This window comes from Paenarthrobacter sp. NPDC058040 (assembly GCF_042885775.1).
GTDB lineage: Bacteria > Actinomycetota > Actinomycetes > Actinomycetales > Micrococcaceae > Arthrobacter.
This window is the reverse complement of sequence record NZ_JBHVRN010000008.1, coordinates 1-229,583: the sequence shown is the minus strand read 5'-3', so window position 1 is coordinate 229,583 and position 229,583 is coordinate 1. Positions and strand designations below refer to the sequence as shown.

The window sequence follows — 229,583 nt, the reverse complement described above, 5'->3', positions numbered from 1 at the left end:
GTACGGATCTCTTCGAGGGCCGCCGTCACTTTGGATTCGTCGACCCCAAGGGCTTCTGCCAGCGACTTGGCCAAAGCGGCATCACGTGCTGCCCGGTCCGGCTTGGTGCCTTCGGTACCCTGGGCGGGCGGAGTGGTGGGTTTGTTGGCGTCACGGAATGACTTCAACGCCTCGGTGACCTTGGATTCGTCAACGCCGAGTTTGGTGGCCAAGGCGGAAGCGATCTGTGCCCCATCCCGCCCGTGGCCGCCGTGCCGTCCCTGGCCGCCGTCGGGGGTGGACCCTTCGGTGGACGACGTTGCACTCGGTGTTGGCGTGCTGGTGGCTGAGGCGACGCTCGTGACTCCCAGTCCAGCCCCCAAAGCCAACGCGCCTGCCGTGACACCCAGCGTGATCTTCTTGGTTTTTGACATATGCCTCTCCTGACTCAGCAGCCAAACAGCTGCAGCACCGTAGTACGGCTGGTGACGTGCGGACAGCAGGTTGCGCCGTCCTTCTTCAACAGTGGGCCAGCGAACCCAGTCCTGCCTGTTTCGAAGCTGTTGATTGCCTGTGAAGGCAGCAGCGAAGCTGTGAAGCCGGCCAGCGACATCAACCACGCGGCAGGCGCGGGAGCTAGCGGGCGGCGTCCAGGGACTCCAGCAGGCGCTTCACGGACCCGCCAAGATTCCACTCCGTGCTGAGTCCTTCAAGTTCTTCCCGGGCTGGGCCTGTCACCGGTTCCAGGGCAGCTCCGGCCTCTTCAAGGCCGGGTAACTGGAGGTCCCGCACTACGTTGACCACTGTGGGTGCCACTTTCAGGTAGTCGGCTGCTGCGGAAAGCTTTGCCTTCACGCCTGCCGACAGTCCGCCGTCGGGGTCTTCCGCGGCTTCGAGGAGGCCAACAAGTGAGCCGTGCGTGGCAAGCAGCGAGGCCGCGGTCTTCTCACCGATTCCGGCTACCCCGGGCAAGCCATCGGAGGAATCGCCACGTAGCGTCGCGAAGTCCGCATACTGCTGCGGCAGGACGCGGTATTTGCCGACGACGTCCACGTCGGTCAGCACTTCAAGGTTCCGCATGCCACGGGCTGTGTAGATGACGCGGATGTCGCGCTCGTCGTCGACCAGTTGGAACAGGTCACGGTCGCCTGTCACCACGTCCACCGGAAGAATTGATTGGCTGGCGTAGCTCCCGATGACATCGTCGGCTTCGTGGTCATCGACTCCCACGACGGGGATGCCTGCCAGGGCAAGGACGTGCCTGATCAGAGGAATCTGGGCCTCCAGGGGATCCGGCACCACTTCGACGTCCGGCCCGGTTGCCACCAGCTCAGCCACCCTGTGTGCCTTGTAGCTCGGGATGAGCTCCACCCTCCATTTCGGGCGCCAGTTGTTGTCCCAGCAGGCCACCAGATGTGTTGCTTCGTAGTCCGTGGTGAGCCGGGCAATCATGTCCATCAACCCCCGGACGGCATTGACGGACGTCCCGTCTGCCCGGCGGATGGTGTCCGGTACGCCGTAGAAGGCCCGGAAGTACAGGGAGGCAGTGTCGAGGAGCATGAGGCGAGGCATACCTGATCCTGACATGCCAGCGGCTTGTTTGGTGACAAGCGGGCGTGCGTCGGGGACTTGAACACGCGTGTGAGCCGCATTACGATTATGTGAGCAATAATCGAACAAGTAGTTCTATTATCGAACACTCGAAAGCTCAAAGGCAGTACTGCCCACAAAGAAGTGAGGAAAGCCCGTGCAGTTCCACCATCACGGTTATGTATCCGGTGACCCGCGAGTCGAGCCGGCCGCCGGCGTCGGGATCGACCGTCCGGAAGATGTTCCGGATGAGGTAGATGTGTTGATTGTGGGCACCGGTCCTGCAGGGATGTTGACTGCCGCCCAACTGGCGCAGTTCCCGGACATCACCACCCGGATCATTGAACGCCGCCCCGGGCGGTTGGCCATCGGCCAGGCTGATGGGATCCAGGCGCGCAGCGTGGAGACGTTCCAGGCGTTCGGTTTCGCAGAGCGGATCATTGCCGAGGCGTACCGCATCACGGAGATGGCGTTCTGGAAGCCGGACCCGGCGGACCATTCCAAAATCGTTCGCAGCGCCCGCGCCGTGGATGACCCTGCCGGGATCAGCGAGTTCCCGCACCTGATCGTGAACCAGGCCCGCGTGCTGGACTACTTCGCTGAATTCATGGCCAACTCTCCTGCCAGGCTCAAGCCGGACTACGGGTACGAGTTTGCAGGGCTGACCGTCACAGGCGAGGGCGAGTACCCGGTCGCAGTGACGCTGCTCCACACCGCCGGGCCGAAGGAGGGCCAGGAGCGCGTGATCCGCGCAAAGTACGTCGTAGGCGCTGATGGTGCCCGCAGCAAAGTCCGTGAATCCATCGGTTGCCACCTTGCCGGCGACCAGGCCAACCATGCCTGGGGCGTCATGGACGTCCTCGCAGTGACCGATTTCCCGGATATCCGGACCAAGTGCGCCATCCAGTCCGGCTCTGGCGGCAGCATCCTGCTGATCCCCCGCGAAGGCGGGCACCTGTTCCGGATGTACGTGGACCTTGGCGAGGTGGCTGCCGACGATCACGGCGCGGTCCGCAAGACCACCATCGAGCAGATCATCGCCAAAGCCAACGACATCCTCCACCCCTACACCCTGGACGTGCGCAACGTCGCCTGGCACAGCGTGTACGAGGTGGGCCACCGCCTCACGGACAGGTTCGACGACGTCCTGCCGGAGGAGCGCGGCACGCGCACCCCGCGGGTGTTCATCACCGGCGACGCCTGCCACACGCACTCCGCGAAGGCCGGGCAGGGCATGAACGTCTCCATGCAGGACGGCTTCAACATCGGGTGGAAACTCGGCCACGTCCTGGAAGGCCGCAGCCCCGAAGCGCTGCTCGATACCTACTCGGCCGAACGCCAGGTGGTGGCCAAGAACCTCATCGACTTCGACAAGGAGTGGTCCACCCTCATGGCCAAGAAGCCCGAGGAATTCAAGGACCCAACAGAACTGGAAACCTTCTACACCAGCACCGCCGAATTCCCGGCCGGCTTCATGACCCAGTACGCTCCCTCGATGCTGGTTGCCGAACCAGCCCACCAGGACCTCGCCACCGGATTCCCGCTGGGCAAACGCTTCAAGTCCGCCCCGGTGCAGCGGGTCTGCGACACCAACCCGATGCACCTCGGCCACCATGCCAAAGCCGACGGCCGGTGGCGCATCTACGTCTTTGCGGACGCCGCACCGGCAGGTGCCCCGGGACCGGTCGCGGACTTTGCCGAGTGGCTCGCTGCCGCGCCGGACTCGCCGCTGGCCGCGACGCCGTCGAATCTTGATCGCGACGCGTGGTTCGACGTCAAGGTGATCTATCAGCAGGACCACACCGGCGTGGACATCAACGCCGTCCCTGCAGTGTTCAAACCCACGGTTGGCCCGTTCAAACTCACTTACCTCGAGAAGGTCTTCGGAACCGACCCCGCCGCCGACATCTACGATCAGCGCGGCCTCAGCCGCGATGGAGTCGTCGTCGTCGTCCGACCCGACCAGTACGTCGCCAACGTCCTCCCATTGAGTGCGACGGCGGAACTCGCCGACTTCTTCTCGACTCTCCACCCAGCGCGGGAACCCGAGGGCGGGGTTGTTGGCGCCAAGCTGGTCAGCCACGCCTGAGCAGGGCCTTCATCACCGGAACAGAGGCAGCCGGGGACTCCGAGAGGACTCCCCGGCTGTTCGTTTTTAAAAGGCCCGCGGCGCCGATGACGCCAAGTTTTACTTCCCCGAAACGATAATCGCTGGCGGCAATCCAAATTGCAGAGTATCTTTGTTGCAATGCGGTTTGCAGAGTGATGTACGTTACAGGAAGGATGGCCGTGAAGAGTCAGCAGCTCGGAACTGACGCCACAAGCGCCACAGGCACGGCTGACAATCCGTGGGATTCCGCGGATTACGGCTGGCTGGGCGATGCCCTGCCCAACGTCGCCCTCTCAAAGTCGCAGGCCCGCGTCCTGGAGGTCATCGCCCGCAACCCGCAGCTCTCGTCCTATGCGGACATCGCGGAAATCGCACAACGGTCCGACGTGAACAACTCCACGGTGGTCCGCACGGCACAGCGCCTGGGATACCGCGGGTGGCCGGATTTGCAGCGCGAACTGCGCTCCCGGTATCTGGTGATGATCTCCACGGAAGACACACTGAATGAGCACGGCGAACACCGCAGCCCCCTGCACGACGCCCTCAACCATGACATCGAGAACCTTCGCCTGACGCTCGAGTCCAACACGGCGGACGACGTCGAGTCAGCCATCGCCGCCCTTGCCGGCGGAAAGTCCATCACCGTCATTGGCATCGGTTCGTTCGCCGGTCCGGCCAGTGTGATGGCCCACCTCGGATCCACCATGGGCTACCCCATTTCGCTGGAAAGCCGGGCCGGCGTGCATTTCGCTTCGGCCGCCAACAACCTGGGACCAGGCGACGTGCTGGTGGTCATCAACATGTGGCGGTCGGTCAAGCAGATCATCCTCACCGCCGAAGCCACCAAACAGGCCGGGGCCACCGTCGTCGCCATCAGCGACATGCGCCGGGGCCGCCTCGCCGCCGCGGCCGACCACCTCCTGATCGTCGCATCCGAAGGCATCTCGTTCTTCCAGTCGGTCACCGCTGCCAACTCCATGGTCTACGGGCTGCTGGCCGGCATGGAAGCTGCCCACCCCGAGCGGAGCCGCGCAGCCATCCGCCGCACCCAGCAGTTGTGGAAAGACCTGGACGTCTACCTCGACTAGCAACAGCACTTTCGCCTGCTTCACCGATCCATACCTAGGAGTACCTCATGAACAGCAACCGCCGCGTCGCCGTGATCGGCCTCGGATCCATGGGAGGGGCCATGGCCTCCACCCTGCACGCCGCCGGGTGGGACGTCCTCGGTTTCGACCCGTCCGAAACGGCCCGAAACGCAGCTGCCGAAGGTGGCATCGCCACGACGGCGAACCTCGAAGACGTGGCAGGCACCTCCTACGCTGTCCTGTCCCTTCCCTCGGCCACAATCGTCGAAGCCACCGTCCCCGCCCTCCTTGCGGCGCAGGGGGTAGTCGCGATCATCGACACAACAACCTCGGAACCGGCCACCAGCAAGGCCATGGCAGCCCTGGCCGAATCAAGTGGAGCCGCATTTATTGACGCGCCTGTGTCTGGCGGCCGTGACGGCGCTGCCACCGGAACCCTGAGTGCGTTCGTAGGTGGCACGGATGCCGCCCTCGACGCCGCCCAACCTGTCCTCCAAGCCCTGACCGGAGGCAAGTTTGCCCACATCGGCGCCCCTGGCAGCGGCAACGTGGTCAAGCTCCTTAACAACGTCCTCGCTGCAGCGAACCTCGTCTCCGTGGGTGAGGCCCTCGGAGTGGCCAAGGCCTACGGAATCGATCCGGCAGTCGCCGCCGAAAGCATCAGCAACGCCTCGGGCGGGAGCAAGGTCTCGGCGAACATGTACCCCAACTGGGTCCTGAGCGGCACGCACGATTCCGGCTTCTCCCTGGGTTTGATGGCCCGCGATGCAGCACTGGCTATTGACGTTGCCCGCGAAATCGGGGAACAGCCGGAACTCCTCGCGGCTGCCGCCGGCCAGTGGCAGGAAGCCCTGGCTGTCCTGGGTCCGACGGCCGACTTCACCGAGATCGCACGGACGGTCGCACCCTCGGTGACTCCTGCAGGCTCCCCCACCTCCAGCGACGCTGCCTAGCCAGTGCCTGCGCCCCTCATCCGGAACAGCAACAAAGGAACTACTTTGAGCATCACCACAGTCCCCACCGTATCTTCCACGGCCACAGCCCGTGCAGTCCTCGACGCCGCCTTCCCCGCCGGCCTGGGCGCCTTCATTGACGGCGCAGTAGTGACCGGCTCCGGCGAGACCATCACGCTCACCGCAGCAGCAACAGGCGAGCCCTTCGCGAGCTACGCAGACCCCGGAAAGGAAGGCGCTGACGTCCTGCTGGACAGCTCTGTGCGCGGCGCAGCGGCCTGGGGCAAACTGAACGGTTTTGAACGCGCCGCCATCTTGCGCAACGTGGGACGGGTGGTGGAGGAGCACGCCGAGGAACTGGCAATCCTCGAGTCCGCCACCACAGGCAAGCCCATCCGCGATGCCCGGGTCGAAGCGGCCAAGGTCGCCGAAATGTTCGGCTACTACGCAGGTTGGGCGGATAAGCTCACCGGCCAGACCATTCCGGTTCCCGGCAACTGGAACACGTACACCGAACGCGTGCCATGGGGTGTTGTGGTGGCGATTACTCCGTGGAACGCACCGCTCTTCACGGCTGGCTGGAATTCCGCTGCTCCCCTGGCGGCAGGCAACTCCGTGATCATCAAGCCAAGCGAGTTCACGCCCGCCTCCACCGTGCGGCTCGCCCAATTGGCACACCACGCAGGCCTTCCCGAGGGCGTGTTCAACGTCGCCGCGGGCCTGGGCCAGACGGTCGGCTCCGCCCTGACGACGGACCGCCGGGTAGGCAAAGTAAGCTTCATCGGATCGGTTCCCACCGGCCGACGCGTCGCCGTTGCCGCTGCCGAGGCCGGTATCCCGGCCCTGCTGGAACTGGGTGGCAAGAGCGCCAACATCGTCTTCGCTGACGCCGACCTGGAACGGGCGGCCGACGGTGCCATTTCGGCGATCTTCTCCGGCGCCGGCCAGTCCTGCGTTGCTGGTTCCCGCCTTCTGGTGGAACGCAGCGTTCACGCCCGCTTCGTGGAGTTGGTGGCGGACCGCGCTGCCCGCCTGCGCGTCGGCGATCCGCTGGATGCTGACACCGAGGTGGGTCCGATCATCACTCCCCAGCAATTCGCTACCGTCACCTCGCTGATCGAAGCGGGAATGAACGACGGCGGCCGCCGGGTTACGGGCGGAAACCTCCCTGAGTCGCTGGCAGGCTCGGCCCTGGCGGGCGGCCACTGGGTCATGCCAACGCTGCTGGACGGCGTAACGCCGTCGAACCGGCTCGAGACCACCGAAGTCTTCGGCCCGGTAGTGGGCGCGGATGCCTTCGATACCGAGGAAGAAGCGATCGCCCGGGCGAACAACACCAACTTTGGCCTCGCCGGAGCTGTCTGGACCTCCGACGTGTCGCGGGCCCATCACGTGGCCCGTGAGGTCAAGGCCGGTACCTTCTGGATCAACGCGTACAAAACCATCCATGTGGCCGTGCCCTTCGGCGGTTTTGGCGACTCGGGCCACGGCCGTTCGTCGGGCCCGGGGGTGTTGGACGAGTACACGCAGACCAAGGCCATCTGGGTTCCCACCCGGGCGGCGGGAACCCCGTTCCCGTCCTTGTCCTACTGAGGCCGACGGCACGCGAAGAGGAGGAACCATGGAAGCAACCACAACGAGCCCGGCCAGGGACACCCTGCGCGCAGCACTCCAAGAGGGCGTGGATACCTGGCGTCCCCGCGTCCACGCCCTCTCTCAGGACCTCCACGCGAATCCGGAGATCTCCTTCGAGGAAGTCCGGGCAGCGGCGAACATTGCCGCGCTGTTGGCTGAGGCCGGATTCGACGTCATTGAGGGCACGTCAGGGCTCCCTACCGCCTTCACTGCCACTGCGGGCAACGGTGACCTGACGGTCGCCCTGTGCGTGGAATACGACGCTCTTCCCTCCGTGGGGCACGCTTGCGGCCACAACCTGATCGCCGGCGCGTCAGTCGCCGCGGCGTTGGCGCTCCTTCCGCATGTGGATGAGCTGGGTATCACGTTGAAGGCCATCGGCACCCCGGCAGAGGAACACGGCGGCGGCAAGGCCCTGATGTTGGAACGCGGTGCCTTCGACGGCGTGGGCCTGGCCTTGATGGTCCACCCGGTCCAGGACGGTGTCACGTATAACCCGGCCGGGACGACGGCGCAGGCGGTAGGCAGGTACGAGGCCGTCTTCACGGGCAAGGCTGCCCACGCGGCCGCCGCCCCACACCTTGGTGTCAACGCGGGAGATGCGGCCGTCCTCAGCCAGGTGGCCATCGGCCTGCTCCGCCAGCAGATCCCCAGTGACCACCGGATTGCCTGCTATGTGGCTGAAGCCGGGCACGTCACCAACATCATCCCGGACCACGCCGTGGTGCCCTTCGAATGCCGTGCATTCACTCTCCCCGAGTACGAGGCATTGCTGGAGCGGGTGAAGCATTGCTTCGAGGGAGCCGCCCTCGCCACGGGAACCACCCTTGAGATCAGTGCCGCCGAACCCTTGTACGAACCTCTTTTGCAGGACAACGACCTCGCAGCCCACTGGACCGAGGCCATGGACGCTTTCGGAAAAGACACGTCTCCATCCGCCGGCATGGGCGGTGGTTCAACCGACATGGGCAACATTTCCCAGGTCATCCCGTCACTGCATCCGTGGCTGAGCATTCCCGGCGCCGACGTTCCCATCCACTCACACGGTTTTGCGGCCCTCGCCAACACTCCCGAGGCCTACGGCGTCATGTTCGAAGCCGCCGTGGCCTTGGCCTGGACCGTCGCCGGTGCAGCCACACATCCCCAACAAAGAGAACGCTTCGTCAATGCGGTCTACCGCGGCGAAGCCCTGACCCAGGAAGCAACATCATGAGCACCCGCACCCAAACTGCGCGGACGGACAAGGCCGGTCCCCGGCTGACACTTCCCGTTGCCGCGCTGGCGTTTGTTATCGCCCTTGCTGTTCAGTTCATCGGCCAAGCCAAAATCGATCTCGGCATCGGCGCCATCATCATCTTCCCCATGGTGTGGGGCCTGATCCTCGGCCTCCTCGTCTCCATTCAGAAGTTCAAGCCCCTCGGCCTTGACCTTCAGCGCGTGGCTTCTGCCCTGGTGGGTGTTGCCGTGCTGCTCCTGGTCGCCCGGCTTGCATTCAACATTGGTCCCAGCCTCCCGAGCCTCATCAAGGCGGGTCCTGCCCTGCTGCTGCAGGAGATTGGACACCTCCTGGGCACCATCGTCCTGGCCCTCCCGTTGGCCGTCCTGCTGCGCATGGGCAAGGCCACTGTCGGCGCCACCTTCTCCCTGGACCGTGAACCGTCGTTTGCCATGGTTTCGGAAAAGTACGGCCCCGACTCGGACCAGTACCGCGGTGTCCTGGCCATGTACGTCTTCGGCACGCTGTTCGGAGCGGTCTTCATCACCCTCCTCACCTCGCTGGTCTCCAACTGGAAGATCTTCGACCCGCTGGCCCTGGCCATGGGTGCAGGCGTCGGCTCGGGTTCCATGATGGCAGCGTCCGCGGCGTCCATCGTGGCCGCCTACCCCGGCGACCAGGAAGCGATCCTGGGCATGGCTGCCGTCTCCAACCTCATCACCACCGTGCTGGGTGTCTACGTGGGCATCTTCATCGCGCTTCCCTTGGCCGACAAGTTCTACAAGTTCCTGACCCGGAACAAGGAACAGCAGAAGGTCGCCGTGGGGGCCGCCGAGGCACCGACCCAGGGCACCGCCGTCGTCAATGGCAACGAAGCGCAGGCGGAAGAGAACCGCCGCTTCCGTGAAGAAGTAGCCAGGTCCTCGGCCCACATGCAGTTGCCGCTGTGGCTCTCGCTCTCCGTGCTGACCGTCCTCGGCGTGGGAACTGCCGCGGTGGCCGCGAAGGGACTCAGCCTTTCCATTCTGGCCGGCTACGGCATCATGCTGGCCTTAGTCCTGGTGAGCATCTTCCTGGCGAAAGTCACCCGCAAGATTTCCGCGATCGTGTTCATCACCACCATCGGCGCCTATATCTCGAGCCCCTGGTTCTTCGGATCCGGCGTCCTGAATGAGGCCGTCAAGACCGTTGACTTTCTGTCCATCGCCACCGTGATGCTGACCCTGGCCGGACTCTCGCTGGGCAAGGACATTCCGCTGCTCCGGAACATCGGCTGGAAGATCATCCCGGTGGGCCTCGTGGCCATAACGGCGTCCTTCCTGCTCTCGGCCGTGATCGCCGAGTTCGCGCTGGGGCTCTGGCACTAGGGCCATCAACTCCTTGAGCCGTGTCTGTTCATGGTCCGCTTCGCACAAGCCGTCGTCTGCGGTGACGGCGTCGGCCCCCAGGAACACCTAGTCGAACGTCATCCGTTCCAGCGCAGCCTCTGCCAGGGGACCTACAAACGTCTGGCTGACCTCGCGCAAGCGGCCACCGAGACAGTTCACCACCACCCCCGGCGAATCCTGCAGCTCCTGCAAGGTGTTCACCCCGGGGGTGGTGATCGTCAAGGATTCGAGGCCGCGCAAGGCGTGCGCCAAGGCACCCACGGTGGATCCGCCGTCGAGCAGCACGCTCTCTCCGGTCCGCACACCGGCCTGATCGACGCCATCAACCCCCACGCAGGCGAGAACGGGCTCTTTGGATACGGTGAAGAGGCAGAAAAGATCACTCCCGCCATCGAAAAGGTCCAGGCGGACGGCATCGATGCCCGCGGGCCCCTTCCCGCGGATACAGCTTTCTTCCTGGCCGGACGCGGGGACTACGACCTCATCGTGGCCATGTACCACGATCAAGGCCACGGCCCGGTCAAGGTGCTGGGAATCGAAGCGGGGGTCAACATCACCGTCGGCCTCCCCGTCATCCGCACCTCAGTGGACCACGGCACCGCCTTCGACATCGCGGGCAAGGGAATCGTGGAGGTGGGCAGCATGATCGAAGCCTTGAGGCAGGCTGCGGAAATGTCTCCAAGCCCCGTTCGCCACATGTAAGGGGCGCTGGTTTTCGGGCGGAACCGGGCGTAGAACATGCATATGGCCTCCAGGCGCGGGAGGTTCCTGCTGGCCCTTTGGCTCAGTTTGTGGTTCCTTGGCGGATGCACGGCCGGCCCGCCCGAGCCGTCGCCACTGCCTGCCCCGGCGCCGGGGACAACGGATTCGCTCGAACGGACAGTCCTCCATTTCCTGGAGGACGGCGTGACCTCGGTTGTTGTCCAGGTCCGTTGGCCCGGCGGTGAATGGTCCAAAGCCTACGGTGTCCGGAACCTCGCCACCAACGAACCTGCCAGGCCCCTTGACAGGTTCGCCGTCGGCAGCCTGACCAAGTCGATGGTTGCCACAGAGGTCCTCAAACTTGTCGCCGAGCAACGCCTGAACCTGGATGGGCCGGTCAATGATGCCCTCGGCCGCCTGGTGCCCGAGCTGAAACCGCCGGGCATCGTGACGGTCCGGGAGTTGCTGAACCACACCTCCGGGCTGCCCGATTTCTCCGGAGAACTGTTCAATGGGCGAAACATCCGGGATGCACTGCAGTCCAGGCTGACCATGCGGGATGGCCTGCGGTTGGCTGCCAAGCTGCCGTGGGAGTCGTTTAACACCGGGTTCTTCAACTACTCGGAATCCAATTACCTCGCCTTGGGCTTGTTGATCGAGGATGTCCGTTCGCGTCCCCTTGCCGAGGTTCTCCAGGATGACCTGTTCCGCCCCGTCGGCCTCGGGAAGACCGCCCTCGCCGGGACTGACCGCGGAGCCAGGGACAGCCTCCATGGCTATGTCATGGACGGCAGCGATCAAGTGGACGTCACCCAGGCCGCCTATTTGGTGGGGTCCCCGGCCAGCGGCGTGGTATCGAACACCGCGGACATCAATGACTTCTACCGGAGCCTCTTGTCCGGCCGCATCGTCCCGCCCGGGCTGGTCAGGGAGATGAAGGAGACAGGCACAGGCAACTACGGCCTTGGCCTGCAGCGCTTCAGTGTGGGCTGCGCTGCCGGGCACAGGTACGGCAACACCGGCACCGTCTTCGGCTACCTTTCAGCGTCCATCAGCAGCGACGACGGCAGCAGCCAGGTCACCATGGGACTGGCCCTTCCGCCGCTGCCTGCCCATGCGGACGACGCTGTGGTGGACAGGCGCATAGGACTCTATGCCTCGCAAATGGTCTCCGCCGCCCAGGAAACACTGGATCATTTGTGCCAGTGAGCTAAAGGGTCGGTGCCATCCGGATTGCGTGCCGCAACCCTGGCAAGCATCGGAATCAAACTCTGGCGCAGGGAGTACAACGGTACGAGAATAAGCACGTGGCCCACCCTCGCACCGAAGGCAGCGGCGACACCATGAACGATGCCGCCCGCGGGATCCAGCGTGTCTATCTGACCTTGACACTGGGAAACACCATCGCGGCCTCCTTCATTTGGGGCATCAACACCTTGTTCCTCCTCGATGCCGGGCTCAGCAACCTCGAGGCCTTCGCCGCGAACGCGTTCTTTACGGCCGGGATGGTGCTGTTCGAGGTCCCCACCGGGGTGGTTGCAGATGGCTGGGGACGCAGGGTCTCGTTCCTGCTCGGCACCATCACCCTGGCGGCGTCAACATATTTGTACTACGTGATGTGGCAAATATCGGCACCGTTCTGGATGTGGGCCGTCGTCTCCGTCCTCCTGGGCCTTGGGTTCACGTTCTTCTCCGGCGCGGTGGAGGCCTGGCTGGTGGACGCGCTCCGTTTCTCGGGCTATGAAGGCGGTCTCGAGACCGTGCTCGGCCGGGGCCAGATGGTTCAAGGCGTGGCCATGCTCATCGGTTCCGTGGCAGGTGGCGTCATTGCGCAGGCCACGAACCTTGGGGTGCCGTTCCTGTTGCGCGTGCTGGTTTTGGTGGCAATGTTCGCCGTCGCCTTGTGGTTGATGCACGACGTCGGCTTCTCACCAGAGCGGTCAACGCACCCTTTGGAGGCGACGCGGGCAGTCCTGGCCGCGTCCATCGACAACGGCCTGAAGAACCCGCCCGTCCGCTACGTGATGCTCGCCGCGCCCTTCAGCTCCGGCGTCGGAATCTATGTCTTCTACGCACTGCAGCCCTATCTGCTGGACTTGTTCGGCGACCCGCGCGCCTATTCGATTGCCGGACTCGCAGCGGCGATCGTGGCCGGTTCGCAGGTGCTGGGAGGTTGGCTCGCGCCGTTCGCCCGCAGGCTCTTCCACAAGCGAACGTCCGTGTTGATCCTGGGCAGCGTGGTGGGCGCCGTCATCCTGCTTGTCCTGGGATTCACCCGGGTCTTCTGGGTTGCCTTGGTGCTCCTGGCCCTGTGGGCCGTGGTGGGTTCTGCCGCAACCCCCGTGCGCCAGGCCTACGTCAACGACCTCATCCCGTCCAAGCAACGCGCTACCGTCCTGAGTTTCGATTCCCTCATGGGATCCAGCGGTGGCGTCGTGGTGCAACCCTTGCTTGGCCGCAGCGCCGACCTCTATGGCTACCCGGCGTCATTGGCCATGGCCGGAGTCATCGAAATCATTGCCGTCCCGTTCCTCATCGCCAGCCGACGGCAGTCGGCCGCCGCGGATCGGTCAACAACCGCTCCGGCCGCAACCGATGACGGAACCGCGCGGGATGAGTGGCAACCGGGTCCTGCAGCCTAGAAGGACGGAACGGTCGGCCCCAGCCCCAGGAGCCCACGCCCGGCCTGCTCAAGTACAGGGTCCAGGCTCAGGGTCGGATGGTTCAGGAGCACATCCACGTCCCGTTGGATCCGCTGGAGCGGATGGGACAACCGGTGTGCGCTGCCACCCGACCGTGAAGCCATGAGGCGGACGGCGCCACCGGAGGCTTCCCCGCTGAGCGCCAAGGACAACCTGTAGCCGGCCCGCTCCTTATCGGTCAACGGCGCATCAGTCCGGGCGAGGGCTGCCGTGAGTGTCCCCAAGGCTTCATCCCAGTGGAGCCGGGCCGTGGCTACGAGGCCGTAGGCCTGGGCGTACCGTGACTGCGCAAGGCCGGAATCCGCCTGCCGGTTCCCGGTGGTGTTCTTCACTTTGCGGACCATCATCGTTTCGCGGAAGAGGTCCAGGGCCTGCTCGGCAGCTCCCAACGCGGCAGATGGAGCAACGAGGTTCAGGAGCGTAGCCATGGGAGCGTGCACCAGCGGGTCCGGATGGAGCTCGCTTCCGGGATTGTTCGTGGCGCTCAATTGCTCCCAGTCCATCACCCGATGCGCCGGCACGAAGACGTTCTCCGCCACCACGTCATTGCTGCCGGTACCCCGTAATCCCGAGGTGTGCCACACATCCAGCACTTCGAGGTCCCGCACGGGGACGAGCACCTGGACGCGCCGGCCTTCGCTGACCGCCGCCAACAACGCCCATTCGGAGTGCATGATTCCCGATGCAAAGCTCCAGTGCCCGGAGATGCTGAAACCTCCCTGCGCCTTGATGGCCGTTCCGGGAGGAGCACCAGTGGCCGCAGCCAAGGGCATGTGCCCGCCCGCGAATACTTCGTCCTGGACCTGCCTGGGCCAGCGGGCCAACATCCACACATGTTCGGCCAGGTGGCCTGCGGTCCAGGCCGTTGAGGCGCAGCCCCGGGCCAGCCGCCGGATGGCCTCCCCATAGGTGGCAACTCCCAGACCGTATCCACCCACAGCCGCCGGAGCCAGCATCCGGAAGACTCCGGCATCTGCCAGTTCCGCAATGGTGGCCTCTGGAAGTTTCCGCAGTTGCTCAGCTTCTCCGGCCCGTTCGCGCAGCGCCGGGAGCATGAAATCGAGACGGTCCAGCAGGCCCGCTGCGTCCTCGCCAGGTTGACGTTCGACGGCGGCCCCGGACAGTTCCAGCGTATGTCCGGTTTTGTCCCGCTTCGCCGTCAGGTATGCCTCGTTGGACCCCGACAGGTGGACGCCAGTGGGTACGTTCTCCACCACGGTGATTCCACGGGCCCGGAGCTGCGCCCCTTTGTCCGGGTTGTTGCTGAGCAACCTCACGGACGAGGCACCCAACACTTTCAGCATCTGGGCGGCCGCTGCATAGTCGCGTTCGTCCTCGCCGCGGCCGAGGGCCACGTTGGCATCGTAGGTATCGAGGCCGGCATCCTGAAGTGCGTATGCGTCGAGCTTGGAGTAAAGCCCAATGCCCCGGCCTTCCTGCCGCAGGTAAAGCAGGAATCCACCGGCGGCGGCAATCTTTTCCACGGCTTCGCGGAGCTGCGGTCCGCAGTCGCACCGCTCGCTCCCGAAGATGTCACCCGTCATGCACTCACTGTGGAGCCGCACCAATGGAGCGTCGACGCCTCCATCCATCCCCAACAGCGCCTGCTCCCAGGCGCCCAATGCCAGCAGCAGATGCTCCTCGCCGTCCACGAGCCCATGGAAGGTCATGATTTCCGCCGTGGTGGCGTACCCATCCGGAAACCGAAGCGGCACAGTCACCCGTTGCCGCAGGGTGGCTTGGGCCTGTGCCGCAGGGCCAAAAGTGCCTTCAAGCGTGGCGGTCATGGGCTCTCCTCGTGATTAGTTGAAGCTTTAACTTAACCGTACGCGGTTATTACTTGAAGCTGCAACTAAAATGACCCGTGGAGTATTCCGACGCGCTCAACGCCCCGATGAGGCGTGGTTGACGCAGTAAGGCGTCCAGGGCCGGGCCTCCAGGCGCCCCTCCGGTATCTCCACGCCACAGACTGCGCACACGCCGTAAGTACCGTCAGCGATACGTGCCAACGCCTCCTCGATGTGTCCCAGGCCCACCCGGCTTTGTTCCATCAGGGCGGAGGCTTGCGAAAGTTCGAAGGCAATCGTGCTGCCCTCGGGATCGTGTTCATCATCCACATTCGAGTCGAGCCTCGCTGCGCTGACCGAGGCGATGTCGCCACGAAGGGCTCCCAGCAACGCCAGCTTCGCGGCCCGCTCCCGCTCCAGCAGGGCACGGAAGCGGCCCGTATCAACCACGGCGGACCCGCCTTACCTGCCGCCCAATACTGTCCAGCAACACTCATTCCTCCTCGGCCCAGGTTGCTCCTCCTGCGAGTGTGCCCTCCCCGGATTTCCGGGAAGGGCACACGAGGCAGCTTGTACTACTGCTGGGCCTGCTGTTCACCTGCGATGTTGACGAGCCAGGCAATGCCGAACTTGTCCACGCACATACCAAAGACATCGCCCCACGGGGCGCTCTCGAGCGGCATGGTGACTGTCCCGCCCTCCACCAACTTGTCCCAGTAGCCACGGAGCTCGGCATCGTCCGAAGCCTCCCCGCTGAGGGAAACGGAAATGTTGTTTCCCGGGTTGTATTCCATGCCGTTCGGGGTATCTGCCGCCATCAGCGTCAGGCCATTGGGCGAGACCAGCATGCCGTGCATGACCTTGTCGGCTTCGGCGGGGTCCTGGCTGGCTTGGTAGTCACCGAAAGTGCTGATGTTCAGCTCTCCGCCAAAGACGGATTCGTAAAAGGTGATGGCGTCCCGGGCGTTGTCGCGGAACGAAATGTAAGGGTTGAGGCGCGATGTCATTGCAGTGTTCTCCTCATGGTTGTGGTCGGCGCGCTTGTCGCCGTGCGGCCATGCTAGCAGCGCTTTCAGGCGCCTGTCCCCCGGACTTTTCAGTCGCCGTCGTAAGCCTTCCGCAAGGCGATGATATCCAGCTTGCGCATCTTCATCATGGCCTCCATGGCGCGCCTGGAGCCCTCGGGGTCGGGCCCGCTGAGGACTTCGGTGAATCCCTTGGGAATAACTTGCCAGGACAGCCCGAACTTGTCCTTCAGCCACCCGCACATGCTCTCCTCGCCACCCACCAGGAGTGCGTCCCAATAGCGGTCGACTTCTTCCTGGGAATCACAGTTGACCACCAGGGAGACGGCCTCGTTGAACGTGAAGGCGGGGCCGCCGTTCAGGGCCATGAATTGCCGCCCCTCAAGCTCGAACTCCACCGTGAGGGGCTTGCCGTCGGGGCCGGGCATGGACTGGCCCATGGCCGCATTGTCAAAGGTCGATGTGTAGAACTCCGCCGCTTCGGCCGCTTGGCCGTCGAACCACAAACAGGTGGAAATCTTCTGCATAATCTCAGTCCTCCAGGTCAACGGGACAGGTCGTCCCCCGCTCGAGGCTAGCGCTCCCGCACCTTCGGAACAATGCCCGACGGCGGCACGGGTCACCGAACCCTGATGGCGACGCCGCTCAGTCGCCGGACGTCCGGATCCGGCTCACGAGGCCTACCGTATTTCCCTCGCTGTCCTCGATGAACGCCATCCACTCCTCCGATCCCGCAGGACCAAGCCGATCGTCTTCATGGACGAAGATGACGTGCGGTTCGGCGATGATCTGCACTCCCCTGGCCCGAATGCCCTCAATGGCCGAGTGGATGTCCGCCACCTCCAGGTACACCAGCGCCGATGGAGCGCCCTTTTCCAGGAGCAGGCGGACGCCACCGACATCGAAGAACAACAAGCCTGGAGGATCAAAAACCGCCTGTGGGCCTTTCCCCAGGAGAGCCGAATAGAACGCCGCTGCCCGGTCCAGGTCCTCGGCGCGTTGGGCTACTTGAATGAATCGCATGATCAACCTCCACCTTGGCCTGTCCGCTTCCTCCGCAGCCATCGTCCCCGGTAAGGAGCGCGCCAATCAAGGGGATCACCCGGCTTCGCGATATCCGCCAGGCAAAGATAGTGTCGGGTGCATGCCTACCCCCAAGAAGTGGTGGATTTCCGCTGCCGCCGGAGACCTTGTCCTCATCCTCGTTTTCGCCGCCATTGGCCGCGACGCGCACGCCCGTGGCGACATCATCGGCGGATCGTTCCTTACCGCGTGGCCGTTCCTTGTGGGCGCCGCGTTGGGCTGGTTGGCGCTGCGTGTTTGGGCCAGGCCGTTTGCGATCTGGCCCTCGGGAGTGGCTGTCTGGCTGGGAGCAGTTGTTGTGGGAATGGCGCTCAGGGCCCTCACAGGCCAGACCGTAGTGTTGCCCTTCGTCATCGTGGCGCTGCTTGCCCTCGGCTTCCTGCTCCTGGGTTTCCGAGGGATTGCAGCGATGACCGGCAGACTCGCACGGAAACGCCAGCGCCGCTCCTGACAGGGTGCCGAACAGGCCCGATGCACTACGCTGGAGAGCGTCCGCAATGACGCATTTTTCGGAAAGGCCCCACGTGATCACCGCATTTGTCCTGATCAAGACCGACGCTTCGCGCATCCCGGAAACTGCCGAACAAATCTCGGCCATTCAAGGCATCAGCGAGGTCTATTCAGTGACCGGCGAGTGGGACTTGATTGCGGTGGCCCGCGTCTCCAAGCACGAAGACCTGGCGGATGTCATCGCCGACCGCCTGTCCAAGGTGCCGTCGGTGGTCCACACCACCACGCACATCGCCTTCCGGGCATATTCGCAGCACGATCTCGACGCGGCTTTCGCACTCGGATTCGAGTAGCCGGCAAGCTGACACCCTGCTCCGACGCGCCGGGGCCTTAGCTCCGGCTCAGTGCAACCCACTTGGCCAGGACGCCTGCGGCAGCACCCGAGTCAATAGACTCCGCAGCCCGGCTGAACGCGGCCCTCATCCGGTCCACGAGCGTCCCCTCAGCGGACCCGTCCACGGCCACCAGTCCGGCTGCAGCATTCAGCAGCACCGCGTCACGCACAGGACCGGTCCTCCCGTCGAGGATCTCGCGGACCACAGCAGCGTTCGCGGCAGCATCGCCGCCGCGCAGGTCCGCGACGGTGGAAGGACCGATTCCAAGGTCGGCCGGCGAGAAAACCTGCTCCGTCACCCTGCCATCCCGGATCTCCCAGACGGTCGACGGGCCGGTGGGGGTCAACTCATCCAACCCGTCATCACCCCGGAAGACGAGCCCACGGCTGCCACGACGTGCAAGTACGCCTGCCACCAGGGGGGCCATACGGGCATTGGCCACGCCCACGGCGGAAGCCTGGACGTGTGCCGGATTGGTCATCGGGCCCAGGAAATTAAAGGCCGTCGGGACGGCGAGTTCCCTGCGCGGCACGGCCGTGTGACGGAAGGACGGGTGGAAGACCTGCGCGAAGCAAAACGTGATTCCCGCCTCTTCCGCGTTGCGGGCCACCTGCTCGATGGAAAGGTCCAAGCGGACCCCGAGGGCTTCCAGGACATCAGCCGAGCCGGAGGCGGAGGAAGCGGCACGGTTCCCGTGCTTGACAACCTTGGCTCCTGCGCCCGCAGCAACAAGGGCCGCCATGGTGGAAATGTTCACTGTATTGAGCCGGTCGCCACCGGTGCCAACAATGTCCAGCTTCTCCCCCGAGATTTCTATCGGGTTTGCGTTCTGGACCATGGCTTCCACCAGGCCTGCCAGTTCCTCGACAGTCTCACCCTTGGCCCGCAAGGCCACGAGGAAGCCCGCGATCTGGGCGGGAGTGGCATCACCGGCCATGATCGTGTTCATGGCCCACTCCGTGTTTCCCACCGCAAGGTCGTCGCCGTTGATCAATGCAGAGATGAGCCCTGGCCAGGTGTTGCTGGCTGCAGGTGCCGATGCCGGAGAAGTCACTCACTGATGCTATCGACCGAGCCGCGCCGATGACCAATGTGAACCTGCCCGGGAACTTTTCCGCGCGATTTCGCGTCTTTGTAGAAAAAGTCTCCCCAAACGGTGGTTTGCATTGGGAACTCTGGACTTTTACAGACATAATGTCCTTGTGACATCTGCGACCCATGCCCCCAGTACCCCGGCGCACCCGACGCTGAACCGCCCAAACCTGGTTTCTGTTGGAACCGTTGTTTGGCTGTCCAGTGAGTTGATGTTCTTTGCCGGCCTCTTTGCCATGTACTTCACCCTGCGCTCCACCTCCGGAGCGTTGTGGGCCGAAGAGACGGCCAAGCTCAACTTCCCGTTTGCGCTCGTAAACACCATCGTCCTCGTGGCCAGTTCCTTCACTTGCCAGATGGGCGTCTTTGCAGCCGAACGGCTCGAACCGCGCCGTTTGGGCGGACCTTTCCAGTTCACCCGCTGGGGCATGAATGAATGGTTCATCCTCACCTTCATCATGGGTGCCTTCTTCGTAGCAGGACAGACCACCGAATACGCCATGCTCGTCTCCGAGCACGTTTCCTTGTCCTCCAACGCCTACGGTTCCGCCTTCTACATGACCACCGGCTTCCACGGCCTCCACGTCATTGGCGGTTTGATCGCGTTCCTCTTCATCATCGGCCGCGCCTTCGCAGCCAAGAAGTTCGGACACTTTGAAGCTACCTCGGCGATTGTCACCTCTTACTACTGGCACTTCGTCGACGTCGTGTGGATCGGCCTCTTCCTGGTCATCTACGTTCTCAAGTAGCCGGCTTTGACTCTTTTTCTACAAGAGGCAGAATTTCAAGAAGCGGCTCACGGAGCCGACGCAGGATCGAATAAAGGAACCACCACGTGAAGGCACTCTCGCAGAAGCGACGTCACCCACTGGCAGCCATTGCGCTGCTGCTGATGGGCCTCCTCCTCACTGGTGGGCTTTACGCCATTGCCACTTCCGTCAACCAGGCCAAGGCCGACACCACGAGCTACAGCGCCAGTGACGTAGAAGAAGGCGGCAAGCTCTTTGCCGCCAACTGCGCCACCTGCCACGGCATGGGTGCAAGCGGAACCCAGGACGGCCCCTCGCTGGTCGGCGTGGGTGCAGCAGCAGTTGACTTCCAGGTTGGCACCGGCCGTATGCCCATGCAGATGAATGGCCCGCAGGCCCAGAAGAAGCCCGTTCAGTTCAACGACGAGCAGACCACGCAGCTCTCAGCCTACGTCGCATCCCTCGGCGCCGGCCCGGCCATCCCGGAAGAGCACCTCCTGGATGAAAAGGGAGACGCTGCCAAGGGTGGCGAGCTCTTCCGCGTGAACTGCGCAATGTGCCACAACGCCGCAGCCGCAGGCGGTGCCCTTACCCGCGGTAAGTTCGCACCCGCCCTTGCCGATGTCACCGGCAAGCACATCTACGAAGCAATGGCCACGGGCCCGCAGAACATGCCCGTGTTCAACGACTCGAACGTCACCCCGGAAGACAAGCGCGACATCATCACCTTCCTCAAGACCATCGAAGCCAACGGTTCTCCCGGCGGCGCCGACCTTGGCTCGCTCGGTCCGGTGTCCGAAGGCCTCTTTGTGTGGGTCGCCGGCCTTGGCGTAATCATCGCATTCACCATCTGGCTGACGTCCCGTACGTCCTGATCCAGACGGAAAAAACCTCCTGCTGCACTGACAGCAGTTTTGAACTGAAAACAAACCCGGCGCAGGCCGGGACAACGAGAGAAGGATGAGGCGAATTATGGGCAACCATAGTGACGGCAGTCCGAACCACTCGGGCACCGTAGCTACGGCTGGTCAGAATGAGGTGGAGAAGTTCCAGGATCCTGGTCTTCCTCCGCATCGTTTGCGCCTGGCTGACACGGACCCGGTAGCCGCAAAGCGCGCCGAGCGTCAGGTAGCCATTCTGTTTGGCATTTCCGTCATCGGTACCTTGGTCTTCCTGGTGGCGTACTTCGCCATCGACCTGGGCGAGGACTCCACCATTGCGACGATCCGTACGCAGAACCTGCTGCTTGGCCTGGGCACCGCCTTCGCCATGCTGGGCATCGGTACGGGCATTGTGCACTGGGCCAAGGCGCTCATGCCGGACCACGAAGTATCGGAAGAGCGCCACGCCATCCGTACGGAGGACGACCGCCAGGCTGCCGTCCGCATTGTGGATGACATCGTCGAAGAAACCGGCATCAAGCGCCGCCCGCTGATCCGCAACACCCTTCTTGGTGCTGTGGCCTTGGCACCGCTTCCGGCGTTGGCCATCTTCGGTGACCTCGGGCCCCGCCCCGACGACAAGCTCGCGCATACCATGTGGGCTCCTGAGGGCGGCAAGCTTAAGCGCCTCACCCGTGACCCTGACGGTACGCCGATCAAGGCCTCGGATGTCACCATCGGTTCTGCCTTCCACGTCATTCCCGAAGGCCTCAACGAACTGCACGAGGGCAAGTTGAACGAGAAGGCCAAGGCCGTTGTTCTGCTGATGCGCCTTGATCCCAACTCCCTGCACCCGTCAGAGGGCCGCGAAAACTGGAGCTACAACGGCATTGTTGCCTACTCCAAGATCTGCACGCACGTTGGTTGCCCCGTTGCTCTCTATGAGCAGCAGACCCACCACCTCCTGTGCCCCTGCCACCAGTCCACGTTCGACCTCACGCAGGAATGCAAGGTCATCTTTGGACCGGCCAGCCGTCCGCTTCCCCAGCTGCCTATCGCAGTTGACGCAGAGGGCTACCTCGTCGCCACAAGCGACTTCAAAGAACCTGTAGGACCGAGTTACTGGGAGCGTGACGAGCATGAGCGCCTCATCAACAGCTGAAGCCCCCTTCGTAGCGAAGACCAAGGTTGGCCGTTTTACCGACTTCGTGGACGAGCGTGTAGGTGGCTCCGGTATCCTGCGCGAATTTGGTCGCAAGGTCTTTCCCGACCACTGGTCATTCATGTTCGGTGAGGTGGCGCTGTATTCCTTCGTCATCCTGCTGATGTCCGGAACGTTCCTGACGTTCTTCTTCGATCCCTCCATGGCGGAAACGCACTACCAGGGTTCGTACACGCCGCTGTACAACGTCGAAATGTCCGTGGCTTACAACTCGTCGCTGAACATTTCCTTCGATGTCCGCGGCGGCCTCTTCATGCGCCAGGTACACCACTGGGCAGCCCTGCTGTTCGTAGCCTCCCTCGGTGTCCACATGCTCCGCGTCTTCTTCACGGGTGCATTCCGCAAACCGCGTGAAATGAACTGGGTTGTTGGTGGCGTCCTGCTCATCCTCGCGATGGCTGCAGGCTTCACGGGCTACTCCCTCCCCGATGACCTGCTGTCCGGTAACGGCCTCCGCATCATCGACGGCGTGATCAAGTCCATCCCGGTCATTGGTACGTACATCTCGTTCTTCCTCTTCGGCGGAGAATTCCCCGGCACGGCCATCATCGGCCGCCTCTATGTCCTGCACATCCTGCTGGTGCCGGCCCTCATCCTCCTGATGATCGTCGTCCACCTCTTCATGGTGGTTGTGCACAAGCACACCCAGTACCCGGGCCCGGGACGCAATGACGGCAACGTTGTTGGCTACCCGCTCGGCCCCGTGTATGCAGCAAAGGCCGGTGGCTTCTTCTTCATCGTGTTCGGCGTCCTGGCACTTATGGCAGCCGCCTTCACCATCAACCCGATTTGGAACTACGGTCCGTACGACCCCTCGCCCGTCTCGGCTGGTACGCAGCCTGACTGGTACATCGGGTTCGTTGACGGCGCCCTGCGCCTGATGCCCGGTGTCGTGAATGGGTTCCACTTCGAATACATCATCTTCGGCCACACCCTGACCCTGAACGTCCTGCTTCCGGCCCTTGTCCCGGCAGGCATCATCTTCACGGTGCTCTTCATGTACCCGTGGATCGAACGCTGGATCACCAAGGACAACCGCGAACACCACGTTCTCGATCGTCCCCGCAACGCTCCTACGCGTACGGCCATCGGCGTCGCAGGCTTCACCTGGTACTGCGTCATGTGGGCAGCAGCAGGCTCCGACCTCATCGCCACGCACTTCCACGTTTCGTTGAACGATGTCACGTACTGGCTGCGTGCACTGTTCTTCGTGGGCCCGGTTATCGCGTTCATCGTCACCAAGCGCATCGCCCTTGCCCTGCAGCGCAAGGACCGCGAAATCGCACTCCACGGCCGCGAAACCGGCCGCATTGTGCGACTCCCCCACGGTGAGTTCATCGAGGTTCACGCGCCGCTCGACGAGTACAAGCGCTACAAGCTTGTTGGTTTCGAGTCCCCGGCCCCGCTGCCCGCGGAGCCGAACGAACACGGTGTGGTCACCCGCAAGGAAAAGCGCCGCGCCGCTCTCTCCAAGTGGTTCTTCGAGGACAGGGTTGTCCCGGCAACCCCTGCAGAGCTCGAAGCCGCGCATGCGCATGGCCACCACGAGGCCATCGAAGCCGGTTCCGACCAGAAGAGCCTCAGCCACTAGCTGATACCGCAGAAAGGGCGGGCCCGATCCCATGGATCGGGCCCGCCCTTTCTGTTCCCTGGCAAAATGCAATTGCCCGGCGATGCTGGCCGTGCGGTCCCCAGCCGGTCTTCCCTACTGCGTCCTGTACCCCGAGGAATAGTTTCGCGTGGGCCTTACTCCGGGCCTCTGCAGCGGTATCCACAGCTTGTACCGGTCGGCCCGGTAGTAGGAAACCGAGTAGTCCACCATTGCTCGTGCTACAAACGCATGCCTCTGGATCTTCAGCAATGGTGATCCAACGTCCACGTTCAAGAGTCGCGCAGTGGAGGGGGATGCCGCTGTCGCCTCGATCATGTCCTCGCCCCACTCCATAACCAGGCCGAAGCGTTCACTCAGGACGTTGTAGAGGGACGTCGGTGGTGCATCGTCCAGCAGGCCGGGAACGCGGTGCGCAGGAATAAAGTTCTCATCCACGCTCATGGGCTCGTTGTCGGCCAAGAGCAGCCGCCGGAATCGCACCAGAGGCGTTCCTTCTTCCAGTTGCAGTTCCCTGGCGAGGAACGCGCTGGCCGCAATCTGCTCAAAGCTGAGCACCTTGGCCGCCGGCACCATTCCACGGCGCTGCATCTCTTCGCTGTAGGACGTCAGCTTCACCTGGAGGTCCAGTTTGGGCTTCTTGACGAAGGTCCCCAGCCCCACGACCCTCTCCAATACTTCCTCGCCCACCAGGGCATCAATGGCCTGGCGTACCGTCATTCGGGCAAGGCCGAACCGCAGGGACAGGTCCCGCTCCGACGGCAGGGAAGAACCCGGCGGGCAGGAATCTCCAATGAAGGCGCGGAGGATCTCGCGAAGCTGGATGTAGATCGGGGTGCTGCTGCTGCGGTCTATGTCGCCGGCGATGCTCGATGCTTCAGGCACAACCGTTCCCAACCGATGTTTCGTTCATACAACAAGGGTAAATCAGCGTCGACGGAGGTCTAGACCAGTAAGCGTAGCAATGTTGGCAAGGCAATATCGGCCGCTAGGCTTGGATGGATAAATTCCCCCAAAGGGCTCCCCGCCCACCACAAGGAGTTGGCTTGCCGCAGCTGAAATCCTTCGTCGCCGCTGAAATCGGGCTTCACGCCCGGGCAGCAGCCGTCTTTGTTCGCGCCGTCACTGAAACAGGCCTCCCGGTCACCATCCGGAAGACTGATGGTGACCCGGTGGATGCGCGATCGCTCTTGGAAGTCATGACCGAGGACTTCTCCTATGGCTGCGAAGTAGTCCTGGAAGTCGCGCAGGACGCCGTCACGGAGCCACACGCAGCAGCCGAAGCCTCCGATGCCTTGGCGGCTCTTTCAGCGATCCTCGAGGCCACCCAGGCCCACTGAGGACCACCTCCTCAGATGGGCGGTGAGACGCTCCCCCGGACGCTGCCTGTCCCCAAGCTAAAGCAAAACGACGGCGGTCCCCACCATCTGGTGGGGACCGCCGTCGTATGACTCTTGGTGCCTAGTGGGCGTGATCGCCGCGGCTGTATTCGAAGACCCAACCGACGAGCGCAACGACCGCGAGGCCGGCGGCGACGAAAGTCACCCAGAAGCCGATTGCCAGGCCCAGGAATCCACCCGCGCAGGCGAGGCCGAGAACCAGGGGCCACCAGCTCCAGGGGCTGAAGTGACCCTGTTCGCCAGCACCTTCGTGGATTTCCGCGTCGGGGCGGTCCTCAGGACGCAGGCCCACCCGGCGGCCGGTGAAGCCAAGGTAGGCTCCGATCATGCCGGCCAGGCCACCTACGAGCAGGATTCCCAGGACGCCTACCCATTCAGTCCATCCGGTCAGGATGCCGTAAACGATGGTGACGGGGACGAAGAAGAAGACTCCGGCTCCGAAAAGCCATGATTCGATTTTCACTTGCGGACGTCCTTCTGGTCTGCGTTGCCGAGAACGGCAGCTGCGGGCGAGGGGGCTTCTGCGGTGTGCACCTGTGCCAACTCCGGGTGGTGCAGGTCCAGGGCCGGACGCTCCGAACGGATCCGGGGCAGGGAAGTGAAGTTGTGGCGCGGCGGCGGGCAGGAAGTTGCCCACTCCAGCGAGGCACCGAAGCCCCAAGGATCGTCAACTTCAACCTTCTTGTTGCTGCGCCAAGTGATGTACACGTTCCAGAAGAACGGGAGCAGTGACGCGCCCAGGACGAAGGAGGAAATCGTGGAGAACTGGTTCATCCAGGTGAAGTTGTCCTGCGGCATGTAGTCGGCGTAACGACGCGGCATTCCTTCAACACCCAGCCAGTGCTGGATCAGGAACGTTCCGTGGAAGCCGAGGAACAGCAGCCAGAAGTGGATCTTGCCGAGGCGCTCGTTGAGCATCTTGCCGGTCCACTTGGGCCACCAGAAGTAGAAGCCGGCGAACATGGCGAAGACGACCGTACCGAACACGACGTAGTGGAAGTGTGCCACCACGAAGTAGGAGTCCGAGACGTGGAAGTCGAGCGGCGGCGATGCCAGGATGATGCCGGTGAGGCCACCGAACAGGAAGGTCACCAGGAAGCCGATGCTCCACAGCATGGGCGTTTCAAAGGTGATGGAACCCTGCCAGAGTGTTCCAATCCAGTTGAAGAACTTCACGCCCGTCGGTACTGCGATAAGCATGGTCATGAAGGCGAAGAACGGCAGCAGGACGGAGCCCGTGACGTACATGTGGTGGGCCCACACCGTGACAGACAGCGCTGCAATGGCAATGGTTGCGTAAACGAGGCCCTTGTAGCCGAAGATCGGCTTGCGGCTGAAGACCGGGAAGATCTCCGAGACGATGCCGAAGAACGGCAGCGCGATGATGTACACCTCGGGGTGGCCGAAGAACCAGAACAGGTGCTGCCAGAGGACCGCCCCACCGTTTTCGGGATCGAAGATGTGGGCACCAAAGCGGCGGTCGGCGCCGAGTGCGAACAGTGCGGCAGCAAGCGGCGGGAAGGCCATGAGGACCAGGATGGCCGTAACCAGCGTGTTCCAGGTGAAGATCGGCATACGCCACATGGTCATGCCGGGGGCGCGCATGCAGATGATGGTGGTGATGAAGTTGACGGCACCGAGGATGGTTCCGAAACCGGACAATGCGAGGCCGAAGACCCACAAGTCACCGCCAACACCGGGACTGAACGTCGTGTTGGACAGCGGAGCGTAGGCGAACCAACCGAAGGATGCAGCACCCTGGGGGGTGATGAAGCCGGAGACGGCGATGGTGGAACCGAAGAGGAAGAACCAGAAGGCCAGCGCGTTCAGACGCGGGAAGGCGACGTCGGGAGCACCGATCTGGAGCGGCATGATGACGTTGGCGAAGCCGGCAAACAGCGGCGTAGCGAACATCAGGAGCATCACCGTGCCGTGCATGGTGAACATCTGGTTGTACTGTTCCTTGGTCTGCAGGATCTGCATACCGGGTTCGAACAGTTCGGCACGGATGAGGAGCGCCATGACGCCACCGAGGCAGAAGAACACGAACGACGCAATGAGGTACATGTACCCGATGGTCTTGTGGTCCGTGGAGGTGATCCAGTTGACGACGATGCGTCCCTTGGATTTAGGAACTACGGGAGCCTCGAGGGTCCCGGCGGATTGAGTGTAAGTAGCCACGTCGCTCCCCTTACTTTTCGTTCAGGTTCGGGTTGCGGTCGTATTCCGCACCGAGCAGGCCCGTGTTGCCCTCTTGGCGAAGCTGGTCCATGTGAGCCTGGAATTCGGACTCGGAGACAACCTTGACGCGGAAGAGCATTTCGGAGTGGTATTCACCGCAGAGTTCGGCACACTTACCGTCGAAGGTGCCTTCCTTCGTGGGGGTGAAACGGATGTAGTTGGTCTTGCCGGGGATCATGTCGCGCTTCTGCAGGAAGGCGGGAACCCAGAAGGAGTGGATGACATCGCGGGAGTTGAGCTCCAGGTCAACCGACTTGTTGACGGGCAAGTACAGGGTGGGAAGCAGGTCCTTGTTGACCTCGTTGCCGGTCAGGTGGGCCTGGACACCGGCCTCGTGGAGGTCCTCGGAAATAACCTGGCCCTGCTTGTAGTTGAAGTCCCATGCCCACTGCTTGCCACGGACGTCAACGACGACGTCTGCAGGCTGCGAGCGGTCATCGATCGCACGCTGGTCCTGGTCGGTGAAGTAGAAGAACACCAGCACCATGAACAGCGGGATGGTCAAGTAGAAGACCTCGAGCGGCAGGTTGTAGCTGAGCTGCTTGGGGAAACCTGTGGTGCCCTTGCGGCGGCGGTAGGCAATGATGCACCAGACCAGGAGGCCCCACGTGATGATACCGACTGCCAAGGCGGCGATCCATGAGTTGACCCAGAGGTCCATGATCCGGTCAGTGTGGTTGGTAGTGCCGCGCTCTGTAGGCAGCCAACCCTTCTCTACCTCTGGTGAACATCCGGTCAAAACCAACGCGCCGGCTAGTGCCAAGCCAGTGATCGAGGTGATCTTTACGCGTCGGCTGCCGGTTCGGTTCTGCGAACTCACAGACGGCCCTTCCTCTTGTTGCTGTCGCCCGGCAGGCCAAAGGCCCACCGGGCACACTAAAAGTTTTACTACCCGATGTAGAGCTTACCGCTATGAAGCGGTTTTCGCGCACATGTCGGCGCCGTGGCTCCGAACGTGGTCAAACACGTCCGGGACGGCGCCGACATGCGGCGATGGCTCACGTCAGTGGAACGAATCGCCGCAAGCGCACGAGCCGCCTGCGTTCGGGTTGTCAATGGTAAAGCCCTGCTTCGAGATGGTGTCCTCGAAGTCGATGCTTGCGCCGCTGAGGTAAGGGACGCTCATCTTGTCCACAACGACCTCGACGCCGTCGTAGTCACGGACCGCATCGCCGTCGAGCAGGCGCTCGTCGAAGTAAAGCTGGTAGATCAAGCCCGAGCAGCCGCCCGGCTGGACTGCAACGCGAAGGCGCAGGTCGGTACGCCCTTCCTGTTCCAGGAGGCTGCGGACCTTGCCTGCTGCGACGTCGGTCAGGTTGACCTCGTGCGTGGGAAGCTCTTCGCTCTCGGCGAGCTGTGCTCCAGTGCTGTTTTCGTTGGTTGCAGTGCTCATTGGCCTACCTTCTTATAACGCGCTTGGCGGCGGCGCCGGGGACGCTGCCTGCCCTTACCCAATTACGTACGGGTTATAGCTCCATGCTACGTCGCGCAGACGCTGAGCTATAACTCCTGACGTAACCACGGCCAGGGATTACTTGTTCCCGTTCAAGCGGGCAAGCATGAGGGCTTCCGCCAACACAGCATGCCTGAAGTCGCCGAGATGAAGGGATTCGTTCGCGCTGTGGGCGCGGGAATCAGGATCCTCCACGCCGGTCACCAGGATCTGGACCTCCGGGTAAACCTCCATCAGGTCTGCAATGAAAGGTATGGAGCCGCCGATACCCATCTCAACGGGCTCCACGCCCCAAGCCTCGCCGAGGGCCCACAGCGCCACCTGGGCCGCTACGGACGTGGTGTCGGTGGAGAACGCGTTGCCTCGCTCCCCCGGAGTGAACGCGACCTTCGCGCCGAACGGCGCATGCGCGAGGATGTGGCGCTCCAGGGCCTGCATGGCCGCGTCCGGGTCCTGCCCGGGCGCCAGTCGCATGCTGCACTTGGCGCGCGCACTCGGGATGAGGGTGTTGGACGCGACAGCCACGGCCGGAGCGTCGATACCGATGATGGACAGCGCCGGCTTCGTCCACAAGCGGGAGGCGATGGTGCCGCTGCCGGCGAGCCGCACGCCGTCGAGCACGGAAGCATCGGCGCGGTAGTCGGCTTCGGCGAGGTCAACCGCAACCTCGTCCCGGGCGACCAGGCCCTCGACTGCAACGTTCCCCTGGTCATCGTGGAGGGTTGCGATGAGGCGGGACAGCAGGGTGGGAGCATCCAGCACAGGTCCCCCGAACATTCCTGAATGCACAGCGTGGTCCAGCACCCGCACCTCGAATGTGCCGTCGACGAGTCCGCGGAGGCTGGTGGTGAGGGCCGGAACGCCCACCTTCCAGTTGCTCGAATCCGCAACCACAATCACATCCGAACGCAGGAGTTCCTTGTGCTCCTCAAGGAAGGTCCGGAAGGTTGGCGATCCGGCTTCCTCTTCGCCCTCGAAGAAGAAGGTCACGCCGAGGCCAAAATCGTCGCCGAGGACCTTCGACGCAGCACTGTAGGCCGCAAGGTGCGCCATGATGCCGGCCTTGTCATCCGCTGCGCCGCGACCGTAGAGGCGGCCCTCGCGCTCCTCCGCGACAAAGGGCTCGGACTTCCAGAGCGATCGCTCACCGGGAGGCTGCACGTCATGGTGGGCGTACAGGAGGATGGTTGGCTTTCCATCGCGTGCCGGCCGATGGGCGACGACGGCCGGCCCGCCGGGGGTACCGTCCGCTTTCGCGGCCCGCAGGATGCGGACGTCCTCCATCCCCGACTCCCGGACCAGCGCAGCCACGGCCTCGGCACTGCGGTCCAGCTCAGCGGGGTCGAAGCTGGCCCACGCGATTCCCGGGATGGCCACCAGGTCTTTGAGGGCGGCGAGAGTCGCATCGAACTGCTCGTTGACGGCTGCGCCCAGGGCCGCCGCATCGATACCGTCCATGGATTCGCCCGCGACCGGGGTACTGTCGGAGTTCCGTGCCGGATTCTGCGGGGTCTCCGCATGTGCTGAAGTCATGCCAAAACCTTACCGCCGGGTAGGTGCCGGTGTAGCGAGGCGCGGCACCCTGGCGTTCTCCCCGACGCCACGCGTAACCTGCGCCACCCGCCCGCGCTGTATTCTGTAGGGGTGTTCGGACGCAAAAAGGAAGAGCCAAGCGCTCAATCAGTAGTTGACCAGGCCCATGCCGCCTCGCAGGAACCCGTCATCGGGAAGGGCGCACCCACCCCCAAACGGAAGGCGCAGGAAGCGGCACGGAAGCGCCCCTTGGTCCCCACGGACCGCAAGGCTTCCAAAGAGGCAGAACGGGTGGCCATCCAGGACCAGCGGCAGAAGATGCGCCAGGCCTTGGACACCGGCGATGAGAAATATCTTCCGCTGCGGGACAAGGGTCCGCAGAAGAGGTTCGCCCGCGACTACGTCGATGCCCGATTCACGCTCGGCGAATTCCTGATGTTCGGTGCGCTCCTTTTTGTGGTGGTCTCGTTCATCATTCCGTCCAACAGCGCCCAGATCAGTTACGTGCTGATCGGTTTCTGGATCATGTTCCTCGCCGTCTTCGTGGACGTCTTTATCCTTTCCCGCCAGCTCCGCAAGAGGCTGGCAGCCAAGTTCGGCGAGGTGGAACGCGGCACCGTGTGGTATGGCTGCATGCGCGCGCTGCAGTTCCGCAAGCTCCGCCTCCCCAAGCCGCTGGTCAAGCGCGGTCAGTACCCGTCCTAAGAGAACACCAACCGTTACTCGAAAGGCCCCGGACTACGGTCCGGGGCCTTTCGTATTTCGCTGTCACAAAGCTACGCGGCGCGCCTGCGGATCCGGGCAAGGCCCTTGTTGATGCGTGACGCCCAGAACGGACCCTCATAGAGGAACGCCGTGTAGCCCTGGACCAGGGTGGCGCCGGCGTCCAGTCGTTCCTGGACGTCCTGGGCGGTTTCCACGCCGCCAACGGCGATAAGCACGAGCTGGTCCCCGACGGCATCCTTGAGCCGGCGCAGCACCTCGAGGGAACGCTGCTTCAGGGGTGCGCCCGAAAGTCCGCCGGCGCCGAGCGCCTCGACTTTCGCCGAATCGCTGGCGAGGCCCTCCCGGCCGATAGTGGTGTTCGTGGCAATGATCCCGTCAAGTTTGAGGTCCAAGGCCAAGCTCGCGACGTCGTCGATGTCTTCATTGCTGAGGTCGGGAGCAATCTTGACCAGCAACGGAACGTGGCGTCCTGCGGATTCATCGGCCACATCGCCCACTGCCCGCAGCAACGGGCGAAGTGTTTCGACGTTCTGGAGCAACCGCAGCCCCGGCGTATTGGGCGAACTGACGTTGACCACAAGGTAGTCGGCTGCCGGCGCAAGGCTGCGTGCACTGACGAGGTAATCCTCCGTGGCGGCATCGAGCTCCACCACTTTGGTCTTGCCAATGTTGACTCCGATCACCGGTCGGACTCCAGCGTGCGATCGCTGCAAGGCCGCCCGGGCGGACTTCAGCCTGGGGGCCACTGCGGCGGCGCCGTCATTGTTGAAGCCCATACGGTTGATGACGGCGCGGTCCTCGACCAAACGGAACAGCCGAGGCTTCTCGTTGCCCGGCTGGGCCTGCCCCGTAATGGTGCCGACCTCGACGTGCCCGAATCCAAGTTCGGACAATGCCTCAATGCCGTGGCCTTCCTTATCGAATCCTGCAGCCAGGCCAAACGGGGACGGGAACGTCAATCCCAGTGCCTCCGTTCGGAGCGATACGTCGGGAGCTGTGATCTTTGCCAGGATCCGGCCGGCGCCGGTGCGGTGGGCAGCCCGTATGGCCTGGAAGCCGATCTTGTGTGCTTTCTCGGCGTCCATCCAGGAAAAGGCAAGCTTGAAGAAGGTGGGGTAAACACGCATGGTCCTAGTTTTCCGGTTTCCTTCCGACTCACCAAACCCGTGACCTGCCTGCAGCTAGCATGTAGCCATGCCGCTTGAGGATCGTGACGGACATCATGGAAACCGCATCATCGCCGATGTGGTGGTCATCGGGGCCGGACTGTCCGGCCTGGTTGCCGCCGCCACAGCCTCTGCTGCAGGCAAGCGTGTTGCCATCCTTGACCAGGAGCCCGCCGCATCCTTGGGTGGCCAGGCCCACTGGTCCTTCGGTGGTTTGTACATGGTGGACACTCCGGAACAGCGGCGTCTCGGCGTCAAGGACAGCGCGGAACTCGCACTCCAGGACTGGTTCTCCTCAGCGGCCTTCGACCGTGCCGACGATGCCCACGCACGGATGTGGGCCGAGGCCTACGTACACTTTGCCGCCGGTGAGAAGCGCGCGTGGCTGAAGAGCCTCGGCGTGGGCATCTTCCCTCTGGTGCAGTGGGCGGAACGGGGAGGCTACGGCCCCCAGGGCCACGGCAACACGGTCCCGCGCTTCCACGTCGCGTGGGGAACCGGCCCCGCCGTCGTCGAACCATTCCTCGCCAAGGTGCGCGAAGGCGTCGCAGTGGGGCGTATTGCGCTGCACCTGCGGCACCGGGCAACATCGCTGACCATCGCCGCGGGCACCGTCACCGGTGTTGCCGGGGACGTTTTGGAACCAACGACGGCGGTGCGCGGCGAGGCTTCCCCGCGCACCGCCGTCGGGCATTTCGAAGCGGCGGGCGGCGCCGTAGTGGTGGCTACCGGCGGTATCGGCGGCAATCACGACATGGTGCGCCGCCAATGGCCCGGTGGCCTGGCACCGGCGGACCTGCTCAGCGGCGTGCCGGCCTCGGTTGACGGTGCCTTCCTGCCCGTGGTGGAGACCGCTGGTGCGTCTTTGGTCAACGGGGACCGCATGTGGCATTACCCCGGGGGGCATCCACAATGACCAACCCGTATGGCCCAAACACGGCATCCGGATCCTGCCCGGACCGTCGTCGTTGTGGCTGGATGCCGAGGGCAGGCAATTGCCCGCACCGCTGTTTCCAGGCTTCGACTCGCAGGGCGCCCTCCGCCACATCCTGGCAACCGGCCATGGGTACTCGTGGTTCGTCCTCAACCGCACCATAGCGCTCAAGGAACTGGCCCTCTCCGGTTCCGAACAAAACCCGGACCTCACGGGCAAGGACATTCCCCTGTTGCTGGGCCGCCTGAAGCCACGCGGTGACACACCCATTGAGCGATTCCTGGAGCGGGGTGCCGATCTCGTCCAAGGAACCTCACCCCAACATTTGGCCGGGCGCATGAATTCACTGACAGGCACGGGCCTGATCGATGCCAATGCGCTGGCGTCCCTGATCCGTGCGCGGGACCTTCAGGTTGAAAGCCGGCTGGGCAAGGATCCCCAACTGGCGGAAATTCGCGCAGCCCGGCGTTTCGCCACGGACCGCCTCATGAGGGTGGCTCCCCCGCACCGCCTCACGGACCCCGCCCATGGACCACTCATTGCCATCCGCCTGTCCGTCGTTACTCGAAAGAGTCTTGGCGGCCTGCAAACGGATCTGCGTTCACGGGTCCTGGGCAGTGACGGTTCGGCCATCTCCGGACTGTACGCAGTAGGCGAAGCTGCCGGATTCGGCGGCGGTGGCATCCACGGCTACAGGGCACTTGAGGGAACGTTCCTGGGCGGGTGCCTGTTCACCGGCAGGGCCGCCGGCCGCGACGCGGCAAGCAGTGTCTAAGCTGAACCCATGGAATGGTCATCGGACATCCTCGGCCCGGACTTCCAGTCCTGCAGCATCGAGACCCAGGGAGCCGACGGCGCAAGCCGCCGGGCAACCCTGGTGCGCCACCGGCCCGCTACGGCGCCCGACGGGGGCGCTGGACACGCAGCGGCCATCGACTCCCGTGGCGCCGTGCTGTTCCTGCATGGCTGGAGTGACTACTTCTTCAATGTTGAGCTGGCACGGTTCTGGGCCGGCCTGGGATATGACTTCTATGCCCTGGACATGCACAACCACGGCCGCAGCCTGGGCACGGACACTACCGGCGGCTACGTTGCCGACCTCCGCGACTACGACGCGGAGATCCACCAGGCACTCGGGATCATCCATGCCGACCCCGCGGGCAGCGATGGCTCCAAGGTGGCCCTGATGGGGCACTCGACCGGTGGCCTCATCGCCGCATTGTGGGCCAGCGGGCATCCTGGTGCCGTCCAGTACTTGATCCTGAACAGCCCGTGGCTGGAGATGCACGGCAATTCGGTGGTCCGCCGTGCAGCGCAGGCCATGGTGCATCCACTGGCCCGGCTTCGTCCAGAGATGGTACTGAAGCTTCCCGAGCGGGGTTTCTATTTCCGGAGCATCAGCAGTACCGCTGAGGGGGAATGGCCGCTCGACGAGCGGTACCGGCCGCCGCTTGCCTTTCCGGTACGGGCGGGTTGGCTCAAGGCCGTCCTTGATGGCCACACGAGGGTGGCGCGCGGACTGCGGTTGTCCATTCCCGTACTGGTCCTCACCTCTGCGGCCAGCGCCAACGGGATGGTCTGGCAGGAGTCGATGCGGCGTTCAGACGCGGTGCTCGATGTGGACATCATCGCGGTTCGGGCCATGGCCCTTGGACAGAGCGTGACCCTGGAACGCGTGGATGGCGGGCTCCATGACGTCTTCCTCTCCGCACCGAAGGTACGGGCCGATGCCTACTCCAGGCTGGCCCGGTGGATCCACGGCTTCATGGAGCAGGATACGTCCGTCGGTCGGCGGGAAGGGGACACGTGACCACCACGGAAGAAACAGTAGGCACCTGGCGGCCGGACATCCTTGGCGGTGGATTCCAACGCCTGGATCTACCCTTGGCGCCGGATGAGGAAGGCGAAGTCAAGGCGACCCTGGTCCGGCATCTTCCCGAGCCCGCCTCTCCCCTGCCCCACGGCATCCTCGACTTTTTCCAGGCCTTCGCGCGGCGCAAGCGCCGCCATGTCCTGCCCGATCCTTCGGCGGCCCCGCGCGCGGTGCTTTACCTGCACGGATGGGCCGACTATTTCCTGCAGACCGAGTTGGCCGAGTACCTCACTGCCTCGGGTTTTCATTTCTATGCCTTGGACCTGCGAAAATTCGGCCGGAGCCTGCTTCCGGGTCAAACGCCGGGCTATACGCCGGACTTGGCCGTTTACGACGAAGACATCGCTGCCGCATTGCTGGAAATCGACCGCGATGTGGCGTCCAGGACCAGCAATCCCCTGCCTCCGACCATCCATGTGATCGCCCACTCCCTGGGTGGCCTCATCGCCGCTTTGTGGGCAGACCGCAATCCCGGCCGCATCGGGACACTCGTGTTGAACTCCCCGTGGTTGGAACTCCAAGGCAGCAGCCTGGTACGCAGCATAGCCATGCACCTCATTGAGCCATTCGCCCGAACCGACCCCAAGCGCCCTTTTCGGTTCCCCGACATGCCTGCGTACTGGGAAAGTGTCAGCAGTGATGCCCACGGAGAGTGGCCCTTGGACCCTGTGTGGCGGCCCCGCGCGTCATTTCCCATCAGGGCCGGCTGGACCAAGGCCGTCCTGGCCGGGCACACTGCGGTGGAACGCAAACTCAACATCGACGCCCCCGTGCTTGTCCTGTTGTCGGGGCGGACCAGGATCCAGGCCGAATGGACAGCTGAACTCATGCGCGCCGATGCCGTGATCGATGTGGAGGAAACGTCCAGGAGGGCTTTGGGACTGGGCCGCCGCACTGCGGTGTTCCGCTACCCCGGGGCGCTCCACGATGTCTTCTTGTCGCGCAAGACGATCCGCCAGCAGGCCTACCGGGACGTGGCTGTGTGGCTGGCGTCCTACCCGTACTGAGACCGTGTACCTTTACTCGAAGCACAGCCGTGCCATGGAAAGTTCCTACGCTTAAAACGCGCGACCGTGCTACTTGACCGCCGGCGCGGCATCCACGGCACCGCCATAGCGGCGATCCCGCTTGGCGTAGATCTCCACTGCGTCCCACAACGTCCGGCGGTCCACATCCGGCCACAGCGTGTCCATGAAGACAAACTCTGCGTACGCCGACTGCCACAGCAGGAAGTTGGACAGTCTCTGTTCGCCGGAGCTGCGGAGGAAGAGGTCGACATCCGGGAGGTCGGGCTCGTCGAGATACTTCTGGATGGTCTTCTCCGTAACGGAACCGGGCTTCAGCACCCCTGCCGCTACGTCCTGGGCGATGGCGGACACCGCGTCCGCAATTTCCGCACGGCCACCGTAATTAACACACATGGTCAATGTGCACGTGCCGTTGCCCCGCGTGTAGTCCTCCGCCTCTTCCAGCTCGCGGATCACCGAACCCCAGAGCTTGGGCTTGCGGCCTGCCCAGCGGATCCGCACCCCCCATTCGTCGAGCTGGTTCCGCTGCCTGCGTAGCACGTCCTTGTTAAATCCCATGAGGAAGCTGACTTCTTCCGGGGACCGCCGCCAGTTCTCGGTGGAAAACGCATAGACGCTGACGTACTTGATGCCGAGCTCGATCGCTCCGGCCATGACGTCGAGAAGGGCGGGTTCTCCGGCCTTGTGGCCCTCGATGCGGGGCAGTCCCCGCTGATTCGCCCAGCGACCGTTGCCGTCCATGACAATGGCCACGTGCTGCGGAATGAGTTCTTTGGGAATCTGTGGAGGAACGGCTCCCGAGGGGTGCGCGTACGGTGCAACGACCGGCGCTGTCCGGACGGGTGTTTTGCTCTTCTTACCAAGTACCACTGTCAGCTTCGCTCCACATGTTTGAGTGATTTCACGGCGCGTTCCAAATGCCATTGAAGATAACCCCCCACCAGACCGGCCGCCTCCCTGCGGTGCCGGGGATCGGATCCATCGGCAACATTCCAGTTCCCCGTCAACAGTGCGCCGAGAAGCACCACCGTTTCCGGGGCAGGCGCAGGCGAACCGGGCGGACGGCAGTCACCGCAGACCATCCCACCCAGCGGCGCGGCAAAAGCGGTATGCGGACCAGGAGTTCCGCACCGGGCACAATCGGTGAAGCTGGGTGCCCAGCCGCCCGTGGCCAACGCCCGTAGGAGGTAGGAGTCCAAGATGAGCTCAGGAGGATGTTCCGAACGGCTGAGCGCTGCCAAAGCACCCACCAGCAGGTTGTACTGGGCTGTGCCTGATTCGGCGTCCACGTCAGTCAGCTTCTCTGCCGTCTCGGTCATGGCCGCGGCCACGGTGAAACGGCCGTAGTCCGAGGCGATGCTGCTGCCGTACGCACCCTTCGCCACCGCTTGCGTCACGATGTCCAGGCTGCGCCCGGCCACCAACTGAAGGTCTGCCACCATGAAGGGCTCCAACCGGGCCCCGAAACGACTGCTGGTCCTGCGCACGCCCTTGGCCACCGCCCGGACCTGGCCATGGTGCTTGGTGAGGAGCGTGATGATCCGGTCTGCCTCACCAAGTTTGTGCGTACGGAGCACCACGGCATCGTCCCGGTACGATCGGGCTGCGAAAGACGACGGATTGGCCACATCTAATCTTCGCATTGCGGCGGCCCCCGGGCAGACCGCCAAGCCGTGGGGTGACGGTATTTCCCGTCACCCCACGGACGGCCTAGGCCTGGGCGTCGCGGACAGCCCGGTTGACGGCGGAAATCAGGGCCTTCAGGGACGAGGTTGTGGTGCTGGGATCGATCCCCACGCCCCACAGGACCCGCTCGCCGACGGCACACTCAACGTAGGCAGCAGCGCTGGCACTCCCACCCTCGGACAGCGCATGCTCGCTGTAGTCGAGCACGCGGACGTCAACGCCGTCGTGGTGCAGGATGTCCAGGAAGGCGGCGATGGGGCCGTTGCCGTGTCCCGTCCGCCGAACCTCGACGCCTTCAATGCGCAGGTTGGCGTTCATGGTCATGGCCCCGGACTCGTCCGTCTCCGTGCTGACACTGCCCAGCGAGTAACGGCCCCACTGCGACTGTTCCTCGTCCGAAGGCAGGTATTCGTCCTGGAAGATCTGCCACAGCTGGGCGCCACTGACTTCGCCGCCAACGGCGTCGGTGCGGCGCTGGATCACGCCCGAGAACTCGATTTGTGCCCGGCGCGGCAGGTCCAGGTTGTGCTCGTTCTTCAGCAGGTAGGCCACGCCGCCCTTGCCGGATTGCGAGTTGACGCGGATAACGGCCTCGTAGCTGCGACCCAGGTCCTTGGGATCGATCGGCAGGTAGGGAACCTGCCAAGTGAAGTCCTTGACCGGAACGCCGGCGGCCGCGGCGTCCTTCTCCAAGGCTTCGAAGCCCTTCTTGATGGCGTCCTGGTGCGAACCCGAGAAAGCGGTGAACACGAGGTCGCCGCCATACGGAGCGCGCTCCGGAACCGGCAGCTGGTTGCAATATTCAACAGTGCGGCGTACTTCGTCGATGTCCGAGAAATCGATCATGGGGTCGATGCCTTGGACAAACATGTTCAGGCCCAGTGTCACCAGGTCCACGTTGCCCGTCCGCTCGCCGTTGCCGAACAAGCAACCCTCGATCCGGTCTGCGCCGGCCAGGTAGCCCAGCTCTGCCGCAGCAACACCGGTGCCACGGTCGTTGTGCGGGTGCAGGGAAATGATGATGCCTTCCCGCGGGTGCAGGTTCCGGTGCATCCACTCGATGGAATCGGCGTAGACGTTCGGCGTTGCCATTTCCACCGTGGCCGGCAGGTTGATGATCACTTGCTTGTCCGCCGAGGCCTCGAAGACATCCGCGATGGCATTGCACACCCGGGCTGCGTACTCGAGCTCGGTTCCCGTGAAGGACTCAGGCGAGTACTCGTACGTGATGTGCGTGTCCGCCAGCGTCTCTTCGTACTTCTTGCACAGCCGCGCGCCCTGCAGTGCGATGTCCAGGATTCCGTCCTCATCCTGGTTGAAAACCACCCGGCGCTGCAGTACGGACGTGGAGTTGTAGAGGTGCACGATCGCCTGCTTGGCGCCAACCAAGGACTCATACGTCCGTTCAATCAGGTGTTCACGTGCCTGGGTGAGCACCTGGATGGTGACGTCGTCCGGAATGTGGCCGCCTTCAATCAGCTGCCGGACAAAGTCGAAGTCGGTCTGCGAGGCGGAGGGGAAACCAACTTCGATCTCCTTGAAGCCCATCTTCACCAGCAGCTGGAACATCTTCAGCTTGCGGGCCGGGCTCATGGGGTCGATCAGCGCCTGGTTTCCGTCCCGGAGGTCGACGGCGCACCAGCGCGGGGCTTTGGTGATGACCTTGTCCGGCCACGTACGGTCCGGAACATCAACAGAGATTTGGTCCTGGAATGGCTTGTAGCGGTGAATCGGCATACCGGAGGGCTTTTGTGCATTGCGCATGACGTGTGGCCTTTTCTCTAAGAACTAAGTGAAAGCTTAGCCGGGCACACCGAAACTCCGCGGCGAGGATGGCCCAGCTTTCAATCAGCTTTCAGGCCTCGCCGCGGCAGCTAAGAAGAAGCATCTCCGCACGCACAAGTTCACAGTAACACGGTGCGTATGATGACATTGCAACACCCAATGCAACGTCCACTATGCAGACGCAGCGACGGTGCCAACGCCGGCTGCAGCGTCCATCCAAGGAGCCACAGTGCCACAGTCGGGGATCACTCTTTCCAACATCGATCACAACGTCCGGCCGCAGGACGACCTTTACCAGCACGTCAACGGAGCTTGGCTTAACAGCACAACCATCCCGGACGACAGGCCGTTGGAAGGCACGTTTACCGCCCTGCGCGACGAAGCCGAACTGGCTGTGAAGGCGATCATCGAGGAAGCTGCAGGCAAGGGCGAGGCCGCGACCGGCGTCGAAAGCAAAGTCGGCGGACTGTATGCGAGCTTCATGGACGAGGCTGCTGCTGAATCCAAAGGGCTTGACCCTCTCCGCGAGCGGCTCGAAGATGTCCGCGCGGTGTCGAGCGTCAGCGACCTTGTTGCCCTCATCGGACGGTTGTTCCGCTCCGACGTCTCCGGGCTCTTTGGCATCTACCCCGCGCCGGACGCAGGCAACCCCGAGCGCATCCTTCTCTACATTGGCCAAGGGGGCCTTGGCCTTCCCGATGAGTCCTACTATCGAGACGAAAAGTTCGCTCCCATCGTCAATGCCTACGCGGAGTACATCGGCAAGCTGTTCGGTCTCGCGGGCATCCCCGATGCCCAGGCTGCCGCGGGGAGGATCGTGGCCCTGGAGACTTCGCTCGCTTCCCACCACTGGGACAACGTCACGCTGCGTGACCCGCAAAAGACCTACAACCTGAAAACGGCCGACGAAGCCGCCACCTTGTTCCCCCTCCTCAACACATGGTTCGAGGCCGCCCGCATCGAAGCCGGCAAGCGCTCGGAAATCGTGGTGAGCACGCCGGACTTCTTCACAGGTGCCGCAGACCTCCTGGAGTCCACGGACCTGGAAACGTGGAAGGAGTGGCTGACCCTTCGTGTACTGGGATCGGCGGCACCTTATCTGTCCGCTGAGTTCGTGGACGCGAACTTCGACTTCTATGGCACCACGCTCAGCGGCACCCCGCAGAACAAGGAACGCTGGAAGCGGGGCGTGGCCGTGGTTGAGGCAGGCCTGGGCGAAGCAGTAGGCCAGATCTACGTTGAACGGCATTTCCCCCAAGGCCACAAAGCCAGGATGCAGACCCTGGTTTCCAACCTGATCGAGGCCTACAGGGCCAGCATTTCCGACTTGGAGTGGATGGGTGAGGCAACCAAGGCAGAGGCCCTGAAGAAGCTCGAGGCGTTCCGCCCCAAGATCGGCTTCCCCGAGAAATGGATCGACTACTCCGCTGTTGAGATCGACCCCAACGACCTCCTGGGCAATGTGGAGCGCGCCCACGACGCGGACATCGACCGGCACCTTGACGAAATCGGCAAGCCGGTGGACCTGGACAAATGGCTCATGACACCGCAGACGGTCAACGCGTACTACCACCCGATGCTGAACGAAATCGTTTTCCCCGCAGCCATCCTGCAGCCGCCGTTCTTCACTGCGGAAGCGGATGACGCCGTGAACTACGGCGGGATCGGTGCCGTGATCGGCCACGAGATCGGCCATGGTTTCGATGACCAGGGGTCCCAGTTCGACGGCAGTGGCGCCCTCCGTAACTGGTGGACGGAAGAGGACAGGGCCGCGTTCGAGACGCGCACCGCAAAGCTGGTGGCGCAGTACGATGCCCTGTCCCCGCACGCCGCGCCGGACCACAAGGTCAACGGCAAGCTCACACTGGGCGAAAACATTGGCGACCTCGGTGGGCTCACCATTGCCTACAAGGCTTACCTCCTCAGCCTTGACGGTGCAGAGCCGGAGGTGATCGATGGTTTCACTGGTCAGCAACGGTTCTTCATGTCCTGGGCTGCGGGATGGCGCCAAGTGATCCGCGCCGAGGAAGCAATCCGGCGCCTGGCCACGGATCCCCACTCCCCCAATGAATTCCGCACGAACGCCATCGCCCGCAACCTCGACGCCTTCCACGAAGCATTCAAGGTCACGGAGCAGGACACCATGTGGATGGAGCCCGGAGAGCGGGTCAGCATCTGGTAAGCGTGACCACAAACCATTGGCCGGGCCCCATCGGGGACCCGGCCATTGGTTTTCCACCACCAAACAGTTATTGCGTGATGTAGAGGGGGTTCACTTGCTGGCAAACGGCATCCTTGGCCGTCTGGTTGACCACGTCGGTGGGGACTGAAGCCGCACCGTACGCGGTCCCGCTTGCAAAGTCCGTACCCACATAGACCTGGACTCCGGAAACGCCGGCAGCCTGCTTGACCTGTGTTGCCGGAATACCGAACAACGCCGCAACGTCCGTGGCCACGTCAGCGAAGTCCGGGCCGTAGTAGACAACGGTCTGTTCCACTGGGTTGGCAAGGTAGGACACCGCTTGGGTGAAACCATTGCCGGTCAGCACGGACATGATCTCCTGGGCCCGCGTTCCCACTCCGCTGCCGTTGGCAACGGAAACGGGCTGGATGGCCTTGTTGTAGGCCGCGGGCGGTGGTGCAGCGGTGGTAGGCGCCGTATCCGTGGCGGAGGGCGTGGCTGTGGGGCTGGACGTTGCCCCGGGGTTGGTCAGGTCAAGGTCCGCCCGGAGCGCAGCGAAGAGTTGCGAGGCCTGTGGTTCCACGAGCTCAAGCCTGTTGGGGTCAATTGCCGCCGGCTGCGTGGGAACGGAGACGAAGGCAACCTTGGACACATCGATGTCCTTCAACCGGCCGCCGATGGTCAGAAGCGTGGGTACCGAAGCCAGCCCCTCGTCCACGGTGAGGTTCTGCGTAACCACATCGGCGATCTGCAGCAGGCGCTGCGGGTTTGCCAGGGTGCCCTCCGACTTCAACTTGCGGGTCAAGGAAGACAGGAAGGCCTGCTGCCCCTTGATGCGGCCGAGGTCACCGCCGTCGCCAAAGGCGTGACGCGTACGGAGGAACGCCAAGGCCTGTTCCCCTTCGACCTGCGAGTTGCCCTTGGCCAGGCGAAGGCCCGAGTCGGGGTCGAAGACGGGGTCGCTCACGCAAACGTCCACGCCGCCAACAGCTTTGGATAACTCCTTGACCGCGTTGAAGTCCGCCATCATGAAGTGGTCCACGGTGAGGCCGGTGAGCTTGTTGATGGTGTCCACGGCGCAACCGATCCCGGCTTCGGCCATGGCTTCATTGATCATGACGCCACTGCGCGCGGGGAATGTCTGGTTGTTGGTGCGGTCGGTGCATTGCGGGACATCCACCAACAGGTCACGAGGGAAACTCATCACGCTGACGCGCTTGTTGTCGGCCGAAATGTCCAGCAACATCATCACGTCCGAGTGGCCGTACCCCGTGGAGTCTTCCGCCGTACCATACTGCGAGTTCTTGCCGTCGCGGGTGTCGGATCCCAGGATGAGGATCTGGAGCCGGTCCGACTTGTCGTTCACTGTGGCGTCGCCGGTGACCCGCTCGTCGCCGGCGCTCAGCGGAGCCTTGGTGATGTTGCTCTGCAGCCGGATGAACCAAAAAGCCGCGAAGGCGACGCCGGCCACCAAAGCCACGGAGACCACTCCGGTGACTATCTTCAGCCACAAAGGCAGCCCCTTGGGCGCATTCATGTGGCGCGGAGTGCCTTCGGGCCCTCCACCATGACGCGCCTCACCGGGAGCAGCGGTGCCGGTGCCCGGGGCGTGGGCTTCACGACGTCGCACTATTCGGTTACCTTTCCTCAAACAGGTGAATCTCCGCAATCATAATGGCCGTTTCTGTGAACTTGCCTATCTGTCCACGGACCACGCCGATGCGCAGCTTCAATCAGAAGCCCAGCTTCACCAATTGCTTGGGGTCGCGCTGCCAGTCTTTGGCTACTTTCACATGCAAATCCAGGTAGATGCGGGTGCCCAGCAGCGTTTCAATACCCTTGCGTGCGTTGGTACCCACCTCGCGCAAGCGGCTTCCGCCCTTGCCGATGATGATGGCCTTTTGCGAAGGACGCTCCACGTAAAGATTGACACGGACATCCAGAAGGGGGTTGTCCTCCGTCCGGCCCTCCCGGGGGACAATTTCCTCAACCACCACGGCCAAGGAGTGCGGAAGTTCATCGCGCACACCTTCCAGCGCTGCCTCGCGGATCAGCTCGGCGATCATGACGGCTTCGGGCTCATCGGTCAACTCACCGTCCGGGTAGAGCGGCGGAGACGGCGGCATGTGGCCAATGAGCACATCCGCTACCGTGGTGACCTGGAATCCGTCAGCGGCCGACACGGGAACAATGTCCGCCCATCCCTGGTCACCCAGGACCTCCCGTCCCAGTTCGGCTACGGCGAGCAGTTGCTCGGTCAGGGCCTGGCGGTCCACCAAGTCCGTCTTGGTCACGATAGCCACGATTGGCTTGCGGCCCACTCCGGCGAGCTGAGCCGCGATGTACTTGTCGCCAGGGCCGATTTTCTCGTTCGCCGGGAGGCAGAAGCCGATGGCGTCGACTTCAGCCAGGGTGTCTGCCACGAGCTCGTTGAGACGCTTCCCCAAGAGGGTGCGGGGTCGGTGGAGTCCGGGAGTGTCCACGAGGATGAGTTGTGCATCTTCCCGATGCACGATGCCGCGAATCGTGTGCCTGGTGGTCTGTGGCTTTGCCGAGGTGATGGCCACTTTCTGTCCAACCAGGGCGTTGGTCAAGGTGGACTTCCCGGCGTTGGGGCGGCCAACGAGGACGGAGAATCCGGCGTGGAAGCCGCCGAATGCATCCTCGGCGTCGAATTTCTTATTTTGCTTGCTCACGTGGAACTCCCTGTTGCGTTGTGCCGGCCTCGTCGAGTAGGTCTTCAAGGTCAGTCTCTTCTTTTGGCATCGCTGCCGCAATGATGTGGCTGACCCGGTTTCGCCGACCCTCAAGCCTATCGGCCTTGAGCGATACTCCGTTCACTTCCACCGAGCTTCCCACAATCGGGACCTGGCCCAGCGCCTTCGCCAGGAGGCCACCAACGGTGTCCACCTCGTCATCGTCGAGGTCCATATCGAACAGTTCCCCCAGGTCGTCAATGCTCATGCGTGAGCTGACCCGGTAGGTACCGTCGCCCAAATCAACAGCTTCTTCCGCTGCGGCGTCGTACTCATCCACGATTTCCCCGACTATTTCCTCGATGAGGTCCTCAAGCGTGACCAAACCGGCTGTGCCGCCGTACTCGTCGATCACAATTGCGACGTGCGTCGATTCCTGCTGGAGCTCCTTCAAGAGGTCGCTCACCGGCTTGGACTCCGGAACGTAACGGACCTCACGCGCCAGCGAATCGACGTCGTGTGGTTGCAGGCCGTGCTCGTTGCGGTGGAGCGCCGCCGCCACGTCCTTGAGGTAGAGGATGCCGCGGATTTGGTCGGTGTTTTCGCCAATGACCGGGATCCTCGAATAGCCGGAGCGGAGGAACAGGGCCATCGCCGCCTCCAGCCCGGAACCCGTGCCGATGCTGACGATGTCCGTCCGGGGAACCATGACCGAACGGACCAAGGTGTCCCCGAAATCGAACACCGAGTGGATCAGCTCGGCCTCGTTGTCCTCGATCATGTCCGATTCGGCCGCCCGGTCTACGAACTCCCGGAACTCCTCCTCGCTGACGAAGGCATCATCGCCGCTTGGCGCACCGGGCGCCACAACGCTGCCCAAGGCTACGAGCCACCCAGGAATCGGTCCCAGAATCCAACACAGGAACCTGATCAGTGGTGCCGTAAACCGCACCACGGGACCGGAGTGGGCCCGGCCGAGTTGCCGTGGCGAAACGCCGACCAGGACAAAACCAATGACCGCCATTATGCCCGTGGCGGCGAGCCCGGCGAGCCATACGTTGTCCAGCAGGCTGTGAAGGACGACGGCGACTGCCACCGCGGCTGCCATCTCGAACCACACGCGCCAGAACCGAAGCGCCCTGATATGGGCCACGGGATTCTTGAGGATGCTGCCCAGGGCTTTGCCCTTGCTGCGGTGCACCGATTGTTCAGCCTCGTGGCGGGGCAGGAAATTGAAGGCAGCCTCCGCTGCCGTCAGTAGGGCGACAAAGCTCAGGAAAACCAGCGCCATGCCGACCAAGGCGAGCGAGGTCACTGCATGGTCTCCATGGGGGCATCCTTGCCCAGGAACTCCGACAGCAGTTCGCGCTGCAAACCGAACATTTCTTCTTTCTCCTCCGGCTCCGCATGGTCGAAACCGAGCAGGTGAAGGATGCCGTGGGTTGTCAGCAACAGCATCTCGTCCTGGGTGGGATGGCCCGCATTGCGCGCTTGCACTTCGGCCACCTGCGGGCAGATGGCGATATCTCCGAGCATGCCTTGGGGAGCAGGGCGGTCCGGGGTCCCGGGGGTCAGTTCGTCCATCGGCACGGAAAGCACATCAGTGGCGCCGGGTTCATCCATGAGCTCGATGTGGAGTTTCTCCATGGCCGCCTCGTCCACCAGCAGGATGGACAGCTCCGCCTGGGGATGGATGTACAAGCGCTCAAAGATGAAACGCGACAACGTCACCAGTTGGGCCTCGTCCACCTCCACACCGGATTCGTTGTTGACTTCAATGCTCATTTACGTTCTCCACGTTTGTGTTGGGTGCCCGCTGTCCCCGGGCGGTGGGCGTCGTCCCATTTGCTGTAGGCGGAAACAATGTCCGCTACGAGGCGGTGCCTGACGACGTCGGCAGCCTCAAGGATGGAGAAGTTGACGTCGTCGATGCCCGTCAGGATTTCCCGGACGATCCGCAGCCCGGACGTGGCCCCGAAAGGCAGGTCAATCTGGGTCACGTCGCCCGTCACCACCATCTTGGAACCAAATCCAAGGCGGGTCAGGAACATCTTCATCTGTTCCGGAGTGGTGTTTTGTGCCTCGTCCAGGATGATGAACGCATCGTTGAGCGTACGGCCCCGCATGTAGGCCAACGGTGCAACTTCGATGGTGCCTGCAGCCATCAGCCGGGGAATCGACTCGGGATCCATCATGTCGTGGAGGGCGTCGTACAGGGGCCGCAGGTAGGGGTCGATCTTGTCGCTCAGGGTACCGGGCAGGAATCCGAGCCGCTCCCCCGCCTCAACGGCCGGGCGGGTCAGGATGATCCGGCTGACTTCCTTGTTCTGCAGGGCCTGGACGGCTTTGGCCATGGCCAGGTAGGTCTTGCCCGTACCGGCCGGGCCGATTCCGAAGATGACAGTGTTTTCATCGATGGCGTCGACGTAGTTTTTTTGGTTCAGCGTCTTGGGCCGGATGGTCTTGCCCCTGCTGGACAGGATGTTGTGCGTCAGGACATCCACCGGGTTCTGGACCGACTGTGTCCTCAGCAGGGAAACGAGCTGTTGCAGGATGTCCGGAGTAACAGTGGTTCCCTTGGCAACGAGTCCGCGGACTTCCTCCAGCAGGCGCATGATCCGCGGAATGACAGTGGAGGGGCCAGACATGGACAATTCATTGCCCCGCACATGGAAATTGACCTCCGGGAATTGGTCCTCGATGTAGCGCAAGGCCTCGTCATGGCTGCCCAGCGAGTGAACCATCTGCTCGGAGTTGTCGAACGTGACGATTTCCGTGCGCGTGCCCGGTAAGGTGTGCGGGAACTCGGTGGCCGCTGGGTTCCCGTTGCCGGTCCGCAGCCGCCCATTCAGGGATTCACTCATAGTGCTGGCCGTACGGCCTGTTCTCCTCCGGTTGGTTCACGTGTTGTCCCTCAATCGGCCCTGGGGCCGACCATGGTCCGGCCCTTATGCCGGAATGCCTTCAATCCTACGCCAGCAGTCCGCCGTCGGAACTGCAAAGGAAGCAGTCAAACGAGGCCTCCGGCCGCAGGGCCTTTTTGTCTCAACTCGGCATCAAGCCGGTATCAATCCTGTTTCAGTTGGCGCCCGCCCCGCCAAACCCGGCCAGCCGCCGTCGGGCGTGTGCCAAGCTGGCAGGGCGGGATGAAAACACAGCCCGTTCAGGATTGGCCGTCCAACCGGGCGGAAGCCAGGCAAGGAACCCCACATCACGCACTCAGGCACCCAGCAGCAAGGCGCACGCAAACGGACAAAGTCCGCTGTTGCCGCGCCTGCCATGGCTGCTGTCCTGTTCCTGACCGGCTGCATCGCCAATGGCGGCACCACCCCGCCCACTTCGAGTCCCGCCATCAACATCCAGGACGCCCCGGCGAGCAATGCGCCCTTGGAGACCACCCAGGCCTCCACCAAGATCCCCGTCTACTGGATCGGCCGCAGCAAGGACAACGTCTACCTCTACCGGGAATTCCGCGACATATCCGGTGACGAGAACCCCGTCACCACAGCCCTGCGCATCATGATGGCCGAGAAACCGCTGGACCACGACTTCTTCACCCCGTGGCAGGAACCCGGCAGCCTGGCCACATCCATTTCGGGCAAGAACGTCATTACCGTGGACATTTCCCGGGACGCCTTCAACTCCAACCTCGACGCCGGGATGGCGCAGAGGGCGGTACAGCAACTCGTTTACACGGCCACGGCGGCTGCGTCCTCGTCAGGCCTGATCAACTCCGGGCAGCAAATCCAGGTGGTCATCCTGGTGGACGGCCACACCGACTTCATGGCCTTTGGCCAGGTGAAGCTGGGCCAGCCCATGGCCAGGGATGCCTCGATGGTGGCTCCCCTCTGGATCATTGATCCCCAGGAAGACACCACGCTGCCCTCGGGAACGGTCAAATTCAACGGCCGCAGCACCGACAGTTCCAAGCCTGTGAACTGGCAGATCCTGCAGGACAACGGCAACGGTGCCCGCACCAGCCTGCTGACCGGCCAAGTGAAATCCACCGGCGAGCCCGGCCAGTTCGGCGTATTTACCTTCAGCGCCACGTTGAAGCCCGGACGGTACGAGCTTCGGGTAACCCAGGTGGACAACGCCGGGCAGGCCGACGAGTCCACGCTGGACACCCGGCTCTTCAACGTCAACTGAAGGCCGGCAGACTACGGCGTCAGGCTTGCTGCCAGCGCCCCAGGACGTCGCTCGCCAGCACGACGGCGGCCGGTCCGGCCGTGGACGACCTCAGTACGTGATGGCCCAACAGTGCCGTCACCGCGCCGGCGTCGCTAAGACGCGTCACTTCGCGCGGCGAAATGCCGCCCTCCGGGCCGACGATCAACAGCACCTCGCGGGGTTCATTCGGGCCAGCACCCGCCAGTTGGGCGGAATTTTCCAGCACGGAGCGCAGACCGTTCTTTGCGTCCTCGTGCAGGACGACGGCCAGATCAGCCACCGTGGCTGCCTTCGCCAGTCCCGCGGAGTCGACGATGGGACGGACCTGGGGAATCCACGCCCGCCGGGCCTGCTTTGCCGCGGCGGTGACAACCGACTGCCACTTTGCATGTGCCTTGGCGGCACGGTCGCCCTTCCACCGCACGATGGAACGTTCGGCCTGCCACGGAATTACGGCGTCGATTCCGAGTTCCGTGGCAGTTTCGATGGCCAGCTCGTCACGGTCGCCTTTCGCCAGGGCCTGTACCAGGACCAGGCGAACGGAAGACTGTTCCTCGACCACCACGTCCGTCGCGGTCACTGAAAGGGACCCCGGGCCCGCGTCGGATACCTTGCCGCTGAGTCGGGTACCGGCTCCGTCCGCGAGGTCCACGTACTCGCCGACGGCCAATCGCTTCACTGTCACGGCGTGGCGGGCCTCCGGGCCCTCGAGGACGAACACGGATCCGGGCCCCAGGCCATCCAGGCTCCCGGCCGGGGTGAAGAAGACGGGGTTGCTCACCGCTACAGGTTACCGAGCTTGTCCCGCAGCTTGGCGAACATGCCACCGCTGGCCACGAGCTTGCCTTCCGTGAACTGCTCACCACGCAATTTGGCAAGTTGCCTCAAGAGGTCTTCCTGGGCAGCGTCCAGTTTGACGGGAGTTTCCACGTGCAGGTGGACCTTAAGGTCCCCTCGGCCGTAGCCCCGCAAATGGGTAACCCCCAAGCCGCGAAGCGTGATGATTTCGCCGGACTGCGTTCCAGCCTTGACGTCGATTTCCTGGGCGCCATCGAACGTCTCAAGCGTCAGCTCCGTTCCCAGGGCCGCCGCTGTCATCGGCACGCTCAGCGTGGCGTGGAGGTCGTCGCCTTCGCGGATGTACGTGGAATCGTTGTTGACGCGGATCTCAACGTACAGGTCGCCTGCAGGTCCGCCCGCGGGACCGGCTTCGCCCTGGCCGGACAACTGGATGCGGGTTCCCGTCGCGACGCCGGCAGGGACCTTGATGGTCAGGGAACGCCGGCTGCGGATGCGGCCCTGGCCGCTGCATTCGTTGCACGGGTCCTTGATGATGGTGCCGAAGCCTTCGCAGGAGCCACACGGTGCGGTGGTCATGACCTGGCCGAGGATGGAGCGCACAGCCCGTTGGACCTGGCCACTGCCGCCGCAGATGTCGCAGCGCTCAGGGTGGGTGCCGGGCCGGCAGCAGCTGCCATCACACGTGGGACAGACAACAGCGGTATCCACCTCAAGCTTCTTGTTGACGCCGAAGACTGCGTCCTTGAGATCGATGCGGACGCTGATGAGCGCGTCCTGGCCGCGCCGCACACGGGACGCCGGACCCGCGTGTCCCCCGCCGCCGCCGCCAAAGAACGTGTCGAAGATGTCCTGGAAGGCGAAACCCTGGCCGGAGTACCCGCCGCCGAAGCCATTGTCGGTACCGTTCTCGTTGCCAGTGGCGTCGTACACACGGCGTTTCTGCGGGTCGGACAACACTTCGTAAGCGTGCGTCACGGCCTTGAACTGCTCCGCGACATCCTCGCCCGGGTTGACATCCGGGTGCAGTTTTCGCGCCAACTTGCGGTACGCCTTTTTGATCTCTTCGCCGGTGGCTTCCGGGGAGACTCCCAAAACGTCATAGTGGCTGCTCAAAGTCAGTATCTCTTCCTTGTTGTACTGCGGTTCTTACGTCGGTGGCTGGCGTCAGCCGCCGAGAATACGGGAAAGGTAGCGGGCCACGGCCCGGACAGCGGCCATGGTGGTGGGATAGTCCATCCGGGTGGGGCCCAGGATGCCTACCTTGGCACCGGAGCCGTAGCCCGTCGCGACCACGGAGGCCTCGGACAAGCCGTCGTAAGGATTCTCCCGGCCGATGCTGACTGTGACCCCCCGGGGATCATCGCCCATGTCCGACAACAACCGAAGCATCACCACTTGTTCCTCGAGGGCTTCAAGTACCGGTCCGATGCTCAAGGGGAAGTCCACATTGGAACGGGCGAGGTTTGCCGTGCCCGCCATCAGGATGCGCTCTTCGCGGCTGGTATCGCTGAGCGACTGGAGTCCCCCGGCGAGGACCTGCGCCACGCCACGGACTTCCGGGGGGCACAGGGCCACAACGGACGGCAGCACCTGCGGCAGCAACTCCAGCGGAGACCCGGCGATGCTGCCAAGGAACCTCGCCCGCAGGGCCATCAACGCTTCATTCGTGACGTCCGAACCCGTGTCAAGCACCTTCTGTCCCACGCTGCCGGTGTCCGCAATCAGGACCACGAGGACCTGCTTGGGGGCAAGCAGGACAAACTCAACATGGCGGACCAAAGCGCGCTTGGAGTGCGGGTACTGCACGACGGCGACCTGGTTGGTCAGCTGCGACAGGAGCCTGACGGTCCGCTCCAGGATGTCGTCGAGATCGTCGGGGCCTTCAAGGAGCGAATGGATGGCGCGGCGTTCGGCGGCAGAGAGCGGCTTGACCTGCGAGATCCGGTCCACGAACAGCCTGTAGCCCTTGTCCGTGGGAATACGGCCCGCGCTGGTGTGCGGGGCGGCAATGAGGCCTTCCTCTTCAAGCACTGCCATGTCGTTCCTGATGGTGGCGCTTGATACGCCGAGGTGGTGCCGTTCCACCAATGCCTTGGAGCCGACAGGTTCCCGCGAGTGCACGTAGTCCTCGACGATGGCACGCAACACTTCCAGCTTGCGCGGTTCACTCATGTGCGACACCTCCTGTCGACGCTTCGGATCCCCGCTGGCAGGCGTGGGACGGACCCGGATTGACCATTGCTCTTAGCACTCAACATGCCCAAGTGCTAACAAGTCTAGTATGGGCCACCACGTTGCTAGCATTGAAAACGCCCGCGGATAACATCCAAGGCGGAGCCGGCAGCAACGGGTAGCCGGCCGACATTCCCAGCGCGAAGAGGTAGAGACTCCTTGGCTTTCGACACGTGGGGCCCGCAGGACCTCTCCGCTCCCGCCAAACAAAAGCTTCCGGAAGTGCCTGTCCAGCGCGGAATGGTCCTCGAAGACGTCCAATCGGGCTGGGTGGGCGAAGTCACCCGCGTCGAGAAATCGGGCGGAATGCACATCGTGTCCCTCGAAGACCGGCGTGGCAAGACCCGGTCCTTCCAGCTCGGCTTCGGCTTCCTGCTCGAAGGGCAGGCCGTACGGCTGCTGCCTCCCGCCGCCAAGGCCCCGGCAGGAGCAGTGCCCGCCGGCCGCACAGCGTCCGGTTCAGTCAGGGTCCAAGGCCAACGAGCGCAAGTGGCGAAAGCCAGCCGGATCTGGGTGGAAGGCAAACACGACGCCGAACTCGTCGAGAAAGTCTGGGGTGACGACCTTCGGGTGGAGGGCATCGTCGTCGAGCCCCTTCATGGCGTGGACGATCTCCGGGCGGCGATCGCAGCCTTCGGCCCGGGGCCGAAGCGCAAGCTGGGCATCCTGGTGGACCATCTGGTGGCCGGTTCAAAGGAATCCCGTATCGCAGCAGAAGCAATGCAGGTACCGGGGGCCGCCGGAAACGTGCTTATTGTCGGACACCCCTACGTGGACGTGTGGCAGGCAATCCGACCGAAAGTCCTTGGCATCGAACAGTGGCCGGACGTGCCCCGCGGCACGGACTGGAAGACGGGAATCCTCAGGGCGTTCGGCTGGCCACATGAAACGGCAGAGGACATCGGCCTGGGCTGGCAACGATTGCTGGGGGCCGTAAGGACCTACGCCGACCTGGAGGCTTCCCTGCTGGGGCGCGTGGAGGAAGTCATCGACTTTTTGACCGCCCCCTGAGGAGGGGACACCGGACCGTTTCGAGCGCTGATGGTCCCTGCAACGAGTCCGGACCCAGTATTCTGGGACAGCAACACCGCATTTTTACAGCAAAGGGAAGACACCGTGGCAGAGAACGCTCCAGAAGAACAGGGCCGGGCCGCAGGCCAGCCCCAGTACCATGGTGCACCTGCGAATGCACTGCCCCTGACCGCAAGCGAAGACCGGCAGTGGGCCACGCTGGCCCACTTTGGGGGAATCCTCGGCTGCCTTCCGTCCTTGCTGATCTACTTGATCTTCCGTGAGCGCGGGCCGTTCACGGCCCAGGAGTCCAAGGAAGCCCTGAATTTCACACTTCCGCCCACCATTGCGGCCGTCCTGGCGAACATCCTCGTCCTGCTGCCGGTTGTAGGCAACATCTTCGCGGTGATCGCAACGGCAATTTGGGTGGCGCTCACGTGTTTCTCGGTGTCCGCGGGCATCCGGGTCAACCACGGCCAACCGCACCGGTACCGTTTCAACCTCCGCTGGATCAAGTAGCCGCAGACGCGGCGGCCAGCTAGTCCGGAAGGATCCGGCGTACCACTGCGTCTGCCAACAAGCGCCCCTTGAGGGTCAACACCAAGCGGCCCTTGAAAGCAGCAGCGGGATCCACCAGCCCATCGGCAATGAGCCCTGCCATGGCGTGCCGACCCACTTTGTCGAGGGCATCCACGTCCAATCCTGAGCCAAGCCGCGCTTCAAGCATGATGCGTTCCACTTCCCGGGTTCCGGCGTCGAGGGTTTCCCTGCCCGCGGCGGGCGAATTTCCGGCCGCCAGGCGGGACGCATAGGCGGTGGGGTGCTTGACGTTCCACCAGCGGACTCCGCCAACATGGGAGTGGGCTCCCGGGCCGATTCCCCACCAGTCGTCGCCACGCCAGTACGCGAGGTTGTGCCGGCACGCCTGCCCAGGAGTCCTGGCCCAGTTGCTGACCTCATACCAACCCAGGCCTGCCTCCGAGATCAGCTGGTCGGCGAGCTCGTACTTTGCGGCGTGGTCGTCGTCGTCGATTCCGGGAACCTCGCCACGCCGGATCTGGGCCGCGAGCTTGGTCCCGTCCTCCACAATCAGGGCGTACGCACTGATGTGGTCCGGATTGTAGGACAGGGCCGTTTCGAGGGACATACGCCAATCTTCCATGGACTCGCCCGGCGTGCCGTAGATCAGGTCAAGGCTCACCGCCAAGCCGACCTCGCGTGCCCATTCAACCACCAGGGGAACCCGGCTGGGGGTATGGGTGCGGTCCAGGACCTTGAGGACGTGCGGCACAGCCGACTGCATACCGAAGGACACCCGGGTAAACCCGGCATCGGCCAGCACTTTGAGGGAGTCCGGCGTGACTGAGTCGGGGTTCGCCTCGGTGGTCACCTCGGCGCCCGGTTCGAGCCCCCAGTGTTCGACGGCGGCACGCAGGATCCGTGCCAGGTCTTCGGCCGGGAGCAGCGTTGGCGTACCGCCCCCGAAGAAGACAGTGCTGAGCGGCCGACGCGGCAGGCCCGAGGCATCCAGGGCTTCTGCCGCGAATCCGAGCTCGGAAACCGCCGTCGCAGCATAGGCATCCTGCGAGGCGCCTCCACCCAGTTCAGTGGCGGTATAAGTATTGAAATCGCAGTATCCGCAGCGGACCGCACAGAACGGGATATGGACGTACAGGCCGAACTTTCGCTGTTCGATTCCGTCCAGCACCTGCGGAGGCAGCAAGCCGTCCGCAGGTGCGGGGTCGCCCAAGGGCAGGACGCTGGGCATCTACTTCTTTGCCTTGTCCTTCGATTCGTCCGTGGTAAGGGCAGCGATGAAGGCCTCCTGCGGAACTTCCACGCGGCCGACCATCTTCATGCGCTTCTTGCCTTCCTTCTGCTTCTCGAGCAGCTTGCGCTTACGGGTGATGTCACCGCCGTAGCACTTGGCAAGGACGTCCTTGCGGATGGCACGTATGCTTTCGCGCGCGATAATGCGGGAGCCAATGGCAGCCTGGATGGGCACCTCGAACTGCTGCCTCGGAATGAGCTCGCGGAGCTTCCCGGTCATCATCACGCCGTAGGCGTAGGCCTTGTCCCGGTGGGTGATGGCACTGAACGCGTCCACTTGTTCACCTTGGAGCAGGATGTCGACCTTGACGAGGTCGGCCACTTGCTCGCCGTCGGCCTTCCAGTCCAGCGAAGCGTAGCCGCGCGTCTTGGACTTCAGGAGATCGAAGAAGTCGAACACAATCTCGGCCAGCGGGATCCAGTAACGGAGTTCGACGCGGTCCTCGGACAGGTAATCCATGCCCTTCATCTGTCCTCGGCGGCTCTGGCACAGCTCCATGATGGCACCGACGAACTCGTTGGGCGCCAGGACGGTAGCGGAGACCATCGGCTCGCGGACCTCGGCGATCTTGCCCGTGGGGTACTCGCTCGGGTTGGTCACGTGGACCACGCGCTTGTCTTCGAGGGTGACCTCGTACTCCACGTTGGGAGCAGTGGAGATGAGGTCGAGGTTGTACTCCCGTTCCAACCGCTCGCGCGTAATTTCCAGGTGCAGCAACCCGAGGAAGCCCACACGGAAACCGAAGCCCAGCGCAGCTGAGGTCTCAGGTTCGTAGATCAGTGCGGCGTCGTTCAGCATCAGCTTTTCGAGGGCGTCACGAAGCACCGGGTAGTCCGTGCCATCCAAGGGGTAAAGGCCGGAGAAGACCATCGGCTTCGCGTCGGCATACCCGCTGAGCGATTCGGAGGCCGGCTTCGCTTGGTTGGTGACAGTATCGCCGACCTTGGACTGACGGACATCCTTCACGCCGGTGATGAGGTATCCCACCTCGCCTACGCCGAGGCCCTTTGATGGTGTGGGCTCCGGTGAGCTCACGCCGATCTCGAGGAGTTCGTGCGTTGCGCGGGTTGACATCATCTGGATGCGTTCGCGGGGATGAAGCTTGCCATCGACCACCCGGACATAGGTCACGACGCCCCGGTAGGTGTCGTAGACGGAGTCAAAGATCATGGCCCGCGCAGGGGCGTCAGGATCGCCGACAGGTGCGGGAAGGTCGCGGACGATCTTGTCCAGGAGCGCCTCAACGCCAACGCCGGTCTTACCGGAAACCTTGAGAACGTCCTCGGGGTCGCCGCCGATCAGGTTGGCGAGTTCCGCAGCGTACTTTTCGGGCTGCGCAGCGGGGAGGTCGATCTTGTTCAAGACCGGAATGATGGTGAGGTTGTTCTCCATCGCCAAGTAAAGGTTGGCCAGGGTCTGGGCTTCGATGCCCTGTGCAGCGTCGACGAGGAGGACTGCCCCTTCGCAAGCAGCCAGTGACCGCGAAACCTCGTAGGTAAAGTCGACGTGGCCCGGGGTGTCGATCATGTTCAGGGCATAGGACTTGCCCTCGACTTCCCATGGCATGCGGACCGCCTGGGACTTGATCGTGATGCCGCGCTCACGCTCGATATCCATGCGGTCCAGATACTGGGCTTTCATGTCGCGCTGCTGAACGACGCCGGTGAACTGCAACATGCGGTCGGCCAAGGTGGACTTACCGTGGTCGATGTGGGCAATGATGCAGAAGTTCCGGATGATGGCCGGATCTGTTGCGGCGGGCACCGGTGCGGTGCGGGCCATGGGAGACACGCAGGGTCCTAACTGTCGGCATTCGCGCGGCTGGACCGTTCACTGGGCAGGGGCCAGCGCAGGACATACCGCATATCTGATCCTCCAGTGTCCCATGAACCGGCCGTTCCACGTACATCAGGGGAAGCACGGGCACCTGTGCCCGAACCGGTCGCTGGGCCCCGCAGGCAATGAAGCCGCGTGTCCGCGAAGTGACGGTAGCTTGGTCCTATGGCTCTGGACTTACGACCCCTTGGCAAAGCACTCCTGCGATCCCTCCGGGCGCTCGGTGGCAGCGCAGCCAGGACGTCGACCCCTCCCGCGCCGCGTCGGGGCGGGCTCCGGCAACCAAGCCGGCCACCCGGCGTCGTGCCCGGGACCTATCCCGGCGATTACCGCGGAAGCGTGCGCGCCAGCTACTCCCCCACGCCCGACGGCAAGCCGGATCCCGGCGAGATCGTGTGGAGTTGGGTGCCGTACGAGGAGGACTACACGCAGGGCAAGGACCGGCCGGTGCTGCTGGTGGGGCGTGACGGGAAGTGGCTTCTCGGGCTGATGCTGACATCGAAGGACCACGACAACGGCGTGCGCGCTGACGACTACGTCGACATCGGCGCGGGACCCTGGGACCGTCAAGGCAGGCCAAGCGAGGTCAAAGTGGACCGCGTCATCCGGCTGGATCCAGGCGCAGTCCGCCGCGAGGGCGCCGTCCTCGGCAAGTCCAGCTTCCAGGAAGTAACCCGCGCCTTGCGGGACCAATCCACGCCGGGGTAAGGGCTTGCACGCTTGACCCGCGTTTTCTGCTATCCTTTATAGCTGTGTGTCCGTGCAGGTCGACGGCCACACATGGTTGGCTGCCATAGGCATCCCCACGCCGCTCAGTCGATGGCCAACCTGACAACCCTCTAGACCATTTCCGCATTAAAAAAGAGAGTTCATACGTGGCTAATATCAAGTCCCAGAAGAAGCGCATCCTCACCAACGAGAAGGCTCGCCTGCGCAACAACGCAGTCAAGTCCGAGCTGAAGACGGCCATCCGCGCCGTCAACACCGCCGTTGCGTCTGCTGACAAGGATGCTGCTGGAACTGCACTTGCCGCTGCCAGCCGTAAGCTGGACAAGGCTGTCAGCAAGGGCGTTATTCACAAGAACAACGCTGCTAACCGCAAGTCGGCGATCTCCAAGAAGGTCAACGCACTCTAAGGTTTTTCCAGTTCGACTGAGCTGAACAGGAGGCCGGTACCCACGGGTGCCGGCCTCCTGTCTTTTAAGCATGCAAGCCCGGTTACCCCGGGCCCCCGCTCAGCGACGCTGCGCAGACGTTGAAATCACGGTCACAGCATGTTCAACGGCGTAAACAGGATCCCTGGACAAACCCTTGACCTGCGCGTCGGCCTCGGCAATGACCTGGATGGACCGGATAAGTCCCTCCGGAGTCCAACGGCGGACATCACGCTGTGCCTGTTCCACGAGCCACGGTTGCATGCCCAGGTTCTTGGCGATCGTGGCGGAGGATCCCTTGGCGCCGGCTACTTTGGCGAGGGTGCGCAGTTTGGCCGCAAGGGCAGCCACGAGGGGAACGGGGTCAACTCCCGTGGATACGGCGTGCCGCAAAGTTGAAAGAGCCAACGGACCGTTTCCCGCCATCGCTGCGTCTGCCACCTTGAATGCCGTTGCCTCGACGCGACCACCGTAATACTTGTCAACGGTTGCGGCATCGACGGCGGTGGTGGCGTCTGCGATGAGCTGGTTGCACGCCGCAGCAAGCTCCGAGAGATTGGCACCCACCGCGTTGACAAGGGCTTGGACCGCCTGGCCCTCGATACGCCGGTTGCCGGCTTTGAACTCGGCCACCACGAATGCCGTCTTGTCGGCGTCCTTCTTGAGCGGTTGGCAGTCGATGACGGGCCATCCGGCGGCCTTGACGGCGTCGAGCAGTTTCTTGCCCCGTACGCCGCCCGCATGCCTCAGGACAAGGACCACATCGGCTTCCGGCTGGGGCAGGTATTTCATGGCGTCAGCGAGGAAGGCATCGTTCATGGACTCAAGGCCCTCGATCTCCACCAGCTTTCCTTCACCGAAAAGCGATGGGGTCACCGTCATGGCCAGGGATCCGGGTTCGTAGGAGCCCGCGTTGAGTTTGGTGAGTTCCACGTCCGGGGTTGCTGAGCGGACTTGGGCCCGGATGCGGTCCATTGCCCGGATTCCCAAATACTCCTCGGGTCCGGTGACCAGCACTACGGCAGCCGGCGCGGCCTCGCGCCAACCGGCGTTGTTCGCCGGGGTGTTCTTGGCCCGGGTGTTTTGGGCAGCAGCCACTGGTGATTCCTTCCGGACAGGTTTGTGCAAGGTTTAAGTCTGCCATGTCTTGGGCCATGGCGTTTGTGGCGGCAAGCGGAACCTCGGCGCAGGGCAAGTAGTTCCGCGTGTTCGAGTCCTTTCATGATCCCCCTGTGAACGGTGAGCACCCCGTCAAGGAATCCCGCCGGATGCAGCATCCCCCACGTCACCACCACAGCGACGGTGGACAAGGCCACCATTGATGCGATCCCGACTGGTCCCTCAGCCCACGGCATCGCGGCACCCGGCAACGCAGCGAAGAACCGCGCGGTTCCTGCCACCATTGATGCGCTGGTTCCTGCCACGGCCAAGGGAGCCGCAGCCAGCCAGGGAACGGCAGCCAACGGCACTGCGATCGTTCCGAGGATGGTTATGGGGGCTACCAGCGGTCCGGCCAGCACATTGGCAATGAGCGAGTAAGCCGAGAACTGGGGTTGCAACCAGACAATGGCCGGTCCGCACACGATCTGGGCGGAGAGCGGTACCGCTATGCCGGTGGCCAGCCATGAAGGAACCCAGTCAGGAAACCACGACGCCATGCGGCTGGCGAACAACACAATGCCAAGGGTGGCAAGGACGGACAGCAGAAAGCCAAAGGAAACGGACAGGGCGGGCTGCCAGAGGAGGAGGGAGGTGCACGCGACGCAAAGGAACGTCAGTGACCTGCCACGGAGCCCTGCTGTGAGGGCGGCAAGCCCCACGACGCCCATGACGGCTGCGCGCAGGACGCTTGGATCGGGGCCTGCCAGGACCACGAAGGCCGCCAACCCCATGCCTGCAACCATTGCTGCAAGGGGCCGCGGGAGACGGAAAGTACGTGCCACCAGAATGAATCCACCCAGAATTAAGCTGCAATTTGCCCCGCTGACCACCGTCAAATGATTCATGCCCGTGGTCTTCATGGCCGATTCCAGGCTCTCCGGAAGCGCGGACGTGTCCCCGGTGACCATGCCGGGCAGCAGGCCTGCCGCGTCGGCCGGCAACCACGCCGCCGCCTCGCGGAATTGTTCCCGGGCCGCGTTCGCGGTTTGTCGAGGATCATAGGCCGTACTGACCAGCACCGGGGCCGTTGACGCTGAAAGAACGGCCGCTTCGGTTTGGCCCTCCTTGGCCTCCTTCAGGGTTCCTGTGGTCCTCAAGGATTGCCCCGGCCGCACGTGCTGCCAAGCCTCCCCGCCAATGACCAACACTGCTGCCGAATCCGTGACGATGCTGCCTCCGGCAGTGAAGTGTTCCACTTGCGCCGGGACGGTCCAGCGGCTGGCCCCGGTATGTCCCGGCACCGCAACCGCGGAAGGAGGCCCCGTGACCCGGACGTTGATGACCACTCCCTCGCCGGTGGTGGCAGCAGCGGCAAGCGGTCCCTGCTCCCGTGCGGCAGTGTCCGCGGCGCAGTGCAGGGCCACGGCAGCGCCCATCAGGCAGGCAAGCGCAAGGGTGGCGGACGTGGTCCTTGCCCTCAGCCTCCGCCGTTGACGCTGCCGGGCGGACGCCATCAACCCCAAGGCAACCAAGGCCAGTAAAGCGCAGAGCATTGTGGACCACCACTGGGGACCCACAGTTCCCGCCAGGGCCGCCGCCCATGCTGCTACGGCTGTTGGGACAAGTCGCACGTCCAGTCGTTTGGCTGACGGACTTCCCGCGGCGTTAGCCACCTTGCACCGTCACGAGTCCCTTGAGCGATTCCATGAGTTTGGGGCCGATACCGTCGATGGCGTCCAATTCCTCGACTGACTTGAACGGGCCGTGATCCTTCCGCCAATCGGCGATGCGCTGTGCCATGACGGGTCCCACGCGCGGCAAGGTGCCGAGCTCCTCCACGGAAGCGGTGTTAATGTCGACCTTCGCCGAACCGGCCGGAGCCCGCGAGCTGCCACCCGCCGTGCCACCTGGTTCCAGCCCCTGCGGCGTGCCAACGGCGTCGCCGGCGCGCGGAACCACGATCTTTGCACCGTCCGCCACCACTTCAGCGAGGTTCAGGCCGTCAAGCCGGGCATCGGGAGCCGCGCCGCCTGCCGCCTCGATGGCCTGGTACACCCTGCTGCCATCCGGCAAGGATTCCACTCCCGGCTTTTGCACCGCACCGGCCACATGGACAAGCACAGTCCCGGAGGGTGTATGGCCCGGCTGTTCGTCTCCACTTTGGTCCGCCGAGTCCGAGGCGGCAGGTGGTGCCAGCGGTGCGATCGATGGCTGGTCATTGTTGGTTTGCCACACGAAGCAGACGGCGGCCACCAACGCGGCAGCGGCCACCATGAAGACGACAGTCCTGGGACTCCGCCAGCGGATTCGCGAAGGGATTGCCGGGAGCAGTCCGGCATCGCCTTGGTCTTCGCAGGTCGGTTCCTTCGCAGACAGAGGCAGCAGTGGTTCTACCTCTACAGCAGGTTCAATGTGCCGGGAGAGCCGCCGCCTGAAGGCCTCACTTGCGGCATCGGACGAGGTGTCCTTGTTCCGGCGTGGCATGAATCGAGCCTATTGCCGAGGGCACCCAGACACCGCTGCGTAGTGCGCCCTATGTGGATAAAACCTTCAACTGCCTGGCGTGCTGCTTTCGCCCACGATGACGGCCAGGACACCCAAACCGGCGTGCGCGGCAAGAACGGCAGGAAGCGAACTGATCTGGGCTGGAGGAGAACCGGGACACTTCTCCACCAACCGGACCGCCAGCGATTCCGCTTCGGCAGGATTCCCGAAATGATGAACGGCCAGCCGCGCCTGGCCGGGCGCGCGGGACGCCACGTCGGCGGCCACGATCTCCTCCAACCGAGCGATGGCACGAACAGCGGACCTGACCTTTTCAAGCGGTACGATCTTCCCGCCGTCGACCGCGAGGATCGGTTTGATGGAAAGCACCGTCCCCAGGACCGATGCAGCGGCGCCGATGCGGCCACCGCGGCGAAGTTGCTCAAGGCTCGGAACGTAGAAATAGACTTTGGTGCGCTCCATGCGCTGTTGCGCGAAAGCCACGACGTCGGCTGCGGGTTGTCCCGCGGCGGCCGCTACCACCGCGCTCTGCACGCCCATCCCCTGTGCCATCCCGACCGTCCGGGAGTCGAGGACTTCAACCTGGATCCCCACCCGGGCCGCAGCCAAACGCGCGGCATCGACAGTTCCGGAGAGCGCGGAAGAGATGTGGATGGAGACCACCGACTCGAAACCGTGCCGCTGGGCAGCCAGGTACGCCTGCTCGAACTGACCCGGCGAAGGGCGCGACGTTTTCACCGAAGCCCCCGATGCCAACGCGACGGCAAGGGTTTGGGTGATGTCGTCCTCGCCCTCCCCGTAGATTTCGTCGCCCACCATGACAGGCATGGGGACAACCGCCAGGCGGCCGTCCGCGGCAAAAGCCGCAACCCAGTCTGCCGGCAGGGCGGCAGCGGAGTCAGTCACTACCGCGGTCTTAACGACGGTGGGACCCGCCCCACCGGGGGCCGGGGCAGGGAGCGTCGGCAGCCTGAGGCGGGACAGTCGTTCCTTCAGCCATATCCACGCAGGTGGTTCCCGGTCCGGCACTGCATAACCTCCAACAAAGAGTGATCGGCCGCCGGCATTCCTGCCGGCGGCCGCGCTGCTCCAGGACCCTCAGGAAGCGTCAGGCCGGGACGATGTTCACCAGTTTAGGCGCGCGCACAATAACCGTGCGGATGCCGCGGCCGTCCATGGCACGCTGGACGTTCTCCGAAGCCAGCGCCAGTTCGCGCAATTCGTCCTCGCTGATATCCGGAGAGACTTCAAGCCGGTCACGGACCTTGCCCTGCACCTGGACAACGGCGGTGACCGTGTCCTGGACCAGCAGGGACTCGTCGTGCGTGGGCCAACCCGCGTTGGCCACCGAAGCTGGGTGGCCCAAGGCGTTCCAGAGATCCTCGGCTGTGTACGGAGCGAAGAGGCTAAGGATCACCGCAACAGCCTCAACAGCCTCACGGACTGCGGGGTCGGCGCCACCGGCACCGGAGTCGATGGTCTTGCGGGTCGCATTGACCAACTCCATGAGCCGGGCCACCACGACGTTGAACTTGTTGTTGTCCAGCAGCTCCGCCGCGTCGGCAATGGTCTTGTGGGTCACGGTCCTGAGTGCCCGGTCGCCGGTAGCGGGGTCCACGCCCGGCTCGCTGGTGACGTCCTGGCCGAGCCGCCACGCGCGTGCCAGGAACTTACCCGAACCTGCCGGCGAAACATCGGCCCAGTCGACGTCGTCCTCCGGCGGTGATGCAAAGACCATGGTGAGGCGCACGGCGTCGACGCCGAATTTGTCCAGCTGCTCACCCAGGTCGACACCGTTGCCGAGCGACTTGCTCATGGCCTTGCCGCCGTTGAGCACCTGGCCCTGGTTGAGCAGCGCGCTGAAAGGCTCGCTGGCTTCGATCAAGCCAATGTCCTTGATCACCTTGGTGAAGAAACGTGCGTACAGCAAGTGCAGGATGGCGTGCTCCACGCCGCCCACGTACTGGCCCACGGGCATCCAGTCGTTGATCTTCGCGGGATCGAAGGGACCTTCGGTGAAATTCGGCGAGACGAAGCGGAGGAAGTACCACGACGAGTCCACGAACGTGTCCATGGTGTCCGTGTCGCGCTGCGCGGCACGGCCGCAGTTGGGGCACTCGACATTGACCCATTCGACGGCGGCAGCAAGCGGCGACGTTCCCTTGGGAGCCAGCGCCTCACCACGGAGGTCGGACGGCAGGGTCACCGGGAGTTGGTCATCGGGGACGGGAACTTCCCCGCACTCACCGCAGTGGATGATGGGAATGGGCGTACCCCAGAACCGCTGGCGGCTCAGCAACCAGTCGCGCAAGCGGAAGTTGACGAACTTCTCGCCGGTGCCCTGCTTCTCCAGGATGTCGATGGCCGCCGGGATGGCGTCCGCCTTGCTCAGGCCGTCCAGTTCGCCCGAGTTCTGCAGGGTGCCTTCGCCCGCGGTGGCTACGCCGGATTCCGCAGGGTCTTCCTCACCCGTGTTCAGCACGGCCCGGACAGGCAGGTTGAAGGCCTTGGCAAAGTCAAGGTCGCGCTGGTCGTGGGCGGGAACAGCCATGATGGCGCCCGTTCCGTAGTCGGCCAGGACATAGTCTGCCGCCCATACAGGAAGCTTTTCGCCGTTGAGCGGGTTGATGGCGTACCGGCCGGTAAACACGCCGGTCTTTTCGCGTTCGGTGGACTGGCGCTCGATTTCGGAGAGGGCCTTGACCTTCTCGCGGTAGGCCATCAGTTCGTCGTGCTGTTCCGGGGTCACCAGGTCCAAGGCCAGATGGGCATCCGCGGCTACAACGAAGAACGTTGCGCCGTACAGGGTATCGGGCCGGGTGGTGAAGACAGTGACCTCGCGCTCCGGACGGCTGCCCGCGGCTTCGATGACAAAACGGACGTGGGCACCCTCGGAGCGGCCAATCCAGTTCCGCTGCATTGCGAGCACGCGCTCCGGCCAGTGGCCCTGCAGTTGGTCCATGTCCTCGAGCAGGCGGTCGGCGTAGTCCGTGATCTTGAAATACCACTGGTTCAGGGACTTCTTGGTGACGGGGGTCCCGCAGCGTTCACAGGCACCGTTGACCACCTGTTCGTTGGCCAGGACGGTCAGGTCCTTGGGGCACCAGTTGACCGGCGAGTCCTTGCGGTAGGCCAGGCCCCGCTCGTAGAAGCGCTTGAACAGCCACTGCGTCCAGCGGTAGTACTCGGGATCGGAGGTGTGCAGCCGGCGGGACCAATCGGCGGAGATGGCGTAGCGCTTGAAGGACGCGGCCTGGGTATCGATATTGGCGTAGGTCCACTCGCTGGGGTGCGCGTTGCGCTTGATGGCTGCGTTCTCGGCGGGCAGGCCGAAGGAGTCCCAGCCGATGGGGTGCAGGACGTCGTAGCCCTTCTGCCGGAGGTAGCGCGCAACGACGTCGCCCATGGCGAACGCCTCGGCGTGGCCCATGTGGAGATCGCCCGAGGGGTAAGGGAACATGTCCAGCACGTAGCGGCGTTCCCGCGAGCCGTCGTCGGCAGGGGTAAAAACCTTGAGGTCTTCCCAGACCTGCGGCCACTTGGCTTCCATGGCAGCGAAGCTGTAGACGCCCTCTTCGGGCGCTCCGGCTGCGGTTGTCTGTGCTGTTCCGGTCTCTGTCTCCGGCTGAACGCTCACTGCTGCCCTCTTCTGTTCTCGATGGCGGAATTACCTTCTGCTGTAGTGGCACGGTTTCCAGGACGCAAAACCCCCGGACACACAAAAGCCCCTCGACAATGGAGGGGCGGCCGCACGGCGATGTAGCCGGGCGGCTAACTAAGCAGAAGGTTCGCACGCATAGATCTACAATAGCGCACCTTAATAACTCTCCAGTCGCCACGAGCGGCTTACAGAGCCGACGAGTGAGTTGACGGCAGCCGCGCCTCGCCCGGGTGTGGTGGGCACCGCGAAGCGGGCGGGGCAGGCGCGGCTGCCGTCAACGTCAGGTCAGACTACTTAACGTCCTCGTCCACCCAGTCCATGGACTTGGTCACAGCCTTCTTCCACAGCCGCAACTGCCGCTCCTGCTCCTCCTTGTCGAGTTGCGGTTCCCAGCGCTTGTCCTCACCCCAGTTGGCGCTGAGCTCGCCGAGGTCGTTCCAGAAGCCGACAGCCAAGCCCGCGGCGTAAGCCGCGCCGAGTGCCGTGGTTTCAATGACCTTGGGCCGGACCACGGGCACACCAAGGATGTCCGCCTGGAACTGCATGAGGGAATCGTTGGCGACCATGCCGCCGTCGACCTTCAGTTCGGTGAGCGGGACGCCCGAGTCCGCGTTGACGGCGTCGAGCACTTCGCGGGTCTGGAACGCCGTGGCCTCAAGGGCCGCACGGGCGATGTGGCCCTTGTTGGCGTACCGGGTAAGTCCCACGATGGCGCCACGGGCATCGGCACGCCAATAGGGAGCGAAGAGGCCGGAGAACGCGGGAACGATGTACACGCCACCGTTGTCCTCCACCGCGGCAGCAAGTTCTTCCACCTGCGGGGCTGAACTGATCATGCCGAGATTGTCGCGGAGCCACTGGATCAAGGAACCCGTGACGGCAATGGAGCCTTCCAAGGCGTAGTGCGGCTTCTGGTCACCCAGCTTGTAGCCGAGGGTGGTCAGCAGTCCGTTCTTGGAGTGGACGATTTCTTCGCCGGTGTTGAAGATCAGGAAGCAACCCGTACCGTAGGTGTTCTTCGCTTCACCGGGCTGGAACGCGGCCTGTCCGAAGGTGGCTGCCTGCTGGTCGCCCAGGATGCCTGCTACTGGCGTTTCCCGGAGCAATTGAGAGGTGTGGACCTGGCCGTAGACCTCGGAGGAGGACTTGATGGCCGGCATCATGGACGCCGGCACCCCGAAAATGTCCAGAATCTCCTGGTCCCACTGGAGCGTTTCCAGATCCATGAACAGCGTGCGCGAGGCGTTGGTGACATCGGTGACGTGCACGCCGCCGTCCACTCCACCGGTGAGGTTCCACAGGACCCATGCGTCGGTGTTTCCGAACAGGAGGTCGCCGGCTTCGGCCTTCTCCCGCGCGCCTTCCACATTGTCCAGGATCCATTTGATCTTGGTGCCGGAGAAGTACGTGGCCAGGGGCAGGCCCACTTTCTGCTTGAACCGCTCCACTCCCCCGTCCTTGGCCAGTTCATCGACGATCGGCTGGGTTCGGGTGTCCTGCCAGACAATCGCGTTGTAGACAGCCTCGCCCGTGTTCTTGTCCCACACCACCGCGGTTTCGCGCTGGTTGGTGATGCCGACGGCGGCAATATCGTGCCGCGTCAGGTTCGCCTTGGAAAGGGCGGAGGCGATGACCTCCCGGGTGTTGTCCCAGATCTCGGCCGGGTTGTGCTCCACCCATCCGGCCTGCGGAAAGATCTGCTCGTGCTCCATTTGGCCGCTGGAGACGATGGTTCCGGCGTGGTCGAAAACGATGGCACGGGAGCTCGTGGTGCCCTGGTCAATGGCGATGACGTATTGGTTCATGGTGACGTCCTTGTCTTGGTTGGTTGAAAGTTGTGTCTTGCCGGAAAGGAAACGGTAAAGGGATCAGCCGGCGATGGCAGGCATGATGTCCGGAACCCAGATGGCCACGAGACCGGCCAGGGCGCCGCCCACGAGCGGGCCAACGACGGGAACCCAGGAGTAGGCCCAGTCGCTGGAGCCCTTGCCCTGGATCGGGAGGACTGCGTGGGCGATGCGCGGGCCCAGGTCACGGGCCGGGTTGATGGCGTAGCCGGTGGGACCGCCGAGCGAAACGCCGATGCCGACCACCAGCAAAGCCACAGCCAGCGGGCCGAGGCCCGAAGGCGTGCCTCCGAAGGTGAGGATGACGAACACCAGCACGAAGGTTCCGATGATTTCGGTGATCAGGTTCCACGGGGTGGAACGGATGGCCGGGCCGGTGGAGAAGGTGCCAAGCTTGTTGGCCGGCAGCGGCTCGGCGTCGAAGTGCTGCTTGTAGGCGAGCCAGCACACCACGGCACCCAGGAAAGCGCCGAGGAGTTCAGCGCCAAAATAGGTAAGTGTGGATGCGAAGTCCACGGGAACCCCCGGCGCGTATTCCGGCTTCCTGTTGACTAGCAGGCCCAGGGTGACGGCGGGGTTGAGATGGGCCCCGGACTTTGCGGCCACAAAGACGCCCGCGAAGACCGCAATTCCCCAGCCCCACGTCACCATCAAGAATCCAGCGTTGTTGCCCTTGGTGCCCTTGAGCGCAACGTTGGCCACGACACCGCAACCCAAAAGGGTCAGCATCATGGTTCCGAATACTTCGGAAAGGAAAACAATTCCAAGAGACATCTTTGACTCCTCATTCTTCTGTTATCAGCCCCCTCGCGGGTTGAAGGGGCCGTTTGGAACGGCACCGTCGCCGGTGCCGTTCCCGTGGTGGCTTTAGTCCACCAAGCTGTGCACGTTGACCTTGTGGAAGCGCTGCAGGACGTCATGCGCATGGCGGACCTCGGCCTCACGCCTGGCTGCGTCCCAACCCAGGGGACCGCCCAGCGCCCCGGCAATCTCGTTGAGCAGTTCGCCCGTCACCAGTCCGCGGAACGCCAACGAGGTGCGGCGGACCAGCACGTCAACCACATGGCCCACTTGCTCGTTTCGTGCCATGTATTCGAGCTCCCGGACGCTGAGCTCACGGGTGGACCGCAGCGGAGCGTCCTCTCCGCTGTTGAGGAAGGCGATGACTTCCCCGGCGCGGGTGCCATAGCGGGTCAACAAGCCCTCGACCCGGCTTGCATCCAGCCCGGGCCCCATGTGCTCCTTGATCCATTCCTGTTCGCCCTGCGCGGTCGCCGGGAAGCCGGCGCCACCGCCAATGGCGAGTTTCGCCGTCGAGACTTTGCGTTCCTTGCCGAGTTCGCGGAGGACGTCGTTGGTCATGTGTTCCGCCAGCGCACGGAAAGTGGTCCACTTGCCGCCCACCAGGCTCAGGACGACGGCGGCCTTCCCGCTTGGCGTAGCGGCCGCACCATCGCCGGTGCGGACCGAGCGCTCGATCCGGTAGTCCCTGGAGACGAACCCGGGCTGGGTGGCGTCATGCCTTGGTAGGGGACGGACTCCGGAGAAGCTGTAGACGATGTGGTTGCGGTCCACTGTGATGGTGGGGAATACGTGGCCCACCAGGTCGAAGAAGTAGTCCACTTCCTCCTCGGTGCACACGGCGTCCTGGGACATGTCGGCGTCGACATCGGTGGTTCCCACCAGCACGCGGTCGCCCATGGGATAGATCAGGACGATACGGCCGTCGGTGTGCTCAAAGAAGATTTCACGGCCGTTGCAGGCGGCGAGCAGTTCCGGGTGGTCCAGGACGATGTGCGATCCCTTGGTGCCACCCATGAACGTGCTTGCGGCGCCCATGGCCTGGTTGGTGAGATCCACCCAGGCACCAGTGGTGTTGACGACGACGTCGGCCTTGAAATCGAATTCCTTGCCGGACAGTTCATCGCGAAGGCGCACCCCGTTGGCCCCCATGCCGACCAGTGAAACATAGTTGCTGGCGCGGGCGCCTCCACCCGCGTCTCCGTTGGCCGAGCGTCCTGCTTTCTCTCCGTCCTGCAGCACGTCCAGGGTGAGCCGTTCGGGGTTGTGCACTGAGGCGTCGAAGTAGGTAGCGGTGTATTTGATGCCTTGGTGCAGCAGCGGCAGCTCGGCCAAAGCCTTGTCGCGGCCCAGGAATTGATGCCGGGGAACGCTGCCGCCATCGCGGGAGAAGAAGTCGTAAAGGCTCAAACCGAGCTTGATGAGGAATGCTCCGCGTTCCTTCGGCTTTCCCTGCTTGTGGGTCAGGAAACGCACGGGCGCGGCGAGAATGCCGGAGAAGGTGCTGAAGATCGGGATGGTGGTCTGGAGCGGCTTGACGTAGTGGGGCGCGATCCGCAGCAGGCGGTTGCGTTCCACCACCGATTCCTTCACCAGGCGGAACTCGCCGTTCTCCAGGTAACGGATGCCGCCGTGGATCATGTGGGACGATGCGCCGCTCGCGCCCTGGCAGTAGTCTCCGCGTTCGACGAGTGCCACATCCACGCCCTGCAGTGCGAGGTCCCGGAACGTCCCCACGCCGTTGATGCCGCCGCCGATGATGAGGACCTGGGCAGAGGGGCGCTCCTGCAAGGCCGCCGCTGATTCACGCCGATGTGCATCAGACGAAGTACCGGAAATCCTGTTTCCCAAAACTGCTCCCTTGGGCTTGGTTCGTGCGTGGCGCTCCCCGCCGCTGCACCTTTCACCACTAATCTGGCGAAGGTGGAAAATGGAGTCAAGCTATTTGCACAAACGTGCAGCAAGGAAATGAGATGGGACGATCACGCCATTCGGATGCACTCCGCGCCGCGCAAATGTATTACCTGCAGGACCTCACCATGGACGCGATTGCCCGGGAGCTGAGAACGTCCCGCTCGACGGTTTCGAGGCTGTTGTCCTCCGCCCGGGAAACCGGGCTGGTACAGGTCCAGATCAGGAGCCCCTTTGATACTGCACCCGAACTGGAAAGCCAGATCCGTGACCGCTTCGGAGTGGACGTGCACGTGGTTCCCGTACTGGACACGCTGAACGAGGCCGAAACCCTGGACCGCGTGGCCATGCAGGCGGCACGGACGATCGGGCCGCTGGTGGACTCGAACGCCATCATCGGAGTGGCGTGGGGCGCCACCTTGAGCGCCGTCAGCAGGCACCTCACACGCAAGGTCACGCACGACAGCATCGTGGTGCAGTTGAACGGCGCGGGAAACATGCAGACCACCGGAATCACCTACGCGAGCGACATCATGCGGCGTTTTGGAAGCGCCTATGGTGCACGCGTGGAGCAGTTCCCCGTTCCGGCGTTCTTCGACCATGCCGCCACCAAGACAGCCATGTGGAATGAGCGCAGCGTTCAACGGATCCTCGATTTGCAGGCCCGGATGAGCATCGCGATTTTCGGCGTCGGCTCGGTGGACTCCGACTACCCCAGCCATGTTTACGCGGGCGGATACCTCGACGAGCAGGACCTGGCACGCCTGGCGGAGGACGACGTGGCCGGTGACGTTGCCACGGTCTTTTTCCGGAGTGACGGATCATCGGACGGGATCACTTTGAACGAACGGTCCACGGGCCCCAGCCATGAACAGCTGCGCCAGGTCCGGCGCCGGATCTGCGTCGTGTCCGGGGCGTCAAAGATCAATGGGCTCCAGGGCGCGTTGGCTGCCGGGCTGGCAACCGACCTGATCCTCGATGAGGCCTCGGCGCGCAGGTTGGTGAGTTTCGATGGCCAGTCCTGAGGCAATCCGCCCCGGAATGGGTAGAGTCGTTGCTATGAGATTCCCGGCACGGCTGAGCTTGAACAACGGCGTCATGATGGACCAACTGGGATACGGCTTGTACAAGGTGCCGCCGGCCGACGCCGACGCCTTGGTCAGCACCGCCCTGGGCGAAGGGTACCGGCGCTTCGATACCGCCGCCATGTACGGAAACGAGGTAGGCGTTGGCCGCGCGATCGGCGGCGCCATCGGGGACGCCTGGGACAGCAATCCGGGAACCGGAGGATCAGGCGAATCCGTTCATGCACTCACCCGCGAGGACATCTTCGTTACCACCAAAGTCTGGAACGACGACCACGGCTACGATGCCACGCTCCGCGCTTTCGACACCTCCATGGCCAACCTCGGCCTCGACTATGTGGACCTCTACCTCATCCATTGGCCCTGTGCGGCCCGCGGACTGTTCGCCGAGACGTACAAGGCCCTGGAAACCCTCTACCGTGAGGGCAAAGTGCGGGCAATTGGTGTGTCCAACTTCCAGCCGGACCATCTTGAACAACTCATGCAGTCCGCCGAAGTGGTCCCCGCGGTAAACCAGATCGAATTGCACCCGTGGTTGCAGCAAGCCCGGCTCAGGACCTTGCACGATCAGCTCGGAATCCGCACCGAAGCCTGGAGCCCCTTGGGCCGGGGCCAGGTTCTCGCGGATCCGGCAATCGTTGCCTTGGCGGAAAAGTACAAGCGGACTCCAGCGCAGGTGATTCTTCGCTGGCACCTGCAGTTGGGGAACCTGGTCATACCGAAGGCCAGCACGGCCGGACGCATCAAGGAGAACTTCAACGTTTTCGACTTCGAACTGGATGGCGAGGATCTGGACGGCATGGCGGGCCTGGAACGCCATCACCGGACCGGCTCGCATCCGGACAACGTGAACTAGGAATTATTGGATGGAAAAAGTGGACACCGCGCACCCCTTCGAGGGTGCACAGGCCCCCGTGGAGTTCTTCAGCAAGTCCCTGGCAACACGCACGGCCGCTTCCGATGTGGATGTCGACGGCAGTACGGTGGCCTACTGGACGTACGAGCCCGTCACGGCAAGCAACAAGACACGCACCATCCTGGTCATCCATGGATTCAGGGGCGACCACCACGGCTTGTTGCGGGTGGCCGACATGCTCCCGGAGATGCGGATCATCATGCCGGACCTCCCGGCTTTCGGCAGCTCAGAACCGTTCGTGGACGACGAACACAGCGTTGAGCGCTACGGCCGCTTTATTGAAGGCTTCATGGCCGCACTGGATCTGGGCCCCAAGACCGTCCTTCTTGGACATTCCTTCGGGTCGATCGTGGCCAGCCATTTCGTGGCCAGCCATCCGGGAGCTGTCACTCCCCTGGTGCTGGTCAATCCAATAGCAGCCCCGGCCTTGGAGGGCCCCAAGGGCGTCATGACCAAGCTCGCCGTCTTCTACTACCAGATCTCCGCAAGGCTTCCCCGACCGCTGGGTCTAGCCATCCTGCGCAACCGGGCGATCGTCCGGATCATGAGCATCACTATGGCCAAAACCAAGGACAAGCAGTTGAGGCGCTTCATCCATGGCCAGCACGATGCCTACTTCAGCGCTTTCGCCGACCGGAACAGCCTTTTGGAATCGTTCAAGGCCTCCGTCTCAGGCACCGTCGCCGACGTCGCTGAAAAGCTCACCCTCCCCGTGCTGCTCGTTGCCGGCGAAAAGGACGAGATCGCCACGTTGCCCAACCAGCACAAACTGTTGGAACGCCTCCCGGACGGGAGGCTGGAAGTGATTCCCGGCGTCGGGCATCTGATCCACTACGAAACACCGGCGCCGGCAGCTGCGGCCATCCGAACCTTCCTGGAGGAACATCCCGCGTGAAAATCGTCATTGACGCCCGCTTTACCAGGACAGACCATCACGACGGCATCAGCAGGTACGGCTCAAGCCTTATCGCAGCGACGGCGAAAATCGCCGACGTCACGATGCTTATCAACGACAAGCGGCAGCTCGCCCTCCTGCCCGATGTGCCTTACGTCATGGTCAACAGCCCGTTGTCGCCGATGGAGCTGTTCGTGGCGCGGAAAGTCAATCCCCTGGGCGCCGACGTCGTGGTGTGCCCCATGCAGACAATGGGCTCACTGGGCCGGCAGTACAGCCTGATACTGACACTTCACGACCTCATCTACTACGAACACCCCGCTCCTCCGGGTTTCCTTCCCGCACCGGTCCGCCTGTTGTGGAGGCTGTACCACAAGGCCTTTTGGCCGCAGCGCGTACTCCTGAACCGGGCCGAAGTGGTGGCCACCATCAGTCGGACCACGGAGGCGCTCATGGCCAAATACCGGCTCACCAGGCGGCCCGTCCGGATTGTCGGCAACGCCCCGCAGACCGGCCAGACACCGCGGGACCCGGCAAACGGCGCGGACAAGTCCCTCCTGTACATGGGGTCGTTCATGCCGTACAAGAACGTGGAAACCATGGTTCGGGGAATGGCCGGACTCCCGGACTACACCCTGCACCTGCTCAGCCGCATCACTCCACAGCGGAGGACTGAACTGGAGGCCCTCATCCCGGACGGCGCAAAAGTGGAATTCCACAACGGGGTCACTGACAGTGAATACGAAGAGCTCCTCCGCAGGGCCACCGCACTGATCAGCTTGTCGCGCGCCGAGGGATACGGCCTGCCGCTGGTGGAAGCCATGGCTTTGGGAACCCCGGTGGTAGCCAGCGACACACCGATTTTCCGTGAAGTCGGCGCCGACGCCGTCAGCTACGTTGATCCGGAATCCCCCACTGATTTTGCCGCCGCCGTAGCAGCCCTTGACGACGACGGGTTGTGGCAGCAGCGTTCACGGCGCTCCATCGAACGGGCCGCTGCCTTCAATTGGGACGAATCAGCCCGACAGTTGCTCGCCGCGGCGGAAGAAGCCATTGCCCTGCGCAAGCCCGGAGCCTCCAAGCGAAAGTTGACCCATGATTGAGATCCTGAGCCCCAGCGAAGTCGCCAAGGCGAAAGTCACCGGTACCTTGGTTGCCGACATCCTTCAGGCCATGAAGAACCGCGCCACGGTGGGCACGAACCTGCTGGACATCGACCGGTGGACCAAGGAAATGATCCTCGAAGCCGGAGCCGAATCCTGCTACGTGGACTATGCTCCTTCCTTTGGCCGCGGACCGTTTGGGCACTACATCTGCACAGGTGTGAACGACGCCGTGCTCCATGGACTCCCCCACGACTATGCTCTTACCGACGGCGACCTCCTCACCCTCGATCTCGCCGTGACCAAGGACGGAATCGCAGCAGACTCAGCGATCAGTTTTGTGGTTGGCGACTCGTCACGCCCCGAAAGCGTGGCCATGATCGAGGCCACCGAACGCGCCCTCGCCGCGGGCATCGCCGCCGCCGTTCCGGGGGCCAGGATCGGAGACCTCTCCTACGCGATCGGTTCGGTACTCAAGGATGCGGGTTATCCAGTCAATGTTGAGTTCGGCGGGCACGGCATCGGATCCACCATGCACCAGGACCCCCATGTGCCCAACACCGGCAGGCCAGGACGCGGCTACGAACTCCGGCCGGGACTGCTGCTGGCCCTCGAACCGTGGGTCATGCAGGACACGGCAAAGCTCGTTACCGACGCCGACGGCTGGACCCTGCGAAGTGCCACCGGTTGCTTGACTGCCCACAGTGAACACACCATCGCCATCACGGAAGACGGTGCTGAAATAATGACGCTTCCCAGCGGCGCCCTTAGTACCTAGAGGACGTCCACTCCATCAAGCCGCAACTGCACCGGCCCGGAAGTGCGTTTGGCGGCGTTGGCCGCCTTGACGGCCCGCATGGCCTGGGTGGCGGTCGCAGCTTCGCCGTACGGGATGAAGAAAAGCGTGCGGACATCCGCCTCGGACCCGGACCCAGCCGGGCTGTGGAGCTGCACTGCGGCCGGCCCCACGCTGCGCAGGGAACCCTGTCCGAGGGTGGCAGACACAGCCTCGGAGAAGGACACGACGTCGGCCCTGGGACCGGTGACGGAAGCCACCCGCACGGCCGGAGGCAACTGGAGTTCTTTCCGCAGGGCCAATTCGCGCGATGCGTAGCCTGGCGCGTCCCAGCGAAGCAGGGCGCCGGTCGCGGTGGTGTCGTCCGCGGTAATGACAACCAAACCTCCCTTGCTGGCCGGACGAACCAAGGCGGCAGCGTTGAACCAACGCCGTACGGTGTCCTCACCCGCGCGCAGGTTTTCCCGGCGCAGCAAGGAGTTGCCGTCCAGGAGCAGGGCTGCGGCGTAACCCCCGGGAGCCACTGGCTCTGCTCCTACCGTGGCAACCACCAGCGCCGGCGAGTCCGGAATGGTGGCCTTGACGTGTTCTCCGGACGACGTGACCACGGGATACCCGGGAAACGCGCGCCCCAACTCCTCAGCGGTCCTGATGGCCCCTGTGGCGCCGCGCCGAAGGTGGACGCCGTTGCAGTGGGCACAACGCCATTGCGGAGCGGGCGTGGAGCACCACCGGCAGGCGGGCATGGACGAGGCGCCCGACATGGCAAGCGGGCCTTGGCAGACGTTGCAGCGCGCGGGTTCACGGCAGGTCTGGCACACCAGCGAGGGCGCATAGCCGGCCCTCGCCACCTGGATGAGCACAGGACCCCGCTCAAGGCCTTCCTTGGCGGCTTTCCACGCCGCACCAGGCAAGCGCGCAATGCGGGCCAGTGGGTCACGCTCCTGTTCAAAGCTGTCCGCCGTATTGAGAACCCGCGGCGCCGAGGCGCGGATGGCTGCCCGGGGTGCCTCGATGGGCACTGCCCATTGGAGCTCCACCAGGCGCTGCAGCTCGGTGCTGCGGCTGTGCGAAGCCAGCAGGCAGGCGGTGTTTTCCTGTTCCGAGCGCAGCAGCAGGACCTCCCGCGTGTGCGCGTAAGGCGCGCGCTGATCGAGGTGCAGGTCATCGCCATCGTCCCAACACACAACCAGTCCCGGGTTGCGCACCGGCGCGTACGCGGCCGAGCGGGTGCCGATGGCCACCCCTGCCTGGCCCGTGAGAAGCCTCAGGAAGTTCCTGTACCGGGGCGTCGGGCCGTCGTCCGCGGTCAAACGGGCAATGTCAGTGACGGGCAGGACTTCGACCAGGGCCGCTTCCAAGCGGTCCAAGTCCCGGTAATCGGGGACAACCACTACGGCACCCCGCCCTGAAGTTCGAACGGCTGCCACGGCCGAGGCAAGCAAGGCCGGCCAGCCATCCTTGCCAAATCCTTGGATGGCGGTCAGCACAGCCTTAGGTGCACCACCCGCGGCAAGGTGCTGCAGGAAGGGTGGCCCATTGGTGTAGCGGGTCCACGGATGCTCTTCCACTACCGGCACCAGTGGGGCGGAGTCCTCGTCGAGGTTTTCCAAAGCCTCTTTCTCCACCTTCGCCACCCGCGGGGGGATGGCCGTGCGCAGGACGTCGCTCAACGTTCCCGCGTAGCGGGCAGCGACAGCAGAGGCCAGGCCGTTGACGGCCGGGGTCAGCACCGCCAGAGGAGAAACGACCTTGTGGAGTGCCGTCAGGTCATGCCCAGCCTCAGAATCCGGCCGGCGTTCCAGGATGTAACCGTTGAGCTCCTGCCCGTTGAACTTCACTTTGACCCGCACGCCCGGGACGGCGGCGCCTGCGAGCTCGGCTGGCACGGCGTAGTCGAAGGGCCGGTCCAGGTGCGGCAGCGGAGACTCCAGGACGACGCGGGCCACCGGGTCCGACGCAGCAAGTGGCGGGCCGTTGGGAGCCGGCTTGGCCGGGAACCCCTGCAGCAACGAAGGCTGGAGCAAAGATGGCTGGGCCTCGTCTGCTGCCATGCCCTCCACCTCCATCATCCTGTAGTGGCGCCCGGATCCGAACGCCCGTAAAACGCAGGATGCCCACAGCGGGATTGACCCACTGCGGGCATCTCTGGCTCAAGCCAATCATGGGCCGCCGACATTAAGGCAATCAGCGGCGGAGGTCAGGCGTTGAAGAACTCCTTGAGGTCCGCCACACGGTCCAGGCGTTCCCAGGTGAAGTCGGGCTCGTCGCGCCCGAAGTGGCCATGGGCCGCGGTCTTGGCGTAGATGGGTCGCTTGAGGTCCAGGGCGTCGATGATCGCACGGGGACGGAGGTCGAAGATCTCGTCGATGGCCTCGCTGATGCGTGCAGGATCCACGGTCTCCGTGCCAAAGGTCTCCACGTAGGTGCCGACGGGGCGGGCCTGTCCGATCGCGTAGGCAATTTGGATTTCGGCGCGCTTGGCAAGGCCTGCGGCCACCACGTTCTTGGCAACCCACCGCATGGCATACGCCGCGGAGCGGTCCACCTTGGACGGGTCCTTGCCGGAGAAGGCCCCGCCGCCGTGGCGGGAGAATCCGCCGTAGGTGTCGACAATGATTTTGCGCCCGGTCAAGCCTGCGTCGCCCACGGGGCCACCGATGACAAAAGCGCCGGCAGGGTTCAGGATATTGGCCACACGGGAGAGATCCAGGTTGGACGCCGCAAGGACGGGGTCGATGACATGGCTTGCAAGATCGGCACGCAACTGTTCCAGGCTTGCGTCCTCCGCGTGCTGGCTCGAGATGACCACCGTTTCAACGGAAACCGGGCGGTCGCCGTCGTACCCTACCGTGACCTGGGTCTTGCCGTCTGGCCGCAGGTACGCAAGTTCGCCGTTCTTCCGTACTTCGGTGAGGCGCTCCGACAAACGGTGCGCGAGCCAGATGGGCGTGGGCATGTAGGACGCGGTCTCGTCGCTGGCGTACCCGAACATGATGCCCTGGTCGCCTGCGCCCTGAAGGTCGTAGTCGTCCTCCTGGCGGCCCTCGCGGGCCTCGAGGGAGTTGAAGACGCCACCGGCGATGTCGTTGGACTGCTGGCCGATGGACACGGAAACACCGCAACGCGCGCCGTCGAACCCATTGGCGGAGGAGTCGTAGCCGATGCCGAGGATGGTCTCGCGGACAATCTGCGGAATCTCTACGTAAGCGTCGGTGGTAACTTCACCAGCCACGTGCACCAGGCCGGTGGTGGCCATGGTTTCGACGGCCACCCGGGATTCAGGGTCGGCGGCGAGCAGCGCGTCAAGGATGGAGTCGCTGATCTGGTCGCAGATCTTGTCCGGGTGTCCCTCGGTGACCGACTCGGAAGTGAAGAGCCGGAGCTTGGACGGGGTGCCATGGTGTTCATGGTGAAGCGGTAAAGTCACTCGACCACCTTACTGGGTTACGGGGCGGAGGCATTTGCCGTGTGTCCCTATGCTAAGAGTTCTGTGCTTCGGCTTGCGCCGGCGGCTAGGGTGCCGGGAAAACCCGGGCCAGTTCCGCGCCGACGCGGTCCACGACGGCGGCCGCGACGTCGGCTTTGGAGCCGGAGGCCGATTGGGGCTCGGCGCCGTGCCCCGAGAGAATGACCACGGAGTTGTCGTCCTGGCCGAAAACCCGTCCGACGCCCACGTGGTTGACCACCAAGAGGTCGCAGCCTTTGCGTTTGAGCTTGGCAGTGGCGTGCTCCAGGACGTCGCCTTGCGCGTCGCCTGTTTCGGCGGCAAATCCGACGATCAGTTGCTGGCCGCCCACGGCGTTACGCCTCTCGACCAGTTCGTGGAGGATGTCCGGGTTGCGCACCAAATGCACCAGCGGGGCTTCCTCGCCGTCGACCTTCTTGATTTTGGTGTCCGAAACTTCCGCCGGGCGGAAGTCCGCTACGGCAGCAGCCATGATGACGACGTCGGAATCCGCGGCCGCTTGAAGTGCCGCTTCGCGCAATTCCAGGGCCGATTCGACGCGGACCAGTTCGACGCCGGCAGGCGGCTCGACGTCCATGTGCGCGGCGAGGAATCTCACAGCAGCCCCGGCAGCGAGGGCGGCAGCGGCCAAGGCCGCACCTTGCTTCCCGGAGGAACGGTTGCCGAGGAAGCGCACGGGGTCCAGGGCCTCCCTGGTTCCACCGGCGGAGATCGTCACTGTCCTTCCAGCGAGGATTCCCGCTTGGCCTGGGTGTTCCGGCGCGGGGCCTGCCCCACCCGCCAAGGCGACGGCGGCAGCGAAGATCGCTTCCGGCTCCGGCAGCCGCCCGGGGCCCGAGTCCGCGCCGGTCAACCGCCCTGAAGCCGGTTCCAGCACCGTAACGCCACGGCTGCGCAGTGTTTCGACATTCGCCTGGGTGGCGGCGTGCTGCCACATTTCCGTGTGCATGGCCGGTGCGAAGAGAACCGGCCCATGGGCCATCAGGAGGGTGTTCGTGAGAAGGTCCCCTGCTTGTCCGGTGGCCGCCTTCGCGAGGAGGTCGGCGGTTGCCGGTGCGACGACGATGAGATCGGCCTCGTGCCCGAGGCGGACATGGTTGACCTTCTCCACATCGTCAAAAACGCTGTTGCTGACGGGGTTGCCGGACAGCGCCTCCCACGTGGCCACGCCAACAAAGCGGGTGGCCGCTTCGGTGGGAATGACTGTGACCTTATGGCCGGCTTCAGTAAAAAGCCGGAGGAGCGATGCAACCTTGTAGGCTGCGATCCCTCCCCCGACTCCGAGGACTATGCGCACGTGACCTCCGTCAACAGGCAGTCAGTTCTATTCTGCGGGCTCGATCGGGGTGGAGACCAGGAGGCCTTCGTTGATCTCGCGCAAGGCGATGGAGAGCGACTTCTCGTTGAGCTTGGTGTCGACGAGCGGGCCGACGTACTCGAACAGGCCCTCGTGGAGCTGGGCGTAGTAGGCGTTGATCTGACGGGCACGCTTGGCGCCGAAGATGACCAGGCCGTACTTTGAATCGGCAGCCTCAAGCAGCGAATCGATCGGCGGGTTGATGATGCCTTCAAGGTTCGTGGACACGAAATCTCCAAATTCTAGCGGGCCGACAAGTGCAAGCGCTGTGATGCTCAGCGCCCGTGCGGGGTAAGCCCCATGAGTGAAACAAGCTCGTCCGCTGCCCGGCGAACGTCGTCATTGATGACGGTGTGGTCAAACTCCGGTTCAGCAGCAAGTTCCAGTTTAGCGGTTTCCAGCCTGCGCTGCTGTTCCTCGGGAGTTTCAGTGCCCCGACCCACCAGGCGGCGGACCATTTCGTCCCACGTCGGCGGCGCCAGGAAGACGAAATTCGCGTCCGGGACGGCCTCCTTGACCTGACGGGCTCCTTGGAGATCGATCTCCAGCAGCACGGACTTGCCCTCGGCGATGGCCGCGTTGACCGTACTGCGCAGGGTGCCGTACCGGTTGTGGCCATGGACAACCGCCCACTCCAGCAATTCGCCGTCGGCGATGAGGGAATCGAACTCCTCGGCCGACTTGAAGAAGTAGTGGACGCCATCCTTCTCACCGGGCCGGGCCGCACGGGTGGTGGCTGATACTGACAGCCAAACCTCTGGATAGTTGTCCCTGATGTAGGTGGATACGGTTCCCTTGCCAACAGCAGTTGGGCCTGCAAGGACAGTCAGTCCAGGTTTCGTGCTCACGGATTCCTTCGGGGAGATGCTTTAGTCGCTTTGGTGGGTATCCATAAAATCTACCAGCGCGCGGGCCTGGTGGATTCCCAGGCCACGGATCCGCCGCGATCCGGCAATGCCGATGTCCGCCATGATCGCGGCGGCCCGAACGGGTCCGATGCCGGGCAACGCTTCGAGCAGTTCAATGACCCGCATCCGGGCAATGGCCTCGTCCGTGGTGCCGGACGAGATGAGCTCGGCAATGCTGACCTCTCCCCGCTTGAGCCGCTCCTTGGCCGCAGCACGGGTTGCCCGCGCCTTGGCAGCCTTTTCCAAGGCATCGGAGCGCTCCTGCGGGGTGAGTTCCTTCAAAGCCATTGCCAAACTCCCATCAGAAAAGGAACTGTGACACGGATCACGCGACTGATGCTGAACCTACCGGCAGTGGCTTAGGCGCGCAAGCCGCCCAGGGTTTCCTCAGCGGCCGCACGCAGCGACGCGACATCGGGACCAGCGGCAAGGATCCCGCGGCTGGAGGTTGCAAGCACGGCGGGGTAGGCAGAGCCGAAGGTAGCGCGAAGGTCTGCCGGAGTAGCTCCTTGGGCTCCCAGGCCCGGCGCCAGGATGGCTCCGCGAACCGGCTCCAACTCAATCCCGAGCTCATCAAGGGCAGCACCGATGGTGGCCCCGACCACGAGTCCCACCGACCCCAGGGAGCCGGCATAGCGCTGGTTCTCGGCGGCGGCAGCGGCAACAATCCGCCGGGCCACCGAGTCACCGCCGCCCACGTGCTGGACGCTCTTGCCCTCCGGGTTGGACGTCAGGGCGAGGACGAACACTCCCCTTCCGTACTCGGCGGCCAGGTCCAAGGCAGGACGCAGGGACTCGAAGCCAAGGTAAGGGCTCAACGTGACCGAATCGGCTGCCAGCGACGAACCGTCACGAAGCCACGCATCGGCGTAGGCAGCCATCGTGGACCCGATATCTCCACGCTTGGCATCGGCGATGCTGAGGACGCCTGCCTCCGAAGCGGCGGCAAGTGTCCGCTCCAGCACAGCCATGCCTGCTGAACCGTGGCGCTCATAAAGGGCCACCTGCGGCTTCACCGCGGCAGCGAGCGAAGCGACGGCTTCCACCACCGTGAGCGAAAAGCGTTCCAGGCCCGCGGCGTCGTCGTTCAGTCCCCAATCCGCGAGCAACTGCGGATGCGGGTCGATTCCAACGCACAAGGGACCACGGGAGTCCATGGCCGCAGCCAGCCGGGAGCCGAACGACTCCCGGGCCGGCTGCTGTGTCCCAGGCAAGGTGCCGGACTCAGGCATTTGCTGCTTCCAGTGAAGCTGCCAGGTTGGCCGCGTGCTCCTGCAGGCTGGTGACTGACCACTCGTAGGTGCGCAGCGCCTCGATCGCCTGGACCGCCGCATTGAATTCCGCCACGGTGGTGATGCAGGGAATACCGATCGACGTTGCCGCCGCGCGGAGTTCGTATCCGTCGCTGCGGGCTTCGCCGCCGGAAGGGGTGTTGAAGACCATGTCGATCTCGCCTGCCACCACGAGGTCTGCGATGGTGCCCTCGCCTTCGGCACTGCTGCCCTCGGCCACCTTGCGGACCGGCGTTGCGTGGATGCCGTTGCGGCGCAGGACGTCGGCGGTACCACCGGTGGAGACAATCTCGAAGCCAAGGTCCGAAAGGCGCTTGACACCCATGATCACCGAGCGCTTGTCCCGGTTGGCTACCGAGACGAAGATCTTGCCACCAGTGGGCAGGGCGTTGTTCGCACCGGACTGGCTCTTGGCGAAAGCGGTATCGAAGTGCTTGTCGATGCCCATGACCTCACCCGTCGAGCGCATTTCCGGGCCGAGCAGGGAGTCTACGACCTTGCCTTCCGGAGTGCGGAAGCGGCTGAAGGGCAGGACTGCTTCCTTGACGGCAACCGGAGCGTCGAGCGGCAACGTCGACCCATCACCGGTCTCCGGCAGCATCTTGTAGGCGCTGCGGAGCTGGTTGATGGTGACGCCCGTGCCGATGAGGGCTGCGGCCTTGGCCATCTGCACGCCCGTCGCCTTGGAGACGAACGGAACCGTACGGGAGGCACGCGGGTTGGCTTCGAGGACGTAGAGCACGTCCGAGGCCAGCGCGAACTGGATGTTGATCAGGCCCCGGACACCAACGCCCTCGGCAATGGCACGGGTTGCGGTGCGGACGCGCTCGATCACGTTGTTGCCAAGGGTGATCGGGGGCAGGACGCACGCGGAGTCACCGGAGTGGATACCGGCTTCCTCGATGTGCTCCATGATGCCGCCGAGGTACATGTCCGTGCCGTCGAAGAGTGCGTCGACGTCGATTTCCACGGCGTCTTCAAGGAAGCGGTCGATCAGTACCGGGTGATCCGGCGTGATTTCCGTCGCGTTGGCGATGTAGCGGGACAGGTTGGCTTCGTCGTAGACGATCTCCATGCCGCGGCCACCCAGGACGTAGGACGGGCGGACCAGCACCGGGTAGCCGATTTCGTCGGCGATCTTCTTGGCATCCTCGAAAGAAACGGCGGTGCCGTTCTTCGGGGAGGTGAGTCCGGCTTCGTCGAGCACGCGGGCGAAGGCTCCACGGTGCTCGGCAAGGTCGATTGCTTCCGGAGACGTGCCAAGGATCGGCACACCGGCGTCGGCAAGCTGCTGGGCCAGCTTCAGCGGCGTCTGGCCACCGAGCTGGACGAACACGCCCATGACGCCACCGGTGCGCTCCTCGGCCGCGATGACTTCGAGGACATCCTCGAGGGTCAGCGGCTCGAAGTACAGGCGCGTCGAAACGTCGTAGTCCGTGGAGACGGTTTCCGGGTTGCAGTTGACCATCACGGTCTCGTAGCCGGCCTTGCGCAGCGCCATTGAGGCGTGGACGCAGGAGTAGTCGAATTCGATGCCCTGGCCGATGCGGTTGGGCCCGGAACCCAGGATGATGACGGACGGCTTCGAGTGCAGGCCCACCTCGTCTTCCTCGTCATAGGCCGAGTAGTGGTACGGGGTGTAGGCGGCGAACTCCGCGGCACACGTGTCAACGGTCTTGTAGACCGGGCGGATGCCCAGGGCCTGGCGGACACCGCGGACCACGGCCTCGGAGTTGTGCGTGAGGGCACCGATCTGCTCGTCGGAGAAACCGTGGCGCTTGGCATTGCGCAGCATGTCTTCGCTGAGGACACCGGCTTTGCGGATCTCCTGCGCGGTTTCATTGAGCAGCTGCAGCTGGTCCAGGAACCAGGGATCGATCTTCGTGGCCTCAAAGAGGTCCTCCACCGAGGCGCCGCCGAGGAGCGCGCGCTGCACCTGGTGCAGGCGGTCCGTGGTGGGGCGCTTGGCGTTTTCGATCAGCTCGGCAACCTCGTACTCGGGAACGGCGCTGAAGTCCAGCTGCGAGCCCTTCTGTTCCAGGGAGCGCAGGGCCTTCTGAAGTGCCTCAGTGAAGTTACGGCCCATGGCCATGGCTTCACCCACCGACTTCATGGTGGTGGTCAGCGTGTTGTCAGCCGCCGGGAACTTCTCGAACGCAAAGCGCGGAACCTTGACCACCACGTAGTCGAGGGTCGGCTCAAACGACGCCGGAGTCTTCTGGGTGATGTCGTTGGGGATCTCGTCCAGCGTGTAGCCCAAGGACAGCTTGGTAGCGATCTTGGCGATCGCGAAGCCGGTCGCCTTGGAAGCCAGGGCCGAAGAGCGGGACACACGCGGGTTCATCTCGATGACCACCACACGGCCCGTTGCGGGGTCGATGGCGAACTGGATGTTGCAGCCGCCGGTGTCGACGCCGACCTCGCGGATCACGGCGATGGCTACGTCGCGGAGCTTCTGGTACTCACGGTCCGTCAGGGTGAGGGCCGGCGCAACGGTGATGGAGTCGCCCGTGTGGACGCCGACGGGATCGAAGTTCTCGATGGAGCACACAACAACGACGTTGTCGTTCTTGTCGCGCATCATCTCAAGCTCGTATTCCTTCCAACCGAGGATGCTCTCTTCGAGCAGCACCTCGGTGGTGGGGCTGTACTGGAGGCCCTGGCCGACGATGCGGCGCAGGTCGTCCTCGTTGTAGGCCAGGCCGGAGCCCAGGCCACCCATGGTGAAGGACGGGCGGACAACCATCGGGTAGCCCAGGTCCTCTGCGGCCTTGAAGGCCTCGTCCATGGTGTGGATGATGTGGCTGCGTGCGGATTCGGCACCACAGCGTTCCACGACGCCCTTGAACTTCTCGCGGTCCTCACCGAGCTCGATCGCTGCGATGTTGGCACCGATCAGTTCGACGTTGTACTTCTCCAGGACACCGTTCTTGTCCAGGGCGATCGCCGTGTTCAGTGCCGTCTGTCCACCCAGGGTGGGCAGCACTGCGTCAGGACGCTCCTTGGCGATGATCTTTTCGACCACCTCCGGCGTAATGGGCTCCACGTAGGTGGCATCGGCAAACTCGGGGTCCGTCATGATGGTTGCCGGGTTGGAGTTCACCAGGATGACGCGCAGGCCTTCGTCCTTGAGGACGCGGAGTGCCTGGGTACCGGAGTAGTCGAACTCAGCGGCCTGGCCGATGACGATCGGGCCGGAACCGATGACAAGGACGCTCTTGAGATCTGTACGCTTGGGCATTACTTCTTGTCCTCAGTCTTGGATTCGGTGGAGTTGGCGCCTGCTTTGGTTTCAGCCATCAGGTCAATGAAGCGGTCGAAGAGGTAGGCCGCGTCGTGCGGCCCAGCAGCCGCCTCGGGGTGGTACTGGACCGAGAACGCCGGGATGTCGAGGCAGGCGAGGCCCTCAACGACGTCGTCATTCAGGCTGACGTGGCTGACCTCAACACGGCCATAGCGCTCTTCCGGTGCCACGGTGGCACCGTTCATGGGCGCGTCCACGGCGAAGCCGTGGTTCTGGGAGGTGATCTCCACCTTGCCCGTGCGGCGGTCCATCACCGGCTGGTTGATGCCGCGGTGGCCGTAGCGCAGCTTGTAGGTGCCGAAGCCAAGCGCGCGCCCCAGGATCTGGTTGCCGAAGCAAATGCCGAAATACGGCAGCTTCTCGTCGAGCACCGAGCGCAGCAGCTTGACCTGGTGGTCCGCGGTCGCTGGGTCGCCAGGGCCGTTGGACATGAAGAAGCCGTCGGGGCTGACGGCGTTGACGTCTTCCAGCGTTGCAGTGGCGGGCAGCACGTGCACCCGAACGCCGCGCTCGGCGAAGCGTACGGGGGTCATGGCCTTGATGCCGAGGTCAACAGCCGCGATGGAGAACCGGGGCTCGTCGTCCCAGCCGTGGTCCTTGGGTTCCACGACGTAGGCTTCGTCGATGCTGACCTCTTCGGCCAGGGCAGCGCCTTCCATCGGAGCGCTGGCGAGCACGACATCCAGCAGTTCCTTGTCCGATGCCTGCGCGGCCTCACCGGAGAAGATGCCGGCGCGCATGGTCTTGTGCTCACGGAGGTGGCGCGTGATGGCGCGGGTGTCCACGCCCTGGATGCCCACGATGCCCTGTTCCACGAGTTCGGCGTCGAGGGAACGCTCGGAGCGCCAGTTGGAGGGGCGGCGGGCGGCGTCGCGCACGATGTAGCCTGCAACCCAGATCTTGCGGGATTCAGCGTCTTCGCTGTTGACGCCGGTGTTTCCGATATGCGGGGCCGTCTGGACTACCAGCTGGCGGGCGTACGAGGGGTCCGTGATGGTCTCCTGGTAGCCGGTCATGCCGGTCGCGAAGACGGCTTCACCGAGGGCGGTTCCTTGGGCGCCGTAGCTCCGGCCGCGGAAGATGCGGCCGTCTTCGAGCACCAGTACGGCGGCTGAGGGGGTTGGTGTGGTGGCTGCGTTACTGTCCGTCACTTTATTACTTTCCACTATCGGCATCTGCCTGAGGGGCTGCGGAGATCAATTCTTGAAGGGTTTCGAGGAGGAGCTGTTGGTCTGCGGATTGCCTGGATCTGAACCCGGTGTCCAGTTCCCGGGCCCCCAGCTTCCAGCTGATGACCAGGAGTCCGTCCTTCTCGACGAACTTCCCTGCCATCCCGGCGTCCCGCCGGACATCCGTGACGGCTGCGAGGGGGATAAACACCGGGGACGCTCCGGGGCGGTCGAACAGGACGCCTTCGGCGTGGATGCTCAATTCCGCATTGGTCCGGATTCCCAGTCCCTGCACTGCGATCCGGTCCAGCCAGTCGCCTGCGGTCGTGGTGGCGACGTACTGGCCCTCGGCCACAACCGTGGCCGGCGTCAGTTGCGGCGGCACGTCCGGAAGGCGTTCGACGTCGGCCTGCCGCCTGAGGCGGTTCCGCCACCCCAGCCCGATCATCGCCAGGATGGCGAGGATCAAAGCCACAGTGATGACCGCAGAGAGGGTTTGGGTGTCCATCAGGCGCCGCTGACCGCCCCGGCCGGGGTTTCGAGGCTTCCCGGGTAGCGGTACGGGGTGTTGAGCTGGCCGTCGAGGACCGTCGGGTGGCCTCTGAAGAACGTGGCCACCACTGATCCGGGCAGTTCCTTGCCCTTGAACGGTGAGTTGCGGCCCATGGTCGCCATTTTATGCGGGTCCACCGTCCAACGCGCAGCCGGGTCCACGAGAATGACGTTGGCTGGTTCGCCTGCCTCCAAGGGACGGCCCTGGTCGGAGACCCGGCCGATCTGTGCCGGGGTGAAGGAGGTGACCCTCGCGAAGTCCGCCCACGTCATGAGTCCGGTCTCGATCATGGTTTCCTGCACCACGGACAGCGCCGTTTCCAAGCCGGTCATGCCCATCGCTGCCTGCGCCCACTCGCATTCCTTGTGCTCGCTGGGGTGCGGTGCATGGTCGGTGCCAACCACGTCGATGGTCCCGTCGGCCAGGCCCTCGCGGAGTGCCTGGACGTCGGCGTTGGTACGGAGCGGCGGGTTGACCTTGAAGACGGGGTCGTAGCTGCGGACCAGTTCGTCGGTGAGGATGAGGTGGTGGGGCGTGACCTCGGCCGTGACGTTGATGCCGCGGGCCTTGGCCCACCGGACGATTTCCACGCTGCCTGCCGTCGAAACGTGGCAGATGTGCAGGCGGGAACCAACGTGCTGGGCCAACAGGACATCGCGGGCGATGATGCTTTCCTCGGCGACGGCAGGCCAGCCGGCGAGTCCCAGGACCGCCGAAACGGCGCCTTCGTTCATCTGTGCCCCAGCGGTAAGGCGGGGTTCCTGCGCGTGCTGGGCCACCACGCCGTCGAACGCTTTGACGTATTCCAAGGCACGGCGCATCAGGACGGGGTCGTGGACGCAGATGCCATCGTCGGAGAACATCCGCACCTGGGCGCGGGAGTCGGCCATTGCACCCAGCTCGGCGAGCTGCTCACCGGCGAGCCCCACTGTGACGGCGCCAACCGGGCGCACGTCCACCCAACCGGACGCGCGTCCCAGGCTGTGGACCTGCTCCACCACACCGGCGGTGTCGGCCACGGGGTTGCTGTTGGCCATGGCGTGCACGGCTGTGAAGCCACCCAACGCTGCGGCGCGGGTGCCGGTTTCAACTGTCTCTGCGTCTTCCCTGCCGGGCTCGCGAAGGTGTGTGTGGACATCCACCATGCCCGGGAGGGCGATCAGGCCGGCAGCGTCGATGACGGTCGCGTCCCGGTCAGCCAGGTCCTTGCCACGCGCTGCGATGAGCCCGTCACGGATCAGGAGGTCTTCAGCTTCGCCGCCAAGAATGGCAGCTCCGCGGATCAGGTAAGTATCACCGGACATCAGTTGTTCTCCTTGGTGGACTGGATGGTTGCAGTGGGGACTGCCTCACGGGTGTCGCCCGAAAGCAGCAAGTAGAGGGCGGCCATACGCACGGAAACGCCGTTCCGGACCTGCGCCAACACCGTGGAACGGGGCGAATCCGCGGCGGCAGAGGAGATCTCCAGGCCACGGTTCATGGGGCCGGGGTGCATGATGATGGTGTTTTTCATGCCGAGATCGTCCAGGGTCTTCAGGCGCGCGTCGTCGAATCCCCAGCGGCGTGAGTATTCGCGGGTGGACGGGAAGAACGATGCGTTCATGCGTTCGCCTTGGACCCGCAGCATCATCATGGCGTCAAGCCCCGCTTCGAGGGTCTGGTCCAGGTTGTAGCTGACTTTGCAAGGCCAGTGTTCGACGCCGATGGGCAGCAGCGTGGGTGGCGCAACCAGCGTGACATCGGCACCAAGGGTGCGCAGGAGCCACACGTTGGAGCGGGCCACACGGGAGTGCAGCACGTCGCCGGCGATGGCCACCCGCATTCCCTTGAGGTCCGCACCGGAGGACGCCGTTCCGTTGATCTGCGACCAGTGGCGGCGCATGGTGAAGGCATCCAGCAAAGCCTGCGTGGGGTGCTCGTGGGTGCCGTCCCCGGCGTTGATCACAGCAGCGTCGATCCAGTCCGTGGCGGCGAGGCGGTGCGGGGCTCCGGAAGCCCAGTGCCGGATCACCACGGCGTCGGCGCCCATGGCCGCCAGCGTCTGGGCGGTGTCCTTGAGGGATTCGCCCTTGGACACCGAGGAGCCCTTGGCCGCGAAGTTGATGACGTCGGCCGACAACCGTTTGGCGGCCGCCTCGAAGGAAATGCGCGTCCGCGTGGAGTCCTCGAAGAAGAGGTTCACTACGGTTCGGCCGCGAAGTGCCGGAAGCTTCTTGACTTCGCGGTCACCGACGGCGGACATTTCCTCGGCGGTGTCCAGAATGCGGATGGCGTCAACCGCACTGAGGTTTTCCGTTGAAAGAAGGTGCTTCACTTACCGGCCTCGATCACTACTTCGTTGATGGGTTCGCCGTCCACCGAATCGATCTCTTCGAGGCGCACCCGCACTTTTTCGGCAGATGACGTGGGGAGGTTCTTGCCCACGTGGTCTGCCCGGATGGGAAGTTCACGGTGGCCCCTGTCCACCAGGACTGCCAGGCGCACGATCCGGGGACGGCCCAGATCAACCAAGGCATCCAAAGCTGCCCGGATGGTACGTCCCGAGTAAAGGACGTCGTCAATGAGGACAACTACTTTGTTGTCGATGCCGGAGAGGGGCAGACGGGTGTGGTGCGGGGGCCGGGTGGGCTGGTGTGAGAGGTCGTCACGGAACATGGTGACATCGAGTTGGCCGACGATCGTTTCGGCGTTGACCGCGGGATCGGCGGCGGCAATCTTGTTGGCGAGCCGCACGGCCAAGGGATAGCCGCGGCTGGGAATGCCCAACAGGACCAGGTCCTGGGAGCCTTTGTTGGCCTCGAGGATCTCATGGGCGATACGAGTGAGCGCACGGTCAATATCCGCCTGGTTGAGGACAACCCTGGACGGAACCTGCGCTGAAGTAACTTCAGTCATCGCTCGTCTCCCCTTTCCCCGCCTCACAGGACGGAATTAAAAAAGGAATATTTGCTTTTCCAAGCTACCACAGCCGCTACTTTGGACCTCACTGCGTGACTGGATGGACAGTGAGTTTAAGCTCACATCGAAGACGGTGGAATAGGCTCTGGAACATGACCAGCAACTTTCCCGGAGGCGGGGACGGGCAACACCCCAGGGCCTCCGCCGGACCGTCAACGAATCCGACATGGATCGGCGCGGTGCAGCCGGGGAACTACCAGCCCGCCCCTGGCAATCCAGGCACTCTGCCCGGGCAATCCTGGGCGACCCCGGCGCTCTCCCCTCCCCGCCGTTCGTGGGGCCTGCTGCCGCTGCTTGTTGCCGGAGGAGTACTGGTTTTCGGCAGCCTCGTCCTTGTTGTCCCGTTCCTCCTGGGAAACACCGGAGTCACTGGCTTCGTGGTGGGCTTCATCGCGTCCCTTGTCCCTTTGGCGGTGGTGTTGCTGACCGTGCGGTTCATTGATCGCTGGGAGCCTGAGCCCAAGCGGTTGCTGGGGTTCGCATTCACCTGGGGTGCCGCCGTGTCCATTGCCGCGACACTCTTGATCCAGCCCTTGTTCGCGCTGGCCGCTCCCACCACCAGCGAAGACGCTTTCACCTACTTCATGGCAACGGTGCAGGCACCCATCGTGGAGGAATTCAGTAAATCCCTTGGTTTGCTGGTACTGATCCTTGCAGCGAGGAAGTATTTCGACGGGCCCGTGGACGGCGTTGTCTTTGCGTTCACCATTGCCGCCGGGTTCGCCTTCACCGAGAACATCCTCTATTTCGGCCGCGAGATAGCTTCATCCTCCGAACCCGGCGCGGACCTGGTCCGGATCTTCATCCTGCGCGGAGTCATGTCTCCCTTCGCCCACGCCATTTTCACCGGGACCACCGGGCTGGTCATGGGCTTCGCGGCACGGAAATGGCACACCGGCTATGCGGTTCTGGCGTTCTTCGTTGGCCTGCTCCCCGCCATGTTCCTGCACAACCGCTGGAACAGCATGGGCCAGGACTTCCTGGCTGAATACTTCGTGGTCCAGGTGCCGATCTTCCTCGTCGCCGCCGTGGGCATCATCCTCCTGCGTATTGCGGAGGGGAAGCTCACGCGGCAACGACTTGGCGAGTATGCCCAGGCCGGCTGGTTCACTCCGCCCGAAGTGGAGATGCTGGCGACGGCCCGTGGCAGGAGGCAGGCCCAGCTATGGGCGGCCGCACGGGGACGCTCACGGCAAATGCGCGCCTTCATCAAAGGGGCAACCACCCTTGCTTTCACGCGCCAGCGGATACTGAGCGGGCGCGACGTACCCGACCACCAAAGAGATGAACTCGAGCAGCTACGGACCATCCCGGAACTGCGGGCTGCCGTGCTTCACTAACCGGCAGCACAACCACAAAGGACCCGCCTCCAACAGTTTCCTGATGGAGGCGGGTCCTTCGTTTGACAAAGCTAGGCCAGGAGCGACGGCTTGAGCTTCTGCAGGCGCCCGAGCAGTCCGTTGATGAAGGCCGGCGATTCGTCAGTGGACATGGTCTTGGCCAATGCCACGGCTTCGCTGACGGCCACGCCATCCGGAACGTCGTCGTTGTACAACAGTTCCCAGGCGCCGATACGCAGGATGATGCGGTCTACGGACGGCATCCGCTCCAACGTCCATCCCTGTGCGTAGGTCTGCAGGAATTCGTCGATGGTGGACTGCATGGAGACAACACCCTCAACGATTTCCACCGTGTAGGGGTTAACTACGAGGTCGGTCTTCTCCCGGCGTGCCTTGAGCGCGTCGAAAGCCGAGACCGAGCGTTGCTCGGCTTCGAAGAGTACTTCCAGGGCCCTGTTACGGGCCTTACCGCGGGCGCTCACTAGTCGTTGACCCGGCCCAGGTAGCTGCCATCGCGGGTGTCGACCTTGACCTTGGTACCCTGCTCGACGAAGAGCGGAACCTGGATCTCGTAGCCGGTTTCGACGGTTGCCGGCTTGGTGCCCGCAGAGGAGCGGTCGCCCTGGAGACCAGGCTCGGTGTAGGTGATTTCGAGGACAACGCTCGGCGGCAGTTCGATGTACAGCGGGGTGCCTTCGTGGATGGCGATGTTCACCATCTGGTTCTCCAGCATGAAGTTGGTGGCGTCGCCCACAGTTGCGCCGGATACGTGGATCTGGTCGTAGTCCGTGGTGTCCATGAAGACGAAGTCTTCGCCGTCCTGGTACAGGTACTGGTAGTCGCGGCGGTCCACCGTGGCGGTCTCGATCTTGAGCCCGGCGTTGAAGGTCTTGTCCACAACCTTGCCGGACATGACGTTACGCATCTTGGTGCGAACGAAGGCGCCGCCCTTGCCCGGCTTGACGTGCTGGAACTCAATGATGTTCCAGAGCTGGCCCTCAAGCTTCAGTACGGTTCCGTTCTTGATGTCGTTTGTGGTTGCCACTCGTATCCTCTGGTTTCTCTCACTGGTCAAAGCTAATTGCTAGCTTCCAGCCCTATGCCAAGCCGGCATGCCAAAATGGCCGGCCAGCGCGTATTTATCAAAAATCCAAGAACCATTCTACCGGCAAATGGACAATGGCCCGTCAACGGGCATGAGGGGACGCCTTAGGAGGCAACTTCCACGACGTCGCGGGCACGCTGCAGCGCCACGGCTGAGGAGTAGATCAAGGCCGCGTCGGCCGCCATGGCTACCCGGAGGTCCAGTGCTTTTGCGAACTCTTCAGAAGCCGCAACGGCATTGCCGCTGACAAAGTACGCACGCCCCAGGTATTGGTGGACCACGGCCTCTTTCGAGCTGCCCTGCACTTCGTGGAGGAGTTGGCGGAACAGCTGAACGGCACGGTCATGCCTGTTGGTGGCCCGGTGCACTTCGGCCTCGAAGATCCTCAGGCGGAAGGACTCGGGGTCCTTGTAGCGCGCCTCCGCCAGCAACTCCGCAGCTTCCTTGGGCTGGTTCTCCAGCAGGAGCGCCATAATGCGGTCGGCCGGGTCCTCCGACACTGCGAGTGCGGATTCCATGGCGTCCTCGTTGACCACTACAGGCAGGAGCGTGTCCGGGTTCATCCGGACACCGGGGAAGCCCGCTGTCGGCCAGTCGCTGATGCCTTCGCTGAGGGTGGCCGTCATGATGCGATCTCCTGGTAAGCGGCAAACAGCAACGAGGTGTCCGGAACGTCCAGGATGCCGGGTTTGGCCACCCCGTCCAGGACCACGAAACGAAGAAGGTCGCCGCGGGACTTCTTGTCGCGCCGCATGCCATCCAGCAAGCCCTGCCAGCGGTCCTTGCGGTAGGTAATGGGCAGCCCCAGGCTCTCGAGGATGGTCCGGTGCCTGTCGGCGTCGGAATCGGAGAGGCGCCCGACACTCCGGGAAAGTTCTGCGGCGAACATCATGCCGACGGAAACCGCAGCACCGTGCCGCCAAGAGTAGCGCTCCACGAGCTCGATGGCGTGTCCCAGCGTATGGCCGTAGTTCAGGATCTCCCGCAGCCCGGATTCCTTGAGGTCCTGGGACACGACGTTGGCCTTGACGGAGATGGCCCTCTCGATCAGTTCCCGTATCACGCCCGATCCCGGGTCGGTCACGGCATCCGTGTTCTTCTCCACGAGATCCAAAATGGCGGGGTCCGCAATGAACCCGCATTTGATCACTTCCGCCATGCCGGAAATGAGCTCGTTCTTGGGAAGCGTCTGCAGGGTGTCCAGGTCGGCAAGCACCGCGGCCGGCGGGTGGAACGAACCCACGAGGTTCTTGCCTTCGGCGGTATTGATACCGGTCTTGCCACCCACGGAAGCGTCCACCATGCCGAGCAGGCTCGTGGGCATGTGGATGACTTTGACGCCCCGCAGCCACGTAGCCGCGACGAAGCCTGCCAGATCGGTAACAGCTCCGCCGCCGACGGCGACGATGGCGTCGGAGCGAGTGAAGTCGTTCTGTCCCAGCACCTGCCAGCAGAACGCCGCAACCTGGATATGCTTGCCTTCTTCGGCGTCCGGAATCTCGGCGGTCAGTGCGGTGAAACCAGCCGACTCAAGCTCGTCCCGCACGGTATCACCGGTCAGCCGAAGTGCCCGGGGGTGGATCACGAGGACACGGCGGACGCGCTCCCCGAGCCTGCCCGGAAGTGTGTCCAGCAGTCCGCGTCCCACCACGACGTCGTAGTTGTCCGAGGCGTTTTGCCCGGTGACCTTGATGACAGTTGCTTCGTTACTCACTTTTCAACTTCCTCTTTCAAGGCTGCGTAGTCGCGCAGCCGCTCCTCCAGCAGGAGGGCGATTTCCGCCACGGATCCAGACCGTACGTCCAGGACGATGTTGGCAAGGCGCTCGTAAACGGGTTTTCGGGCCGCGAACAGCGCTTCCCAACGGGACATGGCATCGCCCTGCAGCAACGGGCGGCCCGTGTTCCGGGCGATGCGGTCCGCGACGGTTGCGGCATCGCATTCCAAGTACACAACAGTGCATTCTTCGAGCAACTGCTGCGTTCCGGAGTCAAGGACGGCTCCCCCGCCGAGTGAAATCACGGCGGGCAACACCTTGGCGGAATCGATGGCCTTCGCCACGGCCCGGGCTTCGAGTTCACGGAAGGCATGTTCACCACGGCCCGCGAAGATGTCGGCGATGCTGCCGTGGGCGGCCACCACGACGGCGTCCGTATCCACGAACGGTATGTCCAACTGCTGCGCCAACTGCATGCCGATTGCGGATTTGCCAACCGCCATGGGGCCAACCAGGACAACGGGACGGCCGGGGCTGCCGTCCTGGATTGTGCCAACCACTAGCGGCCGACCGAGTCCAGGGTGGCCGGGATGCTGTCCAGGTAGCTTTGCAAGTTACGCGAGGTCTCGGCTACGGAGTCGCCGCCGAACTTCTCTGAGATGGCTTCGGCAAGAACCAGCGCCACCATTGCTTCTGCGACGACGCCTGCCGCCGGTACTGCGCAGACATCCGAACGCTGGTGGTGCGCCTTGGCCGGCTCACCCGTGCTCACGTCGATGGTGCGCAGGGCGCGCGGAACGGTGGCGATGGGCTTCATCGCCGCACGGACCCGCAGCACTTCGCCAATGCTCATGCCGCCCTCGATGCCGCCTGCGCGGTTGGTCTGCCGAATGATCTTGCCGTTCGCGTCCTTGACGATTTCATCGTGGGCAGCGGATCCACGACGCGCAGCAGTCAGGAAGCCATCACCCACTTCGACGCCCTTGATGGCCTGGATGCCCATGAGGGCGGCTGCCAGGCGTGAATCCAGGCGACGGTCCCAGTGGACGTAGCTGCCAAGGCCTGGCGGGAGTCCGTAGGCGAGGACCTCAACGACGCCCCCGAGGGTCTCACCCTCCTTGTGTGCCGCATCCACTTCGGCCACCATGGCGTCCGAGGTCTCGCGGTCGAAGCAGCGCAACGGGTCGGCGTCCAAGGCAAGCACGTCACCCGGAAGCGGCAAGGGACGGCCTTCGGGCACGGAGACACTGGCGATGGAGACAGTGTGGCTGACCAGCTCAACCCCGAGTTGCTTCAGGAACTGGGCCGCAACCGTACCCAGCGCAACGCGCGTGGCGGTTTCCCGGGCGCTGGCCCGCTCCAGGACGGGACGTGCCTCGTCAAAACCGTACTTCTGCATCCCGGTGAAGTCCGCGTGCCCCGGACGCGGACGCGTCAGGGGCGCATTACGGGCCTGGTCAGCCAAGAGCTCCGGATCGACGGGATCAGCGGACATAATCTGCTCCCACTTGGGCCACTCGGTGTTGCCAACCTGGATGGCCACCGGGCCGCCCTGGGTTACACCGTGACGGACGCCACCAACGATGGTCACCTCGTCCTGCTCAAACTTCATGCGGGCACCACGGCCGTAACCAAGGCGGCGACGCGCCAGCGCATCACGAATCTGCCCACTGGTGAGTTCAACACCGGCCGGCACGCCTTCAACAATTCCGATCAGAGCCGGACCGTGGGATTCACCGGCAGTCAACCAACGCAACATATAACCAATCCTGCCATGTAAGGCCTCTAGAACACTCGCCGGGGAAGCCCGACTGAGTCGCACATCACATCTATGACGGCGGCATCCACATCGCATCCGCTGAAAAGGCGGATCTGTTCTGCCGCTTGGTACATCAGCATTTCGAGCCCTGGAACCACTGCACCGCCGTGCCCGTGCCACACCTCAGCAAGTCGGCTCGGCCAGGGGTCGTAGGCCACGTCCAGGAGCACCCCTCCCCCGGTTCCGGGCAGACCTGCCAGTTCCTCAGCCAGGGCATCCGCGGCACGGGGCGGGAAGGTCGAAATCACCAGGTCGCTCGCGGCCAAGGCGGTAGCAGCCTGGGTGAGCGGCCGGACAGCCAGGGCAATTCCGACGGCGGCCGCTGCGGCTTCCGCTTCGACGGCACGGGAAACGTCCCTCACGAAGACATCCACGTGTGCCGCACCAAGTTCGTGCACGGCGGCAACAGCGGCCGCAGAGGTTCCACCCCCACCAAGAATCGCTGCGTGCGGCGTCGTGGTCGAGCCGGCGTAACGTACCGCCGCAACAATCCCGGCAACGTCCGTGTTGTACCCCACGCGGCGGGCCGAACCGCCGTCGTGCTCGAAGGCCACGGTGTTGAGCACGCCCAAGTGGGCCGCGGCGCCGCGAAGCTCGTCCACTTCCTTGACCATTGCCGTCTTCAACGGCATGGTCACGGACAAACCGCACCACGAATCGTCGCCGCGGACGGTTTCCATGAACCCCGGAAGGGTTTCGGCCGTCAGGTCGATCGCCGCGTACCCAATGTCCACGCCGAGCTTCGCATAGGCTGCCGAATGCATCGCGGGAGACTTCGAATGTGAGATCGGGTGGCCAAGGACGGCAGCCCGGCGGCTCACACGCACCGCCCCGGGTTGGCTGCGCACCAGGCGTTATATTGCTCAACGTAGCCGCTGTGCTCCGACAACGTCTTGGAGAACTTGGTCTCCTTGGTGTCCAGGTTGATCGTCACCCAGTACAGGTAGTCGTTCGACGTCGGCTTGGCTGCGGCATCGATGGCGGTCTTGCCGGGCGAGCCAATGGGTCCGGCGGGCAGGCCAACATTCGCGTACGTGTTGTACGTGTTCGACTTGTCGGCTTTTTCTTCGTCCGTCAGGTGGAAAGACTTCTTCCCCAGGCCATACGTCACCGTGGCATCGGACTGGATGAGGCCGTTTGTTTCCTTGTTGTCCGGCTTAAGCCTGTTGTAGATGGCCCCGGCCACGTTTCCGTAATCGGCTTGCCCGCCTTCGGCCTGGACGATGCTCGCGATGGTCACCACGTCATACTGCTTGGCCTGGTCAGTGATGCCCTGCGCCTTCAATTCGTCCAAGGTGGCAGTGACCAAGGCCTGGATGATGTCCTTGCCGGACGTACCCAGCGGGAAACGGTATTCACCTGGCGCGAGGAAGCCTTCGAGGTTCTTCGCCTTGGCCGGCAGCCCGAACTGGCCGGGTGCCTGGTTGAAGGCGTTCAGTTGCTGGAGCGGGATTCCCGAACCCTTGGAGATCGCGTCGAGCGACTCATTGATCCGAAGGCCCGCGCTCAGGGCAAAGTAGATGACCTTGGAGGAATCCTTGTTGGAGAGGATTGCGACGGCGTCCGAGTTCTTCATCTCCGTCTTGAAGGTGAAGTCGCCCGGCGCCAAGACGCCGCCTTCCGCCACGAAGGCCTTAACGAAGCTGTCGGCGTCTGCCACCACCTTCTTCGACACAAGGTCCGTGGCCACCTGCTTTGGCCCCGCGCCTTCGGGGACTGTGACGGTGACGGAGCCGGAACCTGGTCCCGGATAGTCTGTCACCTTGTCCATGCCAAGAAGCGGCTTGAGGAACTGGGCGCCGATCACGATCGCAGCAACGAACACACCCAGGGTGATCAGCAAAGCGACCACACGACGGCGGCGGCGCGCCTTGCGGGCAGCGGCCTTGGACACCGGTGTTTCCATGGCCGGGATGAGGTCATGGGCGTGGCCGTCGAGGTGGTGCTCGTCAGGGTGGCCATCATGCTGCTCGTCGTACACGTAGTGCTCATCGTGATCGGGATGCAGTTCCCCGGTGTGATGGAGGTCGTGGCCTGAATAATCGTGGTGTCCGTAGTCAGCGGCCTGATCGCCGTGGACTCGATCGTCCTCCGCGTGGCCTGCGTAAACAGGTGCCACAACGGGAAAGTGGGTTGTAGCATCGGGTGCCTCAGTGGCAGCGCGACCGGCGTCGGCCGCATCCTGGGGCGGGGTCGCCGCGGGAGCCGGGACCTCCGAGATGGACGGCGCCGCCTCGGGAGCTGGTGGAACGGGTTTCGAGCCATCCTCGGAAGGAACCTGCCCGGCTGGGCGCGAACCCGGTTCGGCCGTGCGCGGTGCCGGTTCGTCTGGAGCCGGGGCAGGCTGTGCAGCAGGTGGTGCCACGTACGGACGTTGCGCAGCTGCGGCATTGGGGACCGCAGGCACGGGACGTGGCAATTCCTGCTCAACCTCCGGCGAAGCGCCCGACTCGCCGGGCGTGGCCTCGGGAACGGGCACCACATTTTGGTTTTGCGTGGCCAGGAATCTCTCCCTTGCGCGCAACTCCTTGCGGGTCAGCGGCATGCCACCGCCCCCCGTACCGTTGGAGGGGTCGTTGTTGACCGGGCTCACAGTTGCAGTCCCCTCGTAGAAGAATCTGGATCACTGCCGGAGGCAGCCCGCAGCGTTGGGGCACTGCTGGGTGTATCGGACTGCGCCCGCGCCTGCACGCGGCGGCCAACGTCCGTTCCTCTGGCTCTTTGCATGTCGATCGCGTGCTGAAGTATTCCAGCAGCAGCAACCTGATCAACCACTTTACGGTGGTTCTTGCTGCTCATGCCAGCTTCATGCAGGTTGCGGTGCGCCGTCACGGTGCTCAACCGCTCATCAACCAGGATGACGGGAACGTCCATTTCCGCCTGGAGCAAGGCGTCAGCCAACAGCTCGGCGTAGTCGGTGGCCATCCGCGCGGACGCGTGTTCCTGGCCTTTCATGGTGCGGGGCAACCCCACGACAATCTGGACGGCGCCCAGCTCAGCCGCCTGCTTCACCACCACGCGGATGTCGGAATTCTTCTTCGCGTCCCGTCCGACAGTCTTGAACGGGGTGGCGAGGATTCCGTCGGGGTCGCAGACGGCAAGCCCTACCCGGACGGTGCCGACGTCCACCCCCAGCTTGATGCCCCGGGGGTAGACGTCGCCGCTGTTACTGGAAACCACCGTCAGCGCTTGGCTATCGCGTCCACTACCGCGGCAAGGGCCTCAGAGACCTTTGCAGCGTCAGTGCCACCGCCCTGGGCGACGTCGTCCTTGCCACCACCGCCGCCGCCAAGGATGCCGGCGGCGAGACGGACCAAGGCGCCGGCTTTGACGCCGGCGTCGCGGGCGGCTTCGTTGGTGGCAACCAGGACCACGGGACGGTCGTTGCTCACACCGGCAACGGCCACCGTGGAGGGCTCGGAACCCAGGCGGTTACGGAGGTCAAGGGCGAGGTTGCGCAGATCATCGGCGCCGCCAACCTGGCCTGCGTCATGGGCAATCACCCGAATGCCCGCAGCGTCCCGTGCGGTACCGGCCAAGTTCGCCGCGGCCGCAGCAAGCTGCTCCTTGCGCAGGCGGTCGAGTTCCTTTTCCGTGGCCTTGAGCTTGTTCAAGGTGCTCGAGATGCGGTCAGCCAACTGGCCCGAGGGCACCTTCAGCAGTTCGGTCAGCTCGGTGACCAGTGCCCGCTCAGCGGCCAGGTGGCGGAAGGCGTCCAGGCCCACGAAGGCCTCCACGCGGCGGTTTCCGGACCCGACGGACTGCTCGCCCAACAGAGAAAGGCTGCCGATCAGCGAGGTGTTGGATACGTGGGTACCACCGCACAGCTCCCTCGACCATGCGCCGTCGATCTCCACGACGCGCACTTCGCTGCCGTAATTTTCACCGAAGAGTGCCATGGCGCCCAGCGCCTTGGCCTCGGCAAGGCCCATCACCTTGGTGTCCACCCGGAAGTTGTTTCGGATGGCGATATTGGAGACTTCTTCGATTTCCGAGCGCGTGGCAGCGCTGAGGCCTTCGCCCCAGGCAAAGTCGAAGCGAAGGTATCCGGCCTTGTTGAAGGAGCCACGCTGTGTGGCTTCAGGGCCCAGGATCTGGTGCAGGGCCGCGTGCACAATGTGCGTTCCGGTGTGGGCCTGCTCGGCTGCGTGGCGGCGTTCACGGTCGACGGCGGCGCGCACCAGCGCATCACCGGCAATCTCGCCTTCGCGGACAATCGCCTTGTGGACGCTCAGGCCCTTGATGGGCCGCTGGACGTCCAGGACCTCGACGACGAAACCGTCGCCGGTGATGAGGCCCGTGTCCGCGGACTGGCCACCGGCTTCGGCGTAGAACGGCGTCTCGTTGAGGACGAGTTCGATTTCGTCGCCCGTGGATGCGTGGGCGACCCGCTGGCCGCCGCTGACGATGCCACGGACCTTGGACTCGCCTTCGAGCTCGCCGTAGCCGGTGAAGACCGTTTCGCCTTCGCCCAGCAGTTCCTGGTAAGCCGTGAGGTCGGCGTGCCCGCCCTTCTTGCCCTTGGCATCGGCCTGGGCGCGCTGGCGCTGCTCGAGCATGAGTGCACGGAACCCGGCCTCGTCCACCTTGAGTCCGGCCTCCTCGGCCATTTCAAGGGTGAGGTCGATCGGGAAGCCATAAGTATCGTGCAGCGTGAAGGCGTCGGCTCCGGAGAGCGGGACACCAGCGGCCTTGGACTCCGCAACGGCGTCTTCCAGGCGGGCAGTACCGGAAGCAATGGTGCGGAGGAAGGCCTTTTCTTCTGCGTACGCGATGCGGCTGATCCGGGCGAAGTCCGTTTCGACTACCGGGTAGACACCCTTCATGGCATCGCGGGAGACCGGAAGCAGATCCGGAAGGCAGGCGTTCTCAACCCCAAGGAGGCGCATGGCCCGCACCGCGCGGCGGATCAAGCGACGCAGCACGTATCCGCGGCCTTCGTTGGAGGGCGCCACGCCGTCGGCAATCAGCATGAGCGCTGAACGGATGTGGTCGGCTACGACGCGCATGCGGACGTCGTCAGTGTGGTGCGGATCCTCGTCTGTCTCGGCGGAGGTGTATTCCTTGCCGGACAACTCGGCGGCCTTGTCGATGACAGGACGGACCTGGTCGGTTTCGTACATGTTCTCGACACCCTGGAGGATCATCGCGAGGCGTTCCATGCCCAGGCCGGTGTCGATGTTTTTCTTCGGCAGTTCACCAACAATGTCAAAGTCCACCTTGGAGCGGACGTTTTCGATCTGGTACTGCATGAAAACGAGGTTCCAGATTTCGATGTACCTGGTCTCGTCGGCCAGGGGACCGCCTTCAATGCCGTAGGCGGGGCCGCGGTCGTAGTAGATCTCCGAGCAGGGGCCGGCAGGGCCCGGTTGTCCGGTGGACCAGTAGTTGTCCGCCTTGCCCATGCGCTGGATCCGCTCGGCAGGAATGGCTGTGTTCTTGAGCCACAGGTCCTTGGCTTCGTCGTCCTCTTCGTAGACCGTCACCCAGAGCCGCTCGGCCGGCAGCCCGTAGCCGCCGTCGTCGACGCTCTTGGTGAGAAGCTCGAAAGCGAACTTGATGGCATCTTCCTTGAAGTAATCGCCAAAGGAGAAGTTGCCGCACATCTGGAAGAACGTGCCGTGGCGCGCAGTCTTTCCGACTTCCTCGATGTCGCCGGTGCGGATGCACTTCTGGACGCTCGTGGCGCGGTTGTAAGGGGGTTCTTCACGGGCAGTCAGGTAAGGAATGAACGGCACCATGCCGGCCACAGTGAAGAGAAGTGACGGGTCGCTGGAAACGAGCGACGCGGAGGGAACGGCTGTGTGGCCCTTACTGACAAAAAAGTCCACCCAGCGCTTGGTGATCTCCTGCGACTTCATTGGCTGATTACTTACCCTTCTCAATTCACTGCACACGTTGTGCGCGGTACCGGCTGGTGCCGTTCCGCAGCTTTCCATTCTGCCCTGTTGCGGGCGCGGGGGCGAACCCGCCCGCTACCGGCGGCCGGCGTCGTCGATACCCAAGGCCGCCCGAAGGTCTTCTTCGCGCTCATGCATGCCTGCACGGACAGCGTCGGCAAAGTCGAACAGGCCATCGGCGAGGCGGCCAACTGCGCGGTTCAGGCCGTCAGGCCCGATGGAGGCCTGGGCCTCGTTGAACTTCTTGAACGCGATGACGCCAATGGCGACGCCGATTCCCATCCATACAATTCTTTTCATGTGTGATGCCCTCCCGTGGGATCAGCGGCTGCGCCGGCCGGACGATGGGGTGCCCTTCCTGGCGAAGGCAGAGCGGACGCCGTAGCTGAACGCAGCAACCTTGATCAGCGGTGAACCCACTGTGGCGGCCACCAGCGAGGACAAGGCGGATATGTTCGCGGAGGCGTCGGAGACGTTCGACGCAATACCGTCAACCTTCTTCAACTGCTGGTTGGTGGTGGAAACGGTTGCCGTCACCTCGTCCATGAGCGGCGTGGCGCCGTCACTGATTGAACGGATGGAGGTGCGGACCTCGTCAAAGACTCCCCCAAGCTTCAGAATTGGCACTGCCAGCAACAGAACCAGGAGCGCGAAGACTCCCGCCGCAATCAGGCCGGCGATGTCGCCACCAGACATAGAACCCATCTCCTCGAATCGTTGCGCTGCCCCACCCCGCCGTCCCGGACGCGGGGAGGGCCTCCCCAAGTACCTTACAGACAAAGAAGCCCGCGGCGTGTGCCACGGGCTTCTTTGTGCGCTGCTGGAAAATTTAGCGAGCGTAGAATTCGACGACGAGCTGCTCTTCGCAGATCACGGGGACCTCGGAGCGCTTCGGGCGGCGAACCAGCTTTGCCTGCAGGGCGTCGATCTTGACGTCCAGGTAAGCCGGGGTGGTGGCCAAGACGTGTGCACCGGCAGCTGCTGCCTGGAACGGTGCCATGACCTCGGAGCGGCTGTGGACGTGGATGAGCTGGCCTTCGCCGACGCGGAAGGACGGGCGGTCCACGCGGATGCCGTCAACCAGGATGTGGCGGTGCACAACCAGCTGGCGGGCCTGGGCGATGGTGCGGGCGAAGCCTGCGCGGAGAACCAGGGCGTCGAGACGCATTTCGAGCAGTTCAACCAGGTTTTCACCGGTCAGGCCCTTGGTGCGGCGTGCTTCTTCGAAGGCACGGGTCATCTGGGCTTCGCGGATGCCGTACTGGGCGCGCAGACGCTGCTTTTCGCGCAGACGAACGGCGTAGTCGGAGTCCTGCTTCTTGCGGGCACGGCCATGCTCACCGGGGCCGTACGGGCGGCGCTCCATGTACTTGGCGGCCTTGGGAGTCAGAGCAATGCCGAGTGCACGCGAAAGGCGTGCGGTACGGCGAGCACGAGTGTTGTTAGCCACTTGTGTCCTTCCAAATTACTGCGGTGTATCAGTGTTCCTGGCCTCCATCAGGGAGAGCATCGGCCAACCGCTGCCTCTTGCTACTGGCCCACGGCACAGTGCCATCGAAGAATCTTCCATGGGATTGTGCGTCGGGTCATGCCAGACGAAGATCAATCCTACCATGCACCGGGGGTCGCCGGACCCGGACCAACAGCGGGTTACTGCCCGCGGATGATCTTGCGGAGCCGTTCAAGCCTCGGAGCGATTTCCCGCTCGGCGCCATTGTTGGTGGGCACGTAATAGTCCTTGCCCACCAGGTCGTCGGGCGGATACTGCTGGGTGGCCACGCCGTGCGGCTCGTCGTGGGCGTACTTGTAGCTCTGGCCGTGGCCCAATTGTTTCGCACCCGGATAGTGGGCGTCACGCAAGTGCATGGGAATGCCGCCACCGAATCCTGCCCGGACATCGGCAATGGCCTTGTTGATTCCCATGTAGGCGGCATTGGACTTGGGAGCCGTCGCCAGGTGCACCACGGCTTCAGCGAGGATGATCCGGCCTTCCGGCATGCCAATCAACTGAACAGCTTGCGCGGCCGCCACGGCTGTCTGCAGCGCGGTGGGATCGGCCATGCCAATGTCCTCTGCCGCGGAGATGACGATGCGCCGCACCACGAACCGGGGGTCCTCCCCCGCCTCCAGCATGCGCGCCAGATAGTGCAGGGATGCGTCCACGTCCGAACCCCTGATCGACTTGATGAAAGCACTGGCAACGTCGTAGTGCTGGTCCCCGGCCCGGTCGTACCGGACCGCAGCGGCGTCCAGCGCCCGCTCGGTGTGCCGCAGTTCCACCAGTACCGGAGCGTCCGGTGCGCCGTCGTCCGCAAGTCCAGGTTCGCCGTCGTCCGTTTCTGCACCGTCGACGGCGGTGCTGTCGCCGAAAGCGACTCCGGCAGCGGCCTCCAATGCCGTCAGCGCCCTCCGGGCGTCGCCACCGGACAGGCGGACCAAATGCTCCAATGCTTCCTGGCTCAGTTCCACCCTTCCGCCGAGTCCACGCGCATCCAGCACAGCGCGCTGGAGGAGCCCCGAAATGTCGTCATCGGTCAGCGGCTTCAACGTCAACAACAGGGAACGGGACAGCAGCGGCGAAACCACGGAGAACGACGGGTTCTCCGTGGTGGCGGCAACGAGCACCACCCAACGGTTCTCCACGCCGGGAAGCAAAGCATCCTGCTGGGCCTTGTTGAAGCGGTGGATCTCATCCAGGAACAGCACGGTGGTCTTTTTGTAGAGGTCCCTCGCGGTCAAGGCCTCGTCCATCACGCGGCGCACGTCCTTGACACCTGCGGTGATTGCGGAGAGTTCCACGAACTTCCGTCCCGGACCCTTGGCGATGACATGCGCGAGCGTCGTCTTTCCGGTACCTGGCGGACCCCAGAGAATCACTGAGCTCGGTCCGGCGGGCCCGGAAGCCTCAGCCCCCGCAGCCAGCTGCCGCAAGGGAGAGCCCTGGCCCAACAAATGCTGTTGGCCCACAACATCATCCAAGGTCCTCGGACGCATGCGGACCGCCAACGGACTGCGCTGCGATGCCATCCAGTTGGCATCGGAGGATCCCCCGGCGGCAGGCACGTCCTCCGACTCGTCGTCGTTGACAGCACCGGCACCAAAGAGATCTTCCACATGGATAGGCTACTCATAGTTCCAGCAAAGGAGACATCGACGTGGACCGGCCCGTAACCAGCCCTCAACAACCGGAGCCACGCGGCACCAGCCGGACGGCCTTGGTTCCGGCGTCGCGGCTCAAGGGCTGGGTGGATCGCTTCGCCGCCAGCCACGGTGCGGTGGAAGAGGATTTCGACGACGACGGCATCATCCTGCGTGCGGACGACCGTGCAACCGCACTCCTCAGGGCACCGTGGCCCATCGACGGTCGCCCGGGACGGGGCAACACCAACGTGGAGCGCTTGGTCTCCCTCGCCACGCAGGAACGCGGCCTGGGCATTGTCCTGGTGCGCCGCGGCGGCTTTGCCATTGCCGCAGCCAACGGCAGCAAGATCCTTGCCTCGAAAAGCGGCAACCGTTATGTCCAATCGCGGACGTCGGCGGGCGGGCAGTCCCAGCAGCGGTATGCGCGGCGGCGTTCCAACCAAGCGGATGCCCTGGTTGATGCCGCTGCCGAACACATGGAAAAGATCTTTGGTCCGCACCGCATCGAGTACATCGTGCCCGGCGGCGACCGGGCGCTGGTGGACCACGTCCTCAGCGCCCCGGCAGCGCAGGCCTGGGCCCAACTGACCCGGCTTGCTTTCCTGGACGTTCAGGACCCCAAAACGGCCGCGCTCCCCAGGGCAGCCACGGATGCCTGCTCCATCCGCATCACTGTCACCGACCCTCCGGAGTGAGTCCTAGCAGCCGGTCTGTGCTCGCTGCAACGGTGCCTGGCGGTACAGGTAGCTGCCGTGGTCCACGAAACCGGCGCCTCGGTACAGTGCTTGCGCGCCGTGGTTCGCAGCGGTCACCAGCAACCAGAAGCCGTCGAGCCCCAGACGTCCACCTTCAGTGAGCAGGGCCGCCAGGACCTCGCTGGCGAATCCGCGCCTGCGGTGCCCCTCCGACGTCGCCATGCTGTACAGACCGCCCCAGCCGTCGGCCAACGCAAGACGTCCGACGGCGGCGGGCCGGCCATCGCTGTCCCGCACCAGGGCGTAGACCGACGGGCAGCCGGAAAGGATACTGCGGGCGATCCCAAGTTCCCGGTCCCCGCCGCGCCCGTCCACCGACCACCACAAATCCATCCACTCTTCGGAAGGCTCCGGCGACAATTCAACCCGGCCTTCCACAGCCGATGGCAGGCTTGCGGTTGTGCGCACCATGATGTGCGTGGCCGACTGGCGGGTGAAGCGCAAACTGTCCAGGACATCGTTTAGCACGGCACTGCGGGCGTCTTCGAAGACCTGGAAGATCAACGGAAGACGGCGGCGACGGTACCAGTCGGAGGCATCATGGACGGCCGCGACCAGATCCATGCCATCCGCGGCAGCGGACAATCCGCGCGGCCACACCGAATTGGCCCGCTGTGTCACGCCCTCAGACGCCCTCAGCACCCAAGCACCTGATTCTTCCCGGTCAAGGGACGGCCAGGCCTTGTCCATGAGGGTTTCGATCGAGGACTGGTCCAGCATGCTTCACACACCTTTTCACCACGGATACAACGCTTGCGGGAAACGTCGAAGGCCCCCCGCGCACGGGGGGCCTTCGAAGCGGAACTTTACTCGGTGGTGGCCTCCACCTTGGCGGCCGGCTTGGCCTGGGGCTTGAAGTCCACGCCGGCTTCCTTGCGCTGCTGCGCCGTGATCGGTGCGGGAGCGGCGGTCAGGGGGTCGAAGCCGTTGCCGGTCTTGGGGAAGGCGATGACATCCCGGATGGACTCGACACCAGCCAGCAGCGCCACCACGCGGTCCCAGCCAAGGGCGATGCCGCCGTGCGGAGGCGCGCCGTACTTGAATCCTTCAAGCAGGAAGCCGAACTTGGTCTCGGCATCTTCCTTGTCCAGGCCCATCAGCTTGAAGACCCGCTCTTGGATGTCGGCCTGGTGGATACGGATGGATCCGCCGCCGATCTCGTTTCCGTTGCAGACGATGTCGTATGCATAGGACAACGCCGATTCCGGGTCCTGGTCGAACGTGTCCAGGAACTCGGGCTTCGGCGAAGTAAAGGCGTGGTGCACGGCCGTCCACTGGCCGGCGCCGACTGCAACATCCCCGGAGGCTACTGCCGCAGCAGCGGGTTCGAACATGGGCGCATCAACGATCCAGACGAAGGCCCAGTCGTTGGGGTCGATGAGGCCGGTACGGTGGCCGATCTCCACGCGTGCCGCGCCCAGCAGTGCACGCGACGCGGACTTCTCGCCTGCGGCAAAGAAGATGCAGTCGCCCGGCTTCGCGCCAACGGCGTCGGCAAGCCCTGCGCGCTCCTGCTCCGTGAGGTTCTTCGCCACCGGACCGGCCAGTTCGCCGTCTTCCTTATACAGGACGTAGGCAAGGCCCTTGGCTCCACGCTGCTTGGCCCATTCCTGCCAGGCGTCCAGGGCGCGACGGGCCTGTGATGCTCCACCAGGCATGACGACGGCACCCACGTAGGGAGCCTTGAACACACCGAAGTTGGTGTCCTTGAAGAACTCCGTCAGTTCAGTCAGTTCCTGGCCGAAGCGCAGGTCCGGCTTGTCCGAGCCGTACCGTGCCATGGCGTCGAGGTAGGTCATGCGGCGGATCGGCGTGGGGACCTCGACGTCGATCAGCTGCCAGAGTGCCTTGACGATGCCTTCACCGAGATCGATGATGTCGTCCTGGTCCACGAAGCTGGCTTCGATGTCCAGCTGGGTGAACTCCGGCTGGCGGTCCGCGCGGAAGTCTTCATCGCGGTAGCACCGGGCAATCTGGTAGTACTTCTCGAAGCCGCCCACCTGCAGGAGCTGCTTGAAGAGCTGCGGCGACTGCGGAAGGGCGTACCAGGAACCCGGGGCCAGGCGTGCCGGAACAACGAAGTCGCGGGCGCCTTCCGGCGTCGAACGCGTCAGCGTGGGTGTTTCGATCTCGACGTAACCACGCTGGTGCAGCAGGTCACGGGCCACACGGTTGGCCTCGGAGCGGAGACGGATGTTGCGGGCAGGGCCCGGGCGGCGGAGGTCCAGGTACCGGTGCTTGAGGCGTGCTTCCTCGCCGACTTCCACGTGCTCGTCGATCTGGAATGGCAACGGATCGGAAGTGTTGAGGATCACCACCTTGTCAGCAATGACCTCGATGTCGCCCGTGGCAAGGGCAGGGTTCTCGTTGCCTTCGGGACGTTTGTTGACGGTTCCCGTCACCTGCAGGACGTACTCGTTCCGCAGCCCGTGGAAAACTTCTTCTTCACGGACAACCACCTGTGCAACACCCGACGCGTCACGCAGGTCGACGAATGCCACACCACCGTGATCACGGCGGCGGCCCACCCAGCCGGCCAGGGTAACGGTTTGTCCAATGTGCTCGGAACGGAGTGATCCGAGGTCATGTGTGCGCAGCACAGCATTCCTTTCAGCATGAATTTTCGATGGGTGTCCGCAAAGACAATCCCGTCCGAGTTTACCCGCCCCGGTCGCGGCCCCGTTATGGGGAGGGTCAGGCAGTGGTGACGCGAACGTAGAGGTCCTCGTCCGACGGCGTCCAACTTGCCGGGTCCGCGTCCACTTGCTCGCCCGAACGGATGTCCTTGACCTGGTGCTTGCCGTCTTCGTCGGTGAACCAGACAAACGGAATGCCCCGGCGGTCAGCGAACTTGATCTGCTTGCCGAACTTTTCTGCCCTGGCAGCTACTTCCGTCGCGATCCCCCGGCTGCGCAACTGGGCGGCCACGTCCTGCGCCGCCGACCAGCTGTCGTCGTGGTTGAGTGCTACCAGGACGGCCGTCGGCACCGAGCGGGTGGCCGCGGCGAACTCCTGGCTCAGGATGCGGGACACGAGCCGGGTCACGCCGATGGACAGGCCGACGCCGGGGAACTTGCGGTTGCCCTTGCTGGCCAGGGCGTCGTAGCGGCCACCGGAGCAAATCGAACCGAGCTGTTCGTGGCCCACAAGGACGGTTTCGACGACGGTCCCGGTGTAGTAGTCCAGGCCGCGGGCGATGCTGAGATCGGCCACCACCTTGCCTGGGGCACGCTGGACCGCGGCTTCGATGACCTGTTCCAGCTCGCTCAATCCTTCGTCGAGGAGATCATCCTTGACGCCGAGCTCCCGGACCTGCTCGACGAAGGAAGTGTCCTCCGTCCGGATCGTCGCCAGCTTTAGGGCCAGGCCGGCTTGCTCGTCCGTGGCGCCGAGTTCGCTCTTGAGCAGCCCCGCGACCTTTTCTGCACCGATCTTCTCGAGCTTGTCGATGCTGCGCAGCACGCCGGCCGTATCCGTCAGGCCGATGCCGCGATAGAAACCCTCTGCCAGCTTGCGGTTGTTGACCCGCAACCGGAAGTCCGGAATCGGCAGGGCACTCAGGGCTTCGGCGATCACCAAAGCGATTTCCACGTCATAGCGGAAGGGCAACTCGCCGTCGCCCACGACGTCGATATCCGCCTGGGTGAACTCGCGGGCGCGTCCCTCCTGCGGACGTTCGCCACGCCAGACCTTCTGGATCTGGTACCGGCGGAACGGGAAGGCCAGGTATCCGGCGTTCTCCACGACGTAGCGGGCGAAAGGAACGGTGAGGTCGAAGTGGAGGGCCAAGGCGTTCGGATCGGTCCGGTCCGCTTTCGCAGGTTCGCCCTCGTCATCCTGGAGCCGGCTGAGCCCGTAGACCTCTTTGTCGATTTCGCCCTTGCGGAGCAACTGGCCCACGGTTTCCACGGCCCGGGTCTCAATCGACGAGAAGCCATGCAGTTCAAACGTCTTGCGCAAGGTGTCCAGGACGTGGAGCTCCACCAACCGCTCCTGGGGAAGCCACTCGGGGAATCCGGACAGGGAGGCGGTACGTGCCATGGTGGAAAAGTCTCCTCGAAGAAAGCTGACCCCGGAATTCAAAGCGCAGCAATAAACATCCATTCAGCGTTTATTGGGCAGGAGTCCAGACGGTCATGCATAAACTATGTGCGGCAGCCAGTTTATGCTTTCCTCGCGTGCACTTCTAATACAGCATGCCCGGATCCCCTCGGCCGCCCTGGAACATGGACCCAAACAGGAGGACTCTTGGCAACAAAGTCGCGCGATGACCGCGAGGCCAGACGACGCATCCGGCAGATGGAAGCCAAGCGTGCCCTTCGGCAGCAGCAGGGGAAGCGGCGCAAGCGGGACAACGCCGTAGCCATCAGCGCAGCCGTCGTAGCGTTGGTCCTCGCCGTGGTGCTCCAGCTGACCGTCTTCGCTTCCAATCCCACGGAGGCGGAATATACGGCAGCCCAAGAAGGACTCAGCTCCCCCTCGGCTTCACCGGCGGCTACGAACAGCGCAGACGTTCCCAGCGCCGACACCGCGGCTGGAAAGACGTTTACGGGCGAACTGACCTTGAACAGCGGAGTGGTGGGCGTCCAGATCGATGGAACCACCGCGCCGCAGGCTGCTGCGGTCCTGAAATCGCTTGCCGACTCCGGCTATTACGGCGGCGCTTTCTGCCACCGGCTCACCACCTCGGACACCTTCGGCCTGTTGCAATGTGGTGCCAAGGCCGAAGACGGAGCCGACGACCCGGACTACCGCTGGGGTCCGCTGGAAAACACGCCTGCCGACAACAAATACCCGGCAGGGACCATCGCCATCGCCCGGAGCGGCAACAACGCCTACGGCAACGGCCACCAGTTCTTCATCGTCTATAAGGACACCTTGATTCCCTCCGACTCCGCTGGTGGTTACACCGTGGTGGGCAAGGTGACCAGCGGCCTGGATGTCATCACCAAGATTGCCTCAGCCGGGCTCAAGGCGGGCGCGGCCAACAACGACGGCGCCCCTGTGGCACCTGTCACGATAGACTCTTTTTCACTGAAGTAACCGACTCCCGGCCCCGGCCGGAAGTGCATGACCTTTAGCAGTCCCTCCAAGCGAAAGACTTTTAGCGGTGACAGATAGTCAGAAATCCGACGAAACAGCAGCAGTGACCGACCAGGAAGCCGTCGAGGCGACCGAAGGCAGCGGACAGGAAGAGACGCAGGACGTCGAAACCACCTCGCCGGAAGCCAAGCCTGCTGCGCCCCGCCCGGCCCCCTCCCCCGCTGCCTTCGCAGCACGCCCCAAGGCGCCCGCCGCCGTCGTGCCTGCCGCACCGGCAGTGTCTGCGGCGTCCCTCGCGGAAGCCGCCAAGTGGGGCCGCGCAGAGGGCGACGGCCATGTGTTCCTCACACTCGATGGCGAGGAACTCGCCGTAGGCCAATACCCCGGTGTCAGCCCGGATGAGGCCCTGGGGTACTTCGCCCGGAAGTTCGACGACGTGATCGCCCAGATAGTGCTGCTGGAGCACCGTGTGGAGTCCAAGGCCCCGGCCACGGACATGCAGAAGACCGTCGCCCACCTCCGCGAACAGCTTGCCGAACGCAACATGGTGGGCGACATCCGCTCAGCTGAGGCACGCCTGGACACGCTGTCCGCCCAGATCGTGGAGCTGGAACAGTCGGAGAAGGCAGCGCACGACGCCGTCCGGGCCAACGAGCTCGCAGCCCGTGAGGCGATCGTTGCTGAGGCCGAGTCCATCGCCGGACAGGATCCTGCCCAGATCCAGTGGAAGACCTCAAGCGCCCGCATGAACGAGCTCTTCGAGACCTGGAAGGCCGCGCAGAAGAGCGGTGTCCGGTTGGGACGCAGCAACGAGGACGCCCTGTGGAAGCGCTTCCGATCTGCACGCACTGTCTTCGACCGCCACCGCCGCGCCTACTTCTCGCAGCTGGACAGCAACAACTCTGCTGCGAAGGCCGCCAAGGAAGCTCTGATCGCCGAGGCCGAGGCCCTCTCGTCCTCGACGGACTGGGGCTACGCCGCAGGTGAGTACCGCCGCCTCATGGACCAGTGGAAGGCCACCCCGCGCGCCAGCCGCAAGGATGACGACGCCCTTTGGACCCGCTTCCGTGCTGCGCAGGACGTCTTCTTCAGCAACCGCCAGGCTGCCAACGACCAGATCGACCAGGAATACACAGCCAACCTGGCTGTCAAGGAAGAGCTGGTGGCCGAAGCCCAGGCGCTCCTGCCGATCAACGACCTGAACGCCGCCAAGAAGGCCCTGCAGGCCATCCGCGACCGTTGGGAAGACGCCGGAAAGGTGCCCCGTGCCGACATGGGCCGCATCGAAGCCGGCCTGCGCAAGGTGGAGGACGCCGTCCGGGAAGCCGAAGACGAGAAGTGGCGCCGGAGCAACCCGGAAACCAAGGCCCGCACCAACAGCGCACTCTCGCAGCTTGAGTCGGCCATCGCAAGCCTCAAGGAGGATCTGGTGAAGGCTGAAAAGGCAGGAGACCAGCGTCGCATCAACGCTGCCCGCGAAGCCCTCGAGGCCAGGCAGGCATGGCTGGACCAGATCCAGCGCTCGGCAAGCGACCTCGCCTAGGATTTGCCCAAACGGCGGGCCCCGTATCGGTTATCCACATAACCGATACGGGGCCTGTACTCGTTTCGGGGCGCAGGAAATGATCAATGGATGGTCCCCGCTGTCACAGCCCCGCATTTGCAAGAGCCCGTGCTTCATGAGCTCTACTCAGCCCGTCGCATCTTTACCTGGCCCGAACTCCAGAGCATGGCATCGGATGGAATCCTGTCCGCCCTGTACGGAAAGAGCTACGCCGCGCCGGGATCCGCGGTCACTCCCAGGCTCAGGGCCCGCGCTGCTGCGCTGGCTGTGCCCGAGCGCATGCGGACCAAGGTGGTGGCCGGCAGGCTGACGGCGGCATGGATCTACGGTTGTGCCAGGCCGCCAAGGAACCTCACGCTGCTCGTGGACGCGAAGCACCGCATCTCAAGCATCCGTGGCGCGGGAGGATGCAGCCTGCACGAAGTCAAGCTTGGCCAGTTTGATGTGGTCAGTCTTGGCGGACTGCTTGTCAGCAGCCCTCTGCGGACGGCAGCTGACATCGCCTTGCACGTCGAAGCCGAACAGGCCCTCCCGGCGCTGACTCAACTCATGGAAAAGCCTGACCTGGGGGTCCGGCTCCGCCTGGTTACCTTGGCGGTTCAGGCCGCGCCCCGGGTCCCGCACAAGAAACGCGCCCTTGCCACCCTTTCCAGGCTGGAGGGCAGCTAGCTGCGGCGCCTGTTGCCCGTAGTCCGGTAAACGTCAAAGACTCCGTCGATGCGACGGACCGCGCTCAGGACGTGGTGCAGGTACTTCGGGTCGCCCATTTCGAACGCGAACCTGGAAATGGCCACCCTGTCGCTGGACGTGTGGACCGAGGCTGCAAGGATGTTGACGTGGTTGTCCGAAAGGACCCGGGTGACGTCGGAGAGGAGCGACTTCCGGTCCAGTGCCTCCACCTGGATTTCCACCAGGAAGACGCTGGACTGCGTGGGAGCCCACTCCACTTCCACGATCCTGTCAGGCTGGTCCCGGAGACCGGCAACGTTCGTGCAGTCCGTCCTGTGGACTGACACGCCCGAGCCCCGCGTCACGAACCCAAGGATGGGGTCCGGCGGAACGGGAGTGCAACAACGGGCCAGCTTGACCCACACATCGCCCACACCGCGCACAATGACGCCGGAATCGGAGAACTTGGACTTGGCCACCTGGGTCGGAATGCTGACCTCGTCGAGGTCCTCGTCCGGCGTCTCATGCCCGCCAAGCTGCTCCATGAGCTTTTCCATGACCGACTGCGCAGACGTGTGCCCGTCCCCGACGCCGGCGTACAGGCCTGAGATGTCAACGTAGTGGAAATCCTCGGCCACTGACGACAATGCGTCGTGGGTCATGAGGCGCTGCAGCGGCAGGTTCTGTTTGCGCATTGCCCGCGTCAGCATGTCCTTGCCGCGGTCGATGGCCTCTTCGCGGCGTTCCTTGCTGAACCACTGGCGGATCTTGTTACGGGCCCTGGCGGACTTGACGAAATGTTGCCAATCCTGGCTGGGGCCTGCGCCCTCGGCCTTGGAGGTGAAGATCTCCACCCAGTCGCCATGGTTCAATTCGCTGTTGAGCGGCACGAGCTTGCCGTTGACCCGGGCACCGATGGTCCTGTGGCCGACTTCGGTGTGGACGGCATACGCGAAGTCCACGGGTGTGGATCCCGCGGGGAGGGCCATGACCTCACCCTTGGGCGTAAAGACAAACACTTCACGTGCGTTGATCTCATACCGCAGGGAGTCGAGGAACTCGCCGGGATCGGAGGTCTCTTGTTGCCAGTCCACCAGCGACCGCAGCCATCCCATGTCCCCGTCACGGGGACTGCCCGGACCGACGGCCGTGCGGTTGGGCTGGTCTTTGTACTTCCAGTGCGCGGCCACACCGTATTCCGCCCGGCGATGCATCTCGTGGGTCCGGATCTGGATCTCCACGGGTTTGCCGCCCGGACCGATCACGGTGGTATGCAGGGATTGGTACATGTTGAACTTGGGCATCGCGATGTAGTCCTTGAACCGGCCCGGCAGGGGGTTCCATCGCGAATGCAAGGTGCCCAGGGCTGCGTAACAGTCCCGGACGGAATCCACCAGGACACGCACGCCCATGAGGTCGTTGATGTCGTCAAAGTCCTTATCCCGGACGATCATCTTCTGGTAGATGGAGTAGTAATGCTTGGGGCGCCCGGTAATGGTCGCTTTGATCCGCGCCGTGCGGAGGTCATCGGCAATCTGGTTCCGGATGACGCTGAGGCTCTTCTCGCGCTCGGGCGTGCGGTCACCGACCATCCGGACGATTTCCTCGTACACCTTGGGATAGAGCGCCGCGAAGGACAAGTCCTCGAGTTCCCATTTGATGGTGTTCATGCCCAGGCGGTGAGCCAACGGAGCGAAGATCTCCAGCGTCTCCCGTGCCTTGCGGGAGGAGGATTCGGCGGACACGAACCGCCAGGTGCGGGCGTTGTGGAGGCGGTCCGCCAGCTTGATCATCAGGACACGAATGTCCTTGGCCATGGCGACCACCATCTTGCGGACGGTCTCGGATTGGGCCGCCTCACCGAAGCTGACCTTGTCCAGCTTGGTGACGCCATCCACGAGCATGGCCACCTCCGGGCCGAAGTCGCGGGTCAGGTCGGCCAGCGTGTAAGGGGTGTCCTCCACAGTGTCATGGAGAAGCGCTGCGGCCAAGGTGGTACCGGTCATGCCGAGCTCCGCCAGGATGGTGGCGACGGCTACGGGGTGGGTGATGTACGGATCGCCACTCTTGCGCTTCTGCCCCTGGTGGCTGCGCTCCGCCACGGCAAAGGCCCGCTGGATGAGGTCGAAGTCCTCTTTCGGGTTGTTGGCCCGCACGGTCCGCAGCAAGGGTTCCAGGATCGGAGAGTACGGCGCGACGCCTCGACCGGTCAGGCGGGCCAGTCGGGAGCGTGTACGTTCGCGTCGGCCGGGGAAAGTGGGACGCGCACCGGGGACGTCAACCGGGACAGCGGCAGCCCGTCCAGCCACGCTTGTTGCTGGAACCGCCACTGAACTGTGACCGTCTTCCCCGCCCGCCGGTGGTGCCGACGTCGCACGTTCTTCCACAGAAGTACCCCTCACGACCGATTTAATTCTCCCAGTCTATTCCCGGAAGCGAATGCTTCCGCAACCCGGCAGCACATGACGGAAGCAGCAGCAAGTCAAAGAGCCGGGCACCTGCAGTGAAGCAGGTGCCCGGCTCTTGCAACGCAACGGTTTCCTAGACGCTGGGGACAGCAGCCTCGGCCCGGCGGTGGGAGACCTTCTTGGCCTGCTTCACGAGCTCCGGCTCGCCCTGGCGCAGCCAGGCGTAGAGCGGCGCAGCGATGAAAATCGTTGCCGCGGTACCGATCAGGATACCCACGAACAAGGCGAGCGAAAGGTCCCGCAGGGTACCTGCGCCGAGGAGGCCGGCACCGATAAAGAGGATCGCTGCAACTGGAAGAACGGCCACCATCATGGTGTTGATGGAGCGGACCAGGGTTTGGTTCACGGCAAGGTTCACTTCTTCGGCGAAGGTCCGTCGGGAAGACGTCCCGATGTCCGCGGTGTTTTCCCGGATCTTGTCGAAAACCACCACGGTGTCGTACAGGGAGTAACTGAGGACAGTAAGGAATCCGATGATGGCCGACGGCGTCACTTCAAAGTCGCTCAAGGCGTAGACGCCCGCCGTCGTAAACATGGTGACGAGCATGCCCACCAAGGCGGACAGCGACATCTTCCAGGTCCTGAAGTACAACGCCATAAGGACGGCAGCCAGGCCCACGAACACGATCAGGCCAATCAGCGCCTGCCGTGTGACGTCCTGGCCCCACGTGGGGCCGACGAAGTTGGACGTGACCTCGTTCTCGGTGACGCCGTAGGCGCTGGTGAGGCCATCCTTGATGCGGTTGGTTTCATCATCGGTCAGCTGGTCCGTCTGGATGCGCATGGTGTTGCCCGCGACATTCGCCACGCGCGGGATCGCACCGGCAACGACGTCGTGGACTGCCTTCTCACCGAGGGCGGCATCGGTGGTCTTCACATTGGAAACGGTGAACTCCGAACCGCCGCGGAACTCGATACCCAGATTGAAGCCGCCCTTGAGCACGGGAATGAGGATCGACAGGACCACGGCGACGGCCGCGATGGTGAACCAGATCTTCTTGGAATCGACAAAGTTGTACGAACGTTTGCCGGTGTAGAGCTCATAGCCGAAGGTTGCGAAGCTCGTTGTCATTACTTCTCCTCCTTGGTGCCGTTGGAGGTGCCAGTGAGCTGGCCCTTCTCGGCGAGGCGCCGTTCGGCGATGGTCATGCGGCGTTCCGCTTCGGCGGCAGCACCTGCATTGCGGGCCCGGACGTTGGCCGGCTTGTCAGCGGGATCCCGGAGGCGTCCGGCGCCGCGGTACAGCGGGACGGCTCCCAGGCGGTCAGGCGACAGACCCGAGAAGCGGTGTCCTTCCCCGAAGAACTTGGTGCGGGCCAGGACCTGCAGGGTGGGGTGCGTAAACATGAAGACCACAATGAGGTCGGCAACTGCCGTGAGGCCCAAGGTGAACGCGAAGCCACGGACGTTGCCTACGGCCACGAAGTAGAGGACCAAGGCGGCAAGAAGGTTGACGGCCTTGGACGCCAGGACGGTCCGCTTGGCGCGCTTCCAGCCGTTCTCGACGGCGGACACCAGGCCGCGGCCTTCCCGGAGCTCATCGCGGATGCGTTCGAAGTAGACAATGAAGGAGTCTGCCGTCTGGCCGATGGCGACGATCAAACCTGCAACACCTGCAAGGGAAAGCCTGTAATTCTCGGTCCAGCCCAGAATGGCGATGGCGAGATAGGTGAGGGCGCCGGCCACAACGAGCGAGGCAACCGTCACAAAGCCAAGGGCGCGATACTGGAACAGCGAATAGACAACAACCAGCGCAAGGCCAATCAGGCCTGCCAACAGACCAAGGCGAAGCTGGTCCCCACCGAGGGTCGCCGAGATCTGTTCCTGTGACTGGATCTCGAAGCTGATGGGCAACGCACCATAGCGGAGCTGGTCGGACAGGGCCTTGGCAGTGGCCTGGGTGAAGTTACCGGTGATCTGCGGACGGCCATCGGTGATGACTGCCAGGGCCCGGGGAGCCGAAATGACCTTGTCGTCCAAGACGATGGCGAACTGCGACTTGGGGTCATCGGTACCCTGCGCCTGCGCAGCCACGTAGTACTGGTTGAGGCGCTCGGTAACCTGCTTGAATTTCTCCGTTGCGTCACCGTTGAAGACGATGTTGACGCCCCAGGAGTTGGTCACCGTTCCCTGCGCGCCCTGCACCTGGGAGAAAGTGGAATCGGCAATATCCTGGCCTTTGACCTCCACGGGTCCAAGGATGTACTTTACGGCCGGAGTCTTGTCCGTTGCAGCCTCGCACGTCACCAGGGGCTTGGCAGGATCGGAACGGTCGCGCTTCTCCGTTGACGGATTCACGCAGTCCAGCGCCTCGAATTCCTTCTGGACCTCGGGGGTGACCCAATTGGGGTCGCTCGCGTTGGCCGGCTCCGCAGTCGGCTTGTTCAGCTGATCGTCCGGAGTACGGGATTCGGCGGGAACCGCAGCAGGATCGCCATAAGTTATGACGGGCCGGAAGTTCATGTCCGCCGAGGCCTGGATGAGGTCGCGCGTCTCCTTGGACGGAGTGCCCGGCAGGCTGACCACAACGTTGCGGCCCGACTGGGTGCTGATTTCCGCTTCGGCAACGCCTGAGCCGTCAACGCGCTGGCGGATGATCGCTACCGCCTGGTTGAGCTGCTCCTCATTGATGTCGCTGGCACCTTCCACCTTGGGCGCCAGGATCATCTGGGTTCCACCCTCAAGGTCCAAGGCGAGTTTGGGAGCCCAGCTGGCGTGGCCAGATATGACACCACCACCGAGGACGGCGGTCAATACAACGAAAATTGCTCCAAGCCAGGTCAGCACCCTGCGGGCTGAATTTTTGGGGCCGGTCCGTGCCATTAATCGATCTTCCTGTTATCGCCGGACAGCCGCCGGCCAACGCTGGTAAGCGTCTGCCGGCGGCTTTCCGCTGCCTTAGAAGTTAACGTGCGCGGCGTTACCGCGACTGACGGTGCTAGTTGTCCTTCTTGTCCTCTTTGTTGAGGCGCGCGATGGTTTCCTCGGGCGTCTCTGTAGCGGCCGGACTTTCGGTCTCGGCAACAGTGAGGGAAGAAGCGTCGTCCGGCACAACCGGAGCTTCCTCTTCAGGCTTGTCGACCACCTTGGTGACGGCCTGGCGGTGGACCGTGGCTTCGTTGCCCGGGGAGAGCTCGATGACAACCTTGTTCTCGGCTTCGTCGATGGACACGATGCGGCCAAACAGTCCGAAGCTGGTCATGACGTCAACACCGGGTGCAAACTTCGACTGCATCTCGGCCTGCTGCTGCTGGGTCTTCTTGTTGCGGCGGAACATCATGAAGACAAAGAGGCCAAGCATGACGAACAGCAATATGGTCATTGGATCCACAGGGAAGTTCCGTTCTGTACTTACGTTTTGTTCACGGCAACGTCCTGTGCCGAGCGTCATACCAGTCTAGAGGGAAATTCTGAACGGAGCGTGTTAACCGATGGTGTCTACGCTCTCAGCGTTGTTTTCATCGTCTTCGAACAATGTGAACTGCTCTTGGCCGAACACCCCCGCAGGCACCGCGTAACCCAAATGCGTCCAAGCGGCTGCCATGGCTATGCGCCCCCGCGGCGTCCGCCCCATCAGGCCTTCCCTGACAAGGTAGGGTTCCGCGACCGTCTCGACGGTCTCCGGTTCCTCCCCGACGGCGATGGCGAGCGTGGAGAGGCCGACGGGACCACCGTTGAACTTTGTGATCAAGGCTTCCAGAACCGAGCGGTCCAAGCGGTCAAGTCCCCGCTGGTCGACTTCGTACATGTCCAGGGCCGCTGCGGCCGAGCGTGCGTCAATCTGCTCGATGCCGTGGACCAGCGCCCAGTCCCGCACGCGCCGGAGCAACCGGTTGGCGATGCGCGGTGTTCCACGGGAGCGGCCTGCGATCTCGGTAAACCCGGCTGAATTAACTTTCAAGTCCAGCAGGCCGGCCGAGCGGCGAAGGACGAGCTCGAGTTCCGGCACCGAATAGAACTCGAGGTGCCCGGTGAAGCCAAAGCGGTCGCGGAGCGGCCCCGGGAGGAGTCCGGCCCGCGTAGTGGCTCCCACCAAGGTGAACGGCGGCAGCTCCAGCGGGATGGCCGTGGCCCCGGCCCCCTTGCCCACCACGATGTCCACCCGGAAGTCTTCCATGGCCATGTACAACATTTCCTCGGCGGGCCGGGACATGCGGTGGATTTCGTCCAGGAACAAGACCTCTCCCTCGGACAAGGAAGAGAGGATGGCCGCAAGGTCGCCGGCGTGCTGGATGGCGGGACCGCTGCTGATGCGCAACGGTGCGTTCATTTCAGCGGCAATGATCATGGCCAGAGTGGTTTTGCCAAGGCCGGGAGGGCCGGAAAGGAGCACGTGGTCTGCGCTCCGACCCCGCATGCGGGAAGCTTCCAATACCAGGGACAACTGTTTGCGGACGCGGTGCTGGCCCACAAAATCATGCAGGTTCTTGGGTCGGAGCGCGGCTTCAATAACCCGCTCTTCCGGCTCCTCTCCCCCCGCGACGAGGGATTGCTCAGCCACGGCTGCCTACGCGGTTACCTGCACGTGCGCCGTCCTGCCCCAGCCAACGCAGCGTGGCCCGGAGAATCTGTGCGACGTTGCCGGAATCCACCAACTCCGGGGAGTCGGCCATGGCCCTGTCGATGCTGCCCGTGGCATCCTTTTCGGACCAGCCCAGGCTGGTCATGGCAGCAACCACCTGGGGCTTCCACTCGGCGCTCAGCTGCGCGGCAGGAGCGTTCGAAGTCCCGGTTCCATGCGGAACCAGCTTGCCGGCCAGCTCCAGGACGAGGCGACCGGCCACCTTCGGGCCAATGCCCGGGACCTTGGTGAAGGCTTTGGTGTCACCTGTGTGCGCTGCCACCCTGATGGCCTCCGGCTCGTGGACTGCGAGAACGGCCAACGCCAGCCGGGGCCCTACGCCGCTGACGCCCAGGAGGACATCGAAAACCTCGCGTTCGTCATCGTCGGCGAACCCGAACAGGGTCAGGGAGTCCTCCCTGACAATCATGGACGTGAAGAGCTTGGCTTCATCGCCCACCTTGAGGTGGCTCAACGTCTGCGGCGTAGCGTAGACGCTCATGCCTGCACCATTGAGGTCGATCACTGCGGTGGACAAGCCAACGTGGGCAACCGTTCCACGAAGAAAACTGATCAAGACCCGGCTCCTGTAATTATCCGAACATATCTACGAATACCCTAGCAAGGACAGCCGGAATTCACCGACCGCGCCGCGCCTTGGCTTCGGCTTCCGCCCAGGCCTTCTGGGCGGGAGTCAACGAGGACTGCCCTGTGGCGGAGGGAGATCCCGTGGCGCCCCCTGCGCGCCACGCATGGGTCAGCGCCAATGCCAAAGCGTCCGCCGCGTCGGCGGGCTTGGGTGGAGCGTCCAAACGAAGGATCTTGGTGACCAGTTTGGTGACGGCCTCTTTGTTGGCATTGCCGCTGCCAGTGACAGCGGCCTTCACTTCCGATGGGGTGTGCATGGCGACGGGAATGCCCCGGCGCGCCGCAGCAGCTATGACCACGCCGGATGCCTGCGCCACGCCCATGACTGTACTGACGTTCATCTGTGAGAACACACGCTCCACGGCCACCACATCCGGTTCATGGAGGTCCAACCATTCATCGATTGCCTGGGCGATGACCAGCAAGCGCCTGTCAAGCGTCAATTCGGCGGACGTTCCCACGACTCCCACAGCGACCATGGTGGCCCGGCGGTTCCGCTCGATGTCCACCACGCCGATCCCGCAACGGGTAAGGCCCGGATCGACTCCCAATACGCGAAGAGTCAAGTCCGGGCCTTCCTGTTTGTTGTGGATGTGATGCCTTGCCCCGACCTATTCGGCGTCGAGGGCTGCTTGCACTTCCTCGCTGAAGTCCGCGTTGCTGTAGACGTTCTGGACATCGTCCAGGTCCTCAAGCGCATCAACCAGCTTCATGAACTTCTTGGCGCCGTCCACGTCCAGGTCAACCTGCATGGAAGGAACGAACTCGGCTTCGTCGGTCTCGTAGTCGATCCCGGCTTCCTTCAAAGCATCGCGGATGGCCTGGAGGTCCGAGGGCTCGGAGTGGATTTCCCAGTTGTCGCCGCTGTCCTTGACCTCTTCGGCGCCGGCTTCGAGCACAGCCATGAGGATGTCGTCCTCGCTGAGGCCGTTCTTCGGCAGGACCACGACGCCCTTGCGGGTGAACAAGTAGCTGACTGAGCCGGGATCGGCAATGGTACCGCCGTTGCGGGAGATCGCGAGCCGGACCTCGGAAGCGGCGCGGTTCTTGTTGTCCGTCAGACATTCGATCAGGACGGCAGAGCCCTGGGGGCCACGGGCCTCGTACATGATCTCGGTGTAGTCAACCACTTCACCAGTGAGCCCGGCGCCGCGCTTGATGGCACGGTCGATGTTGTCGTTGGGGACCGAGGTCTTCTTGGCCTTGGTGACCGCAAGTTCCAGGCCAGGGTTGCCGGCGAGGTCCGGGCCACCCATGCGGGCCGCAACTTCGATGTTCTTGATCAGCTTTGCGAACGACTTTGCACGCCGGGCGTCAATGACGGCTTTCTTGTGCTTGGTGGTCGCCCATTTGGAGTGGCCTGACATGCTTTACGCTTCTCCTCTGATCATTCGAATAAAGAGTTCATGCACGCGCTTCTCGCCCGTCACTTCCGGATGGAAGGAGGTTGCCAGCAGGTGGCCGGAGCGCACTGCAACAATTCTAGCCAATCCATGCAAAGTGGCCGTGTGGCTGGCATGGTCGGGGTCCACCTGGGCCAGCACTTCGACGTCGGGCCCAACGCGCTCCACCCAGGGTCCGCGGATGAAGACGGCATGGACAGGATCGACGCCGGACTCCCCTGCGCTGAAGTCGAGGCCTTTGAAGTCCAGGTCCGTTTCGAAGGATTCGCGCTGCCTGCCGAAGGCATTGCGGCGGACAGTGATGTCCAGGCCACCGAACGTCTGCTGGGGGTTGCCGTCCAGATCGGTGGCGGGGTCGGCGATTTCGTTGGCCAGCAGGATCATTCCGGCACAGGACCCGTAGACGGGAAGGCCATCCGCGATGCGTTTGCGCAAAGGGTCCGCCACCTCGAAGATCCTTGCAAGCTTGTCTATCGTCGTGGACTCGCCGCCCGGGATGATCAGGCCGTCGATGTCATCGAGCTCGGCCGGGCGGCGTATGCCGATGCCGGTGGCCCCTGCAGCCTCGACGGCGTGGATGTGTTCGCGGAAGTCGCCTTGGAGAGCCAGTACACCGATCCGGAGTCCTGCACCCACGCGTGATGAAGCGTCGGAAAGGGAATTGGTCATTCGATCATCATAGTGGCCCGGGCGCCGGGACCACGCCCGGACCGGGCTCCATGCGCCAACTGGGATATATTACAGAGCATGTTTTCCTTCAGCGTCCCCCTCGGCAAAGTGGTCCGTGGACTATCCCGGCTCCGCGGCGGAGGCTCCGCTTTTCCCGGCCTGGTCGTAGAGAAAATCGACCCCGGATTCATGCAACGGACCCTGGCTTCCCTGCCCCACGGCGTAGCTGTGGTCAGCGGGACCAACGGCAAGACAACCACTACCAAAATGGTGGTGGAACTCCTGGAAAGCCAAGGCCTGAAGGTCTTCACCAACCGTACGGGCAGCAACTTTACCCGCGGAGTGGCCGCCTCCTTGCTGGGCGAAGTGGATTGGCGCGGCACCCTGGACGCGGACGTTGCAGTACTCGAGTTGGACGAAGCACACGCCGTGCACTTCGTGAACAAGGTGTCCCCTCGTTTCAGCCTCCTGCTCAACGTCCTGCGCGACCAGTTGGACCGCTTCGGCGAGATCGACAAGACAGCCCGGCTGTTGGAACACATCGCCGTCAAAACCACCGATGGTGTGGTGCTCAACCGCGAAGACCCGCGCGTGGCCCGCATTGCCGCGACCCTGCTCAGCCCCGACGCCGTCCTCCACCCAGCCATCCGCTACTTTGGCCTGGACGAGTCGCTCCGCAGCACCTTCCCCAACGATGACGACATGCGGACCGCAACGGGCACCACATCTCCGGGGACGTCACCCGCAGGCGACGTTCCCGCCGCCCCGGCGGCCGACGTCGTACTCCGCCGGGTAGGTGCCGACGACGCTGACTTTGAATTCGACGGCGAGACCGTCACCACGCATATGAAGCTGCGCGGCGTCTACAACATCTTCAACGCCGCGGCCGCACTTTCCCTGGCGCGCGCCATCCTGGGCACGGGCGAAGTAGACACGCCGAAGCTCGTCAAGGCCCTCGGCGAAGTGGCTCCAGCCTTCGGCCGCGGTGAGAGCCTTACGGTGGACGGCCAGCCGCTCGAACTGGTACTCGTCAAGAACCCCAGCGGTTTCCGCCTTGGACTCAAATCCTTTCCGGCCGGCGGTTACGCCACCATGATCGCCATCAACGACAACTACGCCGACGGCAGGGACATGTCCTGGCTCTGGGATGTGGAGTTCGAGTCCTTGCGTGAGAACGGCGTGGAGGTCCTGACGGGTGTCCGCGCCTACGACATGGCGCTGCGCCTCCAGTACGACGAGGTGCGTTTCGGCGCCGTCGAAACTGACATCACGGCCGCGTTGCGGAGGTTCATCGACGGATCCCGCGGCAAGCCCAAGCGCATCTTCTGCACCTATACCGCCATGCTCGCCATCCGGCGCGAACTGGCCAAAATCACCATTGTTGAGGTGGTCTCATGACCTCGGAAACCAGCACGCCCCTGGAAGCGCAATCCAGCAAGGGAACCCTGCGCGTCCTGCAGCTTTACCCCAAGGAAATGAACATCTACGGGGACTGGGGCAATGCCCTGGTGCTCCAGCAGCGCATCAAGTGGCACGGTTACACACCTGTCCTGCTTGAGTACAACGTGGGCGATGAATTCCCGGCGGACATCGACATTATTGTGGGTGGCGGTGGCCAGGACAGCGGTCAGGTGGTCATCCAGGACGACCTCCAGGCGCGGGCGGACCTCCTGCGGGGAATGGCCGATGACGGCGCGCCTATGCTGGTGATCTGCGGCTTGTACCAATTGTTCGGGAAGTTCTTCAAGACCAGCGCAGGGCCGGTCATTCCAGGCATCGGCATCCTGGATGTCGAAACACACGGGACCAACGAGCGGTTGATCGGCAACGTCGCCCTGAAGTCGGAGCAATTCGGCGAAGTCCTGGGGTACGAGAACCACAGCGGGCAGACCACCTTGGGCCCCGGCGTCGAACCCTTGGGCACCGTGACCAAGGGCGCCGGCAACAACAGCAAGGACGGCCACGAGGGAGCCCGCTACCGCAACGTCGTGGCCAGTTACCTGCACGGCTCGCTCCTGCCCAAGAACCCGGCGATCGCCGACTTCCTGATCAAGACGGCGGCTGAACGAAAGTTCGGCAGTTTTGTTCAGGGAAGGCCCGACGACGATTACGCGCGCCTCGCGCGCGAACACGCGGCCCGCCGGCCACGGTAGGGCGCTACTTCTCCTTGGTGATCAGGAGTTCGTGTGCGCCCGCTGTGGCCGCGCCCATCGACTCCACCACGGTTTGCGTGCGCAGGTGCGTCTCCGCGTCCGCCACCGGCGAAGCGCAGACACCTTGGGGAGCGTCGCTTGCCACCGAGCACCAACGGTAAGGGTCACGGACAATCACGGACGGTGCCCAGGCGAGGTCGGACACGGACCATGCGCCGGCATCATTCTGGCTGAACTGGGCACGGACCAGCAGGCCTTCGTTGTTCACCACGTACCACGGGGACAACTCCGTAATACCGTTGCCGAGCCCGTACACAATCCACGTGCCCTTGTAGTTTTCGATGGGCAACACGGAGTGCGTGTGGTGTCCGTAAATCATGGTGAACTGCCCACTGTCCACCAGCGCGTGGGCAACCTCCTGCTGCTGCGCGTTGGGCTCGCTGGCGTACTCGTCGCCGGCGTGCATGACGCCCAGGACAATGTCCGCCCCCTGCGCACGGGCCTGGGTGGCTTTGGCGATCATGACAGCGGGATCCAATTCGTCCACCAGCCAGGGGTACTCCGGAATCTGCCCGTTGTGCCCGTAGGTCCCGGCAATGACAGCAATGGCCGCGGCCGGCGTCTTGAGCATGACGATCTCCTTGGACGCCGCCTCCGTTCGGTACGATCCGGTGTGTTTCAGTCCGGCTGCGTCCAGGGCGTCCAAGGTCCGCAGCAGGCCTTCCGTGCCGCGGTCAATCGTGTGGTTGCTCGCGGTGGTGCATGCCTGGTAGCCGATGTCCTTGGACGCGGCGACGATCTGGGGTGGCACGTTGAACGAGGGATAGGCCGAGAACGGACCTTCCGGGGTGGCAACCGGCGTTTCCTGGTGGCAGATGGCAAGGTCTGCGCTGTTGACGTACTTTCGCTGACCTTCAAGGAGCGGCACAAACGTGTAACCGGCCTGCCCAGCGGCGGCCGCGTCTGCGCGGGCCTGCTGCCAGAGTTGGGTGTGGACCAGCATGTCGCCCGTGACGGTGACGGACGTACACCGCAAGGCAGGGCAGGCCGGACCCTTTCCGTGGGTGGGGACGGGCGTGGGTGTTGGGGTTGGCGTGGACGTGACCGGGGGCGGGGCCGAGGTACTGGAGTTGCGGTTGTCGTTCTCCGCGATGACGCCGCAGCCGTTGAGCGACGCGAGCAAGGCGCCGGCGGCAAGCAGCCAAGCAAGGCGTGGGACGGAGGCGCGCGCGGTCGATGTGACTTTCCCCATACCGGCCATCCTACGGCCGCACGTGCGACCAAGCTGGCGCGGCGCCCTTGAGGACACGAAGTTCAAGTGAAAGAGTCACTTCATGACCAGCCCCAATCCCCTCCTCGCACCCAGCCCGCTTCCCTTCGGGCTGCCACCGTTTGCTGACATCACCGTCCACCACTATGCGGAGGCCATCGAGGCAGGGCTCACTGAGCACCTCAAGGAAATTGCCGCAATCGTGGACAACGCCGAGCCGGCGACGTTCCTTAATACGGCCGTTGCCATGGAACGCTCCGGACTCCTTCTGAACAGGGCCACAGCCTCCTTCTTTACGTTGGTCTCTGCCGATGCCAGTGATGCCATCCGTGCCTTGGAAACGGACCTCTCCCCCAAACTTTCTGCCCACCAGGATGCCATCTACCTCAACCGGGGCCTCCATGAACGATTCGAGGCAATCGACGTTTCCGGACTGGACGAGGAATCGAGCCGACTGGTGGAGGAATACCTCAAGGAGTTCCGTCAATCGGGCATCCGACTCGACGATTCAAGCCAGGCGAGGCTCAGGAACATCAACGCCGGGCTGGCGCGTGTAGGCACGGAGTTTGGCCAACGAGTCAAGGAAGCCATGAAATCCGCCGCGCTTCTCCTTGACGATGTAGATGACCTGGCGGGTTTGGCGGAGGGGGAGATTGCCGGTGCGGCCGAAGCGGCGACGGCGGCCGGCCGCGAGGGCAAGTACCTCCTGACGCTCATCCAGCCCAGCAACCAACCGGCCCTGGCGTCCCTGGCGAACCGCGACGTGCGGCAGAGGCTCTTCGAGGCTTCGCTCGCACGAGGTACGGACGGCGGCCCGCTGGACGTTCGCGGATTGATCCTGGAGACAGTCCGCTTGCGGGCTGAGAAAGCGGCCCTTTTGGGCTTTGCCAACTACGCCGAACTGGTGGTGGACCAGCAAACAGCTCCGTCCTTCGAGGCGGTCCAGACAATGCTGGGACGCTTGGCGCCAGCGGCCGTCCGGAACGCCCAAGAGGAGGCAGATGCCCTCGCCGCGGTGGCTGGGCACGAACTGGAGCCGTGGGACTGGGCCTTCTATTCCGCCCGTGTCCGCAAGGAAAAGTACCAAGTGGACGAGCAAGCGCTCCGCCCCTACTTCGAACTCGAATCGGTGCTGGCCAAGGGCATCTTCCACGCCGCGACCGCCCTTTACGGCATCACTTTCCACGAACGCCCCGAGCTGCATGGATACCACCCGGATGTCCGGATCTGGGAGGTCCGCAACGAGGATGGCACCGCCCTTGGACTTTTCGTGGGCGACTACTTCACCCGGGAAACCAAGCGCGGTGGTGCGTGGATGAACTCACTCGTGGAGCAATCACACCTCCTGGACACGCAAGCGGTAGTCATCAACAACCTCAACATCACCAAGCCGGCTCCGGGCGAACCGGCGCTCCTCTCCCTGGACGAGGTCCGGACGGTGTTTCATGAGTTTGGCCACGCCCTGCACGGGCTCTTCTCCAACGTGAGGTATCCACGGTTTTCCGGTACCGCCGTTCCCCGCGACTTCGTGGAGTACCCGTCACAGGTCAACGAGATGTGGATCATGTGGCCGGAGATTCTCGCCAATTACGCCAGGCACCATCTGACCGGTCAGCCTTTGCCGGCCGGGATCGTCCGGAAACTCAAGGATTCCCAGCTCTGGGGCGAAGGCTTCGCGACGACCGAATACCTCGGAGCTGCGTTGCTTGACCTCGCATGGCATGTCCTCGGCCCGACGGACATCCCCGGCGATGTCCTCGACTTCGAGGCAAAGTCACTGGCCGATGCCAGCGTCGCCCATCCATTGATTCCGCCAAGGTACCGCAGTGGCTACTTCCAGCACATCTTTGCCGGAGCGGGCTACGCAGCCGGCTACTACTCATACATCTGGAGCGAAGTGCTGGATGCGGACACAGTGGAGTGGTTCAAGGAGAACGGTGGCCTGAGCCGGAAGAACGGAGACATGTTCCGGGCGGCGCTGCTGTCCCGCGGCAACAGCCGGGACCCCTTGGAGTCGTTCCGCGCCTTCCGGGGCCGGGATGCGGAACTTGACCCGCTCCTGGAGCGGCGCGGCCTCGGTTAAAACAACGACGCCGGACGGTCACCTCGGGGAGGCGGTCATCCGGCGTCGTCGAGCTGCTGTTTACCAGCCGCGCTCTGCGAGGCGGTGCGGCTCGGGGATTTCGTCGACGTTGATGCCGACCATGGCTTCGCCGAGGCCGCGGGAGACCTTGGCGATCACGTCGGGATCGTCGTGGAAGGTGGTGGCCTTGACGACGGCGGCCGCGCGCTGGGCGGGGTTGCCGGACTTGAAGATGCCGGAGCCGACGAACACGCCATCGGCGCCGAGCTGCATCATCATCGCAGCATCAGCCGGGGTCGCGATGCCACCAGCGGTGAACAGCACCACCGGGAGCTTGCCCGTCGCGGCGACTTCCTTCACCAGCTCGTACGGGGCCTGCAGCTCCTTGGCCGCAACGTAGAGCTCGTCCTCGGGCAGGGACGAGAGCTTGGCGATCTCGGCACGGATCTTGCGCATGTGACCGGTCGCGTTCGAGACATCGCCGGTACCGGCTTCGCCCTTGGAACGGATCATCGCCGCGCCTTCGTTGATGCGGCGCAGGGCCTCACCGAGGTTGGTGGCACCACACACGAAGGGAACAGTGAAGTTCCACTTGTCGATGTGGTTGATGTAGTCCGCCGGGGTCAGCACCTCGGACTCGTCGATGTAGTCAACACCGAGGGACTGCAGGACCTGGGCTTCGACGAAGTGGCCGATCCGGGCCTTGGCCATCACGGGGATGGACACGGCAGCGATGATCTGATCGATCATGTCAGGATCGGACATGCGGGACACGCCACCCTGGGCGCGGATATCAGCCGGGACACGCTCAAGCGCCATCACGGCCACGGCACCGGCATCTTCGGCGATGCGGGCCTGCTCGACGTTAACGACGTCCATGATGACGCCGCCCTTGAGCATCTCAGCCATGCCCCGCTTAACGCGGCTGCTGCCCGTGACGCTGTTCGCGGACGAACCGGCTTCGTTGCTTACATCTGGAGTAGACACAAAAACCCCTATGGGTAGATAAACGACCTTTTGACCGGCGGCACGCACAGCACAGGACCGCATTCAGCGCACACCGGAGTTCGGGTCAAGATGACCAAGTACTAGTAATACTAGTCGCAGTGGATGGGGTGGATGTACTTGTATTACTGACCGGAAGCGCCATTTAGGGGTCCCTGGCAGGACACCTGCACAATTACCGGAGACGCAGTCTGGTCAGATGCCGGTTCCCTTGGCCTCCGACAAGGCTTGCCGATGGACCGTGGCCATTCTTTGGACAATGGTGATGACGCTCGCGATGGCCAGCAGGACGAGCGTTGCGAACAGCACTACCGGCGGCAAACCCAGCCCGGTCAGCCCTGTCACCAGGAGGACCGACGCCAGCCTCTCGGCGCGCTCGGCGAGGCCGACGCTGGCGTGGTAACCAAGGGATTCCGCCTTCGCCCGGGCGTAGGAAACCACCATGCCAAGGACCAGGCAGACCACCGCCGCGGCAGCGATGGCCGGGTCGCCGCCCTTGGTAAAGAACCAGATGGTGATACCTGCGAAGATCGCCCCGTCAGCCAGTCGGTCAAGGGTGGAATCGAGAAAATTTCCCCATCCCCCGGTTCGTCCCTGGAGCCGGGCCATGATCCCGTCCACCACGTCCGAGAAGGCAAAGACAGCCACCACCACCGAACCCCACCAGAGGTACCCGAGTGGATAGAGGACCAGCCCACCCAGGATGACCCCGGCCGTGCCAACGATCGTTACAGCGTCCGGTGAAACGCCCATCTTAAGGAGCCAGCGGGCAAGGGGTGTGAAGAGGGAAGTGAAGAAGCCGCGAGCATGCCGGTTAAGCATTCGACTCCCCTGGCCAGGCTTCGGCCACCAGCTTCCGGACCTCGTCCAGGGTCTGGGTGATGGCCTTGGTCTGGGCGATGATCGGGAAGAAGTTCCCGTCCCCGCCCCAGCGCGGAACCACGTGCTGGTGCAGGTGCGCCGCAATGCCTGCCCCGCCTGTGACACCTTGGTTCATGCCGAGGTTGAAACCGCTGGGGTTGGAGACCTTCCGCAGCACACGCATGGCTGTCTGGGTGAGGTCTGCAAATTCCGCCGTCTCTTCCACGGTGATGTCGGTGTAATCCGGTACGTGGCGATAAGGGCAGATCAGCAAATGGCCGGGGTTGTACGGAAACAGATTGAGCACCACGTAGCAGGTCCTGCCGCGGTGGACGATGAGCGATTCCTCGTCGGTGCGTGAAGGCCCCACGCAGAACGGGCAGTCGTCCTTGTTCTTGAACTGATCCTGCCCGCCCTTGATGTAGGCCATGCGGTGCGGAGTCCACAGGCGCTGGAAGGCATCCGGGACGCCGGCAAGACCGAAGTCGTCGGTTACCTCGGCATCGCCCGGATAGTCGGCTCCAGCGCCTGTGTTCTCCTGCAACGTAGTTTCCGTTCCGTCAGTTGTCGCGGTTCTTGACGGCGTCCACGATCCTGCGGACCGCTTCTGCCACGGGAACACCGTTGTCCTGGCTGCCATCGCGGAAGCGGAAGGACACGGCACCGGCTTCGGCGTCCTCACCGCCGGCGATCAGGACGAAGGGAATCTTGTCCTTGCTGGCAGTGCGGATCTTCTTCGGGAAGCGGTCAGAGGAAATGTCCACTTCAGCCCGGATGCCCGCCGCCTTCAGCTGGTCCACGACGTCGAACATGTAGTCGTTGAATGCCTCAGCCACCGGAATTCCGACCACCTGGACGGGAGCCAGCCATGCCGGGAACGCGCCGGCGTAGTGCTCCGTCAGCACGCCCATGAAGCGTTCCACGGAGCCGAAGAGGGCGCGGTGGATCATGACGGGACGCTGGCGGGTGCCATCGGCTGCCTGGTACTCAAGCTCGAAGCGTTCCGGCAGGTTGAAGTCCAACTGGATGGTGGACATCTGCCAGGTCCTGCCGAGGGCGTCCTTGGCCTGCACGGAAATCTTGGGACCGTAGAAGGCGGCTCCACCCGGATCCGGAACCAGTTCCAGGCCCGAGGCCTCTGCCACTTCGGCCAAGGTCCGGGTTGCCTCTTCCCACGTGGCGTCGTCCCCAACGAACTTTTCCTCGTTCTTGGTGGAGAGTTCCAGGTAGAAGTCGTCCAGGCCGTAGTCCTTGAGGAGGCCCAGGACGAAGTTCAGCGTGGTGGTGAGCTCGTCCTTCATCTGCTCGCGGGTGCAGTAGATGTGCGCGTCGTCCTGTGTCATGCCCCGGACGCGGGTGAGTCCGTGGACCACACCCGACTTCTCGTAGCGGTAGACCGAACCGAATTCGAACAGCCGGAGCGGCAACTCGCGGTAGGAGCGTCCACGCGAACGGAAGATCAGGTTGTGCATGGGACAGTTCATCGGCTTCAGGTAGTAGTCCTGGGCCGGTTTGCGCACGCTGCCGTCCTCGTTGAGTTCGGCGTCGATCTGCATTGCCGGGAACATGCCGTCCTTGTACCAGTCAAGGTGGCCGGAGACCTCGTAGAGATGACCCTTGGTGATGTGCGGCGTGTAGACGAACTCGTAGCCGGCGTCGACGTGGCGCTGGCGGGAGTAGTCCTCCATGGCCTTGCGGATGATGCCGCCCTTGGGGTGGAACACGGGAAGGCCGGAACCCAGTTCGTCCGGGAAGGAGAACAGGTCCAACTCAACGCCAAGCTTGCGGTGGTCACGGCGCTCGGCCTCGGCGATGCGTTCCTGGTAGGCCTTGAGGGCTTCCTTGGTGGGCCAGGCCGTTCCGTAGATCCGCTGCAACTGCTGGTTGTTCTGGTTGCCCAGCCAGTAAGCGGAGGACGAGCGGGTCAAAGCAAAAGCGTTGGAGATGATCTTGGTGTTGGGCAGGTGGGGGCCACGGCAAAGGTCGCACCAAACGCTGTCGCCGCTCTTGCGGTCAACATTGTCGTAAATGGTGATGTCGCCGGCGCCGACCTCAACGTTGACTCCTTCGGCGGAGTCTGCGGCGTCATTCTTCTTCCCCAGCAGTTCGAGCTTGTAGGGCTCGTTCGCCATGGCTTCGCGGGCTTCTTCTTCTGTAACGACGCGGCGGACGAACTTCTGGTTCTGGTTGATGATCTTCTGCATCATCTTTTCCAGCTGGCGCAGGTCTTCCGGAGTAAACGGCTCAGCAACGTCGAAGTCGAAGTAGAAACCGTCGGTGATATAGGGACCAATGCCAAGCTTGGCGTCCGGGCGCAACTGCTGCACGGCCTGCGCCATGACGTGTGCCGTGGAGTGGCGGAGGACGTTGAGCCCGTCCGGCGATTCGATGGTGACGCCCTCGACGTTCGCACCGTCAGCGAGGGGCTGGTCAAGGTCCTTGAGCACACCGTCAACACGGGCAACAACAACATCGCGGCGCTCGAAGAAGAGTTCCGCGCCGGTAGTCCCCTCCGTCACCTTGGTCTCTTCGCCATCGACGATGAGGGTGATCTGTTGGGCATCTGACACGGGTGTCTCCTATTCATAGTGAAGGCTTCATAGCTTGTGGCGTACGGGGACCACAGCCAGCCACCGTCAATCGTATCCGCAACGCACGGGGGCGGCCAAAGCAGCGCGCCGGGGGTGGATTCGTTGTCGGATCAGCTTCCCAAGCCAGTAATGGCAAGGTTCCGGCTAATGCCCTCCAAGGGTCCCGCATGCACCAATTCGGGCGGAATGACGACGCCGGAGGGCAGGATTTCGGGGTACGGCAAGGTTTCGGGACGGCTGAGGTCCCAGGCCTTGCTGGCGCTCAGGCTGATGCCTTTGGGGCCGGTCCTCCGCGTTGTTCCCCGGATCAGCAGGAGCCGGGTACCGAACAAGAGCGGCCCCGATTCCTCCTGGGCTTCATGGAAGAAGACGCTGTCCACGCACCCGGTGCCGTCGTCGATGCTGATGAAGACCACCCTCCGCCCACCCCGCATGGGCGGGGTTTGGGTAGCAACCCGCACGCCGGCGACGAGGACTTCGGATCCATTGCGCAGGCCAAGGAGCTTGTCCGCTGTGGTAACCCCCAGCTTGTCCAACAAGGGCCGGTGGCTTTCCATGAGGTGCTCGCTGACATCCACTGCCATCAAGTCCAGTTCCGCGCGCACCTTGTCCACGGTGGAAGGTTCCGGGAGTTCCGGAACAAGGTTGCGCAATTCCACATCTCCGATCGGCAGCGACAACTGGCCGTCAATGACATCCGTTGTTTTCCTGGTGGGAGTTGCCTGCAACATTTGGAGGTGCTGCACCAGGTCCGCGCGGTTTGCCGTGCTGCCCGAGTCCTTATGGAGATGATCAAATGCACCCAACTGGGCAAGCCTCTTGATGTTCGGCTTACTGACCCTGGCCCGCGCCCTGAGGTCCGCAAGGGAATCGAAGGGCTGCCCGGCTACGATCCTCTTAAGTTCCGCCCCCGACAAACCATATATTCCGGTCAGGCTGAGCCGGATGCCGAGCTTGCCTGTGTTCGCGCCTTCCTGGATCCGCTCAACACGGTATTCAGCATGGCTTCGGTTGATGTCCAACGGGAGGATGGGGATACCCAACCGGCGCGCCTCGGCAACCAGCAGGCGCTTGGGATACATTCCAGGATCGTGTTCCCACAGCCCGGCCAGGAAGGCTTCGGGATGGTGCGCCTTCAACCAGGCCGACTGGTAGGTGGGCACGGCAAAAGCGGCACCATGCGCCTTGCAGAAACCGAAACTGCCGAAGGCTTTCAGGGTGCCCCACACTTTATCCACCACCTCCGGGGAATACTTCTTGATGGCATGCTTGCGGAAGTATGCCTCCACGCCGGGTTCAAGCACTTCATCACCCAGCGCCCGCCTGAATTCGTCGGCCCGGGCCAGGCCGCAATCCGTCATCACGTCAAAGGTCTTCAGGATCTGCTCATGGAAGACCGTGACACCGTGGGTCTCCTGCAGCACGGATTTCAGGTCGGGATGGGGGTAGACCTCAGGCGCGAAACCATGCCGGTGTTCCAGGAAGGGCCGGACCATGTCGGATTTCATGGGACCGGGCCGGAACAGGGAGATATCGATAATGAGGTCGTTGAACTCGCGGGGCGCCATCTTGCCGATGAGCTCGCGCTGGCCTGGGGATTCGATCTGGAAGCAACCCAGGGTATGGGTACTGCGGATCAGTTCGTAGGTGGGCCCATCGTCGAACGGCACGGCGTTGAGGTCGATCCTGCCGTCCGCGTCAATGTAGCCCGGCCCCTCTCCCCCTGGACCAACAGGATGGCGGCCCGCTTCCACCACCTCTGCCTTGCTGGGATGCAGCCGAATAACTTCCCGGACAGCAAAAGCCATGGCGCTTTGCATGCGGACCCCAAGAACATCGAGCTTGAGCATCCCCATGGGGTCCATATCGTGCTTGTCGAACTGGCTCATGGGCAAACCCAGGCCACTGGGCTGGACAGGTGTCCGGTCCAGGAGGGTGGCATCACCCAGGATCACTCCGCAAGGATGCATGGAAATATGGCGTGGCAAACGGTCCAACCGCTCGGTGAGGTCCACCAGCAAGTCCAGTTGCTGGTTATCTTCGGTTGTCCCCCTTCCGCGCCCTGATTCAACCCGTTCGGCGAACTCCCGGAGTTCAGGTTTCTCCACGAGGGCTTCGCGGAACTTCCGCGCAGAAAACCGCCACAGCTGCTTGGCGATTTCACCGATCTCGCCTTCGTCCATGCCCAGGGCCATACCGGCATCGCGGACAGCTCCCCGGGCACGGTATCCGTTCTGCATGCTCATGAGGGTCACGCGTTCGGCACCGAAGCGGTCAAAGATCCTCCGGTAGACGTTGTGCCTTTCAGCGCTTTCCACATCGATGTCGATATCCGGCAGCGTGGAACGGCGACCTGACAGGAAGCGCTCAAAGATGAGGTCATGGCGGAGCGGGTCCACTTGGCTGATATCGATCAGGTAGTTGACCAGGCTGGAGGCACCCGACCCGCGGGCAGCTGCACGCACCCCCATCTCAAGGATCATCTTTGAGACCTCTGCCACGGTCAGGAAGTAGGAAGCAAAGCCCAATCCGCCAATGATCTCCAGCTCATGGTCCAACCGCGAGCGCATGGTTTCGAAGGCGTTGCCACGGATCCCCGGGAATCGTCGGGTGATTCCCGCTTCGCAGCGTTGGGTCAGTTCCACCATGGGGTCCCGGGTGATGCCGATGATGGAAGCTTCGGGCACCACGGGTTTCTTCCATCCCATGTCCAGCACGGGGTTCATGCGGCATTTGTCGGCGAGCGCTTCGGTGTTGTGCAGGAGTTTGTTGAGCTCGGCTGCACTGTGGCCCGCGGCGCCCATGATTTCCTTGCCGAGCTGGCGCATGTGTTCCTTGCTCTTGAGCCAACCCTGCCCAGTGGGTTGCAGCAACGGCGCTTCCGAGAGCTCGGGAAGTGATTTCAAGGCCCTGGCGGAGTCCAGGACATCGGCGGTGGCGGCGCCGTCTTGTGCGCAGTAGCGGACTGCGTTGCTGAGGATTGCCGGGACGTTGTATTCAAGGGCGAGTTTGAGCATGCGTATGGCGTGGGCTGTGCTGAGGGGCTCGCCGGGTGGGCTGAGGTGGGAGATGATCTCCGCCACGATGGTGCCGGCAGGCATGGCGTCGATCCATTCCTTGAAGAGCGTCCTTGGCCGGAGGTATTTCCTTCCGCCCATGGCACGGCCCACGTCGGAGCCTGGTCCTATCAGTACGGTAAGGACCGGTTTCAGGGTTGCAGGATCGAGTGTCCTTGAGGCGAGTTCAGCCCTGGTCACAGCTACGGGGACTGTTCCTCCTGCCTTTCCCGAAGTGCGGGCATGGGCGTCGGAGACGAGGCGGCAGAGGGCGCGGTAACCGGCCCCGTTGTTGTTTCCGTGGGCGAGGACGACGACGCGGCCCGCGACTTGGGTGCGGTGGTCGCCGTCGTCATCGAAGACGGCGAGGTCCACGCCGATGATGGGGTCGATGCCGGCGTCCATACAGGCTTTGAGGTGTTTTACGGTTCCATATAGTCCGTCCCGGTCCGTGCAGGCGAGCGCCGTGGCGCCGTCTGCTGCGGCAGCTTGTGCGAGTTCGTCCGGCCAGGAGACGCCGTAGTGGGCGCTGAAGGCGGTGGAGACGTGCAGGTGCGTGAAGCTCAAGGTTCAGGCAGCTTCGTCTGGTTCGACAGCCCGGCTTGGTGCGGCGTCGTGGATGCGGAGCAGGCGCCATCGGCCGCTTCCTACGTGGCGGACGAGGTCCAGTGTGATGGTTTTTCCTGTCTGGCCGGTGGAGTGGTCCTGGAGCTGGACGCGCCAGATTTCGTGGTCGACCAACCCTGCTCCCGCGCCCAGGGGGGCGCGGCTTTCTTCGATCCACCATTGGCGCCGTTCGAACCACCGGACGGGTTCGTCGCATACGTGGTAGTCCCGGCCTTGCCATTGGATGCGCTGGGGTTGTCCTGTTTCTGTGCAGGTGACGATGACTGACTCGCTGAACAGCCCCATTTCCACGCTCCTCGTACCGCTTTTCCCATTCGAAAATATGTTCGAATAGTCCAAGTTTACGGCTGCGTGGCCGCAAAACCTACTCTGGAGTTTTCGCCGCCGATTTCCGCTTGGAGGCCCCCTTGCCCGCCTGCGTCAACAACGCGTCGCGCAGCGGTTGCAGGGCCCCGGCGAGCGCCACCCTTCCCATGAGCGAGGAAGCAACCTTCAATTGCTGCGTGCGGATCACGCGCTTCCGGTTGTATTCACGGAGGGCGTCCACCCAGGGGCGTTCGTTCAGCAGGGCTCCCAGGGAGACGGCATCAACAAGCGCCTCGCAGGCTCCGCGTCCAAGGTTTGGCGTCATGGCATGGGCCGCGTCGCCCAGCAGCACCACCTCCCTGCGCGTATAGGTGCGCATCGGCGGAGCGGTCCAGATCCGTTGCGCCAGCGAGGTTTCCGGCGTGGCCCGGGCAAGGACCTCCCGCACAGCCGGCGAGTGTCCCGCGTAGAGGCGGCGGGTCTGCTCCAGGGCTTCCTCGACGTCCACCTCCCACGGGCCGAGGCTGGAGCGGAAAGAGGCGTACCAGTTTGTTCCTTCGCCCGCAGCCGGGGCGAGCCCAAAGAGGTTTCCACGCCCCCAGTACTCCCCCACATCGTCCGGCGCCGGCGTGCCCGGGACGACTCCCCGTACCGCCAGGGCGGGTGTCGGCCTGGCCGCTTTGCCGGGCCCCCAGGCTTGCCGCCGTACGGCACTGTGGACACCGTCGGCACCAACCACCACGGAGGCGCCTCGAGGAATCCGGTCGACCTTCTGCGTTAGCCGCTGGACCGTAGGCGGAACCGCGGAGTCGAGCAGTTGCAGCAGCGCCGGACGCGATATGCCAACCAGCCCCTCGCCTTCCATGGACAACAGGGCACGCCCGGCGGGATCGCGGAGGGCGCCCGAGGTCAACCGGGAGCCCCGGTTTTGCAAGGACTCGAGCAGCCCCAACCCGGCGAGCGCAGCCTGGGCTCCGGCCCACATGGCGAGGGTGGTTCCAACGGCAGGAAGTTCCGGCCGCTGTTCGTAGACTGTGACGTCGAACTGCCCGGGATCGAGCTTGCCCGCGAGCGCCAGTCCGGCAATTCCGCCACCGATGATATGGACTTTCGTCATGCCCACACCCTACTACTACATTTGTAGTAGCAACAGTGTTTGAAGCTACACTTTCCCCATGCCTGACCGCCGCACAGAACTTGCCGACGCCGCCCTCGCCGTCGTCGCATCGAAGGGCCTCAAGGGCCTGACGCACCGGGCGGTGGACGCGGAGGCCGGCGCCGCCGTCGGAACAACGTCAAACTATTTCCGCAGCCGCGCCGCGCTGGTGGCAGCCGCCGTCGACCGCGTCGAGGAGCAGGACGCCCAACTGTTGCGCCAGCAAGGCGCCTTCGGACCTCCGACGTCGGTCGCGGACCTTGCGGAGCAACTCGCCGGGGCGTTGTTGGCGCTCGGGCAGGAACACGCCGACCTCACGCGGGCACGGTTCGCTTTGGCCCTGGACCAGCCGGAAACAGTATCCGCCGGGCACGAACGGATGCTCGGTGCCCTGGAACAGATCCTCGCCGCGCTGGGCGTGCCGGAAGCGAGACTCCGCGCCGAGGCCGTGGCCGACTACGGAGACGGGCTCGCCCTGCACCTGTTGACCGCCCGCCGCGGCCAGGAAGTTGCGCGTTCAACCGTTGCCGCGAACGTCCGCCAACTCCTGGAAGGATGATTCCCAGGGGTGGACGCAGGCGGGTCCACAGAGCAGGATTGTGGCATGAGCACCCATGACGCACTCCTGAAGCAGGTCAGCATCACCGCCACGGACGACAATCTGGTGGCGCGTTTCGAAATCGACGGCAACATCCCCGGGTCCGGCGCCTACGTGGTTGGCCTGGTTGCTGCCAGCGAAGACTACTCATCCCAGCGCAGGCTCGGCATCGAATTCATGAACGGCGAAGCCATATCCTTCTATTCGTTCAACCATTCGTTGAGTTCCGAGGAAAACTACGACATCAAGGGCGTCGAACACGACGGCAACATCATCACCGGAAACTTTCCTGTTTCCGCCATCCATGGGCTGGCCAAGGGGCACCTCATGACGGCCTTCAGCGAAGCCGATGGCCGGGAATTCCAATCCGGTGTGCCCGTCGACGAATCCCTCTAGCTAGAACAATCCCTGCACCGGTTCAATCAGCTCCGGTGAATTGTTGCGGACGTTTCCCACCGCCGCGCCCACAGCGTCAAGCGTCCAGTCAGCCGCGGCATCGTGCGCCTTGGACCGCACCAGGTCCACCAGCCCTTCAGCGTCCTTCTCGCGCGGGTTCAGCCAGGCCTCCATGGTTTCCGGGCTCATGGGCAGCGGGACCCGGTCGTGCAGGGACGTCAGCTCGTCGAAGACTGAAGCGCTGCGCCGCGTCCGGGCCGATTCCGCAGTAGGCGTATCAGCGGTGAGGATCGACATCGACAACAGCCAACGGCCGGGATCATCCTCGGGCAAAGTTTGGTCCCTCCACCACTCGTACAATCCGGCAAAGACCAAGCCGTGACCGCCGCCAGGATGGACATAATAAGGCTGTTTGCTTTTCCCCTCGCCCTTCTTCCATTCGTAGTAGCCGTCTGCAGGCACCGCACACCGCCTTGCCGCCGCGGCCTTCCTGAAGGACGGCTTCTCCAGCAAGGTCTCGCTCCGGGCATTGATCAGCCTCGCGCCGCCCTTGGCATCCTTCGCCCATGACGGCACCAAACCCCACTTGGCCACATGGAGCTGCCGCCTCGGAGCGTCCTCCACCAGCCTCTCCAGCACAATGGGCACGGCATCGGTCGGGGCCACATTCCACGACTTTTCCAGGGCGATCTCGTTCTCAAGCTCGGCGTCGAACTCGGCGAGGAGGTCCCCCACGGCACGGGCCATCACATAACGTCCACACATGCGAACAGTCTGCCCTGTCCCCGCTCAACGCACCAGCAACGGCATGTGACGTAACCCTGCTTCGCGGCCGGACGGGAATTTCCGGCCACCGCGTTACCGTTGATACCAACGAAAGAACCCGTCACAAGACCCAATACCTAGGAGAGCTCTGTGGATTTCACCCCTGACTCCGGCACCATCACCATGTTCTCGACCACGTGGTGCGGTTACTGCAACCGCTTGAAGAAGCAGTTGGATGCCAAGGGCATCGGCTACAACGAGATCAACATCGAGGAAGTCGAAGGTACCGCCGAACTCGTGGAGAAGCTCAACGGCGGCAACCGCACCGTTCCCACTGTCCTGTTCCCGGATGGCACCGCGGCTACCAACCCCTCGGCCTCCGAAGTGGAGAGCCGACTGGCTGCCTAGCTGGCCGCCCTGTTCGCCGCGAGGTGCTCCCTTCATCCCGGCGAACCGTCTGCCTCGTGTGATAGACAGAGTGGGAATCCGTTGCCGGCCACCTGCAACGGATACCCACTGTCCGCGAGCCCGAAGGGAACACTTCCATGGTCCACGCAGTCAAGGGCGTCGTCGTACGCTCCAAAGGCGCACCCGCAACCCTCGAAACAGTCCTGGTCCCCGAACCCGGACCCGGCGAAGCCCTGGTGGACATCCTCACCAGCGGTGTCTGCCATACAGACCTCCACTACAAACTGGGCGGGATCAGCGACGACTTCCCGTTCCTCCTTGGCCATGAAGCCACAGGAGTCGTCAGCGCCGTCGGCCCCGATGTCACGGACGTCGCACCGGGCGACCGCGTGGTCCTGAACTGGCGGGCAGTCTGCGGAAACTGCCGGGCGTGCAACCGTGGCGAAGCCCAGTATTGCTTCAACACGCACAACGCCACGCAGAAAATGACCCTGGAAGATGGCACCGAACTCTCGCCCGCCCTGGGAATCGGTGCCTTCATCGAAAAGACCCTTGTGGCCGCCGGGCAGTGCACTAAAGTAGACCCCGACGCCGATCCCGCCGCCGTCGGCCTCCTCGGCTGCGGCGTCATGGCCGGCTTGGGCGCGGCCCTCAACACCGGCGGAGTGAAGCGCGGCGACTCGGTTGCCGTCATCGGCTGCGGAGGAGTTGGCGTTGCCGCCATCGCCGGCGCGGCACTCGCCGGAGCCACCACCATCATCGCCGTCGATATCGACTCCAAGAAGCTCGAACGAGCCAAGGAACTCGGCGCCACCCACACCGTGGACTCCTCTGCCGGCGACCCTGTCGAGGAAATCCGTGCCCTGACCGGCGGCTTCGGCGCGGACGTAGTAATTGACGCCGTCGGACGTCCCGAAACCTACAAGCAGGCCTTCTACGCCCGCGACCTCGCCGGAACCGTCGTCCTGGTTGGCGTTCCCACGCCGGACATGAAGCTCGAGCTTCCGTTGCTGGACGTCTTCGGCCGCGGCGGATCCCTCAAGTCCTCCTGGTACGGCGACTGCCTGCCCTCACGGGATTTCCCCATGCTCGTGGACCTCTACAAGCAAGGCAAACTCGACCTCGACGCCTTCGTCACCGAACGCATCACCATCGACCAGGTGGAAGAAGCCTTCGACAAAATGCACCAGGGCGCCGTCCTCCGATCGGTGGTGGAACTGTGAGCCAGTCCAACAACGCACGCATCGACCGCGTCGTCACCTCAGGTACGTTCTCCCTTGACGGCGGAACCTGGGACGTGGACAACAACGTCTGGATCATTGGCGACGACACCGAGTGCATCGTGATCGACCCCGCCCACAACCCGCAGGAAATCGCCGACGCCGTCAAAGGCCGCACCGTCAAGGCGATCCTCCTGACCCACGGACACGATGACCATATCCGCTATGCCGGAGAATTCCGCGAGCTGGTCAAGGCACCCGTTCACCTGCACAAGGAAGACTGGATGCTCTGGCATGCAGTGTTCCCTGATGTAGACCCGGACAAGGGAATCGAGGACGGCGACGGGTTTACGGTGGCCGACGCCAACCTGCAGGCGCTGCACACCCCGGGCCACTCGCCCGGTTCGGTGTCCTTCCTCCTTACAGGTGACGGAACCCGGGAAGGCGCCAACACCGTATTCAGCGGGGACACGCTTTTCCAGGGCGGTCCGGGCGCTACGGGACGTTCGTACAGCGACTTCCCCACCATCATTGAATCCATCCGGACGCGTCTCCTCACGCTCCCGGAGGACACGGTGGTCTTGACGGGCCATGGTGAATCCACCAGCATCGGCGCGGAGGCCCCGCACCTGGACGAGTGGATCGCCCGCGGCCACTAGCTCATGACCGTTTGGCACCGGCCGCCGGCTCGAACACAGGCGCGGCGGCCGGTTCCAAGCGGATGATCACGGATTTCGAGGCCGGGGTGTTGCTGCCCTCCGCCGTCGAATCCAAAGGCACCAGCACGTTCGCCTCCGGGTAATAGGCTGTGGCGCACCCGCGTGCACTGGGGTACGCGACTAAACGCAACTGGCGCAGGACGCGGTCCACGCCGTCGTCGGCCTCACTGTGGACGTCCACGTACGCACCGTCGGCAAGCCCCAGCACAGCCAGGTCCTCCGGATTGACCATCAGCACCATGCGGCCCTTCTTGATGCCGCGGTAGCGATCATTCATGGTGTAGGTGGTGGTGTTGAACTGGTCGTGCGACCGGACCGTCTGCAGGAGCAGCCGCCCTTCCGGAACCACGATGGTCTCCAGGTCATTCACCGTAAACATGGCCCGGCCTGTGGCGGTCGGGAACGTCCGCGAATCCCTGGGGGCATGGGGCAGGATGAATCCGTCCTTTGTCCGGATCCTCGTGTTGAAGTCCTCGAACCCCGGAACGACACGGGACACATGCTCCCGGATCACGTCGTAATTCCGTCGCATGGCGGCCCAGTCCACGGGGACCTTCTTCCCGAGCACGGCTTCCGCCATCCCCGCGATGAGGGCCACCTCGGAGAGCACATCCGTCGCGATCGGCTCCAAGCGTCCGGCCGAGCGGTGCACGGCGCACACGGTGTCCTCAACGGTCACAAACTGCTCAACACCTTCCTGCCGGTCTATTTCCGTCCGGCCCAGGGTGGGCAAGATGAGTGCCTGCTCCCCCACCACCGCGTGCGACCTGTTCAGCTTCGTGGAGATCTGGACCGAAAGCCGCGTCCTTCGCACGGCCTCCTCGGCAACGGCGGTATCCGAGATGGCGTGGACCAGATTCCCGCCCAGGGCCACCAGGACCTTAATGCGGCCGTCACGCATTGCCCTGATGCTGTCCACTGCATCCACTCCAGGCTCATGCGGAGGGTCAAAGCCGAACTCGTCACGGATGGCGTCCAGGAAACCAGAGGGCATCTTCTCCCAGATCCCCATGGTCCTGTCCCCCTGGACGTTGCTGTGGCCACGGATCGGCGAAGGGCCGGCACCCGGCTTGCCGATGTTGCCACGCAGCAGGAGCAGGTTGATGATTTCCTTAATGGTGGGCACGGCCTTCTTGTGCTGGGTCAATCCCATGGCCCAGGTGATGATGACCCTCTCGGCGTGGATGTACCGTTGGGCAAACTCGTCAATCTCCGCGCTCGATAAACCGGTAGCCGCCAGGACCTCTTCCTCGTGCAGGCCGGCGAGGTGGGCTGCGAAGCCAACAAAGCCATGGCAATGCCCGTCAATGAAGGAACGGTCCAGCACGGTTCCCGGTGCCGCACTTTCAGCATCCAGCACCCGTTTGGAAACAGCCTGGAGGAGGGCCATGTCGCCGGCGAGCCGGATCTGCAGGAACTGGTCTGCCAGGTCCGTTCCCTTGCCGATCAGTCCGCGCGGAGTCTGGGGATTCCGGAAGTTGATCAGCCCGGCCTCGGGGAGCGGATTGACAGCGACGATCGTGGCGCCTGCCTGCTTGGCTTCTTCCAATGCCGTGAGCATCCTGGGATGGCACGTCCCGGGGTTTTGGCCCATGATGACAATCAGGTCCGACTTCGCGAAATCGGTGTAACTGATGGCGGACTTCCCCACCCCGATGGTCTCGCCCATGGCCAAACCAGTGGATTCGTGGCACATGTTGGAACAATCGGGGAGGTTGTTGGTACCGAAGGCCCGGACAAACAACTGGTACAGGAAAGCGGCCTCGTTGCTGGTCCGTCCACTGGTGTAGAAGGTGGCCTGGTCGGGGTTATCCAGGGCGTTCAACTCGTCGGCGATAATGCCGAAGGCCTGTTCCCAGCCAACGGGTTCGTAGTGGTCCGACCCCGCTGCCTTGTACACGGGCTCCACCAGCCGGCCCTGCTGACCCAGCCAGTACTCGGAGCGTGCTTCCAAGGAGGACAGCGGGTTCTGTGCCCAGAATTCCGTAGGAATACGCAGGGGTTCTGCCTCCCAGGCCACTGCTTTGGCACCGTTCTCGCAAAACTCTGCGGCTTTACGTTCCGGCGGGTCGGGCCAAGCGCAGCTCATGCAATCGAAGCCGTCCTTTTGGTTGACGGCAGTCAGCGCTTTCCATGCCCGCGACGGCCCCATCCCGGCAATGGCGTGGGGCAAGGTTTCGCTGAGGCTCGGCAGACCCGCAGCGAACCTCTTGGGAGCGCTGATCGACAGTTCCGCGTCCGAGTCCCGCAGCGGGTGTTGTTTGCGTGCCATCGTTCCACCACGGTCTCCGTCTTGGCGATGTTACGTTTTCACCCTATGCCCGTTGCCCCGTTCAGGCGATAAGCAGTGCCCCGTTCAGGCGAGAAGCGTTCGGAAGTCGCCGTCGACCGTCTCCGCATACGTCCCATAAGCCTGCACCACCGCTTCCTCCACGGTGTCGACGTCCAGGTGCGGAAGGAGATCATTGGCCGCCCCCGCCGTAGCCGGGTCCCATTCCAGCCCCAAGGCCTCGTAGCTTGCTGTCAGGACCTCGCGGATTGGCGCGGAGTTCTCCACCACAATGACCGAACTGAACAACCAGCCGCCGGAGACCACGCGCTGGGCCGTACCGATCAGCTTGATGCGGTGCGCGGGGAAGTCGGGATCTTCGCCGTGGACGCTGAACTCGCCGGGGCAGTACTCGCCTGGGATTTCGCCGACGGCGGCATGGACACCAACGCTGCGAAGCGCACCGGCCAGCAACTCACCGAACTCGGAGAAGCGCGCCTTGGCCTTGACGATCGCGTCGGGATGCGGCTCAACATGGTCCACCACAAGGGTGCCCTGGTGATACGCTGCCGCCCGGCCTCCGGCCTTGCGGACCAGGGGCTCGAAGCCCAGGTTGCGGCACGCGTCCTCCGCGGCCTTGAAACCAGGAAGGTTGGCGTCGCGTTGTCCAAAGGCCACCGTAGGCTGGGGCCGGTAGAGGCGCAACGATGGTCCCATTTCGCCCCGGCGTGCACGCTGCAACAGTTCCAAGGCAAAATCCAGGTCTTCAGCCGCACCCAAGGACTGGGGTTGCCTGTAGACAGTGAGGCCGCCCATCAGCTTTTCCTCAGGGTCAGGATCTGTTCGGCCCGACCGAAAGGCCCGGCCAGATCGTGCAGGACCGTGGAGGTGAGGCCGATGCCGTCAGCCCCGAAGGAAACTTTGTTGTCCAAGCCAAGCCATTCCCCCGACGGCGCCCGGTACATGTGGATCTGGAGGTCCACGTTGGGGAAGATGTAGCTGTTGGCGCCTGGTGGAACGCGCGCTGCGATGCCGTTGGCGGTGTCAACCAGGCCCATCAAACGTGCCAGGTCGCTGCTGTCCTCCTGGTTGGTCAGAGGGTGCATGGTGCGGATCCAGACTCGCCCCGATCCCGGGCGGTGGCCCTCGGCGAGGCGCATCTCCAGGGACCGGATGTAGCCGCCCGGCCACACACTGGCGCCGTCCCACGGCTTGCACTCATCGGGTGCTGGCATGGCCTCGTCCTCGACGGCTGCCACGGAGCTGGTGTCACTGGTGATCATGCGCCAAGCGGTGGCACGGATGGCGGTCCGGCCTGCGGCGGTGAGCTCGGCCTGGATCAGTTCAATGGTCCGCCCTGGCCTCAACGTAGAGGTAGTCACCTGGAATTCGCCCCCGGGGATCAGGCCGAGGATTTCGTAGCTGATCCGCGCCATCCGGACATCGCTGCGGGGTTCATGGCGGACCAACGCATCGGCGATGATGCCGGACGCAGGTGCCATGTGCTGCTCGTGGGGGTTCCAGGCGCCTTGGGCATGAATGGTTGAGCGGTACCGGCCTTCACCCAACGACTCGTAGTAGAAATCGCCTTCCGCCAGTTCCGGTAATGCAGTAGTCAAGCCGAACCTTTCGCCGATGCAGCAGTAGAACTCAGACCACTGTATCCGCAGATTTGGCTGCCGACCGACGTCGACGGGCCACGACGATGCAGGCCACAAGGATTGCGACCACCACCACGGCCACTGCCGCCCCACCGGGCGACGCCGCTGCTACCGCCAACCATGCTTCAAGGGCTGCCAGTCCGATGGTCGCATAGAGGACAGCCCACAGGATGGAACCGGCGATCGCCGCCGGCAGGTAACGCCGAAGCGGCATCCTCGCGGCACCGGCGGCGAGGTTGACTGCGGTTTGGAGGCCGATAGTAAGGAAGGAAACCACGACGGCGTAGGGGCCCCAGCGTTGGATCAGCGCCTGTGCCCGGGCTGCGTTCGGCTTCTCCAACGAGGAGCCGAAGCGGGTATGGGCGAACCCCGCAACTGCGCCCCTGCCCAGCCAATACGTGGCATTGACCCGGATCATGACAATGGCAAAAAGCGCCGCGAGCGCGACGCCGAAAGGCAAGCTCATGATCTGGTCCACCCGACTTAGGCTACCCTAAGCCATGCGGTGCCGTTGAACCGCTGCCGGAAACCGGACCCTAGGATAAGGGCATGGATCTCAGCGACGCCGCCCAGGAGTTGTATTCCGTACTGCCACGCGACTTCACAGCACGCCGAACCGAGCTGGCACGGAACGCCAAGGATTCGGGTGACTTCGAACTCGCCAAGCAACTCGCCGGCCTGACCAAGCCGGCCGCGGGCGCCTGGGCCATCAACGCACTGGCGAGTCACAAGCCAGAGGTGATTGACGGCGTCGTACGCTTTGGTGCGGCCCTGCGGCAGGCACAGGAGGAAGGCAACGCCGAAGCTTTTCGCGAACTGGGCCAGCAGCGGCAGGGCGAGCTGGCCGCGGCAGTAAGCGCCGCGAAGGACCTGGCGGGCCAACTGGGAGCAGCCCTGAGTGCTGCGGCGGCAGGAGACGTCGAACAGACCCTGCGGGCGGCCATGGCCGATGCCGCTGCCGCATCCGCCATCGGCACTGGACGGCTGGTCCGGGGATTGAGCGGCAGTGGCTTTGAAGCCGTGGACCTGACAGATGCCATTGCTGCGGGTGGTCCCGAGGACGAAGCTCCAACCCGCGAAGCTCCTGCCATCCACGCCCGGACGGCCACCAAGCCTGCCCAGCCGTCCCCTGCAAAAACCAAGGAAGCGAAGCCCGAGGAAGCCGCGACATCCTTGGCAGAACGTCGTGCGGCCAAGCGCCAGGCCGCACTCATGGAAGCAAAGGCCGAATTCGAAGCCGCGGACAAGGAAGCCCTCGACGCCGAAGAGACAGCCTCCAAGGCCTGGGAGGCGGTCAAGGCCTTGGAGCGCAGGCGCAAAACCTTGCAGAAAGACATCGAGGACGCCAAGAAGCGGCTTGCCGCCCTCGAAGCGGAACTGATCGGCGCCACGAGGGACACCGAGGCGGCAGAGTCTGCCAAAAAGGCCGCAGTCCGTGCCTCGACACAACTGCGGCGCACCGCCGACCAGGCAAAGCGGCGCGTCGAAAGACTGGATTAGTCCTGCTTCTTGCCCACCGTCTTTTGCAGGTTATGCGTGGCCGGACCTTCCAGATACTTCCCTTCGGGCGTGAAGCGGGAACCATGCAACGGGCAATCCCACGATTTCTCGGCATCGTTCCACGTCAGCAGCCCACCCAGATGGGCGCAGCTGGCCGATACCCTGCATACATTTCCATCCACGGTGGAAACGGCGGCGGGTTCACCCTTATACAACCCCACCACTCCGTAGCCCTCGGGCGGCCGGGTTTCATCGGTGATTTCAGGGTTCCTTCTCACCTTGGCCCGGTCGTCCAGGATCCGCTTCGCCGTTGATGCGTTCAAGCGGATGGACTGGGCTGCCCCTTGTGGATGCGTCACGCGGTGGTGGATGGTGGTTGCCCAATCAGACTGGCCGCCCAGGATGTCGGCAGTAATCGACAGTGCCGCGGCCACGCCGTTGCTCATGCCCCATTTGTTGTAGCCGGTGCCGAAAAAGATCCGGCCGCGGCCGCGGGGCAGCTTGCCGAAGAATGGCATCAGGTTGGTGGCCTGATAGTCCTGGGCCGACCACGTGTGCGTGACTTCTCCGCCCGGGTAGTGTTGGTGGGCCCAAGCGAGCAGGGCGTCGAGATGGGACTTCGGCGACTTTGCCCTTCCTCCGGGATGGCCGTAACCACCCACCAGGAGCAACTCACCGTCCGCCGTGGGATAGGTCCGCTGGGACCGGGTAGGCGGATCAATGGACAAGTACATGCCACTGGGAATATTGGCCTCGGCAGGAAAGCGGAGCGCCGCAGCGTAGGAGCGGTTGGGCTCAAGCTTGGCAAAGTAGAGGCCACGGTTCAGGATCGGCGTTCCCGTGGCCAACACAACGGTGTCCGCCGTGAAGGTCCCCCTGCGCGTGGATACCTCAAGGCCCGATCCAACGTTCTGCACTTGGACACCCTCCACGATCAAACCGCCGTGCTCCCGGATGTCGCGGGCCAGGGCCTCCAACACGTCCATCGGGTTGATTTGGACCTGATCCTCGAGTTCCAGGGCTTCCACCACATGGAAAGGCAAGCCGGCATCCCGGCTGAAGTGGACGTCCAAACCCGCGTCCCGCGACACCGCAGCTTCCTTCCGAAGCCGTTGGCCGCCGTCGTCGCTTGTTGCGAACGTGACTGCCGTACGTCGCTGGTACGCGATGCCCTGCTGATCCATGTACTGCCTCAGCCACGCCTGCCCCGTCCGGTTCGCTTCCACGTACGCCTGGACCATCTTCAACGAATACTGGTCCCTCAGGTTTGACAAAGCTCCGCCCTGGAGAAGGCTCAGTTTTCCGGTCGTGTTGCCCGTGGTCACGGCGCCCACCGTCCGGGCTTCGAAGACCACCACCCGCTGCCCTGAACGGGACAACAACAGGGCGGTCACCAAGCCGGTCAGCCCGGCACCGGCAACCACCGCATCGAAATGCTTTTCATCGGGAACCACATCGGAGGCAAATGCGGATTCCCGGTCCAGCCACAGCGATTTCATCGAACAACCTGCCTCTCAATCACGAAAATTGACACCTGGCATGTGTTGAAGCAAACGCTAGGCCGGTCGTTGGGGCTAATCAAGGGTTGCTGGCCCCACGACAGGTGGCGGCTCGCCCGTGGCAAGCGCCGATGCCCGGCGCAATGCCGGATCCGGGTCCTGGGACCATCGTTCCAGGACCTTGCCGGCCTTCTCCTTGGCCTGGCCCTCGAGCCGGCGCACTAAGGGACGGACCACGTCCCTGGCAAGCGGGTCCGACAAATGCTTTGTTGCTGCCTCCCGGAGGAAACCCTCTATCCGTGTGAGGTCCGTGTTGACCAGGATTTCCACCTTGGTCTGCAACAGGACCACCGCTGCGAGCCGCCGCTCAAAGACAGGCTCGGACCACAGCTCCGAACTGAGCGCAGTGATGTCGTCGTGGCCGAGGTCCTTGTAGCGCTTGAGAGTATCCCGGACAGTCCCCCGAACCGCTCCCACCGACGCACCGTATACCTCCAGGCCTTCGCCGGCCCGCTCCCGGATCTCGTAGGCCTTCTCCCACGAGGACTCCCGCTGCAGGGTGTAGTCCACGAATTCGCCAGCATCGCTCACGTCCCTATTCTGTCAGTGCCCCTCGATAGCTTGGGTCCACCAGCCATCGACAGGAGAAAAATGCCGTCGCAAGACCTCGTCACTGATGCCGCTTCGTTCCCGGGCGTGCCGGCCGCCTCGTCCATGCCCGACTGGTATCCGGCGCTGTTGAACACCGTTGCCACGGAAGTACGGGCGGGACGGACACGCGCCCAGGCCGCTGCCAACGGGGAGTTACTGAACTCGTACTGGAGCATCGGCCGGCAGTTGGCTGAACGCGAATCCGAACAGGGCTGGGGCGCCAAGGTGGTCACTCGGTTGTCGGCGGACATCCGCACCAGGTTCCCGGAAGCCAAGGGCTTCTCCCCCAGGAACCTCCGGTACATGAAGAGCTTTGCCCAGGCGTGGCCCGACTTCCCAATGTTGCAAGCACCGCTTGCAACATTGCCGTGGTACCACCAGATCGCCCTCCTGGAAAAGCTCGACGACGGCGCCACGCGGCTCTGGTACGCGGCGGCAGCCACTGCTCATGGCTGGTCACGCAACGTGCTGGTGCACCAGATCTCCACACGCTTGCACGAACGCTCCGGCCAGGCGATCACCAACTTTGCATCAACCATGGTTCCTGGCGATTCGGACCTGGCCCAGCAAGCTACCAAGGACCCCTACGTCTTTGATTTCCTGGCCATGACCGAGCGGCACACCGAACGTGACCTTGAGCTGCAATTGGTGAAGCATGTGGAAAAGTTCCTGCTGGAGCTCGGGCAAGGATTCGCCTTTGTGGGTGAGCAGGTGCGTTTGGAGATCAACGGAGATGAATTCTTCGCGGATCTGCTCTTCTACCACTTGAAGTTGCGCTGCTACATGGTGATCGAGCTCAAGGCCGTGAAGTTTGAGCCCGGTTTCCTGGGCCAGCTGGGGATGTACATGGCGGCAGTGGACGATCTCATGGCACACCCGGACGACAAGCCCACCATCGGACTGCTCCTGTGCAAAGAGAAGAACAGCGTGGTGGCCGAGTACGCGCTGCGTGGCTTCAATACTCCGATCGGGATTGCGGAGTGGCGCACCTCGTTGGCCGATTCCTTGCCCGACGAGCTGGCGTCCAGTTTGCCCAGCATCGAAACCTTGGAAGCGGAGTTGGCCAGCGAGGCCGAGCGCCTTGGCAGATAGCGTCAGACGTTGTCCTTGAACCAAGCCAACGTGTCGTTCCAGGCCTCGGTGGCCTGTGCCTCCACATAGCGATCACTGGTGTCGTTGTGGAAGGCGTGGTCCACTCCTGGATAGACCTTGAGCTGGTGTTTGACGCTCGTCTTGTCCAACGCTTCCTTGAGTTGGGGCATCGGGCCGGTGATGCGGGCGTCCTTCTCGGCGTAGACACCGAACACGGCAGGCTTGATCGTGGGGACCTTGGCCAGATCCGGAGCGGGTCCGTAGAACGCACTCGTCGCTTTCAGGCCCCGGATCTCCGTGCTGGCCTGCCAAGTGATGCCCCCGCCGAAGCAAAAGCCCACCATGGCAATGCGCCCTTCTTCTACAAACTCCTGTCCGTTGAGGTAATCGAAGGCGGCCTTGAAATCGTTGACGTGACGTTGGGATCCCGCTTGCGTCAATGCGCCGGGGACAGCGTCCGGGTCCATGTTTGCCGTGCCGCCCTCCCTGCTGAGCAAGTCCAGAGCCAGTGCGGCGTAACCCTCTTTGGCAAACCGTCGTGCAACATCCTGGATGTGCGGGGTAAGACCCCGGTTCTCGTGGCAAACCAGCACAGCAGGGCCGGGTTTGCCGCCTTCCGGACGGGCGAGGTAGCCGGTGATTTCAGTTCCCTGGGACGGGAGTGAGACCGTCCCTGTGCTCAGCCCAGCCGTGCCTTCAGGAACGGACAACGGGCTCTTGGCGTTGGGAACGGCGGTGGTGGCTGTCGTGGCTCCCCCGCCTGTCGCCGAGCTTGCGGTGTTCGGTGTTGGCATCGGATCACCGCTTTTGGGAACCTCGTCGGGTGTGCAGCCCACCAACGTCATGGCCGCTGCCGCCGCTGTCATGCTGCCCATGATGAACGCGACCCGCCGGGTAAACGTCCTGTGCGACATCTCACCGGCCCGATAGTCGTCGTAGAACTCTTCGATCAGGTATTTCTCGAACTTCTCCAACTGCTGTGTCATGGTGGTCCTCCCCTGGATGCCAAATAGCCTCCCCTCATTTAAGGACGTGGACAAGGTCCGGAGGGTTCAGTGGGGTCGGGTTGATGGGAACGCTAAATTGTCAGTGCCGGCTGGCAGAGTATGGATATGGACAGCGATCACGGAAACGAAGCAGGCACCGCGCTCGTTTCAGTGCCCGGATCTTCCGTGAACCAAGCCGCTGATGCCAAGGCTGTGAGCCAGGACCTGATAAACCAATTGCGGGTCTTGGAAGACATGAAATCCGCGATTTCAGCGTTGCAGGCGAAGATCGCGGTGGCCTTCGATCTTGCCCAACGGGAAGAGCAGGCCGAAGCCGGCGTGCCAGCGGCGGAGCGGGGCCGCGGCAGCGCGGCACAGGTCGCCCTCGCCCGCCGCGAATCGCCGAACAAAGGTTCCCGCCTCCTCGGACTTGCAAAAGCGCTGGTCACCGAAATGCCGCGCACCCTCAGAGCCCTCGAAACCGGACAGCTCAACGAGTGGCGGGCCACCCTCCTCGTCAAGGAAACCGCCTGCCTGTCCGCCGAAGACCGCTGCGCCGTGGACGACGAACTCGCCCCGGACACCGGAACCTTCGACGGAGCCGGAGACAAAGCCATCATCGCCGCCGCCAAAGCAGCCGCCTACCGCCGCGACCCCCGTTCCGTTACCCAACGCGCAGCCCACGCCGCCACCGAACGACACGTCGGCCTCCGCCCGGCCCCGGACACCATGACGTACCTCACCGCACTGCTGCCGGTGGCCCAAGGAGTCGCGGTCTATGCCGCCCTCACCCAGGCAGCCGGCACCGCCCGATCCGAGGGCGACACGAGATCCAAGGGCCAGGTCATGGCGGACACCCTCGTCGAACGCCTCACGGGCACCCCCTCGGGATACTCCGGCATCGACCTGCACATCGTCATGACCGACCGCACACTCCTCCAAGGCGATAGCGAACCCGCACGGCTGACCGGGTACGGAGTCGTTCCAGCCGAATGGGCCCGACAACTCCTCACTCGCGGCACATACGGAACGGGGCAGGGCGATAGCCAGCTCAGGGACTTCAACGTCTGGCTGAGGCGACTCTACACAGCCCCGGTTACGGGCGAACTCCTCGCCACCGACTCCCGAGCCCGCTTCTTCCCTCCCGGGATGCGGCGCTTCGTCGAAACCCGCGACCACCTCTGCCGGACACCCTACTGCGACGCCCCCATCCGCCACTACGACCACATCATCCCCTGGGCCCAAGGCGGCCAAACCACCCTCACCAACGCCGCCGGCCTCTGCGAACACTGCAACCACACCAAAGAAAACCCCGGATGGAGCGCCAAACCCCAACCGGGCAAACGCCACACACTCCACGTGACCACACCCACCGGACACAGCTACCACTCAACCGCGCCCCCGTTGCCCGGGCATCGAAGAACCTAGCTCGCGGGGTCGTACTGGAATTCCCTCAGCTCCTGAGGGCAGCGGCACGCCACGGCAATCTTCGCTGCCCAATCAACCGCAACCTCCCGCGTGGGCAACTCAAGAACCGTGTAACCACCGTTGGGTACCGTATGCCCCGGATAGGTGCCGGGCTGAACCGTGCCATCAGCGCCGACCCGAATCGGCTCAACGTCCTCATTGATGCCACCACCGAAGACGTAGACGCCTGCGTCCTTGGCTTCCTCAATCACTGCGTGTGCGGCGTCGGCTACTGCCTGGAACTGTCCATCCGGGATGTCCATCGCCTCGCCGGGAAATGAGATGAGGTACTTCGTCATGACCTTGCCTTTCGGGAATCCGCCCAACTCGCCTTGCCCTCAGAGGTCCGGAAACGTTGAGGCAAGCGCGTGGGGTCCAAAGTACGACAACCACGCGATCACGACAGCGAGCGCCACACCGATCGCACAGAGAAGGATCAGCGTTAAGGAGCGACGGTGAACAGTGGTGATGCCTTTCAACCCTTGTCCCAGTATGCGGCGGACGGCCAACAGATGTCGCGGTAAGACAGGACGAAGAGGCAAGTGCCTGAGCTTGTGCATGTGCCTGACGGCTCGACGCAGAGCCAAATGGGCCATGAATCCACGCCCACGGGATGACGTACCGCACATCCATAGACCCACGTAGAAGGGCAATGCAGTCACCAGCACATACAGGGCCGTGGGGCGAAGCAGTTTGCCGAACACATCAACTGCTTCCGTGCCGAACCGGCCTTCCGCCGCCATGTCGAGGCCCGCCATCAGAAATGCCAGGCCCAAGAGCACCCAGTAGAACCAGCCACAGAGCAGGCTGCCTGCCAGGGACCACCACTTCTTCGCGTACCAAAAAGCACAAAGGCGGGGAATATGGAGCGTGACAGCAACTACGGTCAGCAGCGACCCAACGAACGTAGGAAACACTGCTTGGGGACCCACCCACACCGCGGCTGCTGCACAGCTGAGGGCCGGGCATGCCACCGCCAGGAGGATGAGTTGTCCAACCCACACGGAGGACGAGGGTCTGCCCTTTGGCAGGGCTGCGAGTCGTGCCGCTGCGTCGGAGACTTTCCCGGCGTCGTAGGAGCGCGACTGGCCTTCCAGCAGCTTGGCATGCTCGGCCGCATCACTGGCGAACAACGCAATGAGTGCACCGAAAACGAAGGATCCGGCAACACCAAGGATGTCTATCCGCGCTGGGTTCGGAGGAGTTCCCAAGGCAACGTGCTGAGTGATCGAGACTGTGGTCAGCGCGCACACTGCGAGCAAGATGATCCAGCACATCCAATCCAGAAACTCCGTGGGTCCTGGATGTCTCCGCTTGCCCGACCTTCTCAACGCGCGTGCGTGAAGCTGGACGGCCACCACCAGGGTCCCGAGTACGCCGTAGCTTGCCAGGATCGACGAGCCGGGCAACCCACGCAGCACAAAACCACCGGAGAAGTTGGGGGCATTCGATATCAACCAGGCAGCCAGCAGGCCCGCCGAGCTAACTATCGAGGGCTGGATTAACCGTTTGAGGACCCTTTCCTGTATTGCTCTACATCCTGTGGTACTCGTTCGATGGCATGGGAAAAAGCACCGTCCTGCACGGATCACCCTCTCGGCACGCTGGCTCTGGCTGGCCAGACTTTGGGTTGACTCTGTGGGAAATCATGCGTGTTCGACTGAACGCCAGTAACCCCTCACGTTGGCAGTGTCCGAGGTCTGGTCTTCATGACGAAAAAGGTGAAGCCCTCGAGCCATTGCTCGAGGGCCTCACCAATCAAACTCCAGAAGAGAAAGTAAGAACTAGAACTCCCAGTCCTCATCTTCCGTGTTCACGGCCTTGCCGATCACGTAGGAGGAGCCCGAACCGGAGAAGAAGTCGTGGTTCTCATCGGCGTTCGGGGACAAGGCAGAGAGGATGGCCGGGTTCACGTCGGTGACCGATGCCGGGAACATGGCCTCGTAGCCGAGGTTCATGAGGGCCTTGTTGGCGTTGTAGTGCAGGAACTTCTTGACGTCCTCAGCCAGGCCGACTCCGTCGTAGAGGTCGTGGGTGTACTGGACTTCGTTTTCGTACAGCTCGAAGAGAAGCTCGAAGGTGTAGTCCTTGATCTCCTGCTTGCGGGCCTCCGAAACCTTCTCCAAGCCCTTCTGGAACTTGTAGCCGATGTAGTAACCGTGCACGGCCTCGTCGCGGATGATGAGGCGGATGAGGTCGGCCGTGTTCGTGAGCTTGGCGCGCGAGGACCAGTACATCGGCAGGTAGAAGCCCGAGTAGAACAGGAAGCTCTCCAGCAGCGTGGAAGCAACCTTGCGCTTCAGCGGATCGTCGCCCTGGTAGTAGTCCATGACGATCTGAGCCTTCTTCTGCAGGTTCTCGTTCTCGAGCGACCAGCGGAAGGCGTCGTCAATCTCCTTGGTGGAGCACAGGGTGGAGAAGATGGACGAGTAGGACTTCGCGTGCACCGACTCCATGAAGGCGATGTTGGTGTACACGGCTTCCTCGTGGGGGGTCAGTGCGTCCGGAATCAAGGAGACAGCGCCGACGGTTCCCTGGATGGTGTCCAGCAGGGTCAAGCCGGTAAAGACGCGCATGGTGAGCTGCTGCTCTTCCGGCGTCAGCGTGTGCCACGACTGGACGTCGTTGGACAGCGGCACCTTTTCCGGGAGCCAGAAGTTGTTGACCAGGCGGTTCCAGACTTCCACGTCCTTGTCATCCTGGATCTTGTTCCAGTTGATGGCTTCGACGTGGCTCAGCAGCTTGACCTTCTCGGTCATGTCATCCCCTTTAGCGTTGGGTTCTTTAAGGTAAGCGTACGACGGCGGGTGGGCACCCGCCGTCGTACTCTTTAGTTTTCAGCGTGGTTGACTACAGCATGCAGCTGACGCAACCCTCAACCTCGGTCCCTTCCAGCGCGAGCTGGCGGAGACGGATGTAGTAGAGGGTCTTGATGCCCTTGCGCCATGCGTAGATCTGCGCCTTGTTGATGTCGCGCGTGGTGGCGGTGTCCTTGAAGAACAGCGTCAGGGACAGACCTTGGTCCACGTGCTGCGTGGCAGCGGCGTAGGTGTCGATGATCTTCTCGTAGCCGATCTCGTAGGCATCCTGGTAGTACTCCAGGTTGTCGTTGGTCAGGTACGGAGCCGGGTAGTAGACGCGGCCGATCTTGCCTTCCTTACGGATTTCGATCTTGGCGGCCACCGGGTGGATCGACGAGGTGGAGTTGTTGATGTAGCTGATGGATCCGGTGGGCGGAACAGCCTGGAGGTTCTGGTTGTAGATACCGTGCTCCATCACCGACGCCTTCAGCTCGCGCCAATCATCCTGGGTGGGGATGTGGTGGCCGGCGAAGAGTTCGCGGACGCGCTCCGTTTCCGGAACCCATTCCTGCTCGGTGTACTTGTCGAAGAACTCACCGGATGCGTAGGTGGACTTCTCGAAACCGCCGAACGTCTGGCCCGTCTCGATGGCCAGCCTGTTGGAAGCGCGGAGGGCGTGGAACAGCACCGTGTAGAAGTAGATGTTGGTGAAGTCCAGGCCTTCTTCGGAGCCGTAATGGACGTGCTCGCGGGCAAGGTAGCCGTGGAGGTTCATCTGGCCCAGACCAATCGCGTGGCTTTGGGCGTTGCCCTGGGCGATCGACGGCACGGAGTTGATGTAGGACATGTCCGAAACAGCGCTGAGCGCACGGATGGAAGTCTCGATGGAGAGCCCGAAGTCCGGCGAATCCATGGTCTTGGCGATGTTCATCGACCCGAGGTTGCAGGAAATGTCCTTGCCCACGGTCTCGTAGCTGAGGTCCTCGGCGTAGATGGACGGCGAGGAAACCTGCAGGATCTCCGAGCAGAGGTTGCTCATGGTGATCTTGCCATCGATCGGGTTGGCCCGGTTCACTGTGTCCTCGAACATGATGTACGGGTAGCCGGATTCAAACTGGATCTCCGCGAGGGTCTGGAAGAACTCACGGGCACTGATCTTGGTCTTCTTGATCCGGGAATCGTCGACCATCTCGTAGTACTTCTCCGTCACCGAGATGTCGGAGAACGGCACACCGTAAACGCGCTCAACGTCGTACGGAGAGAAGAGGTACATGTCCTCGTTCTTCTTGGCGAGCTCGAACGTGATGTCCGGTACAACAACACCCAAGGAGAGGGTCTTGATGCGGATCTTCTCATCGGCGTTCTCACGCTTGGTGTCCAGGAAGCGGTGGATGTCCGGGTGGTGGGCGTGCAGGTACACCGCACCTGCACCCTGGCGGGCACCGAGCTGGTTGGCGTAGGAGAAGCTGTCTTCGAGGAGCTTCATCACGGGGATAACGCCCGAAGACTGGTTCTCGATCTGCTTGATCGGTGCGCCGTGCTCACGGATGTTGGTGAGTGAAAGGGCTACGCCGCCGCCACGCTTGGACAGCTGGAGGGCAGAGTTGATGGCGCGGGCGATCGACTCCATGTTGTCTTCGATGCGGAGCAGGAAGCAGGACACGAGTTCGCCGCGCTGGGCCTTGCCGGCATTGAGGAACGTCGGGGTGGCGGGCTGGAAACGGCCATCGATGATTTCGTCCACCAGGCGGGTTGCGAGTTCCTCGTTGCCACGGCCGAGGTGCAGGGCAACCATGCACACACGGTCCTCGTAGCGCTCAAGGAAGCGCTTGCCGTCAAACGTCTTCAGCGTGTAGGAGGTGTAGAACTTGAAAGCGCCGAGGAACGTCTCGAAGCGGAACTTCTTCTTGTACGCGCGGTTGAAGAGGTCGCGGATGAAGTTCATGGTGTACTGGTCCAGCGTTTCGCGCTCGTAGTACTGGTTCTTCACCAGGTAGTCGAGCTTCTCTTCCAGGTCGTGGAAGAACACTGTGTTGTTGTTCACGTGCTGCAGGAAGTACTGGTGTGCGGCTTCGCGGTCTGCCTCGAACTGGATCTCGCCATTGGCGCCATACAGGTTCAGCATCGCGTTGAGCTCGTGATAGCCAAGGCCCTTATAGGCCTCCGGCAGTGGCTTCTTGGCCGTATCCACAGCGCCCCCGGTTACTTCTGTTTCTGCGACAGTCGTGTCCAAAACTTTTCCAATCCTTGATTGACCCGGTCGACGTCTTCGGGCGTCCCCATGAGTTCAAACCTGTAGAGATGCGGCACCTTGCACTTGGCGGCGATGGTGTCACCGGCTGCACAATAGTTGTCCGCGAAGTTGGTGTTCCCCGCTCCGATAACACCGCGGATCAGTTCCCTGTTCCGCGGGTTGTTCAGAAACTTGATGACCTGCTTGGGCACGGAGCCTTCACCGTTGGTGCCGCCATATGTGGGCAGTACAAGGACGAAGGGTTCAAGGGCCTGAAGCGGCGCGTCCTGGGCGTAGAGCGGGATGCGCGCGGCATCCCTGCCCAGTTTCTGGACAAAGCGCTTGGTGTTTTCGGAGGTGGAGGAAAAGTAGATGAGGTGACTCCTGGTGGTGACAGCTTCCGTGCGGTTGCGTACGGTTGCCGCTGCCAGCGGTGCCATGGGAGTCACCTCGACTACATAGGAATTCTTTGTCTGATGTGGCGTCGTGGTGGATGAACCTTTAGGCCACGGAAGAGGAAACGGTCTGCGCCAGTTCCTCGATCTTGTCCGGGCGGAATCCGGACCAGTGGTCCTGCTCGGTTACCACGACCGGTGCCTGCATGTAACCGAGTGCCTTCAAACGCTCAAGGGCCTCGGCATCCTGGGAGATGTCGACACTCTGGTAGGCGATGCCCTTCTTGTCGAGCGCCCGGTAGGTTGCGTTGCACTGAACACAGGCCGGCTTCGTGTAAACCGTTACGGTCATGATCCCTGTCCCCTTAGTTGAAGTCTGTAGCTCTTCGTATCTGGCGGGCTCAACCGGAACCATGTACTGCATCCGATGACGGCCCGCGGGCTGCCGTGACAGCCAACACGCTCTATTTAGTCTTGCGCTGGTTTCCCGCTCAATCCGTAAATCGATACTACATGTAGTGCAAGCGCCTCGCCGGGACCCCAAGATGATGTATTACAAGTATGTCATTCAATCCACCGGCCGTCCACAGGCAAGGGGCCTCAAAATGTCCGTGTTTCCGCCAAAGTGAGAGATGAAATCCACACCCTGTGGACTACTTAGCCACATTTAATCTCCCGCGTGTCGCCTGCTCCCGGCGTGTCGTGACACTTTGAAAAATGTGGCGTGGCGAACAGCTAAAATCCTCTGATGGTCAATCTTCTCCACCTCCGGACCCTGCTGGAGGTTACCCGGCTGGGGTCCTTCGCGGCGGCGGCCGTACAGCTTGGTTACACGGCCTCCGCCGTTTCGCAGCAGATGGCCGCTTTGGAACGGGACACCGGCGTGGAGCTGTTCCAGCGCTCAGCCCGAAGCGTGGTGCCAACCGAGGCAGCAGTCACCATGACCCGCCATGCCTCCAAGGTCCTGACGGATGTGGAAGCACTCATGGCTGCCGCGTCGCGGACCACCGATGCCCCCGCCCAGGAACTGAGGCTTGGCATCTTCCCGAGCCTCGCCACTTACGTGCTTCCGGACATCCTGCGCAACGACAGGTGGAACGGTTTGGGCATAGAACTGAAAGTCTCCGTGGCCGAACCTGCCCAGACCATCCAAGGTCTCCGGACAGGCGGAGAACTGGACGTGGCATTGGTGTACCAGGTGGGCCAATCCGGCCTCGCTTGGCCGCATTCCCTGGAACGCCAATGGATCGGCGATGACAACTTCCGCGTTGTGCTCCCGGCTTCCTGGAAGATCCGCGAAGACGCGGAGATCGAAGCGGGACACCTTTCAGACATGCCCTGGATTGTGCACCACCCCGGCACGAGCGATGCCCTGGTGATCGAACGCCTCTTCGCCAGTTGCAACCTGCATCCCAGGGTGGTGGCCTACAGCGACGACTTCCACGCGAGCCTGGAAATGACGGCAGCCGGACTGGGTGCCTCGCTGGTGCCGGAGCTGGCCCTGCGGAACCGGCCATCCGGCGTCGTGGTCCTTGACGTTCCGGACATCAGGCTGGCCCGGAACGTGTTCGCGCTGCTCATCAACGAGAAGCGCACAGCGCAGGTACAGCTCTTTACCCAACTCCTTGCAGACACCTTGCGGGGAACGTCCGGAAAGGCCGGCCTGCCGCCGCTCAAACCCGCGCCGTCGAAGGCTCCCCAACGTCGGCGGTGAAATATTCCCAAGTGCTGGAACCCTCTGGTTGATGGGGTTAGATTGATCACATGGGCAAGGTAGCGAGCACACATTTTGGGGAAATCGAGCTCAATCACGGGCGTGAACACTGCTTCGTGGCCAAACACGAAATAGCCGGCAACGCCCTGGAGCTGGACCTCAATGTCACGGCGCACGACCACTTCGACGAGGCCGCCCTGCACAAGGTGGACTACCGTCTGCGGTTCCTCCCCGAACTGGTGGACCAGGTCCGCGAGATGATTGCCGACGAACTGGACCAGGACGGTACCAACCCCCAACAATTCCTGCACTTCCACAGCACGCAACTCAAGGAAGAGCAGCTTGAGTCGGTCTTCGGGGTAAGGGACAAGGCCCAACTCACCAACGACGTCTTCCTCAAGGCCCTCAAGCTTGGCCATGTGGCGATCTACCCGGGCCAGCCCGAACGCTACTTTGTGCTGGATTTCACCCTCGGTTCGCATTTCACGGACGAAACCCTGGTGGTCGCCGCCGACGAAGACGGCGTGGTGGACGACGAGATTCTCTGGGAATAGCACTTTATTCGCCCGCCCGTTCACCAAGGCCGTTCCACGGCCGGCCCGTCGGGGCCACGAAGGTAGCCCTCACGGTCCTGGCCTTCCGCCCGCTCACGTTGTGCCCGCTGGGCGCTCTCCTGCAGCTGCTGGAGCTGGTCCTGTTGCGGGGTGGGCGGCTGCTGCCCGGAGGGTTGCCCATTCGCTGAAGCATCACCGGCGTTGGACTCCTTCTTGGCCTCGAGCCGCTCCCCTGCCGAATCCAGTCGCTGCCCTTCCCCGTCACCGTTGGCGGAACCTTCCACGTGGCAGGACGCCGGAGCTGCCTTGACCACGTCCAAAGCCTCGTTGTACAGGGCCGGCGCTTGGGCGTCCCGGGAAGCCGCAGCGGCGTCACCCAGCTTTTCGATGCTTAACGCGAGGTTCACCCGGACCTTGCATTCATCGGCTCCCGGCCCTGATTCCAGTGCCTTCGTGAAGTCGTTGCGTGCTGCGGAGAAGTCACCCGCCATGGCATGCGCGTCGCCTGAGGCGAAGAGCGCTTTGTGCGGTTCGACGACGTTCGCGAACAGCAGCCAGCCGGCCGCCTGCGACATCCCCTCCTTGTTGCCCGCGTCGAATGCCTCCGCAGCTGCCCCACCCACGGATCCGACGCCCAGCAGCTTCGCAGCGACGGCGAGCGCTGCCAGGGCAGCCGGGGCGGACCACAGCGCCAGGCGGCGCTTCCGGCGTCGTACATTGTTCGCTTCCTTGCCCATGGGCGTCACGGGGCGTGTTCCCTTCCCGGCGTGCCTGCGGACCCGCGCAGGTCCCGCAAGGCTGTCAGGTACCGTAAGGGCTCCTGGACGAGGAGCAGGAAAGCTCCCAGTGCCAACAGCCAGTACACCTCCACCCGTCCAGGACTGCTATCGGAGCCGACACTGAGCTCGCCTGGGTTGGCGTCTGCGAGCATCTCCCCCGGTCCCTCGTCGCCCGTCCGGTGGGTGTACGGGACGCCCAGTTGCGTGGCGATGGACCTCAGCGCGTCCTCGTCGATCCGCGAGACGGCGTCGGACCCGTTCTTGTCCTTAAGGTACCCGGCCTGCGGGTCCGATGGATCCTTCATCCTGCCGCCGGCCGTTGTCCCGTAGCCCAGTACCGCTCCCCCGCTGACAGTCGAGGAGTCCACCGGCATGCGCCCGGGCGCCGACGCTGCGGTGTTCTCGCCGTCTCCGGCGTAAAACACCAAAGCAGGACGCCCTGGGTGCTTCTCCCTCGCCGCGGCAAGGCGGTCCTTCAGTACCGTGCCGGCTTCGGTGATGCTGCTGCCTGCGGCGTAGCGGGGATTTTGCGGTTGCAGGGTGGCTATTGCTGTCTGAAGTGCTGTGGCGTCCTGGCTCAGCGGCATGCGCACGGTCGCTTTGCTGTCGAAAGTGATAAGGGAAAACTTTGCCCCGGCGAGTTCCTTGGCCACCTCCATCACATCTTTTTGGACTCCCGAAAGGCGGGTACCACCGTCGTGGTAGTCCTCCGCGGCCATGCTGGTGCTGGTGTCCACCACGAAGAACACGTCGAGCTCGGCGACGGCGGTCCTGCCCGCTGCGCCGGGCCAGCCGGGACGCAGGGCGGCGACAAGCAAAAGCACGACGGCGGCTGCCCGGAGCGCCGTCCGGCGCACCTGCGCATGGGACTGCTGTCGTTTGAGAATGATCCACGCGACAAACGCGACCAGGGCAACACCGGAAACGGCTATGAGCGGCCAGGGAATGATGGGAGCGAGCGTCATAGCTGGGCCCGCCAACCGAGCACCAACAGTCCCGCGCCCGCAGCCAGCGCGATGCCCAGGGGCCACGCAGGCGAGTCGGTCATCACTGCCTGGGGCGCCTGGAGGTAGCCTGCGGCTTCAGTCGCCGCCACCTTGGCAACGATGCCTGGCACCGCCTCCGGGCTGTCCAGGGTGAAGTAGCTGCCGCCGGTTGCTTCCGCCGCCGCCCGCAGGCCGGCTCCCGGCTGATCGGGGCGGTTCCCGTAGTCCACATCGCCAGGGTTGAGGGCGTACACCTTGGCGTTCTTGCTCTTGGCCAATTCAGCGGCTTGCTGCAGCGTGAAGATCGGGTCCCCGGAAAGGAAGTTGTCCGTTGCAAAGATGACTGAGCGCGAGCGCTGGCGATCTCCCGTATCCGGGAAAGCCTGCACGCAGGATGCCAGGCCATCGCCGATCATCGACGATCCTCCACGGTTCCAGGTGCCGTCAAAGAACGAACCAGCACCGCTTTCCAAAGCCTTCCGTGCCTCAGCGAGCTGCCCGGACGCGTAGTCGTAGTCATCGGTCAACGGGAAAAGCTGGACGCTGCTGCTGTCGAAGATCACCATGCCGATCCGCTCGCCGTCGAACTCCCGTGCAAGCTGTTGGAAGACGGCGGCCAAGGCAGCATCGGTACTGGTCATGGATCCGGAGACGTCCAGGCAAAGGACAATGTCGCGGTTCCTTGCCTCGGGTTGTTCGGTGGTGCGCTGCGCCGGCCGGGCCGCCGCCGTCACCGCGGCAGCCAGGAAGACCGAACCCAGCATTAGCGCCAGGCCCAACGTGATCCGGTGCCTGCGGAGGGCCTGTTGGTACTCGGGCAACGCCGTCAGGCGGCTTCCATGGGCCACAAGCCGGGCGGGCTCGGGCCGGCGCCTGCGGTAGATGCCCCATGCGACCACCACTACCACCGCAGCCGCAGGGACAATCCACCAATACGTCAGCTCCATGCGCGCACCGCCTGCCGCGCAGCTGCGGCGGAGTCCTGAACAGTCTGGCCGGTCACTGGCGCGAACTCCGCCGGGTAGATGCCGGCTATTCCGCTGACGAACGGTTCCAAACCGTGCCGGCGCAACTCCTCCAGGGTCATGGAGGTGGTTGGCTTTCCCGTTACGTTCCCTGCGAATTCCCGCACGAGGAAGCTCAATTGTTGGTGGGCGGCGCGCTCCGGAAGGCGTCCGGCGTCGGCATCAGCTGCAATGGAATCGATCGCCTGCAGGCACGCGCTGCGCAGTGCTGCCACGTCGGATGGAACGCCGGCGCGGTCCCGGCCGGCCTGCTTGCGGCGGGGCCACAGGAGCAAGGCGTACCAAGCGGCCAGGAGCAGCAAGAGCAAAGCGCCCAGGTAGAACCACCCCTGGCTGTATTGAAGCGGGCCGTAAAAGCCCGGGTTATCCTGCACCGTTCACCTTTCCGGCTTTGTGCCGCTCCAATAATGCGAAGACCGCAGACAATATCTCTCCGCTGGCCCCCACCTGTTCTTCGGCGATCCCCAACCGTCGAAACACGTCCCGACGCCGGCCATCCCGGAGGACCATGGCCGCATCATAGGCCTGCCGGATTCCGGCGTTCCCCGCCAGTGCCGCCGGAATCGAGAATCCCCGGCCAACGTCCCGGCTGGAACGGTCCGACCCCGCAAGATCGGCGTCCTTGACGGTCAGCCAGAGAACCTCATGGCGCAGCCGCAGGCGACGGAGCAGTTCCTCGATTCGCTGGTCCGGCATGAACTCATCGGCGACGCCGACTACCAAGAGCCGCCCCCTCAGGTACCTCAAGGCATAGTCGAGCTGGTCCGCGAGTGCGCTCGCGGGCCCAGAGGCGCTGACGGCACCCTGCACATCGTGCAGCAGCAGTTCAAGGTTGTGTTCACCGGAGCGGGGCGGACGGTAACGGATGGCTTCGGCGGAACCGTGGAGGAGGCCGACGTCGTCACCGTGACGGCAGGCGAGGTACCCCACCACGCCGACAGCTTCCATGGCAAGGTCCACCTTCGATTCCCCGGACGCGGCTTCGGCGGCCATGGTCCGCCCGGTGTCCACCAGCAAGAGGACAGAGTGGCGCCGGACAGCCGCATAGCGTTTGACCAGCGGTGATCCGTGCCGGGCCGTGGCTTTCCAGTCGATGTCGCGGACCTCGTCGCCGGGAACGTAGGAACGGAGGTCATCGAAATCCAGGCTGCGTCCCTTGAAGACGGAGCCATACTCGCCGTCAAGCAACGCCGTAGTCCTGCGATGGGCGAAGATGAACATCTTCGCCTTGACGCGTTGCAGCAGGCTGGGCACTACCGGCCCTCTACGGGGTCTGCACGGACGCGAGGACTGCGTCAATGACTGTTTCCACGGCAATTCCCTCCACTACAGCATCGAAACCCAGCACAATCCTGTGCCTGAGGATCCTGTGTGCCAGGCGTTTGACGTCTTCCGGAATGACGTGGTCGCGTCCACTGAGGAGGGCCACTGCCCGCGCGGCCTGGCTGAAGGCAATGCTTGCACGCGGGCTTGCACCGAACTCGATCAGGGAAGCCAGGCGCGGCTCCAAGTACTGTTCAGCATTCCGGGTCACGTAGGCCAGGCCCACGATGTACCGGACAATGGCCGGGTCGATGTACACACGTCGGACCACATCCTGGACCTGGACCACTGCGTCCAGGGATGCCGCCGCAGGAGCCTTCCGGCCGGAATCGAACACGCCGGCATCGATCCGTCGAATGACTTCGGCTTCCTCCGCGGGACTCGGATAATCCAGCACGTCCTTCAGCATGAAGCGGTCCATCTGGGCTTCAGGCAGACGGTAAGTGCCTTCCTGCTCAATGGGGTTCTGCGTCGCCAACACAAGGAAGGGCTGCGGCAATGGATACGACTCGCCACCGATCGAGGTCTGCCGTTCCTGCATCGCCTCCAACATGGCGCTCTGGGTCTTGGCGCTCGACCTGTTGATTTCATCGAGAAGCACGATGTTGGCATGGACAGGGCCCAACTGCGTGACGAACGTCCCCTTGGCCGCATCGAAAATCTGGGTTCCGGCAATATCGCTGGGAAGCAGGTCCGGTGTGCATTGGATCCGCCGGAAATCCGCGCTGACGGCGTCGGCCAGGGCGTGCGCGGCGGTGGTCTTGGCCAATCCGGGAACGCTTTCCAAAAGAACGTGGCCGCCCGTGAGGAGGCCGATAACCAAGCTCTCCCGCAGCTGTTCCTGCCCCACCACCTTGGCTTCGAAGCTGCGAACGATGCCGCCAACCAACTGCTGGGCACGCGCCATTTCCGGAGCATCGATTCCAGCAACTGCGGTGTTTTGAAGCACTCGGTGTCCCCTCGGTGGCGTTCGGTTCAGCAGCAGGCCGCACCGGGTGTCCGGCACGGTCCTGCATCCGGCCACTCTATCCAAACCGCAAGCGCATTTGCCCGCAATGGGTACCCCTCCCCATGAGGACTCCGGAGGTCTATCCTTTTGCCATGCATCAGCTACCAGCCGCCTATCAGCAATACCTCGACAGCCAGACCCAGCATGTTAACGACGCCATCCGGCCGGTGTTGCTTCAGTCTGCCGCGGATCAACGCCACGGTGTGCGGATCACGTACAACCACGGCCCTACCGGCCACCAGGCCCACGTGGATGAGTCCATTCCGTACGGAGAGATCGTCGAAGACATCGACTGATCTTCCGGCGGACTTGACAACGGGGATCAGCCTTCCAGCAGCAGCCTTTGGGCCCGCGGGGCAAGCGTGTGTTCCAGGACGAGGCACGCTGCCCCGATGGCGCCAACATCTTCGCCCACGCCCGAGCCAACCACATCGATTCCGTGGATCATGCCGGCCGCACTGTTCTGTGCAATGAGCTGGGGGACGCGGCCCAGGAAGTACTTGGACATCCGTCCCCAGAACGGCCCTCCGAAGACCACCCGTTCAACGTCCAAAGTGTTGGTCACCACCGAAACTGCCCGAGCCACGAGGACGGCGGACTTCTCCAGGATGGCGATCGCCTTTTCGTCTCCGGCGTCGGCTTTGTCGCAGAGCAAGGCGTAACGCTCCTGCACAGCGGGGCCGTCATCGTCGCCGTGACCGTCCAGGATACCGGCGGCTTCGGCCTCGGCAACCAGCACCTGCGGAATACAGGACGACTTGACGCATCCGCGCAGTCCGCAATCGCACGGAAGACCGTCCGGGTCTACGATGATGTGGCCGATTTCGCCCGCGTTGCCCGAGGTACCCCGCACCACCTCATCGTTGAGGACAAGGCCGCAGCCGATGCCGGTTCCCATATACATGAAGACGAAACTGCCGGCTCCGCTTGCCCCACCGGCCCACGTCTCGGCAACCGCGGCGCTTGTAACGTCCTTGTCCACCAATGTCTCAAGGCCCGTGGCTTCGGTAAGGGCCTCGCGGATGCGTACCCGGTTCCATCGGGTCAGCAGCGGCGGCTCCACCACCGAACCTTCGTCAAGGTCTATGGGACCGGGCACGGCCACTCCGAGACCGGCAATCTTGGACTGGTCCACGCCCGATTCCTCGATGAGGATCTGGATCTGCTGCGCGATGCTCGTGATGACCGCTGCCGGGTCGCCACCCGGGGTGGCCATGCGTGAATGCCTGACAACATCGCCCAGGAGGTCCAGGACCACGAACGTGATGACGGCCGGATCCAAGTGGACACCAACGGCGTACATGCCGGATGGATTCAAGCGAAGTATGGTGCGGGGCTTGCCCGGACCGGTTCCTTCCTTGCCTGCCTCGATAATGAGTTCCTGATCCAGGAGTCGGCGGGAGATGTTGGATATGGTCTGCGGGGACAGTCCCACGATTTGTGCGAGTTCAACACGGCTGAGTCCTCCGGAAGACCGTCGGATAGCCTCCAGGATCACCGTCAGATTGAAGTCGCCCATGCGGGGTAGATTCGTTCCGCGCCTTGGTGCCGGCGTCCGGATCTCAGTCACGGATTCCCCTCGTCTAGAGAAACAATTCATTGAACTTCGTCTGTGTCAGAATCGTACGTCACCCCCGCTCGGACGGGTATGTGCGCACGCAGCAACCGGAGTCAGGGCCGATGCCAACGACACTGAATTCTATGTGACCCCTTAGGCACTGACGTGTTTCATGACACGCCTGGCGTGCCGGGGTTACGCCTTCAGGCTGCGCGTCACCGTGAATTTCGGATTGCGGCCTTCCACCGTTGTTGGTCCGATGAGTCGCCCCAAGGCGGGGCGGTACTGCAGGTGGCTGTTGTAGACGGTCCAGAGTTCCCCACCCGGCGCAAGGACGCGGGCCGCTGCATCGAACAGCTTGAGCGCGGCGCCCGCGTGGATGCTCGCACCGAGGTGAAAAGGCGGGTTCAGCAGGACCAGGTCGGCACTTCCGGGTCCGAACGAGGACATCGCGTCGTCATGGACAACGGTCACCCGTCCCTCGAGCCCGTTCGCGGCCGCGGTTCCGCGGGCCGAGGCAACGGCGGCGGCCGACTGGTCCGTAGCCAGTACCTTCGATGCGGGAAAGCGACGGGCGTACATCGTGGCCAGGATCCCGGTACCGCAACCAAGGTCTACCGCGGTGGTGGCAGCCGGCATCCGGTCCAGGAAGGTCAGCAGGAAGCGGGTCCCGATGTCCAGGCGGGCTCCTGAGAAGACCGCTCCATGGGCGCACACGTCAAGGTCTAGTTCTGCAAGATGCTCAACCACCGGGTAGGGCGCTCGGTCCGGCATGGCTTTGGGCTGGCTTGCCCTCAACACCCTCGACTTCTGGCGGGCGCGTTGCGGCTGCACCGTCGAGAAGGACTTCTCCAGCACCGCGTTCATGCCCAAGCTCATGTGCTTGACGCGGCCGCCGGCGAGCAGCACCGCATCCGGCGCAGCGAAGCGCGCCACGGCGTCGGCAACTTCCTCCAGTTCCGCCAGTGACTTGGGCAGTTGCAGCAGCACCAGGTTGGCGCCCCTCAGCAGCTCCTTACGCAGTTCATGGGCCGTATAGCGGCCCTCCAGACCCGCCGAGCGGGCATTGCGCCCGAGCGCGGCACGACCGGTGAAGAGGTCCTGGTGGACACGTACATTCGCGACGCCGAGGCCCTCCAGGGAGCCGAGGGTAAGGGCTCCGTAGCGGTCGCCGATGACCGCAAGCCGGGTATCCGCCGAAACCAGTTCCGCCGCAGTGTCCAGCAGCAGACTGTCGGTGGCATCGTAAGCGTGGAGGTTGTCCGCTTCGACGTCAGGAAAGCGGCCCAGTGTGCCGAACAGCGAATCCAGCCCAGATAACTTCACGGTGCTTTTCCTCTTGCAGATGTAAGAATTTCGTACGCCAAAGTGTCTCGACTTCACGGCTGCCGGGGAGGAACGTGGTTCCTGCAGAGTGCACAAACACCCTTTCAGGGCACTGGCCCCGGCCTCTCCGCGAGCCCGGCACCGGGACCAACAGCGATCCGGCTCCCCTCCCCTGCGAGCAAACCATGACTGTCAATGTTGTCACGCAACTGCAAGTGAAGTCACATAACTCCCCCGACGAAACGCGCCGTCCGGAGAAGACCGTGGTGGATGTCGTCACCGTCGGCAACTACACCATCGGACGATCCACGTTCCAACCCGGCTGGACGTGGGCCGACTGCATCAAACCTGTGGTGGGCACCGATTCCTGCCAGCTGAACCACGTCGGCTTCTGCGTCTCCGGAGCCTTGGAAGTCGAAACCAACGATGGCAACCGCATCAGCATCTCCGCGGGCGACTCCTACACCATCCCGCCAGGCCACAACGCCCGCGTTGTAGGCGACGAACCCTTCCAAGGCGTCGAGTTCCTCAGCGCTGCGGAATTTGCCCGGCCACCGGAGTAGGCACCCGCTCCCGAGGCAGGATGCTGCCACGAAAAAGACCCCGCTCACTCGAGCGGGGTCTTTTGTCCGAAGTGGAGCTGAGGGGACTCGAACCCCTGACCCCCTGCATGCCATGCAGGTGCGCTACCAGCTGCGCCACAGCCCCGGACTTGTTGTTTCCGGCGGAAGATTTCCCTTCCTGCCGAAGCAACTCGTCAATACTACCCACAAAGTTCTGAGATGCGAAATCGAAGGGGAATGATGTGGATCACATATTCCCGCGCACCCCGGAAACAAAAATCTCCCCCTTCGCTCTTGCGAAGAGGGAGATCTCGATGGTGGAGCTGAGGGGACTCGAACCCCTGACCCCCTGCATGCCATGCAGGTGCGCTACCAGCTGCGCCACAGCCCCATATTCTTGTTGCCCGGATTCAAGGCTTTGCAGCCCTTCCCGCCGAAGCAACTCAAATATCTTAGAACAGCATTTCCGATAATTCCAAATCGGGCATATTCCGAGGTGAAATGCCTAGGAGGCGTCGGAATCCTCGCCAGCCACGGCCTTGGCCGAGGCATCGTCACCGAGCTCGAGGTCCACCACCGGGCAGTCCTTCCACAGGCGCTCAAGGGCGTAAAACACGCGGTCCTCGGCGTGCTGGACATGGATCACAATGTCGGCGTAGTCCAGGAGCACCCAACGGCCCTCGGAACGGCCTTCACGGCGCACCGGACGAAGGTCCTGCTTCAGGAGTTCCTCCTCGATGCCGTCCACGATCGCATTGACCTGGCGTTCTGTGGGGGCTGAGGCGATCAGGAAGACGTCGGTCAGCGCCAGGCGTTCACTGACATCCAGGGCGACGATGTCCTCGGCAAGCTTCTCTGCCGCGGCCCGCGCAGCGTGGCGGGCGAGGGTGATGGATTGTTCGTGTGCAGACACAGGGACTCCTTGTTATGGCCAATTGGCCTTTGATGGCCTAAGCCGTATTTCCAGCGGAACTAGCCGCTCGTGATCATGATGATGCCGACGATGAGTGCCACAAGCCCCAACGCGAGGACTCCATATTGCAGCAGGCGGCTGCGCTGCGCCCTGGCGAGGCCGGCGGTGCCGGCATCGAGGGGATCCAGCCCATAGGCGGTTCGTGCCGACACGGGCGGACGCTCGGCTTCATGCCCCGGATCGACGACGGCGGCATTGCGCTTGCGCGCGTTCCTGGCCACCGCTTCGGCACGGGCAAGCACCCCGGCCCGGCCCCGGGAGGGGCGTCCGTTACCCGCCGGCGGTTCGGTTTTCGGTTTGGGCGACGTCACGAGCGGCACGAACGTCGTGCTCGGACGCTTCATCACCGGCCGCTCGATGCCGGGTACCTTGACGAACTCGAGCGGCGTGACCATAGCGAGGTTGTTCGCGGTGGACGGGCCGGACTCGGCAGCGGTCGCCGTGCCTTCCGCCTTTTCCGACGAGGACTTTTCGGGCACCGCACGCTCGGCCAGCTTCTGCTTGGCTGCGGCCCTCTTGTTCAGGACAGCCGCACGCTCGGCCAGGGCGATTTGCTGGGCGAGGACTTCGGGATCCACCGCAAGTGGGTCCTGGTCCGCGATGTGTTCCAGCTTGGCAGTCTGGTTTTGCACCTGGGCAGCAATCAGCTCACGGACCGCAAGGGCCTGTTCCACCGACATTTCAGGCCCGGCCGACTCCTCCGGAGCAGGCTTTTCCGCTGGTTTGGCCGTGGAGCCTGCGCCGGAACCGGGAACTTCAGCTGGACCGGCAACGTCAGCAGGTTTCCCACCTGCCGGCGGAACTATGGGGTTGGCGGACGTCGCCACTTCAGCCTGGAGCTGCTGCAACCGAAGCTGACGCCTCGTGGGCGGTCCACCCCCGGAGAGCTGCTCTTCCTTGTCGGCCAGTTCCTTGATGGTCCGCAAAGCGGCCCTGTCACGGGCGCGGATCTGCGATGAGCGCTCAGGCGCAGCCGCCGTTACGGCATCCACAGGCACGTCCGCAGCGCGACGGTTGCGCCCGTTGCCTTCGGTTTGCTGTGCTTTGGCGGCATCGGCAGCCTTCGGAGCGGCCGCAGCTTGTGCTGCCGGTGCAGCTTGGGAAACTGGCGGCGGGCCGGCGGTATCCAGCGGCTGGTTGGCCTGTTCCTGCTCTTCCCGGGCGCGGCGAAGCTCACGCCTGCTACGGATGGGTCGCTGTTCCTGGCTGCTCATTCAAAACTCATTCAGTACGTGCTTGGTCGTCTGATCCGGTCAGCGCTGGTGCCAACTCGCCGGCACTGCTTCCTGGTGCGTACAGTCCATACTTTGCGATGTACTGCACCACACCATCCGGTACGAGGTACCAGACAGGATTTCCTTCATTCACCCGGTCGCGGCAGTCCGTTGAAGAGATGGCCATGGCCGGAACCTCGAGCAGGCTGACATCGTCCCGGCCCAGGTTGTGCAGCTCGTGTCCGGGCCGCGTCACACCTACAAAGTGGGCCAGGGACCAGAGCTCATCGACGTCTTTCCAGGACAGGATTTGTGCCAAGGCGTCCGCGCCCGTAATGAAGAACAGATCGGCATCCGGACGCTGGTGGCGGAGATCACGCAGGGTGTCGATGGTGTATGTAGGGCCAGGACGGTCCACATCCACCCGGCTCACAGTGAACCTGGGGTTGGAGGCCGTGGCGATGACCGTCATCAGGTACCGATGCTCGGGCTTGCTGACTTTCTTGCTGGACTTTTGCCACGGCTGTCCCGTGGGCACGAAGACAACTTCATCCAGGTCGAACTTGGCAGCGACCTCGCTCGCAGCCACAAGGTGGCCGTGATGGATGGGATCGAACGTTCCACCCATCACGCCCAGACGGAGCCTGCGCCCCGAATCCCCACGCGGTGTTGCAGCGATGATGTTAGTGGCCCGGGTTGTGCGTGTGCTTGTTCGGGTGCTGGCGGTGCGGGTCAGCGTGCTCTTCCACGGCCTCGTGGCGGTTGCCGAGGTTGGTGTAGGAGAGGGCCACGAACATGAGGACCAGCAGGAGGGCGAACATGACGATGCCAAAGACCCACGGCTCTGCCCACAGAGGCGCAGCTTCCTCGTGGCCGCCCTCGGTTTGCGCGGCAATGGATATGGCGATCTGCTGAAACAGCATCTTCTCCCCTAGTTGGTTCTCAAAGGATGACGACGGCGGGCCTTCCCGCCGTTTCGGACTTCTGTTCTATGTTACAGCGTTGCTAGCCGCGGACTTGGCCTTCACCCTGGACAATCCACTTGGTGGTGGTCAGCTCGGTCAGGCCCATGGGTCCGCGGGCGTGGAGCTTCTGCGTAGAGATGCCTACCTCGGCACCCAAACCAAGCTCACCGCCGTCCGTAAAGCGCGTGGAGGCGTTGACGATCACTGCCGCGGAATCCACCTCGGCAATGAATTTCTCCGCATTGGCCAGGTTGTTGGTCAGGATCGCCTCAGTGTGGCCAGTGGTCCAGGTGCGGATGTGCTTGACGGCGTCATCCAGGTTATCCACCATGGCAACGGCAAGGTCAAGGTCCATGTATTCGGTGGCCCAATCGTCGTCGTCAGCCGGTACGGTTTCGACGTCCGCGCCCAAGGCTGCCGCGATCCTTTCGTCCACGTGAAGGGTGACGCCGGCGGAACGCAGCGCCTTCGCCACGGCGGGAAGCACCGTGGATCCCGAGTGCACCAGGAGCGTTTCCACGGTGTTGCAAACACTGGGCCGCTGGGTTTTGGCGTTGAGCAGGATATCCACGGCCATTTCTTCGCCGGCGGACTCGTCGATGAAGATATGGACGTTGCCCTCACCAGTCTCAATAACGGGCACGGAAGAGTTGGTGACGACGGTTTGGATCAGGTCCCGTCCACCGCGGGGAATAAGCACGTCCACCTTGCCGCGGGCACGCATGAGCACGTTGGCACCCTCGCGGCCGAACTGGTCTACGGTCTGGACAGCGTCTGCCGGCAGGCCCACTGAATCCAAGGCTTCGCGGAGGATGCGCACCAGCGCCTCATTGGTGTTGGCTGCTGCCGATCCGCCACGCAGGATCACCGCATTGCCGCTCTTCAGGGCAAGCCCGGCGATGTCCACAGTAACGTTGGGGCGGGCTTCGTAAATGGCGGCCACAACTCCCATGGGAACGTTGACCTGGCGCAGGCGCAGGCCGTTGGGCAGGGTCTGCCCACGGACCACGTTGCCCACGGGATCGGGCAGCCCGGCAAGGTTTTCCAGAGCCGCAACCAAGCCATCGATTCGGGCGGGAGTCAGCGTCAGCCGGTCCAGGAGCGCGGCGGACGTTCCGTTGGCGCGTCCGGCCGCCACATCCTTGGCGTTGGCTTCGAGGACATGCTTCTGCTGGTCAAGCAGGGCGGCGCCGATGGCCCGCAAAGCGCGGTCCTTCCAGGCGCGGTTGGCCTGGCCCATACGGCGGGCGGCTTTGCGGGAGCGGTCGGCAATCGCGTAGACAGCTGACTGGACGTCCTCCGGCGTGACCGGCACAGCGCCTGCCGCAGGGCTCTCCGGCGTTTGGCCGGCGGAACCGGAAACGTCGGAAATCACAGGGGCGTCAGGGGTCAGCGCTTCAGTCATGCTCCAAGTTTAGATGAGCGGGCGCTCCTGAGGAGCACCAGGTCGTCAACATGAACAACTTCGCGGTCGTAGCCCCGGCCCATGGCCTGGCCCAGTTCCTGCGTGGACCGTCCCAGCATCCTCGGCAGCTCATCCGAGGAGTAGTTCACCAGCCCCCGTGCCACCACGGCGCCATCCAGGCCCACCATCTCCACCGGGTCCCCGGCTTCGAAGTCCCCCGAAACCTCGGCAATGCCAGCGGGCAGGAGTGACCTGTGCCGTTCGCGCACGGCCTTCACTGCGCCGTCGTCGAGCACCAAACGGCCGCGGACCGTGGCCAGGTGTGCCAGCCACAAGAGACGGACAGGCTTGCGGTTTCCGTTGACGGCGAACCAGGTTCCCACGTCCCCGCCGGACAGCGCCGCGGCGGCGTTGGCCGTCGAGGTGACCAGCGCGTGGATGCCCGATCCGGCCGCGATGGACGCGGCCTCGACCTTGGTCATCATGCCACCGGTACCCACACCGGCCTTTCCGGCCTTCCCGATGGTGACGCCTTCGAGGTCCTGCGGGCCACGGACCAACGGAATGCGCTGCGCACCCTGGGATGGCGGTCCGTCGTAGAGGGCATCGACGTCGGAAAGCAGCACCAGCGCGTCGGCGCGGACCAGGTGGGCCACCAGGGCGGCGAGGCGGTCATTGTCGCCGAAACGGATTTCGTGGGTTGCCACGGTGTCGTTTTCATTGACAACCGGTACCACTCCGAGGTTGAGCAAGCGGTCCAAGGCCCTGAAGGCGTTGGTGTGCTGCGTCCGGCGCATCAGGTCGTCGGCGGTAAGGAGGACCTGGCTGACGGTGACGCCGTGGGCGCTGAACGCCTGTGTGTAGCGGGCCATCAGCAGGCCCTGTCCCACGCTTGCCGCTGCCTGCTGGGTGGCCAGGTCCTTGGGACGCTTGGCCAGGCCCAGAGGGGCAAGGCCGGCAGCAATGGCGCCGGATGAAACCAGGATGATCTCTGCACCGGCGTTCCGCTTCTCCGCCAGTGCGTTGACCAAACCCGTCAACGACTTTTCGGAGATCCCGCCCTTGATGCTGGTCAACGACGATGAACCGACCTTGACCACGATCCTCTTCGCAGAGGCAAGTGCGTGCCGTTCGTGGATGTCAGGTTGCGGAGTTTCGACGGTTTTAGTCGTCATCACCGGTGTCCAGGTTGCTTTCCTTGATGGGCTGGGCACGACGGCGGCTGACGGACTCCGTCCAGATGCCCGCCTTACGCTCGGCTTCCAGTTCGGCGCGGGCGGCAGCCTTGGCCTCGCGGCGCTCGATCTGTTCCTCACGCTTCTGGGAACGGGTAGGACGATCGCCGATGTCCGCAACCCGGATGTCCGTGCCACGCGGCGTGGCCAGCAGTTCTGCACCTGCCATCATGGTGGGCTCCCAGTCGAAGACCACGCCGTCGTCCTCGCCGATGACCACGGTGTCGCCCGGCTTGGCACCGACCTTGAAGAGTTCGGTTTCCACGCCAAGCTTGGCCAGGCGGTCGGCGAGGTAGCCGATGGCTTCTTCGTTGGTGAAGTCCGTCTGCTTGACCCAGCGCACAGGCTTCTCACCCAGCACGCGGAACAGCGGTTCGAGGTTCTTTTCCTCGCGGCGGATCCGGAAGCCCGATTCATTGACAGCGCGGGGACGGAGTACCGGCGGGGCAACCTTCGGTGGGGCAATCTCCACCGCATCACGGGCTGCCTTGACGATTTCGGCCATCGCAAAACTGAGCGGGCGCAGGCCCTCGTGGCTCGTGGCGGAAACTTCGAAGACGCGGTAGCCGCGGGCTTCCAGGTCCGGGCGGACGAACTCGGCCATGTCCTTGCCGTCGGGCAGGTCCACCTTGTTCAAGACCACGAGTTTGGGGCGCTCATTCAGGGGAACAACTTCCCCGTCGACGCCGGCATAGCTCATGTCCACGGCGTACTTTTCGAGTTCGGCCTCGATGATGGCCAGGTCGGAGAGCGGATCGCGGTCGGACTCCAGGGTCCCGCAGTCGAGGACATGGACCAGGGCAGCGCAACGCTCAACGTGGCGCAGGAAGTTGTGGCCAAGGCCCTTGCCCTCGCTGGCGCCTTCGATCAACCCGGGAACATCGGCAATGGTGAAGCGGACGTCGCCAGCCTGCACCACGCCCAGGTTGGGGATCAGGGTGGTAAATGGATAGTCCGCGATCTTGGGGCGGGCTGCGGACATGGCTGCGATGAGGCTGGACTTGCCGGCAGACGGGAAACCGACCAAGGCAATATCGGCAATGGACTTCAATTCCAGGACGATGTCGCTGGAATCGCCTTCGATGCCCAGCAGGGCGAAACCGGGCGCGCGTCGCTTCTGCGAAGACAACGAGGCATTGCCGAGGCCGCCTTGGCCGCCGGCGGCGGCGATGTACTCGGTTCCTTCGCCTACCAAGTCAGCCAGGACATCGCCGTCCTTGGTTTTCACAACAGTGCCGTCGGGCACCGGCAGGACCAGGGTTTCGCCGTTCTTGCCGCCACGCCAGTCGCCCATGCCGGGACCGCCGTTGGTGGCATGCCGGTGCGGTGCGTGGTGGTAGTCCAGCAGCGTCGTTGTTTGCGAGGACACACGGAGGATGACGTCGCCGCCATTTCCGCCGTTGCCGCCGTCGGGACCGCCGAGTGGCTTGAATTTTTCACGCTTGACGGAGACACAGCCGTGGCCGCCGGTTCCGCCTGAAACGTGCAGGACTACCCGGTCTACAAAGCTCGCCACGTTTATCTCCTCTGTTGCTGTAAACAGCGCGAATGCCATGTCCGGCGCGCACCGGGCGCCCCGAACGATTGTAATGCGGTTAAAAGAACGGTGGAGCGGGCCTTTTGGGCCCGCTCCACCGGTTCAGAACTTGTTGTTACTCTGCAGCTGCAGCAGCAACGATGTTCACTACGCGACGGCCGCGGCGAGTGCCGAACTCAACCGCTCCAGCCTGGAGTGCGAACAGGGTGTCGTCGCCACCGCGACCGACGCCTGCACCGGGGTGGAAGTGGGTTCCACGCTGGCGAACGATGATTTCGCCTGCGGAAACTACCTGGCCACCGAAACGCTTGACGCCGAGGCGCTGTGCGTTGGAGTCACGACCGTTGCGAGTGGAGCTCGCGCCTTTTTTGTGTGCCATGTGTAATGCCTGCCTCTAAATATCTGGGGAAACTGAAAATCTGAACTGCGTAAGGAAAAGTTACGCGATGCTCGTGATCTTGATCTTGGTCAGTTCCTGACGGTGACCCTGGCGCTTCTTGTAGCCGGTCTTGTTCTTGAACTTCTGGATGACGATCTTCGGACCGCGGAGGTCCTCCAGGATCTCGGCCGTGACCTTCACCTTGGCCAGGTCCGCAGCAGCGGACGTGACCTTGTCGCCGTCAACCAGGAGCAAGGCGGGCAGCTCAAGCGTGCTGCCGGCTCCACCGGGGACGCGGTTCAGCGTTACGTAGTCTCCAACGGAAACCTTTTCTTGGCGGCCGCCTGCGCGGACAATCGCGTACACCACTTGGGTACTCACTTCTCTCGACGTTTCTTACTAAATTTGCGTGCGGAACTCGAACCGGAATCAGGCCTGGTTCACGCTGTGCCTCAACGCCGTGGACTCCAGATCGAAGCCCGCGAGTCATCCCGTGAATAATTCCAGGGGGCATAACCCAAGTGTTGGCGTAAGCACCGAAGATCAAGATTACGCTAGTTCGACCCTCGGCTGCAAATGAGGCCGGGTCCGGAAGCCACCACGTGACGCTAGTCACCAGTAGGAACGGACTTTCCCGGCACCGTGCCCGTACAGCCTACAGGCTCGGGGACGGTTTGCCGGGAATTCACCCTGCGACGCGCGGGAAGGCCGTTACGCGTACAACCGCGGAGCATCGAAGAACGCCGTCTCGTACCGGCACGAATGGGCGAAGGCCTCCACCATGGCCGTCTGTTCCTGGTTTGAGGCAGCGACGGCGGCCGCATCCGTGAAGCCGATGGCCTTGCGGGTGGCTTCGGCGAAATCTTCATCAGCGTAGGTTTTGAGCCAATCGGCGTACGCGTGGTCCGACGGAGACCCTGCTTTGACGTAGTTGGCGTGCAGTTGGTGCCCCACTTCGGCGTAGAGCCAGTAGCAAGGCAGGATTGCCGCCAGCAGCACGCCGTAGCTTGCCGAAGCCGAAGCGGCCAGGAGGTGGTCCACGTAGGCTTTGGTCACGGGTCCAGTGTGGGTGGCGGCCTGACGGGTGCTCAACCAGTTCCTGTGCAGCTCGGACTCCACCTCGAGGCAAAGCTGCGAAGACCTGGCCCAGAACAATTGCTCGTCCTCGGTGGGAGCGAGGGCTCCAGCCCGCGCCAGCACCCGCGAGTAGCCGTTGAGATACAGGGCGTCCTGCGCCAAGTAATAGTTGAATTGCTGCTCTGGAAGGCTGCCCGACTCCAGGCCCTGGATGAACTCGAGGCCGTAGATGGCCTCCAGCTCAGGAGCGGCCTCGTCCCACAGGCGGGCGGCGAAGTCGCCTGGGTCTGCGGTGCGGTGCGCTTGGTGGAAGTGGTTGATGGGGCCGCTGCCCCTGCCCACCTCGAGCACATCTGCCGCAGCCAAGGCCTGCAACAGCCAGGGCTTGACCTCCCGCAGGGACGCTTCCCAGTCCCCTTTGCGTGCCTGGACGGTAGCCAAGGCAGAAGACAACGAGCAGCCCGTTCCGTGGCTGTTCGTGGTATCGATTCGGGGACCGGCAACATCTATGACATCCTGGCGCAGCAAACCACTGGTGTTCACCAGCGCATCCGGGCACTCAGCACCCGCCAGGTGGCCGCCCTTGACCAACACTGTATTGCCGCATTCGGCGGCCAGTCTCTTGCCCTGGTCAAGGGCCGACGCCCAATCCTGCGCCCCGGGTTCGCCCAGGAGCATGGCCAGTTCCGGGATGTTGGGCGTGATGAGGTCAGCCAGTGGAAGAAGCTGACGTAGTGCCGCCTCGGCCGACTCCCGGAGCAGGCGGTCGCCACTGGTGGCCACCATGACGGGATCGAGGACCACGACGGCGGGCCGCACCTTTTCGAGCCACGCGCGCACCTCTTCGATCACCTCGGCGTCACCGAGCATCCCGATCTTGACGGCATCGATGGAGACGTCGGTGCTGATGGCCTCCAACTGCTGGCGCAGGAATTCCACGGGCGGAACGTGGACGGCGGTAACGCCCAGCGTGTTTTGGGCAGTGAGGGCCGTGACCACGGCCATGCCGTAGCCTCCGTGGGCCGCGATGCTCTTGAGGTCGGCCTGGATGCCCGCGCCACCGGAGGGGTCGGAGCCGGCGATGCTGAGGACCCGGGGGTACCTACGGCGGGCTCCGGCCACGGCGTAGACAGCTGAATTCAACGATGAAGTCATGGGGACATCCCTTCGCCGGTGCTAGCCGGACAGGTTCAACGGGTCTGGATCTCAGCCTGGCCCATCGCCTGGCACCCCGTGTCAGTGACCAAGCCTAACGGACGGAGGGTCCGGCAGTAGTTACTGCCGGACCCTCCGCCGGTTACATGTCGCTGGTTGCGCCTAGAGTTCCGAGGCCGGTACCCCTACGCCGAGGATGATCGGCTCGGAAACAGCCGATTCCTTCTTGGCAGGCTCTTGCGGCGCCTTGGCTTCATGGGCCGTTCCTCCTGCCGTGGAGGCGGACACGTCATGGTGCTCCACAGTGGTTTCGTTGGCAGCACCCTGCGCCCGGCTGGCGCTCCGGTTCCGGCGACCCCGCCGGCCACGGGCGCGGACGGACGGATCGGTCTCCTCGGCGGTGTCCTGGTGGACCGGGGCCGTTTCGGCCTGAACGACGTCGACGGCGGCAGCCTCGGCGTTGCTTTCGACGGCCGTGCTTTCGACGGCCGCGGGGCCTCCGCCGAGGTGGGAGAAGGCCTCAGCCAGCAGGTCCAGTGTCATTGCGGGCTTCGCCGATTCCGGCTCATCGTGGTGTTCGACGAACGGCAGCGCAACTTCCTCGCCGCCGAACCGAAGCACGGGCGTGCTGCGCGGGCTTTCCTCGCCTGCCCCGGAGGCCAATGCTTCTCCGGCATTCTCCGGAATGCCCGAGCCACCGGCGGCAGCGGCAGCGGCGCGTGCTTCCTCTTCGGCCCGGTGAACCTCGTCATCGTGCAAGTGGGCAGCGTGCGCCGCAGCGGCAATGGTGGCTAAGGCTGCCCTGGTCGCCTGTGCCTTGGCCTCGCGGGCCGGGTCCACGGTTTCGGGAGCCGTCGACGAAGGCGCGGTCGACACGGCGGTGTGGACCGGCGTCGAACCTTCTGCCGGCTGCCCGCCCCCCTTGCCGCGGCGACGCTTGCGTTCCGTCCGGGCCGAAGGCTGCTGCTGCGTCTCCGCGTGCGGACGGTGCTGCTCGGCGGCCACAACGTTGGCGCGGCGGTGCTCGACGGGCTCATCGTGCGTCACGACGCCCCGTCCGGCACAGTGCTCGCACTGCTCGCCAAAGACTTCCAGCAGGCCCGTCCCCATGCGCTTGCGCGTCATCTGCACCAAACCAAGGGACGTAACTTCCGCTACCTGGTGCTTGGTACGGTCGCGGCCAAGGCACTCAACCAGACGGCGCAGCACCAGGTCCCGGTTGGACTCGAGCACCATGTCGATGAAGTCGATCACGATGATGCCGCCGATATCGCGCAGGCGGAGCTGGCGGACCACTTCCTCGGCAGCCTCAAGGTTGTTCTTGGTGACAGTCTCTTCCAGGTTTCCACCGCTGCCGGTGAACTTGCCCGTGTTGACGTCAACCACAGTCATGGCTTCGGTACGGTCGATGACCAAGGATCCACCCGAGGGCAGGAAGACCTTGCGCTCCAGGGCCTTGTGGATCTGCTCGTCGATGCGCCATGCCGAGAAGATGTCCTGGTCCTTGGTCCATTTCTCCAGGCGGCCCACCAAATCCGGGGCCACGTAAGTCACATACGCCTCAATGGTGTCCCACGCGTCGTCGCCGGAGACGATCAGCTTGGAGAAGTCCTCGTTGAAGACGTCGCGGACCACCTTGATGGTCAGATCGGGCTCGCCGTACAGCAATTCGGGTGCCAGGACCTTGGTGGAAGATGCCTGGCCCTCGATGCCTTCCCACTGCGCACGAAGGCGGTTGATGTCGTGGGTCAGTTCCTCCTCCGAGGCGCCTTCGGCGGCGGTACGGACAATGACACCGGCATTCTCCGGCAAACGATCCTTGAGGATGCGCTTGAGGCGGTTGCGTTCGACGTCAGGCAGTTTGCGCGAGATGCCGGTCATGGAGCCACCCGGCACGTACACCAGGTAGCGGCCCGGGAGGGAAATCTGGCTGGTCAGGCGCGCGCCCTTGTGGCCCACGGGGTCCTTGGTGACCTGCACCAGCACGGAGTCACCGGACTTCAGGGCATTCTCGATCCTGCGGGGCTGGCCCTCAAGGTTGACGGCGTCCCAGTTCACCTCGCCGGCGTAGAGCACGGCATTGCGCCCGCGTCCAATATCCACAAAGGCCGCTTCCATGGACGGAAGCACGTTCTGCACCTTGCCAAGGTAGACGTTGCCAATCAGCGAGTCCTGCTGGGTCTTGGAGACAAAGTGCTCAGCCAGGACGCCGTCTTCAAGGACGCCGATCTGGATCCTGTCGTCGCGCTGGCGCACGATCATTTGCCGGTCGACGGACTCGCGGCGGGCAAGGAACTCGGCCTCGGTGATCACCTGGCGGCGGCGACCTGTCTCCCGGGACTCCCGGCGGCGCTGCTTCTTGGCCTCAAGCCGCGTGGAGCCCTTGACGCTCGCAACCCGGTTGGAGCCGGCGGACTCGGTGACGGGCCGGGGGGCACGGACCCGGGTCACCGTGTTGGGCGGATCGTCGTCCGAGCCGCCCGTCAGTTCGAGGTCCTGGTCGCCACGGCGGCGGCGACGGCGCCGACGCGACGTGACGCCCTCTTCCAGCGGCTCGGCGGCCGGCGACTCGTCATCATCCGGTTCCTCGTCCGACTCCTCGGACCCGTTCTCCTCACGGTCCACTCCGCGGCGTCCGCGGCGGCCACGGTTACGGCGGCGGCGACGGCTTCCGGATTCTTCGAGTTCGTTGTCGCCGTTGTCCTCCTGGGCTTCGCCGGCCTCGTCATCTTTTTCCTCGGCTGCTGCCGGGCGCACGACCGTGCTGAGGTCCGGCGCCTGGAAAATCATGGAGGTGATGGAGACGGGCTCCAGGAACAACGAAGACGAGCCGGGCGTGGCCTCCGAGTCGGGTTCCGGGGACGTTTCCGATGCCTGGGTGGTGGCGGCAGCTTCGGTGGCCGGCTCGGCGGCTGCGCCGCCTGCCGCGGTGGCCGGTTCGGCGGCTTTGCCGGCGTCCGCGGTGGCCGGTTCGGCGGCTGCGCCGCCTGCCGGCTCGTTGGTTGCGGCTGCTTCGGCCTCCGGCTCGTTGGTTGCGTCTGCTGCTGCCTCAGCCTTGGGCTTCGTCGTCCGACGACGGCGGACCGGCTTTTCCGGGGCAGTCGCGGCTTCTGCTTCGGGCTGGGTTTCTGCTTCAGGTTGGGTTGCCGGTTCGGCGGCGTCTCCGAGGCCCGGAAGGGTTTCGGCCGGTTCGGCCTTCTTACGGGCGCGGCTGCGGCGGGCCGGGGCTTTGGGGGTCTCGTCCGCGGCCGTGGTGGTTTCGGCCTCAGGCGCGGCGGCTGGTTCAGCCGCGACGTCCGAAGCGTCCTGTGCCGGGGCGTCAGTGGACTTTACCGTGGCCTTGCGCGGCGTGCGTGTGGCCCTGGCGCGGGTGGCCTTCTTCGGCGCTTCAGCTGCTTCCTCGGAAACTGCCTGATCATTAACGGCTACAACGTGGTCATTATCCATATGTGGCAACACTCCTGCCCCAGCGACACCGCCACATCCGGCGCCCAGTGGGGCAAATATTGTCAAAACCCGCAGGCGTTGACAGAAGTCGGTAGTATTCCTCCCGGTTCGCACCATCATTGGGGTGCGGCAGCCCTGGAAGGCCAGTGCCTCAGTTCTGGAACCCGTTGTTCTGCTGCCACAACCAGGTGCCGTCCATTGTCATGGCGGGCGTACCGAGGATCAGGCGATCCGGGCATGCCCAGCTCATGCTGGCGGTCTTGGGAACAAGTCACCGGACCGGACGACGAATGTGGATCGACTCCCGGCCATGTTCATTCTCTCACACGCCTACACATTCGAGTGGTAGGGAGGTGTGTCGATCTGCCCTGCCCCACCTTCCGGAAGCTGGGCGCCACCTCCAGCATGCGGGGTTAGAATCCTCCCAAGAGCCGTTCCCGGCAGCGCCGGGCCACCTGTCGAAAAGGATCACATCAGGGATGCCAAGCACCGCCAAGGGAAACCTGGACCACCAGTCTTCCGTCCCCGTCGAAGGACGGGACCCGCAACCGGACACACTGCCCGCGATGGTACGCAACAGGCCGTTTGGCTGGCTTTTGCTGGCCACCGGCATCATCGGCTGGCTGGCCTCCGGGGCACTCGTGCTGGAAAAACTCCAAGTGCTTCAAGACCCCAACCACATCACTGCGTGCGATGTGAATCCGTGGATCTCATGCGGCGCGGTCATGAAGACCTGGCAGAGTTCCCTGTTCGGATTCCCCAACATGTTCATCGGCATCGTTGCCTTTGCCGTCATCATCACCACGGCAATGGGGCTTCTCTCCGGGGCCAGGTTCGCCCGTGGTTACTGGATCGGGCTCCAGACCGGCGTGACGCTGGGCTTTATCTTCGTGGTCTGGTTGTGGTCGCAAGCGCTGTATTCCATCAACGTGCTCTGCCCGTTCTGCATGGTGGTGTGGGCCGTCATGATCCCCATGTTCGTGTGGGTCACCATCCGGAACCTGAGCCACGGTGTCATCAAGGCCCCTGCCCCGCTGGTCAAGCTGCTGGGCGATTCGGGATGGATCATCGTGGCGTTGCTCTACGTTGCCGTCATTGCAACGATCTTCTTCGCCTTCCTCCACGTTTTCGCCGGGACGTCCGGCTACTAGGATTCCGGCTTCCAAACGCAGAAGGTCCCGCGTTCCTTTGAACACGGGACCTTCTGCGTTTGTACTTTCGGGCTCTACTCGAACCAGATCTTGATTTCGCGCTCGGCAGACTCGACGGAGTCCGAGCCGTGGACCAGGTTCTGCTGGACGGCCAGGCCCCAGTCGCGGCCAAAGTCGCCACGGATGGTACCCGGGGCCGCCGTAGTGGGGTCAGTGGTTCCGGCCAGCGAACGGAAGCCCTCAATGACGCGGTGGCCTTCGAAGACTGCTGCCACCACGGGGCCGCTCAGCATGAACTCAACCAGCGGCTCATAAAACGGCTTGCCCACATGCTCTTCGTAGTGCAGTTCGAGGAGTTCGCGGGTCGCGTTGACCTTCTTGAGGTCTGCCAGCGTGTAGCCCTTGGCCTCAATGCGGGCGAGGATGCTCCCGCTGAGGTTGCGGGCGACGCCGTCGGGCTTGACCAGGACGAGGGTCCGTTCAATGCTCACAGTTGCTCCAATGTGGTTGCTTGGTGGGTTTCCCAGCCAGTTTACGGGGTTTGCGGCCCTGTTCCGTCACGGTGTGCTGCGTCCCATTCCGCCTGCTCACGGTCCCGTTGCGCCACTTCGCGGTCGATCCTCATTCCGGTCCTGATCCCGTACCACCAGCAGACGGCAAAGAGGAGGCCCACAATGAACATGGTGGGCTCAGCCAGGCCGGTGAGGATCAGCACGATCTGCAATGCCCAGCCGAGGCCGATACCCCAGGGCTTGGACAGGACGGCGCATGTCAGGACCAGGATGACGCTGAGGGCAATGCCGACTCCCAGGATGATTCCGGGCGCCACTTCGCCGCGCTTCAGCCCGAAAACCACCAATGTGCCAAAGAAAGCAACGAAGGCTTCGAGAAGCAGGACGGTGGAGCCGAACATCACCTTGGTGGACCGACGCTTCTTTGGCATTCCCGGGCGCCACTCGCGCTGCGCCTTGGTCAGCTTTGCCATGCTCAGGCACCGGCCTTTCCGAGCAGGATGCGGGCCTCTGCCACCAGCGTGATCGAGCCGGTGACCAGGACACCACCTGCAAGGTCGTCGTTGGATTCTGATCGCTCCACAGCCCACTCCAGGGCGTCGTCGAGCTTTTCCGCAATGTGCACGTTCTCCTCGCCGAAGCCAAGGTCCACCGCAAGCTCTGCGAGTTCGGCAGCAGGGATGGCCCGCGGCGAGTTGGACTGCGTGAAGCAGAACTCTTCAGCGAGGTCACCCAACTGCTCTTTGAGGGTCTTGAGGATCTCCTCCGCGTCCTTCTCCTGGAGGATGCCGACCACCACGACGAGTTTGCTGAAACTGAACGCTTCGTGAATGGCTTCAGCCGAAACCCTGATGCCGTCCGGGTTGTGCGCTGCATCCACCACGATGGTCGGAGCGGTACGCACTACTTCCAAGCGCCCCGGTGAGCTCACGTTGCCGAAGGCCTCCCGCAGCACGTCAGCGTCAAGCTCCTTCTCTCCCCCGCCGAAGAACGCTTCGAGCGCAGCAACGGCGACGGCGGCATTCTCCGCCTGGTGTGCGCCATGGAGGGGAAGCAGCAGGTCTTCGTAGCGTCCGGCAAGGCCCTGGATGGTCACCACTTGACCGCCAACGGCGACGCTGCGCGACTCCACGCCGAACTCAACGCCCTCAAAGCGGAAGGGAACATCCACTTCGCGGGCCTTGTCCAGGAGGACCTGGGCTGCGTCGACCGGCTGCGCGGCGCTGACCAGGAAACCACCGGGCTTGATGATGCCGGCCTTCTCGTAAGCGATGTCCTCCGTGGTGTCGCCCAGGAGGTCCGTGTGGTCCAAGGAGATCGGGGTGATCACCGATACTTGGCCGTCGCCGACGTTGGTGGCGTCGGTAATGCCACCCAGTCCCACTTCGAACACGGCCACGTCAACGGGCTGGTCTGCGAAGATCGCGAAGCCCAGGATAGTGACGCACTCGAAATAGGTCAGCCGCGGTTGGTTCTCCGCGCGGAGCTCGTTGTCCACGATCTCCAGGTATGGCCGGATCTCGTCCCAGATCCGGACGAAGGTCTCGTCCGGAACCGGCTCACCGTTGATGCTGATGCGCTCGGTGACCTTGGACAAGTGCGGGCTGGTGTACCGGCCCGTGCTGAGGCCGTGGGCACGCAGGCCGGCCTCGATCATCCGGGCTGTAGAGGTCTTGCCGTTGGTGCCGGTGATGTGGATGATCGGGTAGGCCTTATTGGGCTCGCCCAGGACGTCCATCGCACGGAACAACGGAGCAAGACGCGGTTCCATCTTGTTCTCCGGGGCGCGCCCCAGCAGTTCGGCGTAAACGCTCTCTACCGAGAATTCGTCGGTCATGACTCAGGCCCCTGCCTTTGCAACGGTGATCTGCGGTTCGTCGGCGTTGGAAACGAGAACGTCCAGTTCAAGCGTCAAGGTCTCGGTCTTCACCAATTCCGCGTTGGCATTCAGGGCGTCAACGACGTCCTGCCCGGCCTCCACAGTGGTCTTGATGCGGTCGCTGACGTTCAGTCCGGCGTCCTTTCGGGCCTGCTGGATGGCACGGACCATGTCGCGGGCCAATCCTTCGGCAGCGAGTTCAGGCGTCACCTCCGTGTTGAGGACCACGAATCCGCCACCCGGCAGGACGCCTGCCGCGGCGGCAGCACCGCCGTCGGCCGTTTCGGCCACCACCGTCTCCAGGGTGTATTCCTGGGGCTCCAGCTCAAGGCCGCCAGCAACCACCACACCGGCATCGTTCACGGACCAGTCGCCGGACTTGGAGCCCTTGATGGCTTGCTGGACGTTCTTGCCCAGGCGCGGACCAGCCGCGCGGGCGTTGACCACCAGTTTCTGCTCGATGCCGAACTCTTCCGGCGATGCCGACGCGGCGTCGAGGAGGCGCACCGAACGCAGGTTCAGTTCATCAGCGACGACGGCGGCAAAGCCTTCCAGCGCATCTGCACCAGGTGCAACCACCGTCAGTTCCTGCAGCGGCAGCCGGACGCGCAGGTTTGCTGCCTTGCGCAGGCTGGATCCCGTGGAGCAAATCTGCTGGACACGGTCCATGGCTTCCACGAGGTCCGGATTGGCCGGGAACAGCGATGCCTCGGGCCAGTCGGCCAGATGCACCGAGCGGCCACCGGTCAGCCCGCGCCAGATCTCTTCCGTGACAAGCGGCAGCAAGGAGGCCGAAACCCGGCACACAGCTTCCACGGCCGTGTACAGGGCGTCGAAAGCGTCCACATTCTCGTCGAAGAAACGCTGGCGGCTGCGGCGGACGTACCAATTGGTGAGCATGTCCAGGTAGCTGCGCAGCTCATCGCAGGCACCGGAGATGTCGTAAGTGTCCAGGCTCTCCGTGACCTTGCGGACCAAATCGCCCGTGTTGGCCATGAGGTACTGGTCCATGGTGTCGGCGTAACCGTCGTAGCGCAGCTGCGCGTCATAGCCGGCCCCACCATTGGCCGCGTTCGTGTACAGCGTGAAGAAGCTGTAAACGTTCCACAGAGGCAGGATGACCTGACGGACGCCATCGCGGATGCCCTGCTCGGTGACGATCAGGTTTCCGCCACGCAGGATCGGACTGGACATCAGGAACCAGCGCATCGCGTCCGAACCGTCGCGGTCCAGGACCTCCGAGACATCCGGGTAGTTGCGCAGGCTCTTGGACATCTTCTGGCCATCCGAGCCAAGCACGATGCCGTGGCTGATGACGTTGCGGAACGCGGGACGGTCAAACAGGGCCGTGGACAGGATGTGCAGCATGTAGAACCAGCCGCGCGTCTGGCCGATGTACTCCACGATGAAGTCCGCGGGGTTGTGGGTGTCGAACCACTCCTCGTTCTGGAACGGGTAGTGCACCTGGCCATAGGGCATCGACCCGGAGTCGAACCAGACATCGAGGACGTCTTCCACGCGGCGCATGGTGGACTTGCCCGTGGGGTCGTCCGGGTTGGGCCGAGTGAGTTCATCGATGAACGGCCGGTGCAGGTCCACCTGGCCGTCGTTGTTGACCGGAAGGCGGCCGAAGTCAGCTTCGAGGTCCGCGAGGGAACCGTAGACATCCGTGCGGGGATACTCGGGATCGTCCGACTGCCACACGGGGATGGGAGAACCCCAGTAGCGGTTGCGGCTGATGGACCAGTCCCGGGCATTCTCCAGCCACTTGCCGAACTGGCCGTCCTTGACGTTGCCGGGGATCCAGTTGATCTCCTGGTTCAGCTCGGACATGCGGTCCTTGAACTTGGTGACCTCCACGTACCAGGAGGACACAGCGCGGTAGATCAGCGGGTTACGGCAGCGCCAGCAGTGCGGGTAGCTGTGCTCGTAGCTCGCTTGGCGCACAAGGCGACCGTCGGCGCGCAGCACCTGGGTGATTGGCTTGTTGGCGTCGAAGACCTGCAGGCCAACGATGTCGGCGAGCCTGCCGTGGGAGAACAGCGCGAGGAACTTTGCGCCCTCATCAACGGACAAGACAACCGGGATGCCGGCGTCTTCACAGACCTTCTGGTCGTCTTCACCGTAGGCAGGAGCCTGGTGGACGATGCCCGTACCGTCCGTGGTGGTGACGTAATCGGCCACGAGGATGCGCCAGGCGTTCTGGGTTCCGTACTTCTCGGCGTCGGCGAAGTCGTCCCACAGCGGTTGGTACTCGAGGCCCTCCAGCTGGGAGCCGGTGTAGGTGGCGGTAACGGCGGCCGTTGCGGCAGCAGCGTCGTCGTAACCGAGATCCTTCGCGTAGGCACCCAAGAGGTCAGCTGCCAGGAGGAAGCTCCCTGTTACCGGAACTTCGGGAGAAGCTGCCTTAATGCCGTTCGGACCGGCTGGCACCACTGCATAGGAGATATCGGGCCCGACGGCGAGCGCCAGGTTGGTGGGCAGCGTCCAGGGCGTGGTGGTCCACGCCAGTGCCTGGACTCCTGCGAGTGCTTTGGAAACCTCGGACTCCCCTGCCTTGATGGGGAAGGTGACCGTGACTGTCTGGTCCTGGCGGTTCTTGTAGACGTCGTCGTCCATGCGCAGCTCGTGGTTGGAGAGCGGCGTTTCGTCCTTCCAGCAGTACGGAAGGACGCGGTAGCCGTTGTAGGTCAGGCCTTTTTCGTGGAGCTGCTTGAACGCCCAGAGCACCGACTCCATGTATTCGACGTTGAGGGTCTTGTAGTCGTTGTCGAAGTCCACCCAGCGGGCCTGACGGGTGACGTAGGCCTTCCATTCGTTGGCGTACTTCATCACTGAGGCACGGCAGGCGTCGTTGAATTTGTCGATGCCCATGGCTTCGATCTGGGTCTTGTCGGTCATGCCCAGTTGCTTCATGGCTTCCAGTTCGGCTGGCAGGCCGTGGGTGTCCCAGCCGAAGCGGCGCTCCACTCGCTTGCCCCGCTGGGTCTGGTAACGGCCTACGAGGTCCTTGGCGTAGCCGGTCAGCAGGTGACCGTAGTGCGGGAGGCCGTTGGCGAAGGGAGGGCCGTCGTAGAAGACGAACTCGTTGCTGCCATCCTTGCCGGCGTCGCGCTGGTCGATGCTCGCTTGGAAGGTACCGTCCTGGTCCCAGTATTTGAGGATGCGCTCTTCGATGTCCGGGAACTTCACGGAAGCTGACACGCCTTGGGCTGCGGAAGGCGATGCGGAGGCCTTGGGGTAGTGGGTCATCTCGAATCCTGGTGATAGCTGGTTGACTGTCAGGATGCGAGGACGGCTCCCATGCCGCCTTTCGACAGCCCGGGTACCGCGGTACCACCTCACTTACCGGAACGTGGCGCTCCGGCCTCTCATTACTGCTGTAACGGGCTTACCCGTCCGGTTCTACTGGGCTCCGCCCGCCTTGTGGACGTTCAGTGCTGTTCTTCCGGAAGCTCGCCGGTGATGGCCGGGTCGAAGCTGGTTATCAAAGTCTAGCGGCAGCGGAGCCACATCGACCACTTGCAGGTTCATCCTCTGGGTGGACGGGTCTGCGGGACGTGGCTGCATAGACTCGGGCGCATGACTGAACCTGCCGCCTTGGCCCCGGCTGCCCGTCGTGGGCACCGCACAGCTTCGCCTGCTTGGTCCGTTTTCGCAGTCCTCGTGGCGTTGCCTGTGGCGAGCCTGTCCCTCTTCCGTGCGATTCCGGCTGACTGGCCTTTGCTGGTGGTCCAAGCACTGGCCTTCACCCCGTGGCTGGTGGTGCCGGCAGCTGCGGCCCTGGTGCTTGCCTTGTTGGGGCGGCGCCGCTGGATGGCGGTGGCGACGGCGGTCCTCCTGGCCGTGCAACTGTTCTGGCTGTTTCCGCTCGACTACGGCCGGCCGGTTGCCTTGCAGGACGGGACCGCGACCGTCCCATTGAAGGTCATGAGCATCAACACCGAATTCGGCGAAGCCGACGCGGCCACGATCGTGCGATTGGTCCGTGACGATGGTGTCCAGTTGCTTGCCCTCCAGGAGTTTTCCCCGGAGTTGCAGGACCGGCTCAGCGCCGAGGGCCTTGATGCCCTGTTGGCGCACAGGATCAGCGCCCCCAATGACGACGGATCCGGCGCCGCCGTGTACTCGGTCTTTCCTTTGTCGGCCGAGGGACTCTTGCCGGATACGCCGTTCCGGATGGCTGCAACCCGTGTTGTAGTGGAAGGTTCCGGGACCAAGGCGGCGTTGACACTGACCAACGTCCACACACTGCCGCCCGTGGATGATCGCATTGGGCAGTGGCGCAGCGACCTTCTCAAGATCTCGCGCCAGGCCGGGAGCCAAGGCAACCAGTTGCTGATGGGCGACTACAACGCCACGTACGACCACTCCGAGTTCAGGGCACTCCTGGACCAGGGAAGTGCCGGCCACAAACTGGTAGACGCAGGCACGGCCACGTGGGGAAGGCTGTCCCCCACGTGGCCCATGGAAGGTCCACCCCTGCCGGGCGTCGTGATTGACCATGTGGTTACCTCGCCGCGCATCGGCAGCAGCGGATATTCGGTGCACAACGTTCCGGGCACGGATCACGCCGCCATCATGGCGCAACTCAGCATTCCAGCCGGCTAGGGCTGCAGGTAGGTCAGTCCTGCTTGCGGACCAGCTTGTGGTTGGCTGCTTGGGCCACAGGACGGATCACGATCTCGTCCAGGTTGATGTGGTGGGGCAGGGAGACCGCGTACCTGACCACGTCAGCGACGTCGTCGGCCGTCAGCGGCTTCTCCACTCCGGCGTAGACCTTGGCTGCGGCGTCCTTGTCCCCCAAACGGTTCAGCGCGAACTCCTCCGTGTGGACCAGTCCCGGGGCCACCTCGATCACCCGGATGTTGTTTCCCACTTCCTCCAGCCTGAGTGCGTTGGTCACGGCGTGCTGGGCGAACTTGGCCGCGTTGTACCCGGCACCTCCCTCGTAGGCGGCGAGTCCCGCGGTGGACGTCAGGTTGAGCACTGTGCCTTCGCCGTTTTCGCGAAGCATGGGCAGGAAGGCGCGGGTGATCTTCATGGTGCCAACCACATTGACTTGGTACATCCAGTCCCAGTCCCCGGTGTCCGCATTGGCGATCGTGTCCGCGCCGCGGGCGCCGCCGGCGATGTTGATGAGGGTATCGGCTCCCCCGTCCTTGGTGACGGCCGCAAGCAGGGCGGCGACGTCGTCGTCGCTGGTCACATCGGCGGGGAAGGCGATGGCGCCGGTCGCGGCACCCAGGGCCTTCAGCCTGTCCGCCCGGCGGGCGACGGCGTACACCTTCCACCCCGTGGCTGCGAGGGCGCGAACCGTCGCTTCTCCGATTCCCGTGCTCGCGCCGGTTACAACTGCCGTTTTGCTCTGAGTCTGTGCTGCCGAAGTCATGGCTCAACACTATCTTTGCGCCGGCGTCCTCCCGAAGGCGGGCTGTAACTCCGGGCCATGAAACAATTGGTCCATGGCTGAATCAACGCAGGGTACAGACACGCCCGCCACCGCCCCCATCAACGTTCCCGACAAGCCGGCCTTGGAAGGCCTCGAAGCTGCCCTGACGCGGCGCTGGCTCGAGGAAGGAACTTACAAGTTCAACCCGGACACCACCCGGGAGCAGGTCTACTCGATCGACACTCCCCCGCCAACCGCCTCGGGTTCCCTCCACGTCGGCCACATGTTCTCCTTCACCCAGACGGACGTCCAGGCGCGCTACATGCGCATGACCGGCAAGAACGTCTTCTACCCCATGGGTTGGGACGACAACGGCCTGCCCACCGAGCGCCGCGTCCAGAACTACTATGGCGTCCGCTGCGATCCCGCCATCCCCTATAACGCCGACTACCGCCCGCCTGCGCAGCCGGCCAAGAACCAGCGCGATTTCGACGTCGTTTCGCGCCAGAACTTCATCGAACTGTGCGAGGAACTCGCCGTAGAGGACGAGAAGGTCTTCGAGAACCTCTTCCAGACGCTCGGCCTGTCCGTGGACTGGAACCTGACGTACCGCACCATTGACGACACCTCCCGCGCAGTGTCCCAGCGCGCCTTCCTGGCCAACCTCGCTGCCGGCGACGCCTACATGGCCGAAGCCCCAACGCTGTGGGACGTCACGTTCCGCACGGCAGTGGCACAGGCCGAACTCGAGGACCGTGAGGTACCGGGCGCCTACTACCGCTACCCGTTCTTCACCGAAGACGGCGAAAAGATCTTCATCGAGACCACCCGCCCCGAACTGCTTGCTGCTTGCGCGGCGCTGGTGGCAAATCCCGAGGACGAGCGGTACCAGCCGTACTTCGGCAAGACCGTGAAGTCCCCGTTGTTCGACGTGGAGCTCGAAGTCAAGGCACATCCGCTCGCCAAGGCGGACAAGGGTTCCGGCATCGCCATGGTGTGTACCTTCGGTGACCTCACCGACGTCACGTGGTGGCGCGAACTCCAGCTGCCCACGCGCGCCATCATGGGCCGGGACGGCCGCATCATCGCCGAGACTCCGGAGTGGATCACCACGGAGGCAGGCAAGGAAGCCTACGCTGCCATCGCGGGCAAGACGGCGTTCTCGGCAAAGGAAGCCGTGGTTGAGCTCCTCACGGCGGCGGATCTGCTGGACGGCGAACCGAAGAAGATCACCCACCCCGTCAACTTCTTCGAAAAAGGCGACAAGCCCCTGGAAGTTGTCACCTCCCGCCAGTGGTACATCCGCAACGGTGGGCGGGACGAAGACCGCCGTGAGCGGCTGATCGGCCGGGGCCAGGAAATCGACTTCCACCCGTCCTTCATGCGTTCCCGCTACGAGAACTGGATTGCCGGCCTGAATGGCGACTGGCTGGTCTCCCGCCAGCGCTTCTTCGGCGTGCCGATCCCCGTTTGGTACCCGTTGGACGCCCAGGGCAACCCGGACTACGACAACCCGATCCTGCCCTCGGACTCCATGCTTCCGGTGGATCCGGCCGCCGACGCAGCGCCTGGCTTTGACGAGTCGCAACGCGACCAAGCCAATGGCTTCACCGGCGACGCCGATGTCCTGGACACCTGGGCCACGTCTTCCCTGACGCCGCAGATCGTGGGCGGATGGAGCCGTGACGAGGCCTTGTTCTCCAAGGTCTACCCGTTCGACCTCCGTCCCCAGGGCCACGACATCATCCGTACGTGGCTGTTCTCCTCGGCAGTCCGCGCCGACGCACTCCAGAAGAGCGCTCCGTGGAAGCACGCCGCAATCTCCGGCTGGATCCTTGACCCGGACCGGAAGAAGATGTCCAAGTCCAAGGGCAACGTTGTGGTCCCCACCGATGTCCTGAACGAGTACGGTTCTGACGCCGTCCGGTACTGGGCAGCATCGGCCAAGCTCGGGGCGGACACGGCCTACGAGATCGCGCAAATGAAGATCGGCCGGCGTTTGGCCATCAAGCTCCTCAACGCGTCCAAGTTCGTCCTGAACCTCGGCGCCACCGAAAACTCGGTGGTCTCCAGCGACCTCTCGGTGCTCTCCAACCCGCTGGACCGGGCCCTGCTGGCCCAGCTCTCCGACGTCGTTGCGCAGGCCACCAAAGCTTTCGACAACTACGACTACGCCCGCGCGCTCCAGATCACGGAATCGTTCTTCTGGCAGTTCACGGACGACTACGTCGAACTCATCAAGGACCGTGCCTACGGTGCAGCCGGTGAGGCCGAGCAGGCATCCGTGCTTGCGGCCCTCGCCACCACGCTGGATTCACTCCTGCGCCTGTTCGCTCCGTTCCTGCCCTTCGCCACCGAAGAGGTCTGGAGCTGGTGGCGGACCGGTTCGGTGCACCGCGCCGCATGGCCGGCGGCCCTGGAAATCGCCGACGGCGACACCACCATGCTGGGCACGGTCGGTCTGGCGTTGAGCGGCATCCGCAAGGCCAAGTCCGAGGCCAAGGTCAAGCAGCGCACCGAGGTGTTGTCCGCGAACATTTCCGCCACGGAAGTCCTCCTCGCACAGCTCAAGGCAGGTTTGGGTGATCTGAAGGCTGCTGCCAATGCGCAGGAGATCACACTTCAGTCCGGTGAGGGCGACTTGACGGTCAGCGACGTTGTCCTGGTGCCCGCCGAGGAAACCCCGGCCACGTAAGGCACGAAAAATCCATCCCGGGATGTTTCCGGGCAAAGGGGAAGCCCCATCAGCGTTTTGCCGTTGGTGGGGCTTCGACTTTTCGGCTGTCCGGTGACGACTCGACAGTCTGGCGGAATCCTCTGACTTTCAGGTCTTCCTACCTCGTCACAGGTAGCTTGCTTCCAACTTTGCCAAAGGCTGCGTTGGTTGCATATCACTGAATCTTCGGTTTCCGTGTCCCTCTTCTTTCGAAGTGGGTAAGAACCATTGTTGTCCTGCCCGGGGAGTTCCACAAGGCTTCCGAAAGAACTACAGTCCTGTAGTTTCCGAGACCTTTGGCGTTAGCATATGGCAGAGTAATCCCATGCCGGAACTGCCCGAAGTGCACGGCCTGTGCACCTACCTGGATACACAACTCAATGGAGCGGTACTGACGAGTGTCCTCATCAACTCCATCGCAGCACTCAAGACGGCGGATCCTCCGTACACGGCGTTCGAGGGGCGCACCATCCGCGGCGTCCAGCGCTTCGGCAAATTCATCTGCCTCGACGCCGAGGGGCTGTTCTTCGTGTTCCACTTGGCCAAGGCCGGCTGGGTACGCTATACCGAGCACCCGTCATCGGCGGCGCTGCGCATGGGCAAGAGCAACATCGCCGCCCGGTTGCTCCTGCACCGCGGGGCGGACGACACTCATATCGGCCTGGATCTCACCGAGGCCGGAACCAAGAAGAGCCTGGCCATCTACGTCGTCAGAGACCCCCAGGATGTCCATGGCATCGCCACACTCGGCCCCGAACCACTCAGCCCGGACTTTGACCTGGAAACCTTCGCCGGCATCGTCAAGACGGGCTCCCAACAGATCAAAGGGCTGCTCAGGAGCCAAAGTGTGATCGCCGGGATCGGCAACGCCTACAGCGACGAGATCCTGCACGCGGCCAGGATCTCACCCTTTGCGATCGCCAAGTCCTTGGACGAGGAGGCCGTCAGCCGGCTGTACGGCGCCATGCAGGAGGTCTTGGTAGGGGCAGTGACGGCCGCGGCGGGCAAACCGTCCAGCGAACTCAAGGACACCAAGCGGAGCAACTTCAGGGTGCACGCGAGGACAGGTCAGGCGTGTCCGGTCTGCGGAGACACAGTGAGGGAAGTGTCCTTCGCGGACACTTCCCTCCAGTACTGCGCTACATGCCAAACCAACGGGAAAATCCTCGCGGACCGGAGGACATCCCGTTTCCTTAAGTGACTAGTTGAATTCGGGGCTTTCTGTACGGCTGCGCTTGAGCTCGAAGAAATGCGGGTAGCCGGCAAGCGCGACGGTTGCATCCCAGATCTTCCCGGCGTCTTCGCCACGGGGAATGCGGGTCAACACAGGGCCAAAAAACGCAGTGCCGTTGAAAGCGACCACGGGCGTTCCTACGTCCTGGCCCACCAGTGAGATACCGGCCTCGTGGCTTGTGCGGAGCTTGGCATCGAACTCATCTGAGTCTGCGTAGCGCGCAAGATCCTCCGGCAAGCCCACCTGGGCAAGAGCCTTCCGGATCACCGACGGACGGTCCTTGTTGCCCTCGTGGTGGATTTCCTCGCCCATGGCGTCATACAGCGGCTTGACGTATTCGTTGCCGTGCAACTCCTGTGCTGCGATGATCACGCGAACGGGACCCCAGCTGTTGTCCATGAGCTCGCGGTACTGCTCAGGCAGGTCGCGGCCCTCGTTGAGGACCGACAAGCTCATGACGTGCCACTCTGTCTCGATGCCGCGTACTTCCTCAACCTCGCCAATCCAGCGCGAAGTAATCCACGCAAACGGGCACGCGGGGTCGAACCAAAAGTCGGCTTTGTTGACGGGCTGCTCGGTCACTGTCTGTTCAGGCACGGCAAAACTCCTCGGAAGGGTGGAAACGGGCACGCAAAATCGTGAAAGGCGGCAACGGCCGCTGTTCGGTGCAACGGATGGTCAGGCGGACTTATTCCGGCGCTTGGCCACAACGTCATGGGCAATCATGGTCGGTTGGGCCTTCTTCGCCACCACATCTTCGGTGATGACAACGGTCGCGATGTCGTCCCGGCTGGGGAGGTCGAACATGACGGGCAAGAGGACTTCCTCCATGATGGCGCGCAAGCCGCGGGCACCCGTGCCGCGTTCCAGGGCTTGGTCGGCAATGGCGTTCAAGGCGTCGTCGTCGAACTGCAATTCCACGCCGTCGAGCTGGAACATCTTCTGGTACTGCTTGACCAAGGCGTTCTTTGGAGTAGAGAGAATCTGGATCAACGCGGGCCGGTCCAGGTTGGACACGGTGGTGATCACGGGCAGACGGCCGATGAATTCCGGAATCAGGCCGAACTTCAGCAGGTCCTCCGGCATGACTTCGCCGTAGGTGTCCACGTTGTCCCGGACCTCATTGAGCTGCGCGCCGAAGCCGATGCCCTTTCGACCGGAGCGGGAACCAATGATGTCCTCAAGGCCGGCAAAGGCTCCTGCCACGATGAAGAGGACGTTGGTGGTGTCAATCTGGATGAATTCCTGGTGCGGGTGCTTGCGGCCGCCCTGCGGCGGAACCGACGCCACGGTCCCTTCGAGGATCTTCAGCAAGGCCTGCTGCACACCTTCGCCGGAAACGTCTCGGGTGATGGACGGATTCTCGCTCTTGCGTGAAATCTTGTCGATTTCGTCGATGTAGATAATGCCTTGTTCGGCCTTCTTGACGTCGTAGTCAGCAGCCTGGATGAGCTTGAGGAGGATGTTCTCAACGTCCTCCCCCACGTAACCGGCCTCAGTGAGGGCGGTAGCGTCGGCCACTGCGAACGGAACGTTGAGGCGGCGCGCCAGCGTCTGCGCGAGATAGGTCTTGCCGCAGCCGGTGGGGCCGATGAGAAGGATGTTGGACTTGGCGATCTCAACGTCCTCGTGGTGGGACCCTTCGCCGAGGCTCCCGGTTTTCGGAGCGTGGCCGGCCTGGATGCGCTTGTAGTGGTTGTAGACGGCAACAGCCAATGATCGCTTGGCCGGCTCCTGGCCGATCACGTATTCCTGCAGGAAATCGAAGATCTCACGCGGCTTGGGGAGTTCAAAACTACCCAGGTCCGAAACCTCCGCAAGCTCCTCTTCGATGATCTCGTTGCAGAGTTCAATGCACTCGTCGCAGATGTATACGCCGGGCCCGGCAATCAGCTTGCGCACCTGCTTCTGGCTCTTTCCGCAAAAAGAACACTTCAGCAGATCCGTGCTCTCGCCAATCCGAGCCATGTGTGAATCCCTTCGTTGCATGCGGGTGATGGGGCTCCGCGCCTTGCTCCATTGTGCGGCCAGGCCGCGTCTGGCATCACCGTGACTTCTTCCACTCTAGGTCACAATGAGCCGCTTGGGTGGAAACAGAACGCCGGTGCGGTCCATATTTCGCGAACCGCACCGGCGTCGTTATCCGTGTGCTACCGGGCGATTGCCTGGGGCTTGATCTTCCGGGAGTCCAGTACCTGGTCAATCAGGCCGTAGTTCCGGGCTTCTTCGGCCGTGAGGATCTTGTCGCGTTCGATGTCGTTGTTGACCTGCTCCGCCGTACGGCCCGAGTGGTGCGCGAGCGTTTCCTCGAGCCACGTACGCATCCGCATGACTTCGGCTGCCTGGATCTCCAGGTCCGATGCCTGCCCACCCTGGCCACCGGACAAGGCCGGCTGATGGATCAGGACGCGGGCGTTCGGCAGGGCGAGGCGCTTGCCCGGCGTACCCGCTGCCAACAGGACGGCAGCAGCGCTGGCCGCCTGGCCCAGGCAAACCGTCTGGATCTCGGGGCGGATGTACTGCATGGTGTCGTAGATGGCGGTCATGGCCGTGAACGAGCCGCCTGGCGAGTTGATGTAGAGGGTGATGTCGCGGTCCGGGTCCGTCGATTCAAGGACCAGCAGCTGGGCCATGATGTCGTCAGCGGAAGCGTCGTCAACCTGCACGCCAAGGAAGATGATCCGGTCCTCGAACAGCTTGGTGTAGGGGTCTTGGCGCTTGAAACCGTAAGGCGTGCGCTCCTCGAACTGGGGCAGGACGTAGCGGCTGGAGGGCAGGTTGCCGGCAGACCATCCGAAGTTGTAGTTCATTGTTTACTCCTGGGTTTTCAGTGGTTCGTGGTGCCGGCTAGTTTTCGGAGGAGGACGCCGAGTCGGATTGGTTGGCAGTTCCGCCGCCACCGGCCACCGAACCGGCGTGCGCAGAAATCTTGTCGAAGAAGCCGTACTCCAAGGCTTCGGCGGCAGTGAACCACTTGTCGCGGTCGTTGTCCTTGAGGATGGTCTCCACAGTCTGGCCGGTCTGCTCGGCGGTGAGTTCGGCCATGACCTTCTTCATGTGGAGGATCAACTCGGCCTGGATCTTGATGTCCGAGGCCGTGCCGCCGATGCCGCCGGACGGCTGGTGCATCAGGATACGGGCATTGGGGGTGGCGTACCGCTTGCCCTTGGTGCCGGAGGAAAGCAGGAACTGTCCCATGGAGGCGGCCAGGCCGGTAGCGACCGTGACGACGTCGTTGGGGATGAACTGCATGGTGTCGTAGATGGCCATACCTGCGGTCACCGAACCACCGGGCGAGTTGATGTACAGGTAGATGTCCTTCTCAGGGTCTTCGGCCGAGAGCAGGAGAAGCTGTGAGCAAATGGCATTGGCATTCTCATCGCGGACTTCCGAGCCCAGCCAGATGATGCGCTCTTTCAGCAGGCGGTTGTAGATGTAGTTGTCCTGGGCCGCGGGATCGACAGTTGCCATCCGGGGAGCCTCTGATTGCTGTGACATAAGTACTTACCTCTCGCTGGTGCCAGTGACATCACTGATCTTCACTACATGGACACTAACCGTATTCAGGGTCGATTTGTTCGCCGGAATCGCACTGTTCGCTGACGGCGCACGTCTGCGTCCGGCGCACGGTACCGCCTTAAAACAAACCGGCCCCGGATCGATTGATCCGGGGCCGGCCAGAGCCTGAAACTAGAACTTCACTGCTGCGGGGTCATCGCTTGCAACGGTCTCAGCTTCTTCGGCAGACTCTTCTGCCGGAGCTTCTTCGATCGCTTCGCCTGCCGGGCGGACGAAGTCGGTCAGGTCAACCTTGTTGCCTTCGGAGTCCACAACCTCGGCCTGGCCGAGAACCACGGCAAGGGCCTTGCGGCGGCGGACCTCGGAAACCATCATGGGAACCTGGCCGCTCTGATCGATGATCTGGGCGAACTGGTTGGGGTCCATGCCGTACTGGCTGGCCGTGGTGACGATGTAGTCGATCAGCTCGTTCTGGCTGACGTTGACTTCTTCCTTGTCAGCAATGGCGTCGAGGATGATCTCGTTCTGGAAGGCGCGCTCCGTGTTGGCCTTGACCTCGGCGCGGTGCTCCTCGGTGTCGTGGTCGCCTTCGCCGTGGGCGTTCTCCGGGTTGAAGTGGGATTCGAGCTGCTCTTCCACGACGGATGCCGGAACCGGAACCTCAACAAGCTCAACAAGCTTGTCCAGCACCTTGTCGCGGGCCTCAACGCCCTGGCCAACAACCTTGGACTCGGCGGCCTGCTTGCCGAGGTCCTCACGGAGTTCGGCAAGGGTGTCGAACTCGGAAGCCAGCTGGGCGAAGTCGTCGTTGGCCTCGGGGAGTTCGCGCTCCTTGACAGCCTTGACCACTACCTTCACCTGGGCAGATTCGCCGGCGTGGTCGCCACCGACCAGCGTGGTGTCGAAGATGGCTTCCTCGTCGGCCGACAGGCCGGCAACGGCCTCGTCCAGGCCCTCGAGCATGGTGCCGGCACCAACCTGGTAGGACAGGCCGGAAGCGGAGTCGATCTCTTCGCCATCGATGGTGGCGGTGATGTCGATGGTGAGGAAGTCGTCGTTCTTGGCAGGACGCTCAACGGACTTCAGGGTGCCGAAACGACCGCGCAGCTCGTCGAGGGCCTTGTCGACGTCGGCGTCGGAAGACTCAGCCGCGGCAACCTCAACCTTGATGCCGGCGTAGTCGGGCAGCTCGATCTCGGGACGGACGTCAACCTCAACCTGGAACTTGAGCTCGCCATCGGTTGCGGACGGGTCCGGAACTTCGGTGATCTCAACCTCGGGACGGCTCAGCGGGCGAACGCCGGTCTCCTGGACGGCTGCCTGGTACCAGCCGTTGAGGCCGTCGTTGATGGCAGTCTCCAGGACGTAGCCGCGACCGACGCGCTGGTCGATGAGCTTGGAGGGAACCTTGCCCTTGCGGAATCCGGGAACCTGGATCTGCGAAGCAACGGTCTTGTACGCGGCATCGATGCTCGGCTTCAGTTCCTCAAAGGGAACCTCAACATTGAGCTTGACCCGCGTTGCGGTGAGGTTCTCGACAGCGCTCTTCACAGTCTAAGTACTCCTGGATTGATGGGTATGGGGTTCTGTCGCGTCCCAAGAAATGGACCCGAAACACAGAGTCGGGGTGACAGGATTTGAACCTGCGACTTCCTGCTCCCAAAGCAGGCGCTCTAGCCAAGCTGAGCTACACCCCGAATGCACAGGACAGTCTACGGGCAAGCGGGCCAGGAATGCACATTTGACACCGTCGCCGGAATTAGGTTTAGTTGTACCCGGCTTGAACAGCCACCGGGAAGATGTCCTGAACAGGAGATCCTTTCGGGGACGTAGCTTAATGGTAAAGCCTCAGTCTTCCAAACTGATTACGCGGGTTCGATTCCCGTCGTCCCCTCCAGGGAAAAGGAGCCCCGATCCACCAGGATCGGGGCTCCTTGCGTTTCAGCGCCAAGCGCGACTCACACTTGGCAGCCCGGGCACCAATACAGTTTGCGGGCACCGATTTCCGCCATCCCAACCACCGTCCCGCAGGCCCGGCAGGGCAGTCCCTCACGCTTATAGACAAAGTGGGCATCGGCGTCGGGCACCGTTTCCGCCCCCTCAGTCCACAGCGCGGGCGGCGTGGTGACAATCCGCCCGTCGCGGACGCCGTCGGACATGGTGGCCACGGCGTCGTCCCAGAGGCGGCCGGCGGTCCCGGTGTCCAAGGCGCTTCCAGGCATCCAAGGATCGACCGCCTGGCGGAACAGCACTTCCGCCCGGTAGATATTCCCTACGCCGGCAAGGACGGACTGGTCCATCATCAAGAGCGCGACTGCGGTCTTCCGTTTGCGCAGCCTTCGGATGAACTCATCGCGGTCTCCTGGCCGGTTACGCAACGGGTCCGGACCGAGCCTGCCGAGCACTTTGGCGGCGTCATCGGACGTAATGGCAGCACACGTCGTGGCGCCGCGGAGGTCTGCCCACCCGTGGTCCGAGACGAGGCGGACGCGTACGGCGCCCACCGGCTCGGGTGGTCCGGAGTAGTCGGCATCAGGGCCGGAGGGTCCGGATTCGCGCTCACCGATCCTGCGTGGGGCCCCGATGCTGGAGGCGCCCGCAAAGGAACTGTCTCCCCCGAAGTTCCACGCCCCGTACAGGCCAAGGTGAACATGCAGGAAGACGTCGTGGTCGAACTTCAGGAACAGCTGCTTGCCATGCGCAACGGCGTCCGCCAGGACATGTCCGTCCAACAGCGCGGCGCCCTCGGCGAACCGCCCCTGCGGGCTGCTCACCCGAAGGCGCCGGCCGCCGAAGACATCCTTGAACTGGCGGGCCAGCCGGTGGATGGAATGCCCCTCAGGCACTATTCGACGATCTCGCCGGTGGTCTCGTAGACCGCAATCTTGCCAATGCGGCGGACATGGCGCTCGTCATTGCTGAACGGCTCCTGGAGGAACGCCTCAATGAGTTCCGTGGCCTCCTCCACGGTGTGCTGGCGGCCGCCGACCGCAATCACGTTGGCGTCGTTGTGTTCGCGGGCGAGCTTGGCTGTGGAGAGGTTCCAGGCCAGTGCAGCGCGGACGCCCTTAACCTTGTTGGCGGCAATTTGCTCACCGTTTCCCGAGCCGCCCAACACGATGCCAAGTGCGTGGACGCCGGCTTCCTGGTCCGCCACCACTGCCACGCCCGCGTTGATGCAGAAGGAAGGGTAGTCATCCAGGGCGTCATATTCCTTTGGTCCGTGATCCACAACCTCGTAGCCCTTGGCGGTGAGGTGGCTGACCAGGTGGGCACTGAGTTCCATGCCGGCGTGGTCAGTTGCGATGTGGACGCGGGGAGTAGTCACAGAAAGTCCGTTCTTTGTGGCGCACGCACAGCCCTGGGCAACTGCCAGTCTTGTCCGATGCGCGGCGGGGAGGGATGCGCTACCTAGGTTACCGCGAGCCGGGTTGTTGCGGCTGCCCGTCCTGGTGCGCCCGTTCGGCCGCGCGGTTGAGGATTCCCGCGATTTTGTCCGCAGCAGCCGCGGTGCCGGCGCTGAGCGCCACCCGCCCCCCGTTGAGTTTTCGGACGACGACGGCCGGGCCGCTGCTGACCAGCATCGCCGTGGCGTCATCATGGTGCCGCCACCCCCAGCCGCCGTAGTCGGCAGCCTTGACGTCGGTGGGAGCCGCCGCGGCAATATCGACGGCGGGAACGGTCAGCACCGGGACCAGGCCTCCGGCCAAGACCCGCAGCCCGCCCCTGTCCGCCCGTACCCGTGCGAACAGGAACCCCGCGCCGACCAGTGCGGCGGACGCTACCAAGGCCCCAAGCCACGGAATGGCTACCGCGATCAAGGCCGCCGGAAAGAGCGCGGAGACGATGATCATGACAAATACGGAACTTCGGGCGTGGACCCACATCCTGAGCGTGTCCCGGGCCAGATCCGGATCGGCCGCGCGCAGACGCTCGGCTTCGAGGGCATGGTCGTCTTCCTGGGTCCACCGAGGATCCGGTTTGAAGGCGAACATCATCACAATGCCGAGGGACAGGGCCGCGCCGCTCCCCATCGCCAGGACGATCGGATCAACATGGGACAGCCGGGCCTCGCCGAGACCCGATTGGCCTACCAGTCCGGCGGCCAGCACCGTTGTGATGAAGAGGCTCACCATCAACCCGAGTCCCATCATGACGCGGCGCATGACAACAGGCCGCGAGATGGGAACGGCTTGGAAAAAGGCGACCCAGCCGAAGAAGACGATGAGCGCTGCGCCGCCCCCAACGTAGGCGCCAAACGGTGCGAAGGAACTACCGCCGTCGGCATTCCACATTACGGCGACCGGGTCAGGAAGGCTGTTCCGCAGCAATTGGGCACACACCACGAAGCCGGTGGCGAGGAGCAGCGGAAAGGCCAGCGCGAACCGAAGTGCGCGGGTGTCGAGAGAATCCCGGAACGTTCCCATGCTTAAACGCTACTCCGTGCGGGCGACACTGTGCGGACACCTCCTTGCCAACAGGCCCCAGAGTGAAAGAATGGCTTCACACCAGCGACCGGACCATGATCCCGGCCGGCCATCCCAATCTTCTGGAGGCACACTTGCCAGGCCTTAACCTGACCCGCGACGAAGCCGCGAAGCGCGCGGAACTCCTCAATGTCGAGTCGTACAACGTCGCCCTGGACCTGACCAAGGGCGCGAAAGTTTTCGGATCCACCACCGTGGTGCGCTTTTCCGCGCAGGCGGGATCGTCGACTTTCATCGATGCCATTACGGACACCGTCCACAGCGTGAGGTTGAACGGCGTTGAGCTTGATCCCGCCGAAGTCTCCGATGGCGTGCGCATCCAACTCCCGGATCTCGGCGAAAAGAACGAACTCACGGTCGTGGCGGATGCGCCCTACATGAACACGGGCGAGGGATTGCACAGGTTCGTTGACCCGGTGGACGGGGAGGCCTACCTCTATACCCAGTTCGAAGTCCCCGACTCGCGCCGCATGTTCGCCGTCTTTGAGCAACCCGACCTGAAGGCGAGCTTCACTTTTACCGTTACCGCCCCCTCCCACTGGGATGTGGTCTCCAACTCCCCTACGCCTGCGCCGGTGCCGGCCGAGCCGGGCGAGGATGGCGGAGCCCGGTCCGTTTGGGAGTTCGCTCCGACGCCGCGGTTGTCCTCCTACGTCACCGCCTTGATCGCCGGGCCCTACCAGTCGGTCAGGTCGCAGGTTACAAGCGCGGATGGCAGGGTCATTCCGCTGGGTGTTTTTGCGCGGAAGTCACTTATGCAGTACCTCGACGCGGAGAACATCTTCGAACTCACCAGGCAGGGGTTCGAGTTCTTCGAGGCCCAGTTCGGTTGCCCATACCCCTTCGAAAAGTACGATCAACTGTTCGTTCCGGAGTTCAATGCCGGCGCCATGGAGAACGCCGGTGCCGTAACCATCCTGGAAGGTTACGTCTTCCGTGGCAAAGTCACCGAAGCACAAGTGGAACGCCGCGCCATCACTGTGCTGCACGAGCTGGCGCACATGTGGTTCGGCGATCTGGTGACCATGCGCTGGTGGAACGACCTCTGGCTGAATGAGTCCTTCGCCGAGTACATGTCCCACCTTGCCGCCGTCGAAAACACTGCCTTCGACCACGCCTGGACCACGTTCGCCTCCGTGGAAAAGTCCTGGGCTTACCGCCAGGACCAACTCCCCACGACGCACCCGATCTTTGCCGAGATCAACAGCCTCCAGGACGTCGAGGTCAACTTTGACGGAATCACCTACGCCAAGGGGGCTTCCGTGCTGCGCCAGCTCGTGGCGTGGGTTGGGCCCGAAGAGTTCATGGCAGGGGTTCGCACCTACTTCGCCAAGCACGCGTGGACAAACACGGAACTCGCGGACCTCATGGTGGAGCTCGAGGCTGCCAGCGGCCGCGACCTGGACCAGTGGGGCAAACTGTGGCTCGAAACGGCCGGCGTCAATACCTTGGCCCCGGAACTCGACGTTGATGGTGACGGGTCCATCACCAGCTTCGCCATCCTGCAGACAGCCATCGCCGAGCAGCCCACCTTGCGCCCGCACCGCTTGGCCGTGGGCTTCTACGACGTGGTGGACGGAAAGCTGGAGCGGACCCACCGGGAAGAACTCGATGTCGATGGTCCCCGCACCGAGGTCCCCGGACTGTCGGGACGGCCGCGCCCGGACCTCATCCTCCTCAACGACGACGACCTCGCCTACGCAAAGGTCCGCCTGGATCCCCACTCCCTCGCCACGGCGAAGGCCCACCTGAAGGATTTCTCCGCCAGCTTGCCGCGGACCCTCGTGTGGGGCTCGGCCTGGGATGCCGCCCGCGACGGCGAGACACCTGCCCGCGGCTACGTGGACTTGATCCTGTCCAACATTGCGCACGAGACGGACTCCTCGGTGATCCTGGTCCAGCTCCGCCAACTGGCAACGACGCTCACCTACTACGTGGCCGCAGAACACAAGGAGCAGACGGCCATCGCTGCGGCGGACAAGCTGTGGGAGCTCGCAACCGCAGTGGAACCGGGTTCGGACGCCCAACTGCAGTTCGTGAAGTCCTATGCCCAGATCTCGCGCAGCGATCTGCAACTGGACCGTATCCAGGCGCTCCTGGACGGTACAGAAACGCTGGATGGCCTCACGGTGGACCAGGACATGCGGTGGGAGTTGCTGACCGCCCTGGTGGCGGGCGGACGCCAGGACCAGCAGCGCATCGACGAGGAACTCACCCGGGACAACACCTCCAACGGCCAAAACGCCGCCGCCCAGGCCAAGGCAGCCATTCCGACGCCGGAAGCCAAGGAAGCTGCCTGGGAATCCATCGTGGTCAAGGGAGAGCTTTCCAACGCACTGCAGGCCTCGGCGGTTGCCGGCTTCATGCGCGTGCCTGACACGGCACTCCTGCAACCCTTTGCGGAACGGTACTTCGAAGCCGTTCCGGGCATCGTCAAGGAGCGTACCCACGCCTTGGCACAGCAGATTGTGGTGGGCCTCTACCCGGCCCAGTTGACCACCCAGGCCACGGTGGACCGGACCGATGCATTCCTCGCGGGCCTTCCCGAGGACAGCGCCGCCTTGCGGCGCATGATGCTGGAGAACCGCGACGCCGTGGCACGCGCACTCCGTGCCCGGGCGGCTGACGCCTGACGAATCCGGGTCCATGCGGACAGTCTCCGGCCGCTGGCTAGACTGTCCGCATGGCCCTCAATGAACACCACTACGCGCTGACCGTCCGCTGGACCGGAAACCTCGGGGACGGCACGTCCAGCTACCGGGGGTATTCACGCGACCATGACGTGGAGATTCCGGGGCTACCCGTCTTGAAGGGGTCGTCTGATCCCACCTTCCACGGCGACCGGACACGCTACAACCCTGAACAGCTTCTGCTGGCCGCGCTCTCTCAATGCCACATGCTCTCTTTCCTGCATGTTGCCGTCAAACACGGCGTTGTGGTCACCGCGTACGAGGACAACGCCGAAGGACTCATGAAACTCAACCGCGACGGCAGCGGCCAGTTCGAAACCGCCACGCTGAAGCCCCATGTGACCATTACGGATCCCGCTCATGCCGAACTGATGCCGCAACTGCACCACGAGGCCAACCAGGTTTGCTTCATCGCCCGCAGCGTCAATTTCCCGGTGCTGCACGAACCAACAACGACGACGGCGGCTACCTAGCGCCTGGCGTCGAACCAGCCTGCCACGAGCCTGCGCTCGGTGCCTTGGGTCAGTCCGGCCTTTCGCTCGCGCCCAAGGCCCCTGGCCCGCTCGTCGGCGAGGGTGTCCATCAGCGTGTGCTGCCACGGACGAAGGACCATGCCGTGCGCCAATGCTGCCTCGTTGCTCCGGGACTGGAAGCCATCGTGTCCCGGCGGAAGCCAGAGTGGCAGCGAATCGGGGCCCGCCCAGTAGCCCACGCCTTGGTCAACAAGCCAGGCCTCGGGCACCGTGACCAGTTCGTGGGCGATCCCGCTGGCGCGCAGGGACTCGTCAAGGTATTCGCCGAAGGGCACAACGTCCCCGAGCGCATTGAAGGTCCCGGCAAGGTTGCTCGCTGCCGCCTGCAGTATCCAGGCAGCAAGGTCCCGTACATCGATGATCTGCGTGGCGGCTTCGGCAATGTCCGGAACCAGGACCGAATGGGTGTTTGAGGCGAACCTGGCCGGCCAGTACCCGTACCTGTCGGAGGAATCGCCTGGCCCACCGATCAGGCCGGCACGGACTATGTGGGCCTTGGTTCCTAATGCATCCAACGTCAACTGTTCGATGGCCGACTTCGATTCGCCGTACGTCTCGGGGGTGCCCGCCTGCCCCGGAGGCAACGGTTCGAGCAACGCCCCGTTTTCGGCCGCGCCGGGAACCGAATGGTCGGCGTACACGGAGCAACTCGACACGAACGTCCAGTGCGCTGCGTCCCGGCCCAAAACCTCCAGCGCCTGCTTGGCCTGCGCGAGATCGCGTGAAACTTCCACCACCTCGTCCCATGGCCCCGGGACGTCCGCAAAGGCCGCGGCACCTGCGGCGCGATCTGCCCGGACCCACGTAACGCCGTCGGGCGCCGACCCCGTGGTGCCCCGTGCCAGGCAGGTGACGTCGTTCCCTGCGGCAGCAGCCTGGCGGGCAATTTCGGCAGACAGGAAGACGGTACCGCCCAGAATGAGGATGCGCATGCGGCCACGCTACGGCGCTAGGGTTGATAGTGGACAGAGTGTTTTGCGCCAGGCGAACACGGGCCGACGACAAGGAGCCAGTACACCTTGACCTTCATCCCTCCCATGGAAACCCTCACCATCGAGCCGGAAAAGATCGACTACGTCTCGATCCTCATCACAGTGGGCGTGGGCCTGCTCGTGTGGACCGTGGCGCGATTCATCATTTTGCGCATCACCCGGAGGGTTGCCGCCGGCAGCTCGTTCTTCAAAAAACCGCACTTCAAGTGGGTGCAACCGGCAATCCGGGCCCTGGACCATGAACGCCGCTCCCAACGCGCACAAACCATTGGATCGCTGCTGACGAGCCTGATAAGCGTCATTGTGGTGGTGATCGTCATCATCTACGTCCTCAAGTACATGAACGTGGACGTCGCCCCCTTGCTGACCAGTGTCGGCATCCTCGGTGTGGCCATCGGTTTCGGTGCGCAGCAATTGATCCGCGACTTCCTGGCCGGGATCTTCATTACCATCGAGGACCAGTACGGGATCGGCGACGTGATTGTCACCAGCGAGGTGATCGGCACGGTCGAGTCCGTGGGGTTGCGCATCACCCGCGTCCGCGCCGAAGACGGAGCTATCTGGTACCTGCGCAATGGCGAGATCCTGCGGGTAGGCAACCGGTCGCAGGGCGACTACGTCCCCGTGGATGCGCCCGCTCCGCAGGACGACGACCAAGACGCTAAAGTTGCTGCCGGAGCGGCAACAGGTTCCGCCCGGAAGCCCGAGGAGAAGGCCAGTGAATGACATGACCGCCGGACACGAACCGGCAGCCTCGCCACAGGCCGGGCAACGCCGACAACTGATGCAGAACGATCCCTTCAGCCAACCGGCCTACACGGACAGTTTCTACGCCGCCGTGGGTGGGCACCAAACGTTCGTGAAACTCATCGACGTTTTCTACGACGGCGTGGCCGGCGACGCCCTGCTGCGCCCCATGTATCCCGAAGAGGACCTGGAACCGGCCAAGCGGCGCTTCCTGATGTTCCTGGAGCAGTACTGGGGCGGCCCAACCACCTACAGCGAAGAGCGGGGCCATCCCCGCCTGCGGATGCGCCACATGCCTTTCCGGGTCACCCCGGAGGCCAAGGACCGCTGGTTGTTCCACATGCGCGCGGCGGTAGACTCCCTCGGTTTGTCACCCCTGCACGAGGGCACGCTGTGGGACTACATGGAACGGGCCGCGCTCACCATGGTGAACAGCCCGTCAGCCGTCTGAGGCCTGGCCCTGGAAGCCAAGCCCGGCGCCGGTCCGCACCAATACGTGGCCGCGCGGACCGCTAAGACGGAACCACCGGCCGTTGCGGAACAGCTCCTGCCCGCCGTCGCCAAGGAATCCAAGCGCGAAAGCCGCGAAAGCAGCACCGGTGGGGATGTCCTTCCACCCGGGCAGGCCACGGCTCCAGACCGCCGCACGTGCCGTATTGACCACGGCGGCACCCGCCATGGCGGGCACGACGCCCGCCACCTCGGCAATCCCGGATTCTGCCGCGGCCTTGAGCTCCGCATCCGCGATGGGGCCCAGGGCTTCCCAGCCGCTTCGCGGTGCGCCGACCCCCGCCCATGACTCGGAAACGGTCGACGGCGGGATGGGCAGGTCCACGTCTTCGGCACCGGAACGGGCAAGCCGGTCAAGGACTGAAGCGATGGTCACTGTGACGTCGGCCCGTGCCTCCTCGGCCAACGCCATGGTGCGCAGGCCAAGGATGGTGGGGGTCGATTCGCCGAGGATCCGGGGCCTGAGGACGCACACGTAGGCGGCCAGGACCTGGCCTGAAGCCTGCAGCCGGATGGCGCCGTCGTCGATGCTTTTGGCCCGCGTCACGTACGTCCGCAGATCCGTGAGATCGCGGGGGTCGGCAAAGCGGAAGGACTGGGTCAAAACGTCTGTCACATCATCGACTCTACCGGCATGTCCGCGGTTGAGAGGGGTTGGGGCGCCGTCTAGAGTCGAACCATGACTGAGACGAACGCGGGGCTTGAAGCTGAGGCTCCCACCGGGGACCCCATGGAAGTGCTGATCGATTTGCTGGATCTGGGTGACTTCGACGGCGCACGCACCACCGAGGACATCTTCCTGGGGCCGTCCCAGAAACAGCCCCGCCACAGGGTCTTCGGCGGCCAGGTACTGGCCCAATCCATGATGGCCGGCATGCGGACAGTGGACCCCGGACGCGTTGCCCACTCGATGCACGGCTACTTCCTGCGTCCCGGCGACGCCAACAAACCCATCACTTTCGGCGTCGAACGGCTCCGTGACGGCCGGTCCTTCTCCGCCCGCCGGGTGCACGCCTACCAGGACGGAGTGCCGATTCTTTCAATGATCGCCTCCTTCCAAATCCAGGACGAGGGCCTTGACCACCAGGCCGTCATGCCGGAAGGGATCCCTGATCCTGAATCGCTCCCCAGCACGGCCGAACTGCTTTCCCGGTACGACCACCCGATGGCCCGTCACATGTCCTCGGAGCGGCCCTTCGACGTAAGGCACATCGACCCTGCCCTCTACGTTTCCCCGCCCTCCGAGCACGTGGCCACCAACGCGGTGTGGATGAAGACCATGGGTCCCCTGCCCGATGATCCGCAACTGCATGTTGCTGCTTTGGCCTACGCGAGCGATTACACCCTGCTGGAACCTATCCTCCGGAAACACGGGCTGGCATGGATGACCCCCGGCATGAGCGTAGCCAGCCTGGACCACGCCATGTGGTGGCACCGGCCTGTCCGCGTGGATGAATGGATGCTCTACGTCCAGGAGTCCCCCAGCGCCCAGGGGGCGCGTGGCCTTTCCACTGGCCGGATCTTCAACCGGGATGGCCTGCATGTGGCAACCGTGGCCCAGGAAGGCATGGTCCGGATTCCCTGAGCCGGCAGACCCTTGGTTGCAAGGACAAAACGAAATGGCCGTCCCTTCCGGGACGGCCATTTCGTCGCTTGGTGCTTAGTCGCGCGTCAGGCGGCGGTGCGTGACGCGGTGCGGCTTTGCGGCATCCGGGCCGAGCCGCTCAACCTTGTTCTCCTCGTAGGATTCGAAGTTGCCCTCGAACCAGTACCACTTGGAGGGGTTCTCGTCGTCACCTTCGTAGGCCAGGATGTGGGTTGCCACCCGGTCCAGGAACCAACGGTCGTGGGAGACCACCACGGCACAGCCCGGGAACTCGAGCAGCGCGTTTTCCAGGCTGCTGAGGGTCTCAACGTCGAGGTCGTTGGTGGGCTCGTCAAGGAGCAGGAGGTTTCCACCCTGCTTCAAGGTCAGCGCCAGGTTGAGGCGGTTGCGCTCACCACCGGAGAGGACACCTGCCTTCTTCTGCTGGTCCGGACCCTTGAAGCCGAACGCCGAGACGTAGGCACGCGATGGCATTTCGACCTGGCCCACCTGGATGTGGTCAAGGCCGTCCGAGACGACCTCCCAGAGGGTCTTGTTGGGGTCGATGCCGCCACGGGACTGGTCAACATAGGAAATCTTGACCGAATCACCGATCTTGAGGTCACCGCCGTCGAGCGGTTCCATGCCAACGATCGTCTTGAACAGGGTGGACTTGCCCACACCGTTGGGACCAATCACGCCAACAATGCCGTTGCGCGGCAGCGAGAAGGAGAGATCCTCGATCAGGACACGATCGTCGAAGCCCTTCTTCAGGTCCGTGGCCTCGATGACCAGGTTGCCCAGGCGCGGTCCCGGCGGGATCTGGATTTCTTCGAAGTCGAGCTTGCGGGTGCGCTCGGCTTCGGCTGCCATCTCCTCGTAGCGGGCAAGACGCGCCTTGGACTTGGTTTGCCGGCCCTTGGCGTTGGAGCGGACCCACTCAAGTTCCTCGGTGAGGCGCTTGGCAAGCTTCGCATCCTTCTTGCCCTGGACTTCGAGACGGGCTTTCTTCTTCTCCAGGTACGTGGAGTAGTTGCCCTCGTACGGGTAGAGGTGCCCGCGGTCCACTTCGGCGATCCACTCAGCAACGTGGTCCAGGAAGTACCGGTCGTGGGTCACTGCCAGGACAGCGCCGGGGTACTTGGACAGGTGCTGTTCCAGCCAGAGCACGCTTTCGGCGTCCAGGTGGTTGGTGGGCTCGTCGAGGAGCAGGAGGTCGGGCTTCTGGAGGAGAAGCTTGCACAGGGCTACGCGGCGGCGTTCACCACCGGACAGGACTGTGACATCCGAATCAGCCGGGGGGCAGCGCAGGGCATCCATGGCCTGCTCCAACTGGGAATCGATGTCCCACGCGTCAGCGGCATCGATGGCTTCCTGGAGCTTGCCCATCTCCTCAAGGAGAGTGTCGTAATCGGCGTCCGGGTTGGCCATCTCTTCGGAGATCTCGTTGAAGCGCTGGATCTTGCCGTAGATCTCGCCAACGCCTTCCTGGACGTTGCCCAGGACCGTCTTTTCCTCGTTCAGCGGCGGTTCCTGCAGGAGGATGCCCACGGTGTATCCGGGGCTCAGGCGGGCCTCACCGTTCGAAGGAGTGTCCAGACCGGCCATGATCTTGAGGATGGTGGACTTGCCAGCACCGTTCGGGCCAACGACGCCAATCTTGGCACCGGGGAAGAACGACATGCTGACATCGTCCAGAATAAGTTTGTCGCCAACGGCCTTGCGAGCCTTGGTCATCGTGTAAATGAATTCCGCCATGCCGTTAAATCTAGTGGCTCGGCGGGCAGAACTCACATTCGGGCAGCGCGGGAGAGCCTATCTGGCGTCTCCGATGAAGCATTTTCCGGTGGACAGGACAGGGAGCACCGTGACTGCCACCGAGCCGTCGCGGATCTGCCCCATGACGCAGCTTTCGCCAACCAGCGCTGCGGCTTCCATCGCGTCCACGTCCAGCCCCGTTGGCGTGCGGCCAGCCGACACCTCGACGTTGGCCTGCGGGATTCCTGCCGCGACCAAGGCTGAGCGAACTTCCTTCTGGTCGGGCTTGGGACTCGATGCCACGACATTCTTCAACGTTGTATCCACGGTCTTCGTGATCTCGGCGACCGCAGGGTCGCTGCTGCCCTGGGTGGATGCCTGCGGTGGGGCGCCAGCAGAAGATGTTGACGGCGCTGTGGCTGGCCGTGCGGCCTCCGAGCAGGCACTGAGTCCCCCAGCAAGGAGCAATGCCGCCAGCAGTACACCGCCCATTCGCTTGACCATCACCCTACGGCCCTGTTGTGCCACCAGCACTCCCCCGCTCATCACACAGCCATTCTGCCATTCCGTGGACGTGGCTTGGGGCGTAGCGTTGCCCTGACGCGCGGATATCCGGATCAGCCATGGACGAAGGAGGCGCACCGTGAATGCACAGATTCCCGATGCCGAAGCCACAGTGACGGTCTCGGCGAAGCGGGGCGACGTATGGAAAGCCCTGACCGACCCGGTCATCATCAAGAAGTACTTCCTCGGCACCAACGTGGAGACCACGTGGCAGGTGGGCGATCCCATCACTTATTCCGGGGAGTACAACGGCAAGTCCTACGAGGACAAAGGCACCGTCCTGGAATTCCAGCCCATGGACCGGGTGAAGACCACCCACTACAGCCCGTCAAGCGGGTTGGCGGATGCTCCGGAAAACTACCACACCGTTGAGTACCGGCTGGCGGACGACGACGACGGAACGTCCGTGACAATCGTCCAGGGAAACAACAAGAGCGCCGAGGAAGTGCAGCAGTCCACGGCCACGTGGGACATGGTCCTGCAAAACCTCAAGGAGCTTTTGGAGTCGGGCACGCCGGTCCGTTAAGGATCGAAGTCCTGGATGGGCGCGGGGTAGTCGACGGTGGGGCGCTCCCGCTGGATGTAGTGGGCCAAGGTCACCGCGTCGGAGGCGTGGCCAAGCTGACTAGTTGATCTATATCTACAACCAGATAAATGAAGGCTCCGACGCTCATGGGAGTAGAGCCTTCATTACGGATGCTAAACGGCATCAAAGGCGAATGGCCTAGTGGAGTAGGGGCCATCCTTTAGGTAAACGAATACGAAATCACTGTCCGAGAGCTTGGTTAGCCGACGAGCGATCGCTGACGTAGTAAGCCCCAGATCGTGATAGTTCTCCAACTTCACGTGTATTTGCCTCAGTTCCGGCTTTAGCAAGGACGATTGTACCGAGAATGTGTAGTTGCGGTTAGGAAACTCCTCAGCGATGCGGGCATGTATGCCGGGCAAGAGGCGAAGCAACTCGATCACGTTCCTACGATCAGCCCGATGATCCCCGATATGGATGAAGCACGGCCGGAGTTGTTTGTTTTGCTCTAGGTCGAACTTCCTGGTCGTGGCGCCCCGCATAAACTTTCCCAGCTTGGTTGCGGCAAGGATTACGAGGGAAGCCAGGACGTTTTGCACAACACTCTCAGCAAAGACCCCGGCGGTGCTTCCCAGGCCCATTAGCCTCATCTCGGTCGTTGGCACCCCAGAGCGTCGCAGGTAGTCGGCGATAGACTTGGTGATCTCGTCCGAGTAGGAGATATCACCGTAAACCCCATCTGAGACGCCGACGCCTACAGTTCCTAGCTCCGGCTCATCGGGTAACTGACTTGTCATTGATTCGTCCTCATAACGATGACCCTACAGTTCTCTGGCACCAGTGCTCGAGCGTTTGCCTACGCAGCGTCATAGTCCGCGCCTACGGTCCGATACTGCCCCATATCCTCATCGTCTTTTTGAATTGTCAGGGTGACTTCCACCGCAAAATCCTTTTGGGGTCTACGTCAATCCTTCGACCTACACGCAGGATGTCAGAGCTCGGGCGTACGTTCCCGTCATGGATGAGTTCGAAGCCAGGGCGCTGTCCGGCGATTGTCGTGCGGCCTCCGCAGCGCTTTCCCTGGCAGCCGTGAGCCCGGACATCGTTGCGGCCCTTCGGACGCACGATGCACATATGGAGGTTGTCTCGGCGTGCTCAGCCGCTGGGGTGTGACGCTCGAGAATCTGGCCTGGGCTGCGACTCTTGATGATCCAAGGATCCTTGGCCGCGTGGTGTCGATTCCGAAGGCTCCTCTCCCGATGGTCCGAGAGATTCGGGAGCGCTCGGCGGATGGACGCCCGGAGGAAGTGTCAGTGCATCTGGATGCGTACTGAGGCCGGGTTCTAGCCCGGGCCACGGCGGTATCCGCGCTGCATGGTGGCCTGCTATGAAAACGTTGAGTAAACGTTGAGTCAGGCCCTTGGTTAGGACGATGGCCCCGGAACTCCATTGAAGTTCCGGGGCCATTGCGCCCCAGGAGGGAATCGAACCCCCGACCGGCGGATTAGAAGGCCGCTGCTCTATCCCCTGAGCTACTGGGGCGTACGGGATCACCGAACAGCATGGCTGCTTGGCGCCACAAAGAGTTTACAGTGCATTCCCTCACCGGACGGCAAGACGCGCTCCTTGGTGGCGCAGTTGCCCTCCACAGGGGCCGCTTTGCCACTGTTATGCACATAGGCGCCGGACGGTATCCCCCACCCAAACCACGTGGATGAAGCTGAAAGAGCCAGACAGGCACCTTTCCTACATCACCAAGGACCATCATGAATGACATCGTCACTCTCCGGGGCTTTGTAGCTTCGGAAGTCAAAAGCTCAACCACTGCCCGCGGCACCTCCACGGCATCCTTCCGGCTGGGCACAACGGAACGCCGCTATGACCGTGCCAGCAGCACCTGGGTGGACGGGAACACCAATTGGTACACGGTGCAATCATTCCGGTACCTCGCCGGGCATGTGGGCTGCAGCATCAAAAAGGGCCAGCGGGTCATCGTGGTGGGGCGGCTGCGGCTCAGGCAATGGGAGCACGAGGGCAAGATCTACCACGTGGCCGAAGTCGATGCCGAGTCCGTGGGACATGACCTCATGTGGGGATCGGCGAACTTCACCCGCATGAACGGTGCGTCCTCGCCTGGCACGACGGCACCCGCGGGGTCGCAGGGGGACGCCACGGCGGCGGGGGCCAACGGTGCCGGGCTGGAAAGTGCAGGGCCTGACCCCGATGGCCCAGGATGGGAGCCGGTTGACGATGGCCGCGTGCCGCCCGGGGAACACAACACTTCCGATGACGAGGAAACGGGCGGAGAGCTGGACAACCTTGTGGTGGATACCGCCACTGGTGAGGTCATGAATGCCGCGGCCTGAAGCCAAACCTGGGAGCAGAGCTGACGGTGGCGGAGCAAGATTGTTTCCCCGGTGTTGCAGGGGGTTCCGGCCCTACAGTTGAGGCATGGACAACACCGATCTCCTTGAGGCCATCCGATCGACCCTGCGCTCAGCCGGTGACGCCGATCGTGCGCAGGGCGCCCAGGCTTACATGAAGTCGGACATGCCGTCGTTGGGTGTCCGGGTTCCGCAGGTACGGAAGATCGTCAATGAGGCCGCCAGGCAGTTCCCGTTGGCCACACCGGAACTCCTGCGCCAGGCTGCCTTGGATCTGTGGCGAAACGCTGCCGCCCGGGAAGAACGGTACGCGGCGATCGACCTGACCGGACTCCGCCTCGTCAAGGAGGACCTGGACATGCTGCCCGTCTACGAGGAAATCATCAGGACCGGGGCCTGGTGGGACCTGGTGGATGGTGTAGCCCACCGCATCGGCGCTCTGCTGTTGGCACACCCGGAAACCATGACGCCGCTGTTGCTGCGCTGGTCAAGCGATGCGGATATGTGGATACGAAGGGCCTCCATCACGGCCCAACTTGGTGCAAAGGCCAAGACGGACACTGCCTTGCTCGCCGCCGTCATCAAAGCCAACCTTGCGGACAAGGAGTTCTTCATCCGAAAGGCCATCGGTTGGGCATTGCGTGAGTTCAGCAAAACGGACCCCAACTGGGTGAGGGCTTTTGCCGCCGAGAATGCGCCCTCGCTCAGTCCGTTGTCCACGAGGGAAGCCCTGCGGCTGCTGCCCGCACGGTGAATCCCGGGAGCCCTTCCTCAGATGATCGGGCGCAATCCCGGCTCGTCACGCTTCCGGAACAGGCTCTTTGTCTTCGGATCAACGAAGATCAAATACACAGCGAAGAGCAAGGCAATAATCGCTGCGGCGTTCCGGGCCAGGGTCAGAGCCAGGCCAAGGTCTTCGCTCTGCAGGTATGGGAAAACATCCAACTGGTCTGAGATGGCGTAGACCATGAAGAAGGAGACCACGAAGTACACCGCCTTGACCTGCCAGTCGTTGCGGATCCCGGTCACTGCAAACAGCGGTATCAGCCATACGACATACCAGGACTGGATCATGGGTGCCAACAGCACGATCGCCGCGAATGCCAGGGTGAGCCGCCGCATGAGGCGGTCATATTCTCCGCGGAACACCAGCCAAGCCACCGCAGCAAGCATCAGCAGCTTTCCGGCGTCGTAAACCCATTTAGCCATACCCCACCCATCGAGCCCGAAGACATTGAAGATGGATGCGACAACCAGCCCGATCAGACCGATGGGGGCATACCAGATCCACACACTACCGGGTGCGGAGAGGCCCTTGATCCAACCGAATCCGTAGCCGTTGACAAGGCCCAAGGCGTACAGGATGCCCAAAGTCAGGGCCGCCGTCAGGAACCAGAAAAGGAACTTCCGTGGCCAGGAAGCTCCCTTGCCGGCCCACAGCAAACCAATGAAAGGGAGGAACACCACAGTTATCGGCTTGACCGAAATGGAGAGGGCCACCAGGACGATTCCCAGGACCACCCTGCGCGTTGCGCAGTAATACAAGCCGGCAAGGGCCAGGCCGATCATCAGGGCATCGTTGTGGACGCTGGCGATGAAGTTTGTCAGGAACAGCGGGTTTGCGGCAGTCAGCCACAGTGCCCTGTGGGGGTTCACCCCGTGGAGTTCAGCCAGTTTGGGAACGTAAATGATGCAGAGAATGACGCCCGCCACGGCAACCAGCCGGAACAGCATGATGCAGGCTTCCGGTTGGACGTTGGTGACCCAAACAACGAATTGTTCGATCCACAGGAACAGCTGCCCATACGGAACGGGGGCTTCGGTCCACATCTTGTCCGCGCCCAACTGGAAGTAGTTGGGCAGGGCCGAAATGCCATTTTCGTAGGGGTTGATTCCCTCCACCATGAGCCGGCCCTGGCCGATGTAGGCGTACACGTCCCTGCTGAAGAGCGGAACCGTGAACATCATGGGCAGGCCCCAGGCCACAACCGCTTTGAGGGTGGCCTTGCGGGCTTCCAAACCCCAAACCCTGACGCGCTGGCCCAATCTCAGCCACGCCCGGACCAGCAACATCCCGCCAATGGCCAGCAGGACGATCGAGAGCCCAACGCCAACGCCCTCGGTCCGCATCCAGATGAAGATCGGCAGCCGCCTCAATTCAGATACAGGCGCCAGCCAGCCGACTCCCAAGGAACCAAAGACCAGGAACATGGATCCAATGAATCCGGCGATGAGCGGAGAACGGGCGTTGTCCACCTCGGCTGCAGTGGCCCCTGCGGGCGCCGCAACTCTCCCGGCCTTCTGGGCGGTGGGTACGGGCACCGTCATGTGGTTTCATCCAATCGTTTGCCCTTTGATGTTTCGGGACGGAATGTCGAATCTCCGGGGTGGGTTGCGGCAGGTAGAAATGACACTGCCATGCCCAAAAATCGTACCATCGGAGCACTTGGAAGAAGCTGAACGATAGGCTAGGCGCGTGCCTATTACTAATGAACGCATCGTCTGGATTGACTGCGAAATGACCGGCCTGGACCTCGTCAACGATGCCCTGATCGAAGTTGCCGCCCTTGTGACCGACTCGGAGCTCAACATTCTTGGCGATGGCGTGGATGTGGTCATCAAGCCCGACGACGCAGCCCTTGAGCAGATGAACGATTTCGTCCGCGACATGCATACGCGCTCCAAGCTCCTCGACGAACTCCCCCACGGCAAGACCATGGCCGAAGCCGAAGCCCTGGTGCTGGAATACATCGAGAAATGGGTGCCGGACCCCCGCAAGGCACCCTTGGGTGGCAACTCCGTGGGAACAGACCGCATGTTCCTCGCGCGCGACATGCCCAATGTCATCGAACACCTTCATTACCGCGTGATCGACGTCAGCACCATCAAGGAACTGTCCCGCCGCTGGTTCCCGCGCGCCTATTTCCAAGCACCGGCGAAGCACGGCGGCCACCGGGCACTGGGCGACATCAAGGATTCCATCGACGAGCTCCGCTACTACCGCGAGGCTGTTTTTGTGCCTGCCCCCGGACCGGACACGGCCACCGCCCAACGCATCTCCAAGGAGACCACCGCCTCGGCAGAGACCCTCAAGGCTCCCGAAGAAGTGTGATCTGCGTCATTTTTCGGAGTTTTTTCGGGGAAACCGGCAAAAGTGGACTTTGAACCCCAAAACAGCAGGTAAGCTATTTGTCGTTGCCTTCACGGAAAGCCGGTCAAACGGTCAAACCAAGAGGCACATGGTGGGCGTAGCTCAGTTGGCAGAGCGCCTGGTTGTGGTCCAGGAGGTCGCGGGTTCAACCCCCGTCGCTCACCCCACCGGAATTGGCTGGAAAGCCGGTTTCCCCAAAGGCCGCACCGGTTATCCGGTGCGGCCTTTGTTTTGTTTGACCACCGGCGGTTCCTGACGAAGCCACCGCTGGCCACAGCGACTGACTAAGGGAGAACTGACATGACGGTCCTGCCAATCACCATCTGGGGCGAACCTGTCCTCCATCGCCGTGCCAGCGAGGTGGAAGTTTTTGACGACGAACTCCGCACCCTCATCTCGGATATGTTCGAAACCAATGATGCCGCCAACGGCGTCGGCCTCGCTGCTCCCCAGGTCGGAGTGGGTAAGCGCATCTTTGTCTACAAGTACGCCAATGATGACGACGCTCCGGACGAGGGCGTGCTGGTCAACCCTGTCCTGACCCTCTCCAAGGTTTCCGGGGCCTTGCCGGATCCCGAGGAGCACGTTGAAGGATGCTTGTCCTTTCCCGGCGAGCATTACCCACTCCAAAGGGCGGAGTGGGCTCGGGTCCAGGGATTCGATGGCGACGGGAATCCGATTGAGTTCGAGGCAACCGGCTGGTTCGCGCGGGTCATACAGCACGAGTTCGACCATCTGGACGGCAAGTTGTACGTCAACCGCCTTGTGGACCGCTATTCGAAGAAGGCCATGAAACAAGCGAAGAAGAACGGCTGGGGAGTCCCGGGGCTGACCTGGATGCCTGGCGTCGACCCCGACCCTTTCGGCCACTAGCGCATGACGCCGGCGGACCACGCACAGCTGTTCGAGCTCCTCGACATCACTGGCGAGGATACCCGCGACTGCGCGGAGCTGCTTGCCAGCAGTCCCGGCGCGGGCGTGCAGCAAGCCATCGACTCACTTCAGGCGAGGCTCGGCACCTTCCCCTCGAAGGCCATCGTTTCCAACGGACCCACTGAGTCCGACTGGATCACTGCGTTGCTCCGGTTCGCGCCCCTGGTCCATTCCTATCACCTTGGTTTGGGGATTACTCCGGAGGTGTCGGCCGCATCGCTTGCCGACACCGGGCTCCAACTGCGCATCAACCGGCGCGTCCATGGCCGGTTCGGCCTGGACACCTGGGGATGGCTGACCCTGCACATGGCCGGAAATCTCTTCCGGCTGGGCAGGTTGCAGTTTCACTTGATCCGTCCGGAGCGCCCCGGGGCCAGAGCCGGGCAAGATCCTTCCTGGGAGCTGGGTGTCCACATTCCCGAGGATGGGAGTCTCTCCCCTACCGCTGTTGACGCGAGTCTCAGGGATGCCAAACTGTTCTTCGCCGGGCATTTCCCCGACAAACCTGTGGCCACGGCCACGTGCGAGTCATGGATGCTCGATCCTTACTTGGTGGAGCACCTTCCGGACAGCAACATCGCGTCCTTCGCCCGGCGGTTCATCCTGGACCGCTGCTCGGACGCTCCCACCGATGCCGTCTACTTCACGTTCCGGCACCGTGGGCTCGAGAACCTGGACGGGCTGCCACGCAAAACCTCGCTGCAGAGAGTGGTCCTGGAGAGGATCGACGACGGCGGCACCTGGCAACTGGGGCATGGTCACCTGGCGCTGTAGATGGTCTGCTGATCCGGACAAGAGGCAAGAACGCGCTTCATGGCGTCTTTCTCTGCCTGGGTGACCCATAGCTTGTAGGCTGTTTTCACCGATATTTGCCGGGCCACATAATGGCAGCGGAAGTTCTTGTTGGGTGGCAGCCAGGTTGCGGCATCGCCCGCGCCCTTCTTGACGTTTTCGGGTCCGTCGGCGGTTATGAGGTTCAGCGGATCATTGGCCAGCATCTGGCGCTGCTGGACCGACAACTGCTTGGCACCCTTCTGCCAGGCGTCAGCCAGCGCAACAACATGGTCGATCTGCAGGACCGAGCTCGTGTCCTGGCCCCGGCGGAACGAAACCGACGCTCCCGTGTATGGCTCCTGGATTTGTCCGGACGCAACCTTGCATGCGGATCCTGCGGTGAATTCGACGCCGGCGAGATCCCTGCGAAGGATGTCGTTCCTCGTGTCGCATCCATTACGGTCAACGTCCAGCCAGGCCTGCCCGAAAGCCGTGCGGTCGTAGTCGTTCTTCGACGACCGGCCCTTCACTTCGAGGTGGTCCAAGGCCTCAGAGGCTTTTTGCGCCGGCACCGCGACAGCGGCCGGGAGAGGCTTCATCCACGCGGAATCAAAGACCGGCGCCTCGGTGGGCCCGGCAACCCACGGGCCCGCTACGTCGAATTGGCCTGCGGCGAAGAACCAGGACAGTCCACCCACCACGGTGGCCGCGAGCAAACCAAGGATGGTCCAGGCTTGCCGGGACCGGCGGCGGGCGCGCCTGTACGCAGGCCAGGTGGTACTCAAGGGGCTCCGTTCAGTCGGGGTGATCGTGCCCTTCGAGCGTAGGACAAGGCACCGACATCGAAGCCGCTATCCACAGTGTGCAGGAGAAGTCACCCTGTGGACGGTGGCGGGCTGGCCTATTGCTCCCGCATCACGCGTTGCAGGTCTTCTGCGGCTACTGCCAACAGACCCCGCAATTGTTCTACGCGTTCGTCTGTGACATCGCCTGCGGCATTGGCCGCGACGGCCTGGTCGAGCAGTTTTTGTGCTTGCTTATGGTTGGCCTTTGCCACGTCCAACGCGTGTTCCAGCGTGGTCTCGTGCTCCAACGTAGATTCATTTTCCATGACCCCATTGTGAGCAGGTTTCCCGGCTGATTCCAGTAACCCAGCCGGGAAACCCCGGTAACACTTTTGCCTAGGCGTTCGCTGCCTCAAGCACCGCGATGGGGGCAACGATGTCGCGGGCGGGGAACGACGGCGGGTTGACGCCGGCCATCTCCTCCATCACGCGGACAACCTGGCAGGAGTAGCCGAACTCGTTGTCGTACCAGACGTAGAGAACCAGGTTCTTGTCGTTGGAAATGGTGGCGAGCCCATCCACGATGCCCGCGCGGCGGGAGCCGACGAAGTCCGTGGAAACGACATCCGGCGAGTCGATGTAATCGATCTGCTTGCGCAACGGCGAGTGCAGGGACATTTCCCGAAGGTAGTCGTTGACTTCGTCGCGCGTGGTGCCGTTGGCGAGGTTGAGGTTGAGGATGGCCATGGACACGTCCGGCGTAGGGACGCGGATGGCGTTGCCGGTGAGCTTGCCCTGCAGCTCGGGCAGTGCCTTGGCAACGGCCTTCGCTGCACCGGTCTCGGTGATCACCATGTTGAGCGCTGCGGAGCGTCCGCGGCGGTCTCCCTTGTGGAAGTTGTCGATCAGGTTCTGGTCGTTGGTGAACGAGTGAACGGTTTCGACGTGGCCGTGGATGATGCCGAACTTGTCATTGATGGCCTTCAGCACGGGGGTGATGGCGTTGGTGGTGCAGGACGCGGCGGTGACGATCTTGTCCTCATCGGTGATGTCGCCCTGGTTGATGCCGTGCACGATGTTCTTGAGGTCGCCCTTGCCCGGAGCGGTCAGGAGCACGCGGGCCACACCCTTGCTCTGCAGGTGCTGTGACAGGCCGTCGGCGTCGCGCCAGCGGCCGGTGTTGTCCACCACAAGTGCATCCTTGATGCCGTATGCCGTGTAGTCAACGGTGGCGGGGTTGTCCGAGTAGATCACCTGGATCTGCACGCCGTTGGCCGTGATGGTGTTGGCTTCTTCGTCGACGCGGATGGTGCCTTCGAAGGAGCCGTGGACGGAGTCGCGGCGCAGCAGGCTTGCCCGCTTGACGAGGTCGTTCTCGGCGCCCTTGCGGACAACGATCGCGCGCAGGCGCAGCCCGTGGCCACCGCCCGCCTTTTCGATCAGGAGACGGGCCAGGAGGCGGCCGATCCGGCCAAAGCCATAAAGAACGACGTCGGTGCTGGTGCGGTCGTCAGCGCCGCGCTTGCCAACAACCTCGGCCAACTCTGCGCGTAGGAACTCGTCCAAGGAAACAGCGCCGTTCTCTGCACGGTACTTTTCGGTGAGGCGGGCGATGTCGATCGCGGCAGCGCCGAGCTCCAGCTCGGCCAGCGCGTTCAGCAGCGGTGCGGTCTCCTCGAGCAGCAGCTCGGTGTTGCTCATCCGGCGGGCGAAGCGGTGGGCCTTCAGGATGTTCATGGTGGACTTGTTGATCAGGCTCCGGCCGTGGATGCTGGTGACCACGTTGTTTTCCCGGTACAACCGGCCGATCACCGGAATCATGGCCTCGGCGAGGGCCTCCCGGCCCATCCACTTATCAAGACAAGAATCTGACGTCTGGCTCACAGAACTACCTTCCTTGGGTCAACCACATACGTCTTCGTATGCAGATGGCGTCGGCCGCCCGGAGTAGTCCTGCGGCACATGCGCTGAGGGCTTCGGTCCACCCACTGCGCCTTGAACGAGAGCAAAGAAAATCCGCCGGCTGCGAACGCAGACCCGGCGGCAGAACTTCTACGTTCAGTAACCATTCTAGGGCGGGATCACCGGGCATTGGCCGCCCGGATGCGTGAAATCACTCACACGCACGTTTTTCAGGGAGTCATAAATGGATGGGTTGACCGATACGCCGGGTTCTGTCATCCCCTGCCGTTGCCGGCAAGGGAGTGGCGGCCATCCATCTACGAACGCCGTTGCCGACGCCCTCCAGCAGCCTACCCGGACACTCGGGCGGGCAGCCCTCGAACGTGTCCTGTCTGGCCTTGCTCCGGGTGGGGTTTACCTAGCCTCCCCGGTCACCCAGGGAGCTGGTGGTCTCTTACACCGCCGTTTCACCCTTACCTGCGGACCAACCGATGCACGCACCGGCCAGCGCAGGCGGTCTGTTTTCTGTGGCACTTGCCTGCGGGTTACCCCGAGTGGGCGTTACCCACCACCCTGCCCTGTGGAGCCCGGACGTTCCTCGAGCCACTTTCGTGGCGCGCGACCGCCTGGTCAACCCATCCGCCGTACAGTCTACCGGCGTCCGAACCGCTCCCCGACACCGGTAATATCGACTGGTGCTGATTCTCCTTCCGCCTTCCGAAGGCAAGACTCCCGCTGCCAAAGGACCCTCCATCGACTGGGAGGGGCTGAGCTTTCCGGACTTGAACCCCTACCGTGCAAAGGTCCTCGAGGCCCTGGGAACGGTGAGCGCGCATGAAGACGCCCTCGCTTTGCTGGGCGTCGGCGCCTCGCTGCGGGACGACGTCGAACGCAACACGAGGCTGCACTCGGAACCTGCCGCACCAGCGCACCAGGTCTACTCGGGCGTCCTCTATGACGCCCTCGGCTACAACAGCCTGACTCCCACGCAGCGCCGCAAGGCGGCCGAATCGATCCTGGTGGTTTCCGCCCTGTGGGGCGCCATTGGATTTGGCGACCACGTGCCCGCCTACCGGCTGTCCATGGGAACCGCACTGCCCGACGTCGGACGCCTCGCCTCCTACTGGAAGCCGCAACTGGCCGCTGCCCTCGCCAAGCGCTCGGAAGGCGAGCTGCTGGTTGATTGCCGCTCCAGTACCTATGCGGCCGCCTGGGCGCCACCTGCTGCACAGACGGTTACCGTCAACGTGTTCAACGAGGCCAATGGCAAGCGCACGGTGGTAAGCCACTTCGCCAAGCACACCCGCGGCGAGCTCGCACGGCACCTGCTCACGAGGCGGGGGAAGGCCCCTGCCACGCCCGCCCAGTTGCTGAAGGCCGCCGCTGAGGTGTGGACGGGCGAGCTCGTCGAGGGCACGGCCCGCAAGCCGCACGCCCTCAACATCATCCTGACCGCTTAGTTCCACTCCGCCGAGCGGACCAGGATGCAACCGGAGTCGGGGCAGAAGACGATGTCGTCCTCGGCAGCCGCCCTGACCTCCGCGAGGTCGCCGGGGCTGAGCGTCATACCGGAACCTTCGGATTTTCCATGGAAAAGGCGGGCCGCGCCCACACCCCGCTTGGCAATGGTCTTGTCGTAGATAGCAACCATGTTTTGGTCCAGTGCCTGGGCAAATGCTGCCCTCTGGCCACGGACAACGGTTTCTTCCGCTGCAACCCCGGCGATGGCTTCGTCGAGTTCGGCCCTGATGCTGCCGAACGATCCCTGGATGTCGTCCACGATCGCTTGCTGGGCGGCCTGGCGTTCCCGGAGTGAGTCCAGGCGCTCCAGGATTTCCAGTTCCACGTCCTCCAGGTCCGAACGCCGTTTGTTCAGTGACGCGATGTCGTTCTGGAGCGCAACCAGGTCCTTGGAAAGCCCAGTGCCACTGTTGAGCCGGGCTTCGTCCCGCTCGATGCGGCTTACCACCTGCTCCACGTCGGTTTCCGAACGGCGGAGTTCAGCTTCGGCGTCATGGACGGCGAGCTTTGCAGCACCCAGTTCACCGTTTGCCACGTTGAGGGCATCCTGGAGATCGGTGATGCGGGGATCGGTTTCAAGCACCTTACGCTGGCCTGCCAACGATTTGAGCCTGGCGTCGAGTCCCTGCAGTTCAAGCAATTTGAGTTGTTCTGCCGGTGCTGCCTTCGCCACGCTTACCTCCACCTGAATGTCGCCGGCACCGCTGGTCAGTGCCGACCGGGCCTTCCGGCCACTGTCTTGTAGATGCTAGTCCCCGCCGGGAGTCAGGATGAAGTCCCAGGGGTCGCTGTTGGTGCTGCTGACCCGGATCTCGACGTCGTGCCCCTGGTCCTTGAGGACATTCGACAGGGCTTCGGCGGCCACCGGCAACCAGAGCCACTCGCTGGCGAAATGCGAAACATCAATAAGGTATGGCCGGTCATTGACCGCAGCCTCCCGGGCTTCCGACGCCGGGTGGTGCCGCATGTCCGCAGTCACGTAAACGTCAGCCTGGTTGGCCCGGACGGCATCGAAAAGGCTGTCGCCTGCGCCGCCGCACACGGCAACGCGTCGAACCAGGCCATCCTTGTCCCCTGCCACGCGGACTCCCCCGGCAACAGCCGGAAGCACGCCGAATACCCTCGCGGCAAAATCGCCGAGTGTCATGAGTTCGGGGAGATCGCCAACCCTGCCGATTCCTTCCTCGGGCAGGCCATTCGCTGCCGTGGTGAGCGGGCTGACATTGTCCAGGCCGAAGGCGTCCGCAAGGACGTCGGAGACACCCCCGACCGCTGAATCGCCATTGGTGTGGACTGTCAGGAGGCCGGTCCCGGCCTCGATCAGGCGATGGACTGCAAGGCCCTTCGCAGTGGTCGCCGCTACAGAGTTCACCCCTTTGAGCAGCAAGGGGTGGTGGGTGACCAGGAGCTCTGCGCCCCACTCGATGGCCTCGTCGATCACCTCAAGGGTTGGATCGACGGCGAACAGGACCTTGGTCACCGGCGCGTCAGGCCTCCCCACGACCAGGCCAACCTCGTCCCAATCTTCAGCGAGGGACTCAGGCCAGAGTTCCTCTACGGCCAGCAGGACCTGGCCCAGGGTCGGCTCACCGTTGTCTTCAACTGTTCCGGCGTCGTCGCTGGAGTCCGCATCGGAATGGGCGGTGTCTACTGCTTCCATACTCTTATTCTTACCTACTGCACCGGATCGGTCAGGGTGTGACCTCGACGTCATGGTCCCGTAAGGTGTTGCGGGAATCATCCGTCCGTCCGATCCATTGAAGAGATCATGAAAACTTTCGTACTTGGCGGCGGCTGCTTCTGGTGCTTGGACGCCGTCTACCAGAAGACCCGCGGCGTGAAGTCGGTTGTCTCCGGTTATACCGGCGGCCACCTCCGCAATCCCGACTACTATGAGGTCTGCTCCGGAACCACCGGCCATGCCGAGGTGGTGGCCGTGACCTTCGATGATTCGGTGGTCCCTGCGGAAGTCATCCTGGACATGTTCTTTGCGCTGCACGACCCCACCACCCTTAACCGGCAGGGATACGACGTGGGCACGCAGTACCGCTCGTCGATGTTCTACACCACCACCGAGGAAAAGATCCTTTTCGAGGAGGCCATCGAACGCGCGCAGTCCCTGTGGCCGCATCCGATTGTTACGGAGGTGAGCCGCCTGGGGGACTTCTACGAAGCCGAGGAAATTCACCAGGACTACTACGCGAAGTTCCCGAACCAGGGCTACTGCCAGGTGATTATTAATCCCAAGCTGGCGAAAGCCCGGAAATATTACTCCGCATGGCTAATTGCTTAGCAGGGTTTCGTCACCGCTGGTTAGGCTGACCTCAGCATTTCCCTCTTCAGAGATAGGCATACATTTTCATGGCAAGGATCTACGACGACGTCACCCAGCTGGTCGGACGCACCCCGCTTGTCCGTCTGAACCGCCTGACCGAAGGACTTGGCGCAACTGTCGCAGTCAAGCTTGAGTTCTACAACCCGGCCAACAGCGTGAAGGACCGCATCGGTGTAGCCATCATCGACGCCGCCGAGAAGTCCGGCGCCCTGAAGCCCGGCGGAACGATTGTCGAAGGCACTTCCGGCAACACCGGTATCGCCCTTGCCTTGGTTGGTGCCGCCCGTGGCTACAAGGTCATCCTGACCATGCCTGAGACCATGTCCACCGAACGCCGCGTCATGCTGCGGGCCTACGGTGCCGAAATCGTCCTGACCCCGGGTTCCGAGGGCATGCGTGGTGCCGTGGAGAAGGCCCAGGAAATCGTAGCCAACACCGAGAACTCCATCTGGGCACGCCAGTTCGCCAACGAGGCCAACCCCCAGGTCCACCGCGACACCACGGCCGAGGAAGTCTGGGCAGACACCGACGGCGAAGTGGACATCTTCGTCTCCGGCGTCGGCACCGGCGGAACCATTACCGGCGTCGGACAGGTGCTCAAGGAGCGCAAGCCGGGCGTGCAAATCGTCGCGGTCGAACCCAAGGACTCCCCCATCCTCAACGGCGGAGCCCCCGGCCCGCACAAGATCCAGGGCCTCGGCGCCAACTTTGTGCCGGAGATCCTGGACACCAACGTCTACGACGAAGTCCTCGACGCCACCCTTGAAGACTCCGTCCGCGTAGCCCGTGAACTGGGTGCACGCGAAGGCATCCTGGGCGGCATTTCCTCCGGCGCAATCGTCTGGGGCGCCCTGGAACTGGCCAAGCGACCGGAAAATGCGGGCAAGCTGATCGTTGCCGTGGTCTGCGACTTCGGCGAACGTTACATCTCCACGGTCCTGTTTGACGATATCCGCGGCTGATTCTTCGCCCGCGAATATTCATTCCTGTAGAAAGGTCTTTGTGGGTTTCTTCGCAAGGCTTAAGGAAGACCTCGACGCCGCCCGGTCCCACGACCCGGCGGCTCGAGGCTCTTTTGAGAACTTTTTTGCCTATTCCGGCCTCCACGCCATCTGGGCACACCGCCTGACCCATAAGCTCTGGCAAAACCCTGCACTGCGCTTTCCGGCCCGCCTTATTTCCCAGCTGGCACGCTTCCTGACGGGTATCGAGATCCACCCGGGCGCCACCATCGGCCGACGATTCTTCATTGACCACGGCATGGGAGTGGTGATTGGCGAGACCTCGGAAATCGGGGACGACGTGATGATCTACCACGGCGTGACCCTCGGCGGCCGGTCCCTGGCCAAGGTGAAGCGGCACCCGACCATCGGCGACCGGGTGACCATTGGCGCCGGCGCCAAGGTGCTGGGTCCAATCACCATCGGCGCAGACAGTGCCGTTGGTGCCAACGCCGTTGTGGTCAAGAACGCCCCACCGGAGTCCATCATCACCGGAGTTCCGGCTACCTGGCGGCACCGTGATGCCAAGTCCGAGACCAAACCTGCCGTTGACCCGGCCGAGTATTACATCGAGTACCGGATCTAGCCGGTAAACCTTTGGTAGGAGTTCCACAACACTGTGTCGAAGGCACGGTCCGGGAGCACCCGCCGCAACGCCAGGACGCTCCAGGCTCCCCTGCCCACCGGGTAGCGGGTCCTGGGGCGTTTTGCCGTTGCGGCCTTCACGATCGCCCTGGCGACCACGCCGGGCGGAGTGGAAAGGATCTGCCCGGACGTCGATGCCAATGCTGCAGCCATGACGTGGGCCTGGTCCTTGTACGGGCCGTCACCGGACGCCAGCATGAGGCCTTCGCCGGCGATGGTTCCCCATTCCGTGTCCGTTCCGGAGGGTTCGATGATGACCACATCGATGCCGTGGGGTTTGAGCTCCAGCCGCAAGGAATCGCTCATTCCCTCCACGGCGAACTTGGTCCCGTGGTACCAGGCCCCCAAAGGCTCAAAGATCTTCCCGCCGATGGACGAGATGTTGATGAGTCGGCCTGTCCCCGACCGGCGCATCCGCGGGAGGACCAACTGGGTCATCCTGGCCAGGCCCAGCACATTGACCTCGAACTGCCGGCGGCCCTCCTCGAGCGGGACTTCTTCCAAGGAGCCATACGCACCGTACCCCGCATTGTTGACCAGGACATCAACCCGCCCATGGGCCGCTTCCACCGTCGCGACCGCCGAAACCATGGAGGCATCGTCGGTAACGTCCAGATGGAGGACCTCGATGCCATGGGCCTTCAAGGGCTCCATCTTCTCCACACGCCGGGCACCTGCGTAGACAACGAATCCCGCTGAACTGAGTGCCAAGGCCGCCGCAAAGCCAATTCCAGTGGACGCGCCGGTAACGAGGGCAATGCGTTCAGCCACGGTGTACTCCTCACGCCTCAGGGACGGCAAAGGCCGGCTTCCCCCAGCGTATATCGGGGGGAGCCGGCCTGTGGCGGTTACAGCGACTAGTGGGTGTCGACAGCCGGGATTTCGGACTTGTCTTCGCCCCACAGGGTGTGGAACGTGCCTTCGGCGTCAACACGGCCGTAGGTGTGTGCACCGAAGAGGTCGCGCTGGCCCTGGATGAGGGCAGCAGCAACGCGCTTGCGGCGCAGGCCGTCGTAGTAGGCCAGCGAGGAGGAGAACACCGGTACCGGGATGCCCAGCTGGACAGCGGTGGCCACGACGCGGCGCCAGGCCGGGAGGGCCTCGGCGATGGCCTTGGTGAAGGCCGGTGCGAACAGCAGGTTGGCCGGCTTCTCGTCAGCTGCGTAAGCCTTGGTGATGTCCTTGAGCAGTTCTGCACGAATGATGCAGCCCGCACGCCAGAGAGAGGCGATCTCGTCCAGCTTGAGGTCCCAGCCGTATTCCTTCGCGGCGGAAGTCAGCATGTCCAGGCCCTGGGCGTAGGACACCAGCTTGGAGGCGTACAGTGCCTGGCGGACGTCCTCAACGAATGTCTCGGGGATTTCGACGGCGGCTTCCTCACCGGCGAGCAGTTCCTGGCCCAGCTTGCGCTGCTCTGCCTGGGAAGACAGGGCACGGGCAAATACGGACTCGGCAATGCCGGAGACAGGAGAACCGAGCTCAAGAGCGGAAATAACCGTCCAGCGACCCGTACCCTTCTGGCCGGCGGCGTCCACCAC

212 protein-coding genes, 6 tRNA genes, 1 other RNA gene, 2 pseudogenes and 1 riboswitch (1 of these 222 running past the window's edge) are annotated in these 229,583 nt (G+C 63.5%); of the genes and pseudogenes, 73 read left to right on the top strand and 148 right to left on the bottom strand.

Annotated features, from left to right (window positions below):
• A protein-coding gene (locus ACFVSJ_RS13365) for a hypothetical protein (RefSeq protein ID WP_387437276.1) crosses the window boundary here: on the bottom strand, nt 1-413 show its 5' portion. 139 nt of this gene lie to the left of the window's left edge; only the first 413 of its 552 coding nucleotides appear in the window; its start codon is at nt 411-413; the stop codon falls past the left edge of the window.
• A 202-nt stretch (nt 414-615) separates the two neighbouring features.
• Nucleotides 616-1,566: a 5'-3' exonuclease H3TH domain-containing protein gene (locus tag ACFVSJ_RS13360; RefSeq protein ID WP_387437275.1), complete on the bottom strand. Its 951-nt coding sequence runs from the start codon at nt 1,564-1,566 to the stop codon at nt 616-618.
• A gap of 160 nt (nt 1,567-1,726) precedes the next feature.
• Between ACFVSJ_RS13360 and ACFVSJ_RS13355 the strand changes: the two genes are divergently transcribed.
• The 6 genes from ACFVSJ_RS13355 (at nt 1,727) to ACFVSJ_RS13330 (ending at nt 9,938) form a co-directional block, all read left to right on the top strand.
• Entirely contained in the window at nt 1,727-3,658 is a 1,932-nt protein-coding gene (locus ACFVSJ_RS13355) for an FAD-binding monooxygenase (RefSeq protein ID WP_387437274.1), read from the top strand.
• Between the two features lie 284 nt (nt 3,659-3,942).
• The gene (locus ACFVSJ_RS13350; RefSeq protein ID WP_387437354.1) at nt 3,943-4,767 is read left to right on the top strand and encodes a MurR/RpiR family transcriptional regulator; all 825 of its coding nucleotides are present in this window, start codon (nt 3,943-3,945) and stop codon (nt 4,765-4,767) included.
• Nucleotides 4,768-4,814: 47 nt separating this feature from the next.
• Complete coding sequence (locus tag ACFVSJ_RS13345) at nt 4,815-5,720, top strand: NAD(P)-dependent oxidoreductase (protein WP_387437273.1); 906 nt, start codon at nt 4,815-4,817, stop codon at nt 5,718-5,720.
• A gap of 45 nt (nt 5,721-5,765) precedes the next feature.
• The gene (locus tag ACFVSJ_RS13340; RefSeq protein ID WP_387437272.1) at nt 5,766-7,313 is read left to right on the top strand and encodes an aldehyde dehydrogenase family protein; all 1,548 of its coding nucleotides are present in this window, start codon (nt 5,766-5,768) and stop codon (nt 7,311-7,313) included.
• Nucleotides 7,314-7,341: 28 nt separating this feature from the next.
• On the top strand, nt 7,342-8,568 hold the full coding sequence (locus ACFVSJ_RS13335; RefSeq protein WP_387437270.1) for an amidohydrolase: 1,227 nt from the start codon (nt 7,342-7,344) through the stop codon (nt 8,566-8,568).
• Nucleotides 8,565-9,938, top strand: a complete 1,374-nt coding sequence (locus ACFVSJ_RS13330) for a DUF3100 domain-containing protein (protein WP_387437269.1) — start codon at nt 8,565-8,567, stop codon at nt 9,936-9,938. The genes ACFVSJ_RS13335 and ACFVSJ_RS13330 overlap by 4 nt, the downstream gene beginning before the upstream one ends.
• 87 nt (nt 9,939-10,025) lie before the next feature.
• On the opposite strand, the gene ACFVSJ_RS13325 is transcribed toward ACFVSJ_RS13330, so the two are convergent.
• The gene (locus tag ACFVSJ_RS13325) at nt 10,026-10,220 is read right to left on the bottom strand and encodes a hypothetical protein (protein WP_387437268.1); all 195 of its coding nucleotides are present in this window, start codon (nt 10,218-10,220) and stop codon (nt 10,026-10,028) included.
• On the opposite strand from ACFVSJ_RS13325, the gene ACFVSJ_RS13320 reads away from it, so the two are divergent.
• From ACFVSJ_RS13320 to ACFVSJ_RS13310, 3 genes are all read left to right on the top strand, one after another.
• Nucleotides 10,203-10,661, top strand: coding sequence for a PdxA family protein (locus tag ACFVSJ_RS13320; RefSeq protein ID WP_387437267.1), 459 nt, complete (start codon nt 10,203-10,205; stop codon nt 10,659-10,661). The genes ACFVSJ_RS13325 and ACFVSJ_RS13320 overlap by 18 nt on opposite strands.
• Before the next feature lie 42 nt (nt 10,662-10,703).
• On the top strand, nt 10,704-11,870 hold the full coding sequence (locus tag ACFVSJ_RS13315; protein WP_387437266.1) for a serine hydrolase domain-containing protein: 1,167 nt from the start codon (nt 10,704-10,706) through the stop codon (nt 11,868-11,870).
• Nucleotides 11,871-12,004: 134 nt separating this feature from the next.
• Entirely contained in the window at nt 12,005-13,303 is a 1,299-nt protein-coding gene (locus ACFVSJ_RS13310) for an MFS transporter (RefSeq protein WP_387437353.1), read from the top strand.
• On the opposite strand, the gene ribA is transcribed toward ACFVSJ_RS13310, so the two are convergent.
• The 5 genes from ribA to ACFVSJ_RS13285 form a co-directional block, all read right to left on the bottom strand.
• Nucleotides 13,300-15,150 carry a GTP cyclohydrolase II RibA gene (gene ribA, locus ACFVSJ_RS13305; protein ID WP_387437264.1) on the bottom strand — a complete coding sequence of 617 codons (1,851 nt, stop codon included), beginning with the start codon at nt 15,148-15,150 and terminating at the stop codon, nt 13,300-13,302. The two genes, ACFVSJ_RS13310 and ribA, sit on opposite strands and share 4 nt — an antisense overlap.
• Before the next feature lie 96 nt (nt 15,151-15,246).
• On the bottom strand, nt 15,247-15,600 hold the full coding sequence (locus tag ACFVSJ_RS13300) for a TraR/DksA family transcriptional regulator (protein ID WP_387437263.1): 354 nt from the start codon (nt 15,598-15,600) through the stop codon (nt 15,247-15,249).
• Between the two features lie 125 nt (nt 15,601-15,725).
• Nucleotides 15,726-16,157, bottom strand: coding sequence for a VOC family protein (locus tag ACFVSJ_RS13295; RefSeq protein WP_387437262.1), 432 nt, complete (start codon nt 16,155-16,157; stop codon nt 15,726-15,728).
• An 89-nt stretch (nt 16,158-16,246) separates the two neighbouring features.
• A complete protein-coding gene (locus tag ACFVSJ_RS13290; RefSeq protein WP_387437261.1) occupies nt 16,247-16,702 on the bottom strand; it encodes a VOC family protein in 456 nt (151 codons plus the stop codon).
• Between the two features lie 118 nt (nt 16,703-16,820).
• The gene (locus ACFVSJ_RS13285) at nt 16,821-17,198 is read right to left on the bottom strand and encodes a VOC family protein (RefSeq protein WP_387437260.1); all 378 of its coding nucleotides are present in this window, start codon (nt 17,196-17,198) and stop codon (nt 16,821-16,823) included.
• Between the two features lie 121 nt (nt 17,199-17,319).
• Here ACFVSJ_RS13285 and ACFVSJ_RS13280 point away from each other — a divergent pair, with 121 nt between their 5' ends.
• Nucleotides 17,320-17,709, top strand: a complete 390-nt coding sequence (locus ACFVSJ_RS13280; RefSeq protein ID WP_387437259.1) for a DUF3054 domain-containing protein — start codon at nt 17,320-17,322, stop codon at nt 17,707-17,709.
• A gap of 73 nt (nt 17,710-17,782) precedes the next feature.
• Nucleotides 17,783-18,061 carry an Lrp/AsnC family transcriptional regulator gene (locus tag ACFVSJ_RS13275; RefSeq protein WP_018777675.1) on the top strand — a complete coding sequence of 93 codons (279 nt, stop codon included), beginning with the start codon at nt 17,783-17,785 and terminating at the stop codon, nt 18,059-18,061.
• Nucleotides 18,062-18,098: 37 nt separating this feature from the next.
• Here the strand turns inward: ACFVSJ_RS13275 and trpD are convergent, their stop codons facing one another.
• Entirely contained in the window at nt 18,099-19,157 is a 1,059-nt protein-coding gene (gene trpD, locus ACFVSJ_RS13270; protein ID WP_387437258.1) for an anthranilate phosphoribosyltransferase, read from the bottom strand.
• Nucleotides 19,158-19,305: 148 nt separating this feature from the next.
• On the opposite strand from trpD, the gene ACFVSJ_RS13265 reads away from it, so the two are divergent.
• The 4 genes from ACFVSJ_RS13265 (at nt 19,306) to ACFVSJ_RS13250 (ending at nt 23,638) form a co-directional block, all read left to right on the top strand.
• A complete protein-coding gene (locus ACFVSJ_RS13265; RefSeq protein WP_387437257.1) occupies nt 19,306-19,944 on the top strand; it encodes a heme-copper oxidase subunit III in 639 nt (212 codons plus the stop codon).
• An 86-nt stretch (nt 19,945-20,030) separates the two neighbouring features.
• Entirely contained in the window at nt 20,031-20,819 is a 789-nt protein-coding gene (locus ACFVSJ_RS13260) for a c-type cytochrome (protein ID WP_387437256.1), read from the top strand.
• Nucleotides 20,820-20,916: 97 nt separating this feature from the next.
• Nucleotides 20,917-21,987 carry a Rieske 2Fe-2S domain-containing protein gene (locus ACFVSJ_RS13255; RefSeq protein WP_387437255.1) on the top strand — a complete coding sequence of 357 codons (1,071 nt, stop codon included), beginning with the start codon at nt 20,917-20,919 and terminating at the stop codon, nt 21,985-21,987.
• The gene (locus ACFVSJ_RS13250) at nt 21,965-23,638 is read left to right on the top strand and encodes a cytochrome bc complex cytochrome b subunit (protein ID WP_387437254.1); all 1,674 of its coding nucleotides are present in this window, start codon (nt 21,965-21,967) and stop codon (nt 23,636-23,638) included. The genes ACFVSJ_RS13255 and ACFVSJ_RS13250 overlap by 23 nt, the downstream gene beginning before the upstream one ends.
• Nucleotides 23,639-23,752: 114 nt before the next feature.
• Here the strand turns inward: ACFVSJ_RS13250 and ACFVSJ_RS13245 are convergent, their stop codons facing one another.
• Complete coding sequence (locus tag ACFVSJ_RS13245; RefSeq protein WP_387437253.1) at nt 23,753-24,541, bottom strand: GntR family transcriptional regulator; 789 nt, start codon at nt 24,539-24,541, stop codon at nt 23,753-23,755.
• A gap of 161 nt (nt 24,542-24,702) precedes the next feature.
• Here ACFVSJ_RS13245 and ACFVSJ_RS13240 point away from each other — a divergent pair, with 161 nt between their 5' ends.
• On the top strand, nt 24,703-24,996 hold the full coding sequence (locus ACFVSJ_RS13240; RefSeq protein ID WP_387437252.1) for an HPr family phosphocarrier protein: 294 nt from the start codon (nt 24,703-24,705) through the stop codon (nt 24,994-24,996).
• A 121-nt stretch (nt 24,997-25,117) separates the two neighbouring features.
• Here ACFVSJ_RS13240 and ACFVSJ_RS13235 read toward each other — a convergent pair whose 3' ends face one another.
• The 5 genes from ACFVSJ_RS13235 to ACFVSJ_RS13215 all read right to left on the bottom strand — a co-directional run bounded on the left by ACFVSJ_RS13235 (nt 25,118) and on the right by ACFVSJ_RS13215 (nt 30,283).
• A complete protein-coding gene (locus ACFVSJ_RS13235) occupies nt 25,118-25,519 on the bottom strand; it encodes a cytochrome c oxidase subunit 4 (protein ID WP_387437251.1) in 402 nt (133 codons plus the stop codon).
• Nucleotides 25,516-27,237: a cytochrome c oxidase subunit I gene (gene ctaD / locus ACFVSJ_RS13230; RefSeq protein WP_387437250.1), complete on the bottom strand. Its 1,722-nt coding sequence runs from the start codon at nt 27,235-27,237 to the stop codon at nt 25,516-25,518. Before ctaD ends, ACFVSJ_RS13235 begins: the two co-directional genes overlap by 4 nt.
• A 10-nt stretch (nt 27,238-27,247) precedes the next feature.
• Nucleotides 27,248-28,117, bottom strand: coding sequence for a cytochrome c oxidase subunit II (coxB, locus tag ACFVSJ_RS13225; RefSeq protein ID WP_387437249.1), 870 nt, complete (start codon nt 28,115-28,117; stop codon nt 27,248-27,250).
• Nucleotides 28,118-28,300: 183 nt separating this feature from the next.
• The gene (locus tag ACFVSJ_RS13220; RefSeq protein WP_387437248.1) at nt 28,301-28,690 is read right to left on the bottom strand and encodes a HesB/IscA family protein; all 390 of its coding nucleotides are present in this window, start codon (nt 28,688-28,690) and stop codon (nt 28,301-28,303) included.
• Between the two features lie 138 nt (nt 28,691-28,828).
• Complete coding sequence (locus ACFVSJ_RS13215) at nt 28,829-30,283, bottom strand: dipeptidase (RefSeq protein ID WP_387437247.1); 1,455 nt, start codon at nt 30,281-30,283, stop codon at nt 28,829-28,831.
• A 111-nt stretch (nt 30,284-30,394) separates the two neighbouring features.
• Here ACFVSJ_RS13215 and ACFVSJ_RS13210 point away from each other — a divergent pair, with 111 nt between their 5' ends.
• Entirely contained in the window at nt 30,395-30,988 is a 594-nt protein-coding gene (locus tag ACFVSJ_RS13210; RefSeq protein ID WP_387437246.1) for a DUF3043 domain-containing protein, read from the top strand.
• Between the two features lie 71 nt (nt 30,989-31,059).
• Here ACFVSJ_RS13210 and ACFVSJ_RS13205 read toward each other — a convergent pair whose 3' ends face one another.
• Nucleotides 31,060-32,136, bottom strand: a complete 1,077-nt coding sequence (locus ACFVSJ_RS13205; RefSeq protein ID WP_387437245.1) for a quinone-dependent dihydroorotate dehydrogenase — start codon at nt 32,134-32,136, stop codon at nt 31,060-31,062.
• 67 nt (nt 32,137-32,203) lie between these two features.
• On the opposite strand from ACFVSJ_RS13205, the pseudogene ACFVSJ_RS13200 reads away from it, so the two are divergent.
• From ACFVSJ_RS13200 to ACFVSJ_RS13190, 3 genes and pseudogenes are all read left to right on the top strand, one after another.
• Nucleotides 32,204-33,884, top strand: a pseudogene (locus ACFVSJ_RS13200) (FAD-binding dehydrogenase).
• Nucleotides 33,885-33,893: 9 nt separating this feature from the next.
• Nucleotides 33,894-34,919, top strand: a complete 1,026-nt coding sequence (locus ACFVSJ_RS13195) for an alpha/beta hydrolase (protein ID WP_387437244.1) — start codon at nt 33,894-33,896, stop codon at nt 34,917-34,919.
• Entirely contained in the window at nt 34,916-35,989 is a 1,074-nt protein-coding gene (locus ACFVSJ_RS13190) for an alpha/beta hydrolase (RefSeq protein ID WP_387437243.1), read from the top strand. The genes ACFVSJ_RS13195 and ACFVSJ_RS13190 overlap by 4 nt, the downstream gene beginning before the upstream one ends.
• A 69-nt stretch (nt 35,990-36,058) precedes the next feature.
• Here the strand turns inward: ACFVSJ_RS13190 and ACFVSJ_RS13185 are convergent, their stop codons facing one another.
• The 3 genes from ACFVSJ_RS13185 to leuA all read right to left on the bottom strand — a co-directional run bounded on the left by ACFVSJ_RS13185 (nt 36,059) and on the right by leuA (nt 39,460).
• Nucleotides 36,059-36,880: an isoprenyl transferase gene (locus ACFVSJ_RS13185; RefSeq protein WP_387437242.1), complete on the bottom strand. Its 822-nt coding sequence runs from the start codon at nt 36,878-36,880 to the stop codon at nt 36,059-36,061.
• A gap of 2 nt (nt 36,881-36,882) precedes the next feature.
• Nucleotides 36,883-37,653, bottom strand: a complete 771-nt coding sequence (recO, locus tag ACFVSJ_RS13180) for a DNA repair protein RecO (RefSeq protein ID WP_387437241.1) — start codon at nt 37,651-37,653, stop codon at nt 36,883-36,885.
• Nucleotides 37,654-37,720: 67 nt separating this feature from the next.
• A complete protein-coding gene (leuA, locus tag ACFVSJ_RS13175; protein ID WP_387437240.1) occupies nt 37,721-39,460 on the bottom strand; it encodes a 2-isopropylmalate synthase in 1,740 nt (579 codons plus the stop codon).
• Between the two features lie 250 nt (nt 39,461-39,710).
• Between leuA and ACFVSJ_RS13170 the strand changes: the two genes are divergently transcribed.
• Nucleotides 39,711-41,663, top strand: a complete 1,953-nt coding sequence (locus tag ACFVSJ_RS13170; RefSeq protein ID WP_387437239.1) for a M13 family metallopeptidase — start codon at nt 39,711-39,713, stop codon at nt 41,661-41,663.
• A gap of 67 nt (nt 41,664-41,730) precedes the next feature.
• Here ACFVSJ_RS13170 and ACFVSJ_RS13165 read toward each other — a convergent pair whose 3' ends face one another.
• The 5 genes from ACFVSJ_RS13165 to ACFVSJ_RS13145 all read right to left on the bottom strand — a co-directional run bounded on the left by ACFVSJ_RS13165 (nt 41,731) and on the right by ACFVSJ_RS13145 (nt 47,223).
• Nucleotides 41,731-43,200 carry an LCP family protein gene (locus ACFVSJ_RS13165; protein ID WP_387437238.1) on the bottom strand — a complete coding sequence of 490 codons (1,470 nt, stop codon included), beginning with the start codon at nt 43,198-43,200 and terminating at the stop codon, nt 41,731-41,733.
• 196 nt (nt 43,201-43,396) lie between these two features.
• Nucleotides 43,397-44,359: a GTPase Era gene (gene era, locus ACFVSJ_RS13160; protein ID WP_387437237.1), complete on the bottom strand. Its 963-nt coding sequence runs from the start codon at nt 44,357-44,359 to the stop codon at nt 43,397-43,399.
• Nucleotides 44,343-45,674 carry a hemolysin family protein gene (locus ACFVSJ_RS13155; protein WP_387437236.1) on the bottom strand — a complete coding sequence of 444 codons (1,332 nt, stop codon included), beginning with the start codon at nt 45,672-45,674 and terminating at the stop codon, nt 44,343-44,345. The genes era and ACFVSJ_RS13155 overlap by 17 nt, the downstream gene beginning before the upstream one ends.
• Nucleotides 45,671-46,144 (bottom strand): rRNA maturation RNase YbeY, encoded by a 474-nt coding sequence (gene ybeY / locus ACFVSJ_RS13150; RefSeq protein WP_387437235.1) that lies wholly within the window; start codon nt 46,142-46,144, stop codon nt 45,671-45,673. Before ybeY ends, ACFVSJ_RS13155 begins: the two co-directional genes overlap by 4 nt.
• A complete protein-coding gene (locus ACFVSJ_RS13145) occupies nt 46,141-47,223 on the bottom strand; it encodes a PhoH family protein (RefSeq protein ID WP_387437234.1) in 1,083 nt (360 codons plus the stop codon). The genes ybeY and ACFVSJ_RS13145 overlap by 4 nt, the downstream gene beginning before the upstream one ends.
• A 415-nt stretch (nt 47,224-47,638) precedes the next feature.
• On the opposite strand from ACFVSJ_RS13145, the gene ACFVSJ_RS13140 reads away from it, so the two are divergent.
• Nucleotides 47,639-48,508 (top strand): GerMN domain-containing protein, encoded by an 870-nt coding sequence (locus ACFVSJ_RS13140; RefSeq protein WP_387437233.1) that lies wholly within the window; start codon nt 47,639-47,641, stop codon nt 48,506-48,508.
• 19 nt (nt 48,509-48,527) lie between these two features.
• Here the strand turns inward: ACFVSJ_RS13140 and ACFVSJ_RS13135 are convergent, their stop codons facing one another.
• The 3 genes from ACFVSJ_RS13135 to hrcA are packed head-to-tail and all read right to left on the bottom strand — an operon-like array spanning nt 48,528 to nt 51,502.
• Complete coding sequence (locus ACFVSJ_RS13135) at nt 48,528-49,310, bottom strand: 16S rRNA (uracil(1498)-N(3))-methyltransferase (protein WP_387437232.1); 783 nt, start codon at nt 49,308-49,310, stop codon at nt 48,528-48,530.
• Between the two features lie 2 nt (nt 49,311-49,312).
• Nucleotides 49,313-50,443: a molecular chaperone DnaJ gene (gene dnaJ / locus ACFVSJ_RS13130; RefSeq protein WP_387437231.1), complete on the bottom strand. Its 1,131-nt coding sequence runs from the start codon at nt 50,441-50,443 to the stop codon at nt 49,313-49,315.
• Between the two features lie 51 nt (nt 50,444-50,494).
• Nucleotides 50,495-51,502 carry a heat-inducible transcriptional repressor HrcA gene (gene hrcA / locus ACFVSJ_RS13125; protein WP_387437230.1) on the bottom strand — a complete coding sequence of 336 codons (1,008 nt, stop codon included), beginning with the start codon at nt 51,500-51,502 and terminating at the stop codon, nt 50,495-50,497.
• Between the two features lie 219 nt (nt 51,503-51,721).
• On the opposite strand from hrcA, the gene ACFVSJ_RS13120 reads away from it, so the two are divergent.
• Entirely contained in the window at nt 51,722-52,573 is an 852-nt protein-coding gene (locus ACFVSJ_RS13120; protein ID WP_387437229.1) for a DUF3097 domain-containing protein, read from the top strand.
• Between the two features lie 105 nt (nt 52,574-52,678).
• Nucleotides 52,679-53,092: a DUF4870 domain-containing protein gene (locus tag ACFVSJ_RS13115; protein ID WP_387437228.1), complete on the top strand. Its 414-nt coding sequence runs from the start codon at nt 52,679-52,681 to the stop codon at nt 53,090-53,092.
• A gap of 19 nt (nt 53,093-53,111) precedes the next feature.
• On the opposite strand, the gene hemW is transcribed toward ACFVSJ_RS13115, so the two are convergent.
• Together hemW and lepA are read right to left on the bottom strand one after the other, a co-directional pair.
• The gene (gene hemW / locus ACFVSJ_RS13110) at nt 53,112-54,341 is read right to left on the bottom strand and encodes a radical SAM family heme chaperone HemW (protein WP_387437227.1); all 1,230 of its coding nucleotides are present in this window, start codon (nt 54,339-54,341) and stop codon (nt 53,112-53,114) included.
• Nucleotides 54,342-56,195, bottom strand: coding sequence for a translation elongation factor 4 (gene lepA / locus ACFVSJ_RS13105; protein ID WP_387437226.1), 1,854 nt, complete (start codon nt 56,193-56,195; stop codon nt 54,342-54,344).
• A gap of 210 nt (nt 56,196-56,405) precedes the next feature.
• Between lepA and ACFVSJ_RS13100 the strand changes: the two genes are divergently transcribed.
• Entirely contained in the window at nt 56,406-56,948 is a 543-nt protein-coding gene (locus ACFVSJ_RS13100) for a type II toxin-antitoxin system PemK/MazF family toxin (RefSeq protein WP_387437225.1), read from the top strand.
• 167 nt (nt 56,949-57,115) lie between these two features.
• Nucleotides 57,116-57,376: a 30S ribosomal protein S20 gene (gene rpsT, locus ACFVSJ_RS13095; protein WP_347107561.1), complete on the top strand. Its 261-nt coding sequence runs from the start codon at nt 57,116-57,118 to the stop codon at nt 57,374-57,376.
• A gap of 99 nt (nt 57,377-57,475) precedes the next feature.
• Here rpsT and holA read toward each other — a convergent pair whose 3' ends face one another.
• The 8 genes from holA to ACFVSJ_RS13055 form a co-directional block, all read right to left on the bottom strand.
• On the bottom strand, nt 57,476-58,492 hold the full coding sequence (holA, locus tag ACFVSJ_RS13090; protein WP_387437224.1) for a DNA polymerase III subunit delta: 1,017 nt from the start codon (nt 58,490-58,492) through the stop codon (nt 57,476-57,478).
• Nucleotides 58,411-60,126: a ComEC/Rec2 family competence protein gene (locus ACFVSJ_RS13085; protein ID WP_387437223.1), complete on the bottom strand. Its 1,716-nt coding sequence runs from the start codon at nt 60,124-60,126 to the stop codon at nt 58,411-58,413. The genes holA and ACFVSJ_RS13085 overlap by 82 nt, the downstream gene beginning before the upstream one ends.
• 34 nt (nt 60,127-60,160) lie before the next feature.
• Nucleotides 60,161-60,979 (bottom strand): helix-hairpin-helix domain-containing protein, encoded by an 819-nt coding sequence (locus tag ACFVSJ_RS13080; protein WP_387437222.1) that lies wholly within the window; start codon nt 60,977-60,979, stop codon nt 60,161-60,163.
• A gap of 66 nt (nt 60,980-61,045) precedes the next feature.
• Entirely contained in the window at nt 61,046-62,029 is a 984-nt protein-coding gene (locus ACFVSJ_RS13075) for a DegV family protein (protein ID WP_387437221.1), read from the bottom strand.
• A 79-nt stretch (nt 62,030-62,108) separates the two neighbouring features.
• Nucleotides 62,109-64,637 carry a leucine--tRNA ligase gene (gene leuS / locus ACFVSJ_RS13070; RefSeq protein WP_387437220.1) on the bottom strand — a complete coding sequence of 843 codons (2,529 nt, stop codon included), beginning with the start codon at nt 64,635-64,637 and terminating at the stop codon, nt 62,109-62,111.
• 314 nt (nt 64,638-64,951) lie between these two features.
• Entirely contained in the window at nt 64,952-66,466 is a 1,515-nt protein-coding gene (gene glpK, locus ACFVSJ_RS13065; protein WP_387437219.1) for a glycerol kinase GlpK, read from the bottom strand.
• A gap of 63 nt (nt 66,467-66,529) precedes the next feature.
• Nucleotides 66,530-67,282 carry an MIP/aquaporin family protein gene (locus tag ACFVSJ_RS13060; RefSeq protein ID WP_387437218.1) on the bottom strand — a complete coding sequence of 251 codons (753 nt, stop codon included), beginning with the start codon at nt 67,280-67,282 and terminating at the stop codon, nt 66,530-66,532.
• A 93-nt stretch (nt 67,283-67,375) separates the two neighbouring features.
• Nucleotides 67,376-69,160, bottom strand: a complete 1,785-nt coding sequence (locus ACFVSJ_RS13055; RefSeq protein WP_387437217.1) for a glycerol-3-phosphate dehydrogenase/oxidase — start codon at nt 69,158-69,160, stop codon at nt 67,376-67,378.
• A gap of 122 nt (nt 69,161-69,282) precedes the next feature.
• On the opposite strand from ACFVSJ_RS13055, the gene ACFVSJ_RS13050 reads away from it, so the two are divergent.
• From ACFVSJ_RS13050 to map, 5 genes are read left to right on the top strand one after another with little or no spacing between them, the layout of a single operon-like run.
• Nucleotides 69,283-70,245, top strand: coding sequence for a sugar-binding transcriptional regulator (locus tag ACFVSJ_RS13050; RefSeq protein WP_387437216.1), 963 nt, complete (start codon nt 69,283-69,285; stop codon nt 70,243-70,245).
• A gap of 34 nt (nt 70,246-70,279) precedes the next feature.
• A complete protein-coding gene (locus ACFVSJ_RS13045; protein ID WP_387437215.1) occupies nt 70,280-71,161 on the top strand; it encodes an aldo/keto reductase in 882 nt (293 codons plus the stop codon).
• A 10-nt stretch (nt 71,162-71,171) separates the two neighbouring features.
• Nucleotides 71,172-72,116, top strand: a complete 945-nt coding sequence (locus ACFVSJ_RS13040) for an alpha/beta fold hydrolase (RefSeq protein WP_387437214.1) — start codon at nt 71,172-71,174, stop codon at nt 72,114-72,116.
• A complete protein-coding gene (locus tag ACFVSJ_RS13035) occupies nt 72,113-73,219 on the top strand; it encodes a glycosyltransferase family 4 protein (RefSeq protein WP_387437213.1) in 1,107 nt (368 codons plus the stop codon). Before ACFVSJ_RS13040 ends, ACFVSJ_RS13035 begins: the two co-directional genes overlap by 4 nt.
• Entirely contained in the window at nt 73,212-73,997 is a 786-nt protein-coding gene (gene map / locus ACFVSJ_RS13030) for a type I methionyl aminopeptidase (RefSeq protein ID WP_387437212.1), read from the top strand. The genes ACFVSJ_RS13035 and map overlap by 8 nt, the downstream gene beginning before the upstream one ends.
• On the opposite strand, the gene ACFVSJ_RS13025 is transcribed toward map, so the two are convergent.
• The 13 genes from ACFVSJ_RS13025 to pyrR all read right to left on the bottom strand — a co-directional run bounded on the left by ACFVSJ_RS13025 (nt 73,994) and on the right by pyrR (nt 88,962).
• A complete protein-coding gene (locus ACFVSJ_RS13025; RefSeq protein WP_387437211.1) occupies nt 73,994-76,069 on the bottom strand; it encodes a primosomal protein N' in 2,076 nt (691 codons plus the stop codon). The genes map and ACFVSJ_RS13025 overlap by 4 nt on opposite strands.
• 146 nt (nt 76,070-76,215) lie before the next feature.
• Complete coding sequence (metK, locus tag ACFVSJ_RS13020) at nt 76,216-77,445, bottom strand: methionine adenosyltransferase (RefSeq protein WP_387437210.1); 1,230 nt, start codon at nt 77,443-77,445, stop codon at nt 76,216-76,218.
• Between the two features lie 85 nt (nt 77,446-77,530).
• Nucleotides 77,531-78,781, bottom strand: coding sequence for a bifunctional phosphopantothenoylcysteine decarboxylase/phosphopantothenate--cysteine ligase CoaBC (coaBC, locus tag ACFVSJ_RS13015; protein WP_387437209.1), 1,251 nt, complete (start codon nt 78,779-78,781; stop codon nt 77,531-77,533).
• Nucleotides 78,782-78,808: 27 nt separating this feature from the next.
• Nucleotides 78,809-79,069 carry a DNA-directed RNA polymerase subunit omega gene (gene rpoZ, locus ACFVSJ_RS13010; protein ID WP_017197559.1) on the bottom strand — a complete coding sequence of 87 codons (261 nt, stop codon included), beginning with the start codon at nt 79,067-79,069 and terminating at the stop codon, nt 78,809-78,811.
• 47 nt (nt 79,070-79,116) lie between these two features.
• Nucleotides 79,117-79,689 (bottom strand): guanylate kinase, encoded by a 573-nt coding sequence (gene gmk / locus ACFVSJ_RS13005; protein ID WP_387437208.1) that lies wholly within the window; start codon nt 79,687-79,689, stop codon nt 79,117-79,119.
• A 21-nt stretch (nt 79,690-79,710) separates the two neighbouring features.
• Nucleotides 79,711-80,037 (bottom strand): integration host factor, actinobacterial type, encoded by a 327-nt coding sequence (gene mihF / locus ACFVSJ_RS13000; RefSeq protein ID WP_387437207.1) that lies wholly within the window; start codon nt 80,035-80,037, stop codon nt 79,711-79,713.
• Between the two features lie 71 nt (nt 80,038-80,108).
• Nucleotides 80,109-80,981, bottom strand: a complete 873-nt coding sequence (pyrF, locus tag ACFVSJ_RS12995; RefSeq protein WP_387437206.1) for an orotidine-5'-phosphate decarboxylase — start codon at nt 80,979-80,981, stop codon at nt 80,109-80,111.
• Nucleotides 80,974-84,282, bottom strand: a complete 3,309-nt coding sequence (carB, locus tag ACFVSJ_RS12990; protein WP_387437205.1) for a carbamoyl-phosphate synthase large subunit — start codon at nt 84,280-84,282, stop codon at nt 80,974-80,976. The genes pyrF and carB overlap by 8 nt, the downstream gene beginning before the upstream one ends.
• Nucleotides 84,282-85,520, bottom strand: coding sequence for a glutamine-hydrolyzing carbamoyl-phosphate synthase small subunit (gene carA, locus ACFVSJ_RS12985; protein WP_387437204.1), 1,239 nt, complete (start codon nt 85,518-85,520; stop codon nt 84,282-84,284). The genes carB and carA overlap by 1 nt, the downstream gene beginning before the upstream one ends.
• Nucleotides 85,501-86,022: a hypothetical protein gene (locus tag ACFVSJ_RS12980; protein ID WP_387437203.1), complete on the bottom strand. Its 522-nt coding sequence runs from the start codon at nt 86,020-86,022 to the stop codon at nt 85,501-85,503. Before ACFVSJ_RS12980 ends, carA begins: the two co-directional genes overlap by 20 nt.
• The gene (locus ACFVSJ_RS12975) at nt 86,022-87,371 is read right to left on the bottom strand and encodes a dihydroorotase (protein ID WP_387437202.1); all 1,350 of its coding nucleotides are present in this window, start codon (nt 87,369-87,371) and stop codon (nt 86,022-86,024) included. The genes ACFVSJ_RS12980 and ACFVSJ_RS12975 overlap by 1 nt, the downstream gene beginning before the upstream one ends.
• Nucleotides 87,371-88,381: an aspartate carbamoyltransferase catalytic subunit gene (locus ACFVSJ_RS12970; RefSeq protein ID WP_387437201.1), complete on the bottom strand. Its 1,011-nt coding sequence runs from the start codon at nt 88,379-88,381 to the stop codon at nt 87,371-87,373. Before ACFVSJ_RS12970 ends, ACFVSJ_RS12975 begins: the two co-directional genes overlap by 1 nt.
• Nucleotides 88,378-88,962, bottom strand: coding sequence for a bifunctional pyr operon transcriptional regulator/uracil phosphoribosyltransferase PyrR (gene pyrR, locus ACFVSJ_RS12965; RefSeq protein WP_387437200.1), 585 nt, complete (start codon nt 88,960-88,962; stop codon nt 88,378-88,380). Before pyrR ends, ACFVSJ_RS12970 begins: the two co-directional genes overlap by 4 nt.
• 155 nt (nt 88,963-89,117) lie before the next feature.
• On the opposite strand from pyrR, the gene ACFVSJ_RS12960 reads away from it, so the two are divergent.
• Nucleotides 89,118-90,365: a PrsW family intramembrane metalloprotease gene (locus tag ACFVSJ_RS12960; protein ID WP_387437199.1), complete on the top strand. Its 1,248-nt coding sequence runs from the start codon at nt 89,118-89,120 to the stop codon at nt 90,363-90,365.
• Nucleotides 90,366-90,436: 71 nt separating this feature from the next.
• On the opposite strand, the gene nusB is transcribed toward ACFVSJ_RS12960, so the two are convergent.
• The 14 genes from nusB to ACFVSJ_RS12890 form a co-directional block, all read right to left on the bottom strand.
• Entirely contained in the window at nt 90,437-90,847 is a 411-nt protein-coding gene (gene nusB / locus ACFVSJ_RS12955) for a transcription antitermination factor NusB (protein WP_387437198.1), read from the bottom strand.
• A complete protein-coding gene (efp, locus tag ACFVSJ_RS12950; RefSeq protein WP_387437197.1) occupies nt 90,847-91,410 on the bottom strand; it encodes an elongation factor P in 564 nt (187 codons plus the stop codon). The genes nusB and efp overlap by 1 nt, the downstream gene beginning before the upstream one ends.
• A gap of 164 nt (nt 91,411-91,574) precedes the next feature.
• Entirely contained in the window at nt 91,575-92,096 is a 522-nt protein-coding gene (locus tag ACFVSJ_RS12945) for a tetratricopeptide repeat protein (RefSeq protein ID WP_387437196.1), read from the bottom strand.
• The gene (gene aroB / locus ACFVSJ_RS12940) at nt 92,093-93,184 is read right to left on the bottom strand and encodes a 3-dehydroquinate synthase (RefSeq protein WP_387437195.1); all 1,092 of its coding nucleotides are present in this window, start codon (nt 93,182-93,184) and stop codon (nt 92,093-92,095) included. The genes ACFVSJ_RS12945 and aroB overlap by 4 nt, the downstream gene beginning before the upstream one ends.
• A complete protein-coding gene (locus ACFVSJ_RS12935) occupies nt 93,181-93,690 on the bottom strand; it encodes a shikimate kinase (RefSeq protein ID WP_387437352.1) in 510 nt (169 codons plus the stop codon). The genes aroB and ACFVSJ_RS12935 overlap by 4 nt, the downstream gene beginning before the upstream one ends.
• Nucleotides 93,691-93,746: 56 nt before the next feature.
• Entirely contained in the window at nt 93,747-94,946 is a 1,200-nt protein-coding gene (gene aroC, locus ACFVSJ_RS12930; protein WP_387437194.1) for a chorismate synthase, read from the bottom strand.
• 26 nt (nt 94,947-94,972) lie between these two features.
• On the bottom strand, nt 94,973-95,827 hold the full coding sequence (locus ACFVSJ_RS12925) for a shikimate dehydrogenase family protein (RefSeq protein ID WP_387437351.1): 855 nt from the start codon (nt 95,825-95,827) through the stop codon (nt 94,973-94,975).
• Complete coding sequence (gene mltG, locus ACFVSJ_RS12920; RefSeq protein WP_387437193.1) at nt 95,824-97,599, bottom strand: endolytic transglycosylase MltG; 1,776 nt, start codon at nt 97,597-97,599, stop codon at nt 95,824-95,826. Before mltG ends, ACFVSJ_RS12925 begins: the two co-directional genes overlap by 4 nt.
• A complete protein-coding gene (gene ruvX / locus ACFVSJ_RS12915; RefSeq protein ID WP_387437192.1) occupies nt 97,596-98,186 on the bottom strand; it encodes a Holliday junction resolvase RuvX in 591 nt (196 codons plus the stop codon). Before ruvX ends, mltG begins: the two co-directional genes overlap by 4 nt.
• Before the next feature lie 2 nt (nt 98,187-98,188).
• Nucleotides 98,189-100,867, bottom strand: coding sequence for an alanine--tRNA ligase (gene alaS / locus ACFVSJ_RS12910; RefSeq protein ID WP_387437191.1), 2,679 nt, complete (start codon nt 100,865-100,867; stop codon nt 98,189-98,191).
• Between the two features lie 114 nt (nt 100,868-100,981).
• Nucleotides 100,982-101,206, bottom strand: coding sequence for a DUF6167 family protein (locus ACFVSJ_RS12905; protein ID WP_387437190.1), 225 nt, complete (start codon nt 101,204-101,206; stop codon nt 100,982-100,984).
• A gap of 21 nt (nt 101,207-101,227) precedes the next feature.
• Nucleotides 101,228-101,602 carry a DUF948 domain-containing protein gene (locus tag ACFVSJ_RS12900; RefSeq protein WP_387437189.1) on the bottom strand — a complete coding sequence of 125 codons (375 nt, stop codon included), beginning with the start codon at nt 101,600-101,602 and terminating at the stop codon, nt 101,228-101,230.
• Nucleotides 101,603-101,735: 133 nt separating this feature from the next.
• Complete coding sequence (gene rpsD, locus ACFVSJ_RS12895; RefSeq protein WP_387437188.1) at nt 101,736-102,356, bottom strand: 30S ribosomal protein S4; 621 nt, start codon at nt 102,354-102,356, stop codon at nt 101,736-101,738.
• 200 nt (nt 102,357-102,556) lie between these two features.
• Nucleotides 102,557-104,020: a replication-associated recombination protein A gene (locus ACFVSJ_RS12890; protein WP_387437187.1), complete on the bottom strand. Its 1,464-nt coding sequence runs from the start codon at nt 104,018-104,020 to the stop codon at nt 102,557-102,559.
• Between the two features lie 41 nt (nt 104,021-104,061).
• Between ACFVSJ_RS12890 and ACFVSJ_RS12885 the strand changes: the two genes are divergently transcribed.
• Entirely contained in the window at nt 104,062-104,742 is a 681-nt protein-coding gene (locus tag ACFVSJ_RS12885) for an acVLRF1 family peptidyl-tRNA hydrolase (RefSeq protein WP_387437186.1), read from the top strand.
• Between the two features lie 3 nt (nt 104,743-104,745).
• Here ACFVSJ_RS12885 and ACFVSJ_RS12880 read toward each other — a convergent pair whose 3' ends face one another.
• From ACFVSJ_RS12880 to hisS, 3 genes are all read right to left on the bottom strand, one after another.
• Nucleotides 104,746-105,522, bottom strand: coding sequence for a GNAT family N-acetyltransferase (locus ACFVSJ_RS12880; RefSeq protein ID WP_387437185.1), 777 nt, complete (start codon nt 105,520-105,522; stop codon nt 104,746-104,748).
• Nucleotides 105,523-105,608: 86 nt separating this feature from the next.
• Nucleotides 105,609-107,402 (bottom strand): aspartate--tRNA ligase, encoded by a 1,794-nt coding sequence (gene aspS, locus ACFVSJ_RS12875; RefSeq protein ID WP_387437184.1) that lies wholly within the window; start codon nt 107,400-107,402, stop codon nt 105,609-105,611.
• Nucleotides 107,403-107,496: 94 nt separating this feature from the next.
• On the bottom strand, nt 107,497-108,843 hold the full coding sequence (gene hisS / locus ACFVSJ_RS12870; protein ID WP_387437183.1) for a histidine--tRNA ligase: 1,347 nt from the start codon (nt 108,841-108,843) through the stop codon (nt 107,497-107,499).
• 207 nt (nt 108,844-109,050) lie between these two features.
• Here hisS and ACFVSJ_RS12865 point away from each other — a divergent pair, with 207 nt between their 5' ends.
• From ACFVSJ_RS12865 to ACFVSJ_RS12855, 3 genes are all read left to right on the top strand, one after another.
• Nucleotides 109,051-109,845, top strand: a complete 795-nt coding sequence (locus ACFVSJ_RS12865) for a peptidylprolyl isomerase (protein ID WP_387437182.1) — start codon at nt 109,051-109,053, stop codon at nt 109,843-109,845.
• Between the two features lie 67 nt (nt 109,846-109,912).
• Nucleotides 109,913-111,388, top strand: coding sequence for a DUF349 domain-containing protein (locus tag ACFVSJ_RS12860; protein ID WP_387437181.1), 1,476 nt, complete (start codon nt 109,913-109,915; stop codon nt 111,386-111,388).
• 90 nt (nt 111,389-111,478) lie between these two features.
• Entirely contained in the window at nt 111,479-112,078 is a 600-nt protein-coding gene (locus ACFVSJ_RS12855; RefSeq protein WP_387437180.1) for a hypothetical protein, read from the top strand.
• Here the strand turns inward: ACFVSJ_RS12855 and ACFVSJ_RS12850 are convergent.
• From ACFVSJ_RS12850 to pdxT, 9 genes are all read right to left on the bottom strand, one after another.
• Nucleotides 112,075-114,465, bottom strand: a complete 2,391-nt coding sequence (locus ACFVSJ_RS12850; RefSeq protein ID WP_387437350.1) for a RelA/SpoT family protein — start codon at nt 114,463-114,465, stop codon at nt 112,075-112,077. The genes ACFVSJ_RS12855 and ACFVSJ_RS12850 overlap by 4 nt on opposite strands.
• A 154-nt stretch (nt 114,466-114,619) precedes the next feature.
• Nucleotides 114,620-115,618, bottom strand: coding sequence for a protein translocase subunit SecF (secF, locus tag ACFVSJ_RS12845; protein WP_387437179.1), 999 nt, complete (start codon nt 115,616-115,618; stop codon nt 114,620-114,622).
• Complete coding sequence (secD, locus tag ACFVSJ_RS12840) at nt 115,618-117,369, bottom strand: protein translocase subunit SecD (protein ID WP_387437178.1); 1,752 nt, start codon at nt 117,367-117,369, stop codon at nt 115,618-115,620. Before secD ends, secF begins: the two co-directional genes overlap by 1 nt.
• A gap of 115 nt (nt 117,370-117,484) precedes the next feature.
• On the bottom strand, nt 117,485-117,868 hold the full coding sequence (yajC, locus tag ACFVSJ_RS12835; RefSeq protein WP_387437177.1) for a preprotein translocase subunit YajC: 384 nt from the start codon (nt 117,866-117,868) through the stop codon (nt 117,485-117,487).
• Between the two features lie 102 nt (nt 117,869-117,970).
• Complete coding sequence (gene ruvB / locus ACFVSJ_RS12830) at nt 117,971-119,047, bottom strand: Holliday junction branch migration DNA helicase RuvB (protein ID WP_387437176.1); 1,077 nt, start codon at nt 119,045-119,047, stop codon at nt 117,971-117,973.
• A complete protein-coding gene (gene ruvA, locus ACFVSJ_RS12825; protein ID WP_387437175.1) occupies nt 119,040-119,684 on the bottom strand; it encodes a Holliday junction branch migration protein RuvA in 645 nt (214 codons plus the stop codon). The genes ruvB and ruvA overlap by 8 nt, the downstream gene beginning before the upstream one ends.
• Nucleotides 119,685-119,745: 61 nt before the next feature.
• Complete coding sequence (gene ruvC / locus ACFVSJ_RS12820) at nt 119,746-120,321, bottom strand: crossover junction endodeoxyribonuclease RuvC (protein WP_387437174.1); 576 nt, start codon at nt 120,319-120,321, stop codon at nt 119,746-119,748.
• Between the two features lie 45 nt (nt 120,322-120,366).
• Nucleotides 120,367-121,122 carry a YebC/PmpR family DNA-binding transcriptional regulator gene (locus ACFVSJ_RS12815; protein ID WP_387437173.1) on the bottom strand — a complete coding sequence of 252 codons (756 nt, stop codon included), beginning with the start codon at nt 121,120-121,122 and terminating at the stop codon, nt 120,367-120,369.
• A gap of 3 nt (nt 121,123-121,125) precedes the next feature.
• Nucleotides 121,126-121,827: a pyridoxal 5'-phosphate synthase glutaminase subunit PdxT gene (gene pdxT / locus ACFVSJ_RS12810; protein ID WP_387437172.1), complete on the bottom strand. Its 702-nt coding sequence runs from the start codon at nt 121,825-121,827 to the stop codon at nt 121,126-121,128.
• A gap of 78 nt (nt 121,828-121,905) precedes the next feature.
• Between pdxT and ACFVSJ_RS12805 the strand changes: the two genes are divergently transcribed.
• Complete coding sequence (locus ACFVSJ_RS12805) at nt 121,906-123,225, top strand: MurT ligase domain-containing protein (RefSeq protein ID WP_387437171.1); 1,320 nt, start codon at nt 121,906-121,908, stop codon at nt 123,223-123,225.
• Complete coding sequence (locus tag ACFVSJ_RS12800) at nt 123,222-123,980, top strand: type 1 glutamine amidotransferase (RefSeq protein WP_387437170.1); 759 nt, start codon at nt 123,222-123,224, stop codon at nt 123,978-123,980. Before ACFVSJ_RS12805 ends, ACFVSJ_RS12800 begins: the two co-directional genes overlap by 4 nt.
• Before the next feature lie 4 nt (nt 123,981-123,984).
• On the opposite strand, the gene ACFVSJ_RS12795 is transcribed toward ACFVSJ_RS12800, so the two are convergent.
• A complete protein-coding gene (locus ACFVSJ_RS12795; RefSeq protein WP_387437169.1) occupies nt 123,985-125,241 on the bottom strand; it encodes a CapA family protein in 1,257 nt (418 codons plus the stop codon).
• A 73-nt stretch (nt 125,242-125,314) separates the two neighbouring features.
• Between ACFVSJ_RS12795 and ACFVSJ_RS12790 the strand changes: the two genes are divergently transcribed.
• Entirely contained in the window at nt 125,315-127,333 is a 2,019-nt protein-coding gene (locus ACFVSJ_RS12790) for a M3 family metallopeptidase (protein WP_387437168.1), read from the top strand.
• Between the two features lie 60 nt (nt 127,334-127,393).
• Here the strand turns inward: ACFVSJ_RS12790 and pdxS are convergent, their stop codons facing one another.
• The 7 genes from pdxS to ACFVSJ_RS12755 form a co-directional block, all read right to left on the bottom strand.
• Nucleotides 127,394-128,320, bottom strand: a complete 927-nt coding sequence (gene pdxS / locus ACFVSJ_RS12785) for a pyridoxal 5'-phosphate synthase lyase subunit PdxS (protein WP_364157705.1) — start codon at nt 128,318-128,320, stop codon at nt 127,394-127,396.
• A 213-nt stretch (nt 128,321-128,533) separates the two neighbouring features.
• On the bottom strand, nt 128,534-129,160 hold the full coding sequence (pgsA, locus tag ACFVSJ_RS12780; protein WP_387437167.1) for a phosphatidylinositol phosphate synthase: 627 nt from the start codon (nt 129,158-129,160) through the stop codon (nt 128,534-128,536).
• A complete protein-coding gene (locus ACFVSJ_RS12775; RefSeq protein WP_387437166.1) occupies nt 129,153-129,743 on the bottom strand; it encodes an HIT family protein in 591 nt (196 codons plus the stop codon). Before ACFVSJ_RS12775 ends, pgsA begins: the two co-directional genes overlap by 8 nt.
• A gap of 16 nt (nt 129,744-129,759) precedes the next feature.
• Entirely contained in the window at nt 129,760-131,769 is a 2,010-nt protein-coding gene (thrS, locus tag ACFVSJ_RS12770; RefSeq protein ID WP_387437165.1) for a threonine--tRNA ligase, read from the bottom strand.
• 131 nt (nt 131,770-131,900) lie between these two features.
• On the bottom strand, nt 131,901-135,413 hold the full coding sequence (locus ACFVSJ_RS12765; RefSeq protein WP_387437164.1) for a DNA polymerase III subunit alpha: 3,513 nt from the start codon (nt 135,411-135,413) through the stop codon (nt 131,901-131,903).
• A 3-nt stretch (nt 135,414-135,416) separates the two neighbouring features.
• Nucleotides 135,417-135,758 (bottom strand): DUF6504 family protein, encoded by a 342-nt coding sequence (locus ACFVSJ_RS12760; protein ID WP_387437163.1) that lies wholly within the window; start codon nt 135,756-135,758, stop codon nt 135,417-135,419.
• Nucleotides 135,759-135,837: 79 nt separating this feature from the next.
• Nucleotides 135,838-136,896 (bottom strand): FAD-dependent monooxygenase, encoded by a 1,059-nt coding sequence (locus ACFVSJ_RS12755; protein ID WP_387437162.1) that lies wholly within the window; start codon nt 136,894-136,896, stop codon nt 135,838-135,840.
• 58 nt (nt 136,897-136,954) lie between these two features.
• Here ACFVSJ_RS12755 and ACFVSJ_RS12750 point away from each other — a divergent pair, with 58 nt between their 5' ends.
• Both ACFVSJ_RS12750 and ACFVSJ_RS12745 read left to right on the top strand, forming a co-directional pair.
• Nucleotides 136,955-137,494, top strand: a complete 540-nt coding sequence (locus tag ACFVSJ_RS12750; protein WP_387437161.1) for a TetR/AcrR family transcriptional regulator — start codon at nt 136,955-136,957, stop codon at nt 137,492-137,494.
• Between the two features lie 45 nt (nt 137,495-137,539).
• Nucleotides 137,540-137,929 (top strand): hypothetical protein, encoded by a 390-nt coding sequence (locus tag ACFVSJ_RS12745; protein WP_387437160.1) that lies wholly within the window; start codon nt 137,540-137,542, stop codon nt 137,927-137,929.
• On the opposite strand, the gene ACFVSJ_RS12740 is transcribed toward ACFVSJ_RS12745, so the two are convergent.
• Nucleotides 137,930-138,676: an SOS response-associated peptidase gene (locus ACFVSJ_RS12740; protein WP_387437349.1), complete on the bottom strand. Its 747-nt coding sequence runs from the start codon at nt 138,674-138,676 to the stop codon at nt 137,930-137,932.
• Nucleotides 138,677-138,844: 168 nt separating this feature from the next.
• On the opposite strand from ACFVSJ_RS12740, the gene ACFVSJ_RS12735 reads away from it, so the two are divergent.
• From ACFVSJ_RS12735 to ACFVSJ_RS12725, 3 genes are all read left to right on the top strand, one after another.
• On the top strand, nt 138,845-139,102 hold the full coding sequence (locus ACFVSJ_RS12735; protein WP_387437159.1) for a mycoredoxin: 258 nt from the start codon (nt 138,845-138,847) through the stop codon (nt 139,100-139,102).
• 137 nt (nt 139,103-139,239) lie between these two features.
• On the top strand, nt 139,240-140,325 hold the full coding sequence (locus tag ACFVSJ_RS12730; protein WP_387437158.1) for an S-(hydroxymethyl)mycothiol dehydrogenase: 1,086 nt from the start codon (nt 139,240-139,242) through the stop codon (nt 140,323-140,325).
• Nucleotides 140,322-140,981 carry an MBL fold metallo-hydrolase gene (locus ACFVSJ_RS12725; protein WP_387437157.1) on the top strand — a complete coding sequence of 220 codons (660 nt, stop codon included), beginning with the start codon at nt 140,322-140,324 and terminating at the stop codon, nt 140,979-140,981. Before ACFVSJ_RS12730 ends, ACFVSJ_RS12725 begins: the two co-directional genes overlap by 4 nt.
• A gap of 1 nt (nt 140,982) precedes the next feature.
• Here ACFVSJ_RS12725 and ACFVSJ_RS12720 read toward each other — a convergent pair whose 3' ends face one another.
• The 4 genes from ACFVSJ_RS12720 to ACFVSJ_RS12705 form a co-directional block, all read right to left on the bottom strand.
• On the bottom strand, nt 140,983-143,313 hold the full coding sequence (locus ACFVSJ_RS12720) for an FdhF/YdeP family oxidoreductase (RefSeq protein WP_387437156.1): 2,331 nt from the start codon (nt 143,311-143,313) through the stop codon (nt 140,983-140,985).
• 84 nt (nt 143,314-143,397) lie between these two features.
• The gene (locus tag ACFVSJ_RS12715) at nt 143,398-144,126 is read right to left on the bottom strand and encodes a biotin/lipoate A/B protein ligase family protein (protein WP_387437155.1); all 729 of its coding nucleotides are present in this window, start codon (nt 144,124-144,126) and stop codon (nt 143,398-143,400) included.
• Nucleotides 144,126-144,929: a thioesterase family protein gene (locus tag ACFVSJ_RS12710; RefSeq protein WP_387437154.1), complete on the bottom strand. Its 804-nt coding sequence runs from the start codon at nt 144,927-144,929 to the stop codon at nt 144,126-144,128. The genes ACFVSJ_RS12715 and ACFVSJ_RS12710 overlap by 1 nt, the downstream gene beginning before the upstream one ends.
• Nucleotides 144,930-144,960: 31 nt before the next feature.
• The gene (locus ACFVSJ_RS12705; protein ID WP_387437153.1) at nt 144,961-145,449 is read right to left on the bottom strand and encodes a DedA family protein; all 489 of its coding nucleotides are present in this window, start codon (nt 145,447-145,449) and stop codon (nt 144,961-144,963) included.
• A gap of 71 nt (nt 145,450-145,520) precedes the next feature.
• Between ACFVSJ_RS12705 and ACFVSJ_RS12700 the strand changes: the two genes are divergently transcribed.
• Nucleotides 145,521-146,471 carry a hypothetical protein gene (locus tag ACFVSJ_RS12700; protein WP_387437152.1) on the top strand — a complete coding sequence of 317 codons (951 nt, stop codon included), beginning with the start codon at nt 145,521-145,523 and terminating at the stop codon, nt 146,469-146,471.
• Here ACFVSJ_RS12700 and ACFVSJ_RS12695 read toward each other — a convergent pair.
• Entirely contained in the window at nt 146,468-147,970 is a 1,503-nt protein-coding gene (locus tag ACFVSJ_RS12695; protein ID WP_387437151.1) for an FAD-dependent oxidoreductase, read from the bottom strand. The two genes, ACFVSJ_RS12700 and ACFVSJ_RS12695, sit on opposite strands and share 4 nt — an antisense overlap.
• A 75-nt stretch (nt 147,971-148,045) precedes the next feature.
• A complete protein-coding gene (locus ACFVSJ_RS12690; protein WP_387437150.1) occupies nt 148,046-148,561 on the bottom strand; it encodes a DNA alkylation repair protein in 516 nt (171 codons plus the stop codon).
• Between the two features lie 60 nt (nt 148,562-148,621).
• Between ACFVSJ_RS12690 and ACFVSJ_RS12685 the strand changes: the two genes are divergently transcribed.
• Nucleotides 148,622-149,713 carry a YhcG family protein gene (locus tag ACFVSJ_RS12685; RefSeq protein WP_387437149.1) on the top strand — a complete coding sequence of 364 codons (1,092 nt, stop codon included), beginning with the start codon at nt 148,622-148,624 and terminating at the stop codon, nt 149,711-149,713.
• Nucleotides 149,714-149,715: 2 nt separating this feature from the next.
• Here the strand turns inward: ACFVSJ_RS12685 and ACFVSJ_RS12680 are convergent, their stop codons facing one another.
• On the bottom strand, nt 149,716-150,699 hold the full coding sequence (locus ACFVSJ_RS12680) for a dienelactone hydrolase family protein (protein WP_387437148.1): 984 nt from the start codon (nt 150,697-150,699) through the stop codon (nt 149,716-149,718).
• Between the two features lie 126 nt (nt 150,700-150,825).
• Here ACFVSJ_RS12680 and ACFVSJ_RS12675 point away from each other — a divergent pair, with 126 nt between their 5' ends.
• On the top strand, nt 150,826-152,127 hold the full coding sequence (locus tag ACFVSJ_RS12675; RefSeq protein WP_387437147.1) for an HNH endonuclease: 1,302 nt from the start codon (nt 150,826-150,828) through the stop codon (nt 152,125-152,127).
• Here ACFVSJ_RS12675 and ACFVSJ_RS12670 read toward each other — a convergent pair.
• The 6 genes from ACFVSJ_RS12670 to nrdH all read right to left on the bottom strand — a co-directional run bounded on the left by ACFVSJ_RS12670 (nt 152,124) and on the right by nrdH (nt 157,947).
• Nucleotides 152,124-152,465, bottom strand: a complete 342-nt coding sequence (locus ACFVSJ_RS12670; protein ID WP_387437146.1) for a YciI family protein — start codon at nt 152,463-152,465, stop codon at nt 152,124-152,126. The genes ACFVSJ_RS12675 and ACFVSJ_RS12670 overlap by 4 nt on opposite strands.
• A gap of 39 nt (nt 152,466-152,504) precedes the next feature.
• Nucleotides 152,505-153,623, bottom strand: a complete 1,119-nt coding sequence (locus ACFVSJ_RS12665) for a hypothetical protein (RefSeq protein ID WP_387437145.1) — start codon at nt 153,621-153,623, stop codon at nt 152,505-152,507.
• A 327-nt stretch (nt 153,624-153,950) separates the two neighbouring features.
• Complete coding sequence (nrdF, locus tag ACFVSJ_RS12660; protein ID WP_216925513.1) at nt 153,951-154,925, bottom strand: class 1b ribonucleoside-diphosphate reductase subunit beta; 975 nt, start codon at nt 154,923-154,925, stop codon at nt 153,951-153,953.
• 91 nt (nt 154,926-155,016) lie between these two features.
• Nucleotides 155,017-157,158, bottom strand: a complete 2,142-nt coding sequence (gene nrdE / locus ACFVSJ_RS12655) for a class 1b ribonucleoside-diphosphate reductase subunit alpha (RefSeq protein ID WP_387437348.1) — start codon at nt 157,156-157,158, stop codon at nt 155,017-155,019.
• Between the two features lie 11 nt (nt 157,159-157,169).
• Entirely contained in the window at nt 157,170-157,640 is a 471-nt protein-coding gene (nrdI, locus tag ACFVSJ_RS12650; RefSeq protein ID WP_387437144.1) for a class Ib ribonucleoside-diphosphate reductase assembly flavoprotein NrdI, read from the bottom strand.
• A 61-nt stretch (nt 157,641-157,701) separates the two neighbouring features.
• Entirely contained in the window at nt 157,702-157,947 is a 246-nt protein-coding gene (gene nrdH / locus ACFVSJ_RS12645; RefSeq protein WP_387437143.1) for a glutaredoxin-like protein NrdH, read from the bottom strand.
• Nucleotides 157,948-158,343: 396 nt separating this feature from the next.
• On the opposite strand from nrdH, the gene ACFVSJ_RS12640 reads away from it, so the two are divergent.
• Together ACFVSJ_RS12640 and ACFVSJ_RS12635 are read left to right on the top strand one after the other, a co-directional pair.
• Nucleotides 158,344-159,309, top strand: coding sequence for a LysR family transcriptional regulator (locus tag ACFVSJ_RS12640; RefSeq protein WP_387437142.1), 966 nt, complete (start codon nt 158,344-158,346; stop codon nt 159,307-159,309).
• Nucleotides 159,310-159,359: 50 nt separating this feature from the next.
• Complete coding sequence (locus ACFVSJ_RS12635; RefSeq protein ID WP_387437141.1) at nt 159,360-159,863, top strand: DUF2004 domain-containing protein; 504 nt, start codon at nt 159,360-159,362, stop codon at nt 159,861-159,863.
• Nucleotides 159,864-159,883: 20 nt separating this feature from the next.
• On the opposite strand, the gene ACFVSJ_RS12630 is transcribed toward ACFVSJ_RS12635, so the two are convergent.
• The 6 genes from ACFVSJ_RS12630 to ACFVSJ_RS12605 are packed head-to-tail and all read right to left on the bottom strand — an operon-like array spanning nt 159,884 to nt 164,925.
• A complete protein-coding gene (locus ACFVSJ_RS12630) occupies nt 159,884-160,600 on the bottom strand; it encodes a hypothetical protein (RefSeq protein ID WP_387437347.1) in 717 nt (238 codons plus the stop codon).
• Nucleotides 160,601-160,605: 5 nt separating this feature from the next.
• Nucleotides 160,606-161,607: a VWA domain-containing protein gene (locus tag ACFVSJ_RS12625; RefSeq protein ID WP_387437140.1), complete on the bottom strand. Its 1,002-nt coding sequence runs from the start codon at nt 161,605-161,607 to the stop codon at nt 160,606-160,608.
• Nucleotides 161,604-162,575 (bottom strand): VWA domain-containing protein, encoded by a 972-nt coding sequence (locus ACFVSJ_RS12620; RefSeq protein WP_387437139.1) that lies wholly within the window; start codon nt 162,573-162,575, stop codon nt 161,604-161,606. Before ACFVSJ_RS12620 ends, ACFVSJ_RS12625 begins: the two co-directional genes overlap by 4 nt.
• A complete protein-coding gene (locus ACFVSJ_RS12615; RefSeq protein ID WP_387437138.1) occupies nt 162,566-163,027 on the bottom strand; it encodes a hypothetical protein in 462 nt (153 codons plus the stop codon). The genes ACFVSJ_RS12620 and ACFVSJ_RS12615 overlap by 10 nt, the downstream gene beginning before the upstream one ends.
• A complete protein-coding gene (locus ACFVSJ_RS12610; protein WP_387437137.1) occupies nt 163,017-163,907 on the bottom strand; it encodes a DUF58 domain-containing protein in 891 nt (296 codons plus the stop codon). Before ACFVSJ_RS12610 ends, ACFVSJ_RS12615 begins: the two co-directional genes overlap by 11 nt.
• 10 nt (nt 163,908-163,917) lie before the next feature.
• Complete coding sequence (locus ACFVSJ_RS12605) at nt 163,918-164,925, bottom strand: AAA family ATPase (protein ID WP_387437136.1); 1,008 nt, start codon at nt 164,923-164,925, stop codon at nt 163,918-163,920.
• A gap of 152 nt (nt 164,926-165,077) precedes the next feature.
• On the opposite strand from ACFVSJ_RS12605, the gene ACFVSJ_RS12600 reads away from it, so the two are divergent.
• Nucleotides 165,078-165,281 carry a hypothetical protein gene (locus tag ACFVSJ_RS12600; protein WP_387437135.1) on the top strand — a complete coding sequence of 68 codons (204 nt, stop codon included), beginning with the start codon at nt 165,078-165,080 and terminating at the stop codon, nt 165,279-165,281.
• A gap of 26 nt (nt 165,282-165,307) precedes the next feature.
• On the opposite strand, the gene ACFVSJ_RS12595 is transcribed toward ACFVSJ_RS12600, so the two are convergent.
• Nucleotides 165,308-166,504 (bottom strand): ROK family transcriptional regulator, encoded by a 1,197-nt coding sequence (locus ACFVSJ_RS12595; RefSeq protein ID WP_387437134.1) that lies wholly within the window; start codon nt 166,502-166,504, stop codon nt 165,308-165,310.
• A gap of 234 nt (nt 166,505-166,738) precedes the next feature.
• Nucleotides 166,739-167,869 (bottom strand): class I SAM-dependent methyltransferase, encoded by a 1,131-nt coding sequence (locus tag ACFVSJ_RS12590; protein WP_387437133.1) that lies wholly within the window; start codon nt 167,867-167,869, stop codon nt 166,739-166,741.
• A 185-nt stretch (nt 167,870-168,054) separates the two neighbouring features.
• Between ACFVSJ_RS12590 and ACFVSJ_RS12585 the strand changes: the two genes are divergently transcribed.
• Nucleotides 168,055-168,432, top strand: a complete 378-nt coding sequence (locus ACFVSJ_RS12585; RefSeq protein ID WP_387437132.1) for a cupin domain-containing protein — start codon at nt 168,055-168,057, stop codon at nt 168,430-168,432.
• Between the two features lie 72 nt (nt 168,433-168,504).
• Here ACFVSJ_RS12585 and ACFVSJ_RS12580 read toward each other — a convergent pair.
• The 13 genes from ACFVSJ_RS12580 to ACFVSJ_RS12520 all read right to left on the bottom strand — a co-directional run bounded on the left by ACFVSJ_RS12580 (nt 168,505) and on the right by ACFVSJ_RS12520 (nt 181,819).
• Nucleotides 168,505-168,577 (bottom strand) — tRNA-Ala (locus tag ACFVSJ_RS12580).
• A gap of 170 nt (nt 168,578-168,747) precedes the next feature.
• Nucleotides 168,748-168,823 (bottom strand) — tRNA-Ala (locus ACFVSJ_RS12575).
• Nucleotides 168,824-168,937: 114 nt separating this feature from the next.
• Nucleotides 168,938-169,345, bottom strand: a complete 408-nt coding sequence (rsfS, locus tag ACFVSJ_RS12570; RefSeq protein WP_387437131.1) for a ribosome silencing factor — start codon at nt 169,343-169,345, stop codon at nt 168,938-168,940.
• A 59-nt stretch (nt 169,346-169,404) separates the two neighbouring features.
• Nucleotides 169,405-170,619 (bottom strand): hypothetical protein, encoded by a 1,215-nt coding sequence (locus tag ACFVSJ_RS12565; protein ID WP_387437130.1) that lies wholly within the window; start codon nt 170,617-170,619, stop codon nt 169,405-169,407.
• Between the two features lie 7 nt (nt 170,620-170,626).
• Nucleotides 170,627-171,256: a nicotinate-nucleotide adenylyltransferase gene (nadD, locus tag ACFVSJ_RS12560; RefSeq protein ID WP_387437346.1), complete on the bottom strand. Its 630-nt coding sequence runs from the start codon at nt 171,254-171,256 to the stop codon at nt 170,627-170,629.
• Between the two features lie 46 nt (nt 171,257-171,302).
• On the bottom strand, nt 171,303-171,542 hold the full coding sequence (locus tag ACFVSJ_RS12555; RefSeq protein ID WP_387437129.1) for a hypothetical protein: 240 nt from the start codon (nt 171,540-171,542) through the stop codon (nt 171,303-171,305).
• An 82-nt stretch (nt 171,543-171,624) separates the two neighbouring features.
• Complete coding sequence (locus ACFVSJ_RS12550) at nt 171,625-172,989, bottom strand: glutamate-5-semialdehyde dehydrogenase (RefSeq protein WP_387437128.1); 1,365 nt, start codon at nt 172,987-172,989, stop codon at nt 171,625-171,627.
• Nucleotides 172,986-174,164 (bottom strand): glutamate 5-kinase, encoded by a 1,179-nt coding sequence (gene proB, locus ACFVSJ_RS12545; RefSeq protein WP_387437127.1) that lies wholly within the window; start codon nt 174,162-174,164, stop codon nt 172,986-172,988. The genes ACFVSJ_RS12550 and proB overlap by 4 nt, the downstream gene beginning before the upstream one ends.
• Entirely contained in the window at nt 174,154-175,740 is a 1,587-nt protein-coding gene (gene obgE, locus ACFVSJ_RS12540; protein ID WP_387437126.1) for a GTPase ObgE, read from the bottom strand. Before obgE ends, proB begins: the two co-directional genes overlap by 11 nt.
• Before the next feature lie 136 nt (nt 175,741-175,876).
• Nucleotides 175,877-176,140 (bottom strand): 50S ribosomal protein L27, encoded by a 264-nt coding sequence (gene rpmA, locus ACFVSJ_RS12535; protein WP_070347479.1) that lies wholly within the window; start codon nt 176,138-176,140, stop codon nt 175,877-175,879.
• Between the two features lie 60 nt (nt 176,141-176,200).
• Complete coding sequence (rplU, locus tag ACFVSJ_RS12530) at nt 176,201-176,509, bottom strand: 50S ribosomal protein L21 (RefSeq protein WP_021470684.1); 309 nt, start codon at nt 176,507-176,509, stop codon at nt 176,201-176,203.
• A gap of 342 nt (nt 176,510-176,851) precedes the next feature.
• Nucleotides 176,852-178,372, bottom strand: a complete 1,521-nt coding sequence (gene thiD, locus ACFVSJ_RS12525) for a bifunctional hydroxymethylpyrimidine kinase/phosphomethylpyrimidine kinase (protein WP_387437125.1) — start codon at nt 178,370-178,372, stop codon at nt 176,852-176,854.
• Nucleotides 178,363-178,461, bottom strand: a riboswitch (TPP riboswitch). Its footprint overlaps the gene before it by 10 nt.
• 73 nt (nt 178,462-178,534) lie before the next feature.
• Nucleotides 178,535-181,819, bottom strand: coding sequence for an Rne/Rng family ribonuclease (locus ACFVSJ_RS12520; RefSeq protein WP_387437124.1), 3,285 nt, complete (start codon nt 181,817-181,819; stop codon nt 178,535-178,537).
• A 479-nt stretch (nt 181,820-182,298) separates the two neighbouring features.
• On the opposite strand from ACFVSJ_RS12520, the gene ACFVSJ_RS12515 reads away from it, so the two are divergent.
• Complete coding sequence (locus ACFVSJ_RS12515) at nt 182,299-182,970, top strand: vitamin K epoxide reductase family protein (RefSeq protein WP_387437123.1); 672 nt, start codon at nt 182,299-182,301, stop codon at nt 182,968-182,970.
• Between the two features lie 74 nt (nt 182,971-183,044).
• On the opposite strand, the gene ndk is transcribed toward ACFVSJ_RS12515, so the two are convergent.
• From ndk to ileS, 4 genes are read right to left on the bottom strand one after another with little or no spacing between them, the layout of a single operon-like run.
• Nucleotides 183,045-183,461: a nucleoside-diphosphate kinase gene (ndk, locus tag ACFVSJ_RS12510; RefSeq protein ID WP_387437122.1), complete on the bottom strand. Its 417-nt coding sequence runs from the start codon at nt 183,459-183,461 to the stop codon at nt 183,045-183,047.
• Nucleotides 183,462-183,502: 41 nt separating this feature from the next.
• On the bottom strand, nt 183,503-183,955 hold the full coding sequence (locus tag ACFVSJ_RS12505) for a DUF4233 domain-containing protein (protein ID WP_387437121.1): 453 nt from the start codon (nt 183,953-183,955) through the stop codon (nt 183,503-183,505).
• Nucleotides 183,956-183,957: 2 nt separating this feature from the next.
• Nucleotides 183,958-185,319 carry a bifunctional folylpolyglutamate synthase/dihydrofolate synthase gene (locus ACFVSJ_RS12500; protein ID WP_387437120.1) on the bottom strand — a complete coding sequence of 454 codons (1,362 nt, stop codon included), beginning with the start codon at nt 185,317-185,319 and terminating at the stop codon, nt 183,958-183,960.
• Between the two features lie 3 nt (nt 185,320-185,322).
• Nucleotides 185,323-188,613 (bottom strand): isoleucine--tRNA ligase, encoded by a 3,291-nt coding sequence (gene ileS, locus ACFVSJ_RS12495; protein ID WP_387437119.1) that lies wholly within the window; start codon nt 188,611-188,613, stop codon nt 185,323-185,325.
• Nucleotides 188,614-188,943: 330 nt separating this feature from the next.
• Between ileS and ACFVSJ_RS12490 the strand changes: the two genes are divergently transcribed.
• Complete coding sequence (locus ACFVSJ_RS12490) at nt 188,944-189,972, top strand: endonuclease/exonuclease/phosphatase family protein (RefSeq protein ID WP_387437118.1); 1,029 nt, start codon at nt 188,944-188,946, stop codon at nt 189,970-189,972.
• Nucleotides 189,973-189,985: 13 nt separating this feature from the next.
• Here ACFVSJ_RS12490 and ACFVSJ_RS12485 read toward each other — a convergent pair whose 3' ends face one another.
• Nucleotides 189,986-190,753, bottom strand: coding sequence for an SDR family oxidoreductase (locus ACFVSJ_RS12485; protein WP_387437117.1), 768 nt, complete (start codon nt 190,751-190,753; stop codon nt 189,986-189,988).
• A 73-nt stretch (nt 190,754-190,826) separates the two neighbouring features.
• Between ACFVSJ_RS12485 and valS the strand changes: the two genes are divergently transcribed.
• On the top strand, nt 190,827-193,448 hold the full coding sequence (gene valS / locus ACFVSJ_RS12480; RefSeq protein ID WP_387437116.1) for a valine--tRNA ligase: 2,622 nt from the start codon (nt 190,827-190,829) through the stop codon (nt 193,446-193,448).
• Between the two features lie 346 nt (nt 193,449-193,794).
• Nucleotides 193,795-194,670 carry a DNA-formamidopyrimidine glycosylase family protein gene (locus ACFVSJ_RS12475; protein WP_387437115.1) on the top strand — a complete coding sequence of 292 codons (876 nt, stop codon included), beginning with the start codon at nt 193,795-193,797 and terminating at the stop codon, nt 194,668-194,670.
• Here ACFVSJ_RS12475 and ACFVSJ_RS12470 read toward each other — a convergent pair whose 3' ends face one another.
• The 6 genes from ACFVSJ_RS12470 to ACFVSJ_RS12445 form a co-directional block, all read right to left on the bottom strand.
• Nucleotides 194,671-195,300: a DsbA family protein gene (locus ACFVSJ_RS12470; RefSeq protein ID WP_387437114.1), complete on the bottom strand. Its 630-nt coding sequence runs from the start codon at nt 195,298-195,300 to the stop codon at nt 194,671-194,673.
• An 81-nt stretch (nt 195,301-195,381) separates the two neighbouring features.
• A complete protein-coding gene (gene clpX, locus ACFVSJ_RS12465) occupies nt 195,382-196,671 on the bottom strand; it encodes an ATP-dependent Clp protease ATP-binding subunit ClpX (protein WP_387437113.1) in 1,290 nt (429 codons plus the stop codon).
• Nucleotides 196,672-196,853: 182 nt separating this feature from the next.
• Complete coding sequence (locus ACFVSJ_RS12460) at nt 196,854-197,513, bottom strand: ATP-dependent Clp protease proteolytic subunit (RefSeq protein WP_387437112.1); 660 nt, start codon at nt 197,511-197,513, stop codon at nt 196,854-196,856.
• Nucleotides 197,514-197,550: 37 nt separating this feature from the next.
• Nucleotides 197,551-198,174, bottom strand: a complete 624-nt coding sequence (locus ACFVSJ_RS12455; protein ID WP_387437345.1) for an ATP-dependent Clp protease proteolytic subunit — start codon at nt 198,172-198,174, stop codon at nt 197,551-197,553.
• Between the two features lie 219 nt (nt 198,175-198,393).
• On the bottom strand, nt 198,394-199,773 hold the full coding sequence (gene tig, locus ACFVSJ_RS12450) for a trigger factor (protein ID WP_387437110.1): 1,380 nt from the start codon (nt 199,771-199,773) through the stop codon (nt 198,394-198,396).
• A gap of 71 nt (nt 199,774-199,844) precedes the next feature.
• Nucleotides 199,845-199,919, bottom strand: a tRNA-Pro gene (locus tag ACFVSJ_RS12445).
• A gap of 126 nt (nt 199,920-200,045) precedes the next feature.
• On the opposite strand from ACFVSJ_RS12445, the gene ACFVSJ_RS12440 reads away from it, so the two are divergent.
• Nucleotides 200,046-200,119 (top strand) — tRNA-Gly (locus ACFVSJ_RS12440).
• Nucleotides 200,120-200,180: 61 nt separating this feature from the next.
• Here the strand turns inward: ACFVSJ_RS12440 and ACFVSJ_RS12435 are convergent.
• From ACFVSJ_RS12435 to ACFVSJ_RS12425, 3 genes are all read right to left on the bottom strand, one after another.
• Nucleotides 200,181-201,068 carry an Fpg/Nei family DNA glycosylase gene (locus ACFVSJ_RS12435; protein WP_387437109.1) on the bottom strand — a complete coding sequence of 296 codons (888 nt, stop codon included), beginning with the start codon at nt 201,066-201,068 and terminating at the stop codon, nt 200,181-200,183.
• Nucleotides 201,068-201,550, bottom strand: a complete 483-nt coding sequence (locus ACFVSJ_RS12430; RefSeq protein ID WP_387437108.1) for a ribose-5-phosphate isomerase — start codon at nt 201,548-201,550, stop codon at nt 201,068-201,070. Before ACFVSJ_RS12430 ends, ACFVSJ_RS12435 begins: the two co-directional genes overlap by 1 nt.
• An 88-nt stretch (nt 201,551-201,638) precedes the next feature.
• Complete coding sequence (locus ACFVSJ_RS12425) at nt 201,639-202,649, bottom strand: hypothetical protein (protein ID WP_387437107.1); 1,011 nt, start codon at nt 202,647-202,649, stop codon at nt 201,639-201,641.
• Nucleotides 202,650-202,744: 95 nt separating this feature from the next.
• Here ACFVSJ_RS12425 and pepN point away from each other — a divergent pair, with 95 nt between their 5' ends.
• Nucleotides 202,745-205,342, top strand: coding sequence for an aminopeptidase N (pepN, locus tag ACFVSJ_RS12420; protein ID WP_387437344.1), 2,598 nt, complete (start codon nt 202,745-202,747; stop codon nt 205,340-205,342).
• Nucleotides 205,343-205,392: 50 nt separating this feature from the next.
• On the top strand, nt 205,393-205,872 hold the full coding sequence (locus tag ACFVSJ_RS12415; RefSeq protein WP_387437106.1) for an OsmC family protein: 480 nt from the start codon (nt 205,393-205,395) through the stop codon (nt 205,870-205,872).
• Here ACFVSJ_RS12415 and ACFVSJ_RS12410 read toward each other — a convergent pair.
• Entirely contained in the window at nt 205,869-206,864 is a 996-nt protein-coding gene (locus ACFVSJ_RS12410) for an NAD-dependent epimerase/dehydratase family protein (protein WP_387437105.1), read from the bottom strand. The two genes, ACFVSJ_RS12415 and ACFVSJ_RS12410, sit on opposite strands and share 4 nt — an antisense overlap.
• Before the next feature lie 87 nt (nt 206,865-206,951).
• Between ACFVSJ_RS12410 and ACFVSJ_RS12405 the strand changes: the two genes are divergently transcribed.
• Both ACFVSJ_RS12405 and ACFVSJ_RS12400 read left to right on the top strand, forming a co-directional pair.
• The gene (locus tag ACFVSJ_RS12405) at nt 206,952-207,650 is read left to right on the top strand and encodes a mechanosensitive ion channel family protein (protein WP_387437104.1); all 699 of its coding nucleotides are present in this window, start codon (nt 206,952-206,954) and stop codon (nt 207,648-207,650) included.
• Nucleotide 207,651: 1 nt separating this feature from the next.
• Nucleotides 207,652-208,122 (top strand): globin, encoded by a 471-nt coding sequence (locus ACFVSJ_RS12400; protein WP_387437343.1) that lies wholly within the window; start codon nt 207,652-207,654, stop codon nt 208,120-208,122.
• Here ACFVSJ_RS12400 and ACFVSJ_RS12395 read toward each other — a convergent pair.
• The gene (locus tag ACFVSJ_RS12395; RefSeq protein ID WP_387437103.1) at nt 208,111-208,797 is read right to left on the bottom strand and encodes a hypothetical protein; all 687 of its coding nucleotides are present in this window, start codon (nt 208,795-208,797) and stop codon (nt 208,111-208,113) included. The two genes, ACFVSJ_RS12400 and ACFVSJ_RS12395, sit on opposite strands and share 12 nt — an antisense overlap.
• A 63-nt stretch (nt 208,798-208,860) precedes the next feature.
• Here ACFVSJ_RS12395 and ACFVSJ_RS12390 point away from each other — a divergent pair, with 63 nt between their 5' ends.
• On the top strand, nt 208,861-209,766 hold the full coding sequence (locus ACFVSJ_RS12390) for an acyl-CoA thioesterase (protein WP_387437102.1): 906 nt from the start codon (nt 208,861-208,863) through the stop codon (nt 209,764-209,766).
• Between the two features lie 75 nt (nt 209,767-209,841).
• On the opposite strand, the gene ettA is transcribed toward ACFVSJ_RS12390, so the two are convergent.
• Entirely contained in the window at nt 209,842-211,524 is a 1,683-nt protein-coding gene (gene ettA / locus ACFVSJ_RS12385; RefSeq protein WP_387437101.1) for an energy-dependent translational throttle protein EttA, read from the bottom strand.
• Nucleotides 211,525-211,581: 57 nt separating this feature from the next.
• Nucleotides 211,582-212,070 (bottom strand): DUF6993 domain-containing protein, encoded by a 489-nt coding sequence (locus ACFVSJ_RS12380; protein WP_387437100.1) that lies wholly within the window; start codon nt 212,068-212,070, stop codon nt 211,582-211,584.
• A 97-nt stretch (nt 212,071-212,167) separates the two neighbouring features.
• On the opposite strand from ACFVSJ_RS12380, the gene ACFVSJ_RS12375 reads away from it, so the two are divergent.
• Nucleotides 212,168-212,614, top strand: a complete 447-nt coding sequence (locus ACFVSJ_RS12375) for an SRPBCC domain-containing protein (RefSeq protein ID WP_387437098.1) — start codon at nt 212,168-212,170, stop codon at nt 212,612-212,614.
• A gap of 173 nt (nt 212,615-212,787) precedes the next feature.
• Here ACFVSJ_RS12375 and ACFVSJ_RS12370 read toward each other — a convergent pair whose 3' ends face one another.
• The gene (locus ACFVSJ_RS12370) at nt 212,788-213,411 is read right to left on the bottom strand and encodes a hypothetical protein (RefSeq protein WP_387437097.1); all 624 of its coding nucleotides are present in this window, start codon (nt 213,409-213,411) and stop codon (nt 212,788-212,790) included.
• A 220-nt stretch (nt 213,412-213,631) separates the two neighbouring features.
• Here ACFVSJ_RS12370 and ACFVSJ_RS12365 point away from each other — a divergent pair, with 220 nt between their 5' ends.
• A complete protein-coding gene (locus tag ACFVSJ_RS12365) occupies nt 213,632-213,787 on the top strand; it encodes a hypothetical protein (protein ID WP_387437096.1) in 156 nt (51 codons plus the stop codon).
• A 296-nt stretch (nt 213,788-214,083) separates the two neighbouring features.
• Here the strand turns inward: ACFVSJ_RS12365 and ACFVSJ_RS12360 are convergent.
• Nucleotides 214,084-214,156, bottom strand: a tRNA-Arg gene (locus tag ACFVSJ_RS12360).
• A 224-nt stretch (nt 214,157-214,380) separates the two neighbouring features.
• Here ACFVSJ_RS12360 and ACFVSJ_RS12355 point away from each other — a divergent pair.
• Both ACFVSJ_RS12355 and ACFVSJ_RS12350 read left to right on the top strand, forming a co-directional pair.
• A complete protein-coding gene (locus ACFVSJ_RS12355) occupies nt 214,381-214,980 on the top strand; it encodes a single-stranded DNA-binding protein (protein WP_387437095.1) in 600 nt (199 codons plus the stop codon).
• An 85-nt stretch (nt 214,981-215,065) separates the two neighbouring features.
• A complete protein-coding gene (locus ACFVSJ_RS12350) occupies nt 215,066-215,752 on the top strand; it encodes a DNA alkylation repair protein (RefSeq protein WP_387437094.1) in 687 nt (228 codons plus the stop codon).
• A 17-nt stretch (nt 215,753-215,769) separates the two neighbouring features.
• On the opposite strand, the gene mptB is transcribed toward ACFVSJ_RS12350, so the two are convergent.
• Entirely contained in the window at nt 215,770-217,326 is a 1,557-nt protein-coding gene (mptB, locus tag ACFVSJ_RS12345) for a polyprenol phosphomannose-dependent alpha 1,6 mannosyltransferase MptB (protein WP_387437093.1), read from the bottom strand.
• 148 nt (nt 217,327-217,474) lie between these two features.
• On the opposite strand from mptB, the gene orn reads away from it, so the two are divergent.
• The 4 genes from orn (at nt 217,475) to ACFVSJ_RS12325 (ending at nt 219,856) form a co-directional block, all read left to right on the top strand.
• Nucleotides 217,475-218,110, top strand: coding sequence for an oligoribonuclease (orn, locus tag ACFVSJ_RS12340; protein ID WP_387437092.1), 636 nt, complete (start codon nt 217,475-217,477; stop codon nt 218,108-218,110).
• A gap of 130 nt (nt 218,111-218,240) precedes the next feature.
• A tRNA-His gene (locus ACFVSJ_RS12335) sits at nt 218,241-218,316 on the top strand.
• A gap of 133 nt (nt 218,317-218,449) precedes the next feature.
• Nucleotides 218,450-219,022, top strand: coding sequence for a peptide deformylase (gene def, locus ACFVSJ_RS12330; protein ID WP_387437091.1), 573 nt, complete (start codon nt 218,450-218,452; stop codon nt 219,020-219,022).
• Between the two features lie 3 nt (nt 219,023-219,025).
• On the top strand, nt 219,026-219,856 hold the full coding sequence (locus ACFVSJ_RS12325; RefSeq protein ID WP_387437090.1) for an acyltransferase domain-containing protein: 831 nt from the start codon (nt 219,026-219,028) through the stop codon (nt 219,854-219,856).
• Here the strand turns inward: ACFVSJ_RS12325 and ACFVSJ_RS12320 are convergent.
• The 4 genes from ACFVSJ_RS12320 to rnpB all read right to left on the bottom strand — a co-directional run bounded on the left by ACFVSJ_RS12320 (nt 219,841) and on the right by rnpB (nt 223,181).
• Nucleotides 219,841-220,641, bottom strand: coding sequence for an HNH endonuclease family protein (locus ACFVSJ_RS12320; RefSeq protein WP_387437089.1), 801 nt, complete (start codon nt 220,639-220,641; stop codon nt 219,841-219,843). The genes ACFVSJ_RS12325 and ACFVSJ_RS12320 overlap by 16 nt on opposite strands.
• A gap of 116 nt (nt 220,642-220,757) precedes the next feature.
• The gene (locus ACFVSJ_RS12315) at nt 220,758-220,967 is read right to left on the bottom strand and encodes a hypothetical protein (protein WP_387437088.1); all 210 of its coding nucleotides are present in this window, start codon (nt 220,965-220,967) and stop codon (nt 220,758-220,760) included.
• Between the two features lie 70 nt (nt 220,968-221,037).
• Nucleotides 221,038-222,525 carry a glyceraldehyde-3-phosphate dehydrogenase gene (locus tag ACFVSJ_RS12310; protein WP_387437087.1) on the bottom strand — a complete coding sequence of 496 codons (1,488 nt, stop codon included), beginning with the start codon at nt 222,523-222,525 and terminating at the stop codon, nt 221,038-221,040.
• 263 nt (nt 222,526-222,788) lie between these two features.
• An RNA gene (rnpB, locus tag ACFVSJ_RS12305) (RNase P RNA component class A) lies at nt 222,789-223,181 on the bottom strand.
• 57 nt (nt 223,182-223,238) lie between these two features.
• Here rnpB and ACFVSJ_RS12300 point away from each other — a divergent pair.
• Complete coding sequence (locus ACFVSJ_RS12300; protein WP_387437086.1) at nt 223,239-224,003, top strand: YaaA family protein; 765 nt, start codon at nt 223,239-223,241, stop codon at nt 224,001-224,003.
• Here the strand turns inward: ACFVSJ_RS12300 and ACFVSJ_RS12295 are convergent.
• Nucleotides 224,000-224,737 (bottom strand): zinc ribbon domain-containing protein, encoded by a 738-nt coding sequence (locus ACFVSJ_RS12295; protein ID WP_387437085.1) that lies wholly within the window; start codon nt 224,735-224,737, stop codon nt 224,000-224,002. The genes ACFVSJ_RS12300 and ACFVSJ_RS12295 overlap by 4 nt on opposite strands.
• A 75-nt stretch (nt 224,738-224,812) precedes the next feature.
• A complete protein-coding gene (locus ACFVSJ_RS12290) occupies nt 224,813-225,724 on the bottom strand; it encodes a Nif3-like dinuclear metal center hexameric protein (protein WP_387437084.1) in 912 nt (303 codons plus the stop codon).
• A 108-nt stretch (nt 225,725-225,832) separates the two neighbouring features.
• Here ACFVSJ_RS12290 and msrA point away from each other — a divergent pair, with 108 nt between their 5' ends.
• The 3 genes from msrA (at nt 225,833) to epsC (ending at nt 227,986) form a co-directional block, all read left to right on the top strand.
• On the top strand, nt 225,833-226,357 hold the full coding sequence (gene msrA, locus ACFVSJ_RS12285; RefSeq protein ID WP_387437083.1) for a peptide-methionine (S)-S-oxide reductase MsrA: 525 nt from the start codon (nt 225,833-225,835) through the stop codon (nt 226,355-226,357).
• Between the two features lie 68 nt (nt 226,358-226,425).
• Entirely contained in the window at nt 226,426-227,361 is a 936-nt protein-coding gene (cysK, locus tag ACFVSJ_RS12280; protein WP_387437082.1) for a cysteine synthase A, read from the top strand.
• A gap of 40 nt (nt 227,362-227,401) precedes the next feature.
• Nucleotides 227,402-227,986: a serine O-acetyltransferase EpsC gene (gene epsC / locus ACFVSJ_RS12275; protein ID WP_387437081.1), complete on the top strand. Its 585-nt coding sequence runs from the start codon at nt 227,402-227,404 to the stop codon at nt 227,984-227,986.
• On the opposite strand, the gene ACFVSJ_RS12270 is transcribed toward epsC, so the two are convergent.
• Nucleotides 227,983-228,816 carry an oxidoreductase gene (locus ACFVSJ_RS12270; RefSeq protein WP_387437080.1) on the bottom strand — a complete coding sequence of 278 codons (834 nt, stop codon included), beginning with the start codon at nt 228,814-228,816 and terminating at the stop codon, nt 227,983-227,985. The genes epsC and ACFVSJ_RS12270 overlap by 4 nt on opposite strands.
• 86 nt (nt 228,817-228,902) lie before the next feature.
• A pseudogene (locus ACFVSJ_RS12265) lies at nt 228,903-229,583 on the bottom strand (NADP-dependent phosphogluconate dehydrogenase); the annotation flags it as partial.

What these genes read in the sequence shown, in the direction of transcription:
- ACFVSJ_RS13360 (WP_387437275.1), bottom strand. Translation starts at nt 1,566, where the DNA reads ATGTCAGGATCAGGTATGCCTCGCCTCATGCTCCTCGACACTGCCTCC.
- ACFVSJ_RS13345 (WP_387437273.1), top strand. Translation starts at nt 4,815, where the DNA reads ATGAACAGCAACCGCCGCGTCGCCGTGATCGGCCTCGGATCCATGGGA.
- ACFVSJ_RS13335 (WP_387437270.1), top strand. Translation starts at nt 7,342, where the DNA reads ATGGAAGCAACCACAACGAGCCCGGCCAGGGACACCCTGCGCGCAGCA.
- ACFVSJ_RS13330 (WP_387437269.1), top strand. Translation starts at nt 8,565, where the DNA reads ATGAGCACCCGCACCCAAACTGCGCGGACGGACAAGGCCGGTCCCCGG.
- ACFVSJ_RS13315 (WP_387437266.1), top strand. Translation starts at nt 10,704, where the DNA reads ATGGCCTCCAGGCGCGGGAGGTTCCTGCTGGCCCTTTGGCTCAGTTTG.
- ACFVSJ_RS13310 (WP_387437353.1), top strand. Translation starts at nt 12,005, where the DNA reads ATGAACGATGCCGCCCGCGGGATCCAGCGTGTCTATCTGACCTTGACA.
- ribA (WP_387437264.1), bottom strand. Translation starts at nt 15,150, where the DNA reads ATGACCGCCACGCTTGAAGGCACTTTTGGCCCTGCGGCACAGGCCCAA.
- ACFVSJ_RS13295 (WP_387437262.1), bottom strand. Translation starts at nt 16,157, where the DNA reads ATGACATCGCGCCTCAACCCTTACATTTCGTTCCGCGACAACGCCCGG.
- ACFVSJ_RS13290 (WP_387437261.1), bottom strand. Translation starts at nt 16,702, where the DNA reads ATGCAGAAGATTTCCACCTGTTTGTGGTTCGACGGCCAAGCGGCCGAA.
- ACFVSJ_RS13285 (WP_387437260.1), bottom strand. Translation starts at nt 17,198, where the DNA reads ATGCGATTCATTCAAGTAGCCCAACGCGCCGAGGACCTGGACCGGGCA.
- ACFVSJ_RS13280 (WP_387437259.1), top strand. Translation starts at nt 17,320, where the DNA reads ATGCCTACCCCCAAGAAGTGGTGGATTTCCGCTGCCGCCGGAGACCTT.
- ACFVSJ_RS13255 (WP_387437255.1), top strand. Translation starts at nt 20,917, where the DNA reads ATGGGCAACCATAGTGACGGCAGTCCGAACCACTCGGGCACCGTAGCT.
- ACFVSJ_RS13250 (WP_387437254.1), top strand. Translation starts at nt 21,965, where the DNA reads ATGAGCGCCTCATCAACAGCTGAAGCCCCCTTCGTAGCGAAGACCAAG.
- ACFVSJ_RS13220 (WP_387437248.1), bottom strand. Translation starts at nt 28,690, where the DNA reads ATGAGCACTGCAACCAACGAAAACAGCACTGGAGCACAGCTCGCCGAG.
- ACFVSJ_RS13215 (WP_387437247.1), bottom strand. Translation starts at nt 30,283, where the DNA reads ATGACTTCAGCACATGCGGAGACCCCGCAGAATCCGGCACGGAACTCC.
- ACFVSJ_RS13205 (WP_387437245.1), bottom strand. Translation starts at nt 32,136, where the DNA reads ATGCGTGTTTACCCCACCTTCTTCAAGCTTGCCTTTTCCTGGATGGAC.
- ACFVSJ_RS13195 (WP_387437244.1), top strand. Translation starts at nt 33,894, where the DNA reads ATGGAATGGTCATCGGACATCCTCGGCCCGGACTTCCAGTCCTGCAGC.
- recO (WP_387437241.1), bottom strand. Translation starts at nt 37,653, where the DNA reads ATGCGAAGATTAGATGTGGCCAATCCGTCGTCTTTCGCAGCCCGATCG.
- leuA (WP_387437240.1), bottom strand. Translation starts at nt 39,460, where the DNA reads ATGCGCAATGCACAAAAGCCCTCCGGTATGCCGATTCACCGCTACAAG.
- ACFVSJ_RS13165 (WP_387437238.1), bottom strand. Translation starts at nt 43,200, where the DNA reads ATGAATGCGCCCAAGGGGCTGCCTTTGTGGCTGAAGATAGTCACCGGA.
- ybeY (WP_387437235.1), bottom strand. Translation starts at nt 46,144, where the DNA reads ATGAGCATTGAAGTCAACAACGAATCCGGTGTGGAGGTGGACGAGGCC.
- ACFVSJ_RS13145 (WP_387437234.1), bottom strand. Translation starts at nt 47,223, where the DNA reads ATGAGTGAATCCCTGAATGGGCGGCTGCGGACCGGCAACGGGAACCCA.
- ACFVSJ_RS13140 (WP_387437233.1), top strand. Translation starts at nt 47,639, where the DNA reads ATGGCTGCTGTCCTGTTCCTGACCGGCTGCATCGCCAATGGCGGCACC.
- hrcA (WP_387437230.1), bottom strand. Translation starts at nt 51,502, where the DNA reads ATGAGTGAACCGCGCAAGCTGGAAGTGTTGCGTGCCATCGTCGAGGAC.
- hemW (WP_387437227.1), bottom strand. Translation starts at nt 54,341, where the DNA reads ATGCCCAGCGTCCTGCCCTTGGGCGACCCCGCACCTGCGGACGGCTTG.
- ACFVSJ_RS13100 (WP_387437225.1), top strand. Translation starts at nt 56,406, where the DNA reads ATGGCTCTGGACTTACGACCCCTTGGCAAAGCACTCCTGCGATCCCTC.
- ACFVSJ_RS13080 (WP_387437222.1), bottom strand. Translation starts at nt 60,979, where the DNA reads ATGCCACGCCGGAACAAGGACACCTCGTCCGATGCCGCAAGTGAGGCC.
- glpK (WP_387437219.1), bottom strand. Translation starts at nt 66,466, where the DNA reads ATGAACCAATACGTCATCGCCATTGACCAGGGCACCACGAGCTCCCGT.
- ACFVSJ_RS13060 (WP_387437218.1), bottom strand. Translation starts at nt 67,282, where the DNA reads ATGTCTCTTGGAATTGTTTTCCTTTCCGAAGTATTCGGAACCATGATG.
- ACFVSJ_RS13050 (WP_387437216.1), top strand. Translation starts at nt 69,283, where the DNA reads ATGGGACGATCACGCCATTCGGATGCACTCCGCGCCGCGCAAATGTAT.
- ACFVSJ_RS13045 (WP_387437215.1), top strand. Translation starts at nt 70,280, where the DNA reads ATGAGATTCCCGGCACGGCTGAGCTTGAACAACGGCGTCATGATGGAC.
- ACFVSJ_RS13040 (WP_387437214.1), top strand. Translation starts at nt 71,172, where the DNA reads ATGGAAAAAGTGGACACCGCGCACCCCTTCGAGGGTGCACAGGCCCCC.
- map (WP_387437212.1), top strand. Translation starts at nt 73,212, where the DNA reads ATGATTGAGATCCTGAGCCCCAGCGAAGTCGCCAAGGCGAAAGTCACC.
- ACFVSJ_RS13025 (WP_387437211.1), bottom strand. Translation starts at nt 76,069, where the DNA reads ATGGCAGCAGACGAGGCCCAGCCATCTTTGCTCCAGCCTTCGTTGCTG.
- mihF (WP_387437207.1), bottom strand. Translation starts at nt 80,037, where the DNA reads ATGGCTTTGAAGGAACTCACCCCGCAGGAGCGCTCCGATGCCTTGGAA.
- pyrF (WP_387437206.1), bottom strand. Translation starts at nt 80,981, where the DNA reads ATGCCTGAGTCCGGCACCTTGCCTGGGACACAGCAGCCGGCCCGGGAG.
- carB (WP_387437205.1), bottom strand. Translation starts at nt 84,282, where the DNA reads ATGCCCAAGCGTACAGATCTCAAGAGCGTCCTTGTCATCGGTTCCGGC.
- carA (WP_387437204.1), bottom strand. Translation starts at nt 85,520, where the DNA reads ATGCCGATAGTGGAAAGTAATAAAGTGACGGACAGTAACGCAGCCACC.
- ACFVSJ_RS12980 (WP_387437203.1), bottom strand. Translation starts at nt 86,022, where the DNA reads ATGGACACCCAAACCCTCTCTGCGGTCATCACTGTGGCTTTGATCCTC.
- ACFVSJ_RS12975 (WP_387437202.1), bottom strand. Translation starts at nt 87,371, where the DNA reads ATGTCCGGTGATACTTACCTGATCCGCGGAGCTGCCATTCTTGGCGGC.
- pyrR (WP_387437200.1), bottom strand. Translation starts at nt 88,962, where the DNA reads ATGACTGAAGTTACTTCAGCGCAGGTTCCGTCCAGGGTTGTCCTCAAC.
- ACFVSJ_RS12960 (WP_387437199.1), top strand. Translation starts at nt 89,118, where the DNA reads ATGACCAGCAACTTTCCCGGAGGCGGGGACGGGCAACACCCCAGGGCC.
- ACFVSJ_RS12945 (WP_387437196.1), bottom strand. Translation starts at nt 92,096, where the DNA reads ATGACGGCCACCCTCAGCGAAGGCATCAGCGACTGGCCGACAGCGGGC.
- ACFVSJ_RS12935 (WP_387437352.1), bottom strand. Translation starts at nt 93,690, where the DNA reads ATGGCGGTTGGCAAATCCGCAATCGGCATGCAGTTGGCGCAGCAGTTG.
- aroC (WP_387437194.1), bottom strand. Translation starts at nt 94,946, where the DNA reads ATGTTGCGTTGGTTGACTGCCGGTGAATCCCACGGTCCGGCTCTGATC.
- alaS (WP_387437191.1), bottom strand. Translation starts at nt 100,867, where the DNA reads ATGAAGTCGCAGGAGATCACCAAGCGCTGGGTGGACTTTTTTGTCAGT.
- ACFVSJ_RS12905 (WP_387437190.1), bottom strand. Translation starts at nt 101,206, where the DNA reads ATGAAAAGAATTGTATGGATGGGAATCGGCGTCGCCATTGGCGTCATC.
- ACFVSJ_RS12900 (WP_387437189.1), bottom strand. Translation starts at nt 101,602, where the DNA reads ATGTCTGGTGGCGACATCGCCGGCCTGATTGCGGCGGGAGTCTTCGCG.
- ACFVSJ_RS12880 (WP_387437185.1), bottom strand. Translation starts at nt 105,522, where the DNA reads ATGCTGGACCAGTCCTCGATCGAAACCCTCATGGACAAGGCCTGGCCG.
- hisS (WP_387437183.1), bottom strand. Translation starts at nt 108,843, where the DNA reads ATGGCACGTACCGCCTCCCTGTCCGGATTCCCCGAGTGGCTTCCCCAG.
- ACFVSJ_RS12855 (WP_387437180.1), top strand. Translation starts at nt 111,479, where the DNA reads ATGGTCCCCGCTGTCACAGCCCCGCATTTGCAAGAGCCCGTGCTTCAT.
- secF (WP_387437179.1), bottom strand. Translation starts at nt 115,618, where the DNA reads ATGACAACGAGCTTCGCAACCTTCGGCTATGAGCTCTACACCGGCAAA.
- secD (WP_387437178.1), bottom strand. Translation starts at nt 117,369, where the DNA reads ATGGCACGGACCGGCCCCAAAAATTCAGCCCGCAGGGTGCTGACCTGG.
- yajC (WP_387437177.1), bottom strand. Translation starts at nt 117,868, where the DNA reads ATGACCATATTGCTGTTCGTCATGCTTGGCCTCTTTGTCTTCATGATG.
- ACFVSJ_RS12815 (WP_387437173.1), bottom strand. Translation starts at nt 121,122, where the DNA reads ATGTCAGGCCACTCCAAATGGGCGACCACCAAGCACAAGAAAGCCGTC.
- pdxT (WP_387437172.1), bottom strand. Translation starts at nt 121,827, where the DNA reads ATGACCAATTCCCTTTCCGACGCTTCATCACGCGTGGGTGCAGGACTC.
- ACFVSJ_RS12805 (WP_387437171.1), top strand. Translation starts at nt 121,906, where the DNA reads ATGTTTTCCTTCAGCGTCCCCCTCGGCAAAGTGGTCCGTGGACTATCC.
- ACFVSJ_RS12800 (WP_387437170.1), top strand. Translation starts at nt 123,222, where the DNA reads ATGACCTCGGAAACCAGCACGCCCCTGGAAGCGCAATCCAGCAAGGGA.
- ACFVSJ_RS12795 (WP_387437169.1), bottom strand. Translation starts at nt 125,241, where the DNA reads ATGGCCGGTATGGGGAAAGTCACATCGACCGCGCGCGCCTCCGTCCCA.
- ACFVSJ_RS12790 (WP_387437168.1), top strand. Translation starts at nt 125,315, where the DNA reads ATGACCAGCCCCAATCCCCTCCTCGCACCCAGCCCGCTTCCCTTCGGG.
- pgsA (WP_387437167.1), bottom strand. Translation starts at nt 129,160, where the DNA reads ATGCTTAACCGGCATGCTCGCGGCTTCTTCACTTCCCTCTTCACACCC.
- ACFVSJ_RS12760 (WP_387437163.1), bottom strand. Translation starts at nt 135,758, where the DNA reads ATGGGGCTGTTCAGCGAGTCAGTCATCGTCACCTGCACAGAAACAGGA.
- ACFVSJ_RS12755 (WP_387437162.1), bottom strand. Translation starts at nt 136,896, where the DNA reads ATGACGAAAGTCCATATCATCGGTGGCGGAATTGCCGGACTGGCGCTC.
- ACFVSJ_RS12750 (WP_387437161.1), top strand. Translation starts at nt 136,955, where the DNA reads ATGCCTGACCGCCGCACAGAACTTGCCGACGCCGCCCTCGCCGTCGTC.
- ACFVSJ_RS12745 (WP_387437160.1), top strand. Translation starts at nt 137,540, where the DNA reads ATGAGCACCCATGACGCACTCCTGAAGCAGGTCAGCATCACCGCCACG.
- ACFVSJ_RS12740 (WP_387437349.1), bottom strand. Translation starts at nt 138,676, where the DNA reads ATGGCCCGTGCCGTGGGGGACCTCCTCGCCGAGTTCGACGCCGAGCTT.
- ACFVSJ_RS12730 (WP_387437158.1), top strand. Translation starts at nt 139,240, where the DNA reads ATGGTCCACGCAGTCAAGGGCGTCGTCGTACGCTCCAAAGGCGCACCC.
- ACFVSJ_RS12720 (WP_387437156.1), bottom strand. Translation starts at nt 143,313, where the DNA reads ATGGCACGCAAACAACACCCGCTGCGGGACTCGGACGCGGAACTGTCG.
- ACFVSJ_RS12715 (WP_387437155.1), bottom strand. Translation starts at nt 144,126, where the DNA reads ATGGGCGGCCTCACTGTCTACAGGCAACCCCAGTCCTTGGGTGCGGCT.
- ACFVSJ_RS12700 (WP_387437152.1), top strand. Translation starts at nt 145,521, where the DNA reads ATGGATCTCAGCGACGCCGCCCAGGAGTTGTATTCCGTACTGCCACGC.
- ACFVSJ_RS12695 (WP_387437151.1), bottom strand. Translation starts at nt 147,970, where the DNA reads ATGAAATCGCTGTGGCTGGACCGGGAATCCGCATTTGCCTCCGATGTG.
- ACFVSJ_RS12685 (WP_387437149.1), top strand. Translation starts at nt 148,622, where the DNA reads ATGCCGTCGCAAGACCTCGTCACTGATGCCGCTTCGTTCCCGGGCGTG.
- ACFVSJ_RS12680 (WP_387437148.1), bottom strand. Translation starts at nt 150,699, where the DNA reads ATGACACAGCAGTTGGAGAAGTTCGAGAAATACCTGATCGAAGAGTTC.
- ACFVSJ_RS12675 (WP_387437147.1), top strand. Translation starts at nt 150,826, where the DNA reads ATGGACAGCGATCACGGAAACGAAGCAGGCACCGCGCTCGTTTCAGTG.
- ACFVSJ_RS12670 (WP_387437146.1), bottom strand. Translation starts at nt 152,465, where the DNA reads ATGACGAAGTACCTCATCTCATTTCCCGGCGAGGCGATGGACATCCCG.
- nrdF (WP_216925513.1), bottom strand. Translation starts at nt 154,925, where the DNA reads ATGACCGAGAAGGTCAAGCTGCTGAGCCACGTCGAAGCCATCAACTGG.
- nrdI (WP_387437144.1), bottom strand. Translation starts at nt 157,640, where the DNA reads ATGGCACCGCTGGCAGCGGCAACCGTACGCAACCGCACGGAAGCTGTC.
- nrdH (WP_387437143.1), bottom strand. Translation starts at nt 157,947, where the DNA reads ATGACCGTAACGGTTTACACGAAGCCGGCCTGTGTTCAGTGCAACGCA.
- ACFVSJ_RS12640 (WP_387437142.1), top strand. Translation starts at nt 158,344, where the DNA reads ATGGTCAATCTTCTCCACCTCCGGACCCTGCTGGAGGTTACCCGGCTG.
- ACFVSJ_RS12635 (WP_387437141.1), top strand. Translation starts at nt 159,360, where the DNA reads ATGGGCAAGGTAGCGAGCACACATTTTGGGGAAATCGAGCTCAATCAC.
- ACFVSJ_RS12630 (WP_387437347.1), bottom strand. Translation starts at nt 160,600, where the DNA reads ATGGGCAAGGAAGCGAACAATGTACGACGCCGGAAGCGCCGCCTGGCG.
- ACFVSJ_RS12625 (WP_387437140.1), bottom strand. Translation starts at nt 161,607, where the DNA reads ATGACGCTCGCTCCCATCATTCCCTGGCCGCTCATAGCCGTTTCCGGT.
- ACFVSJ_RS12620 (WP_387437139.1), bottom strand. Translation starts at nt 162,575, where the DNA reads ATGGAGCTGACGTATTGGTGGATTGTCCCTGCGGCTGCGGTGGTAGTG.
- ACFVSJ_RS12600 (WP_387437135.1), top strand. Translation starts at nt 165,078, where the DNA reads ATGCATCAGCTACCAGCCGCCTATCAGCAATACCTCGACAGCCAGACC.
- ACFVSJ_RS12595 (WP_387437134.1), bottom strand. Translation starts at nt 166,504, where the DNA reads ATGGGCGACTTCAATCTGACGGTGATCCTGGAGGCTATCCGACGGTCT.
- ACFVSJ_RS12585 (WP_387437132.1), top strand. Translation starts at nt 168,055, where the DNA reads ATGACTGTCAATGTTGTCACGCAACTGCAAGTGAAGTCACATAACTCC.
- ACFVSJ_RS12565 (WP_387437130.1), bottom strand. Translation starts at nt 170,619, where the DNA reads ATGAGCAGCCAGGAACAGCGACCCATCCGTAGCAGGCGTGAGCTTCGC.
- ACFVSJ_RS12555 (WP_387437129.1), bottom strand. Translation starts at nt 171,542, where the DNA reads ATGCTGTTTCAGCAGATCGCCATATCCATTGCCGCGCAAACCGAGGGC.
- ACFVSJ_RS12550 (WP_387437128.1), bottom strand. Translation starts at nt 172,989, where the DNA reads ATGACTGAAGCGCTGACCCCTGACGCCCCTGTGATTTCCGACGTTTCC.
- proB (WP_387437127.1), bottom strand. Translation starts at nt 174,164, where the DNA reads ATGACGACTAAAACCGTCGAAACTCCGCAACCTGACATCCACGAACGG.
- rpmA (WP_070347479.1), bottom strand. Translation starts at nt 176,140, where the DNA reads ATGGCACACAAAAAAGGCGCGAGCTCCACTCGCAACGGTCGTGACTCC.
- thiD (WP_387437125.1), bottom strand. Translation starts at nt 178,372, where the DNA reads ATGACTTCATCGTTGAATTCAGCTGTCTACGCCGTGGCCGGAGCCCGC.
- ACFVSJ_RS12520 (WP_387437124.1), bottom strand. Translation starts at nt 181,819, where the DNA reads ATGGATAATGACCACGTTGTAGCCGTTAATGATCAGGCAGTTTCCGAG.
- ACFVSJ_RS12515 (WP_387437123.1), top strand. Translation starts at nt 182,299, where the DNA reads ATGCCAAGCACCGCCAAGGGAAACCTGGACCACCAGTCTTCCGTCCCC.
- ACFVSJ_RS12505 (WP_387437121.1), bottom strand. Translation starts at nt 183,955, where the DNA reads ATGGCAAAGCTGACCAAGGCGCAGCGCGAGTGGCGCCCGGGAATGCCA.
- ACFVSJ_RS12500 (WP_387437120.1), bottom strand. Translation starts at nt 185,319, where the DNA reads ATGACCGACGAATTCTCGGTAGAGAGCGTTTACGCCGAACTGCTGGGG.
- ileS (WP_387437119.1), bottom strand. Translation starts at nt 188,613, where the DNA reads ATGACCCACTACCCCAAGGCCTCCGCATCGCCTTCCGCAGCCCAAGGC.
- ACFVSJ_RS12490 (WP_387437118.1), top strand. Translation starts at nt 188,944, where the DNA reads ATGACTGAACCTGCCGCCTTGGCCCCGGCTGCCCGTCGTGGGCACCGC.
- ACFVSJ_RS12485 (WP_387437117.1), bottom strand. Translation starts at nt 190,753, where the DNA reads ATGACTTCGGCAGCACAGACTCAGAGCAAAACGGCAGTTGTAACCGGC.
- valS (WP_387437116.1), top strand. Translation starts at nt 190,827, where the DNA reads ATGGCTGAATCAACGCAGGGTACAGACACGCCCGCCACCGCCCCCATC.
- ACFVSJ_RS12475 (WP_387437115.1), top strand. Translation starts at nt 193,795, where the DNA reads ATGCCGGAACTGCCCGAAGTGCACGGCCTGTGCACCTACCTGGATACA.
- clpX (WP_387437113.1), bottom strand. Translation starts at nt 196,671, where the DNA reads ATGGCTCGGATTGGCGAGAGCACGGATCTGCTGAAGTGTTCTTTTTGC.
- ACFVSJ_RS12460 (WP_387437112.1), bottom strand. Translation starts at nt 197,513, where the DNA reads ATGAACTACAACTTCGGATGGTCTGCCGGCAACCTGCCCTCCAGCCGC.
- ACFVSJ_RS12455 (WP_387437345.1), bottom strand. Translation starts at nt 198,174, where the DNA reads ATGGCAACTGTCGATCCCGCGGCCCAGGACAACTACATCTACAACCGC.
- ACFVSJ_RS12425 (WP_387437107.1), bottom strand. Translation starts at nt 202,649, where the DNA reads ATGGGAACGTTCCGGGATTCTCTCGACACCCGCGCACTTCGGTTCGCG.
- pepN (WP_387437344.1), top strand. Translation starts at nt 202,745, where the DNA reads ATGATCCCGGCCGGCCATCCCAATCTTCTGGAGGCACACTTGCCAGGC.
- ACFVSJ_RS12415 (WP_387437106.1), top strand. Translation starts at nt 205,393, where the DNA reads ATGGCCCTCAATGAACACCACTACGCGCTGACCGTCCGCTGGACCGGA.
- ACFVSJ_RS12410 (WP_387437105.1), bottom strand. Translation starts at nt 206,864, where the DNA reads ATGCGCATCCTCATTCTGGGCGGTACCGTCTTCCTGTCTGCCGAAATT.
- ACFVSJ_RS12400 (WP_387437343.1), top strand. Translation starts at nt 207,652, where the DNA reads ATGACCGCCGGACACGAACCGGCAGCCTCGCCACAGGCCGGGCAACGC.
- ACFVSJ_RS12390 (WP_387437102.1), top strand. Translation starts at nt 208,861, where the DNA reads ATGACTGAGACGAACGCGGGGCTTGAAGCTGAGGCTCCCACCGGGGAC.
- ettA (WP_387437101.1), bottom strand. Translation starts at nt 211,524, where the DNA reads ATGGCGGAATTCATTTACACGATGACCAAGGCTCGCAAGGCCGTTGGC.
- ACFVSJ_RS12380 (WP_387437100.1), bottom strand. Translation starts at nt 212,070, where the DNA reads ATGAGCGGGGGAGTGCTGGTGGCACAACAGGGCCGTAGGGTGATGGTC.
- ACFVSJ_RS12370 (WP_387437097.1), bottom strand. Translation starts at nt 213,411, where the DNA reads ATGACAAGTCAGTTACCCGATGAGCCGGAGCTAGGAACTGTAGGCGTC.
- ACFVSJ_RS12365 (WP_387437096.1), top strand. Translation starts at nt 213,632, where the DNA reads ATGGATGAGTTCGAAGCCAGGGCGCTGTCCGGCGATTGTCGTGCGGCC.
- ACFVSJ_RS12355 (WP_387437095.1), top strand. Translation starts at nt 214,381, where the DNA reads ATGAATGACATCGTCACTCTCCGGGGCTTTGTAGCTTCGGAAGTCAAA.
- ACFVSJ_RS12350 (WP_387437094.1), top strand. Translation starts at nt 215,066, where the DNA reads ATGGACAACACCGATCTCCTTGAGGCCATCCGATCGACCCTGCGCTCA.
- mptB (WP_387437093.1), bottom strand. Translation starts at nt 217,326, where the DNA reads ATGACGGTGCCCGTACCCACCGCCCAGAAGGCCGGGAGAGTTGCGGCG.
- def (WP_387437091.1), top strand. Translation starts at nt 218,450, where the DNA reads ATGACGGTCCTGCCAATCACCATCTGGGGCGAACCTGTCCTCCATCGC.
- ACFVSJ_RS12325 (WP_387437090.1), top strand. Translation starts at nt 219,026, where the DNA reads ATGACGCCGGCGGACCACGCACAGCTGTTCGAGCTCCTCGACATCACT.
- ACFVSJ_RS12315 (WP_387437088.1), bottom strand. Translation starts at nt 220,967, where the DNA reads ATGGAAAATGAATCTACGTTGGAGCACGAGACCACGCTGGAACACGCG.
- ACFVSJ_RS12290 (WP_387437084.1), bottom strand. Translation starts at nt 225,724, where the DNA reads ATGGAAGCAGTAGACACCGCCCATTCCGATGCGGACTCCAGCGACGAC.
- msrA (WP_387437083.1), top strand. Translation starts at nt 225,833, where the DNA reads ATGAAAACTTTCGTACTTGGCGGCGGCTGCTTCTGGTGCTTGGACGCC.
- cysK (WP_387437082.1), top strand. Translation starts at nt 226,426, where the DNA reads ATGGCAAGGATCTACGACGACGTCACCCAGCTGGTCGGACGCACCCCG.